Below are 230,686 nucleotides of genomic sequence, written 5' to 3' on the forward strand. Positions count from 1 at the left end.
TGGTCAGCCCTTCACTCTAGCCGCAGTCAAGCTCCCGTTTGCCCGAGAAAAGGTGCTCCTGTGTCGTTTTCGTGAACTTGAACGATTGTTCGAGAAACCTGAAACGAAGCTTAATAGGGCTCGTATAACCGGAGTAAAGCGTCCGGCATTCGTACATGAAATTGTCGTTTGACTTTTGAACGACCGTTCGATACGATGGGGGCGACATCCCGGACGGATGGGCCGCGCCGGGTTGGACAACCTGTAGGATGCAGACTTTGGCAGCAAAGGAGCGCGGATATGCGAAGCATCATCAATTTCTCATTGAACAACAAGTTCGCTTTATGGATGATTACTCTGATTGTTCTCGTGGCCGGCCTCTATTCCGGAACGAACATGAAGCAGGAGAGCCTCCCCAACCTGTCGTTGCCTTATTTGAGCGTGACGACGGTTTTTCCCGGGGCTTCCCCCGATGAAGTCGTCGATGAAGTGACGGCTCCGTTGGAGCAAAGGCTCAAAAATATCGAAGCGGTCAAAAACGTGACGTCGACTTCGATGGAGAACGCCTCCTCGATCATGATCGAGTTCAATTTCGGCCAGGACATGGACAAGGCGATGACCAACGTCCGCGACGCGATCGCTGCGGTAAAGCTGCCTTCCGGGGCGCAGGATCCGTCGCTGTCGAAGTTCTCGATCAACTCCTTCCCGGTCATCTCGCTGAGCGTCTCCGGCGGGAAAGACCTGGAGGATCTGACCCGGATCGTAAACAACGAGATCAAGCCGGATCTGGAAGGAATCTCGGGCGTCGCTTCCGTCTCGGTGTCGGGACAATTCGTCAAGGAAGTCGACCTGACGTTCAAAGAGGACAAGCTTAAGGAGCTCGGGCTGTCCCAGGACACGGTGCAGCAGCTGATCCAGGCGGCCGCGACGAAGGCTCAGCTGGGTATCTTCGAGCTCGGCACGACGGAGAAATCGATCGTCGTCGACGGAAGGGTCGCGACGATCGACGATCTGCGCAACTTGCCGATCCCGGTCATCCCGTCGGCCGGGGGCGCCTCGGCAGGCGCCGGAGCTGGAATGGGCGCAACCGGAGCCGGAGCCGGAGCGGCTTCCGGAGCGGGAGCTAGCTCCGGAGCGGGTGCGAATGCCGGCACGGGAGCAGGCGCCGGGGCGGCGGCAGGGGCTGCGGGCACTGGCGCAGGTGCGGGCGGCACGGGTGCGGCAGCCGGCACGGCGGCCGGACTTCCGACCGTGAAGCTGAGCGAGCTGGCAGACGTCGAGCTGGTCGGGCAGGCGGATTCGATCTCCCGCACGAACGGCAAAGAGTCGATCGGGATCCAGGTCGTCAAGGCAAACGACGCCAACACCGTCGATGTCGTAAATGCAGTGAAAGACGTGAAGTCGGATCTGCAATCCTCGCATCCGGAGCTCCAACTGGAAGTGCTGCTTGACCAAGGCAAGCCGATCGAGCAGTCGGTCAACACGATGCTGAACAAGGCGCTGTTCGGAGCGCTGTTCGCCGTTATCATTATTCTGCTGTTCCTGCGGAACATCCGCACGACGCTGATCTCGATCGTATCGATCCCGCTGTCGCTGCTGATCGCGATGCTGCTGCTGAACCAGTTCGACATCTCGCTGAACATTATGACGCTCGGCGCGATGACCGTCGCGATCGGGCGGGTGGTCGACGACTCGATCGTAGTCATCGAGAACATTTACCGGCGCATGTCTCTGACCGGCGAGAAGCTGAAGGGCAAAGACCTGGTGCGGGAAGCGACGCGCGAGATGTTCCTGCCGATCATGTCTTCCACTATCGTCACGATCGCCGTGTTCCTGCCTCTCGGCACGGTCAGCGGGATGGTCGGTCAGCTGTTCCTGCCGTTCGCGCTCACGATCGTGTTCGCGCTGCTGGCTTCCCTGATCGTCGCCGTTACCGTCGTTCCGATGCTGGCTCACATGCTGTTCCGCCGCGGCGTAAAGCCGGGCAAGGCGGCTCACCATGAAGACAAGCCCGGACGGCTGGCCGCCTTTTACCGGCGGGTATTGGCTTCCGTTCTCCGCCACAAGATTATTACGGTCATTGTCGCGCTCGTCATTCTGTTTGCGAGCTTTGGGCTGGTCCCGGTCATCGGCACGAGCTTCTTGCCGGATCAGGAAGACAAATACATGGCCGTTACGTACAACCCGGCTCCGGGCGATCGGCTTGAGGACGTGGAGAAGCGCGGGCTGGCCGCGGAAGATTACCTGCTGAAACAGCCGGACGTTACGATGATGCAGTATTCGATCGGCGGCAGCGGCAACCCGCTTCAGCAAAGCTCCTCCAAGTCGGGATTGTTCTACGTGCAGTTCAATCCGGACGTGAAGGACTTCGATCAGAAGAAGGAAGACATTCTGGCCGGGCTCAAAAAGACCGTTCCGGAAGGCGAATGGGGCCAGCTGGACATGTCCGGAGGGCTCGGCGGCAGCAAGTTCAGCCTAAGCGTATACGGCGACAAGCTGTCGGATATCGAACCGGTCGTCAACCGGATCGCGGACCTGATGAAGCAGGATCCTTCGTTCACGAAGATCGATACCGGCCTTTCCAAGACGTACGGGCAATACACGTTGGTGGCCGATCAGCAGAAGCTGAGCAGCTACGGGCTGACGACCGGCCAGATCGCGCTGGCGCTCATGCCGCAGCGCGACCGCCCGGTTCTGACGACGGTGGAAGACGGCGGGAACACTTACAACGTGTACGTGCAAGTGAACAACGACGTTTACGGCTCGATCGAGGATATCGAGAACAAGACCTTGAAGTCCGGGCTCGGCGTCGACGTTCCGATCAAGGACGTCGCCAAAGTCGAAGAGGGCACGGCCCAGGCTTCGATCGCCCGCGAGAACGGACGCATGGTCGTGACCGTCAGCGCGGAAGCGACGCAGTCCGACGTGGGGAAAGCTTCTTCCGAGCTGCAGAAAAAGGTCGACGAGATTCAGAAGCCCGAAGGCGTCGAAGTGAAATTCGGCGGCGTCACCGAGCAGATCAACGAGACGTTCTCGCAGCTGGGCATCGCCATCGCGGCCGCCATCGCCATCGTATACCTCGTGCTGGTGCTTACGTTCGGCGGGGCGCTCGCTCCGTTCGCGATCATGTTCGCTCTGCCGTTCGCCATCATCGGCGGACTGGTCGCCCTCTGGATTACCGGCGAGACGCTGAGCGTATCCGCGCTGATGGGCGCGCTGATGCTGATCGGGATCGTCGTGACCAACGCGATCGTGCTTGTCGACCGGATCATCCACAAGGAGAAGGAAGGCATGACGACCCGCGAAGCGATCCTGGAAGCGGCGGGCACCCGCCTGCGTCCGATTCTGATGACGGCGCTGGCGACGATCGGAGCGCTGCTGCCGCTGGCGTTCGGGTTCGAGAGCGCGGGCATTATCTCCCGCGGCCTCGGCGTCACCGTGATCGGCGGCCTCGTCAGCTCGACGCTGCTGACGCTGCTGATCGTTCCGATCGCCTATGAAGTTCTGATGAAGCTCCGCCGCAAGCCGAAGGCGGAAAGCTAAGATAGTTCCGTTAACGCGCCGGCGGCTATCCGCCGGCCGTTCTTGACTACGACGGCGGCCGTCCGGGAATCGGAGGGGATCGTTTGAACGACCGGAAACAGCAAATTGTCGAGGCGGCGTTGAAGTGCTTCTCGCGCAAAGGATTCCGCGCGACCTCGATCCAGGAGATCGTGGACGAGCTGGGCATGGCGAAAGGGTCGATCTACTTCTACTTCAAGTCGAAGGAAGATCTGCTGTTGTCGGTGATCGAGTCTTTCGGGGAGCGGCTGATGGCCGAAATGGCTCCGCTGCCGGAAGAACGCCCGCTTCCCCCGCGAGACCAGCTTCGGCTGCAGTTGAAGCGCCACTTCGAAACGATGGCCGAACAGCGGGATTTTCCGCTGATGCTGATGCGGGAGCCGGTTTCCGCGGAGGGCAGCAAGCCGCAGATCCAGATGATCCTGCGCAACATGCTTCGCCGGCATATCCGCTGGATACGGGACCATATCGAGAACATTTACGGTCCGGAATCGGCGCCCTATTGGGCGGACGGTGCGGCGCTTTTCCGGGGCATGATGATGGAATATTCGCGTGCTTTGTTATTGGGGAGAGCGCAGATCGATACGGGGCGGCTCGCTTCCTTTCTGACGGAACGGCTGGACGATATCGTCGCCGGGATGATCCGTTTGCAGGGGAGACCCGTGCTGACCCGATTGTACTCGGAAGAGGAAGGCGGCCCCTCGGACGCCGAGCCCCGCTATGAGGATCAGGTTCGGAGAGCGACCGGCGAGCTGCGGAGAACGATCGAACAAAGCTTAAGCGAAGCGGACGAGGAAGACGTTACGGTCGAGCGCCGCCGCAACGACTTTCTGTCGGCGTTGACGCTGCTCGAGACCGAATTCGCGAAGCCGGAGCCCGACCGGATCCTGATGGGCGGGATGCTCGCTTATATGAAGGAACTCGCCGTTCCGTCCTGGGAGCAGCCGCTGGAACGCTTGAGGGGCTGCTTTCAAGCCCGAACCGAATAGAAAAGCCCGGCTGACAGCGAATTTGAACGTTCGCCGTCAGCCGGGCTTTTTCGTTCCGGGAGTTCACGAATAGGAGATCGAAAGCTGCAGCTGCAGCGGTTCTCCCGGCTTCACCGAGATCAGCCCTTCCTTGCGGTTCAGCGCCTCGTTCGGCGCCGTCCACGGTTCGACGCAGATGAACGGCTTGCCTTCAACGCTCCAGAAGACGACAGCGCGGAACGCTTCGCTGTAATCCAGCCGAACAGTGCCTTTGCCCGCCAGCGGGAACGAGACGGCAGGCGTGCGGGCGTTCAGCAGCGCGACCGATTCTTTCAAGCCGCCCAGGTCGATCGTACCTTCGAACGGCTTGATCTTGCCGTCGTTATAGTCCAGATACTCCGTGGCGTCCGATTCGTAAGCGAGCTTTTTCCCTTCGCCGGTGGCGAAATAAGGGTGGAAGCCGGCCTGAACCGGCATCGGGCTCGCGGAACGGTTCGCGTACGTTTGGTCCAGCTCGAGCTTGCCGTCCTTCAGCCGGTATGTAAACTGAAGCTCGAAGTCGAACGGATACGAGGAGAGCGTCTCCTCGTTGCTGCGAAGAACGAGCGTAATGGACGCTTCGTCTTCGTCGCTTTGCCGGACGACTTCCCAAACGGAGGTGCGGGCGACGCCATGATTGCGCATGGAGTAGACTTGGCCGTCCCATTCGTAACGGCCGCCTTCGAGCTGGCCGCAGATCGGGAACAGGATCGGAATGCCTCCGCGAATGTTGGCGTTCGGATCGAGGAACGTGGCATGGTCCAGGTACAGCAGCTCTTCCCCGCGCAGCTTGCAGCCGATGACGATCCCGCCGCGCTCCGGGCAGATCCGCACGAGGGAATCGGTCTCGCTGTCCGACAGTTCGTAAATGCGATAGGTATCGACTTGACTTGCGACCTGGTAACGGGAACGCATATCGTTCATGATGATCAGCCTCCGAATTTAGGGTGGGAGAAAGGCAAATTCCTAATCGTTTAACCCTTTTCCATCGAGAATGCGATGCATATATTTTTCGACTCTCGACTCTCGCGTTTTGGATTGTTTGGGTGCGGAAAAATATAGCAGGTACGCTCGTTGCCGTCCCGGCGTCAATGCCTCAAAAGCCGACTTCAGGGGAGGGAGTTCCTCGAATTTATTTTGCAATTCTTCCGGAACGGTATACTCCGAATGCTTCTTATATTCCACCTGCAATCCGGCTTTTTCAACCTCGATGGCTTCATCTATATAGGTCTTCAATATAAGCTCCATCTCATCGATCTCTTGAACGTCGGCAAATCGGATCTGGCGCCCCGCCTGGACATTCTCCGTTTGCTGGATCAGGATCCCATGGGGATCTTTCAACAAAGCGCCTTTATGAAACAAAAGCGCGCAGTATTCTTTGAATCCATGGATCAATAAGATGTTTTTGTCCTCAAACGTATAACAGGGATGCATCCATTTAAATTCTTCGGTCAATCCGCAATCCAGGACGATCTCTCTCAGTTTCTCGTATTCTTTCTTCCATCTTTTGGATCTGCCTACAAACTCATCAACCTTGGGGTTCGTGATGCCAGCGGCCATCAAGGAACACTCCTCTTCCATTTTAAGATCGGTTCGCGAACCTTGTCCAGTCGATCGATGCTCCAATCTCGGCGTCTTCTCTTCCAGTATACCATCTGAAAAATCTCTGATACGCCGTTTTTCGCGATACGCGTGTCCCATGATACGGTTCCTGTCGGAAAAAAGCAGCTTCTTTGCGGATTTCCTGGGAAATGCCGTCGAAACGCGTAAACCCGAAACAAGTTTGCGATCCGTTACGTATATTAGATGGGTTTTCGGGAGTTATCGCAAAGGAGCGTGCCTAATGCCGCCGCTATCGACAACATCTAATTCTTCGCAGCCTTCCGCGCGAAGAAATCCAACCGGAGGCCAGAAGCTAAGCCGCGCCGCGCAAGCGAAAAGACGCAAAAAGCGCGGCTTTTGGCGGGTTCTGGGTTGGCTCGTCGCGGGAGCGCTGGTTTTGGCCATCGCATTTGTCGTATGGTTTTTCATGACGCCGTCGGGCACTTCGATCAGGCTGCGGCTTGCCGATACGATCATCACGACCCAGCATCGGGAGTGGGCGAAATATTTGATCGGCGAAAAGGGGCTGCAGGATCGGGTGGCCGAATACGCCAAGCAGTTCGAGCAGATGGGCGAGGAGAAAGATACGCACGTCATCGCGACGCCGTCGCCCAATGACGACAATCCTGCCGAGCAGAAGCCGCTCACGCAGATCGAGACGATCGACGGGAAAAGCTACCACGGCTATCTGCTGACCGTCAGCGATCCGACCAAGATTCGGCTGGTCGTTCCAAACAAGGTCGGCAAAGGCGAGAAGGTCACAAGCATGGTCACGCGCACCGGCGCGATCGCGGGAGTCAATGCCGGCGGTTTCGCCGACCCGAACTGGAAGGGCAACGGCTTCCAGCCGATCGGATTCGTCATTTCCGGGGGCAAGGTTTTCTATCGGGACGTCGGCCTGGATCAGAATACGCAGGTCGTCGGCATCGACAAGGACGGGAAGATGATCGCGGGCCGCTACACGATCAACGAGCTGTTGAAGCTGAATATTTCCGAAGCGGTCAGCTTCTCGCCGCGCATTATCGTCAACGGCAAGGGGCAGATCAAGAACCATGCCGCCGGCTGGGGCATCGCACCCCGAACGGTGATGGGGCAGAAGGAGGACGGCTCCATCATGTTCCTCGTCATCGACGGACGCCAGCCGGGCTACAGCATCGGGGCGGACTTGTACGACTGTCAGCAGGTCATGCTGGAACACGGAGCGGTCATCGCCGCCAATCTGGACGGAGGCTCGTCTACCGTGCTCGTCAAAGAAGGAGGCGATATCGTCAACAAGCCGTCGTCCGAACACGGCGAACGGTACTTGCCGACGGCGTTCCTCGTGTTCAACGATCCTTCCTCCGTGCAGGTGCCGAACATTTGGCAAGGCTTGACGTCCAAGGATATCGATCCGAGCAAGTGGTAAGACGCAAGGTGACCTCCGAACTCCGCCCGTCGGCCGGCGGAAGAGGAGGTCTTTTTTTTTCGTCCTTAATACATCATCTGGCCGAGCGGACCGTTCTCGTCGATGATGTCTTCGATGTCGTAGACCGAAATCGGAAAATACGGAAATCCCCAGGCGTACGGGACGATGGCGTAGAGCGGGAAGTAGACGACGAGCGCCTTGTCGGCGATGTAAAAGTCCTGATCGTCCGAGATGCCGGGATATTCGCCGAGCAGCGGCAGCTTGCGCGCCTTGATCTGCGCCTGGATGATGGTGTTTAACCGCTTCTTGTAGGCGCTGTCGGGTTTGAACAGATCGGACAGAGAGTAGCTGCGCCCGGTCTCGACGTCGAAGGTAAGCGACTTCTGCAAAGTGTTGCCGTGCGCGCCGCCGGTGAACGTATAATTCAACAGCGACAGGCTAAGCACTCCGCGTTGGTTCGTCTTGACCTCGAACGTCCCGTCCATCTCTTGAATGTCCGGACTCGGGTAGCTCTGCTGCTTCATGAGCTCTTGAGTCGCGGCCGTGATGGCGTCGTTCATTCGCTTCAAGGCCGCTTGGCTGGTGCCTCCCGTGACGACGGGGACGTTCACTTTAATATGAGGTTCCTTGATCTGGCGGACGGAGATCGGAACCATCAGCGTCTGGCCGTTCATGCGAATCCTCCCTTGGCATGGGCGATGGTCTATATAACCTATGCGAGGGAGGGGGAATTCGGTCCTTCGGATAAAAAAGCTAAAACAACGTCAACTGAACGGGAGCGCACGGATCGGCAGGAGGATCGGCGGGGCGGCGGAATTGCTGCGACTGTGCGGACTCCCCGTCCGCTGCCCGGCGGCGGCTCGCCGGTTCGGAAGAGGCGGAAGAGGAAGCGGCGTAGCTCTCGGCTTGTCGCAAGCCGTATCGGATCATCTGCGCTTGAATCCGCTCCTTGATCGGCCGCGTATAATCGTCGGGAAGGCGTTTGGAGCGCCAGTACAGCCGACCGTACCGTTCCGCGAGCTTCGGATCGAACGTCCGCAGCACGTTGAAAAACCACAGCTTGACGTCCGGCGTGGAGAGGCGAAGGAACGAAGGCATCACCTCGCGCAGGCCGGCCTTGGCGCAGGCGGCGATCAGTTCTTCCGTCTTCTCGGGGGTATCCGTCAAATACGGCAGGATCGGCGCCATGAAAATGCGGACGCGAACGCCCGCCTCCCGGAGCCGGCGTCCGCAGTCCAGCCGAAGCTTGGGCGACGGGGAGGAGGGCTCGAAGGTCCGCCAGACGAACGGATCGAGCGAATGAATGCTGACGTTGACGGACGAGCCGGGCATCTTCGTCAGCAGGTCCAAGTCCCGCAGGATAAGCGGGGACCGGGTCGTGACGCTGGCGGCGACGCCGAATTCCGCGAGCACCTCCAGACAGCCGCGCGTCAGCTTCGACCGGCCTTCCAGCTGCTGGTACGGGTCCGTCGCCGTTCCGATCGCCACCTCGCGCGGCACGCGCTTCCCCATCTTCGCGAGCTGCGCCCGCAGGATCGATGGAGCGTCTTCCTTCCAGAAGATGTGGCGCTGGAACGTATCGTCCGTCTCTTCCCCGAGATAGGCGTGGGTGCTGCGGGCGTAGCAAAAGCTGCAGCCGTGCTGACACCCCCGGTACGGGTTGATCGACCAATCGAACGGCATGGACGGCGCCTTGACGGGATTCAGGATCGACTTGGCGCTCATCGGTTCATACTGAGGAAGCGGCATATCGAACACCTCTGATGTAGAATGGGAACGTATGTTTGTAGTCCTTACTATAACAAATGACAGCCCAAGAGTAAATCCGCTAATTTTAGGGAGGAATTAACGCCGTAAAAAAATGGATGAAAAAACCTGGGACAAAACGCTTGACTTTAAGGGGTGAAGTCTTTAATATAATAAAAGTGTTCTTGCTGATGTAGCTCAGCTGGTAGAGCAACGCATTCGTAATGCGTAGGTCGGGGGTTCGAATCCCTTCATCAGCACCACTTAACTGTTCAAACGAGCGCGGCTTCGGATTCCGAAGCCGCGTTTTTGGCTTTTTAGGGCGTTTTATTCGAATCGACACTCCTCCGGAGGAACCTGCACGAACGCTTGGATGCTTGGTTGACGCAGCGATCGCCCTTCTTCCACCCTCCACTCCGCATATTGAATCTTGGCGGTCAGCAGCGGCTTCACCCAGTACGCTCCCTTCATGTCGGGATGGCGGCTGGCGAAGGGGCATTCGGAGGTACCGATGCTTCCGACCACGGCCGTCAATTCGACCCAATCCTGCGCGGTCAGCTTGCCCGTTCCGACTTTGCCGATAAAGATCAGCCTGCCTCCTTGGTACAATCCGGCCAGGACGGCGTTGACGATGCCGCCGTTCAGCGTATACCCGCCGATGACCGCGACGAGATCGCCGTAATTTTTCACCTTGACCCAACGCTCGTCCTTGCCTCCGAACGCGTAGGCGGAGTCGGCGTTTTTGGCAACAATGCCTTCCATCTTCTGCGCTCGAATGACTTCCAGCAGCGCCGGACCGTCCGGATGGGACGCGACCGGTTGAACGAAGGGACCGGGGACGAGGAGATCGGCCAAGAGCCGCTGCCTCTCCCGGAGCGGAAGGGAATGAGTCCACGCTCCGTCCGCGTACAGCACATCGAATACCATATAGGAGATCGGCACCTCCTGACGCGCCTGAGGCACCTTGGACAGATTGCGGATGCCGTCCCGCCTCATCACTTCATGGAAGGAGGGCTTGCCGTCGGCCGCGAGGGCGATCACTTCGCCGTCCAGAATGAAGGAGGACGCACGGCAATACGTTCGCTCGGTCAGCTCCGGATATTGGGCGGTGCGCTCGTGTTTTTTGCGGTTGTACAGCCGAATGGCGCTGTCGTCGCAATAGGAGAGAATGCGGACGCCGTCCCATTTGATCTGGTAGATCCATGAATCCCCCAAGGGGACGGTATCGGAACGGATCGGCTCGAAAGGGATGATCGGGTTCATGGCTCTAGCGTGCCCCAAAAAAAGCGAAATCCCCCGATCCATACGGATTCGGGGGTCATTCGCGGGCGAACATTGTCTTCACAGATCCATAAAACTCCTTATCACTTGGAATGGAAGCATGCCGATGGCGATAAACGCATAAAGGAAGCCTTTGACGAACGCTGCAGCATCTTTCAATCTCATTTCCGGTCACTCCCGTCTTTTGCGCCCTCTCTTTGTCTTTTGTGTGACCATTGTATGAAAAGTCTGAAAACAAGTCAAAGCTCATTGCTTTTTGGGTAAGGTCATATCGGGGAATGTATCCGCTTAAAGAAAGCATGGACTGAGGTTGACCTGCCGAATCCTCGGTTTTGCTTGGAGGTTCGTCATTCTCCGGGATCTTTGGGGCAGGATAAGAAGCAGTCTCAGAACGAAAGACGGGAGGGAACGAGCATGAAACAAAGCGTGAGGAAAGTCGCTTTTCTGCTGGCGGACGGGTATGAGGATTCCGAGATGAAGCATCCGTACGACGCGCTCGTCGAGAACGGCAACGATAACATCATTATCAGCACGGAGAAAGGCAAGGAATTGAAGGGGAAAAAGGGAACGATCGCCTATACCTCGCATCTGGCGGCAGCCGAAGCGAACGCGGAAGACTACGAAGCGGTCGTCATTCCGGGTGGCGGTTCCCCGGCGAAGCTGAGGGAGGACCCGGCCGTGCTTGAATTCGTCCGGGAGGCCGACCGCAAGGGAATCCCGATCGCGGCGATCTGCCACGGACCTCAGGTACTGGCGTCGGCCGGACTGCTGAAAGGCCGGACGCTGACCGGTTATGCCGGCATCCAGGGCGAGATCGAAGCGGCGGGCGGAACGTTCGTCGACCGGGAAGTCGTCGCCGACGGCAACTTGATCACGTCGCGAGGTCCGCAGGACGAGCCGGCGTTCATCCAGCAGACGATCGAGCGGCTCGGCGTATCGGCATATTGAGATCTTGCGCGCAAAAAAAGAAGCCCCGGCCGCGGCCGGGGCTGTCCAAGATTTTAAGCGAATGAGGGCTTGCGGTCGTCGACCTTGCCGCTGACCACTTTGATGTATTCCGTGTCGGCGCCGTCCGCCGAAGGCCCGATATATACGACGTCGCCCGCCGCTTGCTCCGCGTCGGCGCGATGCCGCCGGAATCCGATATGCGCTCCGGCCTTCTCGATCAGTCGGCGGGGAGACTTGGACGCGATGGGACGCACCTTCCCTTTGTTCGGCTGTCTCATGGCGTATCCCCTCCTTCAAGATGTCTGACGGTGATCAGCAGTTCGTCGTTGATCTGCACGATCTCTGCCAGCTGCTTATCGTTTAATTCTATTGTACCCGAAATATGAACGGAAAGTACCAGATCCTTGCCTAAAGGATAGCACAGGATATACACGATCGCAATCTCTCGGCGCCTGAAAAAGGACCATTCCCGGCTCCGGAACGCGTCGAGCACGAAGATGCGCTGGTCTCCGTCCTGCTTGCCGTCGTTGTCTTGCAGGTGAAAGGACCGGCCCCGGCCGACGTTGCCTCCGACCTGGCGAATGATCTCGTCGTCGAACTGCTTCCAGATCGCCGCTCCCGTAATACGGAATCCTGGCGGCGCGAGCAGGGAGTTGCGGATCGCTTCCGCATAGGCGGTATAGCGCTGTTCCGGATCCCGAACCGAGACGTTCCGGTGATACTCCCAGAAAAAATGAAGAATGCTCTGCTTCTGCTCCACCAGCCGGCCGGGGTCGACGAACCACTTCTCCGCCTCGATCGCTCTGGAGATCTCCCCGCAAGCCGGATCGACTGCCGCTCCGAACTTCCCGTCCTCGCGGATATGATATCCGAGCAAGGTAAGTCCCTGCAAATCGGAGAGCAAATGGAATTCGGAGACGGTCTCGCCCGGGATCAGGTCGTCCCGTTCCGGCAGGTCGCGGGGAATGAGACAGAACACGCGGCGCCGGCCGAGCCTTCCCCAGAACAGTCCCATCTCGAACAAAGTATTGTCCCTCGTAATGAATGCCGGCTTCTGCCGAATGAGCGCGACGTCGTCGGCGGCGAAGACGAAGATGCCGAAGTCGTTGGCCGCGAGCTCCCGTTCCAGCGCCTCCATCGTGTAGTCGTTCGCGCCGAACGTTCCGGCATACCACGGATTGACATGCGCTATGTATTCCAATTGCGAACTGACCGCCCGGGCATACGGGATCGCTTCGCGGGAGCAGCCGACGAAGACGTTCGGCTTCCGGTGCGCTGTCGTCACGATTAAACCTCCTTTGCTGGCTGGAGATGATTGCCATCTCCCAGTATACAGGTTCGGTCCGCGCATAGGAAGGCGCTCTCATGCGGACGTGCTTCGGCCTGTTGGGTTGCGCTTGAAATCTCGGGGCGGCTCCGGAAAAGAAGGGGATAGCCGAATTTATCGGCTATCTCGGTGCGTGAAGCCCGTGCAGAGGGGGAGATAGCCGATTTTTTCGGCTAACTTGGTGCGTCAAGCCCGTGCAGAGGGGGAGATAACCGATTTTATCGGCTAACTCGGTGCGTCAAGCCTGCACGGAGGGGGAGATAGCCGATTTTATCGGCTAACTCGGTGCGCCAAGCCTGTGCGGAGGGGGAGATAGCCGATTTTATCGGCTAACTCGGTGCGCCCAAACCCCTCGTCTCCCCTGTCTCCGGGCGGCGCTATGCCACGCTCACGGATTGATCCCGACGCGAAAACCGGAGGCGAGAGCGGCAGAGGCCCGTCGATGCGATCTTGCGTCAGCACCCGGCGCCCCATCGCCATCGCCGCGGGCTTGCGCCAGACGCTCGACCTCCTCCCACAGAATGGCTTCGAACGTACGCCGCCGGATCTGCTCCAGCCTGCGATAGGCGAGGGAATACGTTACGCCGAAGTGGGAGACGATCAGCTCCGCGGCGTCGCTCTGGCGGTCGGGAAAGCGAAGTCTTTTCAACATAAAAGACGGCATCGACGCGTACAGCACGAACCGGTTCGCTTCCGCTTCCTGACTCTCGAGGAACGGCTGCGGCATAAGCGTCTGGCTGCCGGCGTGCCTCAGCACGTGGCACAATTCATGCAGGAACTCCTCCCACTGCTCGGCCCGGCTCAGCCGCCTGTCGACGAGCACGGACCGCATGCCCATCCACTCGAGCGCCTTGCCGGGCTGGTTCATAAAATGAACCCAGACGTTCAGCCGTCCCGCCACCTCGTCGATCGTCAACTGGCCCGGCGTCAGTACTCCCGATTTGATCCACAAATTTTCGATCCACTGCTCCAGCGGAGTCGGTCTGTAGTAATTCATCATTTTCGGCACCTCGCAAGAAGAATAGGAATGTATGTTCGCTTTTATCCGGAAAAGAAAAGCCCTTGCGGGCCTGTCAGGCATTCATGAGCGGGATTGCTCCCCTTGCCGGTCTTCCGGCTTGCGTCCCCGTTCCTTCTCCCGGATGAACTCCCAGAAGCGGAGCATCTCTTCCTTTCTCTCGTCCGGCGCGTTGAGATAGTCCTTGAAAAACACCCCATGCTCCGGGTTGTTGACGAATCGCTCGAACTCGCTTCTCGCGTTCGGACCTGCCATCGTCGGGTCGTCGGTCCGGCCGACCAGGTAATCCGTCGTCGTACGGTAGTATTCGGCGAACCGTCCGAGCAGCTCGGGCTCGGGCTTGCGATCGTCCGACTCGTAGCGGGAGAGCTGCACGTTGCTGATTCCGAGCTCCCTGGCCGCGTCCAGCTGCGTTTTGCCCAGGCGGTCCCGGCGCTCCCGAAGGCGTCTGCCCAGCGTCATGGTTATCGACCCTCTGTCCGTAATTGGTAGAAACAGTGTATCACATTTTCCGGTTTGGTAAAATACTGAATTATTTTTTGGGAGAAAGGATTGACATTTGCCAAAATGGTAATGTATGATCGTTCCATATTCGCCAAATTGGTTAAGCGAGGCATCGAGGGCGGCGGGGATTGCAGCGTTCAGACCGTTCGTTTTGCCAAAATGGCAAATATCGATTTTCCCAAAAGGAGCGTGGAAAACGATGAACATTCAAGAGAATCGCGTTCGTGTGACGGATCTGGGGCCGGCGACGCTGGAAACTTACGAAGAGACGAGAAGAGAACTGCTGCGGGCCGCGGACCGGCTGACGCGCCGGATCCGGCAGATGGAGCCGGTGCGGACGATGGAGGAGATGAACGAGCTGCTGGAGGCGGATCGCGAGCGGAAGCTGCTCATGGAGATGATCTCGAGCTGCTCTTATATCATCGAATGGCTGGCCACCGGGCGGCGGCCCGGCAACCGGAGAGGCATCGAGCGCCGGGCCTCCTATCAGAGAGAGATTCCGACCGATCCGGCCCGCCTTCCGACGGCGGTATGGTTCGACCAAGAAGACGAACAAGAGGCGGGCGACGCGGAGATGAAGCATTTTCGATTGGAAGCGGCGCTTCGCGGTCTGACCGCCAGGGAGCGGGACTGTTACGTGCTTGCTCATGGGCAAGGCTGCTCTTTCTCCGAGATCGCGGGCATGCTGCATGTCAGCAAGTCCAGCGTCGGCACGTACATGGCACGGGCCCAGCGCAAAATCTCCCACAATATCGGACATGTCGTCATCATGCGGGTCGGCTGATGTCGCACGGCTGCCACCTAATGGATGAGACGACCGATAGCGGTCCGATCGAATCCGGCAACAACGGGAGGTCAAACGCACATGGCGCGGAAGGAAGTGACAATCCATGCGGGACGGAATCCGCCGGCGGCTCGTTGACGCCATTCCCGGCATCGGCGGCAGGGTGCTGGAATCGCACGACGACGGCACGGCGACGGACAAGCCTTATCTGGTACTGATCCAGGGGGAGGACGAAGGCTTGAACGGGTGGGCGGGCTTCGGAAGGATTTTCGAAGTGTGGCCGTACCAATCGGTGGCGTCGGGGTTCGCCTCGGTCGACCAGCTTGGCGAGGCGGTCGTGCAGGCGCTGGACGGGCATACGCTGACCGACGATGCGACGGGCGAAGTGTTCACCTGCCGGTATCACGGCACGGTCGGTTCCGACCGGACCGACGAAGAGCGGGACGCGCTGACGAGGGGGCTCCGCTTCCTGGTGGCGGCGGTCGATCCCGCGGAGCAGACGGACGCGGCGTCGGCGGACGAGTGGCTGGAAGCGCTGGCCGTCTGGACGCAAGCGGCGCTGGGCACCGACCCGGACTGGAGCGTCTACTGCGGCAAATGGCCGCAGGATTACCGGCTTCCCGCCGTTCTGTGGCGGGTGTCGGCGATGGAGACGGCGGACGGGAACGCGGCTTCGGTCCGGGTGCGCAAAATGGTGTTCGGGCATGTGCTCGGGCGGACGCCGAACGAGCAAATGAACGCGGCGGCGCAGATTGCCGAGCGTCTCAAGCAGGACGCCAAGATCGCGCTGAACGCGGAGAACCGTCAGTACGTCACCGTGCGGGAATGCGCGGTTATGGCCGAGGCCGACGCGTTGAGGACCGGCCAACTCATGGTCACGCTGACCCGCCGGACGGTGCGCCCGGAAGCTGTATCGTCGGGAGAAGCGCCGCTGATGAAAGAAGTCGTCTACCACCAAACGATGGGGGGATAAACATTGGCAATCCGAAGAAAAAAGGCGGCTGCGGAGGCGCAGCCGGTGGAGAGCGCGGCTGCTGCGCCGGAGCAGACGACGGTTGCACCCGAGCAAGCGCCTGGCGTATCCGCGCAGGAAGCGGCAGCAGCCGTCGGGGGTGGACAGACTTCGGCGAATGAAAACGGTCCGGCGAATGCCGCCGTCGTCCGATATGAGGCGGACGAGCTCATTCGGCAGGCGAGAGAGCTGTTCGGCGTCTCTCCGATCGCGGCCGTCGGGGCTTTCGCCGATCGCGGCTTCGCGCCGCTCACCGTTGAGCAGGCCCGGCAATCCATCCAACAATTCATGAACAGGAAGGTGAACTGATTATGGCAGGAGGCAATTGGAGCACGACGGACATGCCGGTTCTTCCCGGCTTTTACCTGGCGTTTCGTTCCGCCGCGGCGGCGGCGATCGTACCGGGAGCGCGAGGCGTGGTGGCCGTTCCGGTGCGGGCGCACTGGGGCCCGGTCGGGCAGTTCGTGGAGCTGACGAGCGAGGGACAGATCGCGGAGACGTTCTCGGACGTGGAGACGGGCGGCGCCACCGCGTATACGACGGCGCGCCTCGCGCTGCTGGGCGGAGCGAGCAAGGTGCTGGCGTACCGTCTGTCCGACGGTACGGACGCGGCGGCGTCGCTGACGCTTGCGGACACGACGGCCGATACGCCGGTCGGCGTGCTGAAGCTGGCCGGCAAAATGACCGGCGAGCGCGGCAACGGCTTCAAGGTGACCGTTCAAGCGAACGCAGCCGATTCGGCGCAGACGGATATCAAGCTGTACGAGGGAACGACGCTTCTTCGCACGTTCACCTTCGCGTCCGGCACCGTTCAGGCGGCGGCCGACGCGATTAACGGGGACGCGGCGAACAAGTGGATCGTCTCAACGAAGCTCAGCGACGGCAACGGCTCGCTCGCGGCGGTCGCTTCGGCGGCTCTGACCGGCGGTTTTTCCGGAATCGAGAGCGTGGACAACGGGGACTACGTGGCGGCGTTCGACGCGTTCGAGACGCAGGAGTTCAACGCGTTTGCGCTGGATGGCGTGACCGATCCGGCCTTGAACGCCAGCGCGCTGGCGTGGATCTCGCGGATCCGCTCGGAAGGCAAGGGCGTCATCGCCGTTCTCGGCGGTTCGTCCGCGGACGACAAGGCGGCCGACGCCGTCTCCAAAGCGGCGGCGCGCAGCGCCGGCTTCAACAGCGAAGGCGTCGTCAACGTCGGCGTCGGCGCGAAGCTGGGCGACGTCGAATACAGCTCGGCGCAGCTGTCCGCCTACGTCGCGGGCCTGATCGCCGGCCAAGCCTTGAGCGAATCGACGACGTACGCCCCGGCTCCGTTCGCCGACGTCACGCGCCGATGGACGCGCAGCGAGCAGGAGCAGGCGGTTCGCGGCGGCGTGTTCCTTTTCGTCCATGACGGCCGTCAGGTCAAGGCGCTGCGCGGGGTGAACACCCTGGTCTCGCTCGGCCAGAACCAGAACTCCGCCTGGAAAAAGATCCGCACGATCCGCGTCATGGACGCCATCAACGCCGACCTGCAGCGGACGGCGGAGGACAGCTACATCGGCAAGGTGAACAACACCGCCGAAGGCCGGCTCGCGCTCATCGGCGCCTGCAAGCAGTATTTGCAGACGCTGGCCCAATCCGGCGTCATCGAGGCGGACGGCTTCGACGTGGCCGAGGATACGAGCATCGTCGCGGAGCCGGATCAAGTGTTCCTCAAGTGGCAGGCTCGTCTCACCGACGTCGTGGAGCAAATTTTCGGCACGTTTATCGTGCAATAAGGGGGATAACGGAACATGATGGATCCGACCAGAGCCATTCTCGGCACGTATGGGCAAGTGTTTATCGACGGCGTGTGGCAGACGAACATCAACCACCTGGAAGCTTCGGTCGAGGTGGAGAAACGCGAGCTGAAGCTGGCGGGCTCGGAGTGGACCGTTCACAAGCTCGGCGCCAAAAAGGGCACCGGCACGATGAGCGGCTACAAGGTGACGAGCGACATGATCCGGCGCGGCTTCGCCAAGTTCGACGTCATCAACAAGCTGGACGATCCGGAAGCGTACGGGTTCGAGCGAATCCGCCTGGTGGGCTGTGTAGCGGACAAGCTCCAGCTCGCCAACTGGACGGCCGGCGAGGAAGTCGCCGAAGAGACGGCGTTCACGTTCGAGGGCTACGAGCTTCTCGACCCGATCTCGGCTAGCTGATTGTTGTCGGGGGCGTGACCGGCGGCCTCTGCCGAATGCCGGCTTCCACCGCCCTCCCGCCTCGAGCGCTAACGAAACCACACGCTCTTATCCGGCGAAAAAGAGTGCGGATGGCGCTCTAACGAAACGTAGAAGGCTTATTTGCTATTTTCGAATGGCAATTGGGAGTTATCGGCTCGAATAAGCTTTCCTCGTTTCGTTACGTTTGATCGAGCCTCGATTTTGCCGGCATAGCGTCGCTGAGTTTCGTTAGAGTCTGCCAGGGGGGACGGACAAGCCGTTCCCCTATCATTTTCAAAAGAGGAGGCTACCATCATGTCGTTCGAAGAATTGAGCGAAGAGCAGGTGCTGCAGCGGCTGCTGGATGCGGATACGGTGCCGGAGAAGTCGGTGCTGCTGGAGCGGCTCGGCGTTCCCGTACGGGTGCGGGGGCTGACCGGCAAGCAGGTGTTCAGCATCCGCGAGCGTTGCACCGAGCGCAAGGAGAAGCGCGGCCAGACGATCGAGCGGCTTGACGAAGAGCTGTTCAACGTCTCGCTGATCGCCGCTTCCACGGTGTCCCCGAACTGGGGGGATTCCAAGCTGCTGTCCAAGTTCTCCGCCAGCAGCGCGGAGGAAGTGATCAAGCGCATCCTGCTGGCCGGCGAGCTGTCGGCTCTCGGCGACGTCGTGCTCGACCTGTCCGGCTTCAACACGGAGCTTGAAGACGTAAAAAACTGATTCGCACCGGGGCGCTGGCCGGAATGCTCCACGCCATCTGGACGCGGCACCATCTGCGCCCCGGCGAATATTGGCGGCTGCCGCGCGGCGAGCAGCTGTTCCTGATGGCCAGCATGGAACTCGAGCTGGAGGCGGAAGAGGCGGCCTCCCAGAGGAAAGGAGGTTGAAGACATGTCCGCGGAAAACATCGCGAGCGTGGATCTGGTCATCGACGCCGACGGTCTGCGTCGCACCGGGCAGGCCCTCCGCTCATTGGAGAAGTATATGGAGCAGCTTCGCAAACGGGCCGAGCTGCTCTCCCGCGTCCGTATCACGCCGATCGTTCGGCTGAACGACTGCCTTTGTGGGCCGATCCGGCAAATCCGGCTGAAGCTGACGGAGCTGACGAAGCAAGCGTGGGTCGTTCCGATCCGCGCCAAATTCGTGCTGGATGCTAGGCTTCTGGAGCGGCTCAAGGCTTCGATTAAATTAAACGTCTCGCTAAACATAAAAGCTGATGCCCTGGTACGAGTGATGACACAGGTCGATACGAAGACTAGTGACAGCAAAGGTAAGGAAGACAAGGATAAAAAGCCGATCTGGAAGGATCAGCTTGATAAATTAGGTTCGGACATTGCGGATACTTATAGAAAACGGCTAGCTAAAGTGGCCACCGATTTCGGGGATTCGATTCTCACAAAGTTATCAGGAGTAAAAGCTTTTAGCCCGTTAAAATTTCTACTCCCCAAAAAAGAAGTTTATGATGTGCGTGTCACTAACATGGGCGAGCTCTTAGGGAGTAACCTCGGTAACCTTTTAACCGGAGAACCGGGAAAAAATGGCGCACCCGGTAAGGACGGCACATCCGGAAAACTCGATTCAGGCCGGGACGCCGGCTCATTGCCGACAGAAGAAAAGGCCAAGCCTCGCGGAATCAAGAGATTGTTCAGCCGTGGGAAAGGACTGTTCGCTTCATTAGGCAAAAAAGTTTTTCGGGGTGGACGAGGCAAAATCGGTACTGTAACCGCTCTTGCGGGGGCCGGGTTGGAACAAGCCATGGAAAAGGCAGGGCCTGCCGCACTCGACCTATCCTTCGCGAAAACCTCCAAAACAGCAGACCTTATGCAAAAGTCGGGCGGGTTTAAAAGTTGGATAAAAGGCGGGGCCAACAGACTGCTGTCTCTGGGGAAAAAGATGTTATCCGGAGGGGCAGCCAAAGTAAATGCCGAGGAAGCCGGAGAGGGGATTCCGGAACTTAGTCAAACAGCGGAAACTGTAGCCCGCAAATCGCCGCTTCGATCCATTGCCGGTCGAATTTTGAAAACATCAGGTAAATTGATCACCCCATTATCCATTGGAATGAGCGTGGCCGATATCGCCACAGCCAAACCGGGCAAGGAGCGCAACAAGGCGATCGGCAGCGCGATCGGAGGCAATGTGGGAGCGGCGGCGCTCGGCGCTCTCGGAACGTTAATCGCGCCCGGTGTCGGAACGGCCCTCGGAGCCACGGTCGGCGGCATCGCGGGAGACTGGCTCGGAGGCCAGATCGGAGGAGCGATCGGCAGCCTCAAGAAGTTCAACCCTTTCAAAAAGAAGAAAAAAGCGCCCGAAACGACGCCCACGCCGACCGATTCTTTTGCCGCCAAATCGGCCGAGAGTTTTACCGCTGCCAAAACGCAAGTCAACGCCTCCACCAACCTCAACGTCCAGATCCCGGCTGGAGCCGTGCAGCTGTCGATGCAGCAGAAGCTCGACTACGACGCGATCGCGAACGAGATCGGCGTCCGGATGGCGGCATCCATCAAGCAGACGGTCGAGAATCGAGTTTGATCATAGATAAGCAGAACCCCATCGGAAAGGGGGATACGCAATTGGATATTTACCTCGTCGAAGCGAGCGGGGAGAAGTTCCAGCTCCCGGTCAACCCCGAAGAGATTCGGATCAGCCGGGAAAAGCAATACGAGACCGTCAACATTCTCGCGCTCGGCGAGATCGACGTGGCGCAGCAGGAGAAGGTGAAGGAGATCTCGTTCTCCTCCTTTTTCCCGAAGGTGGCCGACCTCCGCTACTGCCGCTACGCCGACGTTCTCGATCCGCAAGAGGCGATGAACCGGCTGACCTCGATGATGAACGCCAAGCAACCCGTGCGCCTCATCATTACGGAGACGGCGGTCAATGTGCTCGTGTACGTGTCGGCTCATGCGTCGACTTTCTCGGGCGGGGAACCGGGGGACGTCTTCTACGACGCGACGTTCCGCACCTGGCGGGAGATGAAGGTTCGGCAGGCGCCGGGCTCCGCGGCGGCGGCCGCGGCGGCGCGGCCGGATACGAAGCCGGTCCCGAAGGTGTACACGGTGAAGGCGGGCGATACGCTGTCGGCCATCGCCAAGCGGGAGCTGGGCAGCAGTTCGTCGTGGAAGGCGATTTATGACAAAAACAAAGCGCTGATCGGAAGCGACGCGAACAAGATCGTGCCGGGACAGAAGCTGGTGATGCCATGAGCGACTACGAGGTGGTGCTGGCCGACCGCTATTATTTACGCGAGCTGGTCGAAGAGATCACGCTGGAAGACTCGCTGGAGGAGATCGCCTACCGGGCGACGATCGCGCTGACCGTCACGCCGGACCTGCCGGCCATCGCGCCGGGCCAGACGATCCGCATCTCGGGCGTTCCGTTCGGGGGGACGGGCATGTCCCCGCTGCTCAATCCGGGCCTCGTCTGGGAATGCTCCAGCTCGAACGCCGGAACGAAGCATCTGAGCCTGACCGTATACGATCCGACGATCTATTTGGCCAAATCCGAGGACGAACGGCTGATGCCCGCCGGACAGACGGCCGCGCAGCGGCTGAAGCTGTACGCCAAGGAGTGGAGCATCGCGCTGGGCGACATTCAGGACACCCGCATCTCGCTCGCCCGGAACATCAAGCGGAGTCAGTCGATCTTTTCCATGCTGCAGGAGGATTTGCGAGAGACGGTGGACAAGGGCGGCGATCTGTTCCGGCCCCGGATGACGCCCGGCGGGCTGGATTTGGTGAAGCTGGGGAGCAACGGGACCGTGTGGGAGCTGGAATGGCTGGAGGAAGTGACCCAGCTTCGCACGCTGGAGGGCGCCGTAACGCAGGTCAAGGTGCTCGGAAGCGGAAGCGACGAGAAGCTGTCTCCGGTGCTGGCGCTCGTCAAAGGCGAGACCGCCAAATACGGCACGCTGCAAAAAGTCATCCAAGACTGCAAGATCGAGACGGTCGACGAGGCCAAGAAAGCGGCGAAAAACGCGCTGCTGGGCATGCAAGAGACGTTTTCGGCGACGGCTCCCGACATCAACACGATCCGCGCCGGCGACAAGGTCCGGCTGAACGGGCTGGATCTGATCGTCACGCATGTGGTTCATCGCCTCGGCACGCCGGGGCATATGGAGCTGGAGCTGGCCGCCGAGGAGAAAGTAAGGAGGGACTTCTGTGTCTGATCCGTTCAAAAAGCTGGTGTCCACGCTGGAGGGACGCTTTAGCGGCATCGCGTCGCAGGCGGTCTCCGGTCTGCCGGCCGAGCTGGGCACGATTACGGAAGCGGGGCTGAAGCTGGATTCGTTCAAATACGAGATTCCGGATTACGGGCTGGCCGAATGGCTGGTGAAGCTTCATTTGCCGGCTTTTTCGCTGGCCGGCACGCTTACCGTGTCCGGTTCCTCCGCGCAGGAGGCCCGGTTCGATCTGCCCGAGACCGAGATCGATGAAGTGAAGGTGGACTGGCAAGCCGGCGTTCGCCCGGGCGACCGGGTGCTGGCGATTCCGGTCAACGACGGCAACCATGCCGTCGTTGTATGCAAGGTGGTGGGCGCGGATGGCTAATCTTTTTCCGACGGTGGATGCCGGAGTGGAAGCCGCGCCTGCCGACAGCGCCCCCGTCATGTTCGGGCGGAGTTATCGGTTCGATTATGAGGCCGGAGAGTTCGTGCTGACCCCGACCGGCAAAATCGCCGGAGCGGAAGGAACGGACGCCTGGCTCGAATGGTGCTCGAAGGCGCTGCAGACGGAGCGCTACCGCTATCTGGTGTACTCGCGCAATTACGGGCAGGAGTTCGACGGCCTGATCGGGCTCGGCTTGTCCCGGGCCGGGGTGGAGAGCGAGATCTCGCGCATGGCGACGGAGACGCTGATGGCCGATCCGCGCACGGCTTCGGTCCGCAATTTCTCGTTCAGTTGGGAGAACGATAGCTGCTCTTTCAGCTGCGAGGTAGCCAACGTCCGGGACGATACCGGAATCCTTCAAGGAAGCGCGGTGATGATTTGATGGCAGTATTGCCGGAATATTTGACCGATCAGACGGAGGAAAACATTCGGGCGCGAATGCTGGATCGCATTCCCGCGGATGTGGACAAGTCGGAGGGCTCGTTCGTGTGGGATGCCATCGCTCCTTCCGCCTACGAGCTGTTCAACTCGGCCGTCTGGGCGCAAGAGGTGCTGCGGCGAGGGTTCGCCTCGACGACGTTCGGCGGCTATTTGGATTTGCGGTGCGAAGAGCATGGGCTCACGAGACGGCCGGCGGTGACGGCGGCGGGCACCGTTCGATTAAACGGCGTACCTGGAACGAAGATTCCGGCCGGAACCCTGTTCGCTACGGCGGCCGACCCGGTGACGGGAAGCTCCTCCATCGAATTCGCAACTTCGAAGGAAGCCGCGTTGGACGAACAAGGGACGGCCGAGGTCGACATCGACGCGGTTGTAGCCGGAAGCGCGGGCAATGTGGCGGCGGGAGCCATCACTTTGATTGTGTCGGCGTTGAGCGGCGTTCGTTCGGTGACGAACGAAGCGGCTACCACGGGCGGGACGGAAACCGAAGATGACGAGTCGCTTTTAGCCCGCTACTCGGCAAAGGTGAAAAGCCCGGGAACCAGCGGCAACAAGGCGGACTACATCCAGTGGGCGCTGTCGGTTCCGGGCGTCGGCGGGGTGCAGGTCGCTCCTTTATGGGATGGGCCGGGGACGGTAAAGGTTACTCTTCTTGACGAAGATAAGCAGGCGGCTTCCTCCAAAATCGTCTCCGACGTGCAGGAGCTCATCGCGCCGTCCAATGGCGGCGAGGGTCTCGCTCCGATCGGCGCGATCGTAACCGTTGCAGCATCGACTGAGGTACCGATCCATATTTCCGCCAAGTTGACGCTTGCCACCGGAACCACGATGGACACGGTAAAGGCCGTGATTGAGGAGGGGGTCCAAGCTTATTTGCAGCAGCTAGCCTTCTCCGATCCATTGGTTCGCTACACCCGGATCTCGGCCATCCTGTTGGACATTCCGCCGATTATCGACTATAAGGATTTGCTGGTCAACGGATTGCAGAACGTAAACATCGAGATGGCTGCCGGCGAGGTTGCGGTTCTGGGGGAGGTTAACGTTTCATGATTGAATTGCCAATGACCAGCTCCGCCGGGCAGCGGATGTTGACCTATCTTCCGGGTTATTATGCGACTTCGAAGGTTATTCGCTCCATGATGGACGCCGAAGGCCAGGAGTTGGATCAACTACAGGCAGCGCTAGACGACATTCTGAACCAGTTTTTCGTGTCCAGCGCTACCTGGGGGCTTAATCGCTGGGAGGCTGAGCTTGCCATCCCGATAGACGAGTCAAAGCCGATCGATCAGCGGCGGAGCGCGATTGTTTCCAAGATCAGGGGGACCGGAACGGTAACCGTTCAGCTCTTGCAGAAGGTTGCCCAGTCTTTTGAAAATGGGTCCATTCAGGTAACTCAGCAGCCGGAGCTTTATCAGTTCACGGTGAAGTTTGTGGATACATTGGGCCTGCCGCCTAATATAGACGACATCAAAGCTGCGATTGAAGAGATCAAACCAGCCCATTTGGAAGTGCAGTATGCCTTCCGCTATCTGACCGTCGGCGAAGTATCGACCATGACAATCGACCAACTTCAAACCCATCCCCTGACGGACTTCGCACCGTTCCTGGATGCATAGAAAGGGGTAATTCCATGTCGCTTTTTACATCAGTGTGGAATTTGCTCAAGAAGAACCCGGCCACCGATGGGAACGACATCTTCAACGTTCAGACCATGCTAAACGACAATTGGGATAGGCTCGACGCAGCGCTGGGGATGAAAGCTGTTAATGCGGACGTTCGGGTTGCCACGGTGGGAAATATCGGCCTATCGGGTCTGCAGACCATTGACGGCGTTACGTTGACCGCTGGCGATCGCGTGCTGGTTAAAGACCAGGCAACGGGCAGAGATAACGGCATTTACATTGCCGACGCCGATGCCTGGTCTCGCGCTCCCGACGCCGACTCCTCTACCAAGCTGTCCGCCGGACTTTTCGTGCATGTCAAGGAAGGCTCCTCCAATGCGGGAACAGGATGGATGCTGGCGACGGCAGGTGCCGTTACGCTGGGTTCGACAACTCTCACATTTGTTCAGAAGACTGGCGCCGGAGCGGCGACGGATGCCGTCATCGGTACTCGGACGATTGATGACTCGGTTGTCGCTTCCTCCGGGGCTGATACGCCGACAAGGCTCTGGAGCAAGTTTGCTTATATGATCAGAGCGATGACGGGTAAGGCCAACTGGTACACTCCTCCAGCAACGACGCTTGAAGCTGCCAACTCGCATATTTTCGCTACAAATGGGGTTCATGGGGCAACATCAACGGCTACGGCGTCCAGACTCGTTCAACGGGACGTTTTCGGCCGGGCGCAATTCGATTCTCCAGCCGCGGCATCGGATGCGGCTACTAAGGGGTATGCGGATGATATGCCGCGCAATATGGCACAACAGGCTATTATTAATGGCAATTTTGATATTTGGCAGCGTGGGAAGAGCTTCGTGAACCTTGGTGGATATTTTGCTGATAGATGGAAGACAAATATAGGTGCAGATGGAGGGGCTTTTCCGAACATTATAATAAGTAGAGAGCGCATACTAGGTGACATACAAGGGGCATCCTATTATGCTCGCATTTCCTCGTCTGGAGCAGGGACGTTGCTTGGGCCGGATTCGGAGTATTCCTTAGACCAAAACATAGAATTTGGCACATGGTACTTATGCGGTACAAACAAGAAAGTAACTCTTTCTTTTTTGGCTAGAAGTGATATTCCTAATAAGCGGATTGGAGCAACCTTATTTCAAAGTTATGGAACAGGTGGAATGCCATCCAATATTGAGGATATTCCGGGGATAAACTGGACACTTTCAACATCTTGGCAAAGGTTCAGTTATACATTTACAACTAAAACATTAATTGGAAAAACTTATGGTTCAAATGAGGATGGTGTCTTACTCGCTCGAATTTATCTTGTCTGGGGAAAGAATAGGCAATCCAGAGTTGGTGCAACAAGCGCCGAAACGTTCCAAGGTGCTGGAACAACCGACATCGCTCAAGTCCAGTTAAACGCAGGTGACACGGCATTACCATTTCAGCCGCGCTCATTTGCAGAAGAATTGACTTTGTGTCAGCGGTATTTTGAAAAAAGCTACGATATTTCCACCACACCGGGGACTATTACCGATGTTGGTCGTATAGGTGGCCGTGTACAAGCTACTGGAAACTTTGCGGTAGAATGTGGTATTCGCTTCAGAGTTGCTAAAAGAATAAGCCCTACTGTCCAAACGTATTCACCGGATAGCGGTAATCCCGGCGTCTGGAGTGTAAACGGAGTGGATGTCGCATCGAATATAGGCTCAGAGTCGGGTCAAACAGGGACTCTATCCTACATGGTAAAAGATTGGGGACAAAATGATCTATATAAACTACATTGGACAGCTGACGCGGAGTATTAGAGGAGGCTGACATGGGCGGATACAAATTATTTATTCGAATTGATGATCATCAGAGAATCATTGATGGGTACGCTGATTGGCAGACCGAAAAGCATGCAGATGATGAGATTCTGGTTTGTGAAGACGGGCCGCGCCAATTTCATCTTTACTGGACAGAGCCCCTTCTCAATGAGCACATGCAATATCGGTACAAATGGATTAATGGCCAACGTATCGAACGGACACAAGAGGAGCTTGAAGCCGAGTGGGCAGTGATCAGTATTCGAAAAAACTGGAAAACATTTAGAATAATCAACAAGATCAAGCGATTAATGACTTAATGCCTTTTATAGGTGACTTGCTCGAAACTCTCACCTTTCCTGGATGCAAAGAAAGGGGTAATTCTCATGACTCTTTTTACAGCAGTATGGAATCTTCTCAAAAAGAATCCGGCCACGGATGCAAACGACACCTTTAACATCCAGACCATGTTGAATGATAACTGGGATAAGCTCGATTCAGCGTTGGGTCTGAAAGCTATCAATGCGGACGTTCGGGCCGCCACGATAGGGAATATCGGTCTCTCGGGTTTGCAAACGATCGACGGGGTTACGCTAAGGGCTGGGGATCGTGTGCTGGTTAAGGATCAAACAACGGGGAGTGATAACGGCATTTACATCGCCACTACAGACACCTGGTCCCGCGCTCCCGATGCCGACACCTCTGCCAAGTTGGCCGCCGGCCTTTTCGCTCATGTCAAGGAAGGCAACACCTATGTGGGAACCGGGTGGATACTTGCAACGACAGGTACAGGTACCGTTACGCTCGGTTCGACATCTCTCACTTTTGTTCAGAAGACCGGTGCCGGTGCTGCCACGGATGCTGTAATCGGTTCTCGGACGATCGATGACTCGATTGTTGCCGATTCCGGAGCCGACACGCCGACAAGGCTTTGGAGTAAACTAGCCAACATGATCAAGGCGATCACCGGGAAAAGCAACTGGTATACGGCTCCGGTGACATCAATTGAATCTTTGAACGCTGGAAAGCTAAACGCCTCGGCCTATACGGCCGCTGACGTTCTCGCTAAAATCAAGACTGTGGATGGTGACGGTAGCGGATTGGACGCCGATATGGTGGACGGAATCCACGTCGTAGATCTTGCAAGAAAGGCGATCTATGTTCCGCCGAATACAGACTTAAACTCCTTGACCGCTGAAGGCGAATACTACAACCCGCTAAATGTTGATGCATCAACAATGCCAAATGTTCCACTCCCGGTTTCTTTTAACCTGAAGGTCAGTAGAAGCTCAGGGTGCAATCAGACATTTATCTCCTATAATCCGGATGCTTTGCGAATTTTCTCGCGGAGCTATTACAACGGAGGGTGGGGGGCATGGCGAGAGCTTTGGACTTCTGGGAATCTCTTAAACCCTGCAAAGCTTGATTCAGAAAACGTGTTTACAGGAAATCAAACCTTTAATGGTAATGTCTATGTTAATAATCATGGCTTTGGGGGTTCACCCTTTATTGCACTTGCTATTGGCGATAGCGATACTGGCTTACACTCAACATCTGATGGTTCTTTGCAAATTTATACGAATTCTTCTCCAAGAGCAACAATTGATGGCCAAACTTTTAATATTATAACAACTAATTTACAGCATAATGGAAATGCTGTTTTTGACACTGGAAACAGTCCGGCCAGCTTTGGAACCAATGGCTATCAAAAACTTGCGAGCGGGATGATCATGCAATGGGGCAGCGTGACTGCATATCAGAACTCAGCACCAACGGATGTGAGTTTCCCCATCCCATTTCCAACGGCTTGCCTATCGGTGCAGGCATCGGTTGAGAGTAATAGTCCTAAACCTTTAGGTGTTGGAAATTATTCAACAACTGGTTGTCGGGTATTTCAATCTGATACCGTAGCAAGACCGGTCCACTGGTTCGCAATTGGGTATTGAGGTACCTTTTTTGGATGCATAGGGAGGAGTAATCTTATGCCGCTTTTTACAACGGTATGGAATTTGCTTAAAAAGAATCCGGCTACTGATGGCAACGATATCTTTAACATTCAGACCATGCTGAACGACAACTGGGATAAACTTGACGCAGTTTTGGGGATGAAAGCTGTCAATGCGGATGTTCGAGTCGCCACGGCAGGAAATATCGACCTATCTGGTTTGCAGACGATCGATGGCGTTACATTGACCGCTGGCGATCGCGTGCTGGTTAAAGACCAAGCAACGGACAGCGATAACGGCATTTATATTGCAACCGCCGATGCTTGGGCACGCTCTCCTGACGCCGACACCACTGCCAAGTTGGCCGCCGGCCTTTTCGTTCATGTCAAGGAAGGCAACGCCAATGTGGGAACTGGGTGGATACTCGCAACGACAGGTACCATAACGCTTGGTTCAACATCTCTCATATTTGTTCAGAAGACTGGTGCTGGAGCGGCGACAGATGCTGTAGTCGGTTCTCGAACGATTGATGATTCTATAATTGCCTCTTCAGGAGCAGACACGCCGACACGACTCTGGAGCAAGCTTGGGAACATGATCAAGGCGATCACCGGAAAGGCCAATTGGTGGACGCCGCCGGCGACATCAATCGAGGCTCTGAACACGAATAAGCTAAATGCTACGGCCTACACAGCCGCCGACGTGCTAGCGAAGATCAAGACGGTAGATGGGGCTGGTAGCGGACTGGACGCTGATACCATAGACGGACTACATTTGACTGATTTAACCGTCAGCAAATCATTACTTAGCGGAATTGATCTGAATACGGTCACCGCAACAGGAATATATCGACTGGGCGATAATCTCGTCAATGGTCCAAGTGGGGTGGACTATGGTCAGTTGCTAGTTCTCCATGGCGGAGGGGATACCATAGCTCAAATGGCATTTTCATTTGGCGGCATAGATGTTTATAGCAGAGCTGGAAACCCGGCCCAAGTTGGAGGGAATGGTGGATGGGGGTCGTGGAATAGGATTTGGAATTCTGCAAGACTCCCAAACCCCGCAAGAACGGATGCCACCAACACCTTTACTGATTTTCAGCGCATACAGCGCTCGCTGAGTGGATCAAATCAGTTATTCGCAGAGTGGAACGCCCCAGACAAGATAACTTACCAATGGATAATTGAGACAAGCGGAAACTTATCGTTGTGGAATTCGACTAATAGTGTTGTTGCCGCAAGGTTTGCCCCGAATGGTGGTAATGCCTGGACTTCGGGCAATAACCCAGCGAATTTTGACTATAACGGCTATCAAAAGCTTGCTAGCGGGCTCATTATCCAATATGGATCTGCTACCGTGGGGTCTAATACAGTCAGAATAAGCAATCCATTTCCAATTACTTTTCCAAATGGCGTACGCTCGATGGTGGTGACAATGGGCACGACCGTTAATTCTGATACTGCAGTGGTGAGTAATTTAACCAATTCGTCATATGAAGTAACATTTGGTACTTTGAGCGGGACAACGACCCGAACGCTCCGATGGATGGCAATGGGATTTTAAGGAGGGGTAGACGATGCAATATTATTTAGCTTTTACTGATGACGGCAATATCGCAGGTTTCTACGTGGACGAGATCCACGGTGACAACATTCCAGCTGGCGCAGTCCCCATCACCGATGAGCAATGGCGAAACTACAACTCCGACGCTTGCCTGTACATGCGGGACGAGAGCGGAAGGGAGCCATGCCGACTCAAAACGCAGCAGGAATTGGACGACGAGGCGGCCACCATGCCGCCGCCGCCGAAGACGCTGGAGCAGCTCCAGTTGGAACAACAGCAACAAGCGCTTGACGACTTGACGTTAGCCTTCGCTGACTTACTCGCAAAATAAGGAGTTCCCATTAGGGGCCGCTTTTCATTTTTGTCAGAACGGAGGTGATTTTCTTGGCTATGGAAGTTTACAACGTACGCATTATCGCTCGCGCCGTCGTGATGCGGTACAATGCCGGAGAGACAAACGTTGGCGCCGTTCTGGACTCCTACTCTTTGTCGGAGGAGGATCGGACGCTCGTACTTGCGCAGATCGCAGCGACCAATCTTGGAAATCCCGACGGGAACATAGTGTCGGAGTCGCCGGTATAATAAAGTTTTGGGGAATTTGAGGTGGGACCATGAGTTCGGCATACTTATGTTGATGGAGGTGGGGCGAATGCCCGAAGAAACCAACGAAATCCTCCAACGCCTGACCAGGGTCGAGACGAAGCTGGACCTGATGAACAGCGCGAGGGAGATTGCGCAGGAGGGGCTGTTGTCGGCTAAGGAGGCGCATCATCGGCTGGACGAGCTGAGGGAGGAGCTTGTCGGGTACAAGCAGACGACGAAATGGCTGGTCGGGACGACGATCAGCCTGGCGGGGGTTACGCTCTCGGCGTTGGGCTTAATGATTAAGGCGGTGAACGGTTAAGATGGATAACAATTCGCAGCTTTTTACCTGGCAGGCTCTCTCCGCGATGGGGGGAGCTTCTTTGTTGACTTTTTTCGTGGTGCAGTACACGAAGAGTCTGATGGACCGCTGGCTGCCGAAGCTGCCGACCGACGTGTTCGCGGTGCTGGTGGCGTTCGCGGTGCTCGCGATGGCGCAGCTTGCAACCGGGGCGAATCCGGAGGATTGGCGGGTGTACGGGCTGGCTATCGCGAACGGCTTTTTGGTGGCGGCGGCCGCGGGGCAAATTCAGAGCAAGGCGGTCTCGCCGCCCGGAGCGGAAAAGGAAAATCAAGGCGAGTCGAATTAGGCGTGAAGTAGCTGCAGGAAGTCTTAGGAATCGGCAAGTGAATTGCCGAGCAGGCTCTTTGAAGGCCGGGCAAGGGCTGCTTGGATTCGTCCCGCCGGCCCGATTCAATAACCTCCACCCGCCCACCCGCCGTGCCCTTCAAGCTTTCTCCTGAATAGCCTATCCAAGGACAACCTGCGAATCGATCAAATCCGAATTCCCGGGTCGTTCGCAGCATATTTTGCTAAGTGAGGGAGGAAGTCGGATGGCGGTTACCCGAGCGGAGGCGGACGCCTTCATTGCTCGAATCCTCCCGGCCGCCCTGACCGGCCAGCAGCAGGCGGGGGTGCCGGCTTCGCTGACGATCGCGCAGGCGGCGCTGGAGTCGGCGTGGGGCGGCAGCGGCTTGACGTTGAAGGCCAACAATCTGTTCGGCATGAAAGGGACGGGACCGGCGGGAAGCGTGACGATGGCGACGACGGAGTACGTGAACGGCCGGGCGGTTCAGACGACGGCGGCGTTCCGGGCGTATCACGACTGGACCGAGTCTGTGGACGACCACGCCAAGCTGTTTCTACCGAACGGCCGATATGTGCAGGCGCTTCGGACGGACGGCCGATCGGCGGCGCGGGCCGTCGAGGCGGCCGGTTATGCGACCGATCCGCAATATGCCGACAAGCTGATCGCCTTGATGGACTCTTATTCTTTATATCAGTACGACACGGTCAAACCGGCGGAAGGAGGAGGGACGAACGTGAACGCACCGGCAAACGGCGGACCGGGATCGACCGGAGCGGCGACGGCCCAAGGCATCGACTGCTCGACGCCGCTCACGGCGGCGACGGCCGTGAGCATCGCCGCGGCGAACTACCGGTTCGCGGCGCGGTATCTCGTTCCGCAGCAGTACGCCTGGAAGCGGCTGACGAAAGCCGAGGCCGATGCGATCTCGAACGCGGGGCTCAAGATCCTATCCGTGTTCGAGACGACGACGAACCGCTCGGCGGGAGGATCTTCCGCGGGACGAAGCGACGGAGCGGCAGCCTATGCGGAAGCGCAGGCGGTCGGGCAGCCGGCGGGCAGCGCGATTTATTTCGCGGTCGATTACGACGCGCGGGCGCAGGATTACGACGCGATCGAAGCGTACTTAAAAGCGGCGGCCGCGCAAATTCCCGGCTACGAAGCCGGGGTATACGGCTCCTATGCCGTGGTGGAAGAGATGGCGAAGCGCGCGGCCTGCAAGCATTTCTGGCAGACCTATGCCTGGAGCGGCGGGAAGCAAAGCGCCCGGGCGAATGTCTATCAATACCAGAACAACGTGCAGGTCGCTTCGGTCGCCGTGGATTTGAACCGGTCCTACGGAGGCGAAGGCTGGTGGGACCTGAAGGGAGGAGAGAGCGAGATGAGCAAGGAAGACGCGGAGAAGATCATTCGGTTTCTGTCGGCGGCCTGGTACGCGGCGCCGGATCAGGCGTCCAAGGACGAGTTCAACCGGCTGGCGAACGAGATTCGCAAAGCGGCCGGAATTCCGACGCTGTAACGCTTTGAAACTTGCAAAATATTTTCATCTGAAGACTCATTGGAAGTTTGCGGAGGGCCTGCGGCGGTTATAGGTATTAATAGTAGATGCGCTTCGGAAAGTCGGTGATTCCTATCCCTCAAGGTAAATATTTTCGCATCGGTTACGGCATTATCGTGGTGCTGCTGATCTTCTTCCTCGCGTCGAAGGTCGATTTTTTGTTTCGTCCCTTCACCACGGCGTTGAAAGCATTGGCGCTGCCGATCCTGCTGTCCGCCATCTTCTATTATTTGCTTCGCCCGCCCGTCCGCTACCTGGAGAAGCAGCTCAAAAGCCGTACGTTCGCGATCGTGTTCGTTTTCCTGGTGCTGGCCGGCGTTCTCGCTCTTGCCGGGGTGCTGATCGCCCCGCTCGTCCGCGACCAATTCGAAAGCTTGACGAACAACTTGCCGGAGCTCATCAAGCTCGGGGAACAGCAGGTGCAGCTGCTCCAGCAGAACGAATGGGCGGCGCGTTATTTGAAGGAGCATCAGATCGACCTGTCCGCCAAAATTCCCGAGATGATCAACCGGATCGTCTCGAGTACGGGCAACGCCGTCAACGGCGTGATCGGCTTCGTCTCCAACGTGGTGCTGCTGCTGTCGACGGTTCCTTTTATCGTCTACTACATGCTGAAGGGAGAAGACCGGTTCCCCGGGCTCGTGCTCCGGCTCGTCCCCGACAAGCATCACGAAGAAGCCCGCGAGATCATGGAAGAGATGGACTCCACGTTAAGCGCCTATTTGCAGGGGAAAATATTGGTGAGTCTCTGCTTCGGCGTGCTGACGGTGATCGGATATTCGATTATCGGGCTGCAGTATTCGCTGCTGCTCGCGCTGGCGCTCACGCTCATGAACTTCATCCCGTACGTCGGCATTCTGATCGGGATGGTGCCGAGCGTGATCGTCGCGTTCATCGACTCGCCGTGGAAAGTCGTGGAGACGATCATCGTCGTCGTCATCGTCCAGCAGATCGAGGACAAGGTACTGTCGCCGCAGATCATGGGCAAGCGGCTGGCCATCCATCCGCTGACGATCATCCTCGTCCTGCTGGCGATGGGCAGCCTGGTCGGGCTGCTCGGCATGCTCGTCGCGGTGCCCAGCTACGCGCTGCTCAAAGTCATTGTCACGCACGTATATCGGCTGCACCGGCTGCGGAGAAGAGATGCGGTCGAGCGAACGTAGGCGGGCGGGCACCCCGGCTCCTGTCCCGGCATATTCTATCAGCAAATGACGCACGCCCGGCTTCCCGGAAGCGGGAAGGGAGGGCAAGCGAACAGGAGCGTGCTGCTCAATGCCGACGATACCGGGATTCCCGCAGAATTGGCTGGAGGAACATAAACGATGGCATCATGCCCGCCATTCTATGGACTTGAACCGACTCCCGACCGGGTACGGCCAGGATTTCCTGACGTTCCACCGCGCGTATATCCGGAAAGCGCTGGAATGGTACGCGAGCACCGGCCAAGACATGCGGCTGGTCGCTCCCTGGAACTCGGTGCCGGAGCCGATCCGCCAAGCCGCCTGCTATGACCGGCAGGCCGAATGGCGCATTCTGAACCGGCCCGACACCTTTGCGAATTCCGATGAGCTCGGCCGGTTTATCGAAGCGTCGGGCCTTCATGGCTGTATGCACCAAGAGGCTGCCGCTTTGTACGGGGAACCGGACCTGCTCGACTTCGACATCTCACCGAGAAGTACCGTCTTCTATCACATTCACGGGATGGTCGACCGCTGGTGGCAGAACTGGGAAGGCCTTGGCCGCTTTCGGGAAGGGATGCCCTACTGGAGCGGGCGATTCTACCGTGAGGACGGGGAAGTGCTGCATTACCGGAAGCAGGACCGCACCTGGTGGCTGGCCTCGCCCGAAACGCCGATCGACGATCTGGCGACGGGAATCGTCCAGGACGGCGTGAGACTGGAATGGGGAGCGGTCGGAGATAGCACCGCGTTCGGATCGGTGGAAGACGGCCGTCCGTTCCGGGTGTGGGACTCGGACGGGGACGGCCGTCTGGAGATTGTGTTCCGCCATCCGAAGGACGGAACGTGGTGGGAAGGCTCCGTTCATAGCGGCCGCCTGTCCTGGATTCCGATCCGGCTGGAACGGACCGGGCTGCCGTCTCAGCGGGCCGATTCGCTGACGGCCAGATCGCGCAGGAAGCGGAAAATCCCGACGTAATACGAGCGGTCGCGGGGAACGAAATCTTCCGCCGCAGCTTGCGCCGCGTCGGGGACGAGTCGGCCTTCTTCTCCGGCCAGCCGGTAGCCGCGGGCTTCCACCGAAGCCCGCTCGCCTCGCATCAACGCGATCAGCTCCTCGGCATCTGCTTCGTAGATGCCCGCTACCTCCTCGGCCTGAAGCCGGAACGAAGAGAGCGGCTTAGCCGTCAAGCAGCCGAACACGTGGCTCAGCTCGCGATCGATGAAGGGGATCGAGCGAACTTCCCCCGTCATCTCCTCCCGCACCGTTCCGTAAGGGACAAGCTGTTCGAACGGGACGCTCCAGCCGATCTCTTCTTCCATCTCGCGCGCGGCGTCGCGCACCGTCTCGCCGGCCGACAAGTGGCCCGCGACGGTAATGTCGAACCGGCCGGGATTCGTGTCTTTCCCCGCGCTCCGGCGCTGGAACAGAACGTACGCCCGTCCGTCCTCTCCGCGCCGGACCAGCCAGCAATGGAACGTATGATGCCACAATCCTCGGCCGTGCGCTTCCCGGCGAGTCGCTTGTCCGATCGGACGGCCTTCCTCGTCGTAGACGTCGAACATCTCTTCCGCAGAGGCCATCCGTTATTCCTGTCCCGCCGCGGCTTTCAGGTCCGACGTGCAATGGCCGCACCGGACGGCGGCCAGCGGAATGACCGACAGGCAGTAAGGGCACTCCTTCGTCGTCGGCTCGACGGCCTTCTCCTCTTCCTTCTTCTTGCGCGTCAGCGAATTGATCCCCTTCACGAGCAGGAACACGCAAAATGCGACGATCAGGAAATTCAGGATGATGTTGATGAATTGCCCGTAGGCGATAACCGGTATTCCGGCGTCTTTAAAAGCAGCCAGCGAATGATCGCCTTTGTAGCTGTCAGGAATCGGCCCGATGCGCCAAAACAGATCCTTGAAATCCGCCCCGCCCAAGAGCCGGCCGATCGGCGGCATGACGATGTCGTTCACGAGCGAGGTGACGATCTGCCCGAACGCGCCGCCGATAATGACGCCGACCGCCAGGTCGATGACGTTGCCTCTCATGGCGAAAGTCTTGAATTCTTTCATCCAGGAACGCAGCATTGTGCATTCTCCTCCCATTTTGCATAGCGATTGGAAAAGGAATTTGCCGGAAACCGTCGAAATACATTACAACATGCGCCAAAAATTAGCACATATTGCGAGGGTGTAAATGATGAACGGTACCGGAGGCATCTGGCCCGCCTTTTTCCTGCTGCTGGCACTGTCGATCAGTATACTCGCATCTTATACCATGTTCAATTTTCTTGGCAACCTCAGGCGCAGCAGCAACCATACGTTCCGGAGCTTCTGGCTCGCGGGAGGAGCCTTCGTTTTCTCGATCGGATTGTGGACGAAGCAGTTCGTGGCCGTATTGGCGTTGGACATGCCGCTTTTTTTTACGTGGAGCATGCCCGCCTCGGTCGTACTGATGGCGTTCTTCTCGCTGATGGCGTTCATCATGCTGACGATTCAAAACACGTTTCGGTATCGGGTGGCGATCGGCAGCGTCATTCTTTCCTTCGGAATCGGGTTTATGAACTATTTCAGCATGCTGGGCCAGCCGATCGAGAGAATCGGATTCCGCCCACTGCTGCTCGTCGCTTCCTTGCTTGCGCTCATCATCGGCACGTTCTCCGCGTTCAAGCTCTCGGAAGCGGAGGGAGAGCGGAACAAGTGGCTGGCCGCGCTGACGCTCGGCTCGGCGGAGGTGCTCGTTCAGATCATCGGCTCGAAGGCGCTGCAAATCGATTATTCCGCTTATTATACATGGGACAAGCTGGAAGAGAACAGCTATATGCTGGTTACGATTATCGGGGTCGGCGGACTGCTGCTGCTGGCTTCGACCTGGGCCACCTGGTACCTCGATAAAAGAATGAACCAGATGGACGAGCGCTACCGGCTCGTCATCGAGAATTCGCTGGACACGATCGCCATCTTCAAGCGGGAGCGGTGGGCGTTCGTCAACGCGGCCGGTCTGCGGATGTTCGAAGCTTCCCACCCTGACGAGCTGATCGGCCAGCCGATTTATTCTTTTCTGAAAGAGGAAGACGCCGAGAAATTTCGGGAACGGTTGCACAACCTGATTTTTACCGGCGCGTACGGACCATTGGAGCAGCAATGGCACACGCTGAAGGGTAATGTGCTGGATACCGAGATTATGGAGACGATGACTACTTTGGAGAACGAGCCTGCCGTCCAGGTGATCATCCGGGACATCTCCGAACGGAAGAAGAACGAGGAGCTGCTCATCAATTCCGAGAAGCTTTACGTCGCGGGGCAGCTTGCGGCGGGGATCGCACACGAGATCCGCAACCCGCTCACCTCCCTCAAAGGGTTCCTCCAGCTGATCGAATCGGGCCGGAAGGAAGCGACTTATTACAGCATCATGAACTCCGAGCTCGACCGGATCGGAGATATCGTCAGCGAGCTGCTGATGCTGTCCAAGCCCCAGGTGTACGATCTTTCGTATCACGACGTCCGTCAGGTTATGAAGGACTCGGTTACGCTGCTCGAAGCGCAGGCGATTCTGCAGAACATTACGATCGAGGCCGATTTCGGCCGCGACATCCTCTGGGTATACGGGGTTGAAAATCAGATCAAGCAAGTGTTCATCAACGTGATCAAGAACGCGATGGAGGCGATGACCGACGGCGGAGCGATCCGGGTGAGGCTGGGACGCGAGAACGACTCCGTCCGGGTCCGGATCTCCGACGAGGGGCCGGGCATCGCGAAGGACCAACTGGCCAAGATGGGCCAGCCTTTCTATACGACGAAGGAGAAAGGAACCGGCCTCGGCCTGATGGTCAGCTACAAGATCGTGGACAATCACGAGGGGAAGATCGACGTCAGCAGCCAGCTCGGCCAAGGGACGACGTTCGAGATCCGGTTCCCGTTCCGATATCCCGACGTTCCCAAGGATGCCGAGCGGAAGGAGCGGGAAGCAAGCGGCGCTTCGGTCGTGATATAATCAAGGGAAGATCAGCAGGCGTTGCTTGAAGCAAGGAGGACGACGGAAGTGGCCGAGCCGCTTGAGCGGTTGGATAGCGAACGTGGAATAACCCGGTCGGAGGACCGGATGGATATGGAAAAGAGCAGGATGGACCGGGATCGCACCGGAGCGGCGGTCGGATCCGCCGAGAGGAGCGGGACTTCGGCATGATCATCGGCGCCCGCGTATTCAAGACCGGCCTGGCGGTGGCGGTCGCCCTCTGGGTCGGGGAATGGCTCGGCATCGATTCCCCGCTGCTCGCGGCGATTACGGCGATCTTCACCGTTCAGCCGTCGATTCACCGGAGCTGGAGGCAGGTGCTCGATCAGCTGCAGAGCAACGTGCTGGGCGCGGCGGTCGCGCTGCTCGCGTTCTGGCTGCTCGGCAGTACGCCGATCTCGGTCGGGCTGGTGTGCATTCTCGTCATCCTGCTTTGTTTGAAGCTGAAGATCGAAGATACGATCGGCCTGACGCTCGTCACCGTCGTCGTCATTATGGAAGCCCGCAGCCAAGGGTGGCCGGCGGCGCTCGACCGGTTGATCGGCCTGCTCGTCGGATTCGCGTCGGCGTTCGCCGTCAATCTGGCGATCGCCCCGCCGAAGCACCGCGGGCGGTTCGTCCGGCTCGTGCAGGAAGCGCAGTCGCTGCTGTCGCGGCTGCTGCGGACGTCGGTGTCCAACGAGCTGAAGGAGAATGTTTTCCATCAGGAGCGGGATCAACTGCAAACGCTGCTCAAGAAGCTCGACGAGCAGTACCGCATGTTCGCGGAGGAGCGGGTCTGGTTCCCGCGTTCCCGCACCAGGCAAACGCGACTGCTCGTCGTCTACAAGGAAATGCTGCAGGCGCTGCAGCGGGGAGAGAACCTCGTCGAGGCGGTGGACGAGCAGTACTGGGCCGTGTCGAGCGAAGCCGACTGGAACCGGGACGCTGACCGCCATCTTGAAGCGCTGAGCGGCTATCACGAGCAGCTGCTGTGGAAATGGGAAGGCAAGATGAAGGCCGGCGCCGCGGCGGCCGCCCCTCCGATCGAGGAAGGCGTACGGCTGACGGAGCGGATCATCGCTTCGTCCGAGTCGAACGCGGTAAAGAGAGCCCGTCTGCTCGTCATCACTTCCGCCATGTTCGCCTACGAGGACCGTCTGCGCCGCCTGGACCGGCTCATGGAACATTGGCTGGAGCGGGAGACGGGCGGCGTTCCCGAAGAAGAGAAAAGCTCGCCGGCTCAGCCTTAAGAATCACGAAGAAGAAGCCATCCTGTTCAGGTGGCTTTTTCTTTTGGAAATCTACCGTTGAAATGTTCATTATAAATATGATAATGTTAAAAACGAACATAATTATGTTATACATAAAAGGAGTGCGAACGCATGGGAGCTGCGAGGGCCCGGTTGAACCGGATGTTCAGCGCGCAGGGCAAATGTTTCGACGTTGCGATCGACCACGGATTTTTTAACGAATTTTCGTTTTTGTCCGGGATTGAGAATATGAAGAAAGCGATCGAGACGGTCGTCGCGGCCGGTCCGGACTGCGTCCAGCTCAGCTCGGGCCAGGCCCGCCTGCTGCAGGAAATCCCCGGCAAGAACAAGCCGGGGCTGGTGCTGCGCACGGATGCGGCCAACATCTACGGGGATGCGCTGCCGTCCGTTCTGTTCAGCGAGCTGATCGAGCGCGCCGCCGAACAGGCGGTTCGCCTGGACGCGGTCGCCGTCTGCGTCAACCTGCTGCTGCTGCCCGGCCAGCCGGAGCTGCACCGCCAGTGCGTGCGGAACATCATGAGCCTGAAGCCGGAATGCGAGCGCTACGGCATGACGCTCATGGTCGAGCCGCTGGTCATGCTGCCGAACGAGCGGAAGGGCGGCTACATGACGGACGGGGATCTGCGCAAAATCATGGCGCTCGTCCGGCAGGGCGTGGAGCTCGGGGCGGACGTGATCAAGGCGGACCCGACGGACGACGTCGGCGAGTATCATCGCGTGATCGAAGCCGCTTCCGGCATTCCCGTGCTCGTGCGGGGCGGAGGCCGGGCTTCGGACGAGGAGATCGTGAACCGGACGGTTGAACTGATGAAGCAGGGCGCTTCCGGCATCGTGTACGGCCGCAACGTGATCCAGCATTCCGATCCCGGGGCGATGACGTCCGCCTTGATGGCGATCGTTCACGAAGAGGCGACGGCGGAGCAGGCACTGGCCATTCTGAAGGGGGAGCGGGCGTAAAATGGAGAAACGAATCATTCGTTTCGGCGTCATCGGCTGCGGCCTCATGGGCAAGGAATTCGCCAGCGCGGCGGCGCGCTGGTGCCACCTGACGGACGCGGATTTCGAGCCGTCCATCGTCGCGGTGTGCGATGCCGACCCGGAGGCGGCGAAGTGGTTCCGGGAGCGCGTTCCGAGCGTTCGGCGAGCTTACGCGGATTACCGGGAGCTGCTGGCGGACCCGGAGGTCGAAGCGGTCTACTGCGCGGTTCCGCACAACCTTCACGAGCAGATCTATCTCGATATTATTAATGCCGGCAAACATTTACTGGGTGAAAAGCCGTTCGGCATCGACCGCAGCGCGAACGAGGCGATTCTGGCGGCGATTCGGGCGAATCCGCAGGTTGTCGTGCGCAGCTCGTCGGAATTTCCCTTTTTCCCCGGGGCGCAACAGATCGTCCGTTGGGTGAACGAAGGCCGGTTCGGCCGGATTATCGAAGCGGAAGCGGGCTTCTGGCATTCGAGCGATCTCGATCCGACGAAGCCGATCAACTGGAAGCGCCGCATCGCGACCAACGGGGAATACGGCTGCATGGGCGATCTTGGGCTGCATGTGCTGCACCTGCCGCTCCGGTTCGGCTGGCGGCCGGCCAACGTGCGGGCGCTGCTCTCCAAGATCGTGGAAGAGCGGCCGGACGGCAAGGGCGGAACCGCTCCGTGCGAGACGTGGGACAACGCCATTCTGGCTTGCGAGATGGAGGCGGCCGATCAATCGTTCCCGATGGTGCTGTCGACGAAACGGATCGCGCCCGGACACGCCAACACCTGGTTCATTCGCATCCAGGGAACGGAATTCTCGGCGGAGTTCACGACCAAAAATCCGAAGCAAGTCGCTTCGCTTCCCTACGAGCCCGGCGGCCCGCAGGCCTGGCACGTCGCCGACGCGCCGTACCGCTCCGCCTACGGCACGATTACCGGCCCGATTTTCGAATTCGGCTTCTCCGATTCGATCCTGCAGATGTGGGCGGCGTTCTGCGACGAGATCGCGCACAGGCGGGAAGGCATGAAGCAGCCGTTCCGGTGCGCGCTGCCGGAAGAAGCGGCCGGCAGCCACCGGCTGTTCACCGCGGCGTTGGAATCTCACCGCACGGGCGGGACGGCGACGGTCGAGTGGGAGGGTCTCGCGTGAGTCCGGCGGCCGGCGGCATTGTGGTCGCAGGGCATATTTGCCTGGACATCATTCCGTCGATGCAGGGCGGCGGCTCCGCGCAAGGCTTAAGCGAGATGCTTGTTCCCGGCAAGCTGGTCGAGGTCGGCTCGGCGCTGCTCTCGACCGGCGGCGCGGTGTCCAATACCGGGCTGGCTTTGCACCGGCTCGGTTTTCCGGTGACGCTGATGGGCAAGGTGGGGGACGATCCGTTCGGACGCCTGGTGCTCGATCTGCTCAAAGGCCACGGCGACGGGCTGGCCGACGGCATGATCGTCGCCTCGGGCGAGAGCAGCTCGTATTCGGTCGTCCTCAGCCCGCCGGGGGTCGATCGCGTATTCCTGCATTGCACCGGGGCTAACGACACGTTTGCGGCGGATGATATGCCCGCCGGATCGCTCGCGGGAGCGAAGCTGTTCCATTTCGGCTATCCGCCGCTTATGGCGCGGATGTACGCGGACGGCGGGGCGGAGCTGGAACGCTTGCTGTCCAAGGTCAAGGAGCAAGGGCTGACCGTCTCGCTCGACATGGCGCGGCCCGATCCCGCCTCTCCGGCGGGAAGGGCGGACTGGCCGGCCATCCTGGCCCGCGTTCTACCTTGGGTCGACATATTCTTGCCCAGCTTCGAAGAGATTCTGTTCATGCTACGTCCCGACCGGTATCGGGAGCTGGCCAAGCGCCATGGCGCGGACGATCTGCTGATCTGCGCCGACGGTCCGCTGCTCGATTCTCTCTCGGAACAGTTGCTCGGAATGGGGGCGGCTGTGGTAGGATTAAAGCTGGGCGCCCGAGGCTTCTATTTGCGAACGACGGCGGACCCGGAACGGCTGCGGAGGATCGGACTTTGCGCGCCGGACGGGAATCGGCTCGCGGATTGGCTCGATCGGGAGCTGCTCGCGCCGTGCTATCGGGTCGAAGCCGTCGGCACGACGGGAGCGGGAGACTGCACGATCGCGGGATTCCTCGGCGGGCTCGCGCAAGGGCTCCCGATCGAGGAAGCGCTGCTCGGGGCGGTCGGCGTCGGCGCGTGCAGCGTCGAGCGGGCGGACGCGGTTAGCGGCGTGCGAAGCTGGCGCGAGGTGCGGGAGCGGATCGGGGCGGGCTGGCAACAGAGCGAGGATGTTCCGTCTCTTCCGGGCTGGGAACGTGCAAGCGGTTTCGGCATTTGGGAGCATAAGAGAGCCTTAGGCTGAAGAAGGAGCGATCGGAAGATGTTGCGAAGCGAAGTGAAGCAAGCTCAGAGACGGGCGGCGGAGATGCTGGCCGGCGCCGGCGTCGTGCTGACCGCCGAGGAGGCCGGCCGGATCGAGGTGGCCGGCTTCGGACTCGGGCGGCTGGAAGAGCAGGGACTCGAGCTGATCACGTACGTGAATACGGACCGGTACTGCGCGAAGGATCTCGTTCTTTTTCCCGGACAGACGTGTCCCGAGCATCTTCATCCGCCGGTGAACGGCGAGCCGGGCAAGATGGAGACGTTCCGGTGCCGCTACGGCAGCGTGTATCTATATGTGGAAGGCGAAGCGGCGGAGACGATTCAGGCGGCCGTTCCGCCGGGAAGCCGCGACCATTACACGGTGTTCCATGAAATCGTTCTGCAGCCGGGAGAGCAATATACGATCCCTCCCGGTACGAAGCATTGGTTCCAGGGAGGACCGGAAGGCGCGATCGTCTCGGAGTTCTCCAGCACGAGCCGGGACGAATTCGACATTTTCACGGACCCGGGCGTCGTCCGCCTGCCCGTGATCGTCGAGGATGGAGCATGAGGCAGACAATCGTTCTGAACGCGAGACAGCAGCAAATGCTGGATCGCATCTCCCAGGAGGGAGAGGTGCGCATCGCCGATCTGCGGGAACTGTTCCCCGTGACGGAGATGACGATCCGGCGCGATCTGGAGAAGCTCGAAGAGGCGGGCTCCGTCCGCCGAACGTTCGGCGGCGCCATCTTCGTCGGGCAGGACGTGGCGCTGAAGGAGCGAACGGGCCTCCTTACGGCAGAGAAAGCGCGGATCGGCCGCCAGGCCGCCGCGCTCATTCGGCCGGGGGAATCCGTCTTTCTCGACGGGGGGACGACGACGCTTCAGATCGCCCGGTCCCTACCGGCCGGGATGAGCGTGACCGTCGTCACCAACGCCTTGAACGTGGCGTCGGAGCTGGCCGGCAAGAGGATCCCGACGATTATGACCGGCGGCACGCTGCTGGAGTCCACCCACTCCCTCGTCGGTCCGATCGCGGTGCAGACGCTTGCCGGCATGGCGTTCGACCGCGCCTTTCTCGGCACGACCGGAGTGAGCGTCGAGCACGGCTTCAGCAACTCCAATCTGTACGAAGCGGAGATCAAGCAGCTCGCCATCCGCCAGAGCGGCGAAACGGCGGTCGTGGCGGACCATACGAAGTTCGGCGCGAAAGTGCTTGTCTCCTTCGCCGAGCTTTCGGGCGTGCAGCGCATCGTGACCGATGAAGCGCCGGAGGAAGCGCTGCGGCAAGCTTGCCTGGAGAAGGGCGTTCAACTGGATATCGCGGATTGACACCTTTGTCGGACAGGGGGCGTCCTTGCATGCGGCAATCCGGAATGCGGGTGCTGCGGTCGGCGGCAGGCCGGAACCGGCTGGTTCCAAGACAATCTTATATTCGGATTTTCCTCGGACTCGGGCTGCTGTTCACGCTCGTGTCCGTTCCGTTCGCCATCTTGATGACGAACCAGTTCTCCCGCTATGCCGTCAAGCAGATCGACCAGGTCAACCGGTCGGAGATCGAGCACTCCCGCGACAATGCGGAGTTTATTCTGGACAAGCTGATGTCCTACGGTTTTACCATGTACGGGGACAAAAGCATTCAGGCGTGGATGACGGCGAGCGAGGAAGCGCCTCAGCTCCAGGTCGACGCGCTGACGGCAGCGTCCAAATATACGACGACCGAGCCGTTCCTGGACAACGTCTACCTGCTCAACATGAAGACGGAACACGTGATCGACCTGAAATACGGCATTTCCTCGTTCGATCAATTCAGCGATTCCGAGCTGCTGGCGTTGGCGAAGGAGCCGCGAAACTCCTACCAGCGCTTCTTCGTGTACCAATCGAAAGGCCAACAGCGGCTGGCGCTCATGATTCCGACCGTTCCGTCCGGCCAAGTCTACTATGGCTACCTGGTGATGCTGCTGGACGATTCTTTGATGAAGCAGTACCTCTTGAAGGAGAACGGAAACGGGGTTGGGTACCGGTCGTTTATTCTCGACGATCGGGGCGAACTGATGCTCGGTTCTCCCGACGACGGCAAGCTGTATCCGGAGCTGAACGCCGGCGTGAAAGAGAGCGAAGGAAGCTTCACCCAGAGCTACAAAGGCGAGGCGTGGTCGGTTCAGTATGCGCGGCTCGAACCGCAAGGGTGGATCGTATACCAGATGGCCGAGCTGAAGGAGATTCGCGCCGACTTCCATGCGTTCCGCACGAAGCTGGTCGCCTTCCTGATCGGACTCGTCGCGCTGCTCATGGCCATTCTGTTCTGGAACTCCCGTCGAACGTACAAGCCGTTCTCGCAGCTCGCAAGCCAACTGGAGCAGAAGTTCGGCCCGCTCCTGAAGGAGAAGCCCGGCGACGGCTCGTCCGAGGAAATCCGGTTGATCCGCGGCGGCATCGAAATGCTGGAGGACCGAATGGCGCAGCTCGATTCCTCCATGCGGGAGCACCGCAACGTGATCAAGCTGGAATACTTGCGGCAGTGGGTGCTGCAGGGCAAGCTGATCCCGCCGGTCGAGCAATATTTGCGCGGCCAGACGGACCTGCTTCGGGACGAGAACGTGATCCTGAGCGTTCTTCGGATCGATGGATACAGCGCTTTTCAAGAAAAATACGACTTCGCTTCCCGCAAGCTGATGAAGTATGCGATGGGCAACATCGCGGAGGAGGTCGTCCGATCCGCGGGCAGCGCGGAGGCCGTCGACTTGGGCGGCGACCATCTCGTTCTGCTGCTGTCGGGACTGTCGGTATCCGGGGACCGGTTGACGGGACTGCTGACGGAGGCCAAGAATCAGATTCGGCAGTGGACGAACGTCCAGGTGACGGTCGCCGTTAGCGAACGGAAGGCGATCGGGGACGATCTGCGTGCCGTCTACCAGCACATTCTCGAACTGACGATGCTGAAGTTCGTCTCCGGGGAAGACAAGATCTACGTCGAGCGCGACTTCGAGGAATATATGCGGAGCGTGCAGCCGCTGCAGGACGACCAACTGCTGGACGAGCTGATCAAGCACGTGCGCATGGGCAAGGCGGAGGAGGTGGCGGCTTGCCTGGACCAGATCTTCGGGCAGATGCAGACGCTTCATTACGCGCAGAGCAAGTTTCAGCTTTCGCTGATGCTGTATACGCTGTTCAAGACGTTCAACAAGCTGCCATCCGTGGAATCCGCGGAAGGAATCGAGAGCTTGCTGGAGTCGTTCGACACGCTGTCCGGCGTGCGCGGCTGGCTGGAACGCGAGCTGCTCGGCATCATGGACGACCTGAGCAACCGCAGAGGCGGGAGCCGGCGGGAAGAGATCGTGACGGAGATCGTCGATTACGTGAAGAACCATCTTCACGACCCGATGCTGACGATCGAGGAGATCGCCGAGCACGTCTCGCTGTCGACCCGGCACGTGCGCCAAGTGTTCAAGGAAGGGCTCGAGGTAACGCTGGCCGATTACATCCTGCAGGAGCGCATCGCCAAGGTGAAGGAGCTGCTGGGGACGACCGACTGGACGGTGACGGACATCGGCGAACGGGCCGGCTTTCAGACGAAGAGCCATTTTTTCACCATCTTCAAAAAAGCGACCGGCATGACGCCCAGTCAGTACCGGGATCAGCTGTAGGAAAGGAAGGGGCTCCGCGTGATGCGGGGTCCTTTTTTGCTTTGCTCCGTTAAAGCCCCAAAAGGTGTCCGAACGTCTCTCCAAATGGCTTAAGATCGAAATCCCGCTCGCTCAGGGGGCCGCAAGGAACCGGTCCCGAGCTCCGTTCTTCTCGCATTGGCATCCATTCGAAATCCCCGTCCCTCAGGAAATCTGTCTCGGATGTCTTCTCCCTTCATTATTTTTGGGACCAACGGTATCTAATGGAACCCGAGATCAGCTATTCGTCTGCGGTCCGGACCGGAAGATCTCCATACAATCCAGCCTCCAGCGTCAATTTTTGCTATTGGAAGGGAAAATCTCCCTATATTCTCGCTCATGGACGGTAATGGACGTGATCTGATCCAGATAAGAAGAGGTTTTCCGGTTTACGAGGCCTGGATGGTCATTTGAGAAGTGATAAAGGGAGGATTTCCTGTTCAAGTCGCCATTGCCTGAGCGGAAGGGATTTCGACGTAAGGTGAGAGGGAGGATAAGCGGCCCGGAGAAGAGTCGAGGCGCTCATGCCTACTCCCACGCGGGTTTTCCGCTTTGAGAACCCACTTCCGGATCGAGAACTCCGGCCTTTTGGCATGGTTTTCGGGCCGATTTCCCGGATGAGAACTATACAGACCGAACGGGCGCGCCTTAAGCTGGGGACACAAGACAAGACAGCGAGAGGAGACGAAAATTCAAAGTGGCGATGGTCCGAGAGATCGTGAGGAACCGGTATTTGTATGCGCTGGCCCTCCCCGGGCTGCTGTTCTTGGTCGTGTTCGCATACGTGCCCATGGCCGGGCACTTGATCGCGTTCAAGAAATATCGGCTGGCGGACGGGCTGTGGGGGAGCAAGTGGGCCGGCTTCGACAACTTCAAGTTTTTCTTTATGAGCAGCGACTGGTATAAGGTCACGCTCAATACGATTCTCCTGAACGGCCTGTTTATCGTCTGCGGCCTCTGCATCGCGCTGGCGCTGGCCATCTTCCTGAACGAGGTCCACAGCCGGCTGTATCAGAAAATCGCGCAATCGTTCATTTTCCTGCCCTACTTCATCTCCTGGCTCGTCGTCAGCATGATGGTGTTCGCTTTCCTGAACACGACGGACGGCATCGTCAACCGGATGCTGCAGTCCAATGGATTGGAAGCGCGCAACTGGTACCTCATGCCCGGCATCTGGCCGGCCGTCCTGACGGTCATCTACGTGTGGAAGTTCGCGGGTTACTATTCCATCATCTTCCTCGCGGCGATTACCGGCATCTCCGGCGAGTATTACGAGAGCGCGAGGATCGACGGGGCGACGCGGTTCCAGCAGATCATCCATATTACGATTCCGCTGATCCGCAACGTGCTCATCGTGCTCGGGCTTCTGGGCGTCGGGCGAATTTTCTACGGAGACTTCGGCATGATCTACGGCATCGTCGGCGACACCGCGCCGCTCTATCCGACGACCGACGTCATCGATACGTATTCCTACCGGGCGCTGCGGCAGCTGGGCGACTTCAGCAAGTCCTCGGCGGTCGTCCTCTACCAATCCGTCATGGGACTGGTCACGATCGTGCTGTTCAATGCGGTCGCCCGAAAAATCGACAAAGATTCAAGTCTATTCTAAGAAAGGAGGCGAGCGCGAGTTGGAAAATTCCATGCAGCGGGTACGGCACCTGAAAACGGTCAAAGCGAAGAACGACCGCAGCCTGTCCGAGAAGACGTTCGTCGGTTTCATCTATGCGTTCACCGGGCTGTTCGCCCTGATCTGCTTCCTGCCGTTCTGGCTGGTCGCGATCAACTCATTCGCCGCCGAATCGGCGATCAAGCGGCATGGCTATCAGCTCATTCCAAAGGTCTTCTCGCTCGATGCCTACCGCTTCCTGTTCCACGGCCGTCAGGTCGTTTCGAGCTACGGCGTCTCCTTGACCGTGACCGTCGCCGGCACCGTTCTGGCCGTGCTCATCACGGCGATGTACGCCTACGTGCTCGCTCATCCCAAAGTGAAATACCGCAACGTGCTGGCGTTTCTGACCTACTTCACGATGATCTTCGGCGCGGGGCTGGTCGGCTTCTATATTCTGATCGCGAATTGGCTTCATCTGAAAGACACGCTGTGGGCGCTCATTCTTCCTTACTTGCTGAACCCGTTTTTCGCGTTTATCATGGTGTCCTTTTTCCGCACATTGCCTTACGAGATCAACGAAGCCGCGACGGTGGACGGCGCGAGCGACTGGACGATCTTCTTCCGCATCATCTTTCCGATCTCGAAGCCGGTGGTCGCGACCGTCGCCCTGTTCTATGCGCTTCAATATTGGAACGACTTCTTCCTGGCGCTCATGTTCATCGACAACTACAAGCTTCATCCGCTGCAGATGATGATCCGGCAGCTCATCTCCAACATCAACATCAGCGCTTACGTAGGCGGCAACACGGCTTATACCCGGCCTCTGCCTACGTACGGCGTGCAGCTCGCGACGGTATGCGTGACGATCGGCCCGCTGATCTTCCTGTACCCGTTCATTCAGAAATATTTCGTCAAAGGGATTACGATCGGCGCGCTAAAAGGGTAGTCTTGACTCGGAGACATCCGGTTGAGAATAGAAGCCAGTAGACTCAAGGAGGTCACACGATGAGATTAAGAAAAGGGATGACGGCGCTGGCGGCGGCTTCGCTGCTGCTTGTCGCTGCCGCGGGGTGCGGCTCGAACGGCAATAACGATTCCGGGAACGCGTCCCCGTCGGGCAGCGCTCCCGCGAGCGGGGCTTCGCCGTCCGGCAGCGCGGGGTCGTCCGCCGAAGCTCCGGCGCAGAAGCTGGATCCGGTCACGCTGAAGATCGTCATTCCGGGAGATCGGCCGCCGGATATGGACGCCGTGATCAAGGAAGCCGAGGACCGGATGAAGGATACGATCAACGTCAAGCTCGACGTGGTATTCGTACCGTTCTCCGACCTGGCCCAGAAGACGCAAGTCATGCTTGCGTCCGGCGAAGACGTCGACTTGATCTTCGACGCGCCGTGGCTGCACATGAACCAGATGGTCAGCGCCGGGTATTACGAGCCGCTGGAGGATCTGATCGCCAAGTACGGGCAGGACGCGGTGAAGGTCCGCTCGCAGGAGATGTTCGACGCCAACACGTTCCAGGGCAAGGTCTATGCGATGCCGATGGCGAATTCGCATCTGGCGGGACGCACGTATCTCGTCCGCAAGGATCTGCGCGAGAAGTACGGGCTGCCGCCGATTCAAACGTACGACGACCTGATCAAATTCGCTTATAAGGTGAAAGAGAACGACAAGGACGTCATTCCGCTGCTTGCTTACGGCCAGGGCGCCCAGACGGACGTCACGTGGGGCTCGTTCCGCGCCTTTATGGAGTACGACCCGCAGTTCCTGGAGTCGGACGCGCTCGGGCAGAGCCTGGTGCTGTACTACAAGAATAACGACGGCAAGGTATACAACCTGTTCGACGAGATGGAGCCGAAGATCTGGTCCTGGATCGAGGACGCCCGCAAGCTGTATACGGACGGCCTGATAGACCCGGACGTGCTGGCGATCAAGGATGTCGATTCGGTCATCAACTCCGGCAAGGTCGCGGTGGCCGTCCACAACGAATACGGCGTGCCGTCCGCGCTTCAGAGCGCCCTCGCCCAGAACGTTCCGGGAGCGGAGCTTGAGCCGGTCACCTTCGTCAAGATGGAGCCGGGCGCGAATATCTCCAACTTCAAGCAGGCGAACTTCCTGGCGATTCCGAAGGTCAGCAAGAACAAAGAGCGCGCCATGATGTTCCTGAACTGGACGGCGCAGAAGGACAATTACGATCTGCTCGCTTACGGCATCGAGGGCAAGGATTACGAGAAGATCGGCGACGACAAGTACAAACCGATCGGCACCGGCTATCCGGCCTTCGGGTACGCCTGGGTGTGGAACCCGACGATGGAACGGATCAACGCCGATTACGACGACGATACGGTCGCCCATTACAAGTTCACCCAGGATGCGGCGAATCTGACGCCGAGCATTCTGACCGGCTTCTCGTTCGACCCGACTCCCGTCACGAACGAGATCACCCTGTACAATACGGTCGCGGACAAGTATTACAATTCGATCTTCGACGGAGTGGTCGATCCGGACGCGACTTGGGCGAAGTTCAAGAAGGAAGCCGAAGGCAACGTCAAAAAAATTCAAATCGAGCTTCAACGGCAGATCGACGAATTCCTGGCGAGCAAGAAGTAAACCGGGAGGGCTGGATCGGATTGAAAAGCAGGCGGGTATTCGGCAGCTTCGGGCACCGGGTGCCCGCCTTTTGCGGAAGAGGAGAGAGAGCATGAGCTTGGCAGGGAAAAAGCCCATCGTGAGATTCGGCGGGGACTACAACCCCGAGCAATGGCCGGCGGAGACGCTGGAGCGCGACGTTGCCCTGATGAAGGAGGCGGGGGTCAACACGGTTACGCTGAACGTGTTCGGCTGGGCCGCGATCGAGCCGGAGGAAGGGAGATACGACTTCGATCGGCTGGACGCGGCGTTCGATCGGCTTGAGCGGGAAGGCATCGACGTTATCCTGGCGACGCCGACGGCCGCTCCGCCCGCCTGGCTGTTCCAGCGGGAGCCGGCGCTGCTGAAGGTGGGCGAGAACGGGCAGCGGGCGGTTCACTGGAGCCGGCAGGCTTATTGTCCCAACCATCCCGCGTACGACCGGGAGATCCGCCGGATCGCGCGGGTGCTGGCCGAACGCTACGGGAGCCGGAGCCACCTCGTCCTGTGGCATATCAACAACGAGTACATCGTGCATTGCTACTGCGATCATTGCGCCGCCGCCTTCCGGGAATGGCTGCGCGCCAAGTACGGAACGCTGGAGCGGCTGAACGAAGCGTGGCAGCTCAGCCAGTGGAGCCTCGCCCGTACGGATTGGGAGCAGGTGACGCCTCCGCTCGGGGGCATGTCGCATACAAGCCACAGTCTGGACTATCAGCGCTTCCTCTCGGACAGCAACTTGAGTAATTTTCTGGCGGAGAAGGAAGAGATCGTGCGAATTACGCCGGACATTCCGGTGACGACCAATTTTTATTCTTTGGATTTTCGGGGGCAGATTCATCCGCAGTGGGCGCCTTATCTGGACGTCATCTCCTGGGATTCGTATCCTCCGCACCGGGATCATGCGGTATGGGCGGCTTTTCAGCACGATTATTTCCGCAGCCTGAAGAGGCAGCCGTTCCTTCTGATGGAGCAGGCGACCGGCAGCGTCAACTGGAAGGAGTACAATCCGGCCAAGCGCCCGGGAATGATGCGGCTGCAGAGCTACCAGGCGCTGGCCCGGGGGGCGGAGGCGGTGCTGTTTTTCCAATTCCGTCAGAGCCGGGGCGGCGTCGAGAAGTTCCACAGCGCGCTCGTCAGCCACGGGACCGAAGCCGACAACCGGATTTACCGCGAGGTTCTCGGGCTGGGAAGCGAGCTTCGGGAGCTGGGAGCGGTCTTGATCGGAGCAGAAAGGATGGAGCCTGCGAGCATCTCCCGCTCCGCCCTCAGCACGTTGATTACGCCAGCGTCCGGAAGATTGGAATCGGGAGAATCGGGCGCAGGACTGGAGAATGCGGGAAGGGAGAAAGCGGGAGAGGTCCAGTCCAGAGTCGCCGTGCTGTTCGACATGACGCTGACCTGGCTCGTCGACTGGAACCGGCCGAGCCGCGACGTGTCGTACCGCGAGACGGTGACCGCTTTTTATCGTCCGCTGTATGAAGGGAACTTCGCCGTGGATGTCATTCACCCGCTGGACGAACTGAGCGGCTACGAGGTCGTCGTCGCGCCGATGCTGTACATGTTCGAGGGAGGCGTGCCGGAGCGGCTGCGCCAATTCGTCGAGCGTGGGGGCACGCTCGTCATGAGCTACGGAAGCGGCATGGTGAACGGCTGCGACGTGGCGGAGCACGGCGGCTTTCTGCGCCCGATCGACGACGTGTTCGGGATCACGGTCGAAGAGTGGGATGCGTTCGAGCCGGATATGCGCAACCGGATCGCTTGGAGCGGGGAAGGGGCGGCGGTTGGAGGCGGTGAAGACGATCGTTTCGGCTCGCGGGAAGCGGCTTCTTCGGCTGCCGTGAAGGAGGCCGGTTCAAGCGTCGGCTTCTTGCTCCCGGAGGCTGCGGACGAACGTTTGGGCTCGTGGGGAATGAACCCGTCTTATGAGGCGGTCAAATGGGCCGAGGTCGTCCGGCTGAAAGGGGCGGAGGCGCTCGCCGTGTTCCGGGAGGACTACCATGCGGGGCAGCCGGCCGTTACCCGCCATCGGTACGGCCGCGGAGAAGCGTATTATGTGGCGACGCATCCGGAGGACGCGTTCCTGCGGGAGCTTCTGCCAGTCATTTGCCGCCGTCGCGGGGTGACGCCATGGAGCCTTGCAGAGTCGGAGGGGCTGAGCCGTGCGCCGGAAGGCGTGGAGATCGCCGTTCGCGGCCGGGGAGCGGACCGCGTCTGGTTCGTGCTGAATCATCGCCCTCTGCCGGTCGAAGTCGACATCGGGCCCGCAGGCGGATGGTTCGATCTGCTGCTTCGGAAGCCTGTGAGCGGGACCGGATTGGTTCTGGAGGGATACGGAGTCGCGGTATTGAGGCAAATGACGGAGGAATCCGTTCGATAGCCAACGGGGGGGAGCGTGGAACCGATCGGAAGCGAGGCGATCGAGGAGCGGATCGCGGGAGTGCGTGCGGTCCGGCTGGAAAACGAGCGGATAAGGGCGGTTATTCTTGTCGGCAAAGGAGCGGACGTATGGGAGCTGGTCTATAAGCCGTTGAACGTCGATTCGCTGCTCAAGACCGAGAGCGGGCTGGAGATTTTGAGCGGCAGGGATTTGCACGAAGAGCCGCTTGTCCATTACGCCGATCCGTACCCGGGCGGCTGGCAGGACATCCTCCCGAACCGGGCGCGGTTCGGTGATAGCGAGATCGGCCGCTCGCAGGAAGGTGAGGCTGCATGTCTCCCTTGGGATTATGAAATTCGGCGGGAAGAGGGCGAGGTCTCCCTGATTTGCCGCGTCAGCCTCGCCGGAGCTCCGCTGTCGGCGGTGAAGACGTTCCGCCTGGCCGAGGGGGAGAGCGTGCTGTCGCTGGAAGAAGAAGTCGCGAACACGGGCGAGGAGCCGGTCCGGTTCATTTGGACCCATCACCCGGCGTTCGGAAGTCCGCTGGTTGACGAGCGGGCGAGAGTCAATCTGCCGGAAGGGGCGCGGGTTTTCGCCGATGCGCCGGGCGCGCTTGACAACGCGGCAGGGGACAGTCCGCGCGAAGCATTGCTGCCGGATGGCCGGCGCAAAGATTTGCATCGCATCGACTCTCGCCGCCCGGACGGGGAGAGCGGCTATTTTCCGTTGGCCGGTTTCGAGCAAGGCGAGGCGGGCATCGACAATCCGCATTTGCGCTTGCGGCTGCGGCTCGAATGGGATCGCTCGACGTTCCCCTGCTTGCGCTACTGGTCCCGCAACGACGAAGAGATCTATACGGTCGCTCTGGAGCCGTCCACTTCACGCTACTCGGACATCGGCGATTGCATTCGCCATGGTGAATGCATCGCGCTCGATCCGGGAGAGCGTCATTCGGCCTGGCTGCGGGTGCGGTTCGAATCCTACTCGTAGGAGCTCCTTCGCCGGAGCAGGAACAAGGAAGCTGCATTCGATGCGGCTTCTCCTTTAGGCTTGTCTGCAAGCGCTTACCTATTGTCGGAGCTGAACTCATCGCAGATCGCCGCCGAAGCGGGGCCAAGAGAGCAACCAGATGACCCTCCGGACGAAGCTGCATACGAAGAGGCGGAACGGCTGGAAATGGGAAGGGGCAGGACGCGAGAGACACTCCGGAAAGGGGGTGATGGGGTAGCGGACAACGAGAAGCGGAAGGTGACCGACATCAAGAGCAGCATCGAGAGGAAGCGGTTTGGAATCGGCTATTGGCATTCGGCATTCTGAAAGGCAATCGCAATTCCCAATCTCGAAGTGGAGGATGATCGAAGTGAGAATCAAAAGAGTCGCCGGTTGGCTGCTCGGCTTGACGCTGGTCGCAGGCGGCCTTCCCGGGCTTCATGCGGCTGCGGACGAGCCGGCCGAGCCGGCCGAACCGCAGATGGTCAATTTGCTTGCGGCGGATATGGACGTCCATTTCGACAACGGAACGAGTCCGCTCGTGCAGCAAAATACCCCGTCGGGAGGCTCGCAGCAGATCGTGCAGGTGGGCGGCAACAATGCGCTTGAGCTGCGCGACGCCTCGCTCGGCACGAACGTGTCCAGCTACTTTTACGAGAGAATGAGCAGCGGCACGCTGAAGGACCGCATTAACCAGGTCTATAGCGAGCCGGTCGGAAGCCCTGCCGTGGACTTCATTCTCGAATACAAGCTGAAGCGCAGCGCCGCCAGCGACAAGCCGGTCGCCAAGGACATCTACGCGCAAATTCAGTTCGGCAACTTCGACAACAACCTCGTTCCCCGCTTCCCGGTGGCGGCGACGAGCATTACGGGAACGGCCGCCTACCTGAACGCGTCGGGCGATCTTGAGACGGTGAACGACAGCGACATCGCCGGGTACCGCTTCTCGATCGTCCCGAACGGCGGTCAGCGCATCATATCGACCGTCGAGCTCGGCTTCTCCGTCCGCGTCGACACCGGCGGAACGGACGAGGCGTATACCATCGACGATCTGGCGGTATATGAGGTGGGGACCGTCCAGGACAGCGAACCGCCGTCGGCTCCGACCGGCTTGACGGTCGCCGGGCAGACGGATACGAGCGTATCCCTTAGCTGGACGGCGGCGACGGACAACCAGGCCGTAACCGCCTACGACGTTTACCGGGACGGGACGCTTGCGGCAACGGCGAGCGGAACGTCGACGACGGCGGACGTCGTCGGCTTGTCTCCAAGCACGACGTATCATTTTGCCGTGAAAGCGAAGGACGGGGCGGGAAACGCGTCGAACCCGAGCAACGAAGCAACGGCGACGACGGACCCTTCGCCCGGCGGGCTTCCCGCGCCGTTCGGCGACCGCGATATCGGCAGCGTGGGAATCTCGGGCAGCGCGAGCTACGACGAGGATACCGGCACGTATTCGGTCACGGGCTCCGGAGCCGATATTTGGGGAACGGAGGATGCGTTCCATTACGCTTACCGCCCCTGGACGGGATACGGCCAGATCGTGGCGCATGTCGATAGCGTAGAGAATGCGGCCGAGTGGACGAAGGCGGGCATCATGATCCGCGCGAGCATGGATAAGCAGTCGCCTTATGCGTTCGCGGCGCTGACGCCGGGACACGGCACGGTTTTCCAGGATCGGCTGCAGGCGGGCGGAGCCTCCACCCTTACGACAGGGTCGACGACGACGGCGCCGTATTGGCTGCGGCTGGTGCGGGACCAAACGGGCATCAGCGCTTACGATTCGTTCGACGGCACGAACTGGACGCTGCTGAAGCGGGAGACGATCAACCTGCCGGACACGATCTACGTCGGGCTGGCGGTGACGAGCCATACGAACACCAGGCAGGCGACGGCTGCGTTCGATCAAGTGAGCGTTGGCGAAGCGCCTCCGATCGAGAGCACGTACGCGCCTTTCCCCGGGACGATCGAGACCCGCAAGGCATGGCTGTGGAACAAGGTCAAAACGATGCAGGAAGAGAGCGGCCCTCTTAACATCACCGAGTACGTCGCGCAAATTTTGGACGGTCAGAACGTGGCGGCCAATCTGCAGAAGCTGGACGCGATGTACCAAAGCTACGATTACGAGCAGTACAAAACGGTGGCCAAAATGTATGCCTATCTGATGGTAGGCGATCAATTCGGCAGCACGATGATGGACCATGTCCGGCAGTATTTCGCGTCGTATGCTTACGCCGAACTGCCGCAGACGGAGAACCTGCGCATGAGCAACTACACGGCCGGCTATTTGGTGGGGCAATATTTTCCCGACCTGGCCGACCTGAACGGCAATTCCGGCGCGACGCTCAAAAGCATGAACAAGGCGAACATCGAAGCGATGATCGACGCGGGCGTGCACAAGGGCTGGGCGGAGTACGAGAGCCCGGAATACACCTTCATGACGTATCTTTGCCTGAACGCCATCTACCAGTATTCGGATGAACAGGACCTCCGGCAGGAAGCCAAAATGGCGATGGACGTCATGTGGTTCGAGTGGGCGAACGACTGGATCGACGGGTATCCGATCTCTTCGGAGAGCCGGGCGAAGGGAGATTCGGTAGCAGCTACCGACCCGACCTGGAGAGGGCAGAACCACACCGCGCTGGAATGGGCTTATTTCGGCTCGCACCGCGCCCAGCAGACGGTCGGCGAATCGGACAGCTCGTCGCCTTCGCTGTACCGTCCCAACCTGGAATACCTGGGCTTCGTGCTATACGGCGGGATGAGCTACCAGCCGCCGGAGATGGCGATCCGGATCGGGCAGAACACGGCCAAGGATTATGAATCCCGCAAAACGAACCAGCAAAATTCCAGCGGCCGCACGATGAACATTTACCGGCAAGCGTACGTGAAGCCGACGTGGGGCCTCGCCACCGAGGTGCAGTACAACCGGGTCGACAACTGGCTCGAGGACCTTCCCGTCGTGCTGCGCTGGCATTCCGACGCCCCGAATCCGCTGTTCCGGCTGTCTACGGACCAAGGAACCGCGCCGATCGGCAACTACGACCAGCCGGAATCCCATCGGATCATGCAGGACGGCAAAGCGGCAGTCGGCGTTTTCAAGCTGGAGAACAGCCCGGACTACGATTACATCAACGCGATGTTCCCGGACACCGGCTCGATCGTCGCCAAGGAGGAGCAAGGCGGCTGGGTGTTCAGCGACGCGGGGCCGATGTATTTCGCCTTCAAGTTCGTGAAGCCTGCGACCTGGTACCATCAATCCGACACCGATCCGTCGAACAAGGTGAAGACAACGGCGCAGCTGCATCCGACGGCTCAGCTGCTCTACAGCTACAACATCCTGCGGAGCCAGGCCGACAAGAACGGCTGGGTGCTCGAGACGGCCGACGCTTCCGAATACGCGAGCCTGGCCGCCTTCGAAAGCGCCGTTCTGGCGAACACGTCGCTGGACGCCAGCCATATCGACGAGACGAATCCGCGTCTGATCTATCACAGCCTGAGCGGCGACACGATGGACATCACCTACGATTCGGCGGCGGGCGCGTACAACAACACGCACAAAATCGACAATGTGCCGATCGATTACTCGTCGTTTAAAATTTTCGACACGCCTTGGCTGCAGCAGGACCGGAACTCCGACATCTTCACGGCGACGGAGGGCGACGAGCAGCTCGTCTACAACTTCGCCGATTGGACGATCGCCGAGCACGAGCCGGGAACGGATCCCGATCCGGGCACGAACCCCGATCCGGAGCCGCTGTTCGCGGACGACTTCACCGGCGGACTCGGCCATTGGGATCTGTTCGGCAGCACGGCATGGCAAACGTCGGGCACCGGAACGGCCGCCGAGTTGTCGGGCGCGACGAATCTGACGTACCCGCAGCGCGCGGTCGTGAAGACGAGTTCCCTGCCGTACGGCTCGCAGGATTACAGCCTGGAATACGGCGCCAAGGGAGACCGCTTCCGGACGATGTTCCGGTATTCTTCGAGCACGAGCTATTATTTCTTGGAATTCAAAAACGCGAGTACGGTAGAGCTGTGGAAGTATCCGAATTCCTCAACGGCCGTTCAGGCCGGCACGACCGTAAATATCGCCGACGCGCTGCCGGGCTTCTCGCTCGCGGACTGGCATAACTACAAGCTGCAGGTTCAAGGAGATACCTTCGCGCTGTCCGTCGACGGAACGCCCGCGGCGACGTTCACGGACGGCGATCTGACGGCGGGCGGGATCGGCTTCGCCTTGAAGAGCGTCGGCCCGGATGTGGCGATGCACGTTCGCCATTTGACGGTAAACCCGCTCTCCTAAGCGCAGAACCCCCTTGGCGGCCGATTCCGCTATGCGACTTTTCCCGGGTATAATCGTCCTTCGCTCCGGTTTTCCGCAAGCTCCGTTTCCGGTAACCTAATCACTGTAAGCACTTTCAATCAAAGACGGCCGGACGTTGTCGGAGCGAAAGTGAGAGAGAAGGATGGAGGAACACCATATGGAGCTTGTCACGGCCGGACGGGCCGACATTCGGGAGAAGCCGCAGCGGCGGCTGCTAAGGAGGGTTTGGAAGTACAAGTGGCTGTACGCGTTGCTGATTCCCGCGCTCGCTTGGGCGGTGCTGTTCGATTACTTGCCCTTGTACGGAGTCAGTATCGCGTTCATGGACTACAACGTCATTCAAGGCTTCGCCGGAAGCAAATGGGCGGGGCTGACGCATTTCCGGGAACTGTTCGAGTCCGACATGTTCCTGCACGCATTCCGCAACACGCTGCTTATCAGCCTGTACAAGATGATCAGCGGTTTCATCTGCCCGATTCTGCTGGCGCTCTCGCTTAACGAGATTCGGAGGCGCTGGTTCAAGAAAACGCTGCAAACCGCGGTCTACCTGCCGAGGTTCGTGTCGTGGGTCGTCTACGGCGGCATCATCACGCTGCTGCTCTCGCCGGAGACCGGCCTGTTCGCGAAGATCGTCGAGTTTTTCGGCGGAAAGCCGGCGTACTTGCTCGCCGATCCCGCCTACTTCCGGACGATTCTCGTCGTGACCGACGCGATGAAGGAGATGGGCTGGGCCGCCGTCATCTATCTGGCCGCCATCGCCGGACTCAACCCGGAAGTGTACGAAGCGGCGGTCATGGACGGAGCGACGCGGTTCCGCCGCATCGTTCACGTCACGCTGCCGGGCATCGCGAGCACGATCATCGTCATCTTTATCCTGCGGGTCGGCTTCGTCATGAGCGCCGGCCTGGACCAAGTGCTCAACCTGTACAATCCGATGGTGTTCGAAGTGGGGGACATTCTCGACACGTACATTTACCGGATCGGCATCGAGCAGTTCAGTCTCAGCCTCGCGGCTGCGGCGGACGTCATCAAGGGAATCATCGGACTTGCGATGGTGCTGGCCGCCAATCAAATCGCCAAGCGCATCAATGATTCCGGCATTTTCTAGCAAGGGGGAATCGACCGATGAAGCTTACGAGAGGCGAGTCCGCATTCGTCGCCGCCAATTACGTCGTTCTGACCGTCATTACCGTCATCATCGTCATTCCGTTCTGGTACGTCATCTCGGTATCGGTGACGCCCTACTCGATCTTCAGCCAGAAAGACGGACTCGTGATGTTCCCTACGTCGCTGAGCTTCGACTACTACGCTTATTTGCTGAAGAAAGGCTCGCTGATCTACAATGCTTACGGCGTCACGCTGCGCAATACGGCGGCAGGGGTCTTGCTGGCGCTCGTGCTGACGGCGGCGGCCGCCTACTCGCTGGCGGAGAAGAAGCTGCCGGGCCGGCGGATTCTGACGCTCATCTTCGTGTTCACGATGCTGTTCAAGGGCGGGCTCATCCCGACCTACATCACGGTCAAAAATTTGGGTTTGCTGAACACCGACTACGTGCTCATCCTGGTAATGGCTTACAGCGCTTTTAACATGATCATCATGAAGTCGTTTTTCGAGGGGATCCCCGAGAGCCTGAAGGAGTCCGCCGCCATCGACGGCGCTTCCGAGATCCGGATCCTGCGCAGCGTCGTGCTGCCGATGTCCATGCCGGTCATCGCGTCGATCGGCCTGCTCTATATGGTCGCGTACTGGAATGATTTTTTCAACGCGCTGCTTTATGTAACCGATTGGAACAAAGCGCCGGTGCAGCTCGTGCTGCGGTCGATCATCGCCAGCTCCAGCCTGCCGCCGGAACTGCTCGAAGCGGCCGGGAAGACGCCGCCGCCCACGATCGGCATCCAGATGGCGGCCATCGTCATCGTCGCTTTGCCGATGATGATCGTCTACCCGTTCATTCAGAAATATTTCGAGCAAGGCATGCTGATCGGTTCGGTCAAAGGATAGCAAAAATCAGAGGGGGATTGTCGTTCATGTCCAAGCAAGCGAAAAGCTGGGGGTACGGAGCGCTCGTCGCGCTGATCATGGGAACGGTCACGCTGGCGGGTTGCGGCAGCAACAATAACAATAACGCGGAGGGAAGCTCGCCTTCGCCGTCTTCCGGATCGCCTTCGGCATCCGCGCCGGCCTCGTCCGGCTCGGCGTCGCCGTCTTCGTCCGCGGACTCGCAGCCGTACGAGCTCAAATGGCTGAAGGCGCAGGACATCTCCAAGCCTTACGATCCGAACAAGGACGTCATCAAGCAGGCGATCGAACAAAAGCTGAATATCAAGATCGTTCCGGAGATGGTGGACGTCCAGCAGTACAAGACGAAGCTGAATCTGAAGATGTCGAGCGGCGACATTCCCGACGTGACGAGAATCGACTTCGCCGACGACTTCCAGAAATATGCGCAGCAGGGCGCGTTCGTCGATCTGACCGACATGATCAACGAGAAGGACACGCCGAACATTCTGAAGGAAGTTCCTCCGGAAGTGTTCGAACAGGCGAAGGTGAACGGCCGCATCTACGGCATTCCGTATCAAGGCGGACCGGGAGCCGGCTACCGGTGGGATCTGGTCATGCGGACGGACTACCTGAAGGATGTCGGAGCCGAGGTGCCGAAGACGCTCGACGACTACTACAACCTGCTCAAGAAGATCAAAGCCGAGAAGCCCGACGTCATTCCGCTCGGAGGATACAATTCGGCGATCGGCGAAGTGAAGTTCGCGAACAACTCGTTCGACAATATCTTCGGCGCGTTCGGCGTCACGCCCGGCTATTTTACGGAGCAAGACGGCAAGTTCAGCAACTATGACATCGATCCGCGCATGAAAGACGCGCTGCTGTTCCTGCAGAAGATGTACAAGGAAGGGCTGATCGACAAGGAGTTCGCGACGATCAAGGAAGAGCAGCTGCGGACGAAGCTGTACAGCGGCAAGGTGTTCTCCTGGATGGGCTGGTGGTCGACGGCAAGCGACTACGACACCATGATCGAGACGAACGAGCTGGTCAAGAGCAAGAAGCTGGCGGCCGACGGTACGCTGCCCAACCAGTCCGAGCAGCCGTACAAATATTTGACGCTCGCCGGCTCGCTCGTCGGCCCGGACGGCACGGCGGTCGCTCCGGCAGGCGCTCCGTTCTCCCAGATGAACGCGATCAGCGTCAAGACGAAGGATCCGAAGCGGGTGCTGTCGATTATCGAAGACTCCCTTTCTCCGGAGAACCAGATGCTGACCGTCTGGGGCATCGAAGGCCAGGATTACAGCATCGAGAACGACAAGATGAAGCTCAACACGACCTTGGTCGACCCGAATACGATGCAGGACCCGCAAGGCAACTTCCGCGGCACGCAGAGCTATCTGTTCGCTCCTGGCCTGAACGGCTGGCCGAGATACCTGGAGTCGCTTCCGCTCCGTCCATCCCAGGCGCTTGACGTGGCGATCAACAACAAGTACCAGATTACGGATGCTTCCAACAATCTGGATTCCCCGACGAAGATCGCCAAGCTGAAGGAGTTGGACACGATGCGCGACTCGGTGTTTACGCAGATCATCATGGGCGACGATATCGGCAAGTTCGACGACTTCGTGCAGAAGTGGAAGTCCCAGGGCGGCGACCAGATCATCAGCGAGCTGGAAGCTTCTTATAAGAAGAAGATGGGCCAATAACATCCGAATGGTCAGCCTCCCGTCGTTTCCGGGTTTCCGGATTCGGCGGGGGCTGCTTTGCCATTCGCAGGAGGAGAAGCGGAATGGGCAAGCGGTATCGAATCGTTCAATGGCTTCTGGTTTTGGCGCTTGGGCTGCAGTGGCTTCCGCTGCCGGCGTCGGCTGCGGCGGCGGATTCCGCCGGAGGGTCCACGTTGTTCGCGGACGGCTTCGACGGCGGGCTTGCGAACTGGGATTTGTTCGGCAGCACGGCATGGCAAGTGCAGGGCAGCGGCACGGACGCGGTGCTGACGGGATCGACGACGTCGACGGCGCCGCAGCGGGCGGTCGTCAAGGCGGCTGCGCTTCCCTACAGCTCGAGTGACTACGCCTTCTCGTTCCGGGCCGAAGGAGATCGCTTCCGGGCGATGTTCCGGTACACTTCGGGCACAAGCTACTATTTTCTCGAATTCAAGAATGCCAGCTTAGTCGAGCTGTGGAAATACCCGAATTCCTCGGCCAGCGTACAGGTCGGCCAGTCCGTCGACATCAGCGCCGCGATTCCCGGCTTCAGCCTGACGGCCTGGCACGACTACCGGGTGGATGCGGTCGGCAGCACGTTCACGCTTTCCGTCGACGGAGTTGCAACCGCTTCCTTTGCCGACTCGTCGCTGACCGCCGGCGGGGTGGGGTTCGCTTTGAAAAGCGTCGGACCGGCCGTTGGCGCCAGCGTGGATCAGGTGGAGGTACGGACGGTATCGTCCGGCTCCGGCCCGCTTGCCATCCAGCATACGCCGCCGGCGAGTCTGGCTTACAACGCGGATCTGCCGCTCCTCTTTACGGTGTCCGGATCGCCCGCCTCCGCTACGGTCCATTACGGATACGGGGACGAAGAGACGGACAGGACCATGGCTGCGACCGGCGACGGCAGCGGCTCGTATGCGGCTGCGATTCCCGGCACGAACCGGGCGGACCGGATCCGCTACTACTTGACCGCGCAGGATAGCGACGGGGGAACGGCCCGATACCCGGAGACCGGGGACGTCTCGGTGCCGATCGAAGCGATGGCTCCTTACTTCAACGATTTCGAAGCGGAGACGGTCGGGACCGCTCCCTCGGGCTGGACGACGGGAGGCAGCGCCAAGGTCATTCAGCTTCCGGACGGCGGGAAGGCGCTCAACCTGAACGGTTCGGGCAGCGCCAAGCTGAACCTGCCGATGTACCGGAACGCGGACAACTTCGTCGTCAAGTTCAAAGCGAAGTACGAACGTACGAGTACGGCGGTACAAAATACATGGCGGCTCCGCTACCGCGCGACGGACGATTCGAACAACAACGCGCTGGAGTGGGCGACGCATAATTCCAAGTATTTTCTGATGCGCAAGACGTCGCTGGGAGGCAACTATCCGATCGCCAACTACGTCCAGTCGCTGCTCGGCGATTGGCACGACTACGAGCTGCGCGTCAGCGGCATTACGCACCGGCTGTACATCGACGGCGCGCTGAAGGCGAGCGGAGACGACTCCGACCCTCTCGCCCCTCAGAAAGGCTACTTCCAGTGGAACGTCGTCAGCGGCATTAATCTGACGGTCGACGACTTCTCGATCGACCCGATTCCGCTTCCGGAAGTCGTCGACTTGCAGCCTTCCGGCAACTACGCCGGCATCTATGCCCAAGGCGAGTCGCCCGGCTTGTCGGTGGCGCTGGACGCCGGCGGGTCCGCCCGCGAGTTCAAGATCGACTACGCGGTCAGCCGCGCGGACGGGGACAAGGCTACGATCGTCACCGGCTCGAAAACATACGATCTGGCCAAGTACGAGCAAGCGGCCGATACGCTTCCGTTCGAGCCCGGACTCGGCGATATCGGCACGTACGACGTGGCGGCGGACGTAACGGTGGACGGCGAGCCGCAGCCGGGATTGTCGAAGCGGATGCGCATCGCCGTCGTGAGCCAAGCGGCGCCGGTATCGACGCCCGACCTCGACAACGAGAGCAAGTTCGGCCTGAACACGCATTACGCGCTCAACTGGCGGGACGACATCATCGACGGGGCCCGCAAGCTGGGGGCGCGCTCGCACCGCTCCGGCGTCTCCTGGGACTCGGTCGACAAGAACGTCAAGGACGCCTCAGGCGCCACCATATACGACTACGGCGAAGCCGACGCGATGTTGGGCAAGCTGTTCGACTACGGCTTCAACCAGATTCCCGTCCTCGGCATCGACAAGAACGCCTACTACCAGAGCGGCACCGTCAACACGACGGCCGCTCTGCAAGCGATGGGCGACTTCGTGTACCAAACCGTCGACCGGTACAAGGGGCGGATCCGGCAGTGGGAGATGCCGAACGAGCCCGAGATCAACGCGCAGCCTTACATTCCGGAGGAGTACGTCCAGCTGCAGAAGACCGCCTATCTTCAAATGAAGAAAGCCGATCCCGACGCGATGCTGCTCGCGGGCGACCATACGTCCAGCGTACTCAGCGTGCTGCCGCAGGAGCTGGCGCTCGGGTCCTATGACTTCGCCGACGCTTACTCCTTCCATCCGTATGTGTACAATTCCATGCCGGACGACAACCTTGCGAATATGCTTAACGGCGTTAAGGATCTGGTGAACGCATACGGCGGCTGGAAAGACTACTATTTGACGGAGGGCGGCTGGCCGACGGCGAACGGCGGGTATCCGTCGGTGTCGGAAGCGACGCAGCGGGATTACATCGTCCGCGCCTTCCTTACCTACATGACGATCGATCAGGCGAAAGTCTATGAATATTACGACTACAAAAACGATGGCACGGACGACCGCTATTATGACATCTTCTGGGGCATCACGGACAACGACGGACGGCCGAAGCTGGCCTACGCCGCCGTCAATCAGCTGATGACCGAGCTGGATCAGTCCCGGTACGTCGGGACATGGAACGCCGGCGATCCGAACGTGTCGGTTCAGCTGTTCGTGAACAACGGGGAGCCGGTGCTCGTAGCTTGGAAAAAGGTCGACGCCAAGGACGATCCCGCGGTGAAGCCGCCTACGAGCGAGATTACGCTTCCTTTCGCCGCGGCAGACGTAACGTTGAAGGACATCGACGGCGCCGAGATGCAGCCTGCGGCGGGGGATGACGGCAAGCTGCGGCTGACCGTCAGCGGATCGCCTGTCTACGTGACGGGAATTCCCGCCGACTTCGTCTACTCGGCGGCCGCGCAGCTGCTGGAAGAAAAACGGTCGGACGCGGCGGCGAAGCTGACCGCGCTGCGGACGGACGCGAACGACTCCCTCGTGGACGAAGACGCGTCGGACCTGGCCGCCATCGCTTCAGGACTGACGGGTGCGCTGAACGGGACGGGCGGCGGCTCTCCGGCGGCCGATCTGGAGCAAGGGATCGGCGACGTCTACGCGCTCATGAGCCGGATGGCCGGCCAGATCGGCGACGGCTCCTTGGCGCAGGCGCCCGGCAACGTGACGCTGGAAGCACTCTACAACCTGGCCGAGAGCTCCTCCGTCGCCTTGTCTTATGCGATGGACGGCTCCGCCGCGAACAGCCTCGATTATGAAGCCGCGACCCAAGCGGCGACGGCAGCGTTCAACGCCAAAAAAGGCGAGGCGAGCGTCATGCCCGTCTCGGCCTCGGCGGTACTGCGGATGAACCGCTACGGCCGGTTGGCCACCGCCGCGCACAACCGCGGCGACTACGGGGAGAGCTACGCCTACAACCTGCTCGCGCGGGAATTCGCCGGCGCCGTGTCCGCGATCGTCGCCTCCGAGCCCGCGAGGTTTATCGGCGTCATGGCCAACCTCGTCCCGGTTCGGGCGGATGCGGAAGCCGGAACGGCCAGCCCGTTCGCCTTGTCTTTGACGAATGACACGGACACGCCGCGGCAGGTGACGGTGCAGTTAAAGCTGCCGGACGGCTGGGAAGCTTCGCAGACCGGTCCGCTGACGGCCGATTATACGATTCCCGCGTTCGGCTCGACGGACGCCGCGTTCCAAATAGCGGTGCCGGAAGACACGGTCAAGGGCCAGTATACGATCGGGTTCGGCGTCCTCTACGACGGAGCCGTCTTCGATACCAAGGAAGCGCGGCTTACCGTGCAGGACGGCATCGGCGTCCGGGTTCTGCCGGTAGACCGGACGATCTCGGACACGAACGCGATCACCGTGGAGCTGACGGGAACGTCGTCTCTTGAGAAGTCCGGCACCGTGACGGTAAAGGGCCCGGACGGAACCAAGCTCGCGCCGGTGACGACCGATGCGTTCAGCTCGCTGAAGCTGGGCGACAAAGCGCAGCTCAGCTTCCAATGGACGGATCATGAACCGGTTCCGTTCCATGAGTATCCCGTCGACGTACAGGTCGAGGAGTCGGCGAGCGGCAAGGCGATTTTCCACGATCCGGCGCTGCCGCTCGACTTCAATGTGGCGCAGAAGGTGCAAGATGTGACGGTGGACGGCGACCTGACCGACTGGCAGGACGCGTATCCGATCCATCTCCGCCGCGACGACCAGAACGCCACCGGCTACCACGATCCCGCCAACCTTAAGGCGACCGCTTACGTCAAGTGGGCCGACGACGGGCTTTACGCGGCGGTATCGGTACAGGACAATATTCACAAGCAATCCGAGAACGCGGCCAATCTGTGGAAGAACGATTCCGTCCAAGTCAGCCTCGATCCGCTGAATAACCGCGAAGCGCCTTACGGACCGGACGACGTCGAATGGGGCTTTGCCTTGACGGACGCGGGAGCGCTGCTTACGAACGTCTTCAGCGCGACGCCGCCCAATCCGAGCGGCGATCTCAGCGGCCAGGTTCCGTTCGCGGCAGTACGGGACGAAGCGAATCATCGCACGCTGTACGAATTCAAGATTCCGTCCGCGGACGTCAAGGACTTGCAGCCCGCGCTCGGCGGCTCCATCGGCTTCAACGTGGCGGTCAACGACGCGGACTTGCAGAACGGCCGCGACAACTTCATCCAATGGACGCCGGGCACAGCCGACGCCAAAAACACGTCTCTGTACGACTCCTTTGTCTTCGTAGAAGATAACGATCCGCCGCCCGCGGCGGACACGGAGCCGCCGGTGCTGCATCTGGATGCGCCGCAGAGCGTATCGAGAGTCGGCAGCGCCAAGCTGACGCTGGAGGCGGAGGATGCAGGGAGCGGCGTCGCATCGGTCGATTTGCGGCTGGACGGACAGCCGATCGCCAGCCCGTATACGATCGAGCCGCTTTCGCTGGCGGCGGGCAAGCATGAGATTGCGGCCCAAGCGGAAGACCTGGCCGGCAATCGGGCGTTCCAATCGGCGTCGATCGAGGTTATCATGACAGTGGACGATCTCGACGATTTGCTGAACGACGGCTACGACCGGGGATGGATCGCCAAAGAGGGTACGCTGCAAAGCCTCCTGGCCAAGGCGGAAACCATTCAGAAGGAAGCCGCCCGTCCAGACGGCAATCCAAACTATAAGCCGCTGCTGAACGAGATCTCGGCGCAGACCGGCAAGGCGATCGACGCCGGCTTCGCTTCCGCCTTGCAGGGCGACATCGCCTATCTTCAGGGAAGCTGATTCGACACCAGGATGGAAAGGAGGGAGACGATGGCCACCGAATCGGCGCGGCGAAGCCGCACCTCGAGCTTGCTTCGGCGGCTCAGTCTCCCGATTTTCGCCCTGATCGTGACGTTCATCGCGCTGTTCGCCACCTCGGCCAGCTATATCCTGATTCGGGTGCAGAACGACCATACCCGCCAGATGGCGGAGCAGTCGATGAAGTTCTTGCACCGCAACGTCGAGTTTCAGCTTGATACGATGAACAATATGGCGGCGTTTCTGCTGACGAACCCGTCCATCGAAAACTTGCTGGAGACTCCCCATCAGCAGCCTTACGAGGCGGTCGAGGACTTTTTCTCGCTGGAGACGAATTTGCAGAATTTGTCCTTGCTGTCGCTGCTCGGCGGCTCCGGCTCGCGCACCGACGTGCAGCAGTCCTACATCGTAGCCGTTGCGCTGGAGCCGGAGAGCGGGCTGTACGCGATGGCGACCGACCGCTTCGACCCGGTGACGGGGGTCTTCAAGTCCGACGATCTGCGCAATCAGCCGTGGTATCGCCAGCTGGACGGCGGGGATAGCCGAACGGTCTGGTGGGGGCAGAGGACGGGCCGTTCCGACATGGCGACGATCTATTTGGCGACCAAAAAGACGAGCACCAAGGACGGCCGGACGATCGGCACCGTCGTCATCGGCGCGGATATCGGCAGCATTCGCAGCCTGTTCGAGAACGCCGCGCTCAAGAACGGCTATCACCTGCTCATCGACGAGTCGGGACAGGTCATCTACAGCGAGAGGTACGGCTTTCTCGAGCCTGTGGGCGAACTGCCTTACGTTCGCTCGCTGAGCGGAGCCGAAGGCTCGTTCGCCACCCCGATAGACGGGGAGCGGAACCGGGTCATGTACGAACGGATGAACAACGGCTGGCAGCTGCTGACCGTCGTCCCGGAGAGCCACTTGAACCGCTACACGCTCGCCATCTCGGCCGTCGGAGCGGTAACCGCCGCCGCCGCGCTGCTCGTCGCCGGCCTCTGGCTGCGGCGCATCGTCGTCAGGGTCACCGTGCCGATTACCCGGCTCGTGAGCGCCGTCCAGCGTCCGGAAGTGCTGGCGTTCGAAGAGGCGCTTCCCGAGCCGCATTCGGGCATCGACGAAGTGGACGCGCTGAACCGGAAGTTCGCGTCCATGCTGGTCACGATGCACGGTCTGATCGAGAAGTCGTTCGCGGAGAAGATGGAGCGGCGCCAGCTCCAGCTCGAACTGCTGCAGGCTCAGATCAACCCGCATTTTCTGTACAACACGCTGGACCTGATCAATTGCCGGGCGATCATGTCTGGCGATCTGGAGACCAGCCGGATCGTGCGCTCGCTCGCGAACGTATTTCGCTACGGCTTGAACCGGGGACAGCCGTGGATATCGCTGGAGTGCGAGATTCGGCAGGTGGAAGCCTACCTTCACATCCAGCGGATGATGATGGAGGACTTGCAGGTGGACATCCGGGTTCCGGAGGAGCTTCTGTCCGCCTCCATCGTTCATTTCTGCCTGCAGCCGCTGGCCGAGAACGCGATCGTACACGGCTTTGCCGGACGGACGTCCGGCTGCCGGATCGAGATCGACGCCAGGCTGGAAGGGGAGGCGCTCGTGCTTCGCGTGGCGGACAACGGCGTCGGCTGCGATGCAGAGGAGCGGAACCGGGCGCTCCGGGAGTTGGCGGGGGGCCAGCCGGAGCAGCCGGAGCATTCGGAGCAGCCGGATGCGACTGGCGATCCCCCGCTCGGCGAGGCGGCGCAAGGCGGGTCCGGCTACGGCACGCTGAACGTCCACCGCCGCATTCAGCTGTACGGCGGCATGGAATACGGGCTGCGTTACGTCCCGGCGGACGAAGGCGCCTGCGTCGAAGTCGTCCTGCCGTATCGCCCGAATCTGCCCGTGGAGCCAGGAGGTGCTTGAACATGTTTAAACTGCTCATCGCGGAGGATGTAAAGACCGTCCGCGAGACGCTGGTCCGTTCCATCCCGTGGGACCGGCTCGGCCTCTCGCTGCTCGGCGCCGCCGAGAACGGGGAGGAGGCGCTGGCGTTGGTGGAGCGGGAGGAGCCGGACGTGCTGCTGACCGACATCGGCATGCCGCGGATGAACGGCCTGGAGCTGATCGAGGCCTGCAAGACGCGCAAGCCGGACCTCCGCTGCGTCATCTTGTCGGGACTGAACGAATTCGAGCATGCGCGGCAGGCGATCAAGCTGCAGGTGCAGGAATACATTCTGAAGCCGATCGATCCCGAGGAGATCGAGAAAGTGTTCGCCTCGGTCGTCGCGGAGCTGCGCAAGGAGCGGGAAGCCCGTTCCGGGTCGCGGGCGGAGCGGAGCATCCGGGAAGAGCTGCCGAACGTGGCGGAGGCGCTGCCGCAGAAGGAATGGACCGGCAACCTTAAGAAGAAGAAGCTGGTCGAGCAGGCGCTTCGCTACTTGAACGACAACTTTCGGCGCCGGGAGCTGGCTCTGTCAGAAGTGGCGGCCGAAGTCGGGCTGAGCGAAAAATATTTGAACCTGCTCGTCAAGGAAGTGACCGGGCAGACGATCAACCACGCTATCGTGCGCTTGCGGATGGAGGAAGCGGCCCGGCTGCTGAAGGATCCGGCCAACCGGATCTATGAGATTTGCGACCGGATCGGTTACGCCGACCAGGATCATTTTCGCGAGATGTTCAAGAAGCAGTTCGGCCTGACGCCGACAGAGTATCGCAACCGTTATTTATAATTTGCGTTTTGAAGCGGCTGCCGGGGCAGGTTGACGACGAAAGTCGTCCCCTGCCCCGGCTTGCTCTTCGCCGAGATTGAGCCGCCGTGGGCCTGGACGAACTCCTTGGCGATCGCAAGTCCGAGCCCCATTCCGCCCGTGTGGCGGGAACGCGCTTCTTCGACTCGATAAAATCTCTCGAACAAGTACGGAAGCTCCTCTTCCGGGACACCGATTCCGGTGTCCGTTACCGAAACGGAAACATAAGGCGAACCGTCCGCTTCCCGTTCGGATATAACGCATTCGATGGTACCGCCGGAGGGGGTATAGCGGATAGCGTTGCTAAGCAAATTGTAGAACACTTGCGTCATCCGGCTCGAATCGATGTCGACCGGCCGCACCGTCCCGGCAGCCGTCCGAACGATCCGAATCTTCTGCGCCGCAAGCTCGGGCTCCAGCTTGCCTATAATCCCGTCCAGAAGAACGGCCAAGTCCGCGGGCTTCCGGTCCAGCGGCAGCGCGCCGGATTCGGCCAACGCCAATTGATGGAGATCGCCGATCATCTTGGTCATCCGGATGACTTCGTCCTGAATGGGCAACAGCGTCTCCGGGGGAACGCTTCGGCCGCCGTTTTGAATGTTCTCCAATTGGCTGTTGATGATAGCCAGCGGCGTTCTTAACTCATGGGCGACGTCGGCGGTCAGGCGTTTGCGGGTCTCCTGTGCGCGCAGCAGCTGATTTGCCATATGGTTCAGCGCAGCGGCGACTTTCCCGTATTCGTCCCGAGAGTCGACGGGAAATCGGACATCCAGTTCCCCGGCCGCGATTCGGTCGATCGGAGCGATCAACCGTTTCAAGGGCCGCGTCAGCTTCCAAGCGAGCCACAGGCCGAGAAGAAGCGCGGCGGAGGCGGTCAGGGCGGCCGCTCGAACGCCTTCGATCTTCATGGAGCTCATGATCGAATCTTTCAATCGAAGCGAATCGTCCGTGTCCCAACGGTAGGCATACGCCGTTCCGACCCGAACGCCCTTGACGCGAATCGCTTGACGGAAGCCGCGACGAACGATCAACGAATCGTCCGCTTGTCCGACTTTAAGCAGATACGTCCCCTGCGGAGACAGCAAGGCTGCGCCCCCGCCTGTCCCGGGCCTTCCGGCGGCGGCGAGATCCGCCTGCCCCACTCCGTTCCACGAGTTACCGTTCTCCTCGTAATAGGTCTGCAGCAAGCCGGCGATGTCCGTGGCCGAGAAACGTCCGAAGCGGCTCTCCAGATAGCCTTGCGTCGTTCCGAAATAGACCGCCGTCACCAGAAGGACGAGCGACGCCATGATCCCGAACAGTTTGAACCGAACGTTCATAGGCGGTCCCCAAACCGGTAGCCGAACCCGTAAACCGTCTGAATATATCGGGGATCGGCCGGATCGTCCTCGATTTTTCTGCGCAAATTGCTGATGTGGGAGTCGATCGTTCGCTCGTAATTGATAAAATCGTCGTCCATGGCCGCTCTCATCAGTTGAAGCCGGCTGTAAACGATGCCCGGTTTCGCCGCAAGGGCGGCCAGCAGCTTGAATTCCGTAGGCGTCAGAACGATTTCCTGTCCGTCTTTGAATGCCTGCCGCTTCGATTCGACGATCGTCAGCCCTCCTCTTTGCAGGACCGACGGCTCGTCGGCCGTCCCCCGAATTCGGCGGAGGACGGAGCGAATCCGGGCCGCGAGCTCTCTTAGGCTGAAAGGCTTGGTCATATAATCGTCCGCCCCGACTTCCAAGCCGACGATTTTATCCGTTTCCTCTATTTTGGCGGTAAGCATGATGATGCCGCAGGAAGCGGTGCGGCGCAATTCGCGGCACACCTCGATTCCGCTCAGCTCCGGAAGCATCCAATCCAGAACGACCAACGCGGGCTTCTCGGCTTCGGCCGCGAGCAGCGCTTCTTTGCCTGTCGCGGCGGTAACGATTCGAAAGCCTTCCGACTGCAAAAAGTTCGCCAAGGCTCCAATCATCTTCGGCTCATCGTCTACCAGCAAGATCGTCGTCATTTTGGCCAGCCTCTTTTTGTCGAGTGTTATTCGTATTATACCGGCTTTTCACCTTAGATGGCCCGTCGCCACCGATTCCATAACATTTCTCCATAAGTTCTGGACATTCGCTTGCTACTCTTGGTTAGGTCAGGGGGGGAACCCTGAGTAACAAACCGGGAGGAACGACGATGATTTTGATTGCGGCGGATCTTGCTTTTCTACTGTTGCTGGCTGTCTTCTGGGGGATTGCAGGGGTTCGGATAGGACGTGCCGCCGGCCTCGGCAATCAGGCCGGACGCGCGGCGTATCGGGGACGGGGGCAGCTCGCGCTGCAAGGCTGCGGCTTTATTGCCGCTCTAGGCAAAATCGTCACCTTGGCGCTGCTGGGCGGAAGAGACTCGCGGTTCGTTCAGGATACGCTGCCGGTCCACCTGGTTCTGCTGGCGATTCCGCTTGCTGCGGTCGTCATCTTGACCATTCCCAAGCTTTGGAGGATCGTTCGTTCCGTCCAAAAGGAACTGCGTTCGGGCGCGGCCGAAGGCAGGGGAGGCGCCATTTTTGACGCAAAAACCGTCCTGCCGGTCCAGGCGGCTGGATGGGGAGCGGCGCTGGACCTGATCGTGACGATCTTATTTCCGGAGGACTCGGCGAATGCGGGAGGCTTGGCGGTCATTTTGATCGCGTATGCCGTCATCGTCGGCGCTCAATGGGCCATTTGGCGGCGGCGTTCACGGCCGAACGATCGGAGCGGCTCTTCACCGGCTCGCCGCCGATCCTTGAGAATCGTCGTCGCGGCGATTGTCGTTGTGGTCGGCATATCGGGGTGGTTTACGCTCTCGTCCCAGGCCAGCAAGCTGCCGGATCGGATGAATATGATGTCGGGCCGGATGGATTACGGCGGCGGCCCGGAAGCCGAGATGACATCCGTGGGCGGGCATGGCGAAATGCCTGGCATGATGAACGACTCAAGCAGTTCCTCCGGCTTCGTCCGAACCGTTAGCGTGACGGATCTGACCGGTCCCCGGACCGGAGAGCCGGACGAACGATTTACGCTTACCGCCGAGAAGAAGCAGGTAAAGCTTCGCTCGGGCGAAGTCATCGACGCCTGGACGTTCAACGGTCAGCTGCCGGGTCCGGAGCTGCGCGTGAAACAGGGCGATCTCGTGGAGGTGACGCTCGTCAACAAGGATATCGACGAGGGAGTGACGCTTCACTGGCACGGTTTGGACGTACCGAACGCCGAAGACGGGGTGGCCGGATTGACGCAGGACGCCGTCATGCCCGGACAGACGTTCACCTACCGGTTCGTCGCCGAGCAAGCCGGATCGTACTGGTATCATTCGCACCAGCAGTCGTCCGAGCAGGTTCAGAAAGGATTGTTCGGCCCGCTGATCGTCGAGCCCGAAGCCGGTCGCCCCTTCGGCGAACAGGACATCACCGTGATGGATCCGACGTACGTCACGCTTGACGGATCGGAAACGAACTGGCTGAATCCGATCGACCGGCGGAAGATCGAACCGGGGACTCCGGTCCGGCTGCGGCTGTACAATACCGGAAATTGGCCGAAAAACTTCTCCGTTTCCGGCGCCAAATTCAAGGTAGATGCCATTGACGGAACCGAGGTCAACGATCCGGGGGAGCTGGAGAACGTTCGCTTGGAGCTCGCTGCCGGCGGCCGCTATGACGTCACGTTTACGATGCCGTCGGCGCCTGTCTATGTTGCGACCGATCCGGCTTCGGGTCTGCTGCTGAGCCCGAACGGGGAGGGAGATATTCCGAAGATCGCCGACGTCTCGGCCTTCGACCCGCTATCTTACGGCAGCCCTGCATCGACGCCGTTCGGACCGAACACCAAGTTCAACCGCGAGTTCACCATGGTCTTCGACAACAAGCTTGGCTTCTACGACGGCAAGTTCGAACGTCTGTTCACGATCAACGGCAAAGTGTTCCCCGACACGCCGATGCTGATGGTCAAGGAAGGGGATCTCGTCAAGACGACATTCGTCAATCGGAGTCTTGTCCCCCATCCCATGCATCTGCATGGTCACCATATGCTCGTGCTGAGCCGGAACGGCAAGCCCTCCGCCGGGAGCCCATGGTGGACAGATACGCTGAACGTGGCTCTCGGCGACAGCTACGAGGTCGCGTTCGCAGCCGACAATCCCGGCCTCTGGATGGATCATTGCCACAATCTCGATCATGCGGCCATCGGGATGACGCTGCACTTGGCCTACGAGGGCGTTACGTCGCCTTTCGAAGTCGGACATCAAACGCAAAACCGGCCGGAGTAACAAGGGATAGGAAAGTCAAAAAAGCAGCCTCTCTCGTCGTATTTGGCGGACGAATGGGGCTGCCTTTTTTCTTATTTCTTCCCCCGGTCCATCTGGCGGCGGGGATGAAGCACTTTGCCCTGCTTGTCGATATCGTCTTTCTTCGGGTAGAGACGGGGATCGGTCTCGCCCTCGTGGTGGTTGTCGAAGCTCATCTCCACCCACTGCCACTCCGTCGTGCCGAGCTGGGGATCGGCCGGGAAGACATCTCCCCGTTGCAGCTCCAGCTCGCGGCCCCACTCGTTCTTGTATACGCCGTCGACTTCGACGGGTTCTCCCGACATCGGGAGCATGCCGTTCTCTTCGCTCATGGTGTCACCTCATTCCGTGATGCTGCAGGCGGCCGCCCGCTTATAAACCGTGCTTGGGAACCGCCGCGCGGTCCGCTTCGGATTGCAGGCGGCTGGCCCGCTCTTTGCCGGAGCCGCCGCGGTCCGCCTTCGATTGGGCGCGGCTGGCCGCTTCCTGCTTGCCGGATGGTCGTTCGCCGGACATCGTTCTCCCTCCTCGGCTTGTCAATCGCGAATCCGCCTTTAGGTTGCCACGCGGCCGTCCGCCGTATGCGAACGCGCCCGGCCGCCGCGCCGCAAACAAAATAATCGCGCTACAGGTAGCGCGACTCCAGTTTCTTGCCGATGAACCACAAGAAGACGAGAATGGCGAGCGCGATCACGAGACGGGAAGGATGCTCGGCGAGCGCGCGAAGGTCGTGGCCCAGGAAGGATAACGTGAAAATCATGACGGCTTTGCCCAGCATGATCGCGATCAGGAACGTGTGCAGAGGGATTTTGGACATGCCGGACGCGATGTTGACGACGGCCGAAGGAGAGAACGGGAAGCAGGAGAGCACGAAGATCGGCGTGAAGCCTTTGCGTTCGATCCAGGAGAAGAACCGTTCCATCCTCGGCATTCGCTGCCGTACGCGTTCGCCGAACCGTCCGCCGAAGCGGCGGGCCAGCGCGAACACGAGAAGCGCTCCGGCGCAAGCCCCGACCCAGGAGAACAGGAACCCCAACCACATCCCGTAGGCGGAGGCGTTGGCTACCACGAATACGACGAGCGGCAGAAACGGCAACAGCGCCTCCAGCAGCGGAAGAAGAATGCCCGGGAAGGGACCGAGCGCCGAGTAGCGGTGCAGAAATTCCTGAATATCCTCCAGCGTCAAGTCTTTGAAAAAGGCGACCCATTGTTGCCATCGCCCGGAACCGAGCCAAGCCGTGTAAGAAAGCATGAATCTACCCCACAGTGTCTCCAGCGGCGCCTTCCCCGCGAAACAGACGGAATGAGAAAAGCAAGTAAAACAGACTAATGACGATGAAGATCGCGCCCGTCAGCCCCACGACGGCCGGCTCTCCGAAGTCCGACGCGAGCAGGCCGCCGATGACGGGCCCGAGCAGGCCGCCGATGCCTTCCACCGTCGAGAACACGCCCCATCCCAGGCCCGACTGGCCGGGCGGCACGTACGCGGCGAGAAGCGCGTTCCAGGCCGGCAGCACGGCGGCGTATGCGATTCCCAGCACGAACGCCCAGAACAGCGCCAAGCCGAGGGGGGGAAGCCGGGTCAGGAAGAAAAGCGACAAGCCGAACAGGCAGAAGCCCGCGATCAGAAACCACTTTTTCCCGAACGAGTCGGACAGCTTGCCCATCGGAATGAGCCCGGCGGCGGTGAACCCGCCCCCGATAAACAGCAGGAGCGAATATTGGGGGCCGCTCAAGCCCAGGTGGTCGGTCGCGAAGCTGGGCAGAATCGGCATCAGCATCCCGGCCGCCAAAGTCTGCAGCACCATGCCCGGCAGCAGCAGATTCATGGTTCTGAGCCGGTCGGCCAGCATGGAGAGCTGGCGGCGGAACGGAACGTAAGCCATCTCGGCGCGGGAATCCCGGGGAATGAACAGCGACATCAACCAGGCCGCCCCCGAAACTGCGACCATAATCGCGTAGGCGACCACAGGGCTGCGCTCCAGCACGAAGTTGGTGACGACCGGGCCCGATCCGAGGCCGACCAGCCAAATCGTATAGAGGACGCCCATCTGCGTGGCGCGGCTGCGTTCCCGGACCTTGGTCAGGCAGACGATCCAGATCGGCGAGATGCCGATTCCGTAGACGGCGGAGGAGACGATGAACAACCACGGCCGATCGGCGAGACCGACCAGGACGATCCCCGCAAGGGAGAAGGCAAGCCCCCCGCAGACGAGCGTCCGGACGGAGAAACGATGCAACAGATAGCCGATGGCGAGCTTGACGGCGGTGTCGGCCAGCGCGTTGGCGGTAATCGCGGCTCCGATGACCCCGAGCGACAAACCCAGCTCGTTCTTGCCGTAGATCGGCAAGAAGCTGATGAGCGCCGCGCCCCGGACGAATTCGACGAAATAAAGGGTTACGGCGAGAAGCGACATTTCGGGCGCGAACAAAGAAAGCGTCTTGCCTGAAGCGGAATTCACGGGCAGGTCTCCTTTAACGGTGATAGAGATCTTGCTCCGCGGCCGGCTCCGTCTCCCATGATCGGAGGTACCATTTACTTACATTATCGTTTCTATCGACGCTCCCCGCAAGAGGAGCGCAAATCTTCCTTATAATTACGAAGCGGGACAGGCCGCGTTTCAGATCAGCAGGTTGAACAGCAGCGGATCCTTGTTCAGCTCCACGAAGCGGAAGCCTTTGCGCATCATCCGCTCCGCGAGCGGGCCGTAATCTTCCCTGCTTTTCAGCTCGATCCCGACGAGGGCGGGGCCGTTCTCTTTGTTATGTTTTTTCGTATACTCGAATTGGACGATGTCGTCGCCGGGGCCGAGCACGTCGTCGAGAAATTCGCGCAAGGCGCCGGCGCGCTGCGGGAAATTGATCATGAAATAATGCTTGAGTCCTTCATAGATCATCGAACGTTCCTTGATCTCCTGCATCCGGTCGATATCGTTGTTCCCGCCGCTGACGACGCAGACGACGTTGCGGCCCGCCAGCCGGTCCGACAGGGCGGAGAGGGCGGCGACCGGAAGGGCGCCGGCCGGCTCGGCCACGATGGCATGCTCGTTGTACAGCTCGAGAATCGTCGTGCAGACCCGTCCTTCGGGGACGACGACGATCTCGTCGACGAGTTCCTCGCACATCGCGAACGTCAGGTCGCCCACGCGCTTGACCGCCGCTCCGTCGACGAACTTGTCGATCTCGTCCAAGGCGACGACGGCGTGCTCTTCCCGGGATCGCCGCATGGAGGCGGCGCCTTCGGGCTCGACGCCGATAACGACGGTGGCGGGGCTGACCGCCTTGACGTAAGCGGCCACGCCGGCGGCCAAGCCGCCCCCGCCGATCGTCACGAGCAGATAATCGATCGGCTGCTTGCTCGCTTCGACGATTTCCTTGCCGACGGTGCCGTTGCCGGCCACGATTCGCGGATCGTCGAACGGGTGAACGAACGGCAGGCCTTCCTCTTCGCTGCATCGGATCGCCTCGGCATAGGCGTCGTCAAAAGTATCGCCGACCAGGCGAATGTCCGCGTACTCGCCTCCGAACATTTTCACCTGGTTGATCTTCTGGCGGGGGGTCGTGGTCGGCATGTAGATGATGCCGGGAATGCCGAGGGTCTGGCACGAGTAAGCGACTCCTTGGGCGTGGTTGCCGGCGCTGGCGCAGACGACCCCGCCGCGTCTCGCTTCTTCGGGAAGCGACGAGATCAGGTTGTACGCGCCGCGGATTTTGAACGAGCGGACGACCTGCTGGTCTTCCCGCTTCAGGGAGACGTTGCATCCGTATTTGGCGGACAGCGCGCGATTCGGCTGCAAGGGCGTCGGGACGAGCACGTTCTGGAGGACGCGGTGGGCGTGAAGGATATCCTCCAGGCGCACGGTAACTTCGGGAGAGGGCATCGTTCATCATCCTTTCGATATAAGGTCGGAGTGAAACCTGAGAGAGCTTGGCATCGTATCATCATCAGCGAACGCAAAAAAACCGTCCCCGCAAAAGGGACGGATATCGATCCGCGGTACCACCCTTGTTCCCTGGCTTCGTCGAAGGGCCCTTCGATGGCCATGGCGCTTGGCTCGCGTTCCGGACGGGAACGCGCGGCCCGTAACGGGGGCTTCCGTCCGCGCTTACGAACCTTCTTTGGGCGCGGCTTCTCGGGGAGGATATTCCCGCGGATTCGAACGTCGGCTCGCAGCGAATCGCCGACTCTCTGAGGATCGAACGGCCGGGGGAACGTGTTCCCTTCATGGAATTTTAATATCTGTTATACTCTTCCCCCTATCGGAAGTCAATCCATATTTGGCGAAAGGTGAGAACGCGAATGAAGAAACTGTTCCTGGCTCTGGTCGTTCTCGTCATTCTCGTCGCGGCCGCGGCGGGGGGAGCTTATTGGTACGCCGCTCCGGCGGAGAAGCTGGACCTCGGCTACGAGGAGGTGCCGCTTACGGATCGGGCCCTCGATATGGCGAAGCGCTTGTCCACGGAGATGATCCTGACGGAGCGGGACGTCGACAATCTGGCCGTGAAGCAGCTGGCGCAGAATCCGGAATACGAGCCCGGCGTCTTGATTACCGGGGCCAAGTTCTCCCTGTCCGGGAATCTGCTCGTGGCCGACGTGAACGTCAAATGGCGCGACCGGGTGCCCGTCGGCTTGCGGCTGACATACCGGCTCGGCTGGAACAGCCCGAACCTGACGGCGCATGTGGTGGAGGCCAAGATCAAGGACGTCGGACTGCCGGCGGGATCCTTCGACGACGTCGTCATTCCGCTGGGCGACGAACTGCCCAAGGCTCTTCGCATCCAAGACGTTCGGCTGGAGAACGGGCAAGCGATCGTCCAATTTCGGAAGCCGAGCCTGCGCGATCTGCAAAGCTTGCTAGGCTAAAGGTTTTGTGAATTTGCCTTCCAAATACTTGAAATGGGGGCGCTTTGCCCTTACAGTGATTATGGACTGATTACATAGGATGAGGAGACTGGGCATGAAAAAAGTGGCAATGCTGACTGCGGCCGCGATGCTGTTCGCGGGCATGGCGGGAACGGCGTCGGCGGCGGGGAAAGCGCAGCCGATCCAGGTGGAGCTGAACGGCGCGGCGGTGACGTTCGACGTGCCGCCGACGACGATCGGCAATACGACGTTCGTCGAATTTCGCTCTCTGTTCGCCCAACTGGGCTATCAAGTCAATTACGACGCGAAGACGAAGAAGATCGACGCCAAATCGGACGAGCACGAGATTCAGATGACGCTGGGCGGAGACGTCGCATTCGTGGACGGCAAGACGGTGCCGATCGACGGTCAGCTCAAGACCTCGAACGGCCGCACGGTCGTAGGCGTTCGATTCATCGCGATGCTGTCCGGGAAGAAAGTCGATTGGATCGCGGCTTCCTCCACGGTCCGAATTACGGATAGCGGACCGACGGCGGAGCAGGCCGCGGCGGTATACAGCTTCCTCGACAAGTCGGAGGCGGCCAAAGACGCGGATAGCTATATGGCGCTCGTCGCCGAAGATTCTCCGCTGCGCGACACGATCGAGCAGTATCTGCCGGAGCAGCTGAAGGAAGGAACGACGAAGACGGAGTATTTGGACAAGCAAATCGTCTCCTATTCGCCGACCGAGGTTATTCTGGATACGAAAGAGCATACGGTATGGGAAAGCGGCAAGTACTACTTCCCCAACACGACCGACATGGAGTATACGCTCCACCCGAATGCGTCCGGCGACTGGGTGCTCTACGATCTGGGCATATACGACATCGTCTATGACGATCCCGACGCGCTGCTGACCAAGGCGGCGGACGTGCCCGACGCCGACAAGCAGGCGATCGACGACCTGCTGAAGGCGCAGAACGACGCGATCAACGCCGAGGATATGGACAAGCTTACGGCGACCTACGAGCCGTTTGACGGACTTGACGATGCGATGGAGCAAGTGAAGGCGGCGTTCGATCAGGCCGACGTCAACTACGAGATCGAGAAGACGGCGGTCGTCGATTACGGCAGCGGCGGCAACAGCGCCGTCGTCGTGCAGTCCAAAATCTTGACCGTCAAAGGCTCCGACGCCAAGTTCCGGATCATTCAAGGCGACGATCTGGTCAAGAAGGACGGCAAGTGGCTGTTCGGCCAGAACGAGTACGTATTGAAGCAGGAGCAGCTGTAACGGCTGCCGCATGCGGCCCGTCCGGCATTTGCCGGGCGGGCTTTGTGCATACAATATTCATAAGTTTCGCTAAAAAATGGGCGCCTCGCATTGAAGCGGGTACGTGAAAAATTGTATACTTAAAACGTCTTACCAAAAGCGGAGAGACGCTTGAAAGGTCAAGGTCTGCCCCGGATAAGGGCGTTAGCGAGTTTTTTGGACACGGATCACGACGAAAACGAAAGCGTTTACAGCGTATGCGGAGGTGAAGAAGGTGTCTGTTCGTTCCGATAAAGAGATGAGAGGGGGGAATGAACGGATGAGTACGGTCGATGACCGGCCGAAACGAGGCGGTCAGCGAACGTTGGCGGCGAGCGGCCGTCCGGCAACGACACGGATGCCGCGCATGGCGAGGAGAAGCGGCCTGATTCGGGCAGTCGGGCTGTGCGCCGGCGCGATATTCTGGCTGGTCGGAGCGGCGCCTGCGGGAGCGGCGGATTGGACTTCGCGAAGAGCGGCGCAGAGGGAAGTAGACACGCTGCCGCTGCTGGCGGCGATGGGGATCGGCGTCGCGATCGCGGTGTTCGCCGTCATTGCGTTTTTGCAGATGACGAGGAAGGCCCGCAGGGCTGGAGTTCAGGGAGAAGAAGAGAGAGAAGACGAGCGATCCGCGGAAGCGGAGGAGCGCTTGCCGGAGGAAGACGACGGAAGGAAGCCGGAATCCGGCGAGGAGGAGTCGGATTCCTCCGGCGTCACTGATCCGGATTATACGATCCCGCTGCCGGTCGCCCAGGAGCCTCCGGAAGCCGCCGCTCCCGCTCGCGCGGGGATGCCCAGCGTATGGGGAGTGGAAGGCGAGTTTACCGGCAGCGGATTTCTCGTATCGAACCGCTGGCTGACGATGGGCCGGGACGCTTCCCAGTGCGGAGTCATCTTCCGCGGCGCGGCGGGCGAGATCAGCCGGAAGCATTGCTCGCTTCGCTTCGAGGAGAGCCGCGGCCTGTTCCTGCTGGAAGACCATGCCTCGTCCAACGGCACGTTTCTGTCCGGCGGCGAGCGGCTTCTGCCCGGCGTCATATACGAATTGCCTCCCGGCGAACGGTTCGCGCTGTCCGGTTCCAAGCATTGGTTCGAGGTCCAAATATAAGGCTTTCGCTTTTAACCCCGGACGATAACTGGTATAATGGAGTGGTGTCTAACCGAATTGTCGTTGTCCTAAGGAGTGAAGCTTGAGCAAAACTTGCGGGATTTCTTCCGCTGGGAGGGTATCGCATGGCCAAACGAAGCCACAACGAAGTCCAGGAAAGTTTACGTGAACTGACTCGTATTTTCCGACCCAAAGACCCGCGCAAGTTTGTGAAAGATTACATCCGGAAATATCGGATTACCGGTGGATACGAAGAGGAGTTGACTCTGCTCGTCGAACGCGAGTTGGTTCGGTTAAATTCTCCGGCTTCCTAAAAATATGCGGAGAGGATCGGCGAGAGCTTCCCGGCGAAGCTCTGCGGCCGATCCTTTTTGTTGTCCTTTTATTTGTAAGGAGTATCGTTGAGGGGAAGCGGGATTTCGTTGCCTTGGCCGAACGTGTAGTTTACCAGCTTGTTGAATTCGGGAACGAGCGGTTGCAGATCCCGGCCTCCCCATGAAGCCTTGGCGAATTCGACCATCTGGTTTACATATTCCTTATTGGCCGAGATGTGCACTTCCTGAATGCGGGGATTCCCCTTGCGGACGGTGTCTCCGATCACCTGGCGCAGCTCCGAGGACAAGTCGGAGACGTCCTTGTGCGTGAAGTAGGAATTGTATGGGGTGACGAGCTGGCGATCGACCGGCGTCCGCCCGCCCGTATCTACGTTATAGACCCCTTCGGTCGTCCCGGTGTTGTCCTGTTCCCTCGTGGACGCTCCCCCGTGAGACTTCGTTCCCGTCGCGCTCCAGTCCGTCAGGATGGCGACGTAGGCGTTTTTGTCCGTCAGCATGACGATGGCCGCGTTGACCCCTGGCAGCGCCTTGACGTCATAGGAAAGCTTGGAGCTGTATTCGAAGTAACGGTTCTCGTGCTGCTTCGGGTTGCCCGTCGTCGAACCGTAGGAACGGACGCGCATCATTTTCGGATCGTTCTTCGTCCGGCTGGAATAATCGTGAGCGCTCTTTTGATAATAGGAGGTGTAATTGCAACCGGTGAGTCCGCAGACCAGCGCGATGCCGCAAGCAAGCGCCACAAGCCGGCGGGCGGGTAAGATTTGACGGACAGCCATCTTTCGCATCCTCCTCAAGGAAAAGCATCTGGCCGTAGCATTCGTTCCCGCGTTCGAAACTATACCGCGCACGCGTACATAAAACTCGGCTGCTTTGGCAAATGCTGATGGGGAGAACCGATCGCGAGGCGGGGTTCCGCAGGGCCGGCGGAAACGCTTGCGAGCCGCCGGAAGAGCTTCCGAAACGGGGGAGCCTGCGGCGTAAATCCCTACGGCCCCAACGATTTTGACAGTTTTGAGAACAATTTGTGAACTGTTCTGTGAACATTGACAAACAGACATGCCAATCTTTATATTTATTAGAGTGATTAGGAGCGTTTGTTGGCAATTTCAGACATCCGTGAAACACACGTAGACTGCCGCCGCCACAAGATTTCGCAGTCTATGAAAACGTCGAGATGGGGTTGAAAATGATGAATCGGTGGCGTTTAATGAAGCGGTTGATTCCGCTCTTGGCAGGGATGGTTCTGCTTCTGTCCGCCTGCGGCGGGAAGAGCGATCTGTCCACGTTGAAACCGCAAGGGCCTGTCGCCCAAGAGCAATTTGACCTGATGAAGCTGTCGATCAGCATCATGGCGCTGGTGGTCGTCGTTGTCTTCGCCATTTGTATCTACGTTCTGATCCGGTTCCGCCGGCGCAAAGGCGACAACGCGATTCCGAAGCAAGTGGAAGGGAATCACAAGCTGGAAATCATTTGGACCGTCATCCCGCTCGTTCTGCTGCTGATTTTGGGCGTGCCGACGATCAATTCGGTTTTCAAACTTTCCAAAGACTACACGCACGACAAAAATGCCATCCAGGTCAAGGTGACCGCGCATCAGTACTGGTGGGAGTTCGAATATCCGCAGTACGGCATCACGACCGCGCAGGAACTCGTCGTTCCGACCGACAAGAAAGTGGCGTTCGAGATCGCTTCCTCCGACGTAACCCACGCTTTCTGGATTCCGTCCATCGGCGGCAAGATCGATGCGAACTCGGGCGTTTCGAACAAGATGTATCTGGACTTCCCCAAAGAAGGGGTATTCAAAGGCAAGTGCGCCGAGCTCTGCGGACCTTCGCACAGCTTGATGGACTTTAAGGCCAAAGCCGTCGATCCGGCTTCGTTCGATCGCTGGGTGGCTGCGATGAAGGAGCCTGCCAAGTATTCCGACGACGCTGCGATCAAGGCCGCCTTCGAGAACAAATGCTTGGCTTGCCATGCCGTTGGCGAGACGAACACGGGAGCGAGCGCGCCGAACTTGACGGGTGTCGGCAGCCGGCTTACCATCGGCGGCATTCTCTATAACGACGAGAAGCCGGTCGAGGACAATCTGAAGGAATGGATCACCGATCCGCAGAAGGTCAAGCCGGGCGCCACGATGCCTTCCGCGGAAGACATCGGCCTGACCAAGGACGAACTCGACGGCATCGCCAAGTATTTGGCCAACTACAAACTCGATTACTAAATCGGCTGGGAAACGAAGGGGGTAAGCGGCTTTGGCTGCACACGCTGCAAATGCTGCTCATGCGCACCACGGGCATAAGGTCAAGCGCTACAAGGGCTTGATGGATTGGCTGACGACCGTCGACCATAAAAAGATCGGGATTCTGTACTTACTGGCGGGCGGACTGTTCTTCGGCGTCGGCGGTCTGGAGGCGTTGCTCATCCGGATCCAGCTGATCAAGCCGATGAACGATTTCGTCGGAGCCGACACGTTCAACGAGTTGATTACGATGCACGGCACCACGATGATCTTCCTCGGGGCCATGCCGATGCTGTTCGCGCTCATGAACGCCGTTATTCCGCTGCAGATCGGGGCGCGCGACGTCGCGTTCCCGTTCCTGAACGCCCTCGGCTTCTGGACGTTCTTCTTCGGCGGCGTGCTGCTGAACATCAGCTGGTTCGCCGGCAACGTGCCGGACGCGGGCTGGACGTCCTACGTACCGCTCGCAAGCCCGACCTACAACTCGGGCCACGGCGTCGACTACTACGTCATCGGCTTGCAGATCGCCGGGATCGGGACGCTCCTCGGGGGCGTCAACTTTATGGCCACGATCATCAACATGAGGGCGCCGGGCATGTCCTTCATGCGGATGCCGATGTTCACCTGGACGATCTTCATCACGTCCGCACTGATCGTTTTCGCATTCCCGGTACTGACCGTCGGTCTGGTCGCCCTGATGTTCGACCGCTTGTTCCAGGCCAACTTCTTCGAGACGGGAAGCGGAGGCAGCGCGGTACTCTGGGAACACGTCTTTTGGGTGTTCGGTCACCCCGAGGTGTACATTCTGATTCTGCCGGCGTTCGGCGTCATCTCCGAAGTCGTCAGCACGTTCTCGCGCAAGCGCTTGTTCGGATATAGCTCGATGGTGTTCGCGACCGTCCTGATCGCCTTCCTCGGCTTCATGGTCTGGGCGCACCACATGTTCACGACCGGTCTCGGGCCGGTGGCCAACGCCTTGTTCTCGATCGCGACCATGCTGATCGCCGTTCCGACGGGCGTCAAGATCTTCAACTGGCTGTTCACGCTGTGGGGCGGATCGATTCGCTTCACGACCTCGTCCATGTTCGCGATCGGGTTCATCCCGACGTTCGTCATGGGCGGCGTCACCGGGGTTATGCTCGCGGTAGCGCCGGCCGACTATCAGTACCATGACTCGTACTTCGTCGTCGCTCACTTCCACTACGTAATCGTAGGCGGTCTGATCTTCGGCATCTTCGCCGGCCTGTTCTACTGGTGGCCGAAGATGTTCGGCCGGATGCTTAACGAAGGTCTCGGCAAGCTGACGTTCTGGACGTTCTTCGCCGGCTTCCACCTGACGTTCTTCGTCCAGCACTTCCTCGGCTTGATGGGGATGCCGCGCCGTGTATGGACGTACTTGCCCGGTCAAGATTTCGATACGATGAACGTGATCTCCACCATCGGAGCTTTCCTGATGGGCGTCGGCGTCATCGTATTCCTGATCAATATCTTCGTGACGGCTGCCAAGCCGCGCAACGCCAAAGCCGACGCTTGGGAAGACGGACGCTCGCTCGAATGGTCGATTCCGTCCCCGCCGCCGGAATATAACTTCAAGCAGCTGCCGCTCGTGCGCAACTACGACGCATGGTGGCGCGTGAAGATGGACGGTCAGGCGGAGATGCCTGCTGCGGAACCGCCCGGACCGATTCACATGCCTTCGCCTTCGATCATGCCGCTCATCATGAGCATCGGGCTCTTCATCGGAGGATTCGGCTTCATGTACGACAAGCTGTATCTGGCCATCGGCGGCATCGGAATCACCCTGGTGTGCATGCTCCTCCGCTCGGTATTCGACGATCACGGCTTCCATATCGAAGAGGACGAACAAGAGAAGGGGGTTCACGCATGAGCGCGCATCAACACGCAGAAGGCCTGATGTCTCATGAACCCGAGAAAGTAACGATGGAAGGCCGCAACAAGATTCTTGGCTTCTGGTTGTTCCTGGGAGCCGAGACCGTCTTGTTCGGCACGCTGTTCTCCGCTTTCGTCGCGCTGCGCCACAATGTGGGCGACGGCCCGAAAGCATCCGAGCTGTTCGAGCTTCCGACCGTCTTCGCGGCCACGATGATCCTGCTGTTCTCTAGCTTGATGAGCGTGTTCGCGGTGCAGGCGATGCACCGCCACCAGGTCAAGGCGATGATCGGCTGGCTGGTCGCTACCGTCGTGCTGGGCCTGGGCTTCCTTGGACTGGAAATTACCGAGTTTACCACTTACGTAAGCGAAGGCCATAAGATGAACACCAGCGCCTTCAGTTCTTCGTTCTATACGTTGGTCGGTTTCCACGGCGCGCACGTCGCGTTCGGCGTTCTCTGGATCACGCTGCTCATTCTGCAAATTTTGAAAAAAGGCCTGACGGTCGTAACGGCGCCGAAAATTTACGTGTCCGCGATCTACTGGCACTTCATCGACGTCGTGTGGGTTTTCATCTTCACCGTGGTCTACTTGATGGGAAAGGTGGCGGCGTAACCGATGTCGGACAATCATTCTTCCGTATCCGAGGGACAGTCGCGGCACCATAAAGTCGAAGGCCCCCGCAAGCACATCGTCGCGTTTGTCATGTCCCTCGCGCTGACGCTGATCGCGTTCGCCGCGGTCGCCTCGGGCGAGATCAATACGCAGTTCACGTACATCATCCTGGTGTGCATGGCGATCATGCAAGTGTTCGTCCAGCTCGCTTTCTGGATGCACATGAAGGATCGCGGCCACGCGTTCCCGATTATCGGAATCGCCTTCGGGGTAATCGTCGTCTTCACGATGGTCATCATGGCCAGCTATTGGGTATGGTGGTAAAAGCAAAAGGATAAACTGCTTAGGAGGCGGGCTGCGTACCCGCCTCTTTTCACTTGTTGTTTAGGGAATTATGCGATTAAATTTCCTGTGGATAACCGGGGGCTCCCCAAAAGTAATCGGACTTAACTTCAGAGCATCACTTCACGTTCCCGGGGTCCCCGCAAAGTACCTGAGTAAACATCGAAGCAAAGCCTCACTTTGTGGGGTTATCTTAAGAAAGAGGGAATTGCGATGAAAGGGCTAAGTTATTTCTCGTTCAGCGATCTGTGGAGCCCGTTCTTCCTCGTCTTCATGCTGGCGGTGGCGACGCTGTATTCGTTCCTCGTCGGACCGTGGCGATACCGGTTCCAAGGCAGCGAACCCGTAACGATCGGTCGGCAGATCGCGTTCTATCTATCGGTCGTGTTATTGTACGCCGTTCACGGAGGCCCCCTCAGCCTGATGGGGCATTTGATGTTCACGTACCATATGACGGATATGGCTATCTCTTACATCCTGGTTCCGCCCATCCTGCTGTACGGAATTCCGTCATGGATGTGGCGATCGCTGCTCAGCCTGCCGGTCTGGCGGCCGATCCGCTTTCTCGGGAAGCCTCTGTTCGGCTTGTTCTTGTTCAACCTTATGTTCTCGTTCTATCATCTGCCCGGCATTCACGATTGGATCATGGTCCATTACTTCATCCACGGCCTGTTCTATATCGTGCTTCTGCTTGCCGCGCTCCTCAACTGGTGGCATATCTCCGCGCCGGTGCCCGAATGGGTCGGGCTGACTCCTCTTCGCCGGCTCGGGTTTATTTTCCTGAACAGCCTGCTGCTGACGCCCGCTTGCGTACTCATCATCTTCGCGAGCGATCCGCTGTTCTCGGTATACAACGACCCGCAAGTGTGGGCGCAGGCGATGCGCTATTGCGTCTCCAGCAGCTCCGCCAGCTTGCTGGCCGAGTTCAACGGCCCCGGCTTCTTCAGCGTGCTGAGCCCGCATGAAGACCAGCAGCTCGGCGGCATCATTATGAAGCTGCTGCAGGAGTTCGTGAACATCTGGGCGCTGTTTACCGTGTTCATGCAGTGGTACAAGAAAGAGCGCGCGCAGGAGGACGATCCGACGTTCGACCATGCGGCGTCCGGACGTTTGAACAATGTGTGAAATCGGGAAGGGGACGTTTGTGCATCCCGAATGCGCAGGGTACAATGGAGACAGCTGCAGCCCGGCTAACCATTTATCCACTTATCCATTGAAGCAGGTGACCCCCGTTCATGACATGGTATCAGGTTTTTCCGACCATCAGCACGAGCTTCATCGCACTTAGCGCGATTCTGGTCGCCATCGGCTGGCGTCTCATTCTGTTGGGCAAGCGCGAATCGCATCAGAAGGTGATGATCGCGGGCGCGATCGCCGCCCTTCTGTTCTTCCTGTTCTACGTATCCCGTACCATATTCGTAGGGAATACGGAATGGGGCGGCCCGGACAATCTGAAGACGCTGTATACGATCTTCCTCGTCTTCCACATCGTTCTGGCGATGGTGGCAGCCGTATTCGGCATCACGACGCTGACGCTAGCGTTCAAGAAGCGCTTCGCCAAGCACCGCAAGTGGGGCAGAGTCACGGCATCTACCTGGTTTGTTACGGCGGCGACAGGCATTACCGTTTACGTCCTGCTCTACTTGATGTATCCGGGCGGGCATACGAAGCCGGTGATTGACGCGATATTCGGATTGTAATCCAAAGAAAAACGGCTGAGCGAATCATTGGGGACTGACCCCATTCGATCGCTTAGCCGTTTTTTTATTGTTTAGGAAATTATGCGATTAAATTTCCTGTGAATACCCGGGGGCTCCTCCAAAAGGAATCGGATTTAACTTCAAAGCATCACTTCACTTTTGGGGGATTTGTTCTTGCGCCGGAATCGCATCGGATAACCTTCGGTTCCTAAGCGGCTTAATCCGAGTCCTGACGGAACGGACGGAGAAACGCGCCCGGAATCGGGCTCTCGAACCGCAGGGTAGCGCCCGTCGCCGGATGGACGAACGCGAGCACGGAAGCGTGCAATCCGAGCCTCCCGATCTCTCGGGAGCGGGAGCCGTACTTTTTGTCGCCGACGATCGGATGCCCGATGTCTTGCATGTGGACGCGGATCTGGTTTTTGCGGCCGGTCTCCAGGCGCACTTCCAGCAAGGAGAACCCCGCCCCGGACTGCAGCCGCTTGTAATGGGTCACGGCATGCTGACCGTCGCCGGGATGAGAGCTGGAATACATCTTCAGCGTCTTCGTCTCCTTCAGCCAGGAAGAGACGGTCCCATCGGCCTGTTTGACATGCCCTTCGACCAAGGCGACGTAGACGCGTTCCTTCACCGCATTCTGCCAATCGTTCTGCAGCGCCTGCTGGATGCGTTCGCTTTTGGCAAACATCATGACGCCGGACGTGTCGCGGTCCAACCGATGCACGACGAAGACTCTGCGATTCGGGTCCTTCTGGCGAACGTGCTCCATGAGCTGGCGATAGGCGGTCAAGGCGCTTGCGTCATGAGGCGAGGAGATGGAGAGCAGACCGGCATCCTTCTGGACGACGATCAGCTCTTCGTCTTCATACAGGATCGACAGCCCGATCAACCGCGTCTTCTGAACGATCTTCTCCAGGCTTACGGTAACGGAATCCCCCGGAGACAGCGGATGATCATAGGCGGTCTCGGCGTTCCCGTTGACCGCGATCTGGCCCCGCGCCAGCATCGATTTGATCGCGTTGCGCCCTTGTCCGGTCGGCGAGGCGAGCAAGAAAGCCAACAGCTGGGCAGGCTCCCGAACGGTGAAAGTGCGGATCGGGTCCGGCTTGCGGGGCGGATGAGAACGGGAACGCTTCGGGTTCATGATAGGGCCTCCTGGCGATTGCGGCATCGCTCGACTGTTATGTTCTTCGATTATAGGGGAATCCGTTCAGAAAAGAAACTGCAAGCGAGCAGAGCAAACAATAGGATTGACACGCCCTTCCATGCGTGTTTATACTGTGTATGTAGATATACACACTATAAACACTGAATTCCTATTGGGATCGGAGAGGTGCTCCCTATGAATAGCTGGCGCGCGGTAGGCGCGATTGTCGCATTCGAATTGCGCAGGGAATGGGGCGGCGTGTTGATAACCGGCCTTTTCGCCGCTTATTTCGGCGTCATCTTCATCGGCCTCGACGATCCGACCGATGCAAGCGGCAATGCGAAGCATTTCCTGGTTACCATGACGAACTGGATCTACTTGTTCGGGTTCCCGCTGTTCGGCAGCCCGATGAGCCGGAACAGCTTCCATTGCTGGAGGGACGACCCGTTCTCCAAAAAAATCGCCCATTGGCGGACCCTGCCGATTCCGCTGCCGACTATTCTCGTGGCGCGCTTCCTGCAAACGGCCGCGATCATGATCGTTATCGGAGGATTGTTCGCGGCGGCGGAATATTTGCTGCATTCCCGAGTTCGCGATCTGGCGACCCCGGCCGAATGGGCGGCGACGACCGTCGTATGGATGGCATACGGCTTGATCGTGCAAATTTTATACATTTATCTCGAGCTTGGCTGGAGCGGCAAGATTTATGTGAAATGGTACCTGGCGTTCAACGCCGCGGGGTTTCTCCTTGTGGGATTCGCGGGGTGGCACGGCGTGAATATCTTCACCGGACTGGCCGACAAGGTCGCGGCTCATCCGGTCTCGATCCCGATCGCGGCCCTCGCCGTTCTTGCCATTGCGTTAGGGGCGGGTTACCGGCTCGCGATCGCCCGCATGCGCCGCCGCCGCTACACTTTCTAGACAGAGAGGGGTGGGCTTGTGTGGCTCCCCATTCATATTGACGAGAACCGCCCCGAGCCCCTCTACCATCAGATCGAAACGCAGCTCAGAGGTTTGATTCTAGGCGGGCAACTGACGGAAGGAACGCTCCTGCCGTCGATTCGCGAGCTGGCCGTGGCGCTGAAATGCAGCGTCATTACGGTGCGTAGGGTCTATCAGGACTTGGAGAACGAAGGACTTCTGCGCACGCGCCAAGGAACCGGCACTTTCGTCGCCGGAGTCGATCTGACGGCGAGGGAAGGCCACCGGCTCGACCGGGTCGTCGAGGCCTTTGAACGGGCTGTGGAGACCGCGCTGCAGCTTCAATGCACGTGGGAGGAGATGGAGCGCATCCTTCGCGAGACTTATGAGAAGGCAAAGAACGAGAAGGAGGTGGGGCCGTGACCGCGCAGCAATCTGACGACGTCGCCCTTCGGCTGGCGGGCGTGGCGGTCCGAAGCGAGCGTTTTGCGCTGGGGCCGTTGGATCTGGAGATCCCCAGGGGGATCGTGACGGCCGTAATCGGTCCCAACGGCTCGGGGAAGAGCACGCTGTTTCGCTTGCTGATGAATATGGAGCCCTATCAGGAAGGGAAGGCCGAGCTGCTTGGCATGACGATCGGGCCGGATGCGGATGAGAGCTATAAGCAGAGAATCGGCTTTCTGGCCGAGCTGCCGTACAGCTATGAAGACGCTCTGACAGCCGAAGAGAAAGCGAGGTTCGCTTCGCTATGGTATCCGGGTTGGAATTGGGACCGGTATCGCAAGCTGGTTCGCGGGTTCGATGCCGAAGAAGCGAACCGCACCAAGCTGCGGAAGCTGTCCAAAGGGCTGAGAAGGAAAGTCGAGCTGGCGGGCGTGCTCGCGCCGAATCCGGAGCTGCTGCTGCTCGACGAGCCGTCGTCGGGACTCGATCCGTTCGCTTGGAAAACGATGATCGACGAACTTCAGCGATACATGGAGCAAGGGGACCGGACGTTGATTATCGCCACCCACATCGCCGAAGAGGTCAAGAGGTTGGCCGATTGCGTATTGTTCCTGCATCGCGGCAAGACGTTGGGCTTCTATGAGAAGGATGAGCTTTTCGACAGCTGGCGTTCGATCACGGTCTCGCTGGAAGACGAGGGAGCGAGCGCGGCGAACCTGAAGCGCGCGCCGGGGGTGCAGGATGCGATCGAGTCCGCGCCGGGCATCTGGCAGCTCGCGACCGACCGTTCCGACGAAGCGGAAGCGTTCTGCCGGTCGGAGGGCTGCCGGGTAATCGCCACCCGACGAATGGAGCTTGAGGACATTATGGGTTGCTTAATTCGGAAGGAGGAGGCCAGAAGATGAAACCGCTGGCGGTAGAAGGGGTTGTCAAGCATTATGGAGACAAGACGGCCGTGAACGGAGTGAGCCTGGAGGTGGCCGAAGGAGAAATTTACGGACTGCTCGGCGCCAACGGCGCGGGCAAGACGACGACGATGAGAATGGTGCTGGGCCTGATCTTCCCGGACAGCGGAACGATCCGTTACTTCGGCAAAGGCTACGGCAAGGAGCAGCTTAGCATGCTGGGCTACTTGCCGGAAGAGAGGGGCATGTACCCGAAGATCAAGGTGAGCGATCAGATCGTCTACCTGGGCCAGCTTCGCGGGATGTCGCGCAAGGACGCGGAGGACAATCTGGGGAGATGGCTCAAGCGGTTCGAGATCGAAGAATACCGCGACAAAAAGGTAGAGGAGCTGTCCAAGGGGAATCAGCAAAAAATCCAATTCATCGCCGCCGTGATCCATCGCCCCCGCATTCTCATTCTCGACGAAGCGTTCAGCGGGCTCGATCCCGTCAACGTCGAGCTGCTGAAGGCGACGGTCAAGGAGCTGCGGGACGGGGGAACGAGCATCCTGTTCTCCACGCACCGGATGGAGCATGTCGAAGAGCTGTGCCGCAACATCGCGATCATGCACCGCTCGAATCCCGTGCTGCAGGGCTCGCTTAAGCAGATCAAGGGCCGTTTTCCTCGGGAAAGGGTCGTGCTGGCCGGCGAAGGGCCGATTCAAGGATTGGAGAAGATTCCGGGCGTGAAGGGAGTCGTCCGCCACGAGAACGATGACTACGAATTGAAGGTCGCGAATCCCGAAGCGGCGCAGAGCGTGCTCAGCCACGCTTTGGCGCAGGGGCCGATCCGCAAGTTCGAGCTGATGGAACCGACCTTGAACGAAATCTTTATCCAAACGGTAGGTGATCGCCATGAATAGCATGTGGACCGTCATGTCCTTCACGATTCGCAGCAAGCTTCGCAGCAAGTCCTTCCTTATCACGACCGTTATCCTTGTCGTATTGGCCATCGTCGCGGCGAACGTTCCGAATATCATCGACAAGATCAGCTCCGGCGGAGGCCCGACGAAGGTCGGCTACGTCTCCGGCGAACAAAGCGACATCGTCCAGGGACTGCAGAGCTATTTCGCGAAGCAGGAGAAGCCGGACGTCGAACTCGTCGCCGTCGATGCCGCGGGTTCGCCGGAAGCTTCTCTGAAGCAGGCCATCGAGGATAAGAAAGTCAAAGGATACTTGACGTTCAAGGACAACCCGGACATCGGCTTCCCCGACGTCACCTACACGTCCAAGAAGATGCTCGACTCGGGCACGTCCCAGGCGCTGAAAACGGCGCTGCAATCGGTCAAGACCGACCAGGCGGTGCACGACGCGAAACTGACCGAAGCGCAGCTCGCGAAGCTGTTCGCCGAAGTGAAGCTCGATTCGGTGCAGATCAGCGACTCGACCAGCGGCAAGACGGCCGAACAGCAGGGGACGGCGATCGGCCTCACCTACGCCATTCTGATTCTGCTGTTCATGGCGGTCATGATCACCGGTCAGTTGATCGCGACGGAGATCACGGCGGAGAAGAGCTCCCGCGTCATGGAGATTATCGTCACCAGCGTCTCGCCGCTAAAGCAAATGTTCGGCAAGGTGATCGGGATTTTCATCGTCGGCCTGCTGCAGCTCGTTCTGCTCATCGGCGCGGCGGTCGTCAACTTGAACCTGTCCCAGAACAAGAATGCGCTGAATTCGCTCGGCATCGATTTTAGCGCGATCGATTCGACGATGATCCTTTATGCCGTGCTTTTCTACCTGGCCGGTTTTTTCCTGTACGCGATGCTGTTCGCGGCGGTCGGCTCGATCGTCAGCCGGACCGAGGATCTGGGTCAGGCGGTCATGCCGATCACGATGCTGTCGCTGGCCGGCTTCTATATTGCCATCTTCGGCCTGTCGCATCCGGACAGCTCCTTCATCGCGGTGTGTTCGTACATTCCGTTTTTCTCGCCGTTCATCATGTTTCTGCGGATCGGTCTCGCGAACCCGGCCGGGTGGGAGGTTATCGTCTCGATCGCGATCCTGCTGGCGAGCGTGCTCGCGATCGGCTGGCTGTCGGCCAAGATCTACCGCACGGGCGTGCTGATGTACGGCAAGCGCCCGTCGATCAAGGAACTGGCCAAAGCGATGAAGGCCTTTAAAGTTTAAGGCCGTTAACGACAAACGACAGGGGGACTTCGCGTCCCTCTGTTTTTTTGTTTTTTACTCCAATCCGCGGGCTTCTTCCCGGGACAACGTTTAAACAACCGCGATAAACCAAACAATGAAGAAAGCGGCAATTCATTCTTGTCAGCGAGATCAGCATCGGAAGGTGTTTACGCGAATGCCTCTGTTCAGAAGAAGAAGGTCCTTGAAAAAGAAGGCACCGCCTTCGAATGCCGCTCCTCCCGATCGCCGATTGGAGGAAGTCCGGCACACCGATATGAGCGGCAGGCTGGAAGAAGTCGTTCGCGTCATCAACGGCCTGCTGGGAGATAACGACGATTTCGTCATGCGCGAGCTCCGCATCTTCGGCCGTCATCCCGCGGTCATCTTTTACTATTCGAATATGGTGGATCAAGCAGGGATCAACTCCGACGTTCTGAAGGCGCTCATGTACCCGCCGCCCCAATTCCGGGAAGAAGCGGCGCCAAGGGGACGCCTGAAAGAGGTCATCCTTTGCGATGCGCTGCATCATACCGAAGTGAAGCTGGAGAGCGACCTGGCGTCGCTTGTCGAAGGCGTGCTGCGCGGCCAGGCCGTCATTGCCGTCGACGGGATTGACGAAGCTTACGTCGTCAACACTCGCAGCATCCTGAAACGGAGCATCGACACCCCGGCGACGGAGCAAGTCATTCGGGGACCTCGCGAAGGCTTCATCGAGCTGCTCGGGACGAACCTCTCCCTGATCCGTTACCGGCTGCAGACGTGCGACCTCAGGATCAAGTCGATGGAGCTCGGCCGCCGCACGCAATCCAAGGTGGCGATCTGCTATCTGGAAGGCGTGGTCAGCCCCGACCTGGTCAAAGAAGTGAACCGCCGCCTGTCGCAGGTCGATATCGACGCCGTGCTCGATTCCGGCTATCTCGAGCAATATATCGAGGACAACCATTACTCTCCGTTCCCGCAGGTGCAATATACGGAACGGCCGGACAAGGTCGTCGCCAACCTGCTGGAAGGACGGGTGGCCATTATGGTCGACGGGTCGCCGCTGGCGCTGCTCGTCCCGACGGTGTTCAACCAGTTCTACCAGACGGTTGAGGACTACACGGAGCGTTTCCTGCTGATGAGCGCGATCCGGCTGGCCCGCCTGGTGGCGCTCGTGTTCTCGCTCATCTTCCCTTCGCTGTACGTGTCGATCATCTCGTTCAACCCGGAGCTCATTCCGACCGAGTTCGCGGTTGCGGTCGCGGGCGGCCGAGCCGGCGTGCCCTTCCCGGCCATCGTTGAAGTGCTGGTGATGGAAGTGTCGATGGAAGTGCTGAGGGAAGCGACGATCCGCCTTCCGCAGCAGGTCGGCGGCGCCCTCTCCATCGTCGGCGTTCTCGTCGTCGGGCAGGCCGCCGTCGCCGCCGGCTTCGCAAGCCCGATTACCGTCGTCATCATCGCGCTGACGACGATCGGCTCCTTCGCGACGCCGGCCTACAACGCGGCGCTGGCGCTGCGCCTGCTTCGCTTCCCGCTCGTCATCATGGCCGGAATCTTCGGTCTGTACGGGGTGATGATCGGGCTGATTCTGATCGCGAACCATCTGCTGTCCCTCAAGTCGTTCGGCGTCCCGTACCTCAGCCCGCTCGTGCCCGGCAACTTCCAGGGAATGAAGGATCTGATCGCCCGCGCGCCGCTCTGGTGGATGTGGAGACGCCCTTCGTTCCTGTTTACGGGCGACAAGCACCGGGTCGACGAAAGCACGATCGATTACGTGCAGAAGCCGAGCAACGACGTACTCGATCCCCTAAAGTTCAAGGAAGACCGAAAGGAGCGTTAATGGATGGCGGAAGCCCGGCAAATAACGACTATTCAGGCCGCTGCGATTCTGATCAGTACCATTATCGGTGTCGGGGTGCTTCCGCTGCCGCTCTTCGCCGTGCATGCGGCGGAATCGGGCGCCCCTTTCATTACGTTCATCAGTGCGCTAGTCGCGATGGCAAGTCTCGTCCTCGTGTCTGTGCTCGGCATGCGCTTTCCGAGTCAGACGATCGGCCAGTACAGCGAAACGATCATCGGCAAGTGGCCGGGGCGTATCGGCAGCATCATGGTCATCGCCTTCTTTGCCATCTTGACGTCGCTGGCCGCACGGGAATTCGGCGAAGTCGTCATTACGGCGGTATTGCCGCGAACCCCTCTCGAAGTGACGGTCACGGTCATGCTGCTGCTCGCGGCAATCTCCACGCGCAACAACATCACTACGTTCGCGTATATTCATTTTTTCTATTTCCCGCTTCTCCTCGGCCCGGCATTGCTCATCACGGTGCTCGCCCTCAAGAACGCCGATACCATCAATCTGCTGCCGATCTGGGGGAACGGCAATATCGGGATCAAAGGCACGATAGACGGCATTCTGACGATTGCCTCCCTGTTCCAGAGCGCTTTCGTGCTGGCTATTGTCATTCCCTCCATGAGGCGTCCCAATCGGGCGCTGCGGGCAAGTATATGGGGCATGGTCATCTCCGGGGGACTTTACGTGACGATCGTGTTGGCGACGGTCAGCGTTTTCGGCTCGGAGGAGATCAAAAACCTGCTCTGGCCGACGCTGGAACTGGCCAAAGCGACTTCGCTGCCCGCGAACGTCCTGGAGCGGTTGGACGCCGCCTTCTTGGCCGTATGGGTAACCGCCGTGTTTACGACGCTGTTCTCGACATACTTCTTTACGGTCACGGAGCTTGGCAACCTGTTTCATCTCAAGGATCACAAAATGCTGTCTTTTTTTCTGCTGCCCATCGTATTCCTTGTGGCCATGCTCCCGCAAAACATTTTGCAAATGTATGAGGTCATCCGGAACATCGGCCAGATGGGTCTCATCATTACGATCGGGTACCCGGCCTTCCTGCTGATCATCGCATGGGTGCGAGGGAAGCGGGGGGATCGGACCTGAATGCGCGCGCGTGGTGCAAATCCGCATTGGCGTTGATCGCGCTTCTCTCGTCGGTGCCCTTGTTAACCGGGTGCTGGGACCGGCTGGAGATCGAAGACCGGGCGGTCGTGCTCGGCATCTCGGTGGACGCGATCGATCCTTCGGAGGCGGAGAAGGAAGACGAGATCACTCACCTCCGGGGCAGTTACCTGGAGCCCGGCGGATCGATGATCCGGCTCGGGGTGCAAATCGCGGTGCCGGGGAGAATTCCGCTCGGTCCCGGCGAAGGGGGCGGCAGCGGCCAGGGGTCTTCGAAGCGAACGGTATGGGTCATGGACGTTCCGGGCTACACGATCGACGACGCGCTGATGAATTTGCAGCAACAGCTGTCGGGGCAGCTGTTCTTTGGGCATCTGCGGGTGATCGTCGTCTCGGAGAGCCTGGCGCGCAAAGGGATCCAGAACTTGAACGACTACTTGCGGCGCAATTCGCAGCTTAGGCGGATGGCCTGGATGATGGTGACCAAGGGCAAGGCGCTGGACTTGATGAAGTCGGCGCCGGAGCTGGAACGGGTCCCGACGCTTTATTTGATGTCGACGATGGACAGCGCGGTCCGCATGGGCAAATTTCCGACCAATTATGTCGGCATGTACTGGAGCCGGGCCTCGAAAAAGGGGCAAGAAGGCTTCCTGCCTTACGTGGAGATGAAGAAGGAACAGAACATCGAGCTCAAGGGAATGGCCTACTTCAAGAAAGACCGAATGGTCGGGGTCACGAAGCCGTTCGAGATCGCCACTTACATGGTGATCAAGGGACTGAATCCGGCCGGCTACCGGGCGTTCGTCCGCCTGGGAAACCCGGAGCGAACGGTCATGGTGTATGCGACTTCCCGCAAATCCAAAATCAATGTCGACATCCGGAATGGCCTGCCGCACTTCGACGTGAATATCTTCACCGAACTTAACCTCGAGGAGAAAGTAAGCAACGAGCTGACCGTCAACCGTTCTTCGCTGTTGAGGGAAGTCGGCAAGCAGAACGAAAAAGCCCTTCTCAGCTCGGTCGAAAGCCTGATCGAGCAGACGAAGCAGGCGCATAGCGACATATTCGGCTTCGGAGAATACGTGCGGGCGATGAAGCCGGGTTACTGGCGGACGCACGTGAAAAGCAAAGAAGCTTGGCAAGAGATGTACCCGAGAATCACGGTCGACTTTCACATTCATTCCAGGATCAGAAGAATCGGGATGAAAGCGAGATAACCGGCGAATCGGACAGGACAGGAGGGAGAACGGTGCAAACCTACAGCTATACCGGATCCTTCGGCTATGTCGTGCCTTTGTGGATCTTGACGGGGGTGCTCCTTCTGGTGATGGACGCGGGCTCCTTCCGGGTGAAGTCCATGGCGAGAGAGGCGAAAACGTCGAAGGTGCTCGGATGGATCAACATCTCGGTCGGAGCCGTGCTGCTGGTTCTGAGGTGGATCATTTAAAGAGAGAATGCCTTAGGGCGTTTTTCCGCGGCAAGCAAGCGGGGGAACGCCCTTTCGTCTCGCGATCGGACCGGTCCGAACGAAAGAAAAGGCTTTATGCCGCCAATCCAAAGTGCTACACTAGGATATGTCGTAGGACATAACGAGGAAGCGCAAGAGGAGCGTCGGCAGCATGCTGAAGAACAAGATCGAGAACCGGCAAGCCGGCATTTTGACATATGGCATGACGCCCCCGAAAGTCAATCATCCCGCCGAGAAGATCGCCGAGATTGCGGACAAGCAGGCGGAGCGTCTGCGGGGCATCGGTCTGGACGGCCTGATTCTTTACGACGTGCAGGACGAAGCGGACCGGATCGACGCGGACCGGCCCTTTCCTTATTTGGCCACGCTGGATCCGACCTTATACAGCAAACGGTATCTTGCCGGGCTTGACGTTCCGAAGATCATCTATCGGGTGATCGGCAAGGTGGGACGCGAGGAGCTTGCGGACTGGCTACGTTCCGATCCGGACGAGGATCGGTATTCGGTGTTCGTCGGGGCTTCCTCGAGCAAGCAGGAGGTCGCGATGCGTCTGCCCGAAGCTTATCGGCTCAGCCGGGAGCTGAACGAGTGCATGAAATTCGGGGGCGTCGTCATCCCGGAGCGTCACAAGAGCAAAGGAGACGAGCATCTGCGCGCCGCGGCCAAGCAGGAGGGAGGCTGCTCGTTCTTCGTGTCTCAGGCCACGTACGACGTCGAGGCGTCGAAGAACTTCCTGTCGGATTACTACTACCATTGCCGGGAGCATGGCATTCCGACGGTGCCGATCCTGTTCAATCTGGCGCCGTGCGGCTCGCAGAAGACGCTCGAATTCATGAAGTGGCTCGGCATCAGCATCCCGAAGTGGCTGGAGAACGAACTGCTGCACGCCCATGACATTCTGGACCAATCCGTGCGGTTGTCGCGGGAAGTGTTCGAGGAGCTGTTCGAGTTCGGGTTGGAGAAAGAAATTCCGATCGGCTGCAGCGTCGAGAGCGTCTCCACGCGCAAGGTGGAGATCGAAGCCTCGGTCGCGCTGTTGCGGGAGATCAAGACGTACATGGACCGGAAGCTGCGAAAGCCGCAGATGCCGCTCGGCGTCTAAAGGAAAGGACGGGCGACATCGCCCGTCTTTTTCGCGACGGAAGCCGCATTCGAAATCGTGCCGCATGACGGCAACGGCGAGCCGCGTTCGTTCGTCTATTCCGTAGAGGTGATCGGAATGAGAGGCGAACACGGGAAAAGAACGATGGCGAGTCTCAAGCCGGCGGCCGTCCTGGCCGCGGCTATTTTGGCGCTGTCCGCTTGCGCGGGAAAGAACGCTCCCGAGCTTCCGCCTTCCGCGGAGTCGGGGAGCGCGCCGGGAATCGCCGCGGCGGAAACGGGAGGATCGGCCGCCTCGGGGGCGACGGCGGAAGCAACGCCGGGAGCTTCGCCGGCCGCTTTGGCGGGCTCGCCATCCGCGTCCGCGGCGCCGTCCCGGGTATCGAAGCCGGCGGAAGCCATGTTTACGGGCGGGCCGGCCTCGTTCCAATTGGCGGACGGAGGGCGGACGGGATGGCTCTGGGGCGATCGCGGAGGCAAGCTGGAGCTGCTGCGGACGACGGACGGCGGGAGCAGTTGGCAAGCCGTTCTGCGAAAGAGCGGGCAGGCTCCGGAGACGGGCGGGGAGTTCGGACTGCCGCAGGTCCTTTTCCCGAATTCGCGAACCGTCATGATCGGATGGTCGGACGGCAAGGAGACGAGGCTGCTTCGAACGGACGATCTTGGGGAGACGTGGGCGGAATCGTCCGTCGCTTATCCGGTTCGGGCCGTCGACATGCAGTTCGTAGGCGAGAAGGATGGCTGGCTGCTCGCGACGGGCCTTGATGCGGCGATGGGACATACGCAGAAAAAAGTGTTCCGGACGGTCGACGGCGGGAAGTCGTGGAAGCTGGCGTCGAGCGATACGGGATATATCCCGGACCCGGACGCGACCGGGCAGGCGCTGCCGCAGTACGGCGCTGCTCTGGGACTGTCGTTCGCCGACGCGAAGCTCGGCTGGGCGGCGCTGGAAAATCCGCTGGACGCCAAGCTGCAGCTCTACCGGACATCCGATTCCGGGAGCACGTGGCAAGAAGACGCCTTGCCGCCTCCGGACGGAATCGATGCGGCCGGCATCTATTCGGTACCGGAGAAGCCGCGTTTTGCCGATGCGCAAGGACGGCAAGGCTACTTCGCCGCGGCCTACGTATCGGACGGACAGGTACGCTACGGCAAGTTCGAGACTGCCGACGGAGGCAAGACCTGGTCTTCGTTTGAGATGCTTGGCGATCGGGGCACAGACCGGGATAAGGCGTCTCTTGCTTTCGCTAACGAAGAAGACGGTTGGTCGCTGTTAGACGGAACGCTTCGGAAGACGGCGGATGGCGGGCGAAGCTGGACCGAGGTGCCGGGCGACGGCGTATTGCGGAGCGCGCTGGCGAAGATGCCGATTCCGGAGCGGATGCAATTCGCGGACGCAAAGTCGGGCTGGCTGCTGTGCCGGTCGGAGAAGGATGGCGGATGGGCGCTGTTGGGCACGCGGGACGGCGGAGCGAGCTGGAAGGAGCTCGCGTCCGGATAACGTTCTCATTGCGCTTGGCCGGTTGACGGCGTATCGTATAGGTAGCCAGTCATATGGAGAAGGAGGAAACATACGGATGTCGAACGAGAGAACGGTCAAATGGGGCATTATGGGACCCGGAGGAATCTCCGGCAATTTCGCGTCGGAGCTGAGGCACGCGCCGGGCGCGGAGCTGGTCGCCGTCGCGGGACGGTCGAAGGACAAGGCGGACGCCTTCGCCGCCAAGTACAACGTGCCGCGTTCTTACGGAAGCTGCGAGGAGCTGGCGAACGATCCGGACGTCGAGATCGTCTACATCGGCACCCTGCACCCGATTCATAAAGAGAACGCGCTGACGCTGCTGCGGGGAGGCAAGTCGATCCTCTGCGAGAAGCCCTTCACGATGACGCAGGCGGAAGCTCGGGAGATCGCCCGGGAGGCGCGGCGGCGGAACCTGTTCGCGATGGAGGCGATGTGGACCCGCTATCTGCCGGTGATCCGTCAGGTTAAGGAATGGCTGCGCGGCGGCGCTATCGGCGAGGTGAAGCTGCTCAAGGCCGAATTCGGCTTCGACGCCGGCTGGAATCCCGAAGGCAGGCTGCTGAATAAAGAGAAGGGCGGCGGCACGCTGCTCGACGCGGGCATCTATCCGGTGTCGTTCGCTTCTTTCGTCTATGGGCAAAGGCCCTCCCGAATTCTGAGTACCGCCGTCATCGGCGAGACCGGAGTGGACGAGCAGTATTCGGCGCTGTTCGAGTATCCGGGGGGACAGGTCGCTTCGCTGCACGGCGGCGTTCGGCTGCCGATGAACAACGACGCATGGATTTACGGCACGAAAGGGAAGATCCACGTGCCGAACTTCCTCGCCGCGAAGGAAGCGACCTTATACGCCGGAGGCGAAGAGCCCGTCGTCATCCGCGATGACCGGACGTTCGTCGGCCATGCGCTCCAGGCCGTCGAAGCGATGAATTGCTTGCGCGAGGGGCGCAAGGAGAGCGCGGAGATGCCGCTGGACGAGACGGTCGAGCTGATGGGCACGCTGGACGAGATCCGGGGCCAGTGGGGTCTGACGTACCCGGGAGAGTGAAAGATCGGCTAACGAAGAAGTTTCCGCCTAACGCCGCAGGCGCGGGCGAAAGCTTCTTTTGTTTTTTTGCTTGACTTACATAACGGATTTTGGGCATTTATTTGACTGTGGTTAATGAAAGCCGAAATGGCGCGTTCCGCATTCCGGACGTGTGCTACAATGACGCTGAACGAGACGAACTCGCCTTGGGAAGCGACGAGCGGGAGGGGAACCGGGAACCCCGGGGCGTTTCGGGCCCGGCTTTTCGCGATGCTTCGGGGCGAGAGAGCCGAGGGCCGGGCGTCTCGCACCGGCGGCAGCCGCCCGGCCTAGTGTGCAGCCGGCAGCTTGAGCGCATGGGCAGCAGTCGTTGTAAGCGTTCCCGAACTAGCCGGCAAGGAGCCGTGTTCGGTCGGCAGACGACCGGCAAACGGACAATGACGATCAAAAGAAATGCATGGAGGACGGAGGAGAACGGAAATGAGCAAAGTACGGTACGGGATTATCGGAATCGGCAATATGGGCAGCGGGCATGCCAACACGCTCAAGTCCGGCGCCATCGCCGGAGCGGAGCTGACGGCGGTCTGCGACGGAATCGAGAGCAAGCGGGCGTGGGCCCGGGAAAAATGGAGCGACGTGGCGGTATTCGAGGATTCCGCGTCGATGATCGCTTCCGGGCTGGTCGACGCCGTCATCGTCGCCTGCCCTCATTATGATCATCCGTCGGAGGCGATCCAGGCGTTCGCCCAAGGCATGCACGTCTTGATCGAGAAGCCGGCCGGCGTCTACGCGAAGCAAGTTCGGGAGATGAACGATGCGGCCGCGGCGAGCGGCCGGAAGTTCGGCATCGTCTACAACCAGCGGATGAACCCGCTCTACCGGAAGCTCAGGGAGCTGATCTCCTCGGGGGAGCTGGGCGAGATTCGCCGGACGAACTGGATCATCACGAACTGGTACCGTCCGCAAGCCTATTACGATTCCGGAACTTGGCGGGCGACCTGGGCGGGCGAAGGCGGCGGTGTGCTGATCAACCAGTGCCCTCACAACCTCGACCTGTGGCAGTGGACGATCGGCATGATGCCGACGCGGATCCGCGCTTTCTGCCAGAACGGCAAGCACCGGAACATCGAAGTGGAGAACGACGTGACGGCTTATGCCGAGTATGCCAACGGGGCGACCGGCGTGTTCATCACGTCGACCGCCGACGCGCCGGGAACGAACCGCTTCGAAGTGACCGGCGAACGGGGCAAGATCGTCATCGAGGACGGCAAGATGACGTTCTGGCGTCTGCGCGAGCCGGAACCGGAATTCAACGCCAGGAACCGGACGCCGTTCGCCGGCCCGGAATGCTGGAAGATCGAGATTCCCGACCAAGGGCCGAGTCCGGAGCACGCGGGCATCATCCGCAACTTCACCGATGCGATCCTGAGCGGAACGGAGCTTGTCGCGCCCGGCGAGGAAGGCATTCGCGGCCTGACCATCTCCAACGCGATTCATCTGTCTTCGTGGATCGACGGCTGGGTCGACCTGCCGCTCGACGAGGAGCTGCACTTGGCCGAATTGAACAAGCGCATCGCGACCTCGTCGTACCGCAAGGAGGCTCCGGCAGCCGACGCTTCGAAGCCGGCCGATCTGACCGGGACGTTCTAAGATGAGCGGCGAACGGGAGCTTAACCGGGAACAGGCGTCTTCTCGCGGACGGCCGCCGGGAAGCGGACGTGAACGCTAATGCTCGAATTGCGATCGCGAACGCTGATCGCTCGAGAGGCGAGCGTAAACGTAACGAATCCCGGCGACGCTATTTCGGCAAAATCAGAGGCGGGCCAAGCGTAACGAATCGAGTAGACCTTATGGAGGCGGAAATTGGCCATTTGCGGGATGAAACTGGCCAATAAGCCTCCTGGGATTCGTTAAAACGCAACCCCCTCTCCTTTTCGCCAAATAAAATCGTGTGGTTTCGTTAGCGAGCGATATCGCGTGCTCGGATGCAGCACGGCGCGCCTGAATGCCCAGCTAGCCATGCGCCGGCGCCGGCCCCGCTCGCCGCCAGCCCAATCGCCGCCAAGCGCGGCAAGCGGGGCGGCACGCCGGGGGCCGCGTTGGCGGCAGGGAGGCCGTTCGCCGAGGGCGCGATTGTTTTTCTAAATAGCAAGCACCGCAGAAAGGAATGGGAGCATGAGCGATTTCAATAGGGCGGACGGCATGAACTACGCGCCGGTGTCCGCCGCGAAGCCAAAGCCGGTATGCCGGCCGGGCGAGTTCGTTTTCGCGTCGGCGGCGCTGGACCACGGCCATATCTACGGCCAGACGAACGGGTTGCTGGAAGCGGGGGCGACGCTGAAGTGGGTGTACGATCCCGATCCGGCCAAGGTGGCGCAGTTCATCGAGAAATATCCGCAGGCGAAGGCCGCGGATTCTTTGGAGACGGTTCTGGCGGATCCCGAGGTGCGGCTCGTCGCCGCCGCGGCGATTCCGTCGGAGCGTGCCGGCCTGGGCATGAAGGTGATGGACGCGGGCAAGGACTATTTTACCGATAAGACGCCTTTTACGACGCTTGAGCAGCTGGCTGCCGCCAAGGCGAAGGCGGCGGAGACCGGCCGCAAATACATGGTGTACTACAGCGAGAGGCTGCACGTGGAGAGCGCCGTCTACGCAGGGCAGCTCATCCATGAGCAAAAGGCGATCGGACGCGTGCTGCAGGTGATCGGCACGGGGCCGCACCGGCTGAGCAAATCATCGCGGCCGGACTGGTTTTTCCGCAAGGAGCAGTACGGCGGGATTCTATGCGACATCGGCAGCCACCAGATCGAGCAGTTCCTCTACTTCGCGGGCTGCAAGGATGCCAAGGTCGCGCACAGCAAAGTAGCCAACTACGCCAATCCCGACGTGCCCGAGCTGGAAGACTTCGGAGACGCCACGCTGATCGGGGATAACGGGGCGACGAACTATTTTCGCGTGGACTGGTTCACGCCGGACGGGCTGGGCACCTGGGGCGACGGAAGAATGATCATTCTCGGCACGGAAGGATACATCGAGATCCGCAAATATATCGACGTGGCTCGCGAGAGCAAAGGAAATCAAGTCTATCTCGTTAACGGAAGCGGGGAGTACCGCTACTCGGTCTCCGGCCAGGTCGGGTACCCGTTCTTCGGCGAGCTGATCCTCGACTGCCTGAACCGCACGGAGAACGCGATGACGCAGGAGCACGCGTTCAAGGCGGCCGAGCTGTGCCTGCAAGCCCAGAAACAAGCCATTCGCGTGGAAGGATAGGCATGGTACAATGAACCTCATAAGAGGGCGGAGCGCCTGGGGGCTCCGCCGGGAGGTTCGGGTACATGCCGCATACGATGCAGATCCGCAATCCGATCGAGTTCGGTTATCGAAGCGATTCTCCGGTGAGCGGCTCCCTGTTCCATTCGCACCCGTTCTATGAAATCTATTATTTTCAGGAAGGCGAATGCACCTACCTGATCGGCGACAAGCTGATGGCGCTGCGGCCGGGGGATCTCATTCTCATGCACGGAATGACGCTGCACAGCCCGAATCCGTCGCCTCATCGGCCGTACGTCCGGTCGATCGTGCATTTCGAGCCGGCTTACGTGCACGGACTGCTGCAGGCGGAGCCGGCGAACGCGCTGCTCAGGCCGTTCGAGGAGCTGCGCAACATCCGGATCCCGCTCGGACAGGCCGATCAGGAGGAGCTGGAGAAGCTGCTTGCCGATATGGCCGTCTGCTATGCGCAGCGGAACGGCGACGGTCCTTCTTCTCCGATCGACCGGTTCGATCTGCGGTTTCTGGAGCTGCTGCATCGGATCGCCGGCTGGTGCGCCGAGCCGATCCGGGACCGGGAGCACCGCTCGCACAACGAAGAGCACGTGCAGGAAGTCGTTACGTATCTGGAGGCGCATTATCCGGAGAACATTACGCTGGACGACATCGCGGACGCCCTGCACCTGACGAAGCCGTATTTGGCGAACCTGTTCAAGAAAGTGACCGGAACGACGATTTTCAAATACTTGTACAACCGGCGCATCAACCAGGCCAAAATTTTGTTCCGGTTCGAGCCCGGCCGCTCGGTCTCGTCCGTCTGCCGCGAAGTCGGCTTTACCCATCTGGCGCACTTCAGCCGTCTGTTCAAGGCGACGGTCGGAAGCACCCCCGAGGAGTATCGGCGAAGGATGGGAGAAGGACGGCCCGCCGATCGATTATAGGGAGGATGAAAATCATGGACAAGAAGCATACGGGAGCCCAGCTCTACACGGTGCGAGAGTTTACGAAGAACGAGGAAGATTTCCGCCGGACGCTGCGGAAGGTGAAGGAGATCGGCTACGAGACGGTGCAGGTGTCGGCGATCGGGCCGATCGCGCCGGAGCGGGTGAAGGCGGCGGCGGACGAAGCGGGCCTCGGCATCTGCGCCACCCATATCGGGTTCGAGCGGCTGCAGAAGGAACTGGACCAAGTCATTGCGGAACACCGGCTGTGGAACTGCCGCTACGTCGGTCTCGGCTCCATGCCGCCGCAGTTCCGGAGCTCGAAAGAAGGATACTTTGCTTTCGTCAAGGAGATCGCTCCGATCGCGGAACGGCTGCGGGCGGAAGGGCTGCAGTTCGTCTACCATAACCACCGCTTCGAGTTCGAGAAATTCGACGGCGAGCGCACCGGTCTGGACATTCTGATCGAAGAGACCGATCCGAACGCGTTCGGCATCGAGCTGGACGTCTTCTGGGCGCAGGCGGGCGGCGGCCAGGTGACGGACTGGATTCGCAAGGTCAAGGGCCGCATGGCGGTCGTGCACCTGAAGGATATGGCGATCGTGGAGGATAAGGCGGTAACGGCGGAGATCGGGGAAGGCAATATGAACATTCGCGACATCGTGAACGCGTGCCGGGAGACGGGCGTGGAGTGGTACGTGGTCGAGCAGGACGACTGCCGCCGGGATCCGTTCGAGAGTCTCGCCATCAGTTACAGACGTCTTTCCGGCGACATTGGTTTCAACGATTAACGAATTCTCATGATTTTCTAAGAAAAGCTTCCGGACCATTGGGAACCGTGGATTCGCTTTCACTTTGGGAAAATTTAGGATGTTTCGCGTGTGATATAGTTATCCCAGCGCAAATGCAACACTTCAACAAGGGAACGTCGGGAGGACACGCGATTCATGCTGAAGAAGTCAAAAGCGAAGCTTCTAACGGTTTGTTTGATGGCCACGGTAGGTTGGTTCGGAATGTTGGCAGGTCATTCGTCTTCCGCCAGCGCGGCGACTGCCGAATCCTTGGAGCTCCTCTCGTTCGGCAAGGACTATATCGGAACACCATACTTATACGGCGCCGCCAGCGGCGACGATTCCGCCTTCGATTGCTCTTCGTTCGTGCAGTTCGTATTCGCCCAAAACGACGTGGATCTGCCGCGTACTTCCGTAGCGATGTCGAAGCTGGGCGTGAAGGTAGCCAAGGCATACTTAAGCGTCGGAGATCTCGTCTTCTTCAAGGCAGGCGGCAGCGGCATCGGCCACGTCGCAATCTACGCCGGGAACGGCAAGATCCTGCAGGCGAGCACGAGCAAGGGCGTCACGATTTCCAACCTGAGCGACAGCTATTGGAAAAAGAACTACGTAACGGCGCGGCGCATTTTATAGGATGAACGGTTAACGATGTGAAACGAGAAGAAATCCCGGAACGGGCAGCTGCCCCTTTCGGGGTTTTTTTTGCGGCGTTTGGGCAAAATTGGCAGGGAGGAGGGAATGAGAAATGCCCCAGCAGCCGAGAGACGCCGACGAGGAAATGTTTTTGCACGCGGAATTGCAGCGCAATCTGGACTACATCCGAAATAGGGTAGGCTCCAGCAAAGATCTGGTCGTCCGCGAATTTCGAATCGGCACGACGCAGCACAAAGCCGCCATCGTGTACATCGATAATATGGTGGACAAGAAGATGATCGGGGACCTGATCCTCCGATCGTTAATGGTCGACCCGTTCCTGGAAAACGCGGGAGAACCCGGCGCGAATCCGGATCAAAATCGGACGCTGATGAACTTCATCAAGGAAAATGCGCTCGCCGTAGGGGAAATAGATATCGCTAAAGATTGGAACCTCCTCTTTCTGTCCGTTATGTCCGGGGATACGGCGATTCTTCTCGACGGTTGCTCGGAAGCGATCGTCTCCAGCACGAGAGGAGCGCAATACCGTGCCGTCGAGGAGCCTTCCACGCAAGTCCTCATCCGAGGTCCCAAAGACGGCTTCACCGAGTCGATCGCCACCAACGTATCGCTCATTCGGAGACGGATCAAGAGCCCCAACCTGTGGCTGGATAGCGTTCGGGTCGGAACCGAGACGAAGACCGACGTCGCGATTTTATATTTAAAAGGAACGGCGAACGACGATACCGTCCGGGAGATCAAGAAGAGGCTGAGTTCCATCGATATCGACGGCGTTCTCGATTCCGGCGTCATCGAGGAATTGATCGAGGACGAGCCGTTCTCGGTCTTTCCCACGATCCTTAATACGGAGCGCCCGGACAGCGTAGCCGGAAGCTTGCTGGAGGGCAGAGTCGCGATCGTCATGGACGGCACGCCGTTCGCCCTGATCGCTCCGGCCACGTTTACGATGTATTTTCAGTCGTCGGGGGATTATTACCATAGCTATCAATTTGGCATCTTTATCCGATGCCTTCGTTTGGTCTCGTTTCTGATTTCCTTGTTCGGACCCTCCATTTATGTCGCGGCCATCTCCTATCATCAGGAGATGATTCCGACGTCGCTGCTGATCAGCCTGGCCGCTCAGCGTGAAGGAGTGCCTTTTCCCGCGTTCGTCGAGGCTTTCCTTATGGAAGGAAGCTTCGAAATTTTGCGCGAAGCCGGCGTCCGCATGCCGCGCGCAATCGGCCAGGCGGTCTCGATCGTAGGGGCGCTCGTCCTTGGACAGGCTGCGGTTCAGGCGGGGATCGTCTCTTCCGCCATGGTCATCGTGGTCTCCTTGACCGGAATTGCCAGCTTCGCGACTCCGGCCTTCGACTTGGGGATTTCCGCCCGGCTTTTGCGTTTTACCATCATGATTCTCGCGGGACTCTTCGGCTTTTTCGGAATTACGCTTTGCGCGATTGCGATCGTCGCGCATCTGTGCGGCCTGCGCTCGTTCGGCGTTCCCTATATGACGCCGTTCGCGCCGTTTCATCTGTCGGATCAGAAGGATGCTCTCCTTCGTTTTCCGGTATGGACCTTCAAGAAGCGTCCGTCGCTGGTCGGCCGGCGCAATCTCGTTCGTCAGCGCGGCGGACGGCCGCCTTCGCCGAAGCCGCAAGCGGGAAAGGACGGAGCCGATGAGAGCTAGCCGAATCGTTCCGTTCGTTCTGCTTCTTGGAGCCGTTGCGATCCTGCCCGGATGCTGGAACAGCAGAGAATTGAAGGATCTGGCGATCGTATTGGCCATGGGAGTGGACCGGGTTCCGGAATCCGGAAAGTTCAAGGTCTCCTTCCAGATCATCGATCCCGGCACCGTGGCTGCTGGCAGGGCCGGAGGAGGCGGCGAAGGATTAGGGGTGCCCGTCACCGTATATTCGGGAACCGGATCGACTCTTTTCGAAGCGATCCGCCAGACGTCGGAGAAAGTTCCGCGGCAGTTGTTCTTCTCGCAGATCCGGCTGATTCTGATCGGCGAGCCGTTCGCCAGAGAAGGAGTCTCCAACCTGTTCGATTTTTTCGAACGCTCGCACGAAGTCCGCCTCACGACCAGCCTGCTTGTCGCCAGAGACAACGATGCGGAGACCGTTCTGAAAGTAATGGCCCCTTTGGAGAAAATCCCGGCCGACGCGATGTTCGGCAAGCTGAGAACCGCCTCGAAGGTTTGGTCCGAAAGCTTGGATATGCAGGTCGATGCCGTCGTCAATTCTTTGGTCGGTCCGGGTAAGCAATTGATCCTCTCCGGTGTCCGCCTAAAGGGGGATCCTTCCCTGGGGGAGAGGAAGGCCAACGTGGAGCATGTCGACCCGCCTGCGCTGTTCGACATCGAAGGAATCGGGCTCTTCCGAAACGGCAAGCTGGAGACCTGGCTGGAAGGGGATACGGCGCGAGGCGTTCTATGGGTGGACAATAAAGTGGACGGCACCGTCATGACCATTCCATGCCAGAACAAGAAGGACGCGACCGCGATTGAAATTATGCGTTCCCGCACCAAGGTTCGGGCGGACATCCGAAACGGCGATCCGGTTTTTCAAGTTACCGTGAAGTCGGAAGGCAACATCAACGAGGTGCTGTGCCCCATCGATCTCAGCAAGAAAGAGACGATGGTCCGAATGGAACGTGAGCTGTCGCGGCAGATCGAGAGGGAAGTGCGGGAAGCCGTTCAAGTCGCACAGAGTCACGCCAGCGACATCTTCGGATTCGGCGACGCGTTGAACCGTTCCCGTCCGAAGGCTTGGCGGAAAATGAAAAACAGCTGGAGCCGAACGTTCGCCGAGTGCCGGGTGGAGGTCAAAGCGGAATCGTACATTCGCCGCTCCGGCATGCGGATTAAGCCCTACACGAAAGCGGAAAAGCAGCGATGAAGCCGGGAGAAGGAGGAACGCGCAGTGGAACAGGAGAAAATCAGCGCCAAACAGCTGTTCTCCCTCATCATTCTGTTTGAATTCGGCACGTCGCTGGTCCTGCCGATCGGATTTGTCGCGGAGCAAAGCGTCTGGATCTCCATCTTGCTCGCCTTGATCGGAGGCGTCGTGCTGTACGTCATCTTCGATTATCTGTACCGCGAGCACCCGGGCCTGCCGCTGAGCGGCTATATCCGCCGGATTCTGGGCAGCGTCGTCGGATGGCCCGTGTGCCTGCTATACCTGAGCTTCTTTATTCAGGGCGATGCCCGGGTTCTGCGGGACACCGGAGAACTGCTGATCAGTTCCTCCTACGACCAAACCCCGCTCTTCGTCATTAACGCGATGCTCATGCTGTCTGTCATTTACGTATTGCGCAAAGGCGTCGTAGTGCTGGCGAGAACGAGCGAGATCTTCCTGATCGTCGTGATTCTTTTGGGCGCGCTCGGGGCGACTCTCGTGCTGTTGTCCGGGATCATCCACGTTCAGAACCTGTTGCCCTTGGCCGGCAACGGCTGGAAGCCGGTTCTGACGGCGGCGTACGGGAACATCCTCCCCTTTCCCTTCAGCGAGACGATTTGTTTCGCGACGATTCTTCCCCAATTGCGCAAGAAGGCAACGGGGAGGAAAGCGGGAATCGTCGCTCTTCTAATTGCCGGCCTGGTCATGAGCTTCACTCATGCGATGGAGATCGCGGTTCTCGGCGCCAACATCTACGGCCGCTCCACGTTCCCCTTGTTTCTGACCATCAGCAAAGTGAACATTCTCGATTTTATCCAACGGATGGACGGCATCGTCATTCTCACCTTGATCGTGAACGCCTTTTTTAAGATCGCGATCTTCTGCTATGCGGCGGCGAGCGTGGCGGCGGATCTGTTCCGCGTGAGCAAGCCGGAAAAACTGATGCTGCCGATCGGGCTGGTGATCCTTCTGATCTCCATGATGTCCGCGAACAATTGGAGCGAATTTGTCACGATCGGGAACAAGGTTTTCGTTGGGATGCTCCTGCCGTTGCACAACATTGCGATTCCGGTCCTGCTGCTGGCAGTTCATCTGATCCGCAAGTCGTTCCGCGCCAAAATATCCAGGTGAAGAAAGCGGCCGGTTCCTCAACGCTTCTTCATGAAGCTTGGCGCGAGAGAGTCCGCAAGGAGCAGCAGCAGAAGCCCGATCGCGATCGCGTACTCCGCCGGGGTCATCAAGGCGAAAGGATATTGGAGCACTCGCAGCGATTCGGTGAGCCCGAGTCCGGCCAGCCAGTTGACCGTGACGGCATAAGCCATGCTGATGAGCACGAGCCCGAGCGTAAGGGCTAAAATTTTCAATGGCCGTTCCTCCTTACGCTGCTTATTTTTACCGGAAAGACCGCTGCTTTATGAGGATCGGCGTTTGCGGCCGATCCAGGCGAAGGAGACGGCGCTTCCGCAGAAGAGCAGGATCCCGGCTACCGCCAGAGCCAGATGAAGACCGCCTATAAAGCTGCCGCCCGAGACGATGGCGCCAAGAATGGCGACGCCGAGGGCGGCGCCGAGTTGGCGGCTGGAATTGAGCGCGCCGGAGGCGGTTCCGCTCTGCTCGCGGGGAACGGAGGAGATAACGGAGGCCATGAGCGGCGGAAGCACGAGAGACATGCCGCAGCCGATCAGGAGCAGCGCGATCAGGGTGACCGCATACGGCGTGGCCGGGCCGACCGCCGCTTCGATCAGCGTACCGGCGGCGGCCAGAACGAACCCTGCGGTCAGCGGGATGCGGGGCCCGATGCGGCTGGCCAGGCGGCCGGTAAAGATCGGATTGATCGTCATGGGCAGCGTGAGCGGGAGCAGCGCGAGCCCGCTGGCATGAGCGGATAAGCCGCGCGTTTGCTGGAAGAACAGCGGCAGCAGGAACAGAATGCCGGACAGGGCGATGTTGGCGAGCATGCCGGCGGCCATGCCGGCCGACAACGTCGGAATCCGGAACAGGGACAGCGGCAGCAGAGGGCTGCGGCTTTTGGCCTCCGCCAGCAGAAACCCGGCGATCGAGAGGGCGGCTGCGCAGAAGGCGATGACGACGGGGACGGAAGACCAGCCGGCGGATCCGCCCTCCACCAGCGCGTAAGACAAGCATCCGATCGCCGCGATGGCCGTGATCTGCCCGCCGAGATCGAAGCCTTGACGCTGCTTGCGCCGCGTCTCGGTGACGAGAAAGGCGGTGGCTGCCAGGCTAAACAGGCCGATCGGCACGTTGATCAGGAAGATGCTGCGCCACCCGAGCGTATCGACGAGGATACCGCCGACGACGGGGCCGGCGGCCAGCGCGATGCCGGAGATGGAAGCGCAGACCCCGAGAGCGCGGGTTCTCTGGGCGGGGTCGGCATAGGCGTGGGCGATGAGCGCCATCGAGGACGGCACCAGGGCTGCGCCTCCAACGCCGAGAAGCGCCCGCAAGCCGATCAGCGCGCCAAGCGTCGGGGCTGCCGCCGACAGGGCGGACGCCGCGAGGAACAGGATCAGACCGCTCATAAAGACGCGTTTGGCGCCGAGACGGTCGGCCAAACCGCCCCCCGTCAGAAGCAGGCCGGCAAATACGATCGTATAAGCGTTCGCGACCCACTGCAGGCCGCTTAAACCTCCGCCCAGATCGTCCCGCAAGGCGGGAAGGGCGACGGAGACGATGGTCGTGTCGAGCAGAACGAGAAAGTAACCAAGCGAGAGGCCGAGAAGCAGCCAGACGCGGCTTCGGGCCGCGGGCGCCGTTCGGGCTTGGGCGAGAGATGCGTTTTCCAAATGAAGAACCTTCCTTCCGGGTATGGATTGCCGTGTGGCGGCTTCCTTGACGAATAGTGTAAGATGGTATCCATGGAACCGCGAGATGAGGGTTTATCCTAGGAGTAACGATCCCTGGATAGATGGGCGGGGATGAGCTGCCGTCTCGGGCGGATTGGGAAGGGGGAACGGCGTTGACGGATACGGGCGATCAAGGCAGGCTGGAGGAATTGGCGCAGTTTCTGCGGACGAGAAGGGAGAGAATGAGCCCCGCGGAAGCCGGATTTCCGGAAGGGGGAAGAAGGCGGACACCGGGGCTGCGGCGGCAGGAAGTGGCCCAGCTTGCGGGCATGAGCGTCGATTGGTATACGTGGATGGAACAAGCGCGGCCGATTCAGGTATCCGCTCAGGTGATCGAGAGCCTGGCGAAGGTGCTGAGGCTGGATGCGAGCGAGCGGAAGCATCTGTACCTGCTGGCGCTCCGGCAGCTGCCGGCGGATTCGGAGCTGTCGGAACAAGAGGACGGCCGGATCGGCGAGACGCTGCAGAAGCTGCTCGATCTTCAAGGCAGCTGCCCGGCGATGGTCCTCAATCAAAGAATGAACGCGGTCGGATGGAATCGGGCCGCCCGCAACGTATACGGCGACTACGAGAAAATGTCCGGACGGGAGCGCAACGTCGTCTGGCGGACGTTCACCGACCCGGCGATGAAGCTGATGCTGAGGGAAGGCTGGGAGGCCCAGGCTCGGAGGAGGCTGGCGCAGCTTCGCGCCCACTATGCGAATTTTGCCGGAGACCCGTGGTGGACGGCGCTGATCGCGGATTTGAACGAGGCGAGCCCGGAATTCCGCGAATGGTGGCCGCGCCACGACGTGCTGGGAGCGCCCGAAGGGAACAAAATTCTCCATCACCCGATCGTGGGGCAGCTGGCTTTCGACCATATCTCGTTCAGTCCGTCCGATGCCCCGGAATTGACGGTAACGGTCAACATTCCGCTGCCGGAATTCGACACGGCGGCCAAGCTGCGGATGCTGCACGAGCAGTAGGAGCGGCGGCCTTGGCCTTACATGCAACCCTCTCTCGGCGGATGAGGAAGGCCGCTCGGCCGGCTTTGCGGCACCGGCGTACCGTGCGCACAGCCCGGGCCTGCTCCGGACTCGCCCGCTAACGAAAGTATGCGGTCTTATTTGGCGGGAAAAAGGGTGGTTTGCGTTCTAACGAATCTGAGGAGGCTTATTTGCACGTTTGGTGCGGAAAACGGCCGGTTTTTGCTCCAATAAGCTCTCTCTGTTTCGTTACGTTTCACCAACCCTTGATTTTGCCGAAATAGCGCCTCCGAGTTTCGTTAGCGATCACGCTCGCTCCCCGGCAGGCGTTTGCCGGAATTTCAGCGGGCGCCGCGAACGAACTCGGCGCTCGAGAAACCGGCTGCGGAACAGCGGAAGGCCCCGCATGGCTGCTATTGAGCACGATCGGCTGAATCTCCGCTAAAGAGAGGAACGAGGTTGCTCACTTGTGAGCGCCTGGCTGAGTCTCCGCTAAAGAGAGGAACGAGGTTGCTCTCTTGTGAGGGACTGTCCGAATCTCCGTTAAAGAGAGGAACGAGGTTGCTCTCTTGTGAGGGACTGTCCGAGTCTCCGCTAAAGAGAGGAAGGAGGTTGCTCACATGTGAGCGCCTGGCTGAATCTCCGCTAAAGAGAGGAACGAGGTTGCTCTCTTGTGAGGGACTGTCCGAGTCTCCGCGGACCTCTTGGTAGGAGCGGAACCATCCGCTTCTTTCCCCGCCCGCCTTTCCTTCCGTTACTCCTCGCTATCGTGATACCGCACGAAAGATAGCACGATATCCTGCGGATGATCGCCGAAGCCGCTGCCGAACAAGTTGAGGCCGCGGGCGTTGGCGGCATCTTCGCGCACCTCGAATCGGATGCGGATCGGCCGGTTGAAGTCAAGCCCGAGCGAGTCGATCGTCGTGTCCGCGGACGACTCTCCGTTTACTTGGCTGCCGGCCTTCGTGACCCGCCATTTCGTCAGCGTCCCGTATTCCGTTCCCGCCTTCCACTTCTCGGGGGTCAGCTTGCCCTTGCGGTCGCCGAAGTCGCCGGGACTCGTCCAGACGCCGATCAAACGGTCGTTCACGAACAGCGAGATGTCGGACGGCCACTCTTGTTGGAAGCCCACCGCCTCCGAACACAGCTCGGCGCTGACGCTCAGCTCGTCCAGCCGGACGCCGGGCGGCATCGGATTGGCGAATACATACTCCAGGTAGCCGGCGCCCGAGAACCACAGCAGCGCGGCGTCGGTACGCTCCGGCATGTAGAATGCCCGCGGATCGTCGGGCGAGCCGAGGAGCATGCCGTCTCTGCCGGCCATGCCGCAGGTCGGCTGCACCGAGCAGTGCGAATACAGGCCGATCGGCATATGGATCTCTTCCGTCCGGTGAAGGCCTTCCCCCGGCTTCGCGGGAAGCTCCAGCAGAATGGAGCGGCAGGTGGCGGCGCAAATCTTCTCGCGATTCGCCCCTTGCGAGGACGACACCAACTCCGCCTGCTCCAAAATTTGCACATTGATGGAGATCGTCGGCTGTGCGACGCCAAGCGCCTCCGCGAGCTGGCCGACGCTCATCGGCCGGTCGCCGAGCGCTTCGAGAATGCGCACCCGCACGTCGCCCGAGAGCGCTTTGGCCACGTCCACGATTCGGGAGGCCGGGTAGCGGATCGTCTCCTGTCTGGGTTCGTTCACTCCGTTCATTCCTTTCCGTGCTATGCGGTTGTGCTCAGTGTACAATGATTTTTTAATATTGTAAAACTATAATATACATTGCGATAACAAAATATTGGTGCTACAATGGGGGCAAATCCGATCCTAGAAGAAAGGTTGTGCTTACAAGCTATGTCCAAGCAAACAGCGGCAACGGAGACGGCGGCGATCCCGCGTCCGGAATACCCGCGCCCCGATTGGGAGCGCGGCGATTGGCTGAATTTGAACGGCGCCTGGTCGTTCCGGTTCGATCCGAAAGGGGAGGGCGCGGACTCCGACTGGCAGAACGCGCCTGAGAACGCTTACGATTCGAGCATCGTCGTTCCTTTTTCCTGGTCGAGCCCGCTGTCCGGCGTCGGCCTGAACGAGAAGGGAGCCGGCTGGTACCGCCGCTCGGTTCGCTGGCAGCCGTCCGCTGCCGGTTCCCGCGTGTTCCTGCGTTTCGGCGCAGTCGACTACGAATGCGACGTATGGGTGAACGGAACGCACGCCGGATCGCACAGAGGCGGCTACGGATCGTTCGAATTCGATGTGACGTCATGGTGGAAGGCGGATGGAGAAAATATCGTCGTCGTGCGGGCGGAAGATTTCGACCGCGACTATCAGGCGCGCGGCAAGCAGGGCTACGGCGAGATTCGCGGCATCTGGCAGCCGGTCTGGCTGGAGGCGCGGCCGCAAAGCTATATTCGCGAAACCAAGTTCGCTACTTCGCTGGACGGGCGCGTAACGGCGACTTCGACGATCGTGGCGGCCCGGGAAGAGGAAGCCGAACTGGTCTTTCGCTTCGCCGACGGGCAAGTGGAGCATCGGGAGAAGATCGCGCTGCAAGCCGGGGAGAACGTCGTTGTCTCGTCGTTCGCCGTCGCCGGCCCGCAGCTCTGGAGCCCCGAGCATCCGAATCTTTACGAAGGGGAGCTGACGCTCGCCGCTTCTTCCGGCAAAGATGTCGTCTCGACCTACTTCGGCATCCGCGAGATCGGTTCCGCCAAGTTCGGCGACCGGGATTACCGCTGGGTAACGCTGAACGGCAAGCCGATCTACCTGAACGGAACGCTCGATCAGTCTTATCATGCGACAGGCTACTTCACGTATCCGACCGACGAAGAGATGCGGGACGAGATCTATCTGATGAAGCGCATCGGGCTGAACTTCGTCCGCATCCATATCAAGCCGGAAGAGCCGCGGAAGCTGTATTGGGCCGACAAGCTGGGCTTGCTTGTCATGGAAGACATGCCGTGCTTCTGGGGCGATCCGAACGATACGGCCCGCGCCGCTTACGAGAGCGAAGCGTCCGAGATCATCGCCCGCGATTTTAATCATCCGTCGATTTTCTCCTGGGTCATGTTCAACGAGACATGGGGACTCAAAACGAATCCTCAAGGCGGCGGCCTGACGGGAGACGGAAGCCAGCCGACCAGCTATCTGAAGGAGACGCAAGAGTGGGTGCGGTCCATCTACCGGTGGGCCAAGAGTATCGATTCGACCCGTCTCATAGAGGATAACTCGCCTTGCAACTACGACCATGTCGAGTCGGATTTGAATACCTGGCACTTTTATATCAACGGATACGAGCAGGTTAGAAGCCATCTGGAAGAAGTAACGTCGAAGACGCATGCCTGCTCCGATTTCAACTACATCGGAGGCAATGTTCAAGGCGATGCGCCGCTGATGAACAGCGAATGCGGCAACGTATGGGGCATCAAGGACGGCGGAGCGGGAGACAGCGATCTCGCCTGGCATTACCGCTACATGCTGAACGAGTTCCGCAGGCACGACAAGCTGTGCGGCTTCGTGTTCACGGAGTTCCGCGACGTCACCAACGAGTTCAACGGCTACTATCGGTTGGACGGCAGCGACAAGCAGTTCGGCTACGAGGAGCTCGTGCCCGGCATGACGCTGCGCGACCTGCACGCTCCGGATTTCGTCGTTATCGACGCGCCGCCTTGCCGGACGATCGACGCCGGCGCGGAGCTGTCCGTCGACCTGCTCGCGTCCAGCTATTCGGACCGGCACCATGGACAAACGCTTCGTCTGGAGTGGGAACTGTCGTACAACAGCCTGGATGAGCGCGTAACGGCGGACCGGGGTTCGCGGGACGTCGCATGGGACGGTTTCGGCGTGCGGCCGCTGGCGCCGCTTGCGCTGCGGATGCCGGCCGAGGAGGCGGTCGCCGTGCTGGCGATTCGTTTGACGGACGGGAACGGCCATGTCGTCACGCGGAATTTTATCGCGTTTGACGTGCGCGCGGGCGGCACGTACGGTTCCGATCCGACGGACGGCGCTTCTCTCAGCGTGCCCGTCACCTCGTTCGCGGAGCAATCCTTCGGCTACCAGTGGAACTCCCTGCAAGGGGCCAAGGCGAGCGGCGGCCGTGCGGGCGACTTCGTCTACGAAGTCAAGCTGCCGGACGCGTCGGAGCTGGATTTGATTCGCGAAGTCGACATCTGGTTCGAAGCCGGCGCCAAACGGTTGCTCGCCCGCAATACGGAAGGAGCGCGCACCTTCCAGCATGGAATCAGCATGATGCACGGGGCTTCTGCGAACGTGGAGTTCAACCCGAGCACGTATTACATGACCGACGACGAGAAGCATCCTTCCCGGGTGAAGGTGCTGATCGACGGGGAAGAGATCGCTTCGTTCGCGCTGCCGGACGACCCGGCGGACAGCCGCGGCGTGCTGTCGTGGCACTATCAGCCGCGCCACGACAAGCTGGAGGAAGCCGGCTCCTACGGCTACCTATGCCGCGCTTCCGTTCCGGGCCGACTGGCCGCGAAGCTGGATCGCGCCCGCGCGTTCAAGCTGCAGCTGGAGGCCGACGAAGGCGGCTTGACGCTCTACGGCCGCAACGCCGGACGCTATCCGATCGACCTTCTGATCCGCTGCCGGTAAACAGTCCCGGCTTTCACTTACCCCGATAATGGAAATAGCGGCAGCCTCGGACGAGAGAAAAAAGTCCTGGGCTGCCGCTGTTTCATGGAACGTTCCCCGTTATCGTTGCCAGTTATGCTCGCCCGCTCTGGTTGCTGCTCTCGTCGGCGCTCGGGCCGTAGATGGACGGAACCGGGACTTCAAGAAGCCGTAAATAAACCGTTAGCTGCCCCCGATGATGGTACCAATGATTGAGCATTAAGGTACGCACCATTTCGATTCGGGGCACCTCCAAGATCGCGATGCCTTCACGGGTTAGCTTCCACGACTCCATCAGACCGGTTTCTCCCCATGCGAGGAGCTTGTTTTCAGCCAAAAGCATGTATTTATCTAACGCCGAAAGGATCTCGCTCACCGATGTTGCTTCGGGGAGCGGAACCACCGGGACTTCGCGCGACCGTTCATCCAATAATTCGGCTAGGGCTCCGGGTACTCCCGCGGTATGCAAAGCGAGCTGGCCCAATGACATCGACTTTTTATGCGGCTTCCAGGAAAGCTTGTCTGAAGGCACCCTTTCGAGCACTCTCCGGGTCGATTCCGCTTCCCGTTTTAACTCTCCAATCAACCTTTCTGAAAAATTCATCAGGACTCCTCCTCGAGAAGATGCTAAACAAACAATACCACAATAAAATCGGGAAATTTCTTTTGGATTGCTAAGTTTAGATGGTTTTGAATTTAAGCGCGCGAACCCCAGCTTTCGCCTCGGGTCTTGTTGGTATGAAGTAATGGGGCGCCGGGGCGATTTTCACCGTAAACCTTGGGCTGTCGGTCTTCGCGGCGGCTAACGAACTTGATAGAAACGTTTAAGAGTTTCGTTAGAAATGCGTTAGTCTTCAGTAAGATCGCACCTCTATGATGAATTTCGAAAACCAATACATTCCTCGGAGGAGGGTAAAACGAATGCACCGCATGAAACGATTGCTTGCCGTATCGTCGCTTGTCTTGACGTTGACGGCCCCGGCAGCAGCTTCCGCAGCCAGTATGGACATGATGAAACCGATGGTGGATGACGGCAAAACCGACACGGTAACGAAAGACGGAATGGAGTTGGTCGCGCTTCGGCCGATCGCGGAGTCGCTCGGGTACCAGGTGGCTTGGAACACGATGGACCATTCGGTGACGCTGACCTGCACGACCATGATGAACGACGGCGAATCAGACATGACGAATCCACCGATGGGCGACATGTCGATGACGGATAAGTCCATGACCGATAAGTCGATGACCGATAAGTCCATGACGGATAAGTCGATGACGGATAAGTCCATGACGGATACGTCCATGACGGATAAGTCCATGACGGATACGTCCATGATGGATAAGTCCATGACGGATAAATCCATGACTCGTGTGTACAGCGTCAACATCATGATCGGCAGCAAAACCGCAACCATCGATACGATGAAGACCATGCTGACGGACGCTCCGGTCGTTATCGGCAACAAAACTTACGTCACCAAAGCCTTCGTCGACATGTACCTTGCCGGACATGCCATGATGATGAAATAACACGGTCAATCGCCCTTCCTCCCGTCAGAGGAAGGGCGATTCGTTTTTTTCGACATTAAAGAAAGTATAAAAGCTTCCCAAGTGGTTATTGCAGTCCCATGGCGGCCGAACGGATGCCGATAGCCGAAAAAATCCGCTAACGGGGCGTCAGGGCAGACCAAACGGATGCCGATAGCTGAAAAAATCGGCTAACGTGGCCTCCAGGCAGACCGAACGGATGCCGATAGCCGAAAAAATCGGCTAACGGGGCGTCGGGGCAGACCGAACGGATACCGATAGCCGAAAAAATCGACTAACGGGGCCTCTAGGCAGCCGACTCTCCGTTACGCGTTCAGCCCGGTGCCCGAAGCGGATAAGGCCAGCACATTCGTGTATTCTTCCATGGCCCCGCAAGTACCTAAGAAAGCCTCGAAGCTAAGCCCACTTGGGGTTGTTTTGCGTTACTTTGTCTTGTGATACTCTTCCCAGAGGGGACCGATGTATTTTTCCAATAGGTTTACGACGTCATTTCTTCGGCTCTCTTTGACATTCGCCGTGTCGTTTAGAATATCGTTTCGAATTCGGATAAGCACAAACAAAGGGGGCAATGCAGCCTCGCGGAGAGCCTTAATCATGGATTCTTCTTGGGGCGTAATATTCATTCCGCATCTTTTCCTTTCTTATAGATTCGCCGCCATCCAATCCCTGCTTCACTCACTTTCTGATTGGAGACGATCTTATGATAAACCCTGACATCCATGTTAGAGTCAAGCTAGAATCCGGAAAGGCGGGAGAATACGCCGACCGCTGTCGGCGCTCTCCTGCCGCTTTAGGTTAATCGCCGATCCGAATTTCCGCAAGCAGCCGAGAACGGAACTCCTCCAGCCCGAACGACTGCCGGCGCTGCTCCCCGCGCGCCCTTACCTGCACGCTTCGGGCCGCTTGTTCCGCGTCCCCGACTACCGCCAAATAAGGGATTTTTTGAAGCTGCGCCTCCCGAACCCGATAACCGAGCTTTTCGTTTCGGCTGTCCATCGCCGCCCTTACGCCGACGGATCTCAGCGCTTCGCATACTTCCTCGCCGTACGCCGCATGCTGCTCCGACACCGGCAGAACCGTCACCTGCACGGGAGCGAGCCAGACGGGGAAGGCGCCGGCGAAATGCTCGATCAGAATGCCGAAGAACCGGTCGATGGAGCCGTAGACGGCACGGTGGATGACGATGGGCGTCCGCTTCTCGTTCTTCTCGTCCACATAAGAGAGCCCGAACTTCTCCGGCATCTGAAAATCGAGCTGAATCGTGCCGCACTGATGGCTGCGCTCCAACGCGTCCTTAATGTGAAAATCGATCTTGGGCCCGTAAAACGCGCCGTCGCCGGGGTTGATCCGGAACGCCAGGCCGGACTCCTCCAGCACTTTCGCCAGCGCCGCTTCCGCCGCCTTCCATTGCTCGTCGCTGCCCATCGAATCGGCCGGTCTCGTGGACAGCTCGACCGCATAGTCGAAGCCGAACAGATCGTACATCTCCCGGATGAGCGCGATCGTCCGCAGCATTTCCTGCTCGATCTGGTCCGGCCGAACGAAGATATGGGCGTCGTCCTGGCAGAACGTCCGCACCCGGAACAGGCCGTTCAGCGCTCCGCTGAACTCGTGGCGGTGGACCTGTCCGAACTCGGCCAGCCGGATCGGCAGGTCCCGGTAGGAGCGGAGGCTGCTCCGGAACAGCAGCATGTGGCCCGGACAGTTCATCGGTTTGACCGCCCAATGCCGGTCCTCCAGCTCGGAGAAGTACATGTTATCGCGGTAATGCTCCCAATGCCCGGACTGCTCCCACATCTGACGATCCATCAGAAAAGGCGTCCGAACCTCCTCGTACCCGTACTTGCGCAGAAATCGGCGGGCCAAATTCTCCAGCTCCTGCCGGACGACGGCCCCCTTCGGCAGGTAGAACGGCATGCCCGGCGCTTCCTCCGCGAACATGAACAGCTCCAATTGCTTGCCGAGCTTGCGATGGTCGCGCTTCTGCGCCTCCTCGTGCCGCGCCAGCCAGGCGTCCAGCTCGGCTGAGCCGGCGAACGCGACCCCGTGCACCCGCTGCAGCACGGGGTTGCGGCTGTCGCCGCGCCAATACGCGCCGGCCGCATGCAGCAGCCTGAACGCCGGCGGAGCGGCCGCCGCTTCCGGCCGCAGGCCGTCGTCGGGCCAAACGTCGGCGAACTCCTCGCGCTCGTAAATCGCCACCTCGTCGGACGCCTCGCCTTCGTGCAACAGTTCCGTTTTCCACGGCTCGCCTCTCGCTTCGAACAGACGAACGGCTTCCTCGCGCGGCATTCGCCGGACGGCTGCTGGCGCGCCCGCCGAGGCGATCCGCCGCATCTCATCCTCCAGCGCGGCCAGATCCTCCTCCGTCAGCGGACGGGGAACGTCGAAGTCGCAAGCGAAGCCCTGCGCCGTCAAGGCGCCGCCCCCCAGCTTCGCGCCCTCGAATTTTCGCTGGACCGCCTGGGCCAGCAGCTGCGCCGCTTGCAGGCGCGACATGTCTTCCGATTTGCTCATTTTGCATCGCTCCTTGGCTTGATTTATGAACAAGAGCGCGCCCGTCCGCAAAAAGGGACGAGCGCGCTCGTGGTTCCACCCTCCGTTCAACCCGCCGCGAAGAAGCGGCGAATTCTCGGAATTCGATAACGGGAATTCCCGGCGATCCTTACGCTCAAGCGCACACCTGGCGCCTGATCTCAGAAACGCAGCTATAAGGGGGTAAACGAAGACGTAGCCGAAGGGAGTCGCAGCCTAGCTCCCTCTCTCTGTGCGGCATCCGCCAACGTTCGTGTCCTTGGTCATCGCTTTTTTTGGATATAAAAGAAAAGCCCGCCGTCCGCAAAAGGACGAGCGAGCTCGTGGTTCCACCTTCATTCGGTCCGGCCGCGCCACGCGCGGCGAACCCTTCGGATTCGGTAACGGGAATTCCCGGCGGCTCTTACGCTCAAGCGCACACACGGCGCGTGATCTCGGAACCGCAGCTATAAGGGGGTAAACGTCAGGCGTAGCCGAAGGGAGTCGCAGCCTAGCTCCCTCTCTCTGTGCGGCATCCGTCAACGTTCATGTCCTTGGTCATCGCTTTTTTTGGAAAATAAAAAGGCCCGCCGTCCGCAAAAGGACGAGCGAGCTCGTGGTTCCACCTTCATTCGATTCGGCCGCGCAACAGGCGGCGAATCCTTCGGATTCGGTAACGGGAATTCCCGGCGATTCCTACGCTCGGGCGCGGCGCGCACGATTTCAGAACCGCAGCTGCAAGGCGGTAAACGCTGGCGCAGCCGAAGGGAGTCGCAGCCTAGCTCCCTCTCTCTGAACGGCATCTTCCGGCGATCATGTCCTTGGTCGAAGCTTTTGATGTTGGAATTCATTCTAAGGAAAACCGCGCCTCGTGTCAATCCGTTCTTCGCGCGGGAAATCGTCCCATTTCAGGCGGATCGGGGCATGTTTTGGAACATCCTTGCGTGGAGGCAAGTTTGGAAACGCTTCATAATCAAGAGTGGATTCAAATCTATTGGGGACAGGAGGTCTTTTATGTTTGGCAAAGCGGCAAAAACGGTTCTTCTGCTGGTCTTGTTCTGCTCCTGGATCGGGTTCTCCCTGGGAGCGCCCGGAAGCGGAACGGCCCGCGCCGAGGACGCGGCGGTTGCCTACGAAGCCGAGGCGGCGGGCAATACGCTGACGGGCAACGCTTCGGTCGCCGACTGCGCGGCCTGCTCCGGCGGGAAAAAGGTCGGAGGGCTCTACCAGGGCGCTTCGCTGCAGTTCAACGGCGTGACGGTAGCGGAGGCCGGAGCGTACAAGGTGACGGTATCCTACGTCTCCGGCGATCCTCGTTCGGCCAATGTCAGCGTGAACGGCGGGGAGAAGGAGTACGTGGAATTTCCCGCTACCGCGAACTGGGACACGGTCGGCAGCTACGACGTGACGCTTGAACTGCAGGCGGGAACGAACACGATCACGTTCGACGACAACAACTGGTACGCGCCGGACATCGACCGGATCGTCGTGGCTCCTGCTTCGGGAAGCGATCCCGGGACGACGCCTGGCGTCGTCTACGAGGCGGAGGCGGCCGGCAACGTCCTGACGGGCAACGCTGCGGTGTCCGACTGCGGCGCCTGCTCGGGCGGGAAGAAGGTAGGAGGCCTGTACGGAGGGAGTTCGCTGCTGTTCCCGGACGTGACGGCGGAAGCGGCGGGAGACTACGAGATCGAGCTGTCGTTCATCTCCGGCGATCCGCGCGCCTTCTATGTCACCGTTAACGACGGCGAGTCGCAGCTGTACGATTCGCTCAAAACCGCCGACTGGAACACGCTCGGCACGTACAAGCTGACGGTTCCGCTTCAGGCGGGCGGCAACCGGATCTTGTTCTCAGACGGCAACGGTTATTCGCCCGACCTGGACCGCATCACGGTGCGCCCGGCGACCCAGGCCGAACAGCCCGGCGCGGACGAGGGAAGCATCGGAGACGCGCTGACTCCGGTTCCCTATGGCGCGATTACGGTGACGCCTTACACGGCGGGGGCCGTCATTACGAACGGCTCGTACAGCATGACGTATCATAGCGCTACCGGCTATGCCGACTACGAGTGGCCCGGCGGGCAGAAAGTGACCGGCGTCTCCGGACAAATGAAGCTGGACGGACAGACGCTGCAGACGACGGATTACGAGACGCATTCTTTTTCGGTGCAAAGCGTGGTTCCGATTCACGACGGCTTCGGCCAAGGCATCGAGGTCGTCTTCGTCAACGAAGCGGCCGGCAAGCCGACGCTGAAGCAGGTGTATGATTTCTATGAAGGCCGTTCCTACTTCCTGACGCGGCTGGACGCCGTCTCGGAGACGGCGATCTCGACCAACTACATGGCGCCGATCGCCGTGAGCCGGCCGGATGCGGTGAAGAGCGGCCAAGGCACGAACGACCGCGTGCTGACCGTTCCGTTCGACAACGACGCCTGGATTCGCTTCAAAGCCCAGAGCGTCAACCGTTCGGATACGAGCTATGAAGTGACGGCCGTGTACGACAACGACTCCCGGACCGGCCTCATTCTGGGCTCCGTCACGCACGACAAGTGGAAAACGGGCATCGACTGGAGCGGCTCGGGCGGCAAGCTGAACAAGATGACCGTGTACGGAGGCGCCTCTTCGTCCGTTACTCACGACAGTCAGCCGCACGGCAGCTTGTCCGGCACGACGGTATCGTCTCCGACGATTCTGGCGGGCGGCTTCGCCGATTACCGGACCGGTCTGGAGGAGTATGGAAAAGCGAACGCCGTCGTCGCGCCGCCGCTGCCCTTGAGCGCGGATCTGCCGCAGGGCGTGCCGGTCGGGTGGAACAGCTGGGGCGCGTTCGGCAGCGGCCTCTCGTATCAGGACGTCGTCGATACGTCGAACTATTTTCACGACCATCTGCCTTTGATGAACAACGATGGGGCCACCTACGTCAATCTGGACTCCTACTGGGACAACCTGAGCGACCAGCAGCTCGGCCAGGCGGTATCGGTCATCAAGGGCAACGGCCAGAACGCCGGCATCTACTGGGGACCGTTCGTTTATTGGGGCAACAATATGAGCCAAACCGTGGAAGGAACGGACGGACAGTATACGTACGGGGACATCGTGCTCAAAGACGCGAACGGCAATCCGCTGCCGACGCTGGACGGAGCATACGCGCTCGATCCGACGAACCCGGGCACGAAAGAGCGGATCGACTACTACCTGGGACGGTTCAAAAATCTCGGCTTTACGTACATCAAGCTGGACTTCCTGACGCACGGCTCGCTGGAGGGCGTCCATGCCGATCCGGCGGTAACGACGGGCATTCAGGCGTACAACGAGGGGATGGCTTACATCGACCAAGCGCTGGACGGCTCGATGTTCATCAGCGAATCGATCTCCCCGATCTTCCCGTCGCAGTACGCGCACAGCCGTCGAATCTCCTGCGACACGTACGGGCAGATCAACGAGACGGAGTACGAGCTCAACTCTTTGACGTACGGCTGGTGGCAGAACGGGACGATCTACCGCTACACCGACCCGGACCATATGGCGCTGTCGCGGGCGGGCTCGCTGACCGAAGCTCGCAGCCGGGTCAATTCGGCGGTCATCTCCGGCACCGTATTCCTCGATTCGGACGACGTGAACGACCCGACCGCCCGGCAGTACATGACGGAGCTTTACGGGAATCCGCTCGTCAACGGCTTGGCCGTTCGCGGCGAGGCATTCCGTCCGGTCGAGGGCAACACGAACGCCAACGCGGCGGACACGTTCGTCCTGAAGGACGGGGATTCCGCGTATGTGGCGGTGTTCAACTACAGCGGCAGCTCGCCCGCCGAGAAAACGATCGACCTGTCGCGCCTCGGCCTGAGCGCGGACGCCAAGTATACGACGCTGGACCTGTGGACGGGCGAGCGAGGAAAGGTAAGCGGGACGCTGTCGCTCACGCTTCAGCCGGCGGAGTCCCGCTTGATCAAGATCGCGGCTCCCACGTGCATGCAGCCGAAGGTCGATCCTTGCAAAAGCACGAAGCCGAAATGAGTCCAGAAAAGTTTAGAATGATTATCCATGGCAGATGAAAGATTTCGAAGAACGAACGGAAACATCCACGGCTTGGCCGTGGATGTTTCTTGCCGTTGTCGCGGCTGATAACCGGACGTTACTTCAAATACCGGATGAGCCGGGACCAGAACGCAGGGTAGTGCTCCCAGTTCATGAATTCCAGCGAGCCCCAATGCGGCGAGCAGTCGCTGGCGAATGCCGCCGTCTTGCCGGCTCCGAAGCTGCCGACGGTCAGAATCGCGTCGTCCCCGTGGCTCAACAGCTCCTCCGCGCCGGGCTTGGCGGTCAGCCGGTTGTAGCCGAGCAGCTTCGGCCATGCGCCCAAGCCGTCCACCAGCGGATGCGATGCGGCAACGGAGGGAGCGAAGCCGCTCGGCATCTCCGTGCGATCGTCCCCGTCCGACATCAAGACCGGCAGCGCCTCGGCCAGCACCGTATTCTTGTAGTTGGCTTTGCCTTCGATGCCCATAAAGGTCAGGTAGCCTCCGATCATCAGCAGGCCGCCGCCTTCGGCCACGAACCGCTTGATCAGTTCCAGCGCGTTAGGAACGACCTGCATCTGATAGAAGGTCGCGTTCTGCAGCAGGAACGTATTCGCGCCCACGTCGCTGAGCACGACGGCATCGTAGGCCTGAAGCTCTTCCAGCGTTTGCGGGAAGCGCACCTGGACTTCATGCGCCGGCATGTAGGTAACGTCGATGCCGTTCTCCCGCAGACAGGACAGCAGATATGTCGCGCCTTCCTCGTATTTGGTCGAGGTGAAGCTGTCGTAGCCTTTCGTATGAATCATATGGACGATCCAGGATTCGCCGACAAATAAAATTTTCATGGTCATGACCTCCATTTTCTGATCGGGACCTCCGCCGCGCCGAACGTTAGGCCGTCAGGCTTCTTCCACGCCGCACCAGTCGACGATCGTCTTGGCGATCATCTTGACCGCTTGAATCACTTCGTCCACCGGCGTGAATTCGTCGCTGTGATGGGCCAGGCTCGGATCGCCGGGACCGAAGTTGACGGTCGGAATGCCGACGTTGACGGGCCAGCCCATATCCGTATGGAAGCCCAGCCCTTCGATCTTCCCTTCTTCGCCGATCGCCTTCAGCGACCGGACGCAGGTTTGCACGAAGGGGTGGGAGGCGTCGGTCTCCGCGCAGTCGGCGTCGACCAGCCACTCGATCTCCGGCGGATGCTCGCTCAGCCACGGGTCTTCCTTCGCCGCCGCGGCCAGGAAGTCCGTCAACTCCTTCTTCACGTTGCCGCCGACCAGCTTCTCGTCGCGTTCGGACGGCAGGTACTGCGCGTTGAACACGATCTCCGCCTCATTGGCGAAGGAGGTGGGGTACTCGCCGGCATTGAGCTGCGCAACGTGCACTTGGCAGGGGATGGACAAGTACGGATGCGTTTTGCGAACCGCCCATTCCTCGTTCAGCCGGTCCAGCCGGCCCAGCAGATACCGAGCCTTCTTGATCGCGTCGACCGCGCCGCCGTCCTTCCAGTCCGCCTGCGGCATCTCGATATGTCCGCTGCGGCCCTGCACCTTGATCTTGCCCCACAGAATTCCTCTGCACAGCGGAGCGATCGTCAGGGAAGTCGGCTCGGTCAGAATGCAGGCGTCGGTACGGTAGCCGTGGTGGATGAAGTCCAGCGCGCCCATGCCGCCGGCTTCCTCGTCCACGACCGTCCCGACGACAACCGGGCCCTTGGGCTTGAAGCCGCTGCGGACGACGGCTTCGATCGCCATGATCATGGCGGCGACGCCGCCCTTCATGTCGACCGTGCCGCGTCCGTACATTTTGCCGTCCGCGATCTTGCCTTCGAACGGATCGACGGTCCACTTGCTCCCCGCCATGACGACATCGATGTGGCCGAACAGCAGCAGCGACTTGCCCTTGGCGTCCGGCTCGAAGGTCGCGGCCAGATTCGGCCTGCCCGTGAAGTCTCTTCCCGGGTAATAACCGGCCATTCCTTCGTATGGCTTCAAGTCGTCGGCGACCGGCTCCCAGAGCTCGGTGCTCGCCCCCAGCCCGGACAGCTTCCGGAGCAGAAATTCCTGCAAATCCTTCTCCTTCGAAGGCGCCGGTTCGTCGAAAAACCACGGGTTAACGCTGGGAATGCGAATGAGCTGCTGCAGAAAGGACAGAATCTCCTCCCGGTGCCCGTCGATCCATTGCATAATGCGTTGTTCCTGATTCATGCTGTCGCTCCTTCCCGGATTACCCGAACCGAATCGTGTCGCCGCTTTGGAAATTCACCCACGGATGGACCATCTCGTCGCCGAACTTGTCCGGCTTCTTCTCGATGCCGAACAGATACCGCGCATCGTCCGCGGCCGCGTATGCCGGACTGTGCCAGACGCCCCGGCCGATCACGACGGCTTGTCCGGGCTTGATCCTGAAGCACTTCACCGTGGCGGGGTCCGGCCGCTCGTCCGGATCGTCGATATCCGCGCACCGGGCGACCGGCTGAATGATCTCCCGATCGAAGGTCAGCAGCAGCTCTTCCCGGCTGACATGGCGCTCCATCGCGTCCACGACCGGCTCTCGCCGCCGGGTGACGACCAGGCCGAAGCCGAGCGGCACGCTCGCGTCGAGCATTTGAATATAGCTCCAGCAGTCCCAGCCGTCTCCGCTCTTGGAAGGGGCGCCGGCGGGCAGATCGATGACCTTGCCGTAAGGAGCGAACGCCTCCGGCGTCAGCTCCTCGATTTGTACTTGATGCTGCATGAATGATTGCCTCCCCGATGCTATGGCTTCAACTGTCGCGATTAGAAGTCGAAGCTGTCTACGTTGTCCTTGGTCACCTGCAGCGTTCCGATGAAGACGTTCTGGCCGTCCACTTTCACTTTGCCGACCGTCGGAATGTCCATGCCGTCCGCGATCTCCTTGCCTTGCGCCAGCTGGTCCAGCACATACACCGTCGTGTACGCCAGCTTGCCCGGATCCCAGATGATGTCTGTGTTAATCGTACCGTCCTTGATGTAGTTCTTCACGACGCTCGGCACGGCGATGCCGGTAATCGCGATCTGGCCTTGCTTCATCGTGCCGGCCTTGACGGCCTGCTCGACCACTTCCGCGGCGGCCGGCGGCTCGCCGCCGGCGAAGCCGATAATACCCCTCAGGTCCGGGTACGTCTTGATCAGGTTCTGCGCGTTGGCGTAGGCCTTCTGCTGGTCGTCGTCGCTGGCGACGGTCGTCACCACCTGAACGTCCGGATAGTTCGCCGCGAAGTACGCCTTGGCCGCGTCCGACTTGGCGATCTGGTTCTCCGAGCCCAGCCCGGCGACCATAAAGGCCACTTTGCCCTTGCCGCCGATCTCGTCGCCGATCGTCTTGGCCAGCAGCTCGCCGACGGCCTTGTCGGTGTCCGGAGCGACATAATATTGGCGATCCGTATCCGGCGCGTCGCTGTCCCAGGTCACGATCTGGACATTCTGTCCGGCTGCCTTCTTGAAGATCGGGCCGACCGCCTTCGCGTCGTTGGGCGATACGCCGATGCCGTCGACCTTGCGCGTCAGCATGTCCTGGATCATGTTGATCTGCTTGGAGGAGTCCGCTTCGGTCGGCGCGTTATAGACGACCTTGACGTTCAGGTCGCTTGCCGCTTGCTCGGCGCCCTTCTGGGCGGCCGCCCAATAAGCCGGACCGATGGATTTCGGATTGATGAAGTAAGTTCGGGCAGCCCCGGACGACGAAGCGTCCGAACTGCCGCTGCCGGCCGGCGCCGCATTATTCTTGCTCGTGCTTCCGCATGCCGCCAAGCTGAGCGCCATAACGCCCGTCAGTACCGTCCATGCCACTTTTCTCATCGAGATAACCCCCTGTTAAATTGTTTGTTGCCCACGGCAATGAGCAGCAATGCGCCCAGAATAACCGCTTGATAGAGCACCGATACGCCCAGCAAATTCAGGCCGTTGCGCAGGAACACGATAATAAGCAAGCCGATGAATGTTCCCGACAAGCTTCCCCTCCCCCCGAAAATATGTGTGCCGCCTATCAATGTAGCTGTAAGAACATCCAGCTCGATATTGGTACCCGATGTCGCTTCCGCGCTTGCCAGACGCGACACCAGGAAGACACCCGCCATTGCCGAGAACAAGCCGCTGAGCAGAAACAAGATAAATCGCGTGCGCACGACGGAGATCCCGGAATAATGAACCGCTTCTTCGTTGTTGCCGATGCCGTAAACGTAGGTGCTGAACCTCGTCCGCTTCATGACGAAGTGGGCCAGCAGGAAAACGGCCGCGAGAAAGATCGCGTTGAACGGAACGCCGGCGATATACTGCTGGCCCAGGAAGTAGAAGCTATCCGGGTAGCCGCTGATCGGCCGGCCCTGGTTGAGGACGTAGACCAGGCCGCGCAGCATGACCAGCATCCCGATCGTCACCACGATCGCCTGCATGCGGTGCCGGGCGATCAGATAGCCGTTGACCGCGCCGCACAGCAATCCCGCCAGCAGGGCGACGAGGACGCTGGCCCAGATGTTCAGGCCGTGCTCGAAGGCGATCCCCATGCAGACGGCGGAGAAGCCGAGAATGGAGCCGACCGAGAGGTCCATCGCGCCCGAGATGACGATCATCGTCATCGGGATGGCGATCAGGCCGACCTCGACCATCTGGTTGAAGACGTTCATGAAGTTGGTGACGGACAGGAAGTAGGGGGACAGGATGCTGAACAAGACGAGAATGAAGAGCAGCAGGAGAAGCTGGACCAGCAGCTTGTTTTGCTTGAACGAGAGCCCGATCGTCCGCATGCTCATACCAGATCACCCTCTTTGCTTTTGTTTTGTCTGACGCGCTGCAAGGTGTTGATGACAATAGCCAGAATAATCAGAAAACCGGTGGTGGCGTCTACCCAGAACGGAGAGATCTTGGAGATGATCAGGCCGTTCTTGACGATGCCCATGAACAGCACGCCGATCATCGTGCCCGCCACCGTGCCGACGCCGCCGAAGATGCTGCCCCCGCCGATCAGCACGGCGGCCATCACTTCGAAGGACAAGCTGCTGCCCGCCGTCGAGGCTTGCACGCTCCCCACCTTGGAGGCGAAGATCACGGCGGCGATGCCGACCAGCATGCCGGTCCACACGTACACGGTGAACTTGGTTCGGACTACGCTGATGCCGGCCAGCTTGGCCGCCGAACCGTTCCCGCCGATGGCGTAGATTCTTCGGCCGCCCCGGGTGAACCTCATCAGGTAGATGAAGACGGCGATCAGCACGATGGCGACGAGAAGCGGGAACGACATCCCGAGCAGCTTGCCTTGTCCGAAGTACCGGAAGCCCTCCGGGAAATTCGTCATCCAGGTGCCGCCGCTGATGCCGACCGCGATGCCCCGGAAGATGTACATGGTGGCGAGCGTCACGATAATGTCGGGAATTTTCCGCATCGCGATGAAATAGCCGTTCACGGCCCCGCAAAGCACGCCGATGCATACGCCGAGCAGCGCCGCGATCCACGGATGGACGCCGTGATTCAGGAATACGCCGACGGAGGTGGCGGTAAGCGCCAGCACGGAACCGACGGACAGGTCCATTCCGCCCAGCAGAATGACCATCGTCATGCCGATCGCCACGATGAAGGAGGAGATGTTCTGGTCCAGAATCAGCCTGGCGTTGTCGAACTGGAAGAAGTCGGGCGACAGGCTGGAAAACAGCGCGATGACAATAAGGGTAAACAGAACGATGGGCGCCTCGTGGATGTTCGCGATTCGCTTCATAGAGAATCTCCTTCCGTAGCGCGCGGATGCGAAGCGCGGCTAAGCAACTGCTCCTGATCGGCTTCCCCGCGGGCGAATTCATGCACGAGCTCGCCCTTGTAGAGAACCAGGATGCGGTCGCTGAGCCCGATCACCTCGGGCATCTCGGAAGAGATCAGCAGAATGCTCAGGCCCTCCTGCGCCAACCGGTGAATGATGCCGTAAATTTCCGCCTTGGCTCCGACGTCGACGCCGCGGGTCGGCTCTTCCAGGATCAGAATCTCCGGATGGGCCGCCAGCCACTTGCCGATGACCACCTTCTGCTGGTTGCCGCCGCTTAGGAAATCGACGCTTTGCTGATCGTTCGGCGCTTTGATCCGCAGCTTGTCCATGTAGTCCCGGCTCATCTGCTTGATGCGCTTCTGGTCCAGCAGCGGACCCTTCGAGAGTTCCGGAAGCAAGGGAAGGGAGAGGTTCTGGCGAATGGACATCGGCTTGATGATGCCTTGGCGATGGCGGTCCGGCGGCACGTAGGCGATTCGCTTCGCCTTGGCGTCTCCGGGGCGGCGAATCCGCACCGCGGCTCCGTTGACGAGAATGTCGCCCGTTCCGCGCTTCAGTCCGAACAGCCGCTCGGCAATCGTATGGGAGCCGGAGCCCGGAACGCCGAACAGCCCCAGAATCTCTCCTTTCCGCAGCTCGAACGACACGGCGCGGGAGGCGTCCAGCGACAGCTGCCGGACCTCCAGGACACGCTCCTCGCTGGGCTTCTGATCGCGGTCCGGATAGAGCTGGTTCACTTCCTTGCCCACCATCATCTGAATCAGGCTCTGTTCCGTAACCTCGCCGATGCGCCGGGTGTCGATCTTGGCGCCGTCGCGCAGCACCGTGACCTTGTCCGCAATCTCGAAAATTTCCTTCATGCGGTGCGAGACGTATACGATCGCCACGCCCTGCGCCTTCAGCCGCTTCACGACGTCGAACATCTTCTGCACTTCGTTCTCGGGCAGAGCGGCCGAAGGCTCGTCCATAATCAGCACGTCCGCCTGAAAGGACAACGCCTTGGCGATCTCGATGACCTGCTGGCTGTGCACCCCGAGGTGGCGGACCTCCCGGCGGACGTCGATCTCGCCGCCGCCGACGGAGTCGACGAGCCGCTGCGCTTCGTCATACAGCTTGGACCAGCGGATCCGTCCGAGCTTGCCTGTCATCTCCGGCCGGTCGATAAAGATGTTCTCGGCGGCCGACAGGTTGGAGAACAAATTGAACTCCTGGTGGATGATCGACACGCCCTGCTTCTGGGCGTCGAGCGGGCTGCCGAACGCGACCTCCTTGCCCTTCAGCCGGATGACGCCCTCCGTCGCCGGATAGACCCCGGACAAAATTTTCATCAGCGTCGACTTGCCGGCGCCGTTCTCTCCCATCAAAGCGTGAACCTCGCCCGGATACAGTTCGAAATGAACGTTGGATAAAGCTTTCACGCCGGGGAATTCCTTGCTGATTCCGTCCATCGTCAAAACCGGATGCTCCATGGTAGCTCACTTCCTATTCCCGTTGATCGGGCGAATGGGTCTTGCGTATGGCCGTTTTTGGGTATCTTTAATAAGACTAAGCGTTAATGCGACAAAGTCCTTGGATGCGACGATGCTTTACTGTTACGGCAACGGGGGGCGGTAAGAGACCGAATTCGCAGCGGAGCCGGCCTTACGGCCTTGTCTTTTGCGCTCCGGCAGAGAGATCTCGCCGTCCGCGCCCCCGTGCGCGGCTTACTTCAGTTTCTTGACGGAGCCGTGCTTCAGCAGTTCCACGCCGAGAACGACACACTTGGGGTTGCCCTGTTCCATCGGGACTTCCCTGATCTTGCGAACGAGCATTTCCGCCGCCTGCACCCCCATTTCCCTGGTGGGCCTTCGTACAACCGTTACTTGCGGCTGCACGAATTGGGCCAGCTCGTTCTCGTCGAAGCCGATCAGCGAGATATCCTCGCCCATTCGCAGGTTCAAATCGCGAATCGCCCGGATGGCTCCTTTGCAGAGCACGTTGTTGGCGGCGAATATCGCCGTAGGCGGCCGCTTCGATTGCAGAAGCTCGATCGTCAGCCGGTAACCGTCGGCTTCCGTCCAGCGACCCTGCTTGTGGCAATCGGGATCGGGCGCCAGCCCGCTTTCCAGCATCGCCTGCCGGTAGCCCCAGAAGCGGTCCTTGCCGTCGTTGAAGTCATGCTCGCCGTCGATCATGGCGATTCGCTCGTGCCCGTACTCGATAAAATGCTTCGTCGCCTCGTAAGCGCCGCGATAGTTGTCGATCATGACGCCGTCATGGTCGCAGTCGTTGAAGTAGCGGTCCACGAGGATGGTCGGTTTCTGAATTCCCCGATAGAACTCCGCTTCCTTGTGGCTGCCGATCAGAATGATGCCGTCCACGTTTTTTCCCAGGAAGCTCTCCAGGAAATCTTCTTCCTCGCTCTCGTCCCCGTTGGTGGAGAGGACGAGCGTGAAGAAGCCTTCCCGCTTGGCCACTTCCACCGTACCTTCGATCACCGCCGTGTAGAAGGGATTCTGGATTTCCGGCACCACGACCGAGAGCATCTTCGTCTTCTTGTTCACCATGGAGGCGGCCATCGTGTTCGGAACGAAATTCAGCTCCTGAATGATTTTGAGCACGCGCTTCCGGGTAGCGTCGCTCACGCGGTCCAGCCCGTTGATGACCCGGGAGACGGTGGCGACGGATACGTTGGCTTTTTTGGCTACATCTTTGATCGTGATGCTCCGGTTCGTCATGGGCTGCCTCCATCTCCAAAATTTTGTAATAACGTTCTTACACTATTTCCCTTATTGATCACATTGTTTCAATGGTGATCAACAGTTTATTTTGTCAAAACGTTTACGCAATTTCTGATCTCATTTTATTACATGGAAAAGCAGATTACAATGGGGTTTTGGCAAAGAAGTTGTTTTTTGAAGCGCTTTCCGATAAAAAACTTGACGCAAACTTGAAAATATAGGTAGGTAATTGGCGAAATCATCCGGTTTTTATGTTTGTGCGTCATATTATATGACATATCGTTTTATGCGAGTCAACCGTCTCGTCGGCTTTGTTCACATCCGGACCTGTAGACGGCCGGGCTCGGATGATCTCGCAGAAATCGACAGGGCACCGGTTCTATCATCCTATTTTTATATCAGTTTCTTCCTTTTTCCATGGTATAATATTCATGCTCTATATGCCTAATTTCCTAAAGCAAGAGAGTACTTACCGAGAGAGTGAAGGGAGAAAGTCAATTGAAGAAGGGGTTCATAACGGCTATGGCCTGCGCCGCTTTGCTGACCGCGAGTATCGCTCCCGGGGCAGCCTCAGCAGCGAGCGGAGGAGCCTACATCTATGTCGATGGAGTGCCGTTGCATTCGAAGGCCGTGACGAAGAACGGGGGTTCTTTCGTCCCCTTCCGCGAACTGTTCGAGCAGTTGGGGATGGGAATCGGATACGACCCCAAGCTGCAGCAAGTGACCGGTACAAAGGACGATCTGAAAATCACGTTCACGATCGGCAGTAAAACCGCTTACGTCAATGGCCGGAAAAAGGTGCTGCAGGCGGCTCCATTCACGCAGAGCGGCACGACCTACATTCCGCTGCGAATTGTCGGAGAAGCGACGGGAAATTCGGTAAATTGGTCTTCCCAGGCGAACCTCATCACGGTCAGCAGCCCCGATTTTAAGATCGCGGCCTACACCGTGGACGGCGTTACGGTTGTGGTGCAATCCAACGGTGCACTCCTTGTCGGACCCGCAGCCGACGAAGCTCTCGCCAACGAAAGGGAATTGGCGGAGGAGAAAGCCATTCGCGAGTTCCAATCCGAGTACGGCGTGATCAGTTCTTCGGATAAACCGACGGAGGAACAGTCAAAGGATCCCGGCTATAAGGGCTACCCCGACTACTGGGACGAGAACTACGCAGCCGCGGCGAAGGCCAACGAACCTCTACCGCCCTTGATGAGCGAAGGCTGGATCTCGCTTGCGATGCTGTCCAAGATCGAGAACGTCAACAGAATCGGCAACACCGACCCCAATACCGTTACGATCGCCAAATACATCGGTATCGAACTCGTACGCCTCGATATCGTACTGACGGACGAGTACAAGAAGGCGACGAACGGCGACTTCGTTCTCGGCGATGTCCACGTAAAGAAATATAAAGGGATGATGTATCTTAGCATCGAGGATTTGAAAACGTCCGGATTGATTGAATAACCTGGTCAATGCATTTTCCCGGAGGAAACCGCGGGTCCGAATTGTCACTAGAAATGAAAGAAATCTTGCAGCAGCAAGGCAGCATCCGCGGCAGGACCGCGGATGTTTTTTTCTTTAAAAGGGGGATTGACACTTTGAGGAAATCGGCTTATTCTTTTGATGAGTGAGTTACTCATTCATCAAAAAACCAAAGGAGATGTCATGATGAGCAAAACCAATGTATGGCCGGATCTGATTTTGAGGAAGCTTAATCAACGGAAAAACGCGCGAAAGCTTCGGTTGCAGTCGCCGAACGGGATTGCAGAAAGCCGATATGTTGCCATCGGCGGCATCGAGCAGTGGATTTCGATTCGCGGAGAGAACCGCCGCAATCCCATTCTCTTGTTCGTCCACGGCGGCCCGGCTTCCAGCTATTCCATCTTTAGCCCCTTGATTCGCGCCTGGGAGAAACACTTTACGATCGTTCAATGGGATCAGCGCGGAGCCGGCAAAACGTTCGGCAGAAACGGCAAGGAAGGCAGCGGCGCGATCACCTTCGAGCGTCTCGTTCAGGATGGGATCGAGGTTGCGCAATACCTGCTTCGCTCGCTTCGGCAAGACAAATTGATCCTTGTCGGCAGTTCCGTTGGAAGCGTCGTCGGGACACGGATGGCCAAGCGCAGACCCGAGCTTTTCCATGCCTATGTAGGGACGGATCAGAACGTCAATATCGAGGGACATCAACTGTCGTACCGGATGAATCTGAAGGGTCTTCGCGAAGCGAATTGCGCCAAAGGAATCAAGCTCTTCGAGCAAATCGGGCCCGATCCTTCCCGTTGGAGCCTGGAAGACTTCGACCGCAAGAATCGTTGGATGGTCAAAGTCGTCACGCCCGCTCCCAATATGATTATGGATCTCGTCCTGCCGTCGATGCTGGCATCGCCGAATCACACGTTCCGGGACATTCTCTCTTATTTCAAAGGCATGAATTACTCTCTCGCCCAACTGTTCGACGAGTTGATCTCATTCGACGCCCGCAAGCTCGGGACGAGGTACGAATTGCCCTACTTCATCTTCCAAGGGGATACGGATTTGGTCACGCCGGTCGAGACGGCGCGAGACTTTTTCGAGGACATTGAGGCGCCGCGCAAGGAATTCGCGCTGATCCGGAACGCCGGGCATCTCGCCTGCTTTGCCCGCCCCGAACCATTCCTCGAGCTGTTGGTTCAACGGGTGCTGCCTTTGACGCGAGCGACCGACCGCCGGTCTTCAGGAAGTGCCGCTGTGATATAATACGGGTAACTTCTCCAAAGATCGGAGCTTGAAGTCCAATGTCACCTTTAAACAAGCAGCAACTGGACCAAATCCGCGACGAGCGCTCGACGCAGATTAAGCAAGCGGCGCTCAAAGTGTTCGCCCGGCACGGATTTATCCGCACGAAGACGAGCATGATCGCGGCTGCCGCCGGCATCAGCGAGGGCCTCATTTACCGTTATTTCGAATCCAAAGACGTGCTCTACACGGCGATCGTCCGAGAGTTGATGGAAGATGCGGCGAGCGAGATCGACGACAGTCGGGCACTGCCGGGCACTCCCTACGAACAGATCAAGGAGCTGACCCGGAATATGCTGGACGCCGATAATCAATTCGCCTTCATGCTTATTCTCAAAGCGCGAAAGACGAACGAACTTCCATCGGAAGTTGCGCGGATCTTCGAACAGTATTCCGCCGATACGATGATCGAGCGGCTGCTGCCCATCTTCGTCAAAGGGCAGGAAATCGGACAATTCGCTCCCGGCGATCCCCGGCAGCTCCTATGCTGGTACATGTCCGTCGTCAACAGCCTCATCCTTCAGGAACAAGGCGATGAAGAATACGGGTTCCCGGACATTGACGTCTTGATGCGAATGCTAACCCGATAACCCCCCTACAGAACGCCCCCCGCCGGGAGACGGATGCGGACCTGCGTGCCGATGCCGAGGCGGCTTGCGATCGTGACGCCGTAGTCGTCGCCGAACGCCAGCTTGATCCGCTCGTTGACGTTCCGGATGCCGTAGCCGGTCTCCTGCATGGAGCGGACCTTGTCCAGCGCGTCCGGCGTCATGCCCATGCCGTCGTCGACGACCTCCAGCCAGATGTCTTCCGCTTCCCGGTAGCATCGAATGACGATCGTAATGCCCAGATCCTCGTCCCAGAACGCATGGTGAATGGCGTTCTCCACGAACGGCTGCAGCATCAGCTTGACGGACTGGTGCACAAGCGCCGTTTCGTCGATGTCGTATCGCACGCGCAGCATCTCCCCATAGCGGATCTGCTGAATCGCCACGTAGCTGCGGGTCAGCCGCAGCTCTTCGCTGAGCGTAATGATCGTCTTGCCCTTGTTCAGCGACACCCGATAAAACTTCGCCAGATGCGACACCATATCCTGAATCTGCGGATCGTCGTGCTTCATCGCCAGGGCCGAGATGGAGGCGAGCGTGTTATAGAGAAAATGAGGGTTGATCTGCGCCTGCAGCATGCTCATCTCCGCCTCTTTTTTGGACAGCTCCTTCTTGTACACTTCGTTGATCAGGTTTTTGAACCGCAGCGCCATCTTGCCCAGGGCGAACGACATTTGGCCGATCTCGTCGTGACCCATCGGAACGCCGCCCGGCAGATCGAAATCCTCCCGTTCGAGCCGGCGGATGTTCTTGAGCAGCGACTCGATCCGCTTGGTGGACAGACGGGCGACCAGGTAGATCAACACGACGCAAAAAACGATGCAGAACGAAGCGATCAGCAGAACCCGGTTGGACGAAGCTTTCGCTTCCCGGATGAAGCCGCTGTACGGAACGATGGAGATCGTCTTCCAGCCGTTGCGGATCGTGTTGGTGACGACCAGCACGCGCTCCCCTTTGTAGACCGTCTCGAATTGGTCCGCCGGCTTGCCGTTCGCGGGCATCGGAAGCAGCGCTTCGATGGGCGTGTTGAGCAGATCCTTGTTCTTGTTCGAGACGATCGTGCCGTGCTCGTCGACGATGAAGATGTCCTTGTCGCTGTCTTCCTTCGCCATCAGGGTATAGAGATCGTCCTCCTTCACGTCGATCGTGAGAATGCCGTACGGAAAGTTCAAGCTGTTGTAGTTCAAATACCGGACCAGCGTGAACATCGGCGGCGACTCCTGAAACGGAGCTTTGGCCGGCACGGCCGGGGTGACGGTAAAAATGACGTTGCCGTACGTCCGCTTCACTTTGTCGAACCAAGGCTTCTCGCGGATCAGGTCGTCCAGCGGCTTGATGAACAGATCGTCGAGCGGCATGTTCGCGTTCGTCGAGTAGATCGTGATCGCGTCGACTTCCGGATTGTTCGTCAGCGCGTTGTTCATCACGTTGTCGATGTAGCGGTAAGCGTCCAAATAATCGGCGTTGTCCCCATAGGATTTGACCAGGTACTCCTGGAGCGTCGAATCCAGATAGAGAGAGGCCGACAGCTTCGTATAGTTGTTTAGCTTGTTCTCCAGGTTGCTGCCGATCTGCGAGGTCATCGAGCTCATGTTGGCGTAGGTTTGCTTGACCAACTGGGTTTTGACGGAGTGATAGGAATAATAGACGAAGGAGAGCAGCGGCAAGATCGAGACGAGCAGGAACAGGACGAACATCTTGTTCCGCATGCTCAGGTTCAGGAACGGAGCGACTCCGTATTTACGCCAGACCGGCCGCAGCATGGGTCCGCCCCTTTCTACAGAAGTTTCTTGCGGTACTCGTTCGGCGTGACTCCCCGGTGCTTCTGGAACAGGGAGCAGAAGTAGGAGACGTTCTCGTAGCCGACCGCTTTCGCGATCTCGTGAATTTTGAGCGACTTGTTCCGCAGCAGCCCGGAGGCGCGGTCGATCCGGACCTTCGTCATATATTCGAGGATGGTCTGGCCGGTTTTCTCTTTGAAAAGCGTTCGGATATAGTTGGGCGACAGGTACACGCCCGCCGCCAGCTCTTCGACGGTGAGCGCCTCGCTGAACCGCGCGTCGATCAGTTCCCGGATCCGGTGGATGATCGGGAGGTTCTTGTCGTGGTCCTTCTCGCGGATCCGGTCCATCATCCGCCGGCACCAATCGGCGAGCGTCGCCTGGAGCTGGGCCAGCGATTGCGGCTCGGTGATCGCGCGCCAATCCGGCTCGATCGCCTCGGCCCCGTGCTGCCGCTCCAGCAGGGGGGAGAAGCGGCGCGAGATCTCGGTGGCCAGCTGCATCGTATCGGCGATGACGGCTTCGCGCCGCGTCCGGCTCTTGCGGAACGGAGCGAAAAAGCCCGCGAGCTCCGCCTCCATTGCTTCCGTCTGCAGATGAGCGACCGCATGGCCCAGCCGCTCGGCGACCGCCGCCGGACGAACCGCAGCGGTCTCCCGGCGAGGCTCGGCCTCATACGGCAGTACTGTGCCCGTGCCTTCGTAGAACTTGGCCGCGTTCGCCTCTCGGGCTTCCCCCCACAGCTCGGGCAGCTGCTCCAAATACCGTCCTTCCGTTGACAGGCCGATCGTCAGCACGATGCCGGTGCGCCCTCGAATCTCTTCGAGCGCTTTTCCCCAGAACCGCCATACGCTCTCCGTTCCGCTATCGCCGTCCAAGTAAGCGATCGCGCCGAAGCGGCGCTCGTCGGCCTCCCACATGTAGTTGCTTCCGTTCAGCTCCGACCAGCCGGAGGCGAGGGAGGCCAGCACGTCCGCCCGCTCCCGGTCGTTCGCCTCGTCCCAGGTGATCAGGCAGACGATGTAATCGCCGGTCGGCGGAAGCGGGCGGGGGAGCATGGCGATGCGCCGCACCCATTCCTTGCGGGTCTCCGCCGAGCTTTCCGCGGCCAGGGAGCGAACCAGCTTCTCCTTCAGCCCTTCGGCGGATTCGGACAGCTGCTTGTCTTCCTCGCACTTCCGAATGACCCGCTCCATGAGCTGGGCCAGCTCGGCCTTATCGATCGGCTTGAGCAGATAGCCCATCGCCTCCATCGTCAGCGCCGCCTTGATATATTGAAATTCGTCGTGTCCGCTCAGGAACACGACTTTCACGTTTTTGTCGAACTGCTTCGCCTTTCTCGCGAATTCCAGGCCGTCCATGATCGGCATGCGGACGTCGGTCAGGACGATGTCGGGCCTCAGCTCCTCCTGCATGCGCAGCGCCTCCCGGCCGTTCCGCGCCGTCCCGACGACGGAGATGCCCATGTCCTCCCAGCGGATATAACGGGCGATGGCGTCGAGCTCCAGCTTCTCGTCGTCCACCAACAGAATCGTGTACATGCGATAATCCTCCTGCCCGCGAGATTCGATTGAGACGATCGAACTCTATTGTAGAAGCGATAACGGATTTCAACAATGACCCCTGCCGAAATCGCGTAGGTTTGAGGCGTATTTTCGAGAAACGGGATATGGATGCGCTTTCGAAGCCGCCCCTATAATGGGAATACGCTTAGCAGACAACGGGAGGAATTCGATGGAAGCTCGCATGGAACGGCAACGAGGGACGGGTTACGGGGCGGCGGCGGCCGGCCGCAGATGGAAGCGCGCCAAACAGCAGAAGTACCTGTATTTGATGATCCTGCCCGCCTTCGTCTGCACGCTGATCTTCGCTTACGGGCCCATGTTCGGGCTGTATATGTCCTTCATCAACTATTCTCCGGGAGGCGGCACGTTCTTCCACCAGTTTTTCCACAGCGACTTCGTCGGGACGGAGTGGTTCCGCTACTTCTTCACCAGCGGCGACTTCTACACCGTCATGCGCAACACGCTGGCCCAGAGCCTGCTGTCGTTGCTTCTCGGGTTCCCGGCGCCGATCATTCTGGCTCTGATGATCAACGAGGTTCGCGGCGGCATTTTCAAAAGAACGGTTCAGACGATGTCGTATCTGCCGCACTTCATCTCCTGGGTCATCGCGGCCAACGTCATCGTGACGCTGCTGTCGTCGCAGGGGGTCATCAACCAGCTCCTCGTCTCGCTGCACCTGGTCAAGGAGCCGATCCAATTCCTGCAGAACGGGCACATGTTCTGGTGGATCATCGCCTTCTCCAACACGTGGAAGGACATGGGCTTCAACGCCATCATCTATCTGGCGGCGATCGCCGGAATCAATCCGGAGCTGTACGAGGCGGCGCGGGTGGACGGCGCCAGCCGGTGGCGGCAGATGTGGAACGTGACGCTTCCGGCGCTCAAACCGACGATCGTCATCCTGTCCATCCTGGCCGTCGGCAACGTACTGAACGCGGGCTTCGATCAGCAGTACCTGCTGCAGAACACGACGGTGCTCAAATATTCGGACGTCATCGACACGTACACGTACCGGTACGGTCTCCAGAACGGCATGTTCTCCTACGGGGCGGCCGTCGGGCTGTTCAAGTCGGTCGTCGCCTTCGTGCTGGTCGTCCTCGTGAACGCCTGGTCCCGCAAAGTCAACGAGCAGTCACTTTATTAGAAGGGAGGCCGCCTGCATTGCCGACAACCAAGAGAAGCTCGGGGGACCTGCTGTATTTGTCCGTCGTGTACGTATGCCTGGCTATCGTTCTGATCATCACGTTTTATCCTTTCTGGAACATCCTGGTGCTGTCCGTCAACAGCGCCGACGATACGGTCCGCGGGGGCATCTACCTGTGGCCGAGAGTGCTCAGCTTCGCGAGCTATCGCGAGATTCTGGGCGACAGCGAAATTCTGAACGGCCTGAAGGTGACGGTTCTTCGGACGCTCATCGGCACGCCGCTGACCGTTCTCGTCATCAGCCTGCTCGCCTTCGCGCTCAGCAAGAAAGAGTTGGTCGGCGGACGGGCGCTGTCGCTGTTCTTCATCTTCACGATGTACTTCGGCGGCGGTCTCATCCCCTACTATATGATTCTAAAAAGCGTTCACCTGATCGACTCGTTCCTCGTGTACATCCTGCCGAATCTGATGAACGTGTTCTTCGTCATCATCGTGCGGACGTTCATGCAGGAGCTGCCGATCGAGGTAGAGGAATCGGCCAAGATCGACGGCGCGAACGACCTGCAGATTTTCGCCCGCGTCATTCTGCCGATCTGCGTGCCGGTGCTCGTGACGATCGGCCTGTTCTCGGCGATCAACCAGTGGAACTCCTGGTTCGATTCCTACGTCTTCACGTACAAATCCAGCCTCAAAACGCTGCAAGCCGTGCTCGTCAAAATTCTCAACCAATACCAGACGGATTCGTTCACGTCGAACGCCGGGCGGATGGCCGATTCGGCCAAGCGGCTCTCGGTGTCCTCGGATACGATCCGGATGGCGGCCACGATGGTGGCGACGCTCCCGATCATCGCGGTGTATCCGTTCCTGCAGCGTTATTTCGTCAAGGGCATGACGCTCGGAGCGGTCAAGAGCTGACTGCTGACGGAAGATTCCGAGAGGGGGGTGAAAGTTTCGATAAATTGGCAAGGCACTTCGGTGCAGCGTTGCGGTATTCTATATTTCGTATGGGGGGACATACCATGACATCTGTGAAAAAGTGGCTTGCGATCTCGTCGGGCCTCGTGCTGACCGCATCGGTGCTCGGCGCCTGCGGCAATAGCAATAACAGCAACAACGGGGCGGCGAGCCCGTCCGCTTCGCCCGCGGCTTCGGCCTCGGGTTCTTCCAGCCCGGCGGCTTCCGCCAGCGACTCCGGCGAACCGCTCAAGCCGATTACGCTCACGTTTTTCGACAAGAATACCGGGGACGCCTTCAACAATCCGGTCGCCCAAGAGATTACGAAGCGGACCGGCGTCACCGTCGAGATTCAGCAGCCCACGGGCAACCCGGCCGAGAAGCTGAACCTGATGCTCGCCAGCGGCGACCTGCCGGACATCGTGCTCATGGACCGCAGCAGCGACATCGTCAACAAGTATATCGCGGCGGGCGCGCTCATTCCGCTGAACGACCTCATCGACAAATACGGTCCCGACGTCAAGGAGATGTACGGGGATACGCTCAACAAGACCCGCTATACCGACGGCAAAAACTATTATCTGTCGAACTGGTACGGCTTCTCGGAGGGAGAGCCGGTCTTCGGCTTCAACATCCGGAAGGACCTTCTGACGGAGCTCGCCCCGGACAAGGCGGAGGGCGGCCAGCCGTTCACCGCGGACGAGTTCGAAGCGCTGCTCAAGAGCTTCAAGGAGAAGTATCCGACGATTAACGGCAAGCCGACGATCGCTCTGACGATGGACGGCTCCAACATGGGCGCCGTGACGGGCACGTTCAAAGGGATGTACGGACTCAAATCGTACTATGAGACGGACGGCAAGCTGCAGTACGACGTCGAGGATCCGAAATACCGCGAGATGATCCTCTACATGAACAAGCTGTATCGCGAAGGGCTGATCGACGTCGACTGGGCGATCAACAAGAAGGAATCCTGGCTGCAGAAGCTGTCGTCCGGAGCGGTGTTCGCTTCGACCGGCGCTTACTGGGATCTGGGCGACGCCAACAACGCTCTCAAAAAAGACGGCGGCGAAAAGTCGGAGATGTACGCGTACAAGGTCGTCGCTCCGGGCGTCGATCCGGCGAAGACGACGTACGGGCCGTCCAGCTCGCTCGGATGGGACGCGATCGGCATTACGAAGGCGAACAAGGATCCGGAGCGGACGATGCAGTTCATCAATTTCCTCGCCAGCGAGGAAGGCCAATACTTGCTGCAATGGGGCATCGAAGGCAAGGATTGGGATATGGTGGACGGCAAGCACGTTCCGAAGCCGGAGACGCTGCAGGGCTTCAAAGACGATTTCACGAACTACTCCAAGAAGACGGGCATCCGCAAGTGGACCTGGTTCATCAAGAGCGGCAAGGGCTCGGACGGAACGGTGTACGATATGGCCGTTCGCTATCAGCGGGGCGAGGTCGACCAGATGGCGATCAAGAACCTGGCCGATTCCGCTTGGAACACGGACGCCTACGATAACCTGGGCCCGCAGGGCGGCACGCCGGAAGCGCTGGTGGCGCAGAAGGTATCGGACATCATGAACCAGTCGGTTACGAAGGCGATTATCGCGAAGACGGAAGACGAAGCGAACGCCGTGTTCGACAAGATGCTGTCCGACATGAAGGCGGCCGGCAGCGAGAAAGTAGAGAAGATCATCAACGACAACTATCAAGCGCGTCTGGCTCTTTGGAAGTAAGCCGGGCAGCGGAGAGGGGGAGCCGGCGGCGCGCCGTCTCCCTCTTTTTATGGGGAATGGTTGGCGAAAGAGAGTAACGAGATTTCTCACATTCGCGGGAAAGCAGCGAAGAAGGCGAAAGAGAGTAACGAGATTACTCACATGGGCGGAAATGCGGCTGAGTAGGCGAAAGAGAGTAATGAGATTACTCACATAGACGGAAATGCTCAGGGGATCTGGCACGTGTTTATTAGAGGAGGCGTTATTATGACAACGGTACAATGGGAGCTGCAAGAGAAAGCGGCGCGGATTCGCAACGGCCGGATGAGCGTCGAGGTCGATTTGGCGGACGGCAAAGCGAGGATCGAATGGAGCGGCGGGGACGGGGAGCCGGCAGGGTTCATTCGCAACGCGGTAAGCGTGGTGCTGCTGGACGGAGCGACGAAGTCGACGGCGGACGCGGCATCGCGCGAGAGCTCGGTCCGGGAGATCAAGGACGCGTTCGGTAAGGGAGCGGAACTGAGCATCGTTCACCGGCTCGGCGACGGGACGGAGCTAACGCAGAGTTGGTCGCTCTACGACGGCCTAAACTACGGCTTCGTCCGGTTGGAAGCGCGTGGGGCGGACGGCCGAATGCTGGAGACGAACCGCATCGCGCCGATCAGCGCGTTGGCCGAAGAGGGTGCTGCTGGTTTTGAGTCGGAGAGCTCGGAGGTGAATTCGGGAGCGCGCAGGGAAGCGGCCTTGAGAGCGGATTCGGACGAGAATTTGGGAGAGCAAAGGGGAGCGACCCGGAGAGCGGACTCGAAAGCAATTTCGGGGAGCGGCACGGAGACCGGCTCGGCGGCACGTTCGGCCGGGCAGGCTGACGGCGAAGCGCTGCGGGCACTGCTTGTCCCGTACGACAACGACAAGTGGGTGCGCTTCGAGTCGGTGGCGATGCCGGGCAAGCTGGAGAGCTACGAGGCGACGGCGGTCTATCGGAACGGTACGCGGAACGGTCTCGTGCTCGGCTCCGTCACCCACGATACTTGGAAAACGGGAATTCAGATCGAAGGTGCCGACGGCAGCGCCGTTCATCGGCTGGAAGTCTACGGGGGAGCCGCCGGAGAGTATACGCGGGATACGGTTCCGCACGGCGCGGTGGCGGGGGAAACCGTCGTCTCGCCGACGGTCTTCTTCGGCTTGTTCGCCGATTACCGCGACGGGATGGAGACGCTCGGCCGGGCCAACGCCCGGATCGCGCCGCCGCTCGCGTGGGAAGGAACCGTGCCGTTCGGCTGGAACAGTTGGTCGGCCGTGGGCAGCGGGCTATCGTACGACAGCTATGTCGCCGCCGCCGATCTGATCCGGGAGGTGCGCGGCCATGGCTTCCATGACGGCGGCGTGACTTACGTCAACTTCGACGCGTTCGGTTCGAACCTGACCGCCGAGGAGCGGAGACGGGCCGTCGATCACGTGCATCGCAACGGACAGAAGGCGGGGACGTACTGGACGCCTTTCACGTATTGGGGCAAGCCGGAGGAAGCCGGCGATCGGGTCGTCGAAGGGACGGACGGGCGCTACCGGTACTCGGATCTGCTGCTGCGGGACGAAGCGGGCAACGTGCTGCCCGATCTGGACGGCGGCTGGGCGATCGATCCGACGCACCCGGGCAACCTGCTGCGCACGGAACGGACGCTGAAGCAGATCGCGGAGGACGGCTACGAATACGTCAAGCTGGACTTCATGGCGCACGGGGCGCTCGAAGGCAAGCATTACCGCTCGGATATCCGCACGGGCATCCAGGCCTATAACGAGGGGATGAGACAGATCGTGTCGCTGCTCGATCCGCGGCGGATCGGCCGGCCGTTTTTCATCCATCTGTCGATCGCGCCGCTGTTCCCTCATTCCTACGCGCACGGCCGACGCATCTCCTGCGACGCGTTCGGAGAGCTGAAGGACACCGAGTACATGCTCAATTCCGTGACGTACGGCTGGTGGATGCACCGGACGCTCTACGCGTTCAACGACCCGGACCATACGGTTCTGTACAAGAGCTTCAACCACGAGCCGACGACCGAGGCGGAAGGCCGGAGCCGCCTGAACGCTTCGCTCATCGCAGGCACGGTTCTGCTGATGGGCGACGATTACCGGGAGCCGGAGGCCCGGCGTCGGGCGCTCGCCTGGCTGACCGATCCGGCGCTGATGGCAGTCGCCCGGCGGGGCGAGACGTTCGTGCCGCTCGAAGGCGACTCGGGAGATCGGGCGACGCCGGTCTTTATTCGCATGGAGCCGGACGGCGGCGCTCACGTAGCCGTATTTAACTATGCGAAAGACCGGCCGGCGGAGCTGACCGTCGATCTGGCGCGCATCGGCTTGGACGATGAAGCCGACTGGCGCTGCGAGGATTTGTGGTCCAAGGAGGAGCGCAGCGTCGAGGGGCAGCTGACCGTATCGCTCGCTCCGGCCGAGTCGACCCTGCTGAAGCTGTCGCGGGCCGACTGAACCGGAAGCGCAAAAAAATGGGATAGATTCGCGCGGTTATGTCCGATGCCGGAGCTCCTTCCGGAATACACTCGATCTTAAAGCAGCTTGCATCGACATGATCCCGTTGAAGGAGAGATGAACCGCATGAATCGTCCCATCATCGGTCCGCTGGCGTCCGCTCCCCGCGTCGTTCGCCACGCGGGCAATCCGATTCTGACCGCCGAAGACGTTCCTTACCGGCCCGCGCTTGTCTTCAATGCCGGCGTCGCCAAGTTCCAGGGCAAGTACGTGATGGTTTTCCGCAACGATTACGGCAACCCGGAGGAGCGGACGCTTCTGCCGAGCAGCACCACCAATCTGGGGCTTGCCTTTAGCGACGACGGGGTGAATTGGGAGGTCCGGCCCCGGCCGCTGTTCGTTCTGGAAGGACCGGAGGTTATCCGCGTCTACGATCCGCGGCTGACGGTGATCGACGGACGCTGCTATATGTGCTTCGCGGTCGATACGCCACACGGCATTCGCGGGGGGATCGCCGTGACCGACGATCTGGAGCGGTTCGAGGTGCTGAGCCTGTCCGTGCCGGACAATCGCAACATGGTGCTGTTCCCGGAGAAGCTCGGCGGGAATTACGTCAGGCTGGAGCGTCCGTTCCCGATCTACGGGCGAGGCGGCGGAAACCGCTTCGACATCTGGCTCTCCGAGTCGCCCGATCTGCGGTTCTGGGGCAACTCCGGGCTGCTGCTCGGCGTGGAGCACGTCCCGTTCGCCAACGACAAGCTGGGACCGGCCGCTCCGCCGATCCGGACGGAGAAGGGCTGGCTGACGCTGTTCCATGCCGTGGACGTAGACCCGAGCCGCGGCAAGAACGGCTGGGAAGACGCGTGGATCAAACGATACACGGCCGGCGTCATGCTGCTCGATCTGGATGATCCGACACGGATCGTCGGGCTAAGCAAGAAGCCGCTGATGGCGCCGGACGCCCCGTACGAGCGGGAAGGCGGATTCCGCAACCATGTCATTTTTCCCGGCGGAATGATCCTGGAAGACGGCGGAGAGGTGAAAATCTACTACGGGGCGGCCGACACCTACGAATGTCTCGCGACGGCCGACGTGAACGATTTGATCCGGCTCTGCCTGGACGGCCGGGGAGATTAGATGGGCATGCAACGGAGGGCTTCTGCTTACGACAAGCAAAAGCCCTCCCTGTTTTTTCTACGACGGCATAATGAACGAACAATTTTCATCTCCATCACTTCACCACCGCCCGAAAAAAGGTGCGATATTGTACGCAAGCGCACAGGCTCGCCTCCGAAGTCTGCCGAATGGGCTCTTGATGCGATGATTTGCATCGTTGTCGCACCGGCTGCCGGGTAAGCCCTATGAATGGACATGCATGTCCCACAAACTTTGTTAGTCGATGATGCCGCTGTAGTTTTTTTACACAAGATGACGTAACGGACCTCGGCGACGTGATATACTTTTCAAGAAATCGTTATGATATTTTCTAGCATAGGAGCCAGGTTCGAGAATGCAGCCTACTCAACAGAAGGCTCCGAAAGAGGCGGAAGCCCGCAAGGGAAAAGCCGGCGTTTTGCTGGAACTCTTGACGGTATCCACGAAGCTGGGGCTTACTTCTTTCGGAGGGCCGACGGCCCATCTGGGTTATTTTCACAACGAATATATTCAACGCCGAAAATGGATGGACGAGCGAAGCTACGCGGACTTGGTCGCCCTCTGCCAATTCCTTCCCGGCCCGGCGAGCAGCCAGGTCGGCATCGGAATCGGCGTAATCCGGGCGGGGCTGCTTGGAGGTCTCGTCGCCTGGGTAGGCTTTACTTTGCCTTCCGTCATCGCGCTCGTAGCGTTTGCCCTCTTGCTGCAAGGTTTTGATATCGGGAGCGCCGGGTGGATACACGGGCTCAAAATCGTGGCCGTGGCGATCGTGGCTCACGCCATACTAGGCATGGGGCAAAAGCTTGCGCCCGATCGGAATCGGGCGACCCTGGCCGTCCTTGCCGCGGTTGTCGCATTATGCTGGCAATCGGTTTTCAGCCAGGTGGCCACGATCATGGCCGCGGGGGTCGTCGGCGTGCTGCTTTATCGCAAAGAAGCGGGAGAGAAGCCTCCGGACCTGCGGATCGCGATCGGCCGCCCTCTTGCCGTCGTTTGTTTCGTTCTGTATTTCGGCCTGCTGGCGGCGCTTCCGCTTCTCAAGGGATTCGGCGAGGATGGCGGATGGCTGGCGATGTTCGACAGCTTCTACCGTTCCGGTTCATTGGTATTCGGCGGAGGGCACGTCGTTCTTCCGCTTCTCCAGCGCGAAGTCGTTCCGCCGGGTTGGGTCAGCCAGGAAGATTTCTTGGCGGGTTACGGGGTCGCCCAAGCGGTTCCGGGACCGCTGTTTACATTTGCCGGCTACCTTGGCGCGATGGCCAAGGGGATTCCGGGGGCGGCGATCGCCACCTTGGGGATTTTCCTGCCGGCTTTTCTTCTCGTCATCGGCGCGCTTCCTTTTTGGAACGGGTTGAGAAACAGTCCAAGAATACAAGGGGCGCTGGTCGGAATCAATGCGGCCGTCGTCGGGATCCTGCTGGCCGCGCTCTACGACCCGCTTTGGACTTCGGCCATCCTGCAGCCGACGGATTTCGGGCTGGCCGCGATTTTGTTCGCGATGCTCGTTTTCTGGAAGCTGCCGCCGTGGGCGGTCGTGATTGCCGGCGCGGCGGGCGGAATGCTTCTAGGACTGTTGTAATCGCCTTTTGCGGTACTCGCCGGGGGAGAGGCCCTTGCTCTCCCGGAAAACGCGGGCGAACCCTTTGTACGAGCGAAACCCGACCTCCAGCGCGATCTCCAGCATGCTCATATCCGTGGCGGCCAGCAGGCCGCATGCATGGCGCAGGCGAATCTCGTGCAGCAATTGGACGAAGCTCGTTCCGGTGTGCCGCTTGATAGCCGCGCTGACACGGGAAGGATGCAGGGAGAACCGCGCGGACAAATCGCTTAACGCCATGTCTTCCCGGTAGTGACCGTGAATGTATTCGATGATCGACCATGCGTAGCCGCCTTTTCCGGAGAGTTCGCTCTTCGGATCGGGCGGCTTTTGGCGTTCGCCGGCCCGCAAAAACCGAATGAGCGTCTCGTGCAGCTTCAACGTCACGTATTCCCGCGACAGCAGGCGCCGCTCACGGGATTCGCGAAGCATCTCCTCGAACAGATGAACGAGCGGAGGCAGCGACGACTCTTCGAACTGGTGAAACGGCAAGCGGTTGCCCGTCACCCCGTCCAGCAGCCGGCGCGAGCCGGGATCGGCAGACGGTACGAGCAGATCCATCGCGAACATGCAGTTGTACAAGCGCAGCGATTCGGAAGAGGTGGTGACGATCTCGTGGATCTGATAGGGGAGCAGCAGGGTAAACGTGCCGCGGCGCATCGGATGCGTCTCCCCGTTAATCTTCTCCAGGCCTTCCCCCTCGATCACGAGCGAGCATTCGAGGAAGTCGTGGCGGTGAGCGGGAAAAGCGCGGCGGATCTCGTTCAAGGAAAGATGGAACGGGAAGTCGGGCGAGATCAGCTCGTAATCGGACAAATGTTTGTTCGTCGGGTATACCGTCATGTAGGCGCCTCCCGGCCGGCGTTGCGGACGCTGTCAAATTAGTTTCTATTCCTCGACACATACGGATAGATCGGATCTCTTAATTCGAAATCATACGTTTTCTCGTTCACCATTCCAACCACTTTATCGGAATCGTAAAGATCAAGCAGAAATCCGGCCATTTCTTTTGCGGTATGATATTGGGGGACTCTCCCTTTATAAATAAACTCATCCATGCCGAAGGCGCTTTTAATAAATTCGGTTTCGGTTGAAGCGGGAGCCAGGACTTTTGCTTGCAGGGCGGCTCCTTTTTCATTCAATTCTTGCGCGAGACCTTCCGTAAAGGCGCTTACATAGAACTTGGTCGCGCAGTAGGTCACCGAATAGCCGACTATTTGGTATCCTCCCCCCGAAGATACATTAATGATCCGGGTTCCTTCGACATCCGCATAGTCGCGTGCATAAAGTGAGGACAGAACGGTTACGGCTTCCACATTCACGCGAAGCATCGTCAATATTTTATTTGCATTTTGTTCTCCGACGGAAGCAAAGTTTCCGATCCCGGCATTGTTGATCCAAGTCTCGATCCGATAATCCCGAAGACTATCGTAGAATTCATTAACACGAGCCGTAACAGACAAGTCGACGGTTCGAACGACGACATCCAGATCCGGGTTCATGCCGGCCACTTTTGATTTTAACTCTTCCAATTCCGCCGTTCTTCGTGCCGCCAGGATTAAGTTTTTTCCGCGGGCCGCAAAAGCGAGTGCCGTTTCATACCCGATTCCCGAACTGGCTCCCGTAATGACCGTATATTTCATATCATCATCCTCCTGTTCCTTAACTCTCAAAACCGCGGATATAAGCTTCCTGTTGCTTGAGCATATAATCCGAAGCCTTTCTCATCATCTCGGTAAAAAGCAGGCTTTCTTCCTCTCCCAGATGCTTGACGAGACCGACGAACATGCCGAGGCGGGCTTCGTTAATACGCTGTATATACTCTTTGCCTTTCTCCGAGAGCCGGATTCGGACAACCCGCCTATCGGCCGGATCGGCCTGACGCTCGACAAGTTCCTGTGCCTCCAGACTGTTGATATGGTGCGTTACCGTTGGAGAAGTGACGTTCAGTTTCCCGCTTATTTCCGAGACCATCAATCCCGGACCGTCATCCTTGGCATTCCTGCTGATGTAATAGAGAACCATAATCTCGCCCGGCTTTTGATGGTATAGCGAGCGATTCTGCATCCTATTTCCGCTAACCTGCGATTGAAAGTACGATTCCATTAACTGCATGGCTATGTTCTTCTGCCTGTCCGTCAAACCGGTCCCTCCCCGAACGCGCATATCGCCATCAAATCGCTGCGCTAAATCGCAAAATGATAGATATTCTATTAGATAGATTATCTATTAAATAGATGTTCTAAGTATATGGAAACAAGAAAAAATAGTCAAATCGTTTCGGCCGGTCGGCCGGGGCGAAAATCGTCCCGATCGCAACAGTTATTGTCCGGATCGGCCATGAATTCGCCGGAGCGGTCGATTATGATGAGGGGGAAATCGGTTACATAAAGCGGCGGAACGGCCGCCGGGCAGGGAGGGAACGAACCTGAGCGAGACGATCGGAGTGGGCGTGCTCGGCTTCGCCCACGGTCATGTCGGAGCGTATTGCGCGGAATGGAGAACGGCCGATTACGGCGTGCGCGTTCTGGCGGGATGGGATCATGACGCGGCCAGGCTGGATGCGGCGGCGGCAGAGTACGGTTTGGCGCCGTATCCGGATGTCGGGGAGCTGCTGGACCGCGAAGACATTCGCGCGGTCGTGATCGGAGCGGAGACGTCCCGGCATGCCGAACTGGCGGAGCTTGCCGCCGATCGCGGCAAGGCGATCGTGCTGCAGAAGCCGATGGCGCTGACGCTCGCCGAGGCGGAGCGGATCCGCGCCGCGGTGAGCCGGAACGGAGTGCCGTTTACGCTGGCGTGGCAGATGAGGGTCGATCCGCAGAACGTTCAGATGAAAAAGTGGCTCGAGAGCGGAGAGCTCGGCCAAGTATTCATGGTTCGCCGCCGTCATGGCCTGTCGATGGGGCTGAGTGCCGACTTTGCGAATTCGTGGCACGTCGATCCGGCGCTCAACCGGGACATCTGGGCCGACGATTGCTCGCACCCGGCCGACTTCGTCCACTGGCTGCTTGGCGTCCCGGAGACGGTGACGGCGGAGATCGAATCGCTGTACAATCCGCGCATTCCCAGCGACAACGGCATCGCCGTCTATCGTTACCCGGGCGGGCCGATCGCCGAAGTGAGCTGTTCGTTCACGTGCGCGGCGGCGGAGAACACGACGGAGATCGTCTGCGAGAAAGGAACGATCGTGCAAAACTTCGGCGACGCGGTCAGCTGCAACGTTCCCCGCCCGGAGCAAGCGGCGGCGCTCAAGCGGTTCGACGTCGGGACCGGAGCTTGGACCGAGAGCCCGATCGCGGCTCCGCCGAACCACGGCTTCCGGATCCGCGCGCTGGCCGGACCGCTGGCCGAATTTATCGGCGGCAAGCGGGAGCCTCTGGCGACCGCGGAGGAAGGAATCGCCTCGCTGCGCATGGTGCTGGCCACCTACGTTTCGTCTCGCGAGGGCAGGCGGGTTCGTCTGGACGACCCGGCTTTGGAGCAGGTTTGACATTTTCCCCCAAAAAAAGAGGAGGTGAAGTTTCCGGCTTGCGGCACGGGCGCAGGCTCGGAAACGAAGCGATGGCAGTCAAGATCGGAATCGTCGGCATGAACGGAATCGGCAACAACCATGCGAACTGTTACAAGACGGATGAGCTCGCCGATCTGGCGGCGGTCTGCGACGTCGTTAAGGAACGGGCCGATGCGGCCGCGGAGAAGCACGGCGTCAAGGCATATTACAGCCTGAAGGACATGATCGAGAACGAGCCCGATCTGGAAGTGGTCGACGTCACGACCGGCGGCATCGACAACGGGAGCTGGCACTTCGAGCCGGCGATGGAAGCGATCGGCTACGGCAAGCACGTGCTGGTGGAAAAGCCGCTCAGCAACGATGTCCGCGAAGCTCGCGAGCTGGTCGCGGCGGCGGATCGCAAGAAAGTTTACCTGGGCTGCAACCTGAACCACTACTTCACGTCTCCGGCCGAGAAGGCGAAGCAGTACATGGAGAGCGGAGATATCGGCGAGACGGTTTACTGCCTGGCGAAGATGGGCTTCAACGGCGGCGAAGCGAATTACGGCCTGGCGGCATCGCCGAAGATCAAGGGCCATCCTTATTTTCACATGAGGGCGTTCCTGACTCACCCGCTCAGCGTCATGCGTTACTTCTGCGGCGACGTGACCCATATCCAGACGTTCTCCGACCGTCCCGGCTTCCGCCGGAGCGCGGGAGACGTCATGGTCTCGATCAACAGCATCCATCTGAAATTCGCGAGCGGCGCCGTCGGATACTTGCTCAGCCAACGGGGCGATGCGGTGTACGGACTCGGCGGCTGGTGGAGCCTGGAGCTGGCGGGCACGCGCGGCACGTTCTGCATCGAGAACTGCGTCGAGAAGATCTCCTATTGGCGCGCGGATAAAGGCATTCCGGCGATCAGCGTCCAGCCCGAGCCGGTTGTGACGGACTTCGGCACGAACGATTTCAATTCGACGTTCGGCAACCGGCTGCACGCTTTCCTTGAAGATGTCTCCAATAAGGTGGCGTTCGAAAATTTGCGCGGAAGCGGGCGCGACGCGCTGGCCGTGATGGAGTATACGCACGCCGTCCAAGAATCGTACGAGCGCGGCGGCGAGCTCGTTCGGCCGAATCCGCTGCCGCCGCTGCACGGCGACCCGCACTTCATGAAGTAAACAGGAGGGATCATACATGATCAGTTTGGGAGTCAACTCCGTATTGTTCAAGCAGTTCGATTTCGCCACGGCGGCGCGCGCGATCGCGCTGGCCGGATATGACGGCGTGGAGATCGCGGCCATTCAGGGGATGTGCGAGCATCTGGACCTGAGCCGCTGGAAAGAACAGAAAGCCGAGCTGCAGGCGATCGTTCAGGAGAACGGGCTGCGGTTCCTGTCCACGGAGGTCGCTTCGCTGAGCGAGGAAAGACTGCTGCCGGCGTTCGAGGCCGCGGCGGAGATCGGCATTCCGATCGTCAACGTCGGACCCGGAGGCAAATCGGGCGTCGAGGAGGACCTCGCGGCTTCGATCGATCGCCTTGGCCATATGGCCGACCGGGCCGCTTCCTACGGCGTGACGCTGTGCGTCAAGGCGCACGTCGGCAACGCGATCTACAACACGCCGACCACGCTGCGCGCGATGAACGAGATCGCCTCGCCGGCGTTCGGCATCGACATGGACCCGAGCCACATCCACCGCTCCGGCGAGAACGCCGAAGAGGCGCTGCCGGCCGTGCTGAGCCGGGTGAAGCACGTGCACATCCGCGACTGCAAGGGACGCGAGCAAGGACCCGGCCCGATCGAGCTGCAGGCGTGCGGCCGCGGGGACATCGACCTGTACGGCTACTGCAAGGCGATGGTCGACGGCGGCTACGACGGCCCGGTCGTGCTGGAAGTGATCGGCGCGACTCCCGAGCATACGCTGGACCGCTTGTCGATCGTGGCCGCCGAATCGTATGGCTACCTGAACGCCTGCCTGAAGCGGCTGGGCGCCAGGTAAAGCGCGGGACTCCGGCTTCGGCGGAATGGGTGAAAGAGAGTAACGAGGTTTCTCACATTGTCGGGGCTTCGGCGAAATCGGCGGAAGAGAGTAACTGGATTCCTTACATTGGCGGGGCTTCTGCGAAATCGGTGAAAGAGAGTAACCGGATTACTCACATTAGCGGGACTTCGGCGGAACTGGTGAAAGAGAGTAACTAGATTACCTACATGAGCGTAACGATAACGAGATGGGCGAAAAAGGCACAACAGTTTTTTCCACCGGATATTGATAGCAAGAGGAGGAACTTATCGATGGCATCCAAAAAGTCGCAGAAGCCGAAAAAGCCGAAAGAATGGAAACAACCGAACATCGTCATTTTCGGCATCGACAGCTTGCGCCGCGACCATATGAGCTCATACGGTTATACGCGGTTGACGACGCCGCATATGGATCAGGTCGCCCGCGAGGGCGTGCTGTTCGAGAACCACTTCAGCCCGAGCATTCCGACGACGCCGGGCTACGCATCGATGCTGACGGGGCGGGACGTTTTCGGCACCGACGTGGTGGCGCTGCGCCACCAGGGCCCTCTCGGCGATCACGTCAAGACGCTGGCGGAGACGCTTGCCGACAACGGCTACAACACGACTTGCATCGGGTTCACGGGCAATCCGTCCTCGCGCGGCTTCCAGACGTACCTGGACTACGAATCGTGGCTGCCGGACGCGTCCGGGCGCGCGCCGAAGGCGCAAAACCTGAATGAAGTAGCGGTGCCGGAGCTGGAGCGGCTGGCCGCGGACGACAAGCCGTTTTTCCTGTTCATGCGGCATATGGACCCTCACTCTCCTTATTTGCCGCCCGCCCCTTATGAGCGGATGTTCTACGGCAGCGACGAGAAAGATCCGTCCAACGATTCGATGGAGCCGGTATACGGCTTTAAGCCGTTCGCCGATTTCCTCAAATCGTGGATTCCCGAAGGCGTCACCGACCAAGAGTACGTCACCGCCCAATACGACGGCGCGGTCGCGTACATGGACGCGGCGATCCAGACGATTTTCGCCAAGCTGAAGGCGCTCGGCGTCGAGGAAGACACGCTGGTCGTCATCACGTCCGACCACGGCGAGACGCTGTACGAGCACGATTGCTTTTTCGACCATCACGGCCTGTATGAATGCACGCTCGTCGTTCCGCTCATCCTGAAGTTCCCCGGCCGCCTTCCGGCAGGGAGGCGGATCTCGGACGTGTCGCTCATCTCGGACATTATGCCGACCGTCCTCGACCTGCTCGGGATCGACAGCGGGCTGCCGTTCGACGGACGCAGCCTGACCGGCGTCATCGCCGGCGAATCGGCCGAGCGGAAAAGCGAATTCTACATCACGGAGTGCACCTGGATGCGCAAGCACGGCTGGCGGACGCCGGAGTGGAAGCTGATCTGCGCGTTGGAGCCGGATTTCCATTTCAAGCCGGAGGTCGAGCTGTATAACCTCATCCGGGATCCGGAGGAGAACGTCAATCTGGCCGAGTCGGAGCCGGAGGTCGTGGAGCTGCTGCGCGAACGGATGAACCGGTATATCGCCAAACGCGAGAAGGAAGTCGGCCGCACGAACCCGATCTATACGAACCTGAACTGGGCCGGGCTGAACCGTCCGTTCGAATCCTCTCAAGATGCCTACGACTCTCTTCATATCGGGTCGATCGCGAACGCAAGGTCTCTTCAAAGCAAGGGCAAAGGGAAGAAGAAGAAGGCCTAAGTGACCGTTGAAAATGAAACGCTGACAGCGGACCGCCCACAGGGGGCGGAAGTTCGGCGGATAGAGAGCAAGAGGGCAGTCTAGCTGCCCACACAGGCGAGCGGTCATACGCTCGGCCGAATTGACCACGGAAAGGGCGGGCTCGCCATGATCAAAGTCGCCGTCGTCGGCGTCAATCATATCGGCAACATTCACTGCCGCGCCTACCGGCAGCACCCGGATACGGAGCTGGTCGCCGTCTGCGACCTGATCTCCGAGCGGGCGGAAGCGGCGGGGCGCGAGCACCGGGTTCCCCATTACGCCGATCTGCGCAAGCTGCTCGAGAAGGAGACGGTCGACGTCGTCGTCGTGGCGACCGCGGGCGTGGAGAAGGGCAGCCACCACTTCGCCCCGGCGATGACGGCGATGGAGGCGGGGGTCGACGTATTCGTCGAGAAGCCGCTCTCCAACGACATCGAAGAGGCGCGCAAGATGGTCGCCTTCGCCCGGGAAAAAGGCGTCCGGCTGGCCTGCAACCTGAACCACCGGTTTACGCCGGCCGCCTACAAGGCGAAGGAGCTCGTGGAGCAGGGCAAGCTGGGCGAGCTGCTGTTCGTGAACATGCGGCTGACGATCCGCAACCCGCAGGAAGATACGGAATGGCTCCATATGCGCGCGCTGCATCCGCACTCCGTCGACGTCATGCGCTACTTGGCGGGCGACATCGCCAGGGTTCAAAGCTTCATGACCAAGGCGCCGGGGCGGCAGAGCTGGTCGACCGCATCGGTCAACATGGAGTTCGCCTCGGGCGCGGTCGGCCATCTGACGGGCAGCTACGACATGTCGATGCGCCATCCGATCGAATTTTGCGAGGTGGCCGGCAGCGAAGGAAGGCTGATCATCGACAACGTCTACGAGAGCATGACGTTCTACCCGCATCATTCCGACGAGCTGACCGTGATTCGCAATTCGCTGTTCGGCGGAATGAAAGGGTTCGACGACACGTTCGATCAGCGGATCGGACGGTTCATCGAGGAACTGAAGGCGGGCGCGGGACCGGACGCGATCTCGGCGTCGGGCGCCGATGCGCTGGCGGCGCAGGAAGCGATCGAGGCGGCCATCCGCTCGCACAAGCTCGGAGGCGCTCCGGTCGAAGTGCCGCAAGGCGAGACGAGGTAAGCAAGCATTGGAGCAATCGGAGGGGACAGACATGAACGGCTACCAGGGAGCGGTAATGTGGTTTACCGGACTGTCCGGCGCCGGCAAAACGACGACGGCCCGCTATGCGGCCGGCAAGCTGAGGGAGCGGGGCCGTCTCGTCGAGGTGCTGGACGGCGACGAGCTGCGGCACACGGTATGCAAAGGACTCGGCTTCACCCGCGAGGACCGGTTCGAAAATATCCGGCGCGTCGTCTATTTGGCGAAGCTGCTGTCGCGCAACGGCGTCGACGTGCTCGTCTCGGCGATTACGCCGTATAAGGACATGAGAGATTACGCGCGCGGCGAGCTTCCGGGCTATGCGGAAGTCTACGTGGAATGCCCGCTTCAGGTGTGCGAGGCCAGAGACGTCAAAGGCTTGTACGCCAAAGCCCGTAAAGGGGAAGTGACGGCGTTCACGGGAATTTCCGATCCGTACGAGACGCCGGAGCATCCCGAACTGACGCTGCGGACCCAGTCCGTGTCGCTCGAGGCGAACGGCGCGGCCGTGGTCGAGTGGCTGGAGCGCCATTCCCCGCTGCCGGGATGGGCGCCTCGGAATGGGAAGGCCCTGCCATGAAGATCGTCATGGTATCGCTCGATACGCTGCGGGCGTCGCGGCTCGGCTGCTATGGCTACGGCAAGCCGACGAGTCCGCATCTGGACCGGATCGCCAGCGAAGGCGCGCTGTTCGAGAAGGCGTTCGCCGCCGACATTCCGACGGAAGTGGCGCACACCGGCATCTTCACCGGCAAAGTCGGCCTGACGACCGGCGTCGTCTCGCACGGCTCGGAGCTGGCCCATCTGCCCAAGTCGGCGGAATGGATGCCGTCGCTTCTCCGGGCGGCCGGCTTCGCGACCGCCGCGGTGGACAATTTGTACCAGCTCAAGGAATGGTTCGCCCGCGGCTACCGCTATTATATCAACAGCGTCGGCGGCAACCGCTGGATCGACGGCCGGACGGTCAACGATTTGGCGCTGCCTTGGATCGAGCAGCATCGGGACGAATCCTTCTTCCTGTTCCTGCACTATTGGGATGCCCACACGCCGTACTTGCCGCCGGAGTCGTACGTGCCGGACTTTTACGAAGCGGGCCGGGACCCGTACGACCCCCGGAACCGGAGCATGGAAGGCGCCTACAACCATGCGGCGTATCCTTTTTTCAAGCACCACCATTACGACCTGGTCGGCCCGGTGACGGACAGCGCCTATTACGATGCGCTGTATGACGCCGAGATTCGCTATCTCGACGATCGGCTGAAGGAGCTGGACGACGGTCTGGAGCGGCTGGGCATTCGCGACGACACGCTGCTCGTGCTGTTCGGGGACCACGGCGAGAGCCTGACCGAGCACGACATCTACTGGGACCATTGCGGGCTGTACGACCAGACGGTCCATGTGCCGGTCATCGTCCGCTGGCCGGGCCGGATCGAGGCGGGGCGCCGGGTGCGCGGTCTGGTACAGCAGGTGGATCTGCTGCCGACGATTCTGGAAGCGGTACGGCGGGAAGCGCCTCAAGGCATCGACGCGTCCAAGCTGGCCGATCCGGCGGGTCTCGACGGACGCAGCTTATGGCCGGCGATCGGCGGCGAGACGGAAGGCACGCACGAGACCGTTTATTTGAGCGAATGCGCCTGGCAGGCGGCTCGCGGCGTGCGGACCGACCGCTACAAGTTCATTCGCACCTACGATTCCGGCCCGTTCCGGCGCCCGCCGCGCGAGCTGTACGATCTTGCGGCCGATCCGGAGGAGACGGTCAACCTGGCGGAGAGCGACCCGGAACGGGCCGACCGCTTCGAGCGCGACCTGAACGAATGGGTTCGCCGCACGTTAGGCGGCCGGGAGGATCCGATGGAGCGGCAGCTGTCCCAAGCCGGATTGCCGTTCCGCCGCAGAATCGAGCAGATTCTTCGCGGGGCCGGCCTGGATTGGGAGGAATGGCGGCGCGATCCTCGCCGGGAGCGGTTCGACCGGGCGGCTAGCCGCGGGAATTGAGCGTTGCCGGTCCGGCCCCGCGGTGGGATAATGGAAGCGGATGCAGATGCCGGAGCCAACGGAGGTACGGAAAATGCAAGGGATTTTGAGCAGCGAGGGCTATATGAAGGAAGAATTTCCGTTCTGGATTATGCGCGTCGCGCAGGGCTCGATTGCCGAGCATGGCCACGAATTCGTCGAGCTGGTCTATGTCGTGCGCGGATGCGCCGTTCATCAATTCCAGGGCTCCGACTATGCCGTGCACGCCGGCGACGTGTTCATCATCAACCCGGGGGAGATCCACGCTTACGTCGTGGAGCCGGGGAACCAGCTCGAGATCATCAACGTTCTGTTCATGCCGTCGCTCATCTCGGACGCGCTGCTCAGCGATCTGGAGATTACCGGATCGATGGACTATTTTTACGTTCACCCCTTCCTGAAGCACGACGTCCGGTTCAATCGCCGCCTGAACCTGCAGGGACAGGACGCCGCCGCCGTGCTGGCGCTGCTGGAGAGCATGATCCGCGAGGTCGGGGTCCGGCATCCGGGCCACAAGACGATTATCCGGCTGCAGATGGTAGAGCTGCTGGTGCTGCTCTCCCGCTACTATTCGCTGATGCAGCGGCAGACCCGGCCGCACCCGTCGCCCCGGCAGCTGGAGCGCGAGCTTGCGGCCAGAAGAATCTACGGTTACCTGGAGCGCAATTGCGAGAAGAAGCTGACGCTGGAGTCGCTGTCGGGCTTGTTTAACGTAAGCTCTCGCCAGCTGAACCGGCTGATGCGGGAAGAGTACGGGAAAAGCGTGTTCGACGCGCTTCACGAAATTCGGATCGAGCGGGCGAAGCACCTGCTTCTGGAGACGGACGAGAAGGTGATTTCCGTGGCGACGATGGTCGGCTACGAGGACCAGTCGTTTTTCAACCGTTTGTTCGTTCGCCATGTCGGGTGCTCGCCGAGCCAGTACAGGCAGGAGTCGACTCCTTCGTGGACGTAAGTGAGGAGAGGAGCTGCGGGCATGAGCGCGAGCAAGCCCAATCTATTGCTCATAACGGCCGACCAGTTGCGTTACGACTGCGTCGGCTACAGCCGTATGTACCCGGTCCGGACGCCGAATCTGGACCGTCTCGCCGAAGGCGGCATCGCCTTTACCCATGCCTATTCCCATGCGCCGGTCTGCTGCCCGGCGCGGCAGTCGCTGCTGCACGGAAGGCGGCCGGAAACGTTCGGCGCGCTGTGGAATTTCGGTGCCTTCCTGCCGGTCGGCTCGCTGCGGCCCGAGCACTATGCGTGGCCGAGAACGTTGGCGGAGAACGGGTACGTCTCGGCTTTTCTCGGAAAATGGGGCGTTCACCCGGAGCTCGACGCGACATCGTTCGGCTATGACAGCTATCTGGGGGAAGGGGAGTACAAGGCTTTCCTGAAGGAGCGGTATCCGGACGTGCGTTTCGCCGCCGGCTTCTTCGGGGAAGACAATCCGGTTCCCGTGGAGGATTCCGGCACGCATTGGCTCGCGGATCGGGCGATCGAAACGATCGGCCGGCTGGCGGCGACGGGCTCGCCCTGGCATGCGGCGGTCCATTTCGCGGAGCCGCATCTTCCGTGCCGGCCGTCGGGCCGCTTCGCCGCCATGTACGATCCGGCCGACGTTCCGGAATGGGCCGGCTTCCGCGATACGTTCGAAGGCAAGCCGTACATCCAGAAGCAGCAGCTGTACAGCTGGGGCGTGGAGAACTTCGAATGGAAGGATTGGGCGCCGGTCGTCGCCCGCTATTACGGCATGATCAGCCAATTGGACGAGGCCGTGGGACGGATTGTGGCGGCGCTGGAGGAGTCGGGGCAGGCCGACAACACGATCGTGGCGTTCACCGCGGATCACGGCGATCTGTGCGGTTCCCACCGGATGATGGATAAGCATTACGTCCTGTACGACGACGTCGTCCGCGTTCCGCTCCTCCTTCGCCTTCCCGGAACGAGGCAGGGCGTCCGCTGCGACCGGTTCGTCTACAACCTGCTGGATCTGCCGCCGACGCTGCTGGAGCTGCTCGGGCTGGAGGCCGAAGCGCCCGCTAATCTGCAGGGCCGATCGCTGGTGCCGCTGCTCGCAGACGGGGAAACGGCATCGGAATGGCGGGACGCCGTCGTCGCGGCGTATAACGGGCAGCAGTTCGGACTGTATACGCAGCGGATGATTCGGACGGAGCGGTGGAAGTACGTTTGGAATCTGACCGATACCGACGAACTGTACGACCTGGAGGCCGATCCCGGGGAGCTGACGAATCGGATCGGCGAGCCGGAGCACGCGGCTCTCGTGGCAGAGCTTCGCGTTCGCTTATTCGAGCTGCTGGAACGCGACGAGGACCCGGCCGTCGGCAACGAGTGGACGCGCCGGCAGCTGCTTGCGGGAGCGAAGCTGGCCGGCCGGGACGCCGCGGCTCCGGGAACGGCTTAGCGGATCGGCCCCGCGGCGAAAACGGCAAGAGAGCGGACCCGTTCGATAAGAACGAAGGGTCTGCTCTCTTGCGTAGGCGAGGCTTCGGTTACGGTCTGACCGCGGAACGTTCGTAAACGACCGGGAAGCTGGGTCCGGCCAATATTTCGCCGGGTTGAACGTTAACGTGCTCAAGCATCGGGTGGCCGGAGGTCGGCTCGTAGCGGATATGGCCGGGCATGTAATGGACGGCGATCGCCCGGCGCTTGAGCTCGGAGCGGTTGTGCGGGCTGCCGTGCCACGTCAGGCAGTGATGATAGCCGACCTGCCCTTTCTTGATCTCGAACGGCACGGCCTCCACGTTCGCCCCTTCCGGCAGCAGCTCCGGCTGCTTGTGGTACGGCTTGAACTTCTCGTCGCTGGCCAAATATTTCTGATGGTTGCCCCACTTGTGGCTGCCCGGCACCATCCACATGCAGCCGTTCTCGATGATCGCGTCGTCCAGCGCAACCCAGGCGCTGACGAGGTCGGCCGGCTGGATGATCGGCCAGAGCGGATGGTCCTGGTGCCAGCCGGTCGGCCCGCCCGACTTCGGCGGTTTGTATTGAATCTGATCGTGCCAGATCCGGATCGTGTCGGAGCCCGACAGCTGAGAGATTTCCTCGCAGATGACGGGATGCGCCGCATGCCGGTAAAAAGCGTCGCTCGCCATCCAGATGTTCACGATTTGCACGACGCGCTCGTTCGTCGTCATTTTCATCCGGTCGTAAAGCTTGTCGGAGCTATCCAGCATATTGTGGTTCAGGACAGGCTTCTTGACCGACTTGCCGTCCATCACCAGATCCAGCTCTTCCCGCAACGCCTCGACTTCCGCGTCGCTCAGAATGACGTCGCCTTTCAAAAATCCGTTACGGTTGAATTCGTCCAACTGCGCTTGCGTCAACATGGTCGGATCACCTCGGAATCGATTGTTTATCCAATCCTGATTACGCCTTCATCTTACCGAATCGTCCGATTTCCGTATTTAGACAAATTCGAATTGTTTTTTACGTTTTTTCAAGATCGGCAGCCGAGAGGGGGATATCCATGTCCGTCAGAACGCTGAGCGACCTGGCGCCGGCCCTTAATTTCGCCAGCCGGGACACTGCGGAGCCCGGCGAGCGCTGGGGACCGCGCGCGAATCCGGACTGCCAGCTGTTCCACGTCGTATCGGGGGAGGCGGTGCTGCGCCTCGGCGGCGAAGAGCTTCGCATCCGTCCCGGAGAATCGGTTTTCTACCCGGAAGGGGCCGCGCATCTGTTAACCGTTGTCCGGCGAACGGATTATTTCAGTCTGCATTTCCGGCTGCACGCCGAATCTCCGCAGCCGGTCCACCCCGCGCTGGCGATTCGAGAGCTTCCCTGGGAGCGGCTGACCGGAACGCCCGAGCCCGTCCGCCTTGCGGTCGACGGCCGCGGCGAGATCGCCGTCCCGCACCGGTTCGAGCTTCCCGGCTCGGACGCGCTTCTGATGCGGATGGTTCAGGAATACCGGCAGGAGCTTCCGGGAAGCGCCCTGCTGCTTCGGGCCCTGACGGCGGAGCTGATCCTGACCGTCGTCCGGCATGCGCTGGCCCGGCACGAGCGCGGCCGGCTCGGCGATCGGCTGGAACCGGCGATTCGGGCGATGACGGAACAGCCCGCGCGCGACTGGACGGTCGCGGAGCTGGCCGACTTGTGCGGCTACCACCCCAGCTACTTCACGAAGGTGTTCCGCGAATCGTTCGGACGCAATCCGAAGGCGTTTCTGGTCGCCGAGCGGATCAAGCGGGCGAAGCAGGCGCTGCTGCGCGGCGAGACGACGGAACGGGCGGCCGAGAGGCTCGGCTATGCGAGCGTCCATTACTTTTCCAACAACTTTAAGAAAATGACGGGCATGACGCCGGGAGAATTTCGTCAGCTCCCCGAAAGCCCGTCCGAACGGGAGGAATCGTAAGCTGGCGGAAGACAGAAGCCTACGGAGGGGATAAAGATGCAAGCTTGGCGCAAGTTCGCCTCGTTATCGATTTATCCGAAGCTGGTGCTCACGTTTCTGCTGGTGCTCAGTCCGATGTATATCATCGGCTGGCGGATGAACAGCGAAGGCTCCAAGACGGTGGAGAAGGAAATTACCGATTCTCTGCAGTCCCGGACGTCGATGTATATGAACATGCTGGAGTTCGACCTCGGAAGGGTCATCTCTTTGCTGCAAGAATATTTGAACGACGACGACCTGCTCAAGCTGACCTCGTCGTCGGAAGTGATGACGGAGATCGAGAAGATGCAGGCGCAGCTCGGGCTGAAGAAGCGGCTGGACATCCTGAAGCGCTCGAGCAAGTTCGTCGAGAACGCGAGCGCGTTCATCCCGGTCATGAATCGGACGATCTCCGCCAACGACAACATCTTCACCGCGCTGGACCGAGACCAGATGCAGGCGTTGACGCAATCGACGAACCGCTTCGAATCCCCGTTCCTCGTCTGGCACGACCGGATCTTTATCAGCCTGCCGTATCCCGATCCGGCCGTCTCGAGCAGCAAGGAGCCGGTGTTCCTGCTGACGGTGGAAATCTCCAAGCGGGAGCTCGCCGAGGAATTGAACAAGCTGACGAGCGAAGGAGGCGGGGCGGTGCTGTCCGGCAACCGCATCCCCTGGACGGTGAGCGGAACGGGGCATGAGGAGGAGGGGGCTCAGATCCTGCACGAAATCGCGGGCCTGAACGGGCGAGCCGCCGCAGAAACGCCATCCGCAGAAACGCCGTCCGCAGAAGCGCCATCCGTAGACGCGCCGTCCGTAGACGCGCTGTCGGCAGATCCGCCGCCCGCCGACTCGCCGGACGAACCTGCGATCCGCTCCGTCAAGTTGGGAGACTTGCCGTATACGGTCGTGTCGCAGCCGTCGTCCAGCCTCGGCATGACGCTCTACATGTATTTGCCGAGCAAGCGCGTGAACGCCTCGCTGGATACGTACCGTTCCTGGTTCAACGCGCTGTCGCTCGTCATGGTCGTCGTCGTTCTGCTGTTCGCGTACATGATCTATCTGATCATCCACCAGCCTCTCAAAAAGCTCGTCCGCTCCTTTAGAAGAGTCGAACAAGGCCATTTCGATCAGGAAGTCCATTATTCGCTAAGAGACGAATTCGGTTATTTGTACAGCCAATTCAACGGCATGGTCAAACGTCTGAACGTGCTGGTCCACGAGGTGTACGAGCAGCAATTCCGCGCGAGATCGGCGGAGCTGCGGCATCTGCAGGCGCAGATCAACCCGCATTTTCTGTACAACAGCTACTTCATTCTGTACCGGATGGCGATGCTGAACGACAACGACAACATCGTTTATTTTACGAAGCACCTCGGAGAGTACTTCGAATACATCACCCGCGACGGAATGGAGGACGTACCGCTGGGGAGCGAGGTCAAGCACGCCCGGACTTACGCGGAGATTCAGTCGTTCCGCTTCGCGGGCCGAATCCGCGTCGAGTTCGGCGATCCGCCCGAATCGGCCGCCGATCTGCCGGTTCCGCGACTGATTCTGCAGCCGCTGATCGAGAATTGCTATAATCACGGGCTGACCGACAAAGGGAAGGGCGGCTGGATCCGGGTGACGTTCGAGCGCCGGGATCGCGCCGTCCTTATCTGCGTGGAGGATAACGGCGGCGAGATGGATGCGGCCAAGCTGCTCGACATGCAGACGCTTCTGCTCGAGCGCGAGCAGCCGCCCGAACGATGCGGTCTGGTCAACATCCATCGCCGGCTTCGGATCCAATACGGAGAGCCGGGGGGAATGACGCTGGAGATCGGAGAGGAGAAAGGCTTGAAAGTGACGATGATTCTGCCCGAGACGCCGGCAAAGCCCGGCACGGGAAGCGAACCTGTGCGGATCGCTGCGAATCGGCCTCCCGTCATCCCGGCGGGTTCCGTTTGAGGGCAAAGGGACATTTTCGCGGAAGGAGAGGAACTCCATTGATCAGGCTGCTGATTGTCGACGACGAGCCGTATACGGTTGACGGCTTATACGAGATGCTGGACGACCGCGCCGAGCTGGACCTCGATCTGTACCGGGCGTACTCCCCGGAAGAGGCGATGGATTGGCTGATGCGGACGAGGATGGACATCGTGCTGAGCGACATTCGCATGCCCGGCATGTCGGGACTGGAGCTGCAGCGCCGGATCGCCGAACATTGGCCGCGCTGCAAGATCGTCTTCCTGACGGGCATCCGGGATTTGCAGATGGCTCAGCAGGCGATGCGGACGGGATCGATCGACTATATCTTGAAAACGGAGGGGGACGAGGCCATCCTGCGCGGCATCCGCAAGGCGATGGACGAGCTGTCGCTGGAGTCGCGGAGCGAGCAGATCATTCTGCAGGCGAAAGAGCAGATGCGTCTGGCGCTGCCGCTGCTCCACCGGGAATGGCTTGCCGCGCTGCTGGATCCGGCGGCGGGGGGCAGCCCCCAGCCGGCGAGAATGCAGGACCTTGGCATTCCGCTCGACGCCGGCGAGCCGTTGTCTCCCGTGCTGGCCCGGGTGGACCGATGGGACGAGAGTCTGAGCGGCTCGGACCGGACGCTGCTGATGTACGCCTTGCAAAATATCGCTTCGGAGCTGTTCGCGACGGTCGTCTGCTTCCCGGTTCATCTGGACGCCAATCATCTTCTTCTGCTGCTTCAGCCTGCGGCGGGGAGAAGCGAAGACGGCGTTGCGGCTGCCGCGCCGCTCAAAGCTTCGTTCGTTCAAGGCACGGTGGAATCGCTGCAGGATACGTGCGGCCGGCTGCTGGGCCTGACGCTCTCCTTCGTCAGCACGGCCTATCCGATCTGCTGGAAGGCGCTCCCCGCGGCATACGCGGACATGCGCCGCAAGCTGCTGCTCGGACTCGGCGCCGGCACCGGCATGCTGCTGACCGTCGAGCCGCATCGTCAGTCCGGCCCGGCTTCGATGCCGTCCGTCCGGACGATGGTCAAGAAGCTGGAACGGCTGCTGGAGGAACGTCTGGAAGAGCCGTTCTCCGAGACGTTAAAGCAATTCCTGGAGGCTCCCGCGAGCCATGCCGACTATATGCAGGCATACTATGCGGCTGCGACGCTGCTATTGTCCGCGGCGGAAGCGGAGCTGTCTTCCGCGCAAGAGCCGCCCTTCGACGCGGAGACGCTGCTCGATCTGCCGGCGCATCGAAGCAGGGAGCGGGCCGACCGGACCTTGCTCCTCGCCGCGGCGGCGTTGTTCGCCAAGCTTAGGGAGCTGCGGGACGAGCGGACCCATCAAGTGCTCGACAAGCTCCATGGCTATATCCGCGAGCAGCTGGACGGCGACCTGTCGCTGACCCGGCTGGCGGAAGTGGCCAACCTGAATCCGACCTACTTGTCCGTTCTGTACAAGCAGTGCACGGGCCATAATCTGTCCGACCACATCGCTAGGCTCCGGCTGGAGAAAGCAAAGGAGCTGCTGGCGGAGACGCCGCTGAAGATCCACGAGATCGCCGAGCGCGTCGGCTTCGGCACCGCCGGCTATTTCATCCGTTTTTTCAAGAAAAGGCTGAACGTCACCCCGCAGGAATTCCGCTCGTCCCACTGACCCAAACAAGAGACCATGAATCCAAAGATCGGTTCATTTACGCTGATCTCCCGACTCCCTTAAGCTTAAATTACAACGCTTACATTGCTGTTTGTATCGCCAACCCCAATTTTTGGAGGAGGTACGGGATGGTCAAATTCATGAGGGCTACCGCCATGCTGTCGCTTGTTCTCTCTGTCGTGTTCGTGGCCGCTTGCAGTTCGAACAAAGGAGGCGAAAGCGCAAGCTCCGGCTCCGCATCGCCGTCCGCAAGCTCTTCGTCGTCCGCGAGTCCTTCGTCTTCCGCCGCGGATACCGGTTCGAGCAGCCCGGAAAGCAGCAGCGCCGCTTCGGGCGACGCCGATCCGTATTTCGCCAAGTACGACCCGCCGATCGAGATTTCGACCGTTCGCATCGTCAACGACACGGTCAAATATCCGAACGGTTCTTCGATCGACGACAACGTGTGGACGCAGACGATGCTGGAGAAGCTCGGCATCAAGATCAAGAACCTGTGGGTCGTCAGCGGCGACCAGCCGGGCGGGCAGGGCGAGCAGAAGATGAACGTCTCGATCGCCTCCGGCGACCTGCCGGACTTCATCCCGGTCAATTCCAAGCAGCTGAAGCAGCTGCAGGAAGCGGGCGAGCTGATGGACTTGACCGACATTTACGACAAATACGCCTCCCCGTTCCTGAAGGAAATCATGAACCAGGACGGACCGAACGCGCTGGCGTCGGCGACGTTCGACGGGAAGCTGATGGCGATTCCGAATACCGGCTCGTCGATGGACGGAGCGCCGATGATCTGGATCCGCAGCGACTGGCTGAAGAAGCTGAACCTGCCCGAGCCGAAGACGATGCAGGACGTGCTCGCCATCTCCGAGGCGTTCACGACGAAGGATCCCGACGGCAACGGCAAAGCCGATACATACGGCATCGCGATGAACAAGGACCTGTACACCGGATTCGCCGATCTGACCGGCTTCATGAACGGGTATCACGCCTATCCGCGGCAGTGGATCAAGGACGCGAGCGGCAATCTCGTCTACGGCAGCATCCAGCCGGAGATGAAGACGGCGCTGGCGGCGCTCCAGGATCTGTACAAGAAAGGGCAGATCGACAAGGAATTCGGCGTCAAGGACAGCGGCAAGGAGGCGGAGCTGACCGCTTCCGGCAAGCTCGGCATCGAGTTCGGAACGATGTCCAATCCGCTCTGGCCGCTCGTCGACAACCGCAAGAACGACCCGAACGCGCAATGGCAGTCGTACCCGATCGTATCGGCGGACGACCAGCCGGTCCGGGAGCAGGTCGGATTCGCCGTCGGGCAGTATTTCGCGGTCAAGAAGAACGCCAAAAACCCCGAAGCGCTGCTCAAGCTGATGAACCTGTTCGTCGAGACGGGCTGGGGGAAAACGACGACCCCCGAAAACTACGCGGCGCACTTCACGAGCGACGGGTACGAGAAATTCAAGTTCATGCCGTTCCAGGCGTGGCCGGCCCGCAAAAACCTGGATATCCATCTGCATATTTCCGACGCGATCAAGTCCGGCGACACGTCCAAGCTCAACGCCGAGGAGCAGGACAACTACTCGAAGATCAAGGCGTACCTGGACGGCACGTCGACCGACCCGCTCGGCTGGGCTTATGAACGGGTATTCGGCACCACCGGCTCGTTCGCCGTCACCAACCAATACGTCACGAACAATACGCTGATGATGAACGAGTTCTACGGCGCTCCGACGCCGGCCATGGTCGAGAAGGATTCGAACCTGCAGAAGCGCGAGCTCGAAGTGTTCACCAAGATCATCATGGGCGACCCGATCGACAATTTCGACAAGTACGTGGCCGATTGGAAGAAGCTGGGCGGCGACGACATCACCAAAGAAGTGAACGACTGGGCCAAGAGCAAATAAGCGGCCGCGCAGGCGGGAGAGGGTTCGGCCTTCTCCCGCCCGCACGTCCGTTCGCGATGGCCGTCCACATCCCGGAGGCGAAGGAGGACTGGCGAGATGTTGAAAAACCGGAACGCGACACTTCCGCTGCATTTGATGATATGGCCGGGTCTGATTCTGATTCTGGTTTATTGCTACGGTCCGATGATCGGCTTCGTGATCGCGTTCGAGAAGTTCGTGCCGGCCCGGGGCATCTTCGGCTCGCAATGGGCCGGTCTGGACAATTTCCGTTACGTATGGGAGATGCCGGAGACCGGACAAATCATCGGCAACACGATTTTCATCGCGCTGATGAAGATCGTGGCGGGCTTCGTCGTGCCGCTCGTCGTGGCGCTTCTGCTCAACGAAGTGCGCAAGGAGTTCATGAAGCGGACCATTCAGACGCTCGTATACCTGCCGCACTTTCTGTCCTGGATCATCCTGGGGGGCATTCTGATCGACATTTTGTCGCCGACCAGCGGCATCGTCAACCAGTTCCTCCAATGGTTCGGGATCAAGCCGATTTATTTTCTGGGAGACAACCATTGGTTCCGATACGTGCTGGTCGCTTCCGACACGTGGAAGGAGTTCGGCTTCAACACGATCGTTTATCTTGCGGCGTTAACCGGCATCAACCCGTCGCTGTACGAGGCGGCGATCGTCGACGGAGCGGGCCGCTGGAAGCAGACGCTTTACGTGACGATCCCCGGCATGGCGCCGATCATGATTCTGCTGTTAACTTTAAGCCTCGGAAACGTGCTGAACGCCGGCTTCGACCAGGTGTTCAATTTATATAGCCCCCAAGTGTACGAAACGGGAGACATCATCGACACGTTCGTGTACCGGATCGGCCTGGTCGATGCGCAGTACGGAGTGGCGACGGCCGTCGGGCTGTTCAAGTCGTTCGTCTCCATGATCTTTATCTCGCTCTCCTACTATATCGCTTACCGTTTCGCCAATTACCGCATTTTCTGAAAGGGACGGTGTCGATGGTCGAATACGGGTCCTTCAGCCGCAAGCTGTTTATCGGCTGCAATTCGGTTTTCCTCTGTCTGCTTGCGATCGTCTGCCTGCTTCCGCTCATCCACGTGCTCGCCATTTCGTTCAGCTCCAGCGGAGCGGCCCAGGCGGGTTACGTCACGTTCTGGCCGGTGGAGTTCACGACCAGTTCCTACGAATTCGTGCTCAAGAAACCGGAGTTTTTCCGTTCCATTCTCGTCACGCTGGAGCGGGTCGGCGTCGGGGTGTGCGTGAACATGCTCCTGACGATCCTGGTTGCTTATCCGCTGTCCAAGGACAGCCGCAAATTCAAGCCGCGCACCTTCTACGCGTGGGTGTTCGTCGTCACGATCCTGTTCAGCGGCGGCTTGATTCCGCTCTATATGACGATCAAGTACACGGGCGTTATGGATACGGTGTGGGCGCTCGTGCTGCCGGGAGCCGTTCCGGTGTTCAACGTCATCCTGCTGCTCAACTTCTTCCGCGGCCTGCCGAAGGAACTGGAGGAGGCCGCCTTCATCGACGGAGCCGGCCACTGGACGACGCTGTGGCGCATCTTCGTTCCGCTGTCGCTGCCCGCGCTCGCGACGATTACGCTGTTCGCGACGGTGGGTCACTGGAATTCGTGGTTCGACGGCCTTATCTTTATGAACTCGCCGGAGCATTACCCGCTGCAAAGCTACTTGCAGACGGTCGTCATCAACCGCGACCTGTCGCTCGTGACGTCCGCGGATATGGCGACGCTCGCCGAAGTGAACGACCGGACGGCCAAAGCGGCGCAGATCTTCCTCGGCGCGCTGCCGATTCTGCTTGTCTACCCTTTCCTTCAGCGCTTCTTCATGAAAGGGATCGTGCTCGGCAGCGTGAAGGAATAAATCCTCCTCAAGATGTGATTTTTTCCGTTTTGGCGTTACAATAGAAAACGGGAAATTTACGTGTAGGAGGATTAACCGGCCATGCGGATTGGTGCGATAGAGGCAGGCGGCACGAAGTTCGTCTGCGGCATCGGCAACGAGGAAGGACAAATCGAGGATCGGGTCAGCTTTCCGACGGAACAGCCGGAGCGGACGCTGGGACAGGTCATCGACTATTTTCGGGGCAAAGGGGTAGAAGCGATCGGAGTCGGCTCGTTCGGTCCGATCAACATCGACCGCTCGAGCCCGCAATACGGCTACGTCACGACGACCCCGAAGCCGGGCTGGACGGATTATCCGTTCCTGCCGGTGCTGAAGCAGGCGTTCGACGTGCCGATGGGATGGGACACGGACGTGAACGCGGCCGCCTTCGGCGAAGCGACCTGGGGCGCGGCGAAGGGGCTCGACAGCTGCGTTTATTATACGATCGGAACGGGCGTCGGCGTCGGCGTATACGCGGAAGGCCGAATGATTCACGGCCTGGTGCACCCGGAAGGGGGCCACGTGCTGACGAGGCGTCATCCGGACGACGCGTATGAGGGGTTCTGCCCTTATCATGGCGACTGCCTCGAAGGAATCGCCGCCGGCCCGGCGCTGGAGAAGAGATGGAAGGTCAAGGGCAGCGAGCTGGCGGAGGACCATCCGGCGTGGAGAATGGAAGCTTTCTACATCGGACAAGCTGTAGCCAATACCGTTCTGACTTTGTCGCCGAAAAAGATCATTCTGGGCGGAGGCGTCATGCATCAGATGCAGCTCTTCCCGATGATCCGCGAAGAGGTGCGGAAGAACCTGAACGGTTACGTCAGCGCTTCTGCCATTCTGCAGGAGATCGACGACTATATCGTCCCTCCGGGCCTCGGAGACAACGCCGGGCTTTGCGGCTCGCTCGCGCTGGGTCTGAACGCCCTGCGGGAACGGGCTTAAGCTTCGGGAACGGGGGCGGAGCAAATTGAGATTTGAGACGCTCGGCCGGCTTGACGACCGTCTCTGGCCCGCGGCGCTGGAGCTGTATCACGAAGCTTTTCCGAAAGGGAGCAAGCCCGACCGGATTATCGAAGCGACGTTCGAGAAGGGATTCGGCCTGCTGTATGCCGGACTGGAAGAGAACGGGCGGATGGACGCGATGGCGTTCGCCGGCATCGCGCGCGAGGCGAACGCGCTGCTGATCGATTATTTGGCGGTACGCGAGGAGCTGCGGGGCCGGGGCATCGGCGCGAGATTCGTGGCGGAGATCGTCAGGGATGCGCGGGAGCGGAAGCTGGACGGGATCATCATCGAGGCCGAAGCCGATCCCGAGCCGGACAATCTCGCCCGCATTCGCTTCTGGGAGCGCTGCGGATTCACGGCGACGGAGTACGTGCATCAGTACGTCTGGGTGCCTGAGCCGTATCGCGCGTTGTACTTATCGTTCGGCACGAACCCGAACTTTCCGACGGACGGCAAGGAACTGTTCCGGCATATCGGCGGATTCCACTCGCTGGCGTTTCGCGGTTCCCGGCAGGATCGGCAATGAGAGAAGGTTTCCCAAAGGATACCGGGTGTTTTTAAAGTGCCTTCTTCCCGTTTGTTTTGCCAACCACTATACTTATGAAAGAAACATCAAGTAACTTATCTACTCACTTCGGGAGGTACAGGGGATGGCAAGCGAAAAGCTCAAGATCGGCATTATTCTGGGCAGCACGCGTCAAGGGCGCGTCAGCCCTCAAGTCGGGGAATGGATCAAGAAGATTGCGGACGAACGCGGAGACGCGGACTACGAAATCGTCGATATAGCGGAATACAAGCTGCCGTTCCTGGGCGAAGGCACCGGCCAAGAGCCTGGATTGGCGGCATGGAACGCCAAGATCGACAGCCTGGACGGATTCGTATTTATCGTCCAAGAATATAATCACAGCATTACGGGCGCTTTGAAGAACGCGCTGGACTCCGCGCGCGACCCCTGGAACAACAAATCCGCCGGTATCGTCAGCTACGGCTCGACAGGCGGAGCGCGCGCCGCCGAGCATCTGCGCGGAATTCTGGGCGAGCTTCTGGTGGCGGATGTCCGCGTCCATCCGACCTTGTCGCTCTTCACCGATTTCGAGAACTACTCGACCTTCAAGCCTGCCGAGCTGCATTTGATCAACGTCAATGCCATGCTGGATCAAGTCCTCGCATGGGGCGGCGCGCTGAAGACGCTGAGATAATCAGAGCAAAAAATCCCCGCGGCGGCGGGGATTTTTCTTTTTACGGCCTATTGGACCGCGGTCGTCTCTTTCTTGAGGTTGAGCGGTTCCGCCGGGCGGTCTTCGCCGTACAGCTCTTTTAAATGCCGCTCATGAGCCGATCCCCAATCTCCCATCGTTTGGAGGAGCGGGGTCAGCCTTTGGCCGTACTCCGTAATCGAATATTCGACTTTCGGAGGGATCTCGGGATAGATCTTCCGATGTACGATATCATGGTACTCCAATTCCCTGAGCTGGGAAGTCAGCATCTTTTTGGTGATATCCGGTATGGCTTTATGAAGCTCGCTAAACCGCATCGTACCGTTGGAAAAGAGATGATACAAAATGACGGGCTTCCATTTCCCGATCAGAATCTCCAGCGCCGTCTCCGCTTTGCAATCCTCGTGCATTCGAATTCCTCCCTGACGAGATTCAAGGTTTCTGCTTGCATCCTATGGATCATACGGCGGGGGAAGCCGTTGGAACCGGTTTTCCAACGGCTTGTTTTTTCGGTCGCTACAGCTTCGATTTGATCTCCAGCAGCTCGTATTCCACCATGCCCGCCGGCGCGTCCACCTGGACGACGTCGCCGACCTTCTTGCCGATCAGCGCCTTGCCGAGCGGGCTTTCGTACGAAATTTTATTCTCGGCCACGTTGGCTTCCTCGGAGCCGACGATCTGATAGTCGATCTTCTCCGCGAATTCGACGTCGTTGAGGACGACGGTCGAGCCGATGTTGACCACCGACGAATCCATGTTGTTCGCATCAACGACCCGGGCGTTCCGAAGAATGCGTTCGATCGTCAGGATGCGCGTCTCCATGAACGCCTGGTCTTCCTTCGCGGAATGGTATTCGCTATTCTCCCGCAAATCTCCGTAGCTGAGCGCGATCTTGATCCGCTCGGCCAGCTCCTTGCGCTTGACGTATTTCAAATCGTCCAGCTCGGCCTCCAATTGGGCCAATCCTTCCGCGGTCAGAATCACTTCTTCGTTCGGCACTGGTTGACAGCCTCCCTTTTGCATGTCCTCGCTTCATTCTCTCCTGATTCTGATCATGCCATAATCGCCGGGAGGTTTCAATGCGCCTGTCCGGAACGTTCGGCACAGCTTATTCGGCCGCTTTGAAGATCCGAAAACGCAAATCGAAAAAATAATTTGAAATTTTCTTCGAACCGAACCGCCCGAGGCTCCGTTAACTTGGTTTGCAAGGGAGATGAGGATCGGGAGGAGCGGGTGGAATGAGGAAGAGAGGGAAAATCTTCGGAGGGCTGCTGGCAGCCGTTATGCTGACGATGGCGCCGCTGGGAGCTTATGCGGCCGATACGGGGACCGGTGCCGCGGCCGCCAAGCAGGTCGATCCGATCTCCGCGCTGACGCCGGACCGGATCGTGCAGGACCTGGGCGTTCTGAAAGGCGACGGGGACGGCGTGACCGATGCGTACTTGGCGCAGCGGACGACCCGGCTTCAGGCGGCGATCCTGTATTTGCGGCTGATCGGCAAGGAAGTCGAAGCGCTGGCCTATTCGGGTACCGAGGGTTTTGCCGATTCGATGGAGGCCGGAACCGCCAATCGGCCCGTGCTGGCCTACTTGAAGGCTCATCCCGAGCTGGGGTGGAACGGGACGACCGCAGGACGCTTCGAGCCGAACGCTCCCGTCACGAGCCAGCAGATGTACAAAGTGCTGCTTGAAGCGCTCGGCTACTCTTCGGGGCAAGACTTCGCGTTCAAGGATACGCTCGCTTTCGCGGCGACCAAAGGGCTGTGGCAAGAGGCGGACGCGGCGAGCTTCGCCAACCGGAATTTGGCCGGGGCGCTCGTAGAGGCGCTGCAGGCCATGCCGAAGGGCGGCGATGCGACGCTCGGCCGCAAGCTGGCCGATGCCGGGGCGATCCCGGGCGACAAGGCTGCCGAACTGGAAGGGAGCCGGGTTAACGCGGGGAAAGCGGACGACGGGACCGTCTATTTGACCGACGGGGAAGGTCGCGCGCTCTACTTGTATACCAAAGATATGGCCACCTTGGACTCGTGCCAGGAGGACTGCCTGGCGAACTGGCCCGTTTTCTCGGCCGACAAGCTGATTCTGTCCGACGGCCTGAACGCAGCGGATTTCGGCGTACACGTCCGCCCGGACGGCACGAAGCAGGTCACCTATCAAGGCTGGCCGCTGTACTACTTCATCAAGGATAAGGCGGGCGACCGGTTCGGAGAGGGGATCGGCGGCGTCTGGTTCCTGATCAAGCAGCCGTTCTACTCGGCGGCCATCGGCACGGACGATAAGCTCGGGAACTACTTGACCGATTCCCAGGGCCGCACGCTCTATTACTATGACATGGATCCGTCCGGAACGAGCGTGTGCGAAGGAACGTGTCTGGCGAATTGGCCGGCGTTCCATGCCGACTCCGGCGCTGTCCCCGTCGGCCTGAATCCGGACGACTTCGGGGAGATTACCCGAGCGGACGGCACGAAGCAGACGACGTTCAAGGGCTATCCTCTGTATTATTTCGTCAAGGACGGAGCGCGCGGCAATTTGAACGGGCAAGGCGTCGGGGACGTGTGGTTCGTGGTGGATCCGGCGAAGTTCGACGGTACGACGGCAGGGAAAGCGCAGAAAGGATAAACCATCATGAAAATACGCTATTTTGCATCGTTAATGGCTCTATTGGCCCTATTCGCGCTGGCGGCATGTTCGTCGAAGTCGGATTCGGATTCGCCGTCTCCGTCGCAGGCGGCCGCGGATACCGTCTCCGCTTCGCCGGAGGCGGACGCAGCTTCGTCCGCCTCTTCCGGCGATTCCGGCACCGCAGCGTCGGACGGGACAGAGACGTCTCCAGCTTCGACCGGATCGGCGGCTTCCGCAGATTCTTCCGCATCCCCGCCGGCCTCGCCGGACGCTTCCGGCGGAGAGACGGCTTCACCGGCGCCGTCGCAGGCCGCGGCTTCGCCGACGCCATCGAAGGCTGAAGCATCGCCGACGCCGGCGGCTTCCGCCAAACCGTCCGGCTCCGCGGCTATGGAGATGCCGATGCCGACGCCCAAGCCGACGCCTAAGCCGGCGGCGGATGCCGGATCGAGCCCCTCTCCAAGCGCTTCGGCCGAACCGGGTGACGACAATGTCTCGCCGTCGGCGTCCGAAGACTCGCCGGCCGATTCGGTTACCGTCGAGATCAAGAACTACGCGTTCTCTCCGGACAGCATAACGGTCAAGGTCGGCGGAAAAGTCGAATTCATCAATCGAGACGATGTGGCGCATTCGGCGGTGGCGGATGACAAATCGTTCGATACCGGACTGATCGACAAGGACAAATCGGCCACGGTTACGTTTGACAAGGCGGGGACGTACACCTTCCATTGCGGTCCCCATCCCTTCATGACCGCGACCGTCGTCGTCGAGTCGCCGTGAGAACGCCAAGCAGCGAACGGAACCGCCCGTTCGTTGCTTTTTCCTGTTATGCTGATAGCGGGCAAGCCACGATCGGGAGGGAGGAGCGGACGACGATGCCTGAGCAGAACGAGGCCGAATTGCTGCGGCGAATTCGGGACCGGCAGCGGGACGCGCTCGAAGAGCTGTACGACCGCTACGTCAAGCTGGTTTATTCCTTCGCCAGAAGGGCGACGGGGGACGAGGGCCTGTCGCGGGAAGTCGTGCAGCTCGTGTTCACGAGGCTGTGGACGACTCGCGCCGAATACGACGCGGACAAAGGCGCCTTCGCCAATTGGCTGATCGCCATGACCCGCAACATCGCCATCGACGTTCTGCGCCGCGAACGCCGCCATCGCCAGGCCGTCCCGATCGATGAGCTGACGCCTGCCAACGCGGACGCTCGCTCGAATGACCCCGAGTCGGGAGCGATTCGCCGGCAGGAATACTCCGAGATGAGGGCGGCCGCCCGGCGGCTCAGCCATTCCCAGCGCCAGCTGATCGAGCTGCTCTATTGGCGGGGGTACACGCTGAGGGAGATCGCCGAAATGGGCGGAGAGCCGATCGGCACCGTCAAGAACCGGCTGCATCAGGCGCTCAGAACGCTGCGGCGCTACTTGCAGGGCATGAGGGAGGAGAGTCAGTGAGAGATCGGCATAGCGGAAAATCGTCCCCGTGCGACGGGTTTGTCGACCACATGCTGGGAGAGGGAACGGAAGTGGAGCGCAAAAGGTTCGAGCGGCATCTGGAAGAATGCCCGTCCTGCCGGGCGGATGCCGCCGTCTGGGAGGAGACGTGGGGCGAATTGCACGAAGACGTCGAATGGGCGGAGCCGCCGGCGGACTTGAAGCTTCAGGTGATGGACGCGCTGGACGCGGCGGATGGGGAATCAAGGGAGCCGGCTGCCGCATTTAAGCAAGCGGAAGCAGGCGGGGCGGAACCCGAAGCCCGGCCGCTGGCGGTGCGCCGGCTCGGGAAGCCGAGCCCGATGCAGGCCGAAGCCGCCGTTCGCCCGCCGGCGAAGCCCCGGCTCCGGACATGGGGCCTTGCGGCGATTGCGCTCGTTCTCGTTTTCGGGGCCGGGTGGTGGAGCGGCTCCTCGTTCCGATCGCGGGGAACGGACTCTGTGGCGGCACTGCCGCCCGCGGACCGCATCGATTCGTTGTTCCACCTGGTAGCCGACCCGTCTAACGGGATGATGTCGGAATATCCGCAGGCATACGGGGTTGCCTGCGTCGTCAGCACTTCACCCGACAAGCCGAGACAACTGATCGTGTACCTGTTCGGGGCGCCCCGCACGGACGGGGACGAGGCATATCAGGTGTGGTTGTGGAACGACGGCGTCCGCCGAAGCGCCGGCGCCCTGAAGGTCGAGAACTCGGGCATCGGCATCCTGACGACTACATTGGCGGACGATGCGCCCCCGATTCAGACGATCGGAGTGACGCTCGAGCCGGCGGGACCTTCTGCGGCGCCAAAGGGGCCGAAGGTGTTCGGTTCCGCGCCGGACGACCCGGCTTGGGACGTTTGACTGGCGGACCCATCGAGTGGGCCTGCTGCAGCTTGGCTGCGAAGAAAGACTGGAAAGCCTAAAGAAATCCGTCTTGGCGCGCACAGGTCCTTCCGCTCGTCCTTTTCTTTCAGCTTGTACACCAGATCGACGACAACGAGCTCAAGGAGGTGCTGTCCCCTGCATCCTCAGGCTCGAAGGGGATGCTTGAAGGACTGAGGCGATCGCGGCTGCTGCGATGAAAATCATCGCAACGCGAGGGGGCGACGTCGTCCGACCATGGTATTGCGATGAAAAGATCGTATCAGCCCCCATTCTCTTCGGTTCGCGAAGGAGAAGGTGGACTGATACGATCCAAAACATCGTTAAAGCGAGTGGCGAACGGACGGGCTCGGTTCGATGCGATGTTTTGGATCGCAACGAAGCTTTGGACCTCGCCGGCCGGGGAGAAACGGACGCACTTGCCTCTTCCGAACGGCCGCCTGGCACTTTTCGCCCGGCGTTTTTGTGCGATCAACGCCGCAGCCAGACGCTCATCTCGCCCGGTTCGCGGTTGCCCCACAAGTAGTAGGGGATCGCCTTGAAGCGAGCGGGCTTCGTCCGTTTCTCGAGCGGCCGGTACGGCACGCTGTCCGCCCAAGCCGACGCGTCGTCGACCTGTCCGTCTCCCTCGACGACGACGCAGCCGCCGAGCAGACCGGCATCGAACCGCTCCGCCAGCTTCGGCTCGTCGGCCAGCGACAGCGAGGCGACCGGCGCGCCGTTATCCGCCTCTTCGACGCAATAGACGAGCGGGCCGCGCTGAATGGCCGCTTTGCCCGCGTCGGCGCGGATGAGCGGATGGGCGGCGACCAGCTTCGTCTCCAGCGGCAGCAGCCACTCTACCGTATCGCCGTCCGCCCAGGTTCGCTCTACGATCGCATAGCCGTTTTCGACGCGGTAATCCTGAGCCTTCCCGCCGACGGTCAGCGCCGGCTTGCCGCTCTGGAACCAGTTCGGCACGCGCAGCGCCAGCGCGAACGGGACGCTGCCTTCCGGCAGCGACACCCGGAATTCCACGCGGCCGTTCCATGGCAGCTCGGAAGTTTGCCGCAGCGTCACCCGTCCGGAAGCGAGATCGAACGCCGCCTCGCTGCCGATGAACAGGTGCGCGTAAACCGTCTTCGCGTCTTCGGAGACGGTATAGATGTAATCGTTCAGCGAGCTGAGCAGCCGGGCCACGTTGGGCGGGCAGCACGAGCAGCCGAACCACTTCTGCCGGACCGGCTTCACATGATGCTTGCCGGGATTCTTGGCGCTCGCTTCCGGCCACACCTCGAGCGGATTGACGTAGAAAAAGTGCTTGCCGTCCTTGGACATGCTGCCGAGCACGTTGTTGTACAGCGCGCGCTCCAGGACGTCGGCGTACTCGCTTTTCGCTTCTAGCTGCAGCATCCGGCGCGCCCAGAAGATGAGCCCGATCGAGGCGCACGTCTCCGCGTACACCGTGTCGTTGGGCAGATCGTAGTCGAACGAGAACGCTTCGCCGTGGTGCGTCGAGCCGATGCCGCCGGTGATGTACATCTGCTTGCCGGTCACGTTGCGCCACAGGCGCTCGCAAGCCTCGCGCAGGCCGGCGTCTCCGGTCAGCCTGGCCAGATCGGCCATCGCCGTATACATGTAGACGGCGCGAACGGAGTGGCCGACGGCGACCGACTGCTCGCGGACCGGAAGATGGCTCTGGTTGTATTCCAGATTCGGCGCCGAGACGGTTCCCTGCACCCAGTGGCTCGTCCGCCCCCGGCGCTCCCATTCCTCCGTAAAGTAGCTCGGCTTGCTGCCGCGCTCGTCGATGAAGTAGCGGCTCAGCTTCAGATAGCGCTCTTCGCCGGTCGTCTCGTACAGCTTGACGAGCGCCAGCTCGATCTCCTGGTGGCCGCAGTAGCCTCTGATCTTGCCGGGCTCCGTACCGAACACGCTGTCGATATAATCGGAGAACCGGCACATGATATCGAGCAGCTTTCGCTTGCCGGTACCGTTGTAGTAAGCGACCGCGGCTTCGATCATATGGCCGGCGCAATAAAGCTCGTGGGCGTCCAGCAGGTTCGTCCAACGCTTGCCCGGCTCCTTGACGGTGAAGTACGTATTCAAGTAGCCGTCTTCTCGCTGGGCTTGACCGATCAGTTCGATCGCGTCGTCGGCGATCTTCGTAAGCTCCGGATCCGGATGCGTGGCGAGCGAATAGCCGACCGCCTCCAGCCATTTGGCCAGATCGCTGTCCTGGAACACCATGCCGCCGAATTCGCCTTCCTCCAGCCCCGCCGCGATGCGGAAATTCCGGATCGCGTAGCTCGGCTCCGCCCCTTCGACCCGATCGTTGAGCGCCTCCCACTGATAAGGAATGACCGTCTTGCGAACGAGCTCCGAATACCCGCTCCAGAAATCGTCGCGGATCTGAACCTGCCCTTTCCGCATGCCGCTACCTCCTCGAAACATTAGAAATTGACTCTTCCTCCTTTCGAGTATATTCTTTTCGTGGTAAGCGAAATAGAGCCGAATTGAACTTCATTTCTATAAAATCCGACACAGGAGGCGGAAGGATGAACGAGGATGGAACGGTGCTTCTCCAGGCGCCTCCGCTTCCGTATTATTTGGGGGCGGGCCGTTCGGATTTCAAGCCCGGGGATCAGCATCCGAACCGGCGGAATCTGGGCATTTACGATTTGCTGCTCGTGGTCAAAGGCGCGCTGCCGATCGGGGAGAACGGCCGGGAATGGACGCTGACGGAAGGAGAGACGCTGCTGCTTTTTCCGGAGGGAGAGCATTACGCGGCGGGGCCTTGCGACCGGGAGACGGTGTTCTATTGGGTTCACTTCGAGCACGGGAAGGAGCCGGGGGCTTCCGAAGACGCCGTCCGGGCCTCCCGGCCGTTCGGCAATCCCCACGGCGTCCGCATTCCGAAGCGTTCCCGGCTTGCCGACCCGCAAGCCGCCTTCAGCTTGCTGCGGCAGCTGCTGGCTCCGGCGTCCGGCGGCGCTTCCTTCTGGCAGGAGCAGCGGCTGTTCGCCGAACTGCTCGCCATGCTGGAGCGGGAAGGCGAAGGCGAGGCCGGATCTCCGTCCGCCCGGCTTGCGGAACGGGCCGCGGCTTATCTGCGCCAGAACCACCGCGCGGAGCTGACGAACGAGGCGCTGGCGCAGGCGCTCCTTTTCCACCCCAACTACGTGGTCCGCTGCATGAAAGCGAAATACGGCCGCACGCCGATGGATTACCTGCACGACTATCGGATCGAGCAGGCCAAACGCCTGCTGGTCGCGACCGGCTGGCCGGTCTCGAGGATCGCCGAAGAGGTCGGATTCCGCTACGCGCCGTACTTTTCGGCCTGCTTCAAGCGCACCGTCGGGCAGTCGCCTCTGCAATTCAGGAAACAGTATCTTTCCTGAATATATGGTTTCTGAATATTTGACAGATTGGTACAGAATTGCTACGATAGGAGCACAACCACATTATGGGAAAGGAAATCGCCGATGAGCAAAAGCGGAAGGCCGCGCGAATTCGAAGATACGACGGTCATCGATGCCGCTATGGAAGTGTTCTGGAAGAACGGCTATGAAGCATGCTCCACGGACGATCTGTGCAAAGGAACGGGACTCGGGCGGGGCAGCCTGTACAATGCGTTCGGGAGCAAGCACGAGCTCTACGAACAGGCGCTTCTGCGATATCATCGAGCCGGAATCGACGCTCAGATCGACATTTTGCGGCGGCCGGGCCGGCTGAGGGAACGGCTGCGCGCTTTGTTGGAATGGGCGATTCGCGAAGATTTCTCCGATGCCGGACGCAGAGGGTGCCTGATCATTAATGCGGCTATGGAGCGCGCGCAGAAAGATCCGGCGGTCGAGCGGATCTTCAAACAGCATGTCGACCGGTTGGGGCAGGCTTTGAGCGAGGCGATCGAAGAAGGCCGGAACGCGGGGGAAGTGCCTTCCGGGCGGCGGACGTCGGAGCTTGCCGCCTTGTTCCTGAGCAGCTACTACGGGCTTCGCGTGCTCAACGCCGCCGCTCAGAATCGCGGGATGGCCGATCAAGTAGCCGAAGGAGTGCTGAACGTATTGAATTAGAGCCGCTTGCGGCGCTTTTTTTGACCAATTTTGTACTGATTAATACAAAAATCAAAAAGGAGTTATTGCGATGCCTATAGCGATTTACGCAATGGGATGGATGATCTTCTCCATGACGACGTCCGAATTCATGGTAGCCGGGATGATGTCCTCCCTGGCCGAGGAGTTCGAAGTGTCGATCGCGGCGATCGGATACCTCATCTCGGCCTATTCGGCAGGGATGATCGTAGGAGGCCCTCTGTTGACCGTCGGACTGACGAAAATGCCCCGAAAGCAGGCTTTTCTGCTTCTGGCCCTGATCTTCCTTGCCGGGCAGACGCTAGGGGCGCTGGCCCCGAATTATGAGACCATGATGGCGGCCCGAATCGTGACCGGCATCTCTTCGGCGGCCTGCTTCGGCGTATCGCTCGCCATCTCCTTCGAACTCGTCCCGCCTCGGTCGCGCGGCCGGGCGGCTTCCGTCGTGCTCGGGGGACTCATGATCGCCACCGCGCTGGGACTGCCGGCATCCATGGTTTCCGACCGCTTCTTCGGTTGGCGCTTCAGCTTCTGGGCGGTGGATCTGTTCGTTCTGCTGTCGGGACTTGCGGCTTTAAAAGCGATTCCCGCTTTGGCCCAACCGGCATCCATCCGCATTCGGAGCGAACTGACCGCACTGGCCAATCCGTACTTGTGGGGGGCGTACGCGACAAGCATGCTCATCATTGGGGCCACGTTCGCAGCCTTCAGCTACTTCTCCCCGATCCTGGCCGATCTGGCCGGATTCGGCCCCGTGGCGCTCCCCCTGATCCTGGGGATATACGGCGGGGCGACCGTGCTCGGCAATATCGCGACGGGAAGACTCGCCGATCGCTATGCGATGCCCCTTCACGTTGCCGGCCTCGCCGCGTTGACAGCGGCGTTGATTCTTTTCGCCTTGTTCGCGGATCGACCGGCCGTCGCCGTTATGGCCGTGGTCGCCGTCGGAATCGTCGGGGTGCCCATGAATCCGGCCATGACGACCCGAATCGCGCGGATTGCCGGTACCGGGACTTTGGTGACGACGATCCACGGATCCGTCATCAGTCTGGGTGTCGTGCTTGGCTCCGCGGCTGGCGGATTTGCGATCGATGCCGGCTTCGGCCTTGCTTCTCCCCTGTGGGTCGGAGCCTTCTTGGCGCTGGCCGGCTTACTCTCCTTGCTTCCTCTTTTCCAGCCAAAGGACGTGCACATCTCCGCGAGGGAGATCGAGTCGTGAATCCCGCTTGCCCGGATAGCGCACCGAGAAGAGATCGGGTACAATGAGGGCGAAGCTTAAGGGGAACGGCATGAGAGAGCGGAGGTCTTCGGAATGGAAGCGGAGGAGATGAGCTGGCCTGTCATTCATACGGTAGGGGACGTGCTCGTTCAGAGAGGCTTCGTGCTAGGCCCTCGGGAGATCGGGGACTTCGAACTGGTTTACTTCCCGGAAGGGACGGGGACGGTGTATGAATTGGGAGACGACGCCCTTCCGCTCGATGAGCCTTGCTTCGTCCTGACCCGGCCGGGGGAGTGTCACCGGTACCGCTTCGATCCGGCCGCCAACGTCCGTCACCTGTTCGTCCATTTCGATTACGCCGCCTTCCGGGACCCGTCGTCCGGATTGGAGGCGCTCGTCCGGACGGACCGGATTCCCGCTCTCCGGAGCAGCCTCGCAGCCGGGATGATCCGGCAAATTCTCCGCATCGCGAACGAGCAAGGCCCCGGCTGGAAAAGGCGGATCTCCGCCTTGCTCGCAGCCGCGCTGGAGGAGCTGCAGGCATGCGCCGGCCGCGGCTCGGGCCCGGCTTCGCAGCCCGTCTCGCTTCCCATTTCGCTGGCCATCGAATATATGGAGGAGCACCTGGCGGAGCCGGCGCTGTCGATCGAGAAGATCGCCCGGCATTCCGGCTGGTCCCACGAACACTTTACGCGCGTGTTCGCGGCCGAGCTCGGCATGACGCCGAAGCGGGCGCTGCTCGAGCGCCGGCTGCTGCGGGCCGAGCGAATGATGCTGCGCGCCGAGGGGACGGTCAAGCAGATCGCCTTCAGCGTCGGCTTCGGAGACGAGCACCATTTCTCGAAAATGTACAAGCGCATCCGCGGCATCACCGCCTCCGAATATATGGAGCGCTGCAAGGATCCGCTGTTCCGCCATACGGCGGCGGCCGTCGATCCCGACACGCCGTACCCGATCAACTGTTATGTCATGGTGAACGCCCCGATCAAATAAACACCCCATTTCGCGGGTTTCGTCCATGGCGGGAGCGATCCGACCCGAGGCATAATGGGGTCATCAAAAGGATGGAGGGATCGCTTCATGGGCATCGCCTATACGCCGAAATCGAGGGGACGCGCGGATCGATATCGGGTCAGCGTCAATGAATATAAGCAGTATCACCGGGAAGGATACGTCATCGTCCGGGGGCTGCTTCCCGCGGGTACGATCGGCGAATTGTACGACCTGGCCGAACGAACCCGCACTCGGGCCGATACGAAGGTCAAGACCGGAGAGACGGACCCGTTGAAGGAGGAGTTCGCCCAAGCGACCCGCGTTCACATGCTCTCCCGCATCGACGCGGCCGCCGAGCGCGGCATGCTGAACCCGCTTATCCTGGACGTGATCGAGGCGCTCGTCGGGCCGGACGTGTATGCGCTTCAATCGATGATGTTCCTCAATCCGCCGGGCCGCGGCGGACAAGGCTGGCACCAGGACGCGTGCTATATCAAGACGCATCCCGACACGCTGATCGGCGCCTGGATCGCCTTAGAGCGGGCGGACGAGGAGAACGGGTGCCTGTGGGTGGCGCCGGGCTCCAACCATGAGCCGATCTATCCTCCCGCCGGGTTCGGGGGCGGCAACGTGCATGCGCTCGATTCGTTCAGCGATCTTCACGAGGTGCAGAACGTCAGCCATCTGGACGACGAGGTCAACACGCTTTCCAAGGTAGTGGCGAACTATCCGCCGCCGATTCCGGTCGTGCTTGAGCCGGGCGACGTGCTGTTCTTCCATTCGCATCTGTTCCACCGCTCGTACCCGAACAAGACCGCGGACCGCTTCCGCCGCTCGTACGTGTGCCATTATTGCAACGCCCGTTCGCTGGTGCCGTGGGACCATGACGGCTACGAAGGGGATTCCGGCAATTACCGGCAAATTCTCGCCCGCGGCCGAACGCATCTGCCGTACGCCGAGCCTGCGTTCGGGACGGAGGTCTACCTATACGACGGCGTCGAAGGTTCCGACAGCGTGCGCATGATGGGCATGGACGACGGCATGATGATGCCGGTCGTGCAGAAGAAGGAAGATTGACTCGGCCAGGATCCGAGCGGTAGCCCGAGCTGCCGCTTCTGCGGCAAGCGCGAAGAGGCCCGCTTACGATGCCAAACATCGCAAGCGGGCTCGTTAACGTGCGAGAGGCGCTAGCATGCGATGAAAAACATCGCATCGACGGGTCCGGCGCCGTTGGCGAAGCGCGAAGAGGCCCGCTTACGATGCTAAACATCGCAAGCGGGCTCGTTAACGTGCGAGAGGCGTTTGCACGCGATGTTTTCGACCGTTAGCAGCCGTCATGCAATCCCCGGAGCTGAACCTCGCCAACATCGCGCCCCTCCCGCTCACGGCAGCGAGCGATATATCTTCATCGTATGCTTCGCGACGGCCTCGTCGTAATCCGGGTAGGCGTAACCGAGATGCCCCGCCACCGCATTGGCGTATTTTCTGAACAATTCGTGGCACGCGAACAGGGACTTCCACATTTCCTCATAGCCGTTTTCCGAAAAAGTGGACAGCAGCGCCTTCCAATCCTCATCCGGCAGATAACGGTCGATGAATTTGCAGTTTTTCCCCACGCTGAACGTGTAGGAGCGCTCCGCTCCGATCCGCCAGGCCATCATGCGCAGCAATTGAGGGCACATGACCCCGTTCAGGTGGTCGATGGCAAAAAGGATCTCCTTCCTCGCCAGCCCCTTGACCACGTAAGTCGAAACCATCCAATACTCGTTGCAGCAATCGTCGAACTCTCCGGCCGTCGGCTTCCGAATCCAATATTGCCGGTCATCGGGAACCGGCTCGTCCCGAACAAGACCGTCCTTATCGAGCAAAACCCGGACCAGGCCGTCGCTCCCCGCGAAATAAGCTTCGGCCTCGCCGATCGGAATCAAGGTCAGGTCCAGTTTGCTGCCGTCTTCGAACAGAATGAGGTAAGAGAACCGATTGCCCAATTCCGGAGGAAAAAGCTCCATCGCTTCGGGCTTCTGCATCATCAGGCGAGATCCGAACGCAAGCAGCCAATCGTCGGTTTCCTTGAAAGAATCCAGATCGGTTACGAAGCAGGATACGTCGTAATCCTGGAACGGGTCGGGAGGGATGTTGGCGTTCGTGCGCGATCCTTCCAAAGTCGCCAGACGGATGCGATCGTCGTTCCCGGCGAATTCGACCAGCAGCTTCATCATTTCCTCTTCGCTTCTCAACGCGGCAGCCCTTCTTTCCAACTTGATCTGAACTATTTACGGTACCGCCTCCCATATCGTTGCAAATGAAAAAATTTTACTTTTTTCGCAAATCGCGATTTCATGTTAAAATCGTAACAGGAGCTTTTTCCAAAAAGCCCGACAACCGATCCGGCAGCCCTCGGCTGACAATAACGGTTGCGGGGAGGAGGCTTGGTTGTTCTGCTTTTTTATGTGCTCGCCGCATTCGTAATAGCCGTCGATCAATTGTCCAAGTACTGGATTCGCGAACATCTGCTGATGGGAGAGTCCACGCAGATCTGGCAGGGCTTCATTCACGTCATTCGTCTGGAGAACACGGGAGCCGCCGGCAGCTCCTTTGAGGGATATGGACGGTGGTTCGTTCCGATTGCCGTTCTGATCGTTGCGGTCGTCATTTATTACCGCGGCAAAGGCAAGCTGAAAGGACGCTGGATGGAGATCGGCACCGCCTTTTTCGTAGGGGGAGCGATCGGCAACGCGATCGACCGCGTGCTGTTTAACGGGGTTACGGACTTTATCCAGCTTAAAGGGCAAGGCGGCGTCATGAATATCGCCGACATCTCGCTCAATATCGGAATGATCGTCGTTCTGCTGACGATGCTGTTCACGCGGCGCAAACCGACGTCCGCACCGACGATCGGTTCCTCTGAAGCTCGCTAACCTGCAAACGAACAAGCCTCCCCGATCGCCGGGGAGGCTTGTTTGGCGTTATGTCTTGAACCGCAGCACGTTCCACGAAGCCTTCGGCAGCTTCGCCGCGAACGAGCCCGGAGCGCCGCCGGCCACCGTGCCGACCGCCCTATATGGCTTCACCCGTTCCGGAACGTCGGCCGTATTGGCGGCGTACAGATCGTCGCTTGTCATTGCCAGATGCTCGATCAGGGCCGATTTGTTGAAGCTTCGCAGGTCGATCTCAAGCTGGAGCGGCTCGGACAAGTGACGATTCACCGCGAAGACGGTCACCTCCCCGTCGGCCTCGTTGTGAACGGCGACGGCTTCGATGTACGGGACGTCGGTAAATTCTTTGCAGTCGTACTTGGGCGATTGAACGAGCGGGACAAGGGCGGTACCCCGGCCGAAAACGCTCGCGTGCAAATACGGATAGTAGATCGTTTGTCTCCAGGCGCGTCCGCCGTTCTCGGTCATGATCGGCGCGATGACGTTGACGAGCTGGGCCATGCAAGCCATTTTCACGCGGTCGGCCCGCTTGAGCATGCTGATCAGCATGCATCCGACGACCAGCGCGTCTTGATGGTTGTAGACGTCCTCCAGCTGCGGCGGGGCGATCTGCCAAGGCGTCAGCTTCTTGTCGGTCTCGTTGGAGTGGTACCACACGTTCCATTCGTCGAACGAAAGGAAGACGTTTTTCTTGCTGCGTTTCTTCCCTTTGATGTAATCGCACACGCCGACGATCGTCTTGATGAATTCGTCCATGTCGAGCGACCGGGCCAGGAACGTGGCGGAATCGTCTTTATGATTCTCGTAGTAGCGGTGGAGGGAAATGTATTCGACATGGTCGTACGTATGATCGAGCACGGTCGCTTCCCATTCCGGATACGTAGGCATGTACGTTCCGGAGCTGCCGCAGGCGACGAGCTCGATGGAAGGATCGACCCATTTCATCATTTTCGCGCTCTCCAGCGCCGTTCTGCCGTACTCCGCGGCCGTCTTGCCGCCCATCTGCCAGGGGCCGTCCATTTCGTTGCCGAGGCACCACACTTTGATGCCGTGCGGATCGCGATACCCGTGGCCGACGCGCAGATCGCTAAGATACGTGCCGCCCGGATGGTTCGCGTATTCGACCAGCTCGCGCGCTTCATGCGGGCCTCGCGTGCCGAGGTTGACCGCCATCATCGGGGCGGTGCCGGCTTTGCGGCACCAATCCATGAACTCGTTCAGGCCGAACGCGTTCGTCTCGATCGTGCGCCAGGCAAGATCCAGCCGGCGCTTTCGCCCTTCGGCCGGCCCGACGCTGTCCTCCCAATTGAAGCCGGAGACGAAGTTGCCGCCCGGGTAACGGACGATCGGGACCCGCAGCTCCTTCACGAGCTCGAGAACGTCGGCGCGGAAGCCTTGGCCGTCGGCCGCCGGATGTCCGGGCTCGTAGATGCCCCCGTATACGGCCCGCCCCAAGTGCTCAATGAATGAACCGTACAAGCGGGGGTCGACCTCGCCGATCCGGAAGTCTTTGTCCACCTTCAGGGATGCGCTGCTGTCAGACATTCGATCACCTCATGATTAATATTTATATTAATTAGGTAATGAAAACATAATACATTCTATTATTAGCACGCGCTGCCCGGTTTTGGCAACGCTTTTTTTGTGAGGTTGCGTGTGAGAGAGGCCTGTGGAGGAGCTAAGTTGGCGGAAGTGGTGGAAGAGAGCAACCAGATTCGTCACATAGGCGGGGATTCGGCGGAAGTGGTGGAAGAGAGCAACCAGATTCATCACATGGGCGAGGATTCGGCGGAAGTGGCGGAAGAGAGCAACCAGATTCATCACATGGGCGGGAATTCGACGGAAGTGGCGGAAGAAAGTAACCAGATTCATCACATGGGCGAGGATTCGGCGGAAGTGGCGGAAGAGAGTAACCAGATTCATCACATGGGCGGGAATTCGACGGAAGTGGCGGAAGAAAGTAACCAGATTCATCACATGGGCGAGGATTCGGCGGAAGTCCTATAGTGCAAACATGGGAAAGAGGCACAGCGGTTGAGTTACATAGAGGAGAAACGGCACAAACGCGAGGAAGAGGTGCAATAGGTGGGCTACTTGCATAGGAGGCTGCGCCGCAACGTCGACGCCATCCTCCGCACGGTGCGAGCCGGGTTCCCCGGCAATAGAATCGGTTGAGTTCATAGCGGCAAGAAGAAGCCTAGCAGCCGCGGCGGCTCGAAAAGGGCGGTCCCGCTCGCGAGAGCGGTCCGCCCAAGGCGCCTCAGTCCGCTTCGAACAGGCGAAGCTCCTCCGCCCGGCGCAGCGCTTGAACCCGCGTGGATACGCCAAGCTTGGCGTAGATGCGCGATAGATACACCTTGACGGTTCCTTCCGTCAGATGGAGCCTTTCCGCGATCTCGCGATTCACGGCGCCGCGCACCGCTTCGAGCAGAACGGCGCGCTCCTTCGCGCTTAGCGGCTCCTGCAGCCGAGCCGAACGGGAGGCCGGCGGCTCTTTCTGCGGGAACGCGGCCAGCACCCGCTCGACGTAGCCGACGGACGGCGCCGCGGCTTCCGGTTCTCCGGGCGACGGCTGCTTGACGCGCAGGTCCCGATACTGCTGCAGCAAAGACTGCATGGACTCCCCTTCGTCCAGGTAAGTCCGGATATATCCGCTGGCTTCGCTCAGCGCCAGCGCCTCTCCCAGATGACGGAGAGCCGCCGCGCGGTGGCCCCGCTGCGCTTCCAGCAGCGCCTGCAGCGCCGAAATCTCGACGAGGCCGATCAGGCTGCCGTCGGCTCCGCTTTTTTGCCGAAGCGGGTCCAGCAAACGCAGCGCGTCCTTCTCCTTGCGCCGGGCTCCGAGAAGCCGGGCGAGCGCCATGTATTCGGTCATTCTCAGCAGGGAGATTTTGCCCGGCTGCAGCTCCAGCCCGGACAGCTCCTTGTCGGCGCGGGCCGGATCGCCTTCGCGAACGTGAAGGTACGCCGCGAAAGCGCGCAGCGGACGAAGCCATTGGGCTTCGTCTTCCCCCGCCCCCCGCATCTCCTCGATCGCTTCGTTCAGAATCGCCCACGCCGCTTCCTTTTGCCCGAGAGCCCATTGAATTCGCGCCGCCGTCAGGCGGTTCGGCACATACAGCCCGGCGATCCGCTGCCGGCGCGCGATCGGTTCGACCCGGCGCACGAGCGCCTCGCTGTCTTCCAGCCGGTTCCATTCGTAATACCCTTCGCTCAGGGACTGGATAATGTACAGCGTAAACAGCGCGTTTCCCCAGCCATGGGCTTCCATGATTCCGGTAATTCGCTTCGCGATCTGTTCCGTCTCCACATTCTGCACGCCGCGCAGGCCGAACAGGGTCCGTCGGACGAACGGCTCGTTCGAATTATAGTTAAAGTGGTAAAATATCGGGTTCTCCGGAAGCATGCCGGGCAGCTGCTCGGCGTAAGCGTACCACTGCTCGTAACGTCCGCTTGCGAACGCCCAATTCACTTTGACGAAAAACAACCCGCTCTGCAGCTCGCGAAGAGCCTCTCCGGAAGCCTCTTCGGCCGCCTCCCTCTCCAAGCGCGCCAGCTCCCGCTCCGCCGGCTCGATCTGACCGGTCACGATGAGCAGGAAAGCGTGCAGCGTCGCCAGAGAATGCGTCATGGCGTCTCTGGGAACCGACTGCATCCAGCGAAGCAACGTGGCCAGCTCGCCTCGGCGAAGAACGGATTCGACGTGCCGTTCCAGCAGCCGAACGGCCAGATCGTGGTCTCCGGCCGCGAGCGCATGCTCCACCGCATCGTCCGGCATGCCGCGTCCGGAAAGATGAACGGCCGCCTGCCGATGGAGATCGGGCCATAGACCGGGCTCGTGCTGGCGGACATAATCCTGCAGGAACTGGCCGAACAGGTGGTGGTAACGGAACCAGGCCCCCGAATCGTCAAGCGGGGTGAGGAACAAGTTGCGCCGTTGAAGCTCGTCCAGCGTTCGCAAGCCGTCCTTGCTATCGGTCATCGCGTCGCAGGCCTCCGCGTCGAAGCGGGAGAGAACCGAGGTGCGCAGCAAAAAGCCGCGAAGACGTTCCGGCAGCCGCTCGAACACTTCATCCAGCAAATACTGCATCAGGTCGCGGTTCGTCCCGCGCCCGCGATCGAAAAAAACATCCGGATTCGGATGCTCGCTTAAGGACACGGAGATCAGCTGCAGACTGGCGGCCCAGCCCTCCGTCCAATCCATCAATTGGCCGATTCTATCGTCGGTAAGCGTAAGGCCGGCCGCTTGCAGGCAAAATTCCCTCGCTTCCTCCGGCGTAAACGAGAGCTGCTTCGCCGTCAGCAGATGGCGCTGTCCTCTCGCATTCCATTTGGAGGTCGATAGCGGGAGCTCGGAACGGCTCGCGACGACCAGGTGAACCGGGTCGGGGAGCCGGTCGATGAAATAGCTCAGACTATCGTGAATGAAAGGGTCGGCGATGACTTGATAGTCGTCCAGAACGACCGCGAGCGGACTTTCGGCCTCCTCGAGACCGCTCAGCAGCGCGTCGAGAATGCCGCCGATGCTTACGTTCGGATAGGCGCGGAGCAGGGGCGTCAGCCGGTCGGCCGAGCCGGGAGAGACGGCGGCGTAGACCGACTGGCTCACATATCGCCAAAACTTGATCAGATCGTTGTCGGTCTCGTCGAGGGAATACCAGGCGACCGGATCGGCGGATTGACGCGCCCATTGGCTGAGCAGCGTCGTTTTGCCGAAGCCGGCGGGGGCGTGCACGAGCGTAATCCGGCCGCTGGAGCGGGCGCGGTCCAGGCGCTCCGTCAGGCGGGCCCGGTGCAAGCCTCCCGCCCGGGGGACCGGTGGACGGATTTTGGTTCTCAGGATGATCTCTTGGTTCACGGTCTCACCTCGGATGCAAGGTCTCGTGTATGTAGGAACGGATGGCGGATATTCGACATTTTTTTTGAACGAGTTAACCAAAGTGAGTCGTTTTTGAAAGATTGCTAGTCTATTATACCTCACGGACTCGATTCTTGACGAAGAGGATGATGATAGTGGGAAGATTTTATAGACGGTGGAAAATCGCTCTCGGCGCTCTTTCGCTGCTGCTCGCGGTATCGGGCTGGACGGGCGCGGTCTTCGCGGCGCCGGCGGCTTCCGGCAGCAACGCCGCCGGCCATTGGGCCGCTTCCACGCTCCAGAAGTGGGAGGATGCGGGGCTGCTGACCGGCGACGGCAGCGGCAATCTGGAGCCGGACCGGAACGTGACGCGCGCGGAGTTTCTGTCGCTCGCCAACCGGGCTTTCGGGCTGACCGCGACGGCGGCGGCCTCGTTCAAGGACGTGCCGGCCGCGGCTTGGTACGCGGGCGAGCTCGGCAAAGCGGTTCAAGCCGGTTACGTATCCGGCTATACGGACGGGACGTTCCGCCCGTCGCAAGCGGTGACGCGGCAGGAAGCGGCGGCGATGCTGGCCGGCTTGGGCAAGCTGCGGGACGCGTCCGCGGCGGCGGAGGCGGACGGCTACAAGGACGCCGCCTCGATCGGCGGACGGAGCCGCGGCGCGGTCGGGGCGTTGAAGTCGGCCCGCGTGCTGGAAGGCTTCGCCGATGGAACGTTTCGTCCGAACGCTCCGTTGACGCGGGCGGAGGCCGTGGTGGCGCTGGACCGGCTGCTGCGGGCGACGGCAGCGAAGGACGCGGTATACGACAAGGCGGGGACGTACGGGCCGGAGATCGGTTCCGAGGAGATCGCGGGGAACGCGGTCGTGAAAGCCCCGGGAGTTACGCTCCGAAACCTGACGATCAAGGGCGATCTGCTTCTCGATCAGGCGATCGGAGAGGGAGACGTTACGCTGCAGAACGTTACGGTCGAAGGGAAAACGACCGTAGCCGGCGGCGGGGAACATAGCGTTCATCTGATCGATTCCCGTTTCGGGTCGCTGACGGTGAACAAGCCGGACGGGAAAATCCGCCTGGTGACCGAAGGCAAGACAATTATCGTTCAGTTGGAAGTCCGGTCCGAGTCTTTGTTCGAGATGGGGTCCGACTCTTCGGTCGAGACGCTGACGGTTTATGCCGTGATCCAAGTAACGGGACAAGGGCGTATCGCTCATGTGACGCTGCACGTGTTGGGCTCTTCCTTCGAGCGCCAACCGGGAGAAGTGGAGCAGGCAAGCGATATTCCGCCGGCTTCCGGCAATTCCGGCGGTTCGAACGCGGGAACGGGCGGTTCTTCCGGGAACGGCGGCAGCAACGGAAGCGGGGGCACATCCGACCCGGCTCCCGCGATCGCCGGCGTGGAAGACGGCAAAACGTACACGGCTTCCGCAAAGCCGGCCAGCGCGGACACGGATATCGCCGGCGTGACGCTGACGAAGAACGGCGAGCCGGTCACCGGCTATGAGCTGGGAACGGCCATCTCGGAGAACGGAGATTACGTGCTGACCGTAACGGACAATGGCGGCCATGCAACGACGGTTCATTTTACGGTCGCGATCCCCGTCGATCTGCCGCCGGCGATCTCTGGCGTCGCGGACGGCGAGACGTACACGGCGGCGGTAACGCCGGCCAGCGAAGACGACGATATCGCCAATGCAACGCTGACGAAGAACGGCGAGCCGGTCGCCGGCTACGAGCTGGGCGCGGCGATCTCGGAGAACGGCGACTACACGCTGACCGTAACGGATAACGGCGGCCATGCAACGACGGTTCATTTCACGGTCGCGGTCCCCGTCGATCTGCCGCCGGCGATCTCCGGCGTCGCGGACGGCGAGACGTACACGGCGGCGGTGACGCCGGCCAGCGCGGATACGGATATCGCCGGAATAACGCTGACAAAGAACGGCGAGCCGGTCGCCGGCTACGAGCTGGGCGCGGCGATCTCGGAGAACGGCGATTACGCGCTGACCGTAACGGATAATGGCGGCCATGCAACGACGGTTCATTTTACAGTCGCGATCCCGCCGGTTCGGATCGTTCCCGACCTTTCGAATCTCGACCCGCAGTCTCGCAACGTCAATCTTTCGATTCGGATCACGAACACGGGACCGGATATCGAGAATGCGCTCTACGGCGTTCGGATGACGGTTCCCGGATATGATATGTACGATAAGGTTTGGGTTTCCTACGACGACGATGGCGATTCGTTCACGCTGGATCGGGCGGAAGAAGGCTCGGACGAATTTGTCGGGTACTTCTCTCCTACGGGAGAACCGTTTACGCTTGCCAACGGTACGGATCAGACTGCCGATTTTACCATCGACCTGGGCTATTATACGGAGCCGAGGACGGTAAACCTCTCCGCCTGGGTCGCGGACGCCGATGCTCCGGATGAAGCGGATGCCCTCTATCGGATGAATCCGATCGATATTCCGCTTCAACCGAACTATATCGGGCCGATCGACGACTTGGAGGTCGCGGGAGTTGCAGAAGATACGGTCACGCTTCGCTTCCCGGAACCGGCTGAGGCCGACAGCTACGAGGTTTGGTACAAAATCAACAGCGATGCGTGGAGCTGGGTTACGGCCTACCCCGACGCGAACGAATACGTCGTCGATCCGGTGACGAAAACCGTGACGGTAACGGTTCATCCTATCTATGGCTCGGATGTCGAATACATGTTCAAGGTATACGTCAGCGGCGGCTTGTACGACGGAGAATCGAATACGGTAACCGCAACGCCAAGCTCCGAGGGATGAAAAAATGAAAAAACAGCCCGGGAAATCGGCTCCAAGCCGATCCTCCCGGGCTGTCTCCTTGTTATTCCGGCTTCGCCTTTTCGAAAGCATGAACCTTCTTCCATTGAACGCCGCCGTCGGCAGAGGTATACAGGACGGGCGACGCTTCGTTCTCGGTCGTGATCAGCCAGACGTGCTTGGCGTCGGTCGCGGCGACGAACTGCGTGCCATAGCCGCCGAATTCGTCCTTGCGGACCGCCCACGACTTGCCTCCGTCGGTCGTCTCCATGACGCTGTTCGGCTGATCGCAAGCCGAGCATTGACGTCCCATAAAAGCCGTCTGCGGGTTGACGACGTACAGATCTCCGGGGCCGGCGCTGCTGTCGTCCGGGACGGACTCGTCATCCATCTTGAAGCCGGGTGCGGGGCCTGAACCGGCTCCGTTCCTCCAGGCGGAAGGCAGCCAGCTCTTGCCGCCGTCGGCCGTATGGAACAGCGAGTAGGACGTCTGCGACATGCCGGACCCGCCGATCAGCTCGATCCAGGCGTCGTCTTTGCCGGTCGAACGGATGACGGCGCCGTTCAGCTCGGCCGTGTTGGTGCGGGTAAAGACGTTTTTCCACGTCTTGCCGGCGTCGGACGTATGCAGGAAGTAGAATTTCCCGTCGCCCTTCTGCACGGCCCAGCCGTTGGCTTTGTCATGGAAGTAGACGTCTCCGACCGCATGGGACGGCACGCTCAGCTTCGTCCAGGTTTTGCCGCCGTCGGTCGTCATCGCGTTGCCGCTGAACGCCGTCGTATCGGACGTGAAGTGCAGGAAACCGTCGTTCGGCACGGTGCCGACCTTGCTCCAGTGCGCGCCGCCGTCGGTAGAGCGAATGAGCGTAACGCCGCTTCCGCTTCCGCCCACGACCGTCGCCCACACTTTCTGGCTGTTCAGCGCGAACAGCTGATGGATCTCGTCGGACCCTTGCGAATACTGAACGGTCCAGCGGGCTCCGCCGTCGTCGGTACGGGCGATCCAGCCTTTCCCGCCGACCCAGCCGATCTTGTCGTCCGCCAAGCGAAGCGCGGTCACTTGCCCCATGTATGCCTTCGGGGCTTCGGAGCTGACCGGCGTCGTTTGCGGAGCGGAGGAAGCCGTGTCGCCGCCGGAAGAAGAATCCGTCGGAGCCGCGGAATTCGAATCGTCTGCCGTGGAGGACGAAGGACTGGCCGAAGGGTCCGAAGACGGAGAAGCGGACGCGGTCTGGCTCGAACCGGGGCTGGATCCCGAATTGCCGGAAGCCGTTCCGCCCGAACTTTGACAGCCCGATATCGTAAACGCGAGCGCAAGCGTCATGAGCAGCGCGCCTGCTCCCAAACCTTTTTTCTTTAACATCATGAACACCGCCCTTTGCTGTTGTACGCCTAACCTTTCGTTAACCGTCCACCCCTTAGACGAATCGAACCCGGGGAGGGTTGCAGCGCCGGGAGAGGCGGGACGGCCTAAAAACGGCAGTCCGACAGGAGGCGTGCGCTCCAAAAAAGACTGAGGGGGCGATTGGCGCTTCTGTGCTATAATGAAAGGCATTGTCCTGGCTTAAGGGGACCGCGGTTCGGGAACTCCCGCGTTATCAAAACTAGGAGGAAGCTTTTTAGATGTTTAATTTTTTATGGGGCGTATTATTCGTCATCGTCAACTTTGCGCTTTTTCTGGCGTGCTACCGGCTGCTCGGCAAGAACGGCCTCTATGCCTGGATCGGGGCGGCGACGGTGCTGGCCAATATCCAGGTGGTCAAGACGATCGGGATGTTCGGCATCGTCATGACGCTGGGCAATACGATCTATGCCACGATCTACTTGACGACCGACCTGTTGAATGAGAAATACGGGGAGAAGGAAGCGAGGAAAGCGGTCTGGTTCGGTTTTTTCGCCATGATCCTGTCGCTTATCGTCATGCAGATGGCGCTGGCGTTCAAGCCTGCTTCGGACGAGATCTCGCAGCAGGCTCAGGATTCGCTTCGGTTCATCTTCGGCATGACGCCGCGCATCGCGCTGGGAAGCCTGTGCGCCTACTTTGTCAGCCAGTTTCTCGACGTCCGCATCTTCAGCCGGCTGAAGGTCGCCTATCCGAACCGTTCTCAGCTGTGGATCCGCAACAACGGAAGCACGGGACTCAGCCAGCTCGTCGATACGCTCGTGTTCAGCTCGATCGCGTTTATCGGCGTCTACTCCTGGGACGTCTGGTGGCAGATCGCCTTGACAACGTACGTGCTCAAATTCGTCATCTCGGTGGCCTCGACGCCGGTCATTTATATCGCCCGAAGCTTCAAATTCGAAGCGGACGCCCGGTGAGACGGTTTTACTTTGCAGGGCGAAGGAGCCGCTCCGTATGGGAAAGCAGGCCGTTCCAGTCCATCGCGCCGAGCACGCCGTCGCGGATGACGCCGTTCGCGTCGATGAACAAGCTCGTCGGGATCGGGCGGATGCGGTAACGGGCGGCCGCGGTTCCGTCCGGGTCCAGCAGAACGGGGAACGTGAAGCCGTAGCTGGACGCGAATTGGCGAGCCGACTTCTCGCTGTCCGAATCGGTCACGTTGACCGCGACGATCTGCAGCTCGTTTCCGTACTTCTCCTTCAGCTTGGTCAAGTACGGCGCTTCTTCCCGGCACGGCCCGCACCACGATGCCCAGAAGTTCAGCAGCACCGGCTTTCCCCGGAATTGGCGCAGGTTGTAAGTTTTGCCGTCCATGCCGGTCAGGGTGAACGACGGAGCTGCAGCCCCGATCTCCGGCGCTTCCCGCGTTTCTTCCCGGGATGCCGCGGCGCTTCCTTGGGCGATTGCCCCTGTTGGGAGCGCTGCTACTCCCCATAGGGCCATGGCGAGCGCGATTTTGAAACTCTTCTTCATCGGTCAACCCCCGCTTTCTTCTTGTTGGTCATATCTTTATCGTGTTCGGACACGCTTCAGATCATTCGGGCTTTTCAAGAGAAGGGGATTATAAGTTATACTAGTAGGGAAGAGGAGAAGCCGGCGGATGGAGGGAAAAGCGATGGGAATCGAAAAATGCGGCGGAGCGGCGGCGACGCCGAGATGGTTCGGCTACGCGCTGCAATCGCTTGTGTATTTAGCTCATCGGGCGGAGAACGACAGCCGCTGCCCCAGCGGCGAGATCGCCTACAAGGTAAGCACCGAAGCGACGCTGATGCGCCGCATTCTCGCCAAGCTCGCCAAAGCCGGTATCGTGGAGGCGCGCGAGGGACGGGACGGCGGCTATTACCTGCGCAAGTCTCCCGAGTCGATTACGCTCGCCGAAGTGTATCGGGCGCTGGAGATGACGGAGCCGCTGTGCACCGGCATGATGGACACGGCCGAAGGGGGACAGATCGGCCCCGACGTGAGAGACGCCTTTTCGGAGCTGATGGAGGAGACGGAGCGGCTGATGATCGGGCTTCTCGAGCAAAAGACGGTAGCCGATTTGGTTAACCGAACTTTTTCCTGTTAAAAAGTAAGTAACACCAATTGACATAGTGGGTTGGCCGAGTGTATACTGTGATCGTTCGCAACACAGTAGACGGACTTTGGCCGAGGCTTGCGGACGGCGGCTCGAAGCGACGTTTACTGTGGCAATAATTAGCACAATTAGAGAAAAACATTTTTAGGAGGACACCATACCATGGCAAACGTACTTTTCGTCAAAGCTAACGGACGTCCGGCCGATCAGGCCGTCAGCGTCAAGCTGTACGACGCATTCGTCAAGTCGTATCGCGAGACCAACCCGAACGATTCCATCACGGAGCTGAACCTCTTCGAAGAACATCTTCCTTACTTCGACACCACGATGATGACGGGCCAGTTCAAGCTGGCAAACGGCATGGAAGCGACCTCCGAAGAGAAGGGTGCGGCCGAGATCGCCAACCGTTACCTGGATCAGTTCCTCGCAGCCGACAAAGTCGTCTTCGCCTTCCCGCTCTGGAACTTTACGATTCCGGCCCAACTGTTGACGTACCTGTTCTACTTGAACCAAGCGGGCAAGACGTTCAAATATACGTCGGAAGGCCCGGTCGGCCTTGCCGGCGACAAGAAAGTCGTGCTGCTGAACGCACGCGGCGGCGTCTACTCCGAAGGCCCGATGGCTTCATGGGAGATGTCGGTCAATTACGTTCGCAACATCATGGGCTTCTGGGGCATCAAGGAAGTCGAGACGGTTATCGTCGAAGGCCACAACCAGTTCCAGGACCGCGCCCAGCAGATCGTCGAAGCGGGCTTGGCGGAAGCCGCTAAAGTCGCAGCAGGCTTCTAAATAATAGCCCCCCCAAAAGTGACGCGATGCTTCGAAGCGAATTCCGATTCCTTTTGAGGGAGACACCGATTTGTCGTACGGACTTTGCAAGGAAGCCCCAGGAACGTATTCCGTTCCGGGGCTTTTTTTTTCTACGACAGGATAATTAACGTACATGAATCATGTTCATGGTTTTGTCAATGCCCAATAACGGCACAGTGTGCCGCTAAGCCTCTCGGGCTACCGACAGCCGGATGGGGCTCGCATGTCCCACAAGCTTTGTTTGTTAATTATGTTGTCGTAGTTTTTTTGGCTTTTCGACGGCTTCTTCCGTAGCGAGGCGGAAGAAGATTGGAATTGCCCATATAAAGCCATAAATAGCACATTGTTCTTGGTCGTCCCAAGCGCTATTCTGTCATCGAGTTCATTCGCAAAGGAGGAAAGATCGTGCAAAACAATCGAAGAGGCTTGCGGTATCGTACGATTCTGTTGGGTACGCTTGCTTTGCTGCTGCTTCTGGCAGGCGCTCCAAGGGCTCCGGCGTTCGCATCTGCGGACGATCCTGAAAGCGTTAGCATAACGCTAGGGCCTAATCCGGCGTCCAACGGAATCACGGCGAGAGCCGGGGATAATCCGGACGGTCTGGTGACGGGAACGCTGGACGGCAAAGGGTATTGGCGGACGAACGGCGCCGCTCCCGATCCCCGGACGCTGTACCTGTACATGGACGTGGACGATAGCTATCTGTACGACAACACGGATAACGACGTTTACGTTACGGTCGAGTATTTGGACCAGGGCAGCGGCAGCTTCCATTTGCAATACGACGCTTTATCGGCGCCGTTCAAGGATGGCCTGCTCTTCACGTACGGGAACTCGGGAACGTGGAAGACGAAGACGTTCCGGCTCTCCGATGCGAAATTCGCAAATGGCACGAACGGATCCGACTTCCGGATCGCCGTCGTCGGCGGCGGCAGCCCCGGCGACAATCCGGACCTGTCCGTCGCTTCGGTGACGGTCAAGAAAGTCCCGCGGGGGAACGCCTCCTCCCAAGCGAAAGTATACGCGACCGAGAACCCGACTTCGGATGTCGTGATCGCGGAATACAGCGTGGCCGACTTCGGAGCGAAGGCTGACGGCGCAAGCGACGACACCCAGGCGTTCCAGGACGCGCTGGACGCGGCGGGCGCAGGCGGAGGCGGCGTCGTTTTCGTTCCGACCGGCGTCTATCGGTTGGACGGCAGCCTGCTCGTGCCGACGGGCGTTACGCTGCGGGGCGACTGGGCCAGTCCGGATGCGGCGAGCGGCGCCGTTCGCGGCACGGTCCTTGCGTCCTACGGCGGGAGAGGCCAGGCAGACGGAACGAGCTTTATTCAGCTGCAGCAGGTCAGCGGCGTGACGAACCTGTCGATCTGGTATCCGGAGCAAACGCTGGACGATCCGGTACCTTATCCTTGGACGATCGAGCAGCTGTCGGGGGACAGCGCCACGATGGAGAACCTGACGCTGGTCAATTCTTATGACGGCGTCAAGATCGGGCCGTCCTGGAACGAGCTTCATTACGTGAAGAACTTGTACGGAACGGCGCTCCATACGGGGATCTTCCTCGATTACACGACCGACATCGGACGTTTGGAGGGCGTAAGCCTTTCGCCTTCGTACTGGGCGGATTCGGGCCTGGCCGGAGCGCCTGCGGCCGAAGCGGTGTCGGCTTATACGACGGCGAACGCGGAAGGGGTCGTGATGGGGCGGTCGGACTGGGAGTACATGTCGGACATCCGGCTCTCGGGCTTCAAGACCGGCATGCGGGTGACGACGAGAACCGGTTCGACGGAGAGCGCGAACGCGCAGCTATACCGGATCGCGATCGACGACAGCAACGTGGCGCTCAAGATCGAAGGCGTGAACGATTTCGGCCTGCTCGTATCGGACAGCAGCTTCCGCGCGAACGTCGGCGATTCCCCCAAGGCGATCTACGCGACGCAGGGCTTCTCGTCCATCGCCCAGTTCAACGGGGTTACGGTCGGAGGCAGTCCGTCGGACGCGGTATACAGCGAAGGAAGCGGCGTCCTGTCGTTCGAGAACAGCACGTTCGAGGGCTGGGACAGCCAGGCCGGCTATGCGATCGACCTGAAAGGCGGCTCGCTGATTCTCGGGCAATCGGAATTCGCCCAGGCCGACCGTCAAGTGAGGCTGTCGGGTCCCGTTCAGACGGTGAATGCCTTTAATTCCGGGCACGACGGCGATGCGCTGCAGGTCGCCGACGAGAGCCAGGGAGCGGAAGTGAACGTGAACCGGGATGCGAGCTCCGCGCTTGAGCAGCTTCCGCAGAACGTGCAGACCGATATGGCCGTTGCTCCGAAGCCGGCGACGAATCTGTTGTTCGACGTGACATCCGCGCCTTACAACGCCGACAAGAGCGGGGGCAGCGACGCCTCTGCGGCGATTCAGCAGGCGCTGGATGCCGCCGCCGCGGCTGGAGGCGGCACGGTTTATTTGCCGGCGGGCATCTACCGCGTCGATTCGCCGCTTGACGTGCCGGGCGGAGTCGAGCTGAGGGGCTCCTGGGACGTTCCGCACCATACGATCGGCGGCGGCACCGTCCTGTTCACCCGTTACGGCGAAAATCCGGATGCCGGCACGCCTGCGCTCCTGACGCTCGAAGCATCCGCCGGCGTTCGCGGCCTGTCGGTTTATTACGACGAGCAGGACTGGAATCAGGTGAAGCCGTACGCTTGGACGATCCAAGGCAAGGGACACGGCGTTTACGCGATCGATACGACGCTGATCAATCCCTACCAGGGCATCGATTTCGGCACCTACGATACGAGCGGACACTATATCGACTACGTCGCGGGATCCCCGTTGAAGGAGGGCATCTTCGTCGGAGGCGGGGCAGAAGGCGGCATCATGAGGAACGTTCAATTCAACCCTCATTACTACGGGCGGAACAACTATCCGAACCACCCGGCGACGGGGGAAGATTCCGACAAGGTGTGGAGCTATCAGAAGGAGAACCTCGATGCGTTTCGGGTCGGGGACGCCAAAGGCGAGACCATTTTCAACACGTTCGTCTTCGGCTCGCTGAACGGCATCCATTTTGCGCCGCAGAGCCCGGGCGGCGGTCCGGAAGCCGTCGTGATCGGTCATGGAACGGACGGCAGCAAGAAAGGGATTTATATCGAAGGAGCGGGCCCGGCCGGACTTTCGTTCGTCAACACCGAGCTGGTCTCGATCAGCACTTCGGACAAAGTTTACGCCACGGTCGGACCTGACTTCGACTCTACGGCGAAGCTGTTCAATACCTCCATGTGGGGCGACCCGACGAGATCGGTCGACGTGTACGGGGGGAATGTTCAAATTCAGCAGAGCAACTTCACCGCGGTCGGGGAAAAGGGGCTAAATGCGCTGGGAGGCACGATCGGTCTCTATGACTCGTACTTCCAGCGGGCCGACACGACGCACGTGTACGCATCGCCGGACATCGAGAAGCTCGTGGTGACGAACAACCTGTTCAAGGGAGGGATGAAGCTCGTCAACGAAGCGGGCACGAAGGTCACCGGCACGAACCTGCTGCCCGTCGCGCTGACGCTTGCGAAAAACGTTCCCGACGCCGCCCATCCGGAACGGCCGAACGCGAGTCTGACGGTAATGAACGCGGCCGGACCGGGCGAGCTCTCCGGTCAGGTCGAGCTCGTTCAGCCGGCGTCCTATGCGTCGAAGCTGGTGCCGATCCATTTCTCCAAGCTCGGTCTCGGGGACAGCTTGACGATCCCCTTGCCTTACATCGCCGCGGACTCGCTCCAATATCAAGTGACGCTCGATGACGGCAGATCTTATCTGGAGTCGGTCCGACTGGCGCAATCGTTCGCCGGCAGGGCCGATGCGGCCGCGACGGGGATGCCTTCGATGGATGTGTCCGCACCCGAAGAATATACGGGAGGCGGCCGGCAGGGACCGGACGATCTGAGCGCGAAGGCGGACGTCGCTTGGGACGACAGCAAGCTGTACGTGAATGTCGAGGTCCGCGACGACGTGCAGTCGCAGACATACAGCGGCGCGGATATTTGGCAGGGAGACAGCCTTCAGCTCGGCTTCGACCTCTCGAGGAAGGACGGAGCGGCCAGCCGGAACGTCAGCGAGCTCGGGTTCGCCTTGAACGACGACGGAACGGTGAACAAGTGGCGCTGGAAGGCGCCGGACGGACTGCCGACCGGCGATCTCGGCGATGCCGCGGATGCGGCGATTACGCGAGACGAAGCTGCGGGCGTGACCCGGTACGCCATCACGATTCCTTTCGAGTCGCTGCATGCGGCGGGCTACGATTTTGCCCCGTCCGCCGATCCGCTCGGTTTCTCGCTGCTCCTGAACGAGAACGACGGGAATGGACGGGAGGGCTACATGGAGTACAACCAGGGCATCGGCGCGAGCAAGGACTTCACCTTGTACGGCGACCTTTATCTGCTCGGAGGCAAGTATGCCGACTGGTCGGTGCCTGCGGCGGAGGCGGCGGTCGATCGCGCGAAGAAGGCGAAGGACGAGATTTCGATCGGCGCGGCCCGCGGCTTCGTGAACGTGCTTCAGGACGGGAACGTCAAGAAGCGGCTGAGCGCCCAGCTGGACGCGACGGAGCGGGGCAGGCACGGGAATGGAAGCGGCAATGGCAACGGTCAAGGACATAACGGCAAGTAACTCCAATATATAAAAAAACGACAGACGAGAAGCGACCCGACGGTACCGGCGAGCTTCTCGTCTTCTCGTTCATGAATGGAGGAGCGTATATGGGGAAAAAACGGAGCGCATACGGTCGGCTGCTGGCCGTTCTTTTGGCGATCGCCTGGATTGCGGGCATGGCGTCGGTCTCGCCGAGGACGGCCATGGCGGATACCAATCTGGCCCTGAACAAGCCGATCGCGGAGGGCGGCCATACGCAAGTCTATGCGGCGGCGAACGCGAACGACGGCAATTCGGCGACGTATTGGGAAGGGGCCGCGAACGCCTATCCGAATTGGATTCGCGTCGACTTGGGCAGCGTCAGAGCCGTGAGCCAGGTCGTTATCAAGCTGCCCGGCTCCTGGGGCAGCCGCACGCAGACGCTTGCGGTGCAGGGAAGTTCCGACGACGTAAGCTATTCGACGCTCGTCTCGTCCGCGACGTATACGTTCGCGCCGAGTATGAACTCCGTCTCCATTCCGGTGGCGGGAGCGAGCGTCCGGTACGTCAAACTGGTTTTCTCGGCCAACTCGGGCGCCACGGGAGGGCAGGTCTCCGAGCTCGAAGTGTACGGAACGGCGGGGCAGCAAACCGTATCCGCGTTCGACCGGATCGCGGCTTCCTCTTACACGAGCCAATCCGGCATCCAGCTGGAGCCGGCGAGCGAGGGAGGACTGGATGTCGCCTTCATCGACAACGGCGACTATATTGCTTTCGATTCCGTCGACTTTGGCAGCGGGGCCGCAAGTTTCTCGGCGCGAGTGGCAAGCAATGCGTCCGGAGGCGGCATCGAGATCCGGACCGACGGGATAAACGGCCCGTTGGCGGGCACCTGCTCCGTCCCGGGAACGGGAGGATGGCAGTCGTGGACGACCGTCGACTGCGCCGTAAACCAGCTCAGCGGCACGCATAGCCTCTATTTGAAGTTTACGGGAGGCGCCGGCAATCTTTTCAACGTGCTGTGGTTCCAGTTCTCGGGAGGAACCGGAACTCCTCCGGCAACGGGCGGGGACGTCGTCGGGCATCTTTTCGCGGGCTATCAAGGATGGTTCAATGCCTCGGGCGACGGCTCGCCGAACGGGGGATGGGTGCATTGGTCGAAAAACAGCAGCGCCCCGGCCGCGAACCAGAACGTGAATTTCGAGCTGTATCCGGATCTCCGCGAATATTCCAAGCTTTATCAGACGAATCTGGCCAACCTGGGCAACGGACAGCCGGCGAAGCTGTTCTCGTCGTATGACCAGGAGACGGTCAACAAGCATTTCGAATGGATGCGGACGTACAACATCGACGGAGCCGCGCTGCAGCGGTTCGGGGCGGACCTGAGCGATACGCCGAACAACTGGAAGACGAACCGCGACAGCGTGGCGGTCAAAGTCAAGAACGCAGCCGAGTCGTACGGGCGCAAGTTCTATGTCATGTACGACATCACGGGAATGGACCCGTCCACCTGGGAGGCTGCGGTGAAGCACGACTGGACGACGAACGTCGTGAACGCGATGCGCCTGCCCTCGTCGTCCGCCTATGCGAAGCAGGACGGGAAAACCGTCGTCTGCATCTGGGGCATCGGCTTCACGGACCGTCCGGGCACCGCGGCGGAATCGGCCGATCTTATCAGCTGGTTCCAGAACCAGGGCATCTACGTGATCGGAGGAGTCCCGACCTACTGGCGAACCGGCGTCAACGATTCGAAGAGCGGCTTCCTGGACGTCTACAAATCGCTGGACATGATCTCCCCGTGGTTCGTCGGACGCTTCGGGCAGCTTTCGGGAGCCGATAACTTCAGCACGACCGTTTGGCAGCCGGACTTCGCATTCGCTCAGCAGAACGGAATCGCCTATCAGCCGGTGCTTTGGCCGGGCTTTGCCTGGTCGAACATGACCGGCGGGCCGCGCAACCAGATTCCGAGGCTTCACGGCGACTTCATGTGGCGTCAGGCGTACGATATGAAAAATATCGGCATTGGCACCGGGTACATTGCGATGTTCGACGAGTACGACGAAGGAACGGCCATTGCGAAAGCGGCGGAGAACAGCTCCATGATCCCGTCTAATCAGTATTTTCTGACGCTTGACGCGGATGGCGCGGCCGTCTCTTCGGACTTCTATCTGAGGCTTGCGGGTGACATCAATCGGATGTTCAAGGGGCAAATCCCGGTCACCGCGAACCATCCGACCAGCCATCAGCAATAGGGGATTTGCAAGGGGAGAGATCGCGAGATTTCGGTGGACGATTCCGTCCGTGCGTATGGTACAATCGGCTTGTCGGCTATGATCATTGAAACCATTGGAGGCTACGACATGCTGTACGGCATTTCTCCCCTGATCTCTCCCGAATTGCTGAAAGTGTTGATGGAAATGGGGCATGGCGACGAGATCGTGCTCGGGGACGGCAACTTCCCGGCGGCCAGCCATGCCGCGCGGTTGATCCGGTGCGACGGCCACGGCGTCCCGGAGCTGCTGGACGCGATTCTCAAGCTGTTCCCGCTGGATCCGTATGTAGACCGTCCGGCCGCGCTCATGCAGGTCGTCCCCGGCGATACGGTGCAGACCCCGATCTGGGATACGTACCGTTCGGTCATCCGGAAGCATACCGGCATCGAGGAGCCGTTCGAGGAAGTGGAGCGGTTCGCGTTCTACGAGCGGGCGAAGAAGGCGTACGCGATCGTCGCGACGGGCGAAAGCGCCCTGTACGCCAATCTCATCCTCAAGAAGGGCGTCGTCAAAAGCGAATAGCGGCAAACAAGCCGTCCCTCGTTCCCGTCACGGAACGGGGGCGGTTTGCGTTTAGGGGAATGGCGGCCTGGGTTTGGCCGGAATGCAGCTCGAGCCTCGAACAGGAGCGGGCCGGTCTTCAAGACAGCCTGCACAAAGGGATTTCAAATCGCAGCCCCCCTCTTTGCGGAAAATAATCGAACGCCGCAATTTTCCCCCCAGCGTTATAATAGAATAACCGAACCGACAAGCTTCCCGACGCAGGAGGTTTTGCAAGCCATGAACCTCATGGGGCGATTGCTCCCGTTCCGATCCCTTCGCGCGAGACTGGCCGCGCTGCTCATCGTGGCGGCGGCCATTCCGATTCTGTTGACCGGCTATATTTCTTACCGCTGGATTTATATCGTGCAGACGGAGAAGATTTATCGCGACTGGATGGACAAAGTGGAACGGGACAGCACGGAATTGGAACAGAAGCTCGACGAGCTTGGGCGGGTATCCCAATTGCTGGACGTGGAGGGCGGGATCGGACGGGAGGTCGTGCAGTATATCGAAAGCGGCGACCCCTACGAACGCTCGGTCCTGTATCGGAATATCTCGGAATCGACCGCGAACGTCAATTTTTCCAATCCTGCCCTCGGAGCCATGTTTTTTTACGTTCCCGGGCTGGACGAGCCGATTTTGTTCCCCAACACGCCCGGGAAGATTTCGTTCGACTTGGATTCGTTGCCGCTGTTTTACCGGCAGAAGGACTTCACTTATTACGGCCCTTATCCTTCTCTTAATCAGGACGCCTCGGGCGAGCCGGTTTTTGCGCTGCTTCGCAAGCTGGATTACGGCCAAGGCCGTTTTCTTTACGCCTATGTGGAGACCAAAGTGACCGGCTTGGAGACGATATTCGCATCGTCCGGCGATCCGTCATTAACCGGCCATTCTCCGGTGTATCACGTCTTGACCAACCCGTCCGGCCAGACCGCCTTCAGCAATTTGCCGGACGATACGCCAATCGGACAGACGTTTCGAGTCTCGGATCGGAACTATCAAATCTTTCGCGCCTCCGGTCAGCACGGCTGGACGCTGTACCAGCTGATTCCGTCCCCCGTTTATAATCATGAAATGAATCGCTGGCTGTCGCAGTTCGCGCTGCTCGCTTCCATCTCCCTCATCGCCGGCATCGCGCTGGCATGGCTCATCTGGAGAATGGTGTACCACCCGATTCGAATCATCAACCGGGAGATCAGCCGGTTTCGCTACAACCAGATGCCGAATCCCGCGCTCGCGACCGGACTTGCGGAATTCGACCGCATCTTGGACAATTTTCAATCGATGAGCCTGCGTATCGCGGAACTGATCAGCGATGTGGAGGAGAAGGAGAAGCGCAGAGGCCGGCTCGAATTGGAAAAGCTGCTCGTTCAGATCAATCCGCATTTCCTTCATAACACGCTGAATACGATTCAATGGCTGGCACGGATACAGGGCCAGACGAATATAGCGGAACTGGTATCAATTTTCACCCGAGTGCTGCATTACAATCTCGGCAAGAAAAGCATTATCGTGACCGTCCGCGAAGAAGTCGAGGCGGTTCGCGATTACATCGATCTCCAGAATATTCGTTACGATCATTCCTTTAACGTCCGCCTGAAGGTCGATCCGGCTGCGGAAGAGGTCCCGATTCCGCGCTTCATCTTGCAGCCCCTTGTGGAAAACGCCTTGTACCATGGATTCGACAACGACGAAGGGGGGAAGATCGAGGTTGTCATTGCGATAGAGTCTTCTTCTTCGGGGCTCCGCCGTCTGCTTCTTCGCGTGACGGACAACGGCAAAGGGATTCCGGCGGAGAAATTGGCGAAGATGATGGGGGAGGATGACGATCGGCTGCGCCGGTCGGGCTTGGGCATCGGTCTTCGGTACGTGAGAAAGATGCTGTCCGTGTACTACGATTCGGACGCCGAGTGGAGCATCGAGAGCGAAGATGGAGGCGGCACCTCGATAGCCATCCGCCTGCCTGTCGTACTGAAAGGAGGAGAATTCTTTGATCCAGGCGCTGATCGTGGATGACGAAAGCTTGGTTCGCAAAGGGATGAGGCTGCTGTTCCCCTGGGACCGCTATGGCATTGCCATCGCCGGCGAAGCCGCCACGGGGCAGAAGGCGCTGGAATTCATCCGGAGCCGCCCGGTCCAATTGCTGCTGACGGATATTACCATGCCGGGAATGTCCGGGCTTGAATTGATCAAGGAAGTCCAGCGGCACGATTCTTCCATCAAGGTCGTGATCTTGACCTGCCACCAGGATTTTGACTTCATTCAGGAAGCCCTGCGTTTAGGGGCTGTGGACTATATCGTGAAAACCCAACTGGAGAAGCTCGATCTGGACCAGACAATGGAGCGGATGTTGAGAGCGGTGCGCCAGGAAGCGCCCGCGAACGAAGCGTCCGGCGGAACAGGTGCAAGCTCGCTGCGCCGCAAGACCGAAGAGGCGGAGGGAGTTGCCTGGATCGTGGACGATGCCCTGTTCGGATCGCTCATGGAAGCGCTTCGAGACGCCGGACGCCGCGAAGCTTCCGATTGGGCCCGGACGGCGGCCCTGTCGTTTAAACGGTGGAAATTAAGTTTTCCGATGTACGATTGGCATGAAGAATCCGCCCCGCCGACAGAGCCAGAGGCGTTGGAAATATGGTGGCGAAAACTTCGGGGAAACGTACAGGGCTGGCTGCGTCGTTCCGGATATTCCGAGGACGTCATCTCGGCGATCGTCAAAGCGGTCGAACGGATCGTTTCCCAAGCGGGGGCTCATCTGAAGCAGAGCGAGATCAGCCAGTCGGTAAGCTTGAGCAAAAGCTATTTCAGCACCAGTTTTCGCGATATCACCCGAATGACGTTTACGCACTTCTTGCAAACGGTCGCCATCGGGAACGCTTGCGAGATGCTTTTGATGACCAACTACCCCGTCTACTCGATCGCCGAAAAATGCGGTTTTGCGGATCAACGGTACTTCAGCAAAATGTTCAAAGACCAGACCGGCCTGTTGCCGAGCGAATATCGTCAAGCGCACCAGGAGAGAGGCTGAACGGGCATTCAGACTCTTCCATGTGCTCCTCGGGCCTCTCCAGGTCCCGCGCGTCCGTGCCCTCCCCTCCCACTTCCGTCCTCCCCTTATTCCTTCGCTTCTGAATAACGACCTGAGCCCGATCCTTAAACCCGTGATCCGTATGGCGGCGATCGTCTCCGAGAAGGGGGAGTAGGGTACGGCTAGCCGGCATATCCGAAGATTCGGAGATCAAATCCCCACCATCTGAGAAGCAGCGTCTCTCTTAGGGGGAGGCGGGCGATTGTTATAATTTCGATATAGGCTTGAACACGATACAAGATGAAGGGGATGCCTCTGCATGAAAAGGAAACGCAAATACGGAACGGCGGCGCGCGGAGCGGCGGCGCTGTTGACTTCCGCACTCATGATTACGGCATTTTCGGCGTGCAGCGGGAGCGGAGGGAATGACGGCGGCAACGGAGAGAATGCTCCGGCCGCGGCTTCTTCGGCAAGCGGCGGCGCCGCCGCGACGAACGAAGCGTCGGCAGCGCCGGCGGATCCGCTCGGCAAGTACGATCCTCCGATCGAAGTGTCGGCGGTGCGCGCGATTTCGGAAGGGACGAAGTTCAACGCAGGCGAGTCGATCGACAACAATGTCTGGTCGCGCGCTTATGAAGACCAGCTCGGCATCAAGGTGAATTATCTGTGGACGACGCCCGCGGCGCAATACGATCAGAAGCTGAACATTGCGATCGCCTCGGACGATTTGCCCGACATCATGCCGGTCAGCGCGGCGCAATTGAAACGCTTGGTGGAGGACGGGCAGGTCGAGGATTTGACGTCGACTTACGACCGATACGGCTCGGACTTGACGAAGCAGATTTTGTCGGAGGACGGGGGCGACGCGCTGAAGTCCGCGACCTTCGACGGCAAGCTGTATGCGCTGCCGAAGATGAGCTCCGGGCTCGGCCAGTCCCATGTGCTGTGGGTGCGGACGGACTGGTTGAAGAAGCTGAACCTGCCGGAGCCGAAGACGATGGACGACGTGGTCCGAACGGCCGAAGCGTTCGTAAAGCAAGATCCGGACGGCGACGGCAAGGCGGATACGTACGGTCTCGGCATCAATAAGGATATCTTCGGCTATTATGCGGCCATGGAGGGCTTCTTCAACGGGTTCCATGCCTATCCGAACATCTGGCTCAAGGACGGTTCGGGCAAGCTCGTATACGGCAGCGTTCAGCCGGAAGTCAAGACGGCGCTCGCGAAGCTTCAGATGATGTACAAGAACGGCTTGATCGACAAGGAATACGGCACGAAGGACGCGACGAAGGTGAGCGAAGCGGCCAGCGCCGGCAAGCTGGGCATGTTCTACGGTTATTTCTGGGACGCCGGCTGGCAGCAGGATGCCAAGAACGCGAATCCCGGCATGGAGTGGCAGGCGCTGCCGCTGCCGTCGGCGGACGATCAGCCGGCCAGGGCCCAAGTTCCGTTCGCGATCAGCTCTTATTATGTGGTCAAGAAGGGAACCGATCATCCGGAAGCCGCGGTCAAGCTGCTGAACTTCGACATGGAGAAGCTGTGGGGAAAAACGGCGGAGCCCGATGTTTATAACGTCGACAAGGGCGGATTGGCGGTGTTCGATTTTGCGCTTTTATACGGTGAAGCGCCGCGCAAGAACCTGGACGCGCACGAAGAGGTCGTCAAAGCTCTCGATTCGGGGGATCCTTCGGCGCTCAACGCGGAGGAGAAGGGATATTACGACAGCATTGTCGCCTACCAAGGCGGAGACACCAAGGGCTGGGGCAACGAACGCATGTACGGGCCGCAGGGATCGCTGGGAGTCATCGACGACTACTCGAAGAACGGGCAGATCATGGCGGACGCCTACTTCGGGGCCCCGACCCAAGGGATGACGGACAACAACGCCACGCTGCAAAAACTGCAGCTGGAGACCTTTACGAGGATTATTATGGGCGGAGCGGTCGACGATTTCGACAAATTCGTGACTCAGTGGAACAGCCTAGGCGGTCAGACGATTACCGATGAAGTAAACGCTTGGCAAGCTTCCCAGTAAATCGAAACAGGCCGTAATGGGCGGCAAGGAGGCGGTGGAACGATGAGACGCAGAAGCTTCCGGGAGCTGCCTCTGCACCTGATGATTTTGCCGGGATTCGTCTTGGTGTTCGTCTACAGCTACATTCCGATGGCCGGAATCGTCATGGCTTTTGAGAGACTGGTTCCGTCCAAGGGGATGTTCGCGTCCCCTTGGGTCGGATGGGAGAACTTCGAATACATGCTGCATCTGCCCGACACCGTTCAAGTGCTGTGGAACACATTGTTTATCGCGGCGATGAAGATGACGGCAGGAATCGCGGTGCCGGTCGCGTTCGCGCTTCTGCTCAACGAAGCGCGGAGCCGGCTGTTCAAGCGAAGCGTGCAGACGATCATCTATTTCCCGCACTTTTTGTCCTGGATCATCTTGAGCGGCATCCTGATCGACATCCTGTCTCCGTCGTCGGGCATCGTCAACGAAGCGCTCGGCTGGTTCGCCATTCCGCCGATCTACTTTCTGGGCGACGCCCATTGGTTCCCGTTCGCCATGGTCGCTTCCGATACGTGGAAAGAGTTCGGCTACGGCACGATCGTCTACTTGGCGGCGCTCAGCGGCATCAATCCCGCTCTGTACGAGGCGGCTTCGATGGACGGAGCGGGACGGATTCGCCAGACGCTTCACGTCACGCTGCCCGGCCTGCTGCCGATGATCGTGCTGATGTCGGTGCTCAGCTTGGGCAACGTGCTCAACGCGGGCTTCGATCAAATCTACAATTTGTACAGCCCGCAGGTTTACGAGACCGGGGACATCATCGATACGCTGGTATTCCGGATCGGCGTCGAGAACGCCAATTACGGGGTCGCCACGGCGGTCGGGCTGTTTAAATCGGCCGTATCGTTCGTCATGATCGGCGCCTCGTATTTGCTGGCTTACCGGCTGACCGACTACCGGATTTTCTGAAGGAAGGAGGAGGGTCATGAGACAGACCTCGACGGGCAGGCGGATTTTCCTCTTCGGCAATTATTTGTTCCTCGCGGCGGCGGCGGCGGCCTGCCTGTTCCCCATGCTGAACGTGCTGGCGGTCTCGTTCAGTTCGAGCTCGGCCGTCTCTGCGGGCGAGGTGAAGCTCTGGCCGATCGGCTTCACGCTGAAGTCGTACGAGTTCGTCATCGGCAAGCCGGAATTCGGCAGGGCGTTTCTCCTGTCGCTGGCCCGGGTCGCCGCCGGCGTGCCGCTGAACATGCTGCTCACCATTCTGGTTGCGTATCCGCTGTCCAAGGAACGGAAGGATTTTCGCTTCCGCAACGCTTACGCCTGGTATTTTATCTTGACGATGCTGTTCAGCGGCGGACTCATTCCTTGGTACATGACCATCAAGATGACGGGGATCATCGACACGTTCTGGGCGTTGATTCTGCCCGGGGCGGTACCCATCTTCAACGTGATTTTGCTGCTTAACTTCTTCAAATCGCTGCCGGACGAGATCGAAGAGGCGGCGGAGATGGACGGAGCGGGACGTTGGCAGGCGCTCTGGCGCATCGCCGTTCCGCTGTCGGCGCCGGCGGTCGCCACGCTGACTCTGTTCTGCATCGTCACCCACTGGAATTCCTGGTTCGAGGGGCTCATTCTGATGAACGATCCGAGCCGCTACCCGCTGCAGAGCTATCTGCAGACCGTCATCGTGGGTCGCGATCTGTCGCTCCTGACCTCGACGGACATTGCGCGCTGGTCGGAAATTTCCGATCGGACGTCGAAGGCGGCCCAGGTATTCGTCGCGATGGTGCCGGTTTTGCTCGTGTATCCTTTTTTGCAGAAGTATTTCGCCGAAGGGATCGTCATGGGCAGCGTCAAAGGATAAGCCGAGCCGATCCCCCTCGCCGGGACCGACAATCGAAGCGGGCGCCGGGAGAGAGAAAACGAGGAGAGAGAATCATGTTAAAAATCGCTTTTATCGGAGCGGGAAGCACCATCTTCGCCAAAAACGTGCTCGGAGACTGCATGATGACGCCGGCGCTCGCCGAGGCGCACATCGCGCTCCACGACATTGACCTGCAGCGGCTCAAGGAATCGGAGACGATGCTGCAGAACCTGAACCGCAACAACGGGAACAAAGCGACGATCATAGCTTACGCCGATCGGCGCGAGGCGCTGAAGGGCGCAACGTACGTGGTCAACGCCATTACGGCGGGCGCGTTCGAGCCGTACATTCGGGGCGATCACGAAATTCCGCGCAAATACGGCCTGAAGCAGACGTATGCGGACACGCTCGGGATCGGCGGACTGTTCCGGGGCTTGCGGACGGCGGGGCCGATGCTCGAATTCGCCCGTGACATGGAGGAGCTGTGTCCGGACGCGTGGTTCCTGAATTATACGAACCCGATGGCGATTTTGACGGGGGCGCTGCTGCGCGGTTCCGGAATCAAGGCGGTCGGCCTGTGCCATAGCGTTCAAGTGTGCGCGAAGGAGCTGCTGGAGGGCCTGGGCATGAGCGCCGACAACGTGCGCTGGCGGATTGCCGGCATCAATCACCAGGCTTGGCTGCTCGACATTACGCGGAACGGCGAGGATCTGTATCCGGAGATCAAGCGGCGAGCGGCGGCGCGGCCGGGCCCCCACGACGACATGGTGCGCTACGAGATCATGAACGCATTCGGCTGTTACGTGACCGAATCGAGCATGCACGGAGCGGAGTACGTGCCCTATTTTATCAAGAATGCGTACCCCGAGCTGCTCGAGCGCTACAACGTGCCGACGGAGAATTACAAGGGCTGGGGCAACAGCCGCGAGGAATATTGGGAAAAGGTCATGAGCGAGCTGGTCAACAACGCGGAGATCGCCCATACCCGCACGCACGAGTATGCCTCGTACATCATGGAAGCGATGGAGACGAACGTGCCGTTCAAAATTGCGGGCAACGTTCTGAACACCGGAGGCCTCATCTCCAATCTGCCGGAAGAGGCGTGCGTGGAGGTGCCCTGCCTGGTGGACGGCAGCGGCGTCACGCCGACGCGGTTCGGCGCGCTGCCGCCGCAGCTGGCGGCGCTCAACCGCACGAACATCAACATGCAGCTGCTGGCGGTGGAAGCGATCTTGACCGGCAAGCGGGAGCATGTCTACCACGCCGCGCTGCTGGATCCGCACACGTCGGCGGAGCTGCCGATCGACCGGATCAAGGCGCTCGTCGACGAGATGATCGAGGCGAACGGCAGCATGCTGCCGGCATTCAAATAAAGAGCGCGGTCTTCGTTAGCGGCTGGAAGAGGCCACAGGCCCCGGTTATTCAAATACCTGCAATAATGCAGGTTTTGATTCGTCGAATCGGTCTCCTGCGATAATTCCTGCAAAAATGCATCTTTTTCGGGCGTCTAAGCCCCGTTGGAGCGGTTTGCGTAGAAAAAGCCTGCACATTTGCAGGCTTTTTGTGCGGATAGACCGATTTCAGGTATAAAGCCTGCACTTTTGCAGGCTTTTGTGCGGGTTGCCGAATGGGGCGAGGCGTAAAGCCCGCTTTTGCAGGTCTGGGCGTTGCTGCCGAAGGGACGGGCCCCAGAATCACACGAGTTCAGCCGGCCGGAGAAGGATGCGAACGGGAACACGCCGACTTCAGCCGGCAAGAGAGAGCCGGGAACGAATCAAGCCGACTTCAGCCGGTCGAAGAAGGCGGCGATCGCGAGCTCGACGGCGCCCATGACGGCGGAGCGGTCGCCCAATTCCGCGAACAGCAGGTGCGCGTTGCGGAGATGGAAGCCGAGCGCGCGCTCCTCGACCGTGCGGCGCATGGCCGGCTCCAGCCAAGCCTGCGCGCGGCTGAGCCGGTTGCCGATGATGACGGCGTTCGGATTGAACACGTTGACGATGTTCGCGATGCCGACGCCGAGATATTCTCCGATGTCGGCCAGGAGCGCCTGCACCTGTGCGTCGCCGTCTTGGGCGGCGGCGAGCAGCGCGTTCAGGTCGCGGGGATACCCCGACTCGGCGGCCCGTTCCAGCAGCGCCTGCTCGGAAGCGTACAGCTCCCAGCAGCCGCGGTTGCCGCAGCGGCAGGGTTTGCCGTGGGCGTTCACCGACAGGTGTCCAAGCTCGCCGGAGAAGCCGGATTCGCCCTTGTACAGCTCCCGGTGCAGAATCAGTCCGGTCCCGATGCCGATCCCCACGCTCACGTACACCATATTCGAGATGCCGCGGCCGATGCCGTACTTCTGTTCGCCGAGCGCGCCTACGTTCGCTTCATTATCGATCAGCACGGGAACGTGGAACGCACGGTCCAGCGCTTCGCGCAGCGGAACGTCCCGCCAGCCCATGTTGGGCGCGAACAGGACGGAGCCGTTCCGGTCGACGAGGCCGGGAACGCCGACTCCGATCCCGACGACGCCGAACGGGCTGGCCGGCGCCTCGTCCATCAGCTGCCGGATGAAAGGGCGCAGCACCTTGAACACTTCCTCGGGATCCGGATCGGTTAGCGGAATTTCCCGTTGGGCGACGACGCGTCCCCGCAGGTCGGTCAGCACTCCCCGCAAGTAATTCACGCCGAGATCGATTCCGACCGCGTAGCCGGCCTCCGCGATGAATTCCAGCAGCACGGGCTTGCGGCCGCCGCTCGACACCCCGGTTCCGATCTCCCGCACCAGCCGGTTGTCGATCAGATCCTGCACGAGCGAGGACACCGTCGCTTTGTTAAGGCCGGTCGTATCCGAGATTCTGGCCCGGGAGAGCGGTTCGCCCAGCAAAATCGCTTCCAGCACGATCGCCGTATTCATTCGTTTGATGAGCGCCTGATCGCCCGTCTTCGTTGTCATGCCGATGAGACCCCTTTTATTTTTCCGGAATAGGAATGCCTTCATCATACCACAATAAATTAGGTTGGCAACTTTGTTTAGTCAATAGACAAACTAAGAAGCAAGTGTTATGCTAAGGCCAAGGCAATCCATCTACCTATTATAGGAGGCCACCCATCGATGAGCTTTTTCCCGAACGTACCTCAAATCAAGTTTGAAGGCCGCGATTCCAAAAATCCGTATTCCTACAAGCATTACAATCCGCAGGAAGTCGTCCTCGGCAAAACGATGGAGCAGCATCTCCGTCTGGCCGTCGCTTACTGGCACACGTTCAACGCGAACGGAACCGACCCGTTCGGCGCCGGCACGATGGTGCGCAGCTGGGATTCGCTGTCCCAGCTCGACCGTTCCAAGGCCCGCGTGGAAGCGAACTTCGAACTGCTCGAGAAGCTGGGCGTTCCGTTCTATGCGTTCCATGACGCGGACATCGCTCCGGAAGGCGCGACGCTCGCCGAGACGAACAAGAACATCGACGTTATCGTCGCCAAGCTGAAAGAGTTCCAGCAATCGACCGGCAAGAAGCTGCTGTGGAACACGGCGAACCTGTTCACGAACCCTCGTTACGTCCATGGCGCCAGCACTTCGAGCAACGCCGAAGTGTTCGCTTACTCCGCCGCGACGATCAAGAAGATGCTCGAAGTCGGCAAGGAACTCGGCGCCGAGAACTATGTTTTCTGGGGCGGCCGCGAAGGCTACGAGTCGCTGCTGAACACCGATATGGGGCTGGAGCTCGACAACCTGGCCCGCATGCTGCATATGGCCGTCGACTATGCGAAGGAGATCGGCTTCACCGCCCAATTCCTGATCGAGCCGAAGCCGAAGGAGCCGACCAAGCACCAATACGACTTCGATGCCGCTACCGCGCTGAACTTCCTGCGGACGTACGGCCTCAAAGATCACTTCAAGCTGAACATCGAAGCGAACCATGCGACGCTCGCCGGCCATACGTTCGAGCATGAGCTTCGCGTCGCCCGCCTGAACGGCGCGCTCGGCTCCATCGACGCGAACCAAGGCGATTACCTGCTCGGCTGGGATACGGACGAGTTCCCGTTCGATCTGTACAGCACGACGCTGGCGATGTACGAGATTCTCAAGAACGACGGAGGACTGGGCAAAGGCGGCGTCAACTTCGACGCGAAAGTCCGCAGAGCTTCGTTCGAGGACGAAGACCTGTTCTTCGCTCACATTGCAGGCATCGACGCCTATGCCCACGGCTTGAAGGCAGCGGCCAAGCTGATTGAAGAGCGCGTCCTGGACAACATCGTCGACGCCCGCTACAGCAGCTACCGCGAAGGCATCGGCGCCGAGATCGTCGCCGGCAAGGCGAGCCTCAAGTCGCTCGAAGAGTACGTGCTGAACAAGCAGCAGCCGATCAAGAACCAATCCGGCCGCCTGGAGCAAATCCGCGCGACGTTGAACGAAGTCATTTTCAGCGTGTAATTTCTAATAAGGAAACGAATCGCCCCTCGGCCTGTCCGGGGGGCGATTGCCCCGAGGAGGACTATCGGATGAAATACGTCATCGGCGTCGACTTGGGCACGAGCGCGGTCAAGACGCTGCTCGTCGCTCAGGACGGAACCGTCCGCGCGGAAGCGACGCGGGAATATCCGCTTTATCACGAGAAATCGGGCTGGAGCGAGCAGGAGCCGGAAGATTGGGTTCGAGGCACGCTGGAAGCGCTTCAGGAACTGGCTTCCCAGGCGGGTGTCGGCCCGCAGGACATCGAAGGCATCAGCTTCTCCGGCCAGATGCACGGCCTTGTTCTGCTGGATGCCGAGAATCGTCCGGTGCGCCGCGCCATTCTCTGGAACGACACCCGCACGACGGCGCAGTGCCGCGAGATCGAGAAGACGCTGGGAGACAAGCTGCTGGCCGTCACCCGCAATCCGGCGCTCGAAGGCTTTACCTTGCCGAAGATTCTGTGGGTGCGCGAAAATGAACCGCAAGCGTTCGAACGCGCGGCTCGTTTCGTGCTGCCTAAGGATTATGTGCGCTATCGCCTGACGGGCGGCATTCAGATGGACCTGTCCGATGCGGCCGGCACGCTTTTGCTGGACGTGGCGAACAAGCGCTGGAGCGATGAGGTGCTCGGCGCATTCGGGCTTGGCGCAGCGCTGTGCCCGCCTTTGGTCGAAGCCGGCGCCCAGGTCGGCACGCTTAGCGAGGATGCGGCTGCGAAGACAGGACTGAGCGCGCAGACGCGCGTATTCGCGGGCGGAGCGGACAATGCCTGCGGCGCGATCGGCGCGGGCATTCTGAAGCCGGGACTGACGCTGTGCAGCATCGGCACGTCCGGGGTTATTCTTACTTACGAAGCGGATGCGTCCGCCGACTATAAAGGCAAGGTGCATTTTTTTAACCACGGCAAGGAGAACGCCTTCTACGCCATGGGCGTGACGCTGGCGGCGGGCTACAGCCTGAGCTGGTTCCGCTCCACGTTCGCCAAAGGCGAATCGTACGATTCGCTGCTCGCGGGAATCGAAGACATCGCTCCGGGGTCCGACGGCCTGTTGTTTACGCCGTACATTGTCGGAGAGCGGACCCCCCACGCCGATTCGGCGATCCGCGGCAGCTTCATCGGCATGGACGGCGCCCACACGAGGGCGCATTTTGCCCGGGCCGTCATGGAAGGCATCACCTTCTCGCTGAACGAGTCGGTGGAGATGTTCCGCCAAGCCGGCAAAACGGTGGACACGATCGTCTCCATCGGCGGCGGAGCCAAAAATCCGGCCTGGCTGCAAATGCAGGCCGACATTTTCCAAGCCGAAGTGGTGGCGCTGGAGAACGAGCAGGGGCCGGGCCTCGGCGCGGCAATGCTGGCTGCGGCCGGCTGCGGCTGGTTCCCGAGCCTGGACGCTTGCGCGGACGTCTTCGTGAAGCGCGCGAGCTCGTACCGGCCGGATCCGGCCCGTTCGGCGCGCTATGCGGAGCTGTTCCGGATTTACCGGGACGTCTATGCGCACACCCGGGATCTGAACCATGCTTTGGCGGCTTTTCGCAAGCAATAGCAATAGCCAATTGATCACAGGCCAGCCGGATATCCCGGCTGGCCTGTTTGGTATTGCCTTAGGGAGGCGATGCGGTCCGGCCCGGCCTGGATCTCTTCTTCGCTTCAAGCTGAGCCGCGATCGCGGTTTTGCTCTCGATAAAGCGGCCGTACATGGAGACGCTGCCCGGGGGAAAGGATAGGTACGGTATGGCGACTTTAACGGGTCAGGAGCGGAGAAGGATGGGCCACACGGCGATATTGTTTCAATTCCCTCATGAAAAGGCGGCCATGCAGGCTTTCGAAACGCTGCGGGATCTCGGATACGATCCGCAGCTGCACGAAGGAGGACGGCTGCATATCCACGTCGAGGGCGAGGATTTGACGTCCGCGCTGGAGATCGTGCAAGCGCACGGAGGAGAGTGGGTCGAGCAGGCGGCCGCCCCAAACGCGTCGTTCGCGTCATCGGCCTGCGAGCCGGATGCGATCCCGATTCCCGCCCATCTTGTCAACGAGGATTGGGAGGAAGGCTCGACGTACGGGATGGAAGCGGGAGCGGAGCTCGGCGAGCGGAGCGGCTTCGAGACGCGAGCGGAACAAGAAGGCCGGCATTCATCCGCAGAAGAGGAATCGGCGGCTGACCGGGCGGCCGAGTCGCCCTTGGATGCGGAAGAGCGGGAACTTCGCGGCCTGAAGCCGGATTCGGGCAGTTACGATCACTTCGAAGCTAGATAACGGCACAGCGTGCCGCTAACGATTCATGTCTTCGCGGGCGGCAAGGCCGGCTTCGGCGGCGGCGGTTCCGGCGGCGTGGCCCGTGGAGAAGGCGGCGGTGATATTGTAGCCGCCCGTATAGCCGTGCACGTCGAGCACTTCCCCGCAGAAGTAAAGGCCCGGCGCGATTCGCGATTCCATTGTCTTGGGATCGACTTCTTTCACATGAACCCCGCCGCCCGTAATGAACGCTTCCTCGATCGAGAGCGTGCCCGACGCGTTGACCGGCAAGCTCTTGCAGAGGCTTGCAAGCGTCTCCCACTTCGCTTTCGGCACGTTGGCCACTCCGGCGTCCGGGTCCATTCCGGCCAGCCGAAGCAGCAGCGGAACGAGACGCTCGGTCAGCTTCTGGCGCACGAGCGTCTTGACCGCCTTGCGGGGGTCCGAACGCGATGCGGTTCCCCACTCGGCGGCCAGCCGCTCGACCCTCTCGCCGGGGAACAGGTCGATCGCCACCGTCGCCGGACCCCGCCCTTCGCGCAGCGTCTTGACCACGAACTGGCTGCAGCGAAGAGCGGCCGGACCGGACAAGCCGAAGTGCGTGAAAATCATATCCCCTTCATGGGAGACGACTTTTTTGCCCTTCCCGTCGAGTACGGTCAGCGTCACGTCGCGCAAGCTCAGCCCCTGCAGCTCCCGGCTTGCGATCCAAGGCTCGTCGGAGGTGATCGGCACCTCGGTCGGATACAGTTCCGTCACCGTATGGCCCGCCTCGATCGCCCAGCCGTAGCCGTCGCCCGTCGATCCGGTCTGCGGAACGGACTTGCCTCCGGTCGCGACGATGACGCAGCGAGAAGCCAGCGTCTCCCCGTCCGCGAGCCGCACGCCCGCAGCGCGTCCCGCCTCGAACAGAACCCTCTCCACCTTCCGGTGGGTCAGCACCGTCACGCCCAGATCCTTCACCCGGTTCACCAGCGTATCGACGACGGTCTTCGCCTTGTCCGTAGCCGGGAACATGCGGCCGTGATCTTCTTCCTTCAAGGCGATGCCCCATCCTTCGAACGTCTCGGCGATGTCCCGGCTTCCGAACCGCGTCAGCGCGCCGATCAGGAACCGCCCGTTGCCCGGGAGGAAGCGGATCAGCTCCTGCGGCTCCTTGTTGTTCGTTACGTTGCATCTGCCGCCGCCGGAAATCCCGAGCTTGCGCCCCAGCTTATCCCCTTTGTCCAGGAGCAGCACGTCCGCCCCTTTTTCGGCGGCGGCGATGGAAGCCATCAGTCCGGCCGGTCCGCCGCCGATTACGATCACGTCCCGCATTTGTCGTTCTACCGCGCTTTCCGATTTCGAATTTTTTCAAACGTTTTCTACCTATTGTAACGTTCGTTGCCGCGAAAGGAAAGCAATCGCCGCAGGACCTGACCAGGATCTTGCCGCATTCATTGTAATCTTGCAAATCTTATGATTTAATCAGATTAAATATAAAAGTTACTTACCGGGTCTATCGATAGAGTTTGGTGAATCAGGCATCCGTGGAAGCGGAGGGTCATCGGTGTGTGGCAATATACGCTGCTTCAAATTTTCATTGCGCTAATGCCGATTGGAGCCTTGCAATTCTGGCTGAACCATCCCGCCAGAGCCCGGTACACGCCCGCCTTCATGGCGGCGGCGAGCGGCGTGTCGATGCTGCTCGGCATGTTCCACTCGAACGGGCTCGAACGTTTCGACCTGCGAATGGTGCCCTTCCTGATCGGCTCCCTGTATGGAGGAATCCCCGGCGCGTCGGTGATGACGGTGCTTTATGTGGCGTCCCATCTCGGCCAGATTGGAGACGTATTCATCTCCGTGATGCTGGGCGTATTTCTGCTGGGTCTCGTTCCCTTTCTGTTTAGTCTAATCTCCACCTTCCAGCATGCCGGTCTTCGCGGGAAGCTGACTCTGTCCATGAAGCTGGCAGCCGTTGCCGTACTCATTCCTTTTATCGAATCATGGGACTTTCTGCCCCGGGGAGAATCGATCCTGCGGATTTCGGTCAGCGGAATTTTCGTGCTTGTCATCGTCGAAGCGTGCGTCGCATGCTCCGTTTATTTGATCGAGAGCGGACTTGGAAGAATGAGGCTGGAATCCGAGCTTCGGCGCGTCCAGGCGGAAAGGGACGCGGAGACGAAGCGCCTTCGTCAGTTCGCCGAACTATCCCCCCTTGCGGTTCTCTTCGTGAATGAAGAAGACCAGGTCACTTATCTCAACAAGCTCGCGCTCGAATGGCTGCCTCCCGCAAACAGGCAAGAAGCGGCGGGTGCCCCGTACCCGGAAGTCTTCAAGCCGCTGGGCGACGAAGCGCTGGCAGGCGCCGTGGGCCGCGTGCTGCGTGGAGAAGATCAGCTTTACCACATGCTTCGCTTGGGCGGCCGGATGTATTACGTCGTCGTCTCCGAATGGAAGAGGCCGCTTGACGGACGCGCGGAGGGCGCGGTTTTGCTCGCCCAGGACGTGACGGAGCTGCAGCGTCTGAGAGACGAACTGGGCAAAATGGAGCGCCTTAGCCTGGTCGGCCAGATGGCGGCCAGCATCACGCACGAGATTCGCAACCCGATGGCGGTGATCCGGGGCTTCATTCAACTGCTCAACGAGAGAAGCCAGAAGGACCAGCAGTCTTATTTTCACATCATTCTGCAAGAACTGGACCGGGCCAACGGCATCATCAACGACTTCCTGTCGCTTGCGCAGAACCGGATCGTGGAGAAAAGCGACTGCGATCTGCACGAGCTGCTGGAAGACCTGATGCCGCTCATCTGGGCCGACGCCAACATGAGGGGGCAGTCGGTCGAGCTGCAGCTGTGCGAACGGGTGGATTCGCTGGAACTGAACATCAAGGAGATCAAGCAGCTTGTGCTCAACTTGTCGCGCAACGGCATGGAGGCGATGAACGACAAAGGGGTTCTTCGCATCGAGACGCTGGACTTCCCCGATTCGGTGGAACTTCGGGTGACCGACAACGGAACCGGCATCCCTCCGGAGAAGCTTGAGCATCTATTCGAGCCTTTCTATACGACGAAGACGAACGGCACCGGCCTCGGGCTTGCTCTCTGCCTCAGCATCGTGGAGCGGCACCGCGGGAAAATTCGCGTCGAATCGAAGCTCGGAGAAGGGACGATGTTCGCGGTCACTTTCTGCAAGCCCGGCAGGGATTGCTGGTAACGATGCATAAGAGCGGGGAATAGGAGCATAATAGACGGGACTTATCCAACGAAGGAGGAAGCCCCCATGCCCAATCCGCAAGGTCCTTCTCCGCTCGGGAAAACCCGCTCGGAGCCAAGCGGGAACAAACGCCGCGAACCGAACGCCCCCGGATACGACAAAAAGCTGGACGGACCGAACCGGCCCTCCACCTGAAAAAGGGAGGACAGGACGATCGCCATGACGGATAACCAAAGGAAACCGCAGAAGGGCGCCGTCCCTGCCCCGGGAAAGGACGATTCGGCTCTCGATCCGTTCGAGATCGAGTTCCGTCCCGAATTTCACGCGAATCGGGGGCCGCACGAGCCCTTCGTCAATTCGCACGGGGTTGTCATCGGAGACCATGATTACGAATCGCCGCAGTCTCCTCTCGAGAATTGGAGCGCCAAGACGGATCCCGCGGTAATGGCGGGAGACGAATGGGTGCATCCGTACAAGGATATCGGCTTCCGGACGAGCGAGAACCGCGACCTCTTCGAGAACGGCATCGCGCCGCGAACGGGAACGTTCGGGCATCCGACGCACCAAACGGCCTACGCCGGGCGATCGGGCGGCCGGTCTCCGGAAGACGAAGAAGAGGAAGACGCTTATTATTCCGTGCCCGAAGTGCTGGACGAGCCCTGACGCTTAACGTCAGGGTTTTTTAATTCCCCCAAAAGTGACGCGATGCTTCGAAGCGTATTCCGATTACTTTTGGGGGAGCCCCCGATAAATCCCCCCAAAAGTGACGCGAAGCTTCGAAGCCGATTCCGATTACTTTTGGAGGAGCCCCCGAAGATCTTTTTTTGACGGGTATTTAAAAGAAGCAGTATAATGTAAGGAAGCGGAACGGACCCGCCAATATTCGTAAACGAAGGAGAGGGAATATAGATGTCGATGTCATTCGAACGGTACATGCTGGACATGGTACAACCGATGCGCGACGAGCTGACCCGGGTCGGCATTCAAGAGCTTAGGACGCCGGAGGAAGTGGAGAACGCCATTCCGGATGCGAAAGGGACGACGCTTGTCGTGGTCAATTCCGTCTGCGGCTGCGCGGCCGGAATGGCGCGCCCGGGCGTGGCGCAAGCGCTGCAGCATGACGTGCTGCCCGATCATCTTTACACGGTATTCGCCGGTCAGGATAAGGAAGCGACGGCGAAGGCGCGCGAGTATTTCGCGCCGTACCCGCCTTCTTCCCCTTCGATCGCTCTGCTGAAGGACGGCGAGCTGGTTCACTTCATCGAGCGGCATCAGATCGAGAACCGCAGCGCGGGCGAGATCGCCGCGGACCTCGCCGACGCTTTCGACCGCTACTGCCGGTAAATCATAACGATCCCGCGGGCGCGTACGCCTGCGGGAATTTTTTCATCGATAAGAGGGCATAAAGTACCGGGTAAAGCAACCATTCGTTTGCGAACGGAGTGAAGATGATGAGCCTGCAGCAAGAAATTATCGCGAAGCTCGGCGTGAAGCCGCAGATCGATCCGGACGAGGAGATCGCGAGACGGGTCGCTTTTTTGAAAGATTATGTTCGGAAAGCGGGAGCGACCGGGCTGCTCATCGCCATCAGCGGGGGAATCGACAGCGCGGTGGCGACGGGGCTGTGCAAGCGCGCGACGGACGAGCTGTCGCAGGAGACCGGCAAAGAGTACATAACGCTCGGCGTATTCCAGCCGTACGGAGAGCAGGAAGATATCGCCCACAGCTACGAAGTGGCGGAGGCGTTCGCGCTGACCCGCAAGGTGGAGACGAACATCGAGGAAGCGGTGGACGAGATCGCGCTGGAGACGGAATATGCGTTCAAGTCGCTCGGCATTCATCGTCATATCAGCCGCGGCGGCAAGGGCAACGTCAAGGCGCGGACGCGGATGGTCGTTCAGTATGCGCTCGCCTTCGACATGAATCTGCTGGTCGTCGGCACGGACCATGCGTCCGAAGCGCTCACCGGCTTCTATACGAAGTGGGGAGACGGCGCGGTCGACATTACGCCGCTCAGCACCTTGAACAAGCGGCAGATTCGCCAGATCGCGGCTCGGCTCGGCGTTCCCGCGAGCGTTATCCGGAAGGCGCCGACGGCGGGCTTGTGGGAAGGGCAAACGGACGAAGCGGAGCTGGGCGTCTCGTACGACGCCAACAGCGACTACCTCGAAGGCAAGGAGATCGACCCGGCCGCCCGCGAGAATCTGGAGCAGCGCTATCTCCGCACGGAGCATAAGCGGTCGCCCATTCCGGGCATCTGACGGATAAGCGGATGATCGTAGGCGTCGGGCTGGATGTGGTGGAGCTGGAACGGATGGAGAAGCTGCTGGCCGGTTCTGCGGGCGCAAGGTTCGTCGCGCGGGTACTGACGGAAGGGGAGCTGGAGCGCTTCCGCGGACTTCCGCCCCGGCGCGCGGCCGAATTCGCGGCGGGGCGCTTTGCGGCCAAGGAAGCGGTGGTGAAAGCGCTTGGCTGCGGTATCGGAGCGAAGGTCGGCTTTCAGGACTTGGAGCTGATGCCGGACGAGCGCGGCCGGCCGGGCTGCCGGATGACCGGGCCGGCCTGGGAACGGCTCGGCCTTGCGTCCGAACGCCACGCGATCCACGTGGCCATCACCCATGAGCGCAGCCTCGCCGCCGCCACCGCGATCGTAGAACGCATTGGGTAAGCTTAGGCTCGGCCGTCCGAAGGAGGCCGGCGAATGACAGTGCCAAATTGTGGAATCGTTCCCAGAAACGAATCGGACAAACGACCCGCTGGCGATGCGCTGTTTTTCACCGGACCGTTGGGCGGCCGAGTTTATTTATGGCCGGCCAGCCAGCTGGCCAGCGCATCGATCTGATCCGGCTTCAGCTTGCCGGAGAAAGCGGGCATCAAGCTGCCGCCGTTCTCGATCTGCGCGCGGATCTGATCTTCGGTCATGCGGGAGCCCACTTTCTGGAGGTTCGACTCGTCGCCCATCCTTCCCTGAAGCTCGGTGCCGTGACAGGAGATGCAGCTGGTCCGGTAAAGCTTCACCGTCTCCTCGGGACCTTCGAGCGGCTTGGAGGAAGCGGCCGGAGAAGAGGAACCGCCGCCGCTTCCGCAGGCGGCCAGCAGGATGGCGGCGATGCCCAGCCCGAGCAGGGCCGCGGCCGGACGCCGTAAGGCCGGACGGGCACGAATGGCAGTGAGGATTGGAAGTTTATACAATTTAAATCTTCTCCTTGTCTCGCTTATAATGAGAAACAGCACGCCCACAAAGATGATCGCAACTAGGAAGACAGCACGGGGAGCAGACATGACTATAAGCTATTTTACCATATTAAAAAATCATCTCGAACATATGCAGATCGAAATGGTGGCCGCCGCCGAGTCGGCCGCGGACGAAGCGGAGCCGCTGACGGAAGGGCCGGAGGTGTGCGAGTGCACGCGGATGCTGCTCGTTACGTCGGGAGAAGGAACGCTGGCCGTCGACGGAGAGGAAGAGCCGCTCAAGGCGGGAGACTGCTGCATCATCTTGTCGGGAATGCCGCATACGGTCGAAGCCGGTCCCGGCAGCCGATTGGTGTTCAAATGGTGCCATTTTCACGCCAGCTTCGGAGACCGGGAATTGTACAAATGGCTTCGTCTTCCGCGAATCGTCCATATGGTCCAGGACGAGGCGGCGGGCCTGATGGACAAGATCATCTATTACGTCTCGCACGAAGGATTGACGTCGCGGCTGCGGATCAAGGCGGCTATGCTGAATTTGTTCAGCCTGTATTTGGAACGGGTTCCGTTCGGGATCGAAGCGAGCTATCCGGAGAAGCCTTCCCAGGAGCTGGAGAAGAT

Annotated in this window: 197 protein-coding genes, 1 tRNA gene and 1 other annotated feature (1 of these 199 cut by a window edge); of the genes, 147 read left to right on the forward strand and 51 right to left on the reverse strand. The window is 60.0% G+C overall.

The features are described 5' to 3' along the window. The first annotated feature begins 279 nt into the window (after positions 1 to 279). Both H7C18_RS03920 and H7C18_RS03925 read left to right on the forward strand, forming a co-directional pair. The gene (locus H7C18_RS03920) at positions 280 to 3,522 is read left to right on the forward strand and encodes an efflux RND transporter permease subunit (RefSeq protein ID WP_185127714.1); all 3,243 of its coding nucleotides are present in this window, start codon (positions 280 to 282) and stop codon (positions 3,520 to 3,522) included. A gap of 83 nt (positions 3,523 to 3,605) precedes the next feature. Beyond that, entirely contained in the window at positions 3,606 to 4,529 is a 924-nt protein-coding gene (locus tag H7C18_RS03925; protein ID WP_185127715.1) for a TetR/AcrR family transcriptional regulator, read from the forward strand. Positions 4,530 to 4,592: 63 nt separating this feature from the next. Here H7C18_RS03925 and H7C18_RS03930 read toward each other — a convergent pair whose 3' ends face one another. Further along, complete coding sequence (locus H7C18_RS03930; protein WP_238357457.1) at positions 4,593 to 5,471, reverse strand: aldose epimerase family protein; 879 nt, start codon at positions 5,469 to 5,471, stop codon at positions 4,593 to 4,595. 42 nt (positions 5,472 to 5,513) lie between these two features. Then, positions 5,514 to 6,107: a YdeI/OmpD-associated family protein gene (locus H7C18_RS03935; RefSeq protein ID WP_185127908.1), complete on the reverse strand. Its 594-nt coding sequence runs from the start codon at positions 6,105 to 6,107 to the stop codon at positions 5,514 to 5,516. Positions 6,108 to 6,390: 283 nt separating this feature from the next. On the opposite strand from H7C18_RS03935, the gene H7C18_RS03940 reads away from it, so the two are divergent. Beyond that, positions 6,391 to 7,554 carry a phosphodiester glycosidase family protein gene (locus tag H7C18_RS03940; protein WP_185127716.1) on the forward strand — a complete coding sequence of 388 codons (1,164 nt, stop codon included), beginning with the start codon at positions 6,391 to 6,393 and terminating at the stop codon, positions 7,552 to 7,554. 65 nt (positions 7,555 to 7,619) lie between these two features. On the opposite strand, the gene H7C18_RS03945 is transcribed toward H7C18_RS03940, so the two are convergent. Together H7C18_RS03945 and H7C18_RS03950 are read right to left on the reverse strand one after the other, a co-directional pair. After that, a complete protein-coding gene (locus H7C18_RS03945) occupies positions 7,620 to 8,228 on the reverse strand; it encodes a DUF3298 and DUF4163 domain-containing protein (RefSeq protein ID WP_185127717.1) in 609 nt (202 codons plus the stop codon). Between the two features lie 79 nt (positions 8,229 to 8,307). After that, on the reverse strand, positions 8,308 to 9,303 hold the full coding sequence (locus H7C18_RS03950) for an SPL family radical SAM protein (RefSeq protein ID WP_185127718.1): 996 nt from the start codon (positions 9,301 to 9,303) through the stop codon (positions 8,308 to 8,310). 184 nt (positions 9,304 to 9,487) lie between these two features. Between H7C18_RS03950 and H7C18_RS03955 the strand changes: the two genes are divergently transcribed. Continuing rightward, positions 9,488 to 9,563: transfer RNA gene (locus tag H7C18_RS03955), tRNA-Thr, on the forward strand. Positions 9,564 to 9,627: 64 nt separating this feature from the next. Here the strand turns inward: H7C18_RS03955 and H7C18_RS03960 are convergent. Beyond that, positions 9,628 to 10,563: an ATP-dependent DNA ligase gene (locus tag H7C18_RS03960; RefSeq protein WP_185127719.1), complete on the reverse strand. Its 936-nt coding sequence runs from the start codon at positions 10,561 to 10,563 to the stop codon at positions 9,628 to 9,630. Positions 10,564 to 10,995: 432 nt separating this feature from the next. Between H7C18_RS03960 and H7C18_RS03965 the strand changes: the two genes are divergently transcribed. After that, positions 10,996 to 11,529 (forward strand): type 1 glutamine amidotransferase domain-containing protein, encoded by a 534-nt coding sequence (locus H7C18_RS03965; protein WP_202886930.1) that lies wholly within the window; start codon positions 10,996 to 10,998, stop codon positions 11,527 to 11,529. A 53-nt stretch (positions 11,530 to 11,582) separates the two neighbouring features. On the opposite strand, the gene H7C18_RS03970 is transcribed toward H7C18_RS03965, so the two are convergent. The 4 genes from H7C18_RS03970 to H7C18_RS03985 form a co-directional block, all read right to left on the reverse strand. Then, on the reverse strand, positions 11,583 to 11,807 hold the full coding sequence (locus tag H7C18_RS03970; protein ID WP_185127720.1) for a hypothetical protein: 225 nt from the start codon (positions 11,805 to 11,807) through the stop codon (positions 11,583 to 11,585). Further along, the gene (locus tag H7C18_RS03975) at positions 11,804 to 12,814 is read right to left on the reverse strand and encodes a TIR domain-containing protein (RefSeq protein WP_337912855.1); all 1,011 of its coding nucleotides are present in this window, start codon (positions 12,812 to 12,814) and stop codon (positions 11,804 to 11,806) included. Before H7C18_RS03975 ends, H7C18_RS03970 begins: the two co-directional genes overlap by 4 nt. 430 nt (positions 12,815 to 13,244) lie before the next feature. Then, positions 13,245 to 13,853, reverse strand: coding sequence for an ImmA/IrrE family metallo-endopeptidase (locus H7C18_RS03980; protein ID WP_238357458.1), 609 nt, complete (start codon positions 13,851 to 13,853; stop codon positions 13,245 to 13,247). Between the two features lie 84 nt (positions 13,854 to 13,937). Continuing rightward, positions 13,938 to 14,336: a helix-turn-helix domain-containing protein gene (locus H7C18_RS03985; RefSeq protein WP_185127723.1), complete on the reverse strand. Its 399-nt coding sequence runs from the start codon at positions 14,334 to 14,336 to the stop codon at positions 13,938 to 13,940. 241 nt (positions 14,337 to 14,577) lie between these two features. On the opposite strand from H7C18_RS03985, the gene H7C18_RS03990 reads away from it, so the two are divergent. From H7C18_RS03990 to H7C18_RS04110, 25 genes are all read left to right on the forward strand, one after another. Continuing rightward, the gene (locus tag H7C18_RS03990; protein ID WP_185127724.1) at positions 14,578 to 15,162 is read left to right on the forward strand and encodes a sigma factor-like helix-turn-helix DNA-binding protein; all 585 of its coding nucleotides are present in this window, start codon (positions 14,578 to 14,580) and stop codon (positions 15,160 to 15,162) included. 106 nt (positions 15,163 to 15,268) lie between these two features. Next, positions 15,269 to 16,135, forward strand: coding sequence for a hypothetical protein (locus H7C18_RS03995; protein WP_185127725.1), 867 nt, complete (start codon positions 15,269 to 15,271; stop codon positions 16,133 to 16,135). 3 nt (positions 16,136 to 16,138) lie between these two features. Beyond that, positions 16,139 to 16,483 carry a YqzN/YkzM domain-containing protein gene (locus tag H7C18_RS04000; protein WP_185127726.1) on the forward strand — a complete coding sequence of 115 codons (345 nt, stop codon included), beginning with the start codon at positions 16,139 to 16,141 and terminating at the stop codon, positions 16,481 to 16,483. 2 nt (positions 16,484 to 16,485) lie between these two features. Next, complete coding sequence (locus tag H7C18_RS04005) at positions 16,486 to 17,937, forward strand: phage tail sheath family protein (RefSeq protein ID WP_185127727.1); 1,452 nt, start codon at positions 16,486 to 16,488, stop codon at positions 17,935 to 17,937. 15 nt (positions 17,938 to 17,952) lie between these two features. Beyond that, positions 17,953 to 18,360, forward strand: coding sequence for a phage tail tube protein (locus H7C18_RS04010; protein WP_185127728.1), 408 nt, complete (start codon positions 17,953 to 17,955; stop codon positions 18,358 to 18,360). 315 nt (positions 18,361 to 18,675) lie between these two features. Then, a complete protein-coding gene (locus H7C18_RS04015) occupies positions 18,676 to 19,080 on the forward strand; it encodes a phage tail assembly chaperone (protein WP_185127729.1) in 405 nt (134 codons plus the stop codon). 23 nt (positions 19,081 to 19,103) lie between these two features. Then, on the forward strand, positions 19,104 to 19,247 hold the full coding sequence (locus H7C18_RS04020; RefSeq protein WP_185127730.1) for a hypothetical protein: 144 nt from the start codon (positions 19,104 to 19,106) through the stop codon (positions 19,245 to 19,247). A gap of 4 nt (positions 19,248 to 19,251) precedes the next feature. Then, positions 19,252 to 20,889 (forward strand): hypothetical protein, encoded by a 1,638-nt coding sequence (locus H7C18_RS04025; protein WP_185127731.1) that lies wholly within the window; start codon positions 19,252 to 19,254, stop codon positions 20,887 to 20,889. 41 nt (positions 20,890 to 20,930) lie between these two features. Further along, the gene (locus H7C18_RS04030; protein ID WP_185127732.1) at positions 20,931 to 21,560 is read left to right on the forward strand and encodes a LysM peptidoglycan-binding domain-containing protein; all 630 of its coding nucleotides are present in this window, start codon (positions 20,931 to 20,933) and stop codon (positions 21,558 to 21,560) included. Further along, positions 21,557 to 22,522, forward strand: a complete 966-nt coding sequence (locus tag H7C18_RS04035; protein WP_185127733.1) for an XkdQ/YqbQ family protein — start codon at positions 21,557 to 21,559, stop codon at positions 22,520 to 22,522. Before H7C18_RS04030 ends, H7C18_RS04035 begins: the two co-directional genes overlap by 4 nt. Continuing rightward, positions 22,515 to 22,904, forward strand: a complete 390-nt coding sequence (locus tag H7C18_RS04040) for a hypothetical protein (protein WP_185127734.1) — start codon at positions 22,515 to 22,517, stop codon at positions 22,902 to 22,904. Before H7C18_RS04035 ends, H7C18_RS04040 begins: the two co-directional genes overlap by 8 nt. Continuing rightward, positions 22,897 to 23,346: a DUF2634 domain-containing protein gene (locus tag H7C18_RS04045; RefSeq protein WP_185127735.1), complete on the forward strand. Its 450-nt coding sequence runs from the start codon at positions 22,897 to 22,899 to the stop codon at positions 23,344 to 23,346. The genes H7C18_RS04040 and H7C18_RS04045 overlap by 8 nt, the downstream gene beginning before the upstream one ends. Next, the gene (locus H7C18_RS04050) at positions 23,346 to 24,455 is read left to right on the forward strand and encodes a baseplate J/gp47 family protein (RefSeq protein WP_185127736.1); all 1,110 of its coding nucleotides are present in this window, start codon (positions 23,346 to 23,348) and stop codon (positions 24,453 to 24,455) included. The genes H7C18_RS04045 and H7C18_RS04050 overlap by 1 nt, the downstream gene beginning before the upstream one ends. Then, positions 24,452 to 25,021: a YmfQ family protein gene (locus tag H7C18_RS04055; RefSeq protein ID WP_185127737.1), complete on the forward strand. Its 570-nt coding sequence runs from the start codon at positions 24,452 to 24,454 to the stop codon at positions 25,019 to 25,021. Before H7C18_RS04050 ends, H7C18_RS04055 begins: the two co-directional genes overlap by 4 nt. 14 nt (positions 25,022 to 25,035) lie before the next feature. Next, the gene (locus H7C18_RS04060; RefSeq protein WP_185127738.1) at positions 25,036 to 26,835 is read left to right on the forward strand and encodes a hypothetical protein; all 1,800 of its coding nucleotides are present in this window, start codon (positions 25,036 to 25,038) and stop codon (positions 26,833 to 26,835) included. 11 nt (positions 26,836 to 26,846) lie between these two features. Next, positions 26,847 to 27,155: a hypothetical protein gene (locus H7C18_RS04065; protein WP_185127739.1), complete on the forward strand. Its 309-nt coding sequence runs from the start codon at positions 26,847 to 26,849 to the stop codon at positions 27,153 to 27,155. Between the two features lie 66 nt (positions 27,156 to 27,221). Then, positions 27,222 to 28,781 carry a pyocin knob domain-containing protein gene (locus tag H7C18_RS04070; protein WP_185127740.1) on the forward strand — a complete coding sequence of 520 codons (1,560 nt, stop codon included), beginning with the start codon at positions 27,222 to 27,224 and terminating at the stop codon, positions 28,779 to 28,781. A 36-nt stretch (positions 28,782 to 28,817) separates the two neighbouring features. Beyond that, positions 28,818 to 30,344, forward strand: a complete 1,527-nt coding sequence (locus tag H7C18_RS04075; protein ID WP_185127741.1) for a pyocin knob domain-containing protein — start codon at positions 28,818 to 28,820, stop codon at positions 30,342 to 30,344. 13 nt (positions 30,345 to 30,357) lie between these two features. Continuing rightward, positions 30,358 to 30,675: a hypothetical protein gene (locus H7C18_RS04080; RefSeq protein WP_185127742.1), complete on the forward strand. Its 318-nt coding sequence runs from the start codon at positions 30,358 to 30,360 to the stop codon at positions 30,673 to 30,675. A 53-nt stretch (positions 30,676 to 30,728) separates the two neighbouring features. Next, positions 30,729 to 30,926: a hypothetical protein gene (locus tag H7C18_RS04085; RefSeq protein WP_185127743.1), complete on the forward strand. Its 198-nt coding sequence runs from the start codon at positions 30,729 to 30,731 to the stop codon at positions 30,924 to 30,926. Between the two features lie 67 nt (positions 30,927 to 30,993). Next, a complete protein-coding gene (locus tag H7C18_RS04090; RefSeq protein WP_185127744.1) occupies positions 30,994 to 31,248 on the forward strand; it encodes a hemolysin XhlA in 255 nt (84 codons plus the stop codon). A 1-nt stretch (position 31,249) separates the two neighbouring features. Then, a complete protein-coding gene (locus H7C18_RS04095) occupies positions 31,250 to 31,576 on the forward strand; it encodes a hypothetical protein (protein WP_185127745.1) in 327 nt (108 codons plus the stop codon). Positions 31,577 to 31,820: 244 nt separating this feature from the next. Further along, the gene (locus H7C18_RS35685) at positions 31,821 to 33,092 is read left to right on the forward strand and encodes a glucosaminidase domain-containing protein (RefSeq protein ID WP_185127746.1); all 1,272 of its coding nucleotides are present in this window, start codon (positions 31,821 to 31,823) and stop codon (positions 33,090 to 33,092) included. An 86-nt stretch (positions 33,093 to 33,178) separates the two neighbouring features. Then, a complete protein-coding gene (locus H7C18_RS04105) occupies positions 33,179 to 34,294 on the forward strand; it encodes an AI-2E family transporter (protein ID WP_185127747.1) in 1,116 nt (371 codons plus the stop codon). A 109-nt stretch (positions 34,295 to 34,403) separates the two neighbouring features. Beyond that, a complete protein-coding gene (locus H7C18_RS04110; protein WP_185127748.1) occupies positions 34,404 to 35,288 on the forward strand; it encodes a tyrosinase family protein in 885 nt (294 codons plus the stop codon). Here H7C18_RS04110 and H7C18_RS04115 read toward each other — a convergent pair. Both H7C18_RS04115 and mscL read right to left on the reverse strand, forming a co-directional pair. After that, the gene (locus tag H7C18_RS04115) at positions 35,231 to 35,893 is read right to left on the reverse strand and encodes an NUDIX hydrolase (RefSeq protein ID WP_185127749.1); all 663 of its coding nucleotides are present in this window, start codon (positions 35,891 to 35,893) and stop codon (positions 35,231 to 35,233) included. The two genes, H7C18_RS04110 and H7C18_RS04115, sit on opposite strands and share 58 nt — an antisense overlap. 3 nt (positions 35,894 to 35,896) lie before the next feature. After that, positions 35,897 to 36,385 (reverse strand): large conductance mechanosensitive channel protein MscL, encoded by a 489-nt coding sequence (gene mscL / locus H7C18_RS04120; RefSeq protein WP_185127750.1) that lies wholly within the window; start codon positions 36,383 to 36,385, stop codon positions 35,897 to 35,899. A 112-nt stretch (positions 36,386 to 36,497) separates the two neighbouring features. Here mscL and H7C18_RS04125 point away from each other — a divergent pair, with 112 nt between their 5' ends. The 21 genes from H7C18_RS04125 (at position 36,498) to H7C18_RS04225 (ending at position 70,466) form a co-directional block, all read left to right on the forward strand. After that, a complete protein-coding gene (locus H7C18_RS04125; protein WP_185127751.1) occupies positions 36,498 to 38,291 on the forward strand; it encodes an ATP-binding protein in 1,794 nt (597 codons plus the stop codon). A 48-nt stretch (positions 38,292 to 38,339) separates the two neighbouring features. Then, positions 38,340 to 38,483 (forward strand): hypothetical protein, encoded by a 144-nt coding sequence (locus tag H7C18_RS04130; RefSeq protein WP_185127752.1) that lies wholly within the window; start codon positions 38,340 to 38,342, stop codon positions 38,481 to 38,483. Next, complete coding sequence (locus H7C18_RS04135; RefSeq protein WP_185127753.1) at positions 38,480 to 39,544, forward strand: FUSC family protein; 1,065 nt, start codon at positions 38,480 to 38,482, stop codon at positions 39,542 to 39,544. The genes H7C18_RS04130 and H7C18_RS04135 overlap by 4 nt, the downstream gene beginning before the upstream one ends. A 132-nt stretch (positions 39,545 to 39,676) precedes the next feature. Continuing rightward, on the forward strand, positions 39,677 to 40,522 hold the full coding sequence (locus tag H7C18_RS04140; RefSeq protein WP_238357459.1) for a class I fructose-bisphosphate aldolase: 846 nt from the start codon (positions 39,677 to 39,679) through the stop codon (positions 40,520 to 40,522). 1 nt (position 40,523) lies between these two features. Beyond that, positions 40,524 to 41,690 (forward strand): Gfo/Idh/MocA family protein, encoded by a 1,167-nt coding sequence (locus tag H7C18_RS04145; protein ID WP_185127754.1) that lies wholly within the window; start codon positions 40,524 to 40,526, stop codon positions 41,688 to 41,690. After that, the gene (locus tag H7C18_RS04150; RefSeq protein WP_337912866.1) at positions 41,687 to 42,901 is read left to right on the forward strand and encodes a carbohydrate kinase family protein; all 1,215 of its coding nucleotides are present in this window, start codon (positions 41,687 to 41,689) and stop codon (positions 42,899 to 42,901) included. Before H7C18_RS04145 ends, H7C18_RS04150 begins: the two co-directional genes overlap by 4 nt. 18 nt (positions 42,902 to 42,919) lie before the next feature. Then, positions 42,920 to 43,471 (forward strand): D-lyxose/D-mannose family sugar isomerase, encoded by a 552-nt coding sequence (locus H7C18_RS04155; RefSeq protein WP_185127755.1) that lies wholly within the window; start codon positions 42,920 to 42,922, stop codon positions 43,469 to 43,471. Beyond that, entirely contained in the window at positions 43,468 to 44,232 is a 765-nt protein-coding gene (locus H7C18_RS04160; RefSeq protein ID WP_185127756.1) for a DeoR/GlpR family DNA-binding transcription regulator, read from the forward strand. Before H7C18_RS04155 ends, H7C18_RS04160 begins: the two co-directional genes overlap by 4 nt. Before the next feature lie 29 nt (positions 44,233 to 44,261). Further along, entirely contained in the window at positions 44,262 to 46,547 is a 2,286-nt protein-coding gene (locus H7C18_RS04165) for an AraC family transcriptional regulator (RefSeq protein ID WP_185127757.1), read from the forward strand. Between the two features lie 721 nt (positions 46,548 to 47,268). Continuing rightward, entirely contained in the window at positions 47,269 to 48,174 is a 906-nt protein-coding gene (locus H7C18_RS04170) for an ABC transporter permease (RefSeq protein WP_185127912.1), read from the forward strand. Positions 48,175 to 48,193: 19 nt separating this feature from the next. Next, the gene (locus H7C18_RS04175; protein WP_238357460.1) at positions 48,194 to 49,120 is read left to right on the forward strand and encodes a carbohydrate ABC transporter permease; all 927 of its coding nucleotides are present in this window, start codon (positions 48,194 to 48,196) and stop codon (positions 49,118 to 49,120) included. A gap of 59 nt (positions 49,121 to 49,179) precedes the next feature. Then, positions 49,180 to 50,781, forward strand: coding sequence for an extracellular solute-binding protein (locus H7C18_RS04180; protein ID WP_185127758.1), 1,602 nt, complete (start codon positions 49,180 to 49,182; stop codon positions 50,779 to 50,781). Between the two features lie 91 nt (positions 50,782 to 50,872). Next, positions 50,873 to 53,179, forward strand: a complete 2,307-nt coding sequence (locus tag H7C18_RS04185) for a beta-galactosidase (protein WP_185127759.1) — start codon at positions 50,873 to 50,875, stop codon at positions 53,177 to 53,179. A gap of 15 nt (positions 53,180 to 53,194) precedes the next feature. After that, positions 53,195 to 54,169, forward strand: a complete 975-nt coding sequence (locus tag H7C18_RS04190) for a DUF4432 family protein (RefSeq protein WP_185127760.1) — start codon at positions 53,195 to 53,197, stop codon at positions 54,167 to 54,169. A 370-nt stretch (positions 54,170 to 54,539) separates the two neighbouring features. Next, positions 54,540 to 58,475 carry a fibronectin type III domain-containing protein gene (locus H7C18_RS04195; protein WP_337912872.1) on the forward strand — a complete coding sequence of 1,312 codons (3,936 nt, stop codon included), beginning with the start codon at positions 54,540 to 54,542 and terminating at the stop codon, positions 58,473 to 58,475. A 178-nt stretch (positions 58,476 to 58,653) separates the two neighbouring features. Beyond that, the gene (locus tag H7C18_RS04200; protein WP_185127761.1) at positions 58,654 to 59,604 is read left to right on the forward strand and encodes an ABC transporter permease; all 951 of its coding nucleotides are present in this window, start codon (positions 58,654 to 58,656) and stop codon (positions 59,602 to 59,604) included. 17 nt (positions 59,605 to 59,621) lie between these two features. Then, positions 59,622 to 60,497, forward strand: a complete 876-nt coding sequence (locus H7C18_RS04205) for a carbohydrate ABC transporter permease (RefSeq protein ID WP_185127762.1) — start codon at positions 59,622 to 59,624, stop codon at positions 60,495 to 60,497. Between the two features lie 26 nt (positions 60,498 to 60,523). Further along, on the forward strand, positions 60,524 to 62,200 hold the full coding sequence (locus H7C18_RS04210) for an extracellular solute-binding protein (RefSeq protein ID WP_185127763.1): 1,677 nt from the start codon (positions 60,524 to 60,526) through the stop codon (positions 62,198 to 62,200). A gap of 83 nt (positions 62,201 to 62,283) precedes the next feature. Next, complete coding sequence (locus H7C18_RS04215; protein ID WP_185127764.1) at positions 62,284 to 67,731, forward strand: sugar-binding protein; 5,448 nt, start codon at positions 62,284 to 62,286, stop codon at positions 67,729 to 67,731. Positions 67,732 to 67,761: 30 nt separating this feature from the next. Continuing rightward, positions 67,762 to 69,660, forward strand: a complete 1,899-nt coding sequence (locus H7C18_RS04220) for a cache domain-containing sensor histidine kinase (RefSeq protein WP_185127765.1) — start codon at positions 67,762 to 67,764, stop codon at positions 69,658 to 69,660. A 2-nt stretch (positions 69,661 to 69,662) separates the two neighbouring features. After that, positions 69,663 to 70,466 carry a response regulator transcription factor gene (locus tag H7C18_RS04225; RefSeq protein ID WP_185127766.1) on the forward strand — a complete coding sequence of 268 codons (804 nt, stop codon included), beginning with the start codon at positions 69,663 to 69,665 and terminating at the stop codon, positions 70,464 to 70,466. Here H7C18_RS04225 and H7C18_RS04230 read toward each other — a convergent pair. Then, positions 70,457 to 71,803 carry a sensor histidine kinase gene (locus tag H7C18_RS04230; protein WP_185127767.1) on the reverse strand — a complete coding sequence of 449 codons (1,347 nt, stop codon included), beginning with the start codon at positions 71,801 to 71,803 and terminating at the stop codon, positions 70,457 to 70,459. The two genes, H7C18_RS04225 and H7C18_RS04230, sit on opposite strands and share 10 nt — an antisense overlap. Further along, the gene (locus H7C18_RS04235; protein ID WP_185127768.1) at positions 71,800 to 72,483 is read right to left on the reverse strand and encodes a response regulator transcription factor; all 684 of its coding nucleotides are present in this window, start codon (positions 72,481 to 72,483) and stop codon (positions 71,800 to 71,802) included. Before H7C18_RS04235 ends, H7C18_RS04230 begins: the two co-directional genes overlap by 4 nt. A 170-nt stretch (positions 72,484 to 72,653) precedes the next feature. Here H7C18_RS04235 and H7C18_RS04240 point away from each other — a divergent pair, with 170 nt between their 5' ends. Next, positions 72,654 to 74,756, forward strand: coding sequence for a multicopper oxidase family protein (locus H7C18_RS04240; RefSeq protein ID WP_185127769.1), 2,103 nt, complete (start codon positions 72,654 to 72,656; stop codon positions 74,754 to 74,756). 71 nt (positions 74,757 to 74,827) lie between these two features. Here the strand turns inward: H7C18_RS04240 and H7C18_RS04245 are convergent, their stop codons facing one another. The 5 genes from H7C18_RS04245 to ilvA form a co-directional block, all read right to left on the reverse strand. Then, complete coding sequence (locus H7C18_RS04245) at positions 74,828 to 75,106, reverse strand: transposase (protein ID WP_185127770.1); 279 nt, start codon at positions 75,104 to 75,106, stop codon at positions 74,828 to 74,830. A 40-nt stretch (positions 75,107 to 75,146) separates the two neighbouring features. After that, positions 75,147 to 75,290 carry a hypothetical protein gene (locus H7C18_RS04250; RefSeq protein ID WP_185127771.1) on the reverse strand — a complete coding sequence of 48 codons (144 nt, stop codon included), beginning with the start codon at positions 75,288 to 75,290 and terminating at the stop codon, positions 75,147 to 75,149. A 109-nt stretch (positions 75,291 to 75,399) separates the two neighbouring features. Continuing rightward, positions 75,400 to 76,026 carry a TVP38/TMEM64 family protein gene (locus tag H7C18_RS04255; protein WP_185127772.1) on the reverse strand — a complete coding sequence of 209 codons (627 nt, stop codon included), beginning with the start codon at positions 76,024 to 76,026 and terminating at the stop codon, positions 75,400 to 75,402. Between the two features lie 4 nt (positions 76,027 to 76,030). Then, the gene (locus tag H7C18_RS04260) at positions 76,031 to 77,236 is read right to left on the reverse strand and encodes an MFS transporter (protein ID WP_337912877.1); all 1,206 of its coding nucleotides are present in this window, start codon (positions 77,234 to 77,236) and stop codon (positions 76,031 to 76,033) included. A gap of 159 nt (positions 77,237 to 77,395) precedes the next feature. Continuing rightward, entirely contained in the window at positions 77,396 to 78,655 is a 1,260-nt protein-coding gene (ilvA, locus tag H7C18_RS04265; RefSeq protein ID WP_185127773.1) for a threonine ammonia-lyase IlvA, read from the reverse strand. 92 nt (positions 78,656 to 78,747) lie between these two features. After that, positions 78,748 to 79,010: a binding site (T-box leader), on the reverse strand. A 64-nt stretch (positions 79,011 to 79,074) separates the two neighbouring features. Between ilvA and H7C18_RS04270 the strand changes: the two genes are divergently transcribed. The 4 genes from H7C18_RS04270 (at position 79,075) to H7C18_RS04285 (ending at position 82,348) form a co-directional block, all read left to right on the forward strand. Beyond that, complete coding sequence (locus tag H7C18_RS04270; RefSeq protein ID WP_185127774.1) at positions 79,075 to 79,638, forward strand: hypothetical protein; 564 nt, start codon at positions 79,075 to 79,077, stop codon at positions 79,636 to 79,638. 94 nt (positions 79,639 to 79,732) lie between these two features. Next, complete coding sequence (locus H7C18_RS04275; protein WP_185127775.1) at positions 79,733 to 80,908, forward strand: copper amine oxidase N-terminal domain-containing protein; 1,176 nt, start codon at positions 79,733 to 79,735, stop codon at positions 80,906 to 80,908. Between the two features lie 298 nt (positions 80,909 to 81,206). Further along, the gene (locus tag H7C18_RS04280; RefSeq protein ID WP_185127776.1) at positions 81,207 to 82,034 is read left to right on the forward strand and encodes an FHA domain-containing protein; all 828 of its coding nucleotides are present in this window, start codon (positions 81,207 to 81,209) and stop codon (positions 82,032 to 82,034) included. 125 nt (positions 82,035 to 82,159) lie between these two features. Next, entirely contained in the window at positions 82,160 to 82,348 is a 189-nt protein-coding gene (locus H7C18_RS04285) for a hypothetical protein (protein WP_185127777.1), read from the forward strand. 68 nt (positions 82,349 to 82,416) lie between these two features. Here H7C18_RS04285 and H7C18_RS04290 read toward each other — a convergent pair whose 3' ends face one another. Beyond that, positions 82,417 to 83,145 (reverse strand): hypothetical protein, encoded by a 729-nt coding sequence (locus H7C18_RS04290; protein WP_185127778.1) that lies wholly within the window; start codon positions 83,143 to 83,145, stop codon positions 82,417 to 82,419. A 410-nt stretch (positions 83,146 to 83,555) separates the two neighbouring features. Between H7C18_RS04290 and coxB the strand changes: the two genes are divergently transcribed. The 6 genes from coxB (at position 83,556) to H7C18_RS04320 (ending at position 89,155) form a co-directional block, all read left to right on the forward strand. Next, positions 83,556 to 84,590, forward strand: coding sequence for a cytochrome c oxidase subunit II (coxB, locus tag H7C18_RS04295; RefSeq protein ID WP_185127779.1), 1,035 nt, complete (start codon positions 83,556 to 83,558; stop codon positions 84,588 to 84,590). A gap of 100 nt (positions 84,591 to 84,690) precedes the next feature. Continuing rightward, positions 84,691 to 86,496, forward strand: a complete 1,806-nt coding sequence (ctaD, locus tag H7C18_RS04300) for a cytochrome c oxidase subunit I (protein ID WP_185127916.1) — start codon at positions 84,691 to 84,693, stop codon at positions 86,494 to 86,496. Then, positions 86,493 to 87,113 (forward strand): cytochrome (ubi)quinol oxidase subunit III, encoded by a 621-nt coding sequence (locus tag H7C18_RS04305; RefSeq protein WP_185127780.1) that lies wholly within the window; start codon positions 86,493 to 86,495, stop codon positions 87,111 to 87,113. Before ctaD ends, H7C18_RS04305 begins: the two co-directional genes overlap by 4 nt. 3 nt (positions 87,114 to 87,116) lie before the next feature. After that, a complete protein-coding gene (locus H7C18_RS04310) occupies positions 87,117 to 87,437 on the forward strand; it encodes a cytochrome C oxidase subunit IV family protein (RefSeq protein ID WP_185127781.1) in 321 nt (106 codons plus the stop codon). A gap of 231 nt (positions 87,438 to 87,668) precedes the next feature. Then, positions 87,669 to 88,580 (forward strand): cytochrome c oxidase assembly factor CtaG, encoded by a 912-nt coding sequence (gene ctaG, locus H7C18_RS04315; RefSeq protein ID WP_185127782.1) that lies wholly within the window; start codon positions 87,669 to 87,671, stop codon positions 88,578 to 88,580. A gap of 110 nt (positions 88,581 to 88,690) precedes the next feature. After that, a complete protein-coding gene (locus H7C18_RS04320) occupies positions 88,691 to 89,155 on the forward strand; it encodes a DUF420 domain-containing protein (protein ID WP_185127783.1) in 465 nt (154 codons plus the stop codon). A gap of 217 nt (positions 89,156 to 89,372) precedes the next feature. Here H7C18_RS04320 and H7C18_RS04325 read toward each other — a convergent pair whose 3' ends face one another. Further along, complete coding sequence (locus H7C18_RS04325) at positions 89,373 to 90,299, reverse strand: RluA family pseudouridine synthase (RefSeq protein WP_185127784.1); 927 nt, start codon at positions 90,297 to 90,299, stop codon at positions 89,373 to 89,375. 198 nt (positions 90,300 to 90,497) lie between these two features. Here H7C18_RS04325 and H7C18_RS04330 point away from each other — a divergent pair, with 198 nt between their 5' ends. The 20 genes from H7C18_RS04330 to H7C18_RS04425 all read left to right on the forward strand — a co-directional run bounded on the left by H7C18_RS04330 (position 90,498) and on the right by H7C18_RS04425 (position 112,466). Then, the gene (locus H7C18_RS04330) at positions 90,498 to 91,223 is read left to right on the forward strand and encodes a hypothetical protein (RefSeq protein ID WP_185127785.1); all 726 of its coding nucleotides are present in this window, start codon (positions 90,498 to 90,500) and stop codon (positions 91,221 to 91,223) included. 18 nt (positions 91,224 to 91,241) lie between these two features. Next, positions 91,242 to 91,646 carry a GntR family transcriptional regulator gene (locus H7C18_RS04335; protein ID WP_185127786.1) on the forward strand — a complete coding sequence of 135 codons (405 nt, stop codon included), beginning with the start codon at positions 91,242 to 91,244 and terminating at the stop codon, positions 91,644 to 91,646. Further along, a complete protein-coding gene (locus H7C18_RS04340) occupies positions 91,643 to 92,572 on the forward strand; it encodes an ATP-binding cassette domain-containing protein (protein ID WP_185127787.1) in 930 nt (309 codons plus the stop codon). Before H7C18_RS04335 ends, H7C18_RS04340 begins: the two co-directional genes overlap by 4 nt. Then, positions 92,569 to 93,474 carry an ABC transporter ATP-binding protein gene (locus tag H7C18_RS04345; RefSeq protein ID WP_185127788.1) on the forward strand — a complete coding sequence of 302 codons (906 nt, stop codon included), beginning with the start codon at positions 92,569 to 92,571 and terminating at the stop codon, positions 93,472 to 93,474. The genes H7C18_RS04340 and H7C18_RS04345 overlap by 4 nt, the downstream gene beginning before the upstream one ends. Next, on the forward strand, positions 93,467 to 94,738 hold the full coding sequence (locus H7C18_RS04350; RefSeq protein WP_185127789.1) for an ABC transporter permease: 1,272 nt from the start codon (positions 93,467 to 93,469) through the stop codon (positions 94,736 to 94,738). Before H7C18_RS04345 ends, H7C18_RS04350 begins: the two co-directional genes overlap by 8 nt. A gap of 175 nt (positions 94,739 to 94,913) precedes the next feature. After that, on the forward strand, positions 94,914 to 96,557 hold the full coding sequence (locus H7C18_RS04355; protein WP_185127790.1) for a spore germination protein: 1,644 nt from the start codon (positions 94,914 to 94,916) through the stop codon (positions 96,555 to 96,557). 3 nt (positions 96,558 to 96,560) lie between these two features. Next, complete coding sequence (locus H7C18_RS04360; protein ID WP_185127791.1) at positions 96,561 to 97,664, forward strand: GerAB/ArcD/ProY family transporter; 1,104 nt, start codon at positions 96,561 to 96,563, stop codon at positions 97,662 to 97,664. Between the two features lie 26 nt (positions 97,665 to 97,690). Next, the gene (locus H7C18_RS04365; RefSeq protein ID WP_238357462.1) at positions 97,691 to 98,899 is read left to right on the forward strand and encodes a Ger(x)C family spore germination protein; all 1,209 of its coding nucleotides are present in this window, start codon (positions 97,691 to 97,693) and stop codon (positions 98,897 to 98,899) included. 32 nt (positions 98,900 to 98,931) lie between these two features. Next, entirely contained in the window at positions 98,932 to 99,129 is a 198-nt protein-coding gene (locus H7C18_RS04370) for a CLC_0170 family protein (RefSeq protein ID WP_185127793.1), read from the forward strand. Between the two features lie 172 nt (positions 99,130 to 99,301). Further along, positions 99,302 to 100,252 (forward strand): methylenetetrahydrofolate reductase, encoded by a 951-nt coding sequence (locus H7C18_RS04375; RefSeq protein WP_185127794.1) that lies wholly within the window; start codon positions 99,302 to 99,304, stop codon positions 100,250 to 100,252. Positions 100,253 to 100,309: 57 nt separating this feature from the next. After that, positions 100,310 to 101,752 carry a WD40/YVTN/BNR-like repeat-containing protein gene (locus tag H7C18_RS04380; RefSeq protein WP_238357463.1) on the forward strand — a complete coding sequence of 481 codons (1,443 nt, stop codon included), beginning with the start codon at positions 100,310 to 100,312 and terminating at the stop codon, positions 101,750 to 101,752. Positions 101,753 to 101,828: 76 nt separating this feature from the next. Further along, the gene (locus H7C18_RS04385) at positions 101,829 to 102,818 is read left to right on the forward strand and encodes a Gfo/Idh/MocA family protein (protein WP_185127796.1); all 990 of its coding nucleotides are present in this window, start codon (positions 101,829 to 101,831) and stop codon (positions 102,816 to 102,818) included. 459 nt (positions 102,819 to 103,277) lie between these two features. Continuing rightward, entirely contained in the window at positions 103,278 to 104,447 is a 1,170-nt protein-coding gene (locus tag H7C18_RS04390) for a Gfo/Idh/MocA family protein (protein ID WP_185127797.1), read from the forward strand. A 525-nt stretch (positions 104,448 to 104,972) separates the two neighbouring features. Continuing rightward, entirely contained in the window at positions 104,973 to 106,067 is a 1,095-nt protein-coding gene (locus H7C18_RS04395) for a Gfo/Idh/MocA family protein (RefSeq protein WP_185127798.1), read from the forward strand. Positions 106,068 to 106,132: 65 nt separating this feature from the next. Continuing rightward, positions 106,133 to 107,008: a helix-turn-helix transcriptional regulator gene (locus tag H7C18_RS04400; protein ID WP_185127799.1), complete on the forward strand. Its 876-nt coding sequence runs from the start codon at positions 106,133 to 106,135 to the stop codon at positions 107,006 to 107,008. 14 nt (positions 107,009 to 107,022) lie between these two features. Next, the gene (locus H7C18_RS04405; RefSeq protein WP_185127800.1) at positions 107,023 to 107,799 is read left to right on the forward strand and encodes a sugar phosphate isomerase/epimerase family protein; all 777 of its coding nucleotides are present in this window, start codon (positions 107,023 to 107,025) and stop codon (positions 107,797 to 107,799) included. A gap of 156 nt (positions 107,800 to 107,955) precedes the next feature. Continuing rightward, the gene (locus H7C18_RS04410; RefSeq protein WP_185127801.1) at positions 107,956 to 108,432 is read left to right on the forward strand and encodes a C40 family peptidase; all 477 of its coding nucleotides are present in this window, start codon (positions 107,956 to 107,958) and stop codon (positions 108,430 to 108,432) included. Between the two features lie 112 nt (positions 108,433 to 108,544). Continuing rightward, complete coding sequence (locus tag H7C18_RS04415; RefSeq protein WP_185127802.1) at positions 108,545 to 110,122, forward strand: spore germination protein; 1,578 nt, start codon at positions 108,545 to 108,547, stop codon at positions 110,120 to 110,122. Next, the gene (locus H7C18_RS04420) at positions 110,112 to 111,335 is read left to right on the forward strand and encodes a Ger(x)C family spore germination protein (protein ID WP_185127803.1); all 1,224 of its coding nucleotides are present in this window, start codon (positions 110,112 to 110,114) and stop codon (positions 111,333 to 111,335) included. The genes H7C18_RS04415 and H7C18_RS04420 overlap by 11 nt, the downstream gene beginning before the upstream one ends. A gap of 24 nt (positions 111,336 to 111,359) precedes the next feature. Next, entirely contained in the window at positions 111,360 to 112,466 is a 1,107-nt protein-coding gene (locus tag H7C18_RS04425; RefSeq protein ID WP_185127804.1) for a GerAB/ArcD/ProY family transporter, read from the forward strand. A 17-nt stretch (positions 112,467 to 112,483) separates the two neighbouring features. On the opposite strand, the gene H7C18_RS04430 is transcribed toward H7C18_RS04425, so the two are convergent. Together H7C18_RS04430 and H7C18_RS04435 are read right to left on the reverse strand one after the other, a co-directional pair. After that, positions 112,484 to 112,699 (reverse strand): YczF family membrane protein, encoded by a 216-nt coding sequence (locus tag H7C18_RS04430; protein ID WP_185127805.1) that lies wholly within the window; start codon positions 112,697 to 112,699, stop codon positions 112,484 to 112,486. Positions 112,700 to 112,747: 48 nt separating this feature from the next. Then, entirely contained in the window at positions 112,748 to 114,139 is a 1,392-nt protein-coding gene (locus H7C18_RS04435; RefSeq protein WP_185127806.1) for a DHA2 family efflux MFS transporter permease subunit, read from the reverse strand. A gap of 173 nt (positions 114,140 to 114,312) precedes the next feature. Here H7C18_RS04435 and H7C18_RS04440 point away from each other — a divergent pair, with 173 nt between their 5' ends. Beyond that, positions 114,313 to 115,164, forward strand: a complete 852-nt coding sequence (locus tag H7C18_RS04440) for a helix-turn-helix transcriptional regulator (protein ID WP_273385738.1) — start codon at positions 114,313 to 114,315, stop codon at positions 115,162 to 115,164. A 754-nt stretch (positions 115,165 to 115,918) separates the two neighbouring features. On the opposite strand, the gene H7C18_RS04445 is transcribed toward H7C18_RS04440, so the two are convergent. Further along, complete coding sequence (locus tag H7C18_RS04445) at positions 115,919 to 116,857, reverse strand: helix-turn-helix domain-containing protein (RefSeq protein ID WP_185127808.1); 939 nt, start codon at positions 116,855 to 116,857, stop codon at positions 115,919 to 115,921. A gap of 150 nt (positions 116,858 to 117,007) precedes the next feature. Here H7C18_RS04445 and H7C18_RS04450 point away from each other — a divergent pair, with 150 nt between their 5' ends. Then, positions 117,008 to 119,764, forward strand: a complete 2,757-nt coding sequence (locus tag H7C18_RS04450) for a glycoside hydrolase family 2 protein (RefSeq protein WP_185127809.1) — start codon at positions 117,008 to 117,010, stop codon at positions 119,762 to 119,764. Between the two features lie 112 nt (positions 119,765 to 119,876). Here H7C18_RS04450 and H7C18_RS04455 read toward each other — a convergent pair whose 3' ends face one another. Further along, positions 119,877 to 120,386 carry a DinB family protein gene (locus tag H7C18_RS04455; protein WP_185127810.1) on the reverse strand — a complete coding sequence of 170 codons (510 nt, stop codon included), beginning with the start codon at positions 120,384 to 120,386 and terminating at the stop codon, positions 119,877 to 119,879. A 317-nt stretch (positions 120,387 to 120,703) separates the two neighbouring features. Between H7C18_RS04455 and H7C18_RS04460 the strand changes: the two genes are divergently transcribed. Continuing rightward, positions 120,704 to 121,312, forward strand: coding sequence for a hypothetical protein (locus tag H7C18_RS04460; RefSeq protein WP_185127811.1), 609 nt, complete (start codon positions 120,704 to 120,706; stop codon positions 121,310 to 121,312). Positions 121,313 to 122,125: 813 nt separating this feature from the next. Here H7C18_RS04460 and thrS read toward each other — a convergent pair. Next, complete coding sequence (gene thrS / locus H7C18_RS04465; RefSeq protein ID WP_185127812.1) at positions 122,126 to 123,847, reverse strand: threonine--tRNA ligase; 1,722 nt, start codon at positions 123,845 to 123,847, stop codon at positions 122,126 to 122,128. Between the two features lie 1,011 nt (positions 123,848 to 124,858). Between thrS and H7C18_RS04470 the strand changes: the two genes are divergently transcribed. After that, entirely contained in the window at positions 124,859 to 127,858 is a 3,000-nt protein-coding gene (locus H7C18_RS04470) for a CBM35 domain-containing protein (RefSeq protein WP_185127813.1), read from the forward strand. A gap of 118 nt (positions 127,859 to 127,976) precedes the next feature. Here H7C18_RS04470 and H7C18_RS04475 read toward each other — a convergent pair whose 3' ends face one another. From H7C18_RS04475 to H7C18_RS04510, 8 genes are all read right to left on the reverse strand, one after another. Next, positions 127,977 to 128,708, reverse strand: coding sequence for a glutamine amidotransferase (locus tag H7C18_RS04475; RefSeq protein ID WP_185127814.1), 732 nt, complete (start codon positions 128,706 to 128,708; stop codon positions 127,977 to 127,979). Positions 128,709 to 128,762: 54 nt separating this feature from the next. Then, a complete protein-coding gene (locus H7C18_RS04480; RefSeq protein WP_185127815.1) occupies positions 128,763 to 130,073 on the reverse strand; it encodes a M20 family metallopeptidase in 1,311 nt (436 codons plus the stop codon). A 19-nt stretch (positions 130,074 to 130,092) separates the two neighbouring features. Next, positions 130,093 to 130,602 carry an ureidoglycolate lyase gene (locus H7C18_RS04485; protein WP_185127816.1) on the reverse strand — a complete coding sequence of 170 codons (510 nt, stop codon included), beginning with the start codon at positions 130,600 to 130,602 and terminating at the stop codon, positions 130,093 to 130,095. A 41-nt stretch (positions 130,603 to 130,643) separates the two neighbouring features. Beyond that, positions 130,644 to 131,684: an autoinducer 2 ABC transporter substrate-binding protein gene (locus H7C18_RS04490; protein WP_185127817.1), complete on the reverse strand. Its 1,041-nt coding sequence runs from the start codon at positions 131,682 to 131,684 to the stop codon at positions 130,644 to 130,646. Next, complete coding sequence (locus H7C18_RS04495; protein ID WP_185127818.1) at positions 131,681 to 132,634, reverse strand: ABC transporter permease; 954 nt, start codon at positions 132,632 to 132,634, stop codon at positions 131,681 to 131,683. The genes H7C18_RS04490 and H7C18_RS04495 overlap by 4 nt, the downstream gene beginning before the upstream one ends. Then, positions 132,631 to 133,593, reverse strand: a complete 963-nt coding sequence (locus tag H7C18_RS04500) for an ABC transporter permease (RefSeq protein ID WP_185127819.1) — start codon at positions 133,591 to 133,593, stop codon at positions 132,631 to 132,633. Before H7C18_RS04500 ends, H7C18_RS04495 begins: the two co-directional genes overlap by 4 nt. Further along, complete coding sequence (locus H7C18_RS04505; RefSeq protein ID WP_185127820.1) at positions 133,590 to 135,104, reverse strand: sugar ABC transporter ATP-binding protein; 1,515 nt, start codon at positions 135,102 to 135,104, stop codon at positions 133,590 to 133,592. The genes H7C18_RS04500 and H7C18_RS04505 overlap by 4 nt, the downstream gene beginning before the upstream one ends. Positions 135,105 to 135,338: 234 nt before the next feature. Then, entirely contained in the window at positions 135,339 to 136,352 is a 1,014-nt protein-coding gene (locus H7C18_RS04510) for a LacI family DNA-binding transcriptional regulator (protein ID WP_185127821.1), read from the reverse strand. 501 nt (positions 136,353 to 136,853) lie between these two features. Between H7C18_RS04510 and H7C18_RS04515 the strand changes: the two genes are divergently transcribed. From H7C18_RS04515 to H7C18_RS04525, 3 genes are all read left to right on the forward strand, one after another. Further along, the gene (locus H7C18_RS04515; protein WP_185127822.1) at positions 136,854 to 137,819 is read left to right on the forward strand and encodes a copper amine oxidase N-terminal domain-containing protein; all 966 of its coding nucleotides are present in this window, start codon (positions 136,854 to 136,856) and stop codon (positions 137,817 to 137,819) included. 204 nt (positions 137,820 to 138,023) lie between these two features. Further along, a complete protein-coding gene (locus H7C18_RS04520; protein ID WP_185127823.1) occupies positions 138,024 to 139,091 on the forward strand; it encodes an alpha/beta fold hydrolase in 1,068 nt (355 codons plus the stop codon). A gap of 38 nt (positions 139,092 to 139,129) precedes the next feature. After that, a complete protein-coding gene (locus tag H7C18_RS04525) occupies positions 139,130 to 139,720 on the forward strand; it encodes a TetR/AcrR family transcriptional regulator (protein ID WP_185127824.1) in 591 nt (196 codons plus the stop codon). A gap of 5 nt (positions 139,721 to 139,725) precedes the next feature. Here H7C18_RS04525 and H7C18_RS04530 read toward each other — a convergent pair whose 3' ends face one another. Further along, complete coding sequence (locus H7C18_RS04530) at positions 139,726 to 141,501, reverse strand: cache domain-containing sensor histidine kinase (protein ID WP_185127825.1); 1,776 nt, start codon at positions 141,499 to 141,501, stop codon at positions 139,726 to 139,728. A 14-nt stretch (positions 141,502 to 141,515) separates the two neighbouring features. Further along, positions 141,516 to 143,060, reverse strand: a complete 1,545-nt coding sequence (locus H7C18_RS04535; protein WP_185127826.1) for a response regulator transcription factor — start codon at positions 143,058 to 143,060, stop codon at positions 141,516 to 141,518. A 193-nt stretch (positions 143,061 to 143,253) separates the two neighbouring features. Between H7C18_RS04535 and H7C18_RS04540 the strand changes: the two genes are divergently transcribed. From H7C18_RS04540 to H7C18_RS04565, 6 genes are all read left to right on the forward strand, one after another. After that, positions 143,254 to 144,228 (forward strand): ABC transporter permease, encoded by a 975-nt coding sequence (locus H7C18_RS04540; RefSeq protein ID WP_238357464.1) that lies wholly within the window; start codon positions 143,254 to 143,256, stop codon positions 144,226 to 144,228. A 17-nt stretch (positions 144,229 to 144,245) separates the two neighbouring features. After that, complete coding sequence (locus H7C18_RS04545) at positions 144,246 to 145,142, forward strand: carbohydrate ABC transporter permease (protein ID WP_185127827.1); 897 nt, start codon at positions 144,246 to 144,248, stop codon at positions 145,140 to 145,142. Positions 145,143 to 145,246: 104 nt separating this feature from the next. Beyond that, on the forward strand, positions 145,247 to 146,911 hold the full coding sequence (locus tag H7C18_RS04550) for an ABC transporter substrate-binding protein (protein WP_185127828.1): 1,665 nt from the start codon (positions 145,247 to 145,249) through the stop codon (positions 146,909 to 146,911). A 246-nt stretch (positions 146,912 to 147,157) separates the two neighbouring features. Then, the gene (locus H7C18_RS04555) at positions 147,158 to 149,377 is read left to right on the forward strand and encodes an alpha-galactosidase (RefSeq protein WP_185127829.1); all 2,220 of its coding nucleotides are present in this window, start codon (positions 147,158 to 147,160) and stop codon (positions 149,375 to 149,377) included. A 126-nt stretch (positions 149,378 to 149,503) separates the two neighbouring features. Continuing rightward, positions 149,504 to 150,514, forward strand: coding sequence for a glycoside hydrolase family 130 protein (locus H7C18_RS04560; protein ID WP_185127830.1), 1,011 nt, complete (start codon positions 149,504 to 149,506; stop codon positions 150,512 to 150,514). A 373-nt stretch (positions 150,515 to 150,887) separates the two neighbouring features. After that, complete coding sequence (locus tag H7C18_RS04565; RefSeq protein ID WP_185127831.1) at positions 150,888 to 152,111, forward strand: chromate transporter; 1,224 nt, start codon at positions 150,888 to 150,890, stop codon at positions 152,109 to 152,111. Here H7C18_RS04565 and H7C18_RS04570 read toward each other — a convergent pair. From H7C18_RS04570 to H7C18_RS04580, 3 genes are read right to left on the reverse strand one after another with little or no spacing between them, the layout of a single operon-like run. Further along, positions 152,097 to 152,972 (reverse strand): AraC family transcriptional regulator, encoded by an 876-nt coding sequence (locus tag H7C18_RS04570; RefSeq protein WP_185127832.1) that lies wholly within the window; start codon positions 152,970 to 152,972, stop codon positions 152,097 to 152,099. The two genes, H7C18_RS04565 and H7C18_RS04570, sit on opposite strands and share 15 nt — an antisense overlap. A 38-nt stretch (positions 152,973 to 153,010) precedes the next feature. Next, entirely contained in the window at positions 153,011 to 153,772 is a 762-nt protein-coding gene (locus H7C18_RS04575) for an SDR family NAD(P)-dependent oxidoreductase (RefSeq protein WP_185127833.1), read from the reverse strand. Positions 153,773 to 153,791: 19 nt separating this feature from the next. Further along, a complete protein-coding gene (locus H7C18_RS04580; protein ID WP_185127834.1) occupies positions 153,792 to 154,271 on the reverse strand; it encodes a MarR family winged helix-turn-helix transcriptional regulator in 480 nt (159 codons plus the stop codon). Between the two features lie 304 nt (positions 154,272 to 154,575). Here H7C18_RS04580 and H7C18_RS04585 point away from each other — a divergent pair, with 304 nt between their 5' ends. The 9 genes from H7C18_RS04585 (at position 154,576) to H7C18_RS04625 (ending at position 164,949) form a co-directional block, all read left to right on the forward strand. After that, on the forward strand, positions 154,576 to 155,622 hold the full coding sequence (locus tag H7C18_RS04585) for a Gfo/Idh/MocA family protein (RefSeq protein WP_185127835.1): 1,047 nt from the start codon (positions 154,576 to 154,578) through the stop codon (positions 155,620 to 155,622). A 71-nt stretch (positions 155,623 to 155,693) separates the two neighbouring features. Then, positions 155,694 to 156,800, forward strand: a complete 1,107-nt coding sequence (locus tag H7C18_RS04590) for a Gfo/Idh/MocA family protein (protein ID WP_185127836.1) — start codon at positions 155,694 to 155,696, stop codon at positions 156,798 to 156,800. A gap of 16 nt (positions 156,801 to 156,816) precedes the next feature. Further along, positions 156,817 to 157,620: a sugar phosphate isomerase/epimerase family protein gene (locus H7C18_RS04595; RefSeq protein WP_185127837.1), complete on the forward strand. Its 804-nt coding sequence runs from the start codon at positions 156,817 to 156,819 to the stop codon at positions 157,618 to 157,620. 293 nt (positions 157,621 to 157,913) lie between these two features. Continuing rightward, positions 157,914 to 159,350 carry a sulfatase family protein gene (locus tag H7C18_RS04600; RefSeq protein ID WP_185127838.1) on the forward strand — a complete coding sequence of 479 codons (1,437 nt, stop codon included), beginning with the start codon at positions 157,914 to 157,916 and terminating at the stop codon, positions 159,348 to 159,350. Between the two features lie 147 nt (positions 159,351 to 159,497). Then, on the forward strand, positions 159,498 to 160,508 hold the full coding sequence (locus H7C18_RS04605) for a Gfo/Idh/MocA family protein (RefSeq protein WP_185127839.1): 1,011 nt from the start codon (positions 159,498 to 159,500) through the stop codon (positions 160,506 to 160,508). Next, the gene (gene cysC, locus H7C18_RS04610; protein WP_185127840.1) at positions 160,414 to 161,106 is read left to right on the forward strand and encodes an adenylyl-sulfate kinase; all 693 of its coding nucleotides are present in this window, start codon (positions 160,414 to 160,416) and stop codon (positions 161,104 to 161,106) included. Before H7C18_RS04605 ends, cysC begins: the two co-directional genes overlap by 95 nt. Further along, on the forward strand, positions 161,103 to 162,521 hold the full coding sequence (locus tag H7C18_RS04615) for a sulfatase family protein (protein ID WP_185127841.1): 1,419 nt from the start codon (positions 161,103 to 161,105) through the stop codon (positions 162,519 to 162,521). The genes cysC and H7C18_RS04615 overlap by 4 nt, the downstream gene beginning before the upstream one ends. Positions 162,522 to 162,594: 73 nt before the next feature. Next, positions 162,595 to 163,494 (forward strand): AraC family transcriptional regulator, encoded by a 900-nt coding sequence (locus H7C18_RS04620; protein ID WP_185127842.1) that lies wholly within the window; start codon positions 162,595 to 162,597, stop codon positions 163,492 to 163,494. A gap of 21 nt (positions 163,495 to 163,515) precedes the next feature. After that, positions 163,516 to 164,949 (forward strand): sulfatase family protein, encoded by a 1,434-nt coding sequence (locus H7C18_RS04625; RefSeq protein ID WP_185127843.1) that lies wholly within the window; start codon positions 163,516 to 163,518, stop codon positions 164,947 to 164,949. Positions 164,950 to 165,037: 88 nt separating this feature from the next. On the opposite strand, the gene H7C18_RS04630 is transcribed toward H7C18_RS04625, so the two are convergent. After that, positions 165,038 to 165,874, reverse strand: a complete 837-nt coding sequence (locus H7C18_RS04630; RefSeq protein WP_185127844.1) for a phytanoyl-CoA dioxygenase family protein — start codon at positions 165,872 to 165,874, stop codon at positions 165,038 to 165,040. A 140-nt stretch (positions 165,875 to 166,014) separates the two neighbouring features. Between H7C18_RS04630 and H7C18_RS04635 the strand changes: the two genes are divergently transcribed. The 9 genes from H7C18_RS04635 (at position 166,015) to H7C18_RS04675 (ending at position 176,525) form a co-directional block, all read left to right on the forward strand. Next, the gene (locus H7C18_RS04635) at positions 166,015 to 166,902 is read left to right on the forward strand and encodes an AraC family transcriptional regulator (RefSeq protein WP_185127845.1); all 888 of its coding nucleotides are present in this window, start codon (positions 166,015 to 166,017) and stop codon (positions 166,900 to 166,902) included. Between the two features lie 36 nt (positions 166,903 to 166,938). After that, the gene (locus H7C18_RS04640; protein WP_185127846.1) at positions 166,939 to 168,867 is read left to right on the forward strand and encodes a sensor histidine kinase; all 1,929 of its coding nucleotides are present in this window, start codon (positions 166,939 to 166,941) and stop codon (positions 168,865 to 168,867) included. 38 nt (positions 168,868 to 168,905) lie between these two features. Further along, entirely contained in the window at positions 168,906 to 170,516 is a 1,611-nt protein-coding gene (locus tag H7C18_RS04645) for a response regulator transcription factor (protein ID WP_185127847.1), read from the forward strand. Positions 170,517 to 170,644: 128 nt separating this feature from the next. Further along, the gene (locus tag H7C18_RS04650; protein ID WP_238357466.1) at positions 170,645 to 172,408 is read left to right on the forward strand and encodes an extracellular solute-binding protein; all 1,764 of its coding nucleotides are present in this window, start codon (positions 170,645 to 170,647) and stop codon (positions 172,406 to 172,408) included. A gap of 96 nt (positions 172,409 to 172,504) precedes the next feature. Beyond that, the gene (locus H7C18_RS04655; protein WP_185127848.1) at positions 172,505 to 173,401 is read left to right on the forward strand and encodes an ABC transporter permease; all 897 of its coding nucleotides are present in this window, start codon (positions 172,505 to 172,507) and stop codon (positions 173,399 to 173,401) included. 14 nt (positions 173,402 to 173,415) lie between these two features. After that, entirely contained in the window at positions 173,416 to 174,300 is an 885-nt protein-coding gene (locus tag H7C18_RS04660; protein ID WP_185127849.1) for a carbohydrate ABC transporter permease, read from the forward strand. Between the two features lie 81 nt (positions 174,301 to 174,381). Further along, entirely contained in the window at positions 174,382 to 175,263 is an 882-nt protein-coding gene (locus H7C18_RS04665) for an ROK family protein (RefSeq protein ID WP_185127850.1), read from the forward strand. A gap of 25 nt (positions 175,264 to 175,288) precedes the next feature. Next, the gene (locus H7C18_RS04670; RefSeq protein ID WP_185127851.1) at positions 175,289 to 175,852 is read left to right on the forward strand and encodes a GNAT family N-acetyltransferase; all 564 of its coding nucleotides are present in this window, start codon (positions 175,289 to 175,291) and stop codon (positions 175,850 to 175,852) included. 124 nt (positions 175,853 to 175,976) lie between these two features. After that, entirely contained in the window at positions 175,977 to 176,525 is a 549-nt protein-coding gene (locus H7C18_RS04675) for an NADPH-dependent FMN reductase (RefSeq protein ID WP_185127852.1), read from the forward strand. Between the two features lie 47 nt (positions 176,526 to 176,572). Here H7C18_RS04675 and H7C18_RS04680 read toward each other — a convergent pair whose 3' ends face one another. Continuing rightward, positions 176,573 to 176,953 carry a winged helix-turn-helix transcriptional regulator gene (locus H7C18_RS04680; RefSeq protein ID WP_185127853.1) on the reverse strand — a complete coding sequence of 127 codons (381 nt, stop codon included), beginning with the start codon at positions 176,951 to 176,953 and terminating at the stop codon, positions 176,573 to 176,575. A gap of 106 nt (positions 176,954 to 177,059) precedes the next feature. Next, positions 177,060 to 177,542, reverse strand: coding sequence for a transcription elongation factor GreA (gene greA, locus H7C18_RS04685; RefSeq protein WP_185127854.1), 483 nt, complete (start codon positions 177,540 to 177,542; stop codon positions 177,060 to 177,062). A 239-nt stretch (positions 177,543 to 177,781) separates the two neighbouring features. On the opposite strand from greA, the gene H7C18_RS04690 reads away from it, so the two are divergent. Beyond that, a complete protein-coding gene (locus tag H7C18_RS04690; RefSeq protein WP_185127855.1) occupies positions 177,782 to 179,161 on the forward strand; it encodes a hypothetical protein in 1,380 nt (459 codons plus the stop codon). Positions 179,162 to 179,178: 17 nt separating this feature from the next. On the opposite strand, the gene H7C18_RS04695 is transcribed toward H7C18_RS04690, so the two are convergent. After that, positions 179,179 to 179,580, reverse strand: a complete 402-nt coding sequence (locus H7C18_RS04695) for a prolipoprotein diacylglyceryl transferase (protein WP_185127856.1) — start codon at positions 179,578 to 179,580, stop codon at positions 179,179 to 179,181. Between H7C18_RS04695 and H7C18_RS04700 the strand changes: the two genes are divergently transcribed. From H7C18_RS04700 to H7C18_RS04710, 3 genes are all read left to right on the forward strand, one after another. Further along, complete coding sequence (locus H7C18_RS04700; RefSeq protein ID WP_185127857.1) at positions 179,567 to 179,944, forward strand: cupredoxin domain-containing protein; 378 nt, start codon at positions 179,567 to 179,569, stop codon at positions 179,942 to 179,944. The two genes, H7C18_RS04695 and H7C18_RS04700, sit on opposite strands and share 14 nt — an antisense overlap. Positions 179,945 to 180,039: 95 nt before the next feature. Beyond that, positions 180,040 to 180,609, forward strand: coding sequence for an RNA polymerase sigma factor (locus H7C18_RS04705; RefSeq protein WP_185127858.1), 570 nt, complete (start codon positions 180,040 to 180,042; stop codon positions 180,607 to 180,609). Further along, positions 180,606 to 181,493, forward strand: coding sequence for an anti-sigma factor domain-containing protein (locus tag H7C18_RS04710; RefSeq protein ID WP_185127859.1), 888 nt, complete (start codon positions 180,606 to 180,608; stop codon positions 181,491 to 181,493). Before H7C18_RS04705 ends, H7C18_RS04710 begins: the two co-directional genes overlap by 4 nt. A gap of 492 nt (positions 181,494 to 181,985) precedes the next feature. On the opposite strand, the gene H7C18_RS04715 is transcribed toward H7C18_RS04710, so the two are convergent. After that, positions 181,986 to 183,926, reverse strand: a complete 1,941-nt coding sequence (locus H7C18_RS04715; RefSeq protein ID WP_185127860.1) for a glycoside hydrolase family 127 protein — start codon at positions 183,924 to 183,926, stop codon at positions 181,986 to 181,988. 125 nt (positions 183,927 to 184,051) lie between these two features. On the opposite strand from H7C18_RS04715, the gene H7C18_RS04720 reads away from it, so the two are divergent. From H7C18_RS04720 to H7C18_RS04740, 5 genes are all read left to right on the forward strand, one after another. Next, positions 184,052 to 184,894 (forward strand): helix-turn-helix transcriptional regulator, encoded by an 843-nt coding sequence (locus tag H7C18_RS04720; RefSeq protein WP_185127861.1) that lies wholly within the window; start codon positions 184,052 to 184,054, stop codon positions 184,892 to 184,894. 84 nt (positions 184,895 to 184,978) lie between these two features. Continuing rightward, positions 184,979 to 185,569: a TetR/AcrR family transcriptional regulator gene (locus H7C18_RS04725; RefSeq protein ID WP_185127862.1), complete on the forward strand. Its 591-nt coding sequence runs from the start codon at positions 184,979 to 184,981 to the stop codon at positions 185,567 to 185,569. A 70-nt stretch (positions 185,570 to 185,639) separates the two neighbouring features. Then, complete coding sequence (locus H7C18_RS04730; protein ID WP_185127863.1) at positions 185,640 to 186,806, forward strand: MFS transporter; 1,167 nt, start codon at positions 185,640 to 185,642, stop codon at positions 186,804 to 186,806. A gap of 93 nt (positions 186,807 to 186,899) precedes the next feature. Further along, positions 186,900 to 187,799 carry an AraC family transcriptional regulator gene (locus H7C18_RS04735; RefSeq protein WP_185127864.1) on the forward strand — a complete coding sequence of 300 codons (900 nt, stop codon included), beginning with the start codon at positions 186,900 to 186,902 and terminating at the stop codon, positions 187,797 to 187,799. A gap of 87 nt (positions 187,800 to 187,886) precedes the next feature. Beyond that, a complete protein-coding gene (locus tag H7C18_RS04740) occupies positions 187,887 to 188,876 on the forward strand; it encodes a phytanoyl-CoA dioxygenase family protein (protein WP_185127865.1) in 990 nt (329 codons plus the stop codon). Positions 188,877 to 189,181: 305 nt separating this feature from the next. Here H7C18_RS04740 and ant(6) read toward each other — a convergent pair whose 3' ends face one another. Then, entirely contained in the window at positions 189,182 to 190,036 is an 855-nt protein-coding gene (gene ant(6), locus H7C18_RS04745; RefSeq protein ID WP_185127866.1) for an aminoglycoside 6-adenylyltransferase, read from the reverse strand. A gap of 192 nt (positions 190,037 to 190,228) precedes the next feature. Here ant(6) and lspA point away from each other — a divergent pair, with 192 nt between their 5' ends. Then, complete coding sequence (gene lspA, locus H7C18_RS04750; protein ID WP_185127867.1) at positions 190,229 to 190,717, forward strand: signal peptidase II; 489 nt, start codon at positions 190,229 to 190,231, stop codon at positions 190,715 to 190,717. Between the two features lie 48 nt (positions 190,718 to 190,765). On the opposite strand, the gene arfA is transcribed toward lspA, so the two are convergent. After that, positions 190,766 to 192,280 (reverse strand): arabinosylfuranosidase ArfA, encoded by a 1,515-nt coding sequence (gene arfA / locus H7C18_RS04755; protein WP_185127868.1) that lies wholly within the window; start codon positions 192,278 to 192,280, stop codon positions 190,766 to 190,768. 138 nt (positions 192,281 to 192,418) lie between these two features. Between arfA and H7C18_RS04760 the strand changes: the two genes are divergently transcribed. Further along, positions 192,419 to 192,742, forward strand: a complete 324-nt coding sequence (locus tag H7C18_RS04760) for a hypothetical protein (protein ID WP_185127869.1) — start codon at positions 192,419 to 192,421, stop codon at positions 192,740 to 192,742. Between the two features lie 253 nt (positions 192,743 to 192,995). On the opposite strand, the gene H7C18_RS04765 is transcribed toward H7C18_RS04760, so the two are convergent. Next, positions 192,996 to 195,593: a winged helix-turn-helix domain-containing protein gene (locus H7C18_RS04765; protein WP_185127870.1), complete on the reverse strand. Its 2,598-nt coding sequence runs from the start codon at positions 195,591 to 195,593 to the stop codon at positions 192,996 to 192,998. A 155-nt stretch (positions 195,594 to 195,748) separates the two neighbouring features. Here H7C18_RS04765 and H7C18_RS04770 point away from each other — a divergent pair, with 155 nt between their 5' ends. Beyond that, positions 195,749 to 198,391: an S-layer homology domain-containing protein gene (locus tag H7C18_RS04770; RefSeq protein WP_185127871.1), complete on the forward strand. Its 2,643-nt coding sequence runs from the start codon at positions 195,749 to 195,751 to the stop codon at positions 198,389 to 198,391. A gap of 61 nt (positions 198,392 to 198,452) precedes the next feature. Here H7C18_RS04770 and H7C18_RS04775 read toward each other — a convergent pair whose 3' ends face one another. Then, on the reverse strand, positions 198,453 to 199,751 hold the full coding sequence (locus tag H7C18_RS04775) for a WD40/YVTN/BNR-like repeat-containing protein (protein ID WP_185127872.1): 1,299 nt from the start codon (positions 199,749 to 199,751) through the stop codon (positions 198,453 to 198,455). A gap of 260 nt (positions 199,752 to 200,011) precedes the next feature. Between H7C18_RS04775 and H7C18_RS04780 the strand changes: the two genes are divergently transcribed. Beyond that, positions 200,012 to 200,707: a queuosine precursor transporter gene (locus tag H7C18_RS04780; RefSeq protein WP_185127873.1), complete on the forward strand. Its 696-nt coding sequence runs from the start codon at positions 200,012 to 200,014 to the stop codon at positions 200,705 to 200,707. A 7-nt stretch (positions 200,708 to 200,714) separates the two neighbouring features. On the opposite strand, the gene H7C18_RS04785 is transcribed toward H7C18_RS04780, so the two are convergent. After that, positions 200,715 to 201,263, reverse strand: a complete 549-nt coding sequence (locus H7C18_RS04785) for a TlpA family protein disulfide reductase (protein ID WP_185127874.1) — start codon at positions 201,261 to 201,263, stop codon at positions 200,715 to 200,717. A 142-nt stretch (positions 201,264 to 201,405) separates the two neighbouring features. Here H7C18_RS04785 and H7C18_RS04790 point away from each other — a divergent pair, with 142 nt between their 5' ends. The 11 genes from H7C18_RS04790 (at position 201,406) to melA (ending at position 218,374) form a co-directional block, all read left to right on the forward strand. Next, entirely contained in the window at positions 201,406 to 201,858 is a 453-nt protein-coding gene (locus H7C18_RS04790; protein WP_185127875.1) for an RrF2 family transcriptional regulator, read from the forward strand. Positions 201,859 to 202,029: 171 nt separating this feature from the next. Then, positions 202,030 to 202,656 carry an FMN-dependent NADH-azoreductase gene (locus H7C18_RS04795; protein WP_185127876.1) on the forward strand — a complete coding sequence of 209 codons (627 nt, stop codon included), beginning with the start codon at positions 202,030 to 202,032 and terminating at the stop codon, positions 202,654 to 202,656. Positions 202,657 to 203,082: 426 nt separating this feature from the next. Then, a complete protein-coding gene (locus H7C18_RS35475; RefSeq protein WP_337912909.1) occupies positions 203,083 to 207,327 on the forward strand; it encodes a glycosyl hydrolase family 28-related protein in 4,245 nt (1,414 codons plus the stop codon). 89 nt (positions 207,328 to 207,416) lie between these two features. Further along, positions 207,417 to 209,540: a carbohydrate-binding protein gene (locus H7C18_RS04805; protein ID WP_238357468.1), complete on the forward strand. Its 2,124-nt coding sequence runs from the start codon at positions 207,417 to 207,419 to the stop codon at positions 209,538 to 209,540. A 108-nt stretch (positions 209,541 to 209,648) separates the two neighbouring features. After that, positions 209,649 to 210,083, forward strand: coding sequence for an L-fucose mutarotase (gene fucU / locus H7C18_RS04810; RefSeq protein WP_185127877.1), 435 nt, complete (start codon positions 209,649 to 209,651; stop codon positions 210,081 to 210,083). Between the two features lie 258 nt (positions 210,084 to 210,341). Beyond that, positions 210,342 to 212,120: a sensor histidine kinase gene (locus H7C18_RS04815; protein WP_185127878.1), complete on the forward strand. Its 1,779-nt coding sequence runs from the start codon at positions 210,342 to 210,344 to the stop codon at positions 212,118 to 212,120. Continuing rightward, on the forward strand, positions 212,095 to 213,129 hold the full coding sequence (locus H7C18_RS04820) for a response regulator transcription factor (protein WP_185127879.1): 1,035 nt from the start codon (positions 212,095 to 212,097) through the stop codon (positions 213,127 to 213,129). Before H7C18_RS04815 ends, H7C18_RS04820 begins: the two co-directional genes overlap by 26 nt. A gap of 319 nt (positions 213,130 to 213,448) precedes the next feature. Then, positions 213,449 to 215,164 carry an extracellular solute-binding protein gene (locus H7C18_RS04825; protein WP_185127880.1) on the forward strand — a complete coding sequence of 572 codons (1,716 nt, stop codon included), beginning with the start codon at positions 213,449 to 213,451 and terminating at the stop codon, positions 215,162 to 215,164. Between the two features lie 42 nt (positions 215,165 to 215,206). After that, a complete protein-coding gene (locus H7C18_RS04830; RefSeq protein ID WP_185127881.1) occupies positions 215,207 to 216,103 on the forward strand; it encodes an ABC transporter permease in 897 nt (298 codons plus the stop codon). 16 nt (positions 216,104 to 216,119) lie between these two features. Then, entirely contained in the window at positions 216,120 to 217,001 is an 882-nt protein-coding gene (locus H7C18_RS04835; protein ID WP_185127882.1) for a carbohydrate ABC transporter permease, read from the forward strand. A 74-nt stretch (positions 217,002 to 217,075) separates the two neighbouring features. After that, positions 217,076 to 218,374 (forward strand): alpha-glucosidase/alpha-galactosidase, encoded by a 1,299-nt coding sequence (melA, locus tag H7C18_RS04840; RefSeq protein ID WP_185127883.1) that lies wholly within the window; start codon positions 217,076 to 217,078, stop codon positions 218,372 to 218,374. Positions 218,375 to 218,775: 401 nt separating this feature from the next. On the opposite strand, the gene H7C18_RS04845 is transcribed toward melA, so the two are convergent. Next, positions 218,776 to 219,939 carry an ROK family transcriptional regulator gene (locus H7C18_RS04845; RefSeq protein WP_185127884.1) on the reverse strand — a complete coding sequence of 388 codons (1,164 nt, stop codon included), beginning with the start codon at positions 219,937 to 219,939 and terminating at the stop codon, positions 218,776 to 218,778. A gap of 159 nt (positions 219,940 to 220,098) precedes the next feature. On the opposite strand from H7C18_RS04845, the gene xylA reads away from it, so the two are divergent. The 3 genes from xylA (at position 220,099) to H7C18_RS04860 (ending at position 223,699) form a co-directional block, all read left to right on the forward strand. Continuing rightward, positions 220,099 to 221,418 (forward strand): xylose isomerase, encoded by a 1,320-nt coding sequence (gene xylA / locus H7C18_RS04850; RefSeq protein WP_185127885.1) that lies wholly within the window; start codon positions 220,099 to 220,101, stop codon positions 221,416 to 221,418. A 68-nt stretch (positions 221,419 to 221,486) separates the two neighbouring features. Continuing rightward, positions 221,487 to 222,986 carry a xylulokinase gene (xylB, locus tag H7C18_RS04855; protein WP_185127886.1) on the forward strand — a complete coding sequence of 500 codons (1,500 nt, stop codon included), beginning with the start codon at positions 221,487 to 221,489 and terminating at the stop codon, positions 222,984 to 222,986. Between the two features lie 188 nt (positions 222,987 to 223,174). Continuing rightward, on the forward strand, positions 223,175 to 223,699 hold the full coding sequence (locus tag H7C18_RS04860; RefSeq protein WP_185127887.1) for a hypothetical protein: 525 nt from the start codon (positions 223,175 to 223,177) through the stop codon (positions 223,697 to 223,699). 15 nt (positions 223,700 to 223,714) lie between these two features. Here the strand turns inward: H7C18_RS04860 and H7C18_RS04865 are convergent, their stop codons facing one another. After that, positions 223,715 to 224,995 carry a BaiN/RdsA family NAD(P)/FAD-dependent oxidoreductase gene (locus H7C18_RS04865; RefSeq protein WP_185127888.1) on the reverse strand — a complete coding sequence of 427 codons (1,281 nt, stop codon included), beginning with the start codon at positions 224,993 to 224,995 and terminating at the stop codon, positions 223,715 to 223,717. Positions 224,996 to 225,229: 234 nt separating this feature from the next. Between H7C18_RS04865 and H7C18_RS04870 the strand changes: the two genes are divergently transcribed. The 6 genes from H7C18_RS04870 to acpS all read left to right on the forward strand — a co-directional run bounded on the left by H7C18_RS04870 (position 225,230) and on the right by acpS (position 229,541). After that, on the forward strand, positions 225,230 to 226,873 hold the full coding sequence (locus tag H7C18_RS04870; protein WP_185127889.1) for an ATP-binding protein: 1,644 nt from the start codon (positions 225,230 to 225,232) through the stop codon (positions 226,871 to 226,873). Between the two features lie 66 nt (positions 226,874 to 226,939). After that, positions 226,940 to 227,068, forward strand: a complete 129-nt coding sequence (locus tag H7C18_RS35480) for a hypothetical protein (RefSeq protein ID WP_273385754.1) — start codon at positions 226,940 to 226,942, stop codon at positions 227,066 to 227,068. A 24-nt stretch (positions 227,069 to 227,092) separates the two neighbouring features. Then, a complete protein-coding gene (locus H7C18_RS04875; RefSeq protein WP_185127890.1) occupies positions 227,093 to 227,536 on the forward strand; it encodes a DUF3905 domain-containing protein in 444 nt (147 codons plus the stop codon). 246 nt (positions 227,537 to 227,782) lie between these two features. Further along, positions 227,783 to 228,217, forward strand: a complete 435-nt coding sequence (locus tag H7C18_RS04880; RefSeq protein ID WP_185127891.1) for a BrxA/BrxB family bacilliredoxin — start codon at positions 227,783 to 227,785, stop codon at positions 228,215 to 228,217. Positions 228,218 to 228,324: 107 nt separating this feature from the next. Beyond that, on the forward strand, positions 228,325 to 229,134 hold the full coding sequence (gene nadE / locus H7C18_RS04885; protein ID WP_185127892.1) for an ammonia-dependent NAD(+) synthetase: 810 nt from the start codon (positions 228,325 to 228,327) through the stop codon (positions 229,132 to 229,134). An 11-nt stretch (positions 229,135 to 229,145) separates the two neighbouring features. Further along, on the forward strand, positions 229,146 to 229,541 hold the full coding sequence (gene acpS / locus H7C18_RS04890; RefSeq protein WP_185127893.1) for a holo-ACP synthase: 396 nt from the start codon (positions 229,146 to 229,148) through the stop codon (positions 229,539 to 229,541). Between the two features lie 131 nt (positions 229,542 to 229,672). Here acpS and H7C18_RS04895 read toward each other — a convergent pair whose 3' ends face one another. Further along, positions 229,673 to 230,065: a c-type cytochrome gene (locus tag H7C18_RS04895; protein WP_238357469.1), complete on the reverse strand. Its 393-nt coding sequence runs from the start codon at positions 230,063 to 230,065 to the stop codon at positions 229,673 to 229,675. An 88-nt stretch (positions 230,066 to 230,153) separates the two neighbouring features. Between H7C18_RS04895 and H7C18_RS04900 the strand changes: the two genes are divergently transcribed. Further along, positions 230,154 to 230,686, forward strand: partial view of an AraC family transcriptional regulator gene (locus H7C18_RS04900; RefSeq protein WP_185127895.1) — the 5' portion only. 331 nt of this gene lie beyond the right edge of the window; 533 of the gene's 864 nt are visible here — the first part of the coding sequence; it begins with the start codon at positions 230,154 to 230,156; the stop codon falls past the right edge of the window.

The sequence above is a fragment of the Cohnella zeiphila genome (genome assembly GCF_014212055.1).
Taxonomy (GTDB): Bacteria; Bacillota; Bacilli; order Paenibacillales; family Paenibacillaceae; genus Cohnella; species Cohnella zeiphila.

Coding starts and splice junctions, on each gene's coding strand:
- H7C18_RS03920 (WP_185127714.1), top strand. CDS start 280: ATGCGAAGCATCATCAATTTCTCATTGAACAACAAGTTCGCTTTATGG.
- H7C18_RS03930 (WP_238357457.1), bottom strand. CDS start 5,471: ATGAACGATATGCGTTCCCGTTACCAGGTCGCAAGTCAAGTCGATACC.
- H7C18_RS03935 (WP_185127908.1), bottom strand. CDS start 6,107: ATGGCCGCTGGCATCACGAACCCCAAGGTTGATGAGTTTGTAGGCAGA.
- H7C18_RS03940 (WP_185127716.1), top strand. CDS start 6,391: ATGCCGCCGCTATCGACAACATCTAATTCTTCGCAGCCTTCCGCGCGA.
- H7C18_RS03945 (WP_185127717.1), bottom strand. CDS start 8,228: ATGAACGGCCAGACGCTGATGGTTCCGATCTCCGTCCGCCAGATCAAG.
- H7C18_RS03950 (WP_185127718.1), bottom strand. CDS start 9,303: ATGCCGCTTCCTCAGTATGAACCGATGAGCGCCAAGTCGATCCTGAAT.
- H7C18_RS03960 (WP_185127719.1), bottom strand. CDS start 10,563: ATGAACCCGATCATCCCTTTCGAGCCGATCCGTTCCGATACCGTCCCC.
- H7C18_RS03965 (WP_202886930.1), top strand. CDS start 10,996: ATGAAACAAAGCGTGAGGAAAGTCGCTTTTCTGCTGGCGGACGGGTAT.
- H7C18_RS03970 (WP_185127720.1), bottom strand. CDS start 11,807: ATGAGACAGCCGAACAAAGGGAAGGTGCGTCCCATCGCGTCCAAGTCT.
- H7C18_RS03980 (WP_238357458.1), bottom strand. CDS start 13,853: ATGAATTACTACAGACCGACTCCGCTGGAGCAGTGGATCGAAAATTTG.
- H7C18_RS03985 (WP_185127723.1), bottom strand. CDS start 14,336: ATGACGCTGGGCAGACGCCTTCGGGAGCGCCGGGACCGCCTGGGCAAA.
- H7C18_RS03990 (WP_185127724.1), top strand. CDS start 14,578: ATGAACATTCAAGAGAATCGCGTTCGTGTGACGGATCTGGGGCCGGCG.
- H7C18_RS03995 (WP_185127725.1), top strand. CDS start 15,269: ATGCGGGACGGAATCCGCCGGCGGCTCGTTGACGCCATTCCCGGCATC.
- H7C18_RS04005 (WP_185127727.1), top strand. CDS start 16,486: ATGGCAGGAGGCAATTGGAGCACGACGGACATGCCGGTTCTTCCCGGC.
- H7C18_RS04010 (WP_185127728.1), top strand. CDS start 17,953: ATGATGGATCCGACCAGAGCCATTCTCGGCACGTATGGGCAAGTGTTT.
- H7C18_RS04015 (WP_185127729.1), top strand. CDS start 18,676: ATGTCGTTCGAAGAATTGAGCGAAGAGCAGGTGCTGCAGCGGCTGCTG.
- H7C18_RS04020 (WP_185127730.1), top strand. CDS start 19,104: ATGCTCCACGCCATCTGGACGCGGCACCATCTGCGCCCCGGCGAATAT.
- H7C18_RS04025 (WP_185127731.1), top strand. CDS start 19,252: ATGTCCGCGGAAAACATCGCGAGCGTGGATCTGGTCATCGACGCCGAC.
- H7C18_RS04035 (WP_185127733.1), top strand. CDS start 21,557: ATGAGCGACTACGAGGTGGTGCTGGCCGACCGCTATTATTTACGCGAG.
- H7C18_RS04045 (WP_185127735.1), top strand. CDS start 22,897: ATGGCTAATCTTTTTCCGACGGTGGATGCCGGAGTGGAAGCCGCGCCT.
- H7C18_RS04050 (WP_185127736.1), top strand. CDS start 23,346: ATGGCAGTATTGCCGGAATATTTGACCGATCAGACGGAGGAAAACATT.
- H7C18_RS04055 (WP_185127737.1), top strand. CDS start 24,452: ATGATTGAATTGCCAATGACCAGCTCCGCCGGGCAGCGGATGTTGACC.
- H7C18_RS04060 (WP_185127738.1), top strand. CDS start 25,036: ATGTCGCTTTTTACATCAGTGTGGAATTTGCTCAAGAAGAACCCGGCC.
- H7C18_RS04065 (WP_185127739.1), top strand. CDS start 26,847: ATGGGCGGATACAAATTATTTATTCGAATTGATGATCATCAGAGAATC.
- H7C18_RS04070 (WP_185127740.1), top strand. CDS start 27,222: ATGACTCTTTTTACAGCAGTATGGAATCTTCTCAAAAAGAATCCGGCC.
- H7C18_RS04075 (WP_185127741.1), top strand. CDS start 28,818: ATGCCGCTTTTTACAACGGTATGGAATTTGCTTAAAAAGAATCCGGCT.
- H7C18_RS04080 (WP_185127742.1), top strand. CDS start 30,358: ATGCAATATTATTTAGCTTTTACTGATGACGGCAATATCGCAGGTTTC.
- H7C18_RS04090 (WP_185127744.1), top strand. CDS start 30,994: ATGCCCGAAGAAACCAACGAAATCCTCCAACGCCTGACCAGGGTCGAG.
- H7C18_RS04095 (WP_185127745.1), top strand. CDS start 31,250: ATGGATAACAATTCGCAGCTTTTTACCTGGCAGGCTCTCTCCGCGATG.
- H7C18_RS35685 (WP_185127746.1), top strand. CDS start 31,821: ATGGCGGTTACCCGAGCGGAGGCGGACGCCTTCATTGCTCGAATCCTC.
- H7C18_RS04105 (WP_185127747.1), top strand. CDS start 33,179: ATGCGCTTCGGAAAGTCGGTGATTCCTATCCCTCAAGGTAAATATTTT.
- H7C18_RS04110 (WP_185127748.1), top strand. CDS start 34,404: ATGCCGACGATACCGGGATTCCCGCAGAATTGGCTGGAGGAACATAAA.
- H7C18_RS04115 (WP_185127749.1), bottom strand. CDS start 35,893: ATGGCCTCTGCGGAAGAGATGTTCGACGTCTACGACGAGGAAGGCCGT.
- mscL (WP_185127750.1), bottom strand. CDS start 36,385: ATGCTGCGTTCCTGGATGAAAGAATTCAAGACTTTCGCCATGAGAGGC.
- H7C18_RS04125 (WP_185127751.1), top strand. CDS start 36,498: ATGAACGGTACCGGAGGCATCTGGCCCGCCTTTTTCCTGCTGCTGGCA.
- H7C18_RS04135 (WP_185127753.1), top strand. CDS start 38,480: ATGATCATCGGCGCCCGCGTATTCAAGACCGGCCTGGCGGTGGCGGTC.
- H7C18_RS04140 (WP_238357459.1), top strand. CDS start 39,677: ATGGGAGCTGCGAGGGCCCGGTTGAACCGGATGTTCAGCGCGCAGGGC.
- H7C18_RS04145 (WP_185127754.1), top strand. CDS start 40,524: ATGGAGAAACGAATCATTCGTTTCGGCGTCATCGGCTGCGGCCTCATG.
- H7C18_RS04155 (WP_185127755.1), top strand. CDS start 42,920: ATGTTGCGAAGCGAAGTGAAGCAAGCTCAGAGACGGGCGGCGGAGATG.
- H7C18_RS04160 (WP_185127756.1), top strand. CDS start 43,468: ATGAGGCAGACAATCGTTCTGAACGCGAGACAGCAGCAAATGCTGGAT.
- H7C18_RS04165 (WP_185127757.1), top strand. CDS start 44,262: ATGCGGCAATCCGGAATGCGGGTGCTGCGGTCGGCGGCAGGCCGGAAC.
- H7C18_RS04170 (WP_185127912.1), top strand. CDS start 47,269: ATGGTCCGAGAGATCGTGAGGAACCGGTATTTGTATGCGCTGGCCCTC.
- H7C18_RS04180 (WP_185127758.1), top strand. CDS start 49,180: ATGAGATTAAGAAAAGGGATGACGGCGCTGGCGGCGGCTTCGCTGCTG.
- H7C18_RS04185 (WP_185127759.1), top strand. CDS start 50,873: ATGAGCTTGGCAGGGAAAAAGCCCATCGTGAGATTCGGCGGGGACTAC.
- H7C18_RS04200 (WP_185127761.1), top strand. CDS start 58,654: ATGGAGCTTGTCACGGCCGGACGGGCCGACATTCGGGAGAAGCCGCAG.
- H7C18_RS04205 (WP_185127762.1), top strand. CDS start 59,622: ATGAAGCTTACGAGAGGCGAGTCCGCATTCGTCGCCGCCAATTACGTC.
- H7C18_RS04210 (WP_185127763.1), top strand. CDS start 60,524: ATGTCCAAGCAAGCGAAAAGCTGGGGGTACGGAGCGCTCGTCGCGCTG.
- H7C18_RS04215 (WP_185127764.1), top strand. CDS start 62,284: ATGGGCAAGCGGTATCGAATCGTTCAATGGCTTCTGGTTTTGGCGCTT.
- H7C18_RS04220 (WP_185127765.1), top strand. CDS start 67,762: ATGGCCACCGAATCGGCGCGGCGAAGCCGCACCTCGAGCTTGCTTCGG.
- H7C18_RS04225 (WP_185127766.1), top strand. CDS start 69,663: ATGTTTAAACTGCTCATCGCGGAGGATGTAAAGACCGTCCGCGAGACG.
- H7C18_RS04230 (WP_185127767.1), bottom strand. CDS start 71,803: ATGAACGTTCGGTTCAAACTGTTCGGGATCATGGCGTCGCTCGTCCTT.
- H7C18_RS04235 (WP_185127768.1), bottom strand. CDS start 72,483: ATGACGACGATCTTGCTGGTAGACGATGAGCCGAAGATGATTGGAGCC.
- H7C18_RS04240 (WP_185127769.1), top strand. CDS start 72,654: ATGATTTTGATTGCGGCGGATCTTGCTTTTCTACTGTTGCTGGCTGTC.
- H7C18_RS04245 (WP_185127770.1), bottom strand. CDS start 75,106: ATGAGCGAAGAGAACGGCATGCTCCCGATGTCGGGAGAACCCGTCGAA.
- H7C18_RS04250 (WP_185127771.1), bottom strand. CDS start 75,290: ATGTCCGGCGAACGACCATCCGGCAAGCAGGAAGCGGCCAGCCGCGCC.
- H7C18_RS04255 (WP_185127772.1), bottom strand. CDS start 76,026: ATGCTTTCTTACACGGCTTGGCTCGGTTCCGGGCGATGGCAACAATGG.
- ilvA (WP_185127773.1), bottom strand. CDS start 78,655: ATGCCCTCTCCCGAAGTTACCGTGCGCCTGGAGGATATCCTTCACGCC.
- H7C18_RS04270 (WP_185127774.1), top strand. CDS start 79,075: ATGAAGAAACTGTTCCTGGCTCTGGTCGTTCTCGTCATTCTCGTCGCG.
- H7C18_RS04275 (WP_185127775.1), top strand. CDS start 79,733: ATGAAAAAAGTGGCAATGCTGACTGCGGCCGCGATGCTGTTCGCGGGC.
- H7C18_RS04280 (WP_185127776.1), top strand. CDS start 81,207: ATGAGTACGGTCGATGACCGGCCGAAACGAGGCGGTCAGCGAACGTTG.
- H7C18_RS04285 (WP_185127777.1), top strand. CDS start 82,160: ATGGCCAAACGAAGCCACAACGAAGTCCAGGAAAGTTTACGTGAACTG.
- H7C18_RS04290 (WP_185127778.1), bottom strand. CDS start 83,145: ATGGCTGTCCGTCAAATCTTACCCGCCCGCCGGCTTGTGGCGCTTGCT.
- coxB (WP_185127779.1), top strand. CDS start 83,556: ATGATGAATCGGTGGCGTTTAATGAAGCGGTTGATTCCGCTCTTGGCA.
- ctaD (WP_185127916.1), top strand. CDS start 84,691: ATGGATTGGCTGACGACCGTCGACCATAAAAAGATCGGGATTCTGTAC.
- H7C18_RS04305 (WP_185127780.1), top strand. CDS start 86,493: ATGAGCGCGCATCAACACGCAGAAGGCCTGATGTCTCATGAACCCGAG.
- H7C18_RS04310 (WP_185127781.1), top strand. CDS start 87,117: ATGTCGGACAATCATTCTTCCGTATCCGAGGGACAGTCGCGGCACCAT.
- ctaG (WP_185127782.1), top strand. CDS start 87,669: ATGAAAGGGCTAAGTTATTTCTCGTTCAGCGATCTGTGGAGCCCGTTC.
- H7C18_RS04320 (WP_185127783.1), top strand. CDS start 88,691: ATGACATGGTATCAGGTTTTTCCGACCATCAGCACGAGCTTCATCGCA.
- H7C18_RS04325 (WP_185127784.1), bottom strand. CDS start 90,299: ATGAACCCGAAGCGTTCCCGTTCTCATCCGCCCCGCAAGCCGGACCCG.
- H7C18_RS04330 (WP_185127785.1), top strand. CDS start 90,498: ATGAATAGCTGGCGCGCGGTAGGCGCGATTGTCGCATTCGAATTGCGC.
- H7C18_RS04345 (WP_185127788.1), top strand. CDS start 92,569: ATGAAACCGCTGGCGGTAGAAGGGGTTGTCAAGCATTATGGAGACAAG.
- H7C18_RS04350 (WP_185127789.1), top strand. CDS start 93,467: ATGAATAGCATGTGGACCGTCATGTCCTTCACGATTCGCAGCAAGCTT.
- H7C18_RS04355 (WP_185127790.1), top strand. CDS start 94,914: ATGCCTCTGTTCAGAAGAAGAAGGTCCTTGAAAAAGAAGGCACCGCCT.
- H7C18_RS04360 (WP_185127791.1), top strand. CDS start 96,561: ATGGCGGAAGCCCGGCAAATAACGACTATTCAGGCCGCTGCGATTCTG.
- H7C18_RS04375 (WP_185127794.1), top strand. CDS start 99,302: ATGCTGAAGAACAAGATCGAGAACCGGCAAGCCGGCATTTTGACATAT.
- H7C18_RS04385 (WP_185127796.1), top strand. CDS start 101,829: ATGTCGAACGAGAGAACGGTCAAATGGGGCATTATGGGACCCGGAGGA.
- H7C18_RS04390 (WP_185127797.1), top strand. CDS start 103,278: ATGAGCAAAGTACGGTACGGGATTATCGGAATCGGCAATATGGGCAGC.
- H7C18_RS04395 (WP_185127798.1), top strand. CDS start 104,973: ATGAGCGATTTCAATAGGGCGGACGGCATGAACTACGCGCCGGTGTCC.
- H7C18_RS04400 (WP_185127799.1), top strand. CDS start 106,133: ATGCCGCATACGATGCAGATCCGCAATCCGATCGAGTTCGGTTATCGA.
- H7C18_RS04405 (WP_185127800.1), top strand. CDS start 107,023: ATGGACAAGAAGCATACGGGAGCCCAGCTCTACACGGTGCGAGAGTTT.
- H7C18_RS04410 (WP_185127801.1), top strand. CDS start 107,956: ATGCTGAAGAAGTCAAAAGCGAAGCTTCTAACGGTTTGTTTGATGGCC.
- H7C18_RS04415 (WP_185127802.1), top strand. CDS start 108,545: ATGCCCCAGCAGCCGAGAGACGCCGACGAGGAAATGTTTTTGCACGCG.
- H7C18_RS04420 (WP_185127803.1), top strand. CDS start 110,112: ATGAGAGCTAGCCGAATCGTTCCGTTCGTTCTGCTTCTTGGAGCCGTT.
- H7C18_RS04450 (WP_185127809.1), top strand. CDS start 117,008: ATGTCCAAGCAAACAGCGGCAACGGAGACGGCGGCGATCCCGCGTCCG.
- H7C18_RS04455 (WP_185127810.1), bottom strand. CDS start 120,386: ATGAATTTTTCAGAAAGGTTGATTGGAGAGTTAAAACGGGAAGCGGAA.
- H7C18_RS04460 (WP_185127811.1), top strand. CDS start 120,704: ATGCACCGCATGAAACGATTGCTTGCCGTATCGTCGCTTGTCTTGACG.
- thrS (WP_185127812.1), bottom strand. CDS start 123,847: ATGAGCAAATCGGAAGACATGTCGCGCCTGCAAGCGGCGCAGCTGCTG.
- H7C18_RS04470 (WP_185127813.1), top strand. CDS start 124,859: ATGTTTGGCAAAGCGGCAAAAACGGTTCTTCTGCTGGTCTTGTTCTGC.
- H7C18_RS04475 (WP_185127814.1), bottom strand. CDS start 128,708: ATGAAAATTTTATTTGTCGGCGAATCCTGGATCGTCCATATGATTCAT.
- H7C18_RS04480 (WP_185127815.1), bottom strand. CDS start 130,073: ATGAATCAGGAACAACGCATTATGCAATGGATCGACGGGCACCGGGAG.
- H7C18_RS04485 (WP_185127816.1), bottom strand. CDS start 130,602: ATGCAGCATCAAGTACAAATCGAGGAGCTGACGCCGGAGGCGTTCGCT.
- H7C18_RS04490 (WP_185127817.1), bottom strand. CDS start 131,684: ATGAGAAAAGTGGCATGGACGGTACTGACGGGCGTTATGGCGCTCAGC.
- H7C18_RS04495 (WP_185127818.1), bottom strand. CDS start 132,634: ATGAGCATGCGGACGATCGGGCTCTCGTTCAAGCAAAACAAGCTGCTG.
- H7C18_RS04500 (WP_185127819.1), bottom strand. CDS start 133,593: ATGAAGCGAATCGCGAACATCCACGAGGCGCCCATCGTTCTGTTTACC.
- H7C18_RS04505 (WP_185127820.1), bottom strand. CDS start 135,104: ATGGAGCATCCGGTTTTGACGATGGACGGAATCAGCAAGGAATTCCCC.
- H7C18_RS04510 (WP_185127821.1), bottom strand. CDS start 136,352: ATGACGAACCGGAGCATCACGATCAAAGATGTAGCCAAAAAAGCCAAC.
- H7C18_RS04520 (WP_185127823.1), top strand. CDS start 138,024: ATGAGCAAAACCAATGTATGGCCGGATCTGATTTTGAGGAAGCTTAAT.
- H7C18_RS04525 (WP_185127824.1), top strand. CDS start 139,130: ATGTCACCTTTAAACAAGCAGCAACTGGACCAAATCCGCGACGAGCGC.
- H7C18_RS04530 (WP_185127825.1), bottom strand. CDS start 141,501: ATGCTGCGGCCGGTCTGGCGTAAATACGGAGTCGCTCCGTTCCTGAAC.
- H7C18_RS04535 (WP_185127826.1), bottom strand. CDS start 143,060: ATGTACACGATTCTGTTGGTGGACGACGAGAAGCTGGAGCTCGACGCC.
- H7C18_RS04540 (WP_238357464.1), top strand. CDS start 143,254: ATGGAAGCTCGCATGGAACGGCAACGAGGGACGGGTTACGGGGCGGCG.
- H7C18_RS04550 (WP_185127828.1), top strand. CDS start 145,247: ATGACATCTGTGAAAAAGTGGCTTGCGATCTCGTCGGGCCTCGTGCTG.
- H7C18_RS04555 (WP_185127829.1), top strand. CDS start 147,158: ATGACAACGGTACAATGGGAGCTGCAAGAGAAAGCGGCGCGGATTCGC.
- H7C18_RS04560 (WP_185127830.1), top strand. CDS start 149,504: ATGAATCGTCCCATCATCGGTCCGCTGGCGTCCGCTCCCCGCGTCGTT.
- H7C18_RS04565 (WP_185127831.1), top strand. CDS start 150,888: ATGCAGCCTACTCAACAGAAGGCTCCGAAAGAGGCGGAAGCCCGCAAG.
- H7C18_RS04570 (WP_185127832.1), bottom strand. CDS start 152,972: ATGACGGTATACCCGACGAACAAACATTTGTCCGATTACGAGCTGATC.
- H7C18_RS04575 (WP_185127833.1), bottom strand. CDS start 153,772: ATGAAATATACGGTCATTACGGGAGCCAGTTCGGGAATCGGGTATGAA.
- H7C18_RS04590 (WP_185127836.1), top strand. CDS start 155,694: ATGGCAGTCAAGATCGGAATCGTCGGCATGAACGGAATCGGCAACAAC.
- H7C18_RS04595 (WP_185127837.1), top strand. CDS start 156,817: ATGATCAGTTTGGGAGTCAACTCCGTATTGTTCAAGCAGTTCGATTTC.
- H7C18_RS04600 (WP_185127838.1), top strand. CDS start 157,914: ATGGCATCCAAAAAGTCGCAGAAGCCGAAAAAGCCGAAAGAATGGAAA.
- H7C18_RS04605 (WP_185127839.1), top strand. CDS start 159,498: ATGATCAAAGTCGCCGTCGTCGGCGTCAATCATATCGGCAACATTCAC.
- cysC (WP_185127840.1), top strand. CDS start 160,414: ATGCGCTGGCGGCGCAGGAAGCGATCGAGGCGGCCATCCGCTCGCACA.
- H7C18_RS04615 (WP_185127841.1), top strand. CDS start 161,103: ATGAAGATCGTCATGGTATCGCTCGATACGCTGCGGGCGTCGCGGCTC.
- H7C18_RS04620 (WP_185127842.1), top strand. CDS start 162,595: ATGCAAGGGATTTTGAGCAGCGAGGGCTATATGAAGGAAGAATTTCCG.
- H7C18_RS04625 (WP_185127843.1), top strand. CDS start 163,516: ATGAGCGCGAGCAAGCCCAATCTATTGCTCATAACGGCCGACCAGTTG.
- H7C18_RS04630 (WP_185127844.1), bottom strand. CDS start 165,874: ATGTTGACGCAAGCGCAGTTGGACGAATTCAACCGTAACGGATTTTTG.
- H7C18_RS04635 (WP_185127845.1), top strand. CDS start 166,015: ATGTCCGTCAGAACGCTGAGCGACCTGGCGCCGGCCCTTAATTTCGCC.
- H7C18_RS04640 (WP_185127846.1), top strand. CDS start 166,939: ATGCAAGCTTGGCGCAAGTTCGCCTCGTTATCGATTTATCCGAAGCTG.
- H7C18_RS04650 (WP_238357466.1), top strand. CDS start 170,645: ATGGTCAAATTCATGAGGGCTACCGCCATGCTGTCGCTTGTTCTCTCT.
- H7C18_RS04655 (WP_185127848.1), top strand. CDS start 172,505: ATGTTGAAAAACCGGAACGCGACACTTCCGCTGCATTTGATGATATGG.
- H7C18_RS04660 (WP_185127849.1), top strand. CDS start 173,416: ATGGTCGAATACGGGTCCTTCAGCCGCAAGCTGTTTATCGGCTGCAAT.
- H7C18_RS04665 (WP_185127850.1), top strand. CDS start 174,382: ATGCGGATTGGTGCGATAGAGGCAGGCGGCACGAAGTTCGTCTGCGGC.
- H7C18_RS04675 (WP_185127852.1), top strand. CDS start 175,977: ATGGCAAGCGAAAAGCTCAAGATCGGCATTATTCTGGGCAGCACGCGT.
- H7C18_RS04680 (WP_185127853.1), bottom strand. CDS start 176,953: ATGCACGAGGATTGCAAAGCGGAGACGGCGCTGGAGATTCTGATCGGG.
- H7C18_RS04690 (WP_185127855.1), top strand. CDS start 177,782: ATGAGGAAGAGAGGGAAAATCTTCGGAGGGCTGCTGGCAGCCGTTATG.
- H7C18_RS04700 (WP_185127857.1), top strand. CDS start 179,567: ATGCCGACGCCCAAGCCGACGCCTAAGCCGGCGGCGGATGCCGGATCG.
- H7C18_RS04705 (WP_185127858.1), top strand. CDS start 180,040: ATGCCTGAGCAGAACGAGGCCGAATTGCTGCGGCGAATTCGGGACCGG.
- H7C18_RS04715 (WP_185127860.1), bottom strand. CDS start 183,926: ATGCGGAAAGGGCAGGTTCAGATCCGCGACGATTTCTGGAGCGGGTAT.
- H7C18_RS04720 (WP_185127861.1), top strand. CDS start 184,052: ATGAACGAGGATGGAACGGTGCTTCTCCAGGCGCCTCCGCTTCCGTAT.
- H7C18_RS04725 (WP_185127862.1), top strand. CDS start 184,979: ATGAGCAAAAGCGGAAGGCCGCGCGAATTCGAAGATACGACGGTCATC.
- H7C18_RS04730 (WP_185127863.1), top strand. CDS start 185,640: ATGCCTATAGCGATTTACGCAATGGGATGGATGATCTTCTCCATGACG.
- H7C18_RS04735 (WP_185127864.1), top strand. CDS start 186,900: ATGGAAGCGGAGGAGATGAGCTGGCCTGTCATTCATACGGTAGGGGAC.
- H7C18_RS04740 (WP_185127865.1), top strand. CDS start 187,887: ATGGGCATCGCCTATACGCCGAAATCGAGGGGACGCGCGGATCGATAT.
- arfA (WP_185127868.1), bottom strand. CDS start 192,280: ATGTCTGACAGCAGCGCATCCCTGAAGGTGGACAAAGACTTCCGGATC.
- H7C18_RS04775 (WP_185127872.1), bottom strand. CDS start 199,751: ATGTTAAAGAAAAAAGGTTTGGGAGCAGGCGCGCTGCTCATGACGCTT.
- H7C18_RS04780 (WP_185127873.1), top strand. CDS start 200,012: ATGTTTAATTTTTTATGGGGCGTATTATTCGTCATCGTCAACTTTGCG.
- H7C18_RS04785 (WP_185127874.1), bottom strand. CDS start 201,263: ATGAAGAAGAGTTTCAAAATCGCGCTCGCCATGGCCCTATGGGGAGTA.
- H7C18_RS04790 (WP_185127875.1), top strand. CDS start 201,406: ATGGGAATCGAAAAATGCGGCGGAGCGGCGGCGACGCCGAGATGGTTC.
- H7C18_RS04795 (WP_185127876.1), top strand. CDS start 202,030: ATGGCAAACGTACTTTTCGTCAAAGCTAACGGACGTCCGGCCGATCAG.
- H7C18_RS04805 (WP_238357468.1), top strand. CDS start 207,417: ATGGGGAAAAAACGGAGCGCATACGGTCGGCTGCTGGCCGTTCTTTTG.
- fucU (WP_185127877.1), top strand. CDS start 209,649: ATGCTGTACGGCATTTCTCCCCTGATCTCTCCCGAATTGCTGAAAGTG.
- H7C18_RS04815 (WP_185127878.1), top strand. CDS start 210,342: ATGAACCTCATGGGGCGATTGCTCCCGTTCCGATCCCTTCGCGCGAGA.
- H7C18_RS04825 (WP_185127880.1), top strand. CDS start 213,449: ATGAAAAGGAAACGCAAATACGGAACGGCGGCGCGCGGAGCGGCGGCG.
- H7C18_RS04830 (WP_185127881.1), top strand. CDS start 215,207: ATGAGACGCAGAAGCTTCCGGGAGCTGCCTCTGCACCTGATGATTTTG.
- H7C18_RS04835 (WP_185127882.1), top strand. CDS start 216,120: ATGAGACAGACCTCGACGGGCAGGCGGATTTTCCTCTTCGGCAATTAT.
- melA (WP_185127883.1), top strand. CDS start 217,076: ATGTTAAAAATCGCTTTTATCGGAGCGGGAAGCACCATCTTCGCCAAA.
- H7C18_RS04845 (WP_185127884.1), bottom strand. CDS start 219,939: ATGACAACGAAGACGGGCGATCAGGCGCTCATCAAACGAATGAATACG.
- xylA (WP_185127885.1), top strand. CDS start 220,099: ATGAGCTTTTTCCCGAACGTACCTCAAATCAAGTTTGAAGGCCGCGAT.
- xylB (WP_185127886.1), top strand. CDS start 221,487: ATGAAATACGTCATCGGCGTCGACTTGGGCACGAGCGCGGTCAAGACG.
- H7C18_RS04860 (WP_185127887.1), top strand. CDS start 223,175: ATGGCGACTTTAACGGGTCAGGAGCGGAGAAGGATGGGCCACACGGCG.
- H7C18_RS04865 (WP_185127888.1), bottom strand. CDS start 224,995: ATGCGGGACGTGATCGTAATCGGCGGCGGACCGGCCGGACTGATGGCT.
- H7C18_RS35480 (WP_273385754.1), top strand. CDS start 226,940: ATGCCCAATCCGCAAGGTCCTTCTCCGCTCGGGAAAACCCGCTCGGAG.
- H7C18_RS04875 (WP_185127890.1), top strand. CDS start 227,093: ATGACGGATAACCAAAGGAAACCGCAGAAGGGCGCCGTCCCTGCCCCG.
- H7C18_RS04880 (WP_185127891.1), top strand. CDS start 227,783: ATGTCGATGTCATTCGAACGGTACATGCTGGACATGGTACAACCGATG.
- nadE (WP_185127892.1), top strand. CDS start 228,325: ATGAGCCTGCAGCAAGAAATTATCGCGAAGCTCGGCGTGAAGCCGCAG.
- acpS (WP_185127893.1), top strand. CDS start 229,146: ATGATCGTAGGCGTCGGGCTGGATGTGGTGGAGCTGGAACGGATGGAG.